General features: G+C 39.8%; 195 protein-coding genes, 5 tRNA genes and 13 rRNA genes (1 of these 213 cut by a window edge). 118 read left to right on the top strand and 95 right to left on the bottom strand.

The genetic code is table 11. The features are described from left to right. A protein-coding gene (locus PCNPT3_RS01070) for a PTS sugar transporter subunit IIA (RefSeq protein WP_015464020.1) crosses the window boundary here: on the top strand, positions 1 to 395 show its 3' portion. It extends 376 nt beyond the left edge of the window; 395 of the gene's 771 nt are visible here — the last part of the coding sequence; the start codon falls outside the window, past its left edge; its stop codon occupies positions 393 to 395. On the opposite strand, the gene PCNPT3_RS01065 is transcribed toward PCNPT3_RS01070, so the two are convergent. From PCNPT3_RS01065 to PCNPT3_RS01055, 3 genes are all read right to left on the bottom strand, one after another. Beyond that, positions 392 to 1,246 carry a helix-turn-helix domain-containing protein gene (locus PCNPT3_RS01065; RefSeq protein WP_015464019.1) on the bottom strand — a complete coding sequence of 285 codons (855 nt, stop codon included), beginning with the start codon at positions 1,244 to 1,246 and terminating at the stop codon, positions 392 to 394. The two genes, PCNPT3_RS01070 and PCNPT3_RS01065, sit on opposite strands and share 4 nt — an antisense overlap. Before the next feature lie 295 nt (positions 1,247 to 1,541). Further along, positions 1,542 to 2,738, bottom strand: coding sequence for a mannose-6-phosphate isomerase, class I (gene manA, locus PCNPT3_RS01060; RefSeq protein ID WP_015464018.1), 1,197 nt, complete (start codon positions 2,736 to 2,738; stop codon positions 1,542 to 1,544). 146 nt (positions 2,739 to 2,884) lie between these two features. Next, positions 2,885 to 4,786: a PTS fructose transporter subunit IIABC gene (locus PCNPT3_RS01055; protein WP_015464017.1), complete on the bottom strand. Its 1,902-nt coding sequence runs from the start codon at positions 4,784 to 4,786 to the stop codon at positions 2,885 to 2,887. A 271-nt stretch (positions 4,787 to 5,057) separates the two neighbouring features. Here PCNPT3_RS01055 and PCNPT3_RS01050 point away from each other — a divergent pair, with 271 nt between their 5' ends. Continuing rightward, the gene (locus PCNPT3_RS01050; RefSeq protein WP_015464016.1) at positions 5,058 to 5,543 is read left to right on the top strand and encodes a GNAT family N-acetyltransferase; all 486 of its coding nucleotides are present in this window, start codon (positions 5,058 to 5,060) and stop codon (positions 5,541 to 5,543) included. Positions 5,544 to 5,601: 58 nt separating this feature from the next. Here PCNPT3_RS01050 and lexA read toward each other — a convergent pair whose 3' ends face one another. From lexA to PCNPT3_RS00975, 15 genes are all read right to left on the bottom strand, one after another. Next, positions 5,602 to 6,231 carry a transcriptional repressor LexA gene (gene lexA / locus PCNPT3_RS01045; RefSeq protein WP_015464015.1) on the bottom strand — a complete coding sequence of 210 codons (630 nt, stop codon included), beginning with the start codon at positions 6,229 to 6,231 and terminating at the stop codon, positions 5,602 to 5,604. A gap of 64 nt (positions 6,232 to 6,295) precedes the next feature. Further along, complete coding sequence (locus PCNPT3_RS01040; RefSeq protein ID WP_015464014.1) at positions 6,296 to 6,748, bottom strand: DUF3465 domain-containing protein; 453 nt, start codon at positions 6,746 to 6,748, stop codon at positions 6,296 to 6,298. Beyond that, positions 6,749 to 7,501, bottom strand: coding sequence for a type II secretion system protein N (locus tag PCNPT3_RS01035; protein WP_015464013.1), 753 nt, complete (start codon positions 7,499 to 7,501; stop codon positions 6,749 to 6,751). It lies immediately after the preceding gene. Between the two features lie 2 nt (positions 7,502 to 7,503). Continuing rightward, the gene (gene gspM / locus PCNPT3_RS01030; protein ID WP_015464012.1) at positions 7,504 to 7,986 is read right to left on the bottom strand and encodes a type II secretion system protein GspM; all 483 of its coding nucleotides are present in this window, start codon (positions 7,984 to 7,986) and stop codon (positions 7,504 to 7,506) included. Then, positions 7,986 to 9,194, bottom strand: a complete 1,209-nt coding sequence (gene gspL / locus PCNPT3_RS01025; protein WP_015464011.1) for a type II secretion system protein GspL — start codon at positions 9,192 to 9,194, stop codon at positions 7,986 to 7,988. The genes gspM and gspL overlap by 1 nt, the downstream gene beginning before the upstream one ends. Before the next feature lie 75 nt (positions 9,195 to 9,269). Next, complete coding sequence (gene gspK, locus PCNPT3_RS01020) at positions 9,270 to 10,247, bottom strand: type II secretion system minor pseudopilin GspK (protein ID WP_015464010.1); 978 nt, start codon at positions 10,245 to 10,247, stop codon at positions 9,270 to 9,272. Beyond that, positions 10,244 to 10,873, bottom strand: a complete 630-nt coding sequence (gene gspJ, locus PCNPT3_RS01015) for a type II secretion system minor pseudopilin GspJ (RefSeq protein ID WP_015464009.1) — start codon at positions 10,871 to 10,873, stop codon at positions 10,244 to 10,246. Before gspJ ends, gspK begins: the two co-directional genes overlap by 4 nt. Further along, entirely contained in the window at positions 10,860 to 11,228 is a 369-nt protein-coding gene (gene gspI / locus PCNPT3_RS01010) for a type II secretion system minor pseudopilin GspI (protein WP_015464008.1), read from the bottom strand. Before gspI ends, gspJ begins: the two co-directional genes overlap by 14 nt. Further along, on the bottom strand, positions 11,215 to 11,769 hold the full coding sequence (gene gspH, locus PCNPT3_RS01005; RefSeq protein WP_015464007.1) for a type II secretion system minor pseudopilin GspH: 555 nt from the start codon (positions 11,767 to 11,769) through the stop codon (positions 11,215 to 11,217). Before gspH ends, gspI begins: the two co-directional genes overlap by 14 nt. Positions 11,770 to 11,790: 21 nt before the next feature. Further along, entirely contained in the window at positions 11,791 to 12,213 is a 423-nt protein-coding gene (gene gspG / locus PCNPT3_RS01000) for a type II secretion system major pseudopilin GspG (protein ID WP_015464006.1), read from the bottom strand. 14 nt (positions 12,214 to 12,227) lie between these two features. Next, on the bottom strand, positions 12,228 to 13,448 hold the full coding sequence (gene gspF / locus PCNPT3_RS00995; RefSeq protein ID WP_442852365.1) for a type II secretion system inner membrane protein GspF: 1,221 nt from the start codon (positions 13,446 to 13,448) through the stop codon (positions 12,228 to 12,230). Continuing rightward, entirely contained in the window at positions 13,423 to 14,970 is a 1,548-nt protein-coding gene (gene gspE, locus PCNPT3_RS00990; protein WP_015464004.1) for a type II secretion system ATPase GspE, read from the bottom strand. The genes gspF and gspE overlap by 26 nt, the downstream gene beginning before the upstream one ends. Next, complete coding sequence (gspD, locus tag PCNPT3_RS00985) at positions 14,957 to 16,933, bottom strand: type II secretion system secretin GspD (protein ID WP_015464003.1); 1,977 nt, start codon at positions 16,931 to 16,933, stop codon at positions 14,957 to 14,959. The genes gspE and gspD overlap by 14 nt, the downstream gene beginning before the upstream one ends. Before the next feature lie 58 nt (positions 16,934 to 16,991). Next, a complete protein-coding gene (gene gspC, locus PCNPT3_RS00980) occupies positions 16,992 to 17,825 on the bottom strand; it encodes a type II secretion system protein GspC (protein WP_015464002.1) in 834 nt (277 codons plus the stop codon). Between the two features lie 132 nt (positions 17,826 to 17,957). Beyond that, entirely contained in the window at positions 17,958 to 20,132 is a 2,175-nt protein-coding gene (locus tag PCNPT3_RS00975; RefSeq protein WP_015464001.1) for a hypothetical protein, read from the bottom strand. 189 nt (positions 20,133 to 20,321) lie between these two features. Here PCNPT3_RS00975 and PCNPT3_RS00970 point away from each other — a divergent pair, with 189 nt between their 5' ends. The 26 genes from PCNPT3_RS00970 (at position 20,322) to PCNPT3_RS00845 (ending at position 46,319) form a co-directional block, all read left to right on the top strand. Continuing rightward, positions 20,322 to 23,528, top strand: coding sequence for a hypothetical protein (locus PCNPT3_RS00970; RefSeq protein ID WP_156801479.1), 3,207 nt, complete (start codon positions 20,322 to 20,324; stop codon positions 23,526 to 23,528). Between the two features lie 89 nt (positions 23,529 to 23,617). Next, complete coding sequence (locus PCNPT3_RS00965; RefSeq protein ID WP_015463999.1) at positions 23,618 to 23,806, top strand: Flp family type IVb pilin; 189 nt, start codon at positions 23,618 to 23,620, stop codon at positions 23,804 to 23,806. Positions 23,807 to 23,866: 60 nt separating this feature from the next. Then, positions 23,867 to 24,727 carry a Flp pilus assembly protein CpaB gene (gene cpaB, locus PCNPT3_RS00960; RefSeq protein ID WP_015463998.1) on the top strand — a complete coding sequence of 287 codons (861 nt, stop codon included), beginning with the start codon at positions 23,867 to 23,869 and terminating at the stop codon, positions 24,725 to 24,727. Next, entirely contained in the window at positions 24,721 to 26,100 is a 1,380-nt protein-coding gene (locus PCNPT3_RS00955; protein ID WP_015463997.1) for a type II and III secretion system protein family protein, read from the top strand. The genes cpaB and PCNPT3_RS00955 overlap by 7 nt, the downstream gene beginning before the upstream one ends. A gap of 8 nt (positions 26,101 to 26,108) precedes the next feature. Next, positions 26,109 to 26,744 (top strand): CpaD family pilus assembly lipoprotein, encoded by a 636-nt coding sequence (locus PCNPT3_RS13465; RefSeq protein ID WP_015463996.1) that lies wholly within the window; start codon positions 26,109 to 26,111, stop codon positions 26,742 to 26,744. Further along, a complete protein-coding gene (locus PCNPT3_RS00945) occupies positions 26,744 to 27,964 on the top strand; it encodes a MinD/ParA family protein (RefSeq protein ID WP_015463995.1) in 1,221 nt (406 codons plus the stop codon). The genes PCNPT3_RS13465 and PCNPT3_RS00945 overlap by 1 nt, the downstream gene beginning before the upstream one ends. Continuing rightward, complete coding sequence (locus tag PCNPT3_RS00940) at positions 27,964 to 29,331, top strand: CpaF family protein (RefSeq protein WP_015463994.1); 1,368 nt, start codon at positions 27,964 to 27,966, stop codon at positions 29,329 to 29,331. The genes PCNPT3_RS00945 and PCNPT3_RS00940 overlap by 1 nt, the downstream gene beginning before the upstream one ends. Then, entirely contained in the window at positions 29,328 to 30,254 is a 927-nt protein-coding gene (locus PCNPT3_RS00935) for a type II secretion system F family protein (RefSeq protein ID WP_015463993.1), read from the top strand. The genes PCNPT3_RS00940 and PCNPT3_RS00935 overlap by 4 nt, the downstream gene beginning before the upstream one ends. Then, positions 30,251 to 31,117 (top strand): type II secretion system F family protein, encoded by an 867-nt coding sequence (locus tag PCNPT3_RS00930; protein ID WP_015463992.1) that lies wholly within the window; start codon positions 30,251 to 30,253, stop codon positions 31,115 to 31,117. The genes PCNPT3_RS00935 and PCNPT3_RS00930 overlap by 4 nt, the downstream gene beginning before the upstream one ends. Continuing rightward, positions 31,114 to 31,899, top strand: a complete 786-nt coding sequence (locus PCNPT3_RS00925; RefSeq protein WP_015463991.1) for a tetratricopeptide repeat protein — start codon at positions 31,114 to 31,116, stop codon at positions 31,897 to 31,899. Before PCNPT3_RS00930 ends, PCNPT3_RS00925 begins: the two co-directional genes overlap by 4 nt. After that, positions 31,877 to 32,347: a TadE/TadG family type IV pilus assembly protein gene (locus tag PCNPT3_RS00920; RefSeq protein WP_015463990.1), complete on the top strand. Its 471-nt coding sequence runs from the start codon at positions 31,877 to 31,879 to the stop codon at positions 32,345 to 32,347. The genes PCNPT3_RS00925 and PCNPT3_RS00920 overlap by 23 nt, the downstream gene beginning before the upstream one ends. Continuing rightward, positions 32,331 to 32,921, top strand: a complete 591-nt coding sequence (tadF, locus tag PCNPT3_RS00915; RefSeq protein ID WP_015463989.1) for a tight adherence pilus pseudopilin TadF — start codon at positions 32,331 to 32,333, stop codon at positions 32,919 to 32,921. Before PCNPT3_RS00920 ends, tadF begins: the two co-directional genes overlap by 17 nt. After that, positions 32,918 to 34,132: a VWA domain-containing protein gene (locus tag PCNPT3_RS00910; RefSeq protein ID WP_015463988.1), complete on the top strand. Its 1,215-nt coding sequence runs from the start codon at positions 32,918 to 32,920 to the stop codon at positions 34,130 to 34,132. Before tadF ends, PCNPT3_RS00910 begins: the two co-directional genes overlap by 4 nt. Positions 34,133 to 34,189: 57 nt before the next feature. Beyond that, entirely contained in the window at positions 34,190 to 34,654 is a 465-nt protein-coding gene (locus PCNPT3_RS00905) for a TlpA family protein disulfide reductase (protein ID WP_015463987.1), read from the top strand. Next, a complete protein-coding gene (locus tag PCNPT3_RS00900; protein ID WP_015463986.1) occupies positions 34,651 to 35,250 on the top strand; it encodes a DUF4266 domain-containing protein in 600 nt (199 codons plus the stop codon). The genes PCNPT3_RS00905 and PCNPT3_RS00900 overlap by 4 nt, the downstream gene beginning before the upstream one ends. 84 nt (positions 35,251 to 35,334) lie before the next feature. Further along, positions 35,335 to 36,576 (top strand): DUF3570 domain-containing protein, encoded by a 1,242-nt coding sequence (locus tag PCNPT3_RS00895; protein ID WP_015463985.1) that lies wholly within the window; start codon positions 35,335 to 35,337, stop codon positions 36,574 to 36,576. After that, positions 36,566 to 37,447, top strand: coding sequence for an FAD:protein FMN transferase (locus tag PCNPT3_RS00890; protein WP_015463984.1), 882 nt, complete (start codon positions 36,566 to 36,568; stop codon positions 37,445 to 37,447). The genes PCNPT3_RS00895 and PCNPT3_RS00890 overlap by 11 nt, the downstream gene beginning before the upstream one ends. Further along, the gene (gene dsbD, locus PCNPT3_RS00885; RefSeq protein WP_015463983.1) at positions 37,444 to 39,234 is read left to right on the top strand and encodes a protein-disulfide reductase DsbD; all 1,791 of its coding nucleotides are present in this window, start codon (positions 37,444 to 37,446) and stop codon (positions 39,232 to 39,234) included. Before PCNPT3_RS00890 ends, dsbD begins: the two co-directional genes overlap by 4 nt. A 156-nt stretch (positions 39,235 to 39,390) precedes the next feature. Then, positions 39,391 to 39,795 carry a ribosome-associated heat shock protein Hsp15 gene (gene hslR, locus PCNPT3_RS00880; protein ID WP_015463982.1) on the top strand — a complete coding sequence of 135 codons (405 nt, stop codon included), beginning with the start codon at positions 39,391 to 39,393 and terminating at the stop codon, positions 39,793 to 39,795. A gap of 8 nt (positions 39,796 to 39,803) precedes the next feature. Then, the gene (gene hslO, locus PCNPT3_RS00875) at positions 39,804 to 40,676 is read left to right on the top strand and encodes an Hsp33 family molecular chaperone HslO (protein WP_041771232.1); all 873 of its coding nucleotides are present in this window, start codon (positions 39,804 to 39,806) and stop codon (positions 40,674 to 40,676) included. A gap of 243 nt (positions 40,677 to 40,919) precedes the next feature. Next, positions 40,920 to 42,542 (top strand): phosphoenolpyruvate carboxykinase (ATP), encoded by a 1,623-nt coding sequence (gene pckA, locus PCNPT3_RS00870; protein ID WP_015463980.1) that lies wholly within the window; start codon positions 40,920 to 40,922, stop codon positions 42,540 to 42,542. Positions 42,543 to 42,784: 242 nt separating this feature from the next. Continuing rightward, entirely contained in the window at positions 42,785 to 43,360 is a 576-nt protein-coding gene (locus PCNPT3_RS00865) for a TetR/AcrR family transcriptional regulator (RefSeq protein ID WP_015463979.1), read from the top strand. 134 nt (positions 43,361 to 43,494) lie between these two features. Continuing rightward, positions 43,495 to 44,058 carry a phosphoribosyltransferase gene (locus tag PCNPT3_RS00860; protein WP_015463978.1) on the top strand — a complete coding sequence of 188 codons (564 nt, stop codon included), beginning with the start codon at positions 43,495 to 43,497 and terminating at the stop codon, positions 44,056 to 44,058. Positions 44,059 to 44,197: 139 nt separating this feature from the next. After that, entirely contained in the window at positions 44,198 to 44,821 is a 624-nt protein-coding gene (gene gmk, locus PCNPT3_RS00855) for a guanylate kinase (RefSeq protein WP_015463977.1), read from the top strand. A gap of 175 nt (positions 44,822 to 44,996) precedes the next feature. Next, complete coding sequence (rpoZ, locus tag PCNPT3_RS00850; RefSeq protein WP_015463976.1) at positions 44,997 to 45,272, top strand: DNA-directed RNA polymerase subunit omega; 276 nt, start codon at positions 44,997 to 44,999, stop codon at positions 45,270 to 45,272. Between the two features lie 75 nt (positions 45,273 to 45,347). Next, complete coding sequence (locus tag PCNPT3_RS00845; RefSeq protein WP_015463975.1) at positions 45,348 to 46,319, top strand: calcium/sodium antiporter; 972 nt, start codon at positions 45,348 to 45,350, stop codon at positions 46,317 to 46,319. A gap of 70 nt (positions 46,320 to 46,389) precedes the next feature. On the opposite strand, the gene nirC is transcribed toward PCNPT3_RS00845, so the two are convergent. The 7 genes from nirC to glmS all read right to left on the bottom strand — a co-directional run bounded on the left by nirC (position 46,390) and on the right by glmS (position 55,070). Next, a complete protein-coding gene (gene nirC / locus PCNPT3_RS00840) occupies positions 46,390 to 47,178 on the bottom strand; it encodes a nitrite transporter NirC (protein ID WP_015463974.1) in 789 nt (262 codons plus the stop codon). Between the two features lie 59 nt (positions 47,179 to 47,237). Then, positions 47,238 to 47,567: a nitrite reductase small subunit NirD gene (gene nirD, locus PCNPT3_RS00835; RefSeq protein WP_015463973.1), complete on the bottom strand. Its 330-nt coding sequence runs from the start codon at positions 47,565 to 47,567 to the stop codon at positions 47,238 to 47,240. Further along, complete coding sequence (nirB, locus tag PCNPT3_RS00830; protein ID WP_015463972.1) at positions 47,564 to 50,113, bottom strand: nitrite reductase large subunit NirB; 2,550 nt, start codon at positions 50,111 to 50,113, stop codon at positions 47,564 to 47,566. The genes nirD and nirB overlap by 4 nt, the downstream gene beginning before the upstream one ends. A gap of 336 nt (positions 50,114 to 50,449) precedes the next feature. Continuing rightward, positions 50,450 to 51,118 (bottom strand): HAD family hydrolase, encoded by a 669-nt coding sequence (locus tag PCNPT3_RS00825; protein ID WP_015463971.1) that lies wholly within the window; start codon positions 51,116 to 51,118, stop codon positions 50,450 to 50,452. Positions 51,119 to 51,182: 64 nt separating this feature from the next. Then, a complete protein-coding gene (locus tag PCNPT3_RS00820) occupies positions 51,183 to 51,857 on the bottom strand; it encodes a hypothetical protein (protein ID WP_015463970.1) in 675 nt (224 codons plus the stop codon). Between the two features lie 240 nt (positions 51,858 to 52,097). Next, positions 52,098 to 53,108 carry a class 1 fructose-bisphosphatase gene (gene fbp, locus PCNPT3_RS00815; RefSeq protein WP_015463969.1) on the bottom strand — a complete coding sequence of 337 codons (1,011 nt, stop codon included), beginning with the start codon at positions 53,106 to 53,108 and terminating at the stop codon, positions 52,098 to 52,100. Between the two features lie 129 nt (positions 53,109 to 53,237). After that, positions 53,238 to 55,070 (bottom strand): glutamine--fructose-6-phosphate transaminase (isomerizing), encoded by a 1,833-nt coding sequence (gene glmS, locus PCNPT3_RS00810; RefSeq protein WP_015463968.1) that lies wholly within the window; start codon positions 55,068 to 55,070, stop codon positions 53,238 to 53,240. 452 nt (positions 55,071 to 55,522) lie between these two features. Here glmS and PCNPT3_RS00805 point away from each other — a divergent pair, with 452 nt between their 5' ends. Together PCNPT3_RS00805 and rmuC are read left to right on the top strand one after the other, a co-directional pair. Further along, positions 55,523 to 55,774 (top strand): hypothetical protein, encoded by a 252-nt coding sequence (locus PCNPT3_RS00805; RefSeq protein WP_015463967.1) that lies wholly within the window; start codon positions 55,523 to 55,525, stop codon positions 55,772 to 55,774. Further along, positions 55,774 to 57,156, top strand: coding sequence for a DNA recombination protein RmuC (rmuC, locus tag PCNPT3_RS00800; RefSeq protein WP_015463966.1), 1,383 nt, complete (start codon positions 55,774 to 55,776; stop codon positions 57,154 to 57,156). Before PCNPT3_RS00805 ends, rmuC begins: the two co-directional genes overlap by 1 nt. Positions 57,157 to 57,192: 36 nt before the next feature. Here the strand turns inward: rmuC and PCNPT3_RS00795 are convergent, their stop codons facing one another. From PCNPT3_RS00795 to def, 5 genes are all read right to left on the bottom strand, one after another. Further along, complete coding sequence (locus PCNPT3_RS00795; RefSeq protein ID WP_015463965.1) at positions 57,193 to 58,638, bottom strand: TrkH family potassium uptake protein; 1,446 nt, start codon at positions 58,636 to 58,638, stop codon at positions 57,193 to 57,195. A 17-nt stretch (positions 58,639 to 58,655) separates the two neighbouring features. Further along, positions 58,656 to 60,032 carry a Trk system potassium transporter TrkA gene (gene trkA, locus PCNPT3_RS00790; protein WP_015463964.1) on the bottom strand — a complete coding sequence of 459 codons (1,377 nt, stop codon included), beginning with the start codon at positions 60,030 to 60,032 and terminating at the stop codon, positions 58,656 to 58,658. Between the two features lie 93 nt (positions 60,033 to 60,125). Next, the gene (gene rsmB / locus PCNPT3_RS00785; protein WP_015463963.1) at positions 60,126 to 61,430 is read right to left on the bottom strand and encodes a 16S rRNA (cytosine(967)-C(5))-methyltransferase RsmB; all 1,305 of its coding nucleotides are present in this window, start codon (positions 61,428 to 61,430) and stop codon (positions 60,126 to 60,128) included. Beyond that, entirely contained in the window at positions 61,427 to 62,389 is a 963-nt protein-coding gene (gene fmt, locus PCNPT3_RS00780; protein ID WP_015463962.1) for a methionyl-tRNA formyltransferase, read from the bottom strand. Before fmt ends, rsmB begins: the two co-directional genes overlap by 4 nt. 22 nt (positions 62,390 to 62,411) lie before the next feature. Continuing rightward, positions 62,412 to 62,924: a peptide deformylase gene (gene def / locus PCNPT3_RS00775; RefSeq protein WP_015463961.1), complete on the bottom strand. Its 513-nt coding sequence runs from the start codon at positions 62,922 to 62,924 to the stop codon at positions 62,412 to 62,414. A gap of 186 nt (positions 62,925 to 63,110) precedes the next feature. On the opposite strand from def, the gene PCNPT3_RS00770 reads away from it, so the two are divergent. The 11 genes from PCNPT3_RS00770 to torD all read left to right on the top strand — a co-directional run bounded on the left by PCNPT3_RS00770 (position 63,111) and on the right by torD (position 72,571). Then, entirely contained in the window at positions 63,111 to 64,193 is a 1,083-nt protein-coding gene (locus PCNPT3_RS00770; protein WP_015463960.1) for a LysM peptidoglycan-binding domain-containing protein, read from the top strand. Between the two features lie 95 nt (positions 64,194 to 64,288). Continuing rightward, a complete protein-coding gene (gene dprA / locus PCNPT3_RS00765) occupies positions 64,289 to 65,329 on the top strand; it encodes a DNA-processing protein DprA (RefSeq protein WP_232207378.1) in 1,041 nt (346 codons plus the stop codon). Between the two features lie 2 nt (positions 65,330 to 65,331). Then, positions 65,332 to 65,805, top strand: a complete 474-nt coding sequence (locus tag PCNPT3_RS14100) for a DUF494 domain-containing protein (protein ID WP_015463958.1) — start codon at positions 65,332 to 65,334, stop codon at positions 65,803 to 65,805. Continuing rightward, entirely contained in the window at positions 65,806 to 66,357 is a 552-nt protein-coding gene (locus PCNPT3_RS14095) for a DNA topoisomerase family protein (RefSeq protein ID WP_015463957.1), read from the top strand. It begins immediately after the preceding gene. A 64-nt stretch (positions 66,358 to 66,421) separates the two neighbouring features. After that, entirely contained in the window at positions 66,422 to 66,931 is a 510-nt protein-coding gene (purE, locus tag PCNPT3_RS00750; protein WP_015463956.1) for a 5-(carboxyamino)imidazole ribonucleotide mutase, read from the top strand. 3 nt (positions 66,932 to 66,934) lie between these two features. Continuing rightward, positions 66,935 to 67,498, top strand: coding sequence for a Sua5/YciO/YrdC/YwlC family protein (locus tag PCNPT3_RS00745; RefSeq protein WP_015463955.1), 564 nt, complete (start codon positions 66,935 to 66,937; stop codon positions 67,496 to 67,498). Between the two features lie 21 nt (positions 67,499 to 67,519). After that, complete coding sequence (locus PCNPT3_RS00740) at positions 67,520 to 67,738, top strand: DUF3820 family protein (RefSeq protein ID WP_015463954.1); 219 nt, start codon at positions 67,520 to 67,522, stop codon at positions 67,736 to 67,738. Between the two features lie 341 nt (positions 67,739 to 68,079). Continuing rightward, complete coding sequence (gene torE, locus PCNPT3_RS00735) at positions 68,080 to 68,250, top strand: trimethylamine N-oxide reductase system protein TorE (RefSeq protein WP_015463953.1); 171 nt, start codon at positions 68,080 to 68,082, stop codon at positions 68,248 to 68,250. 27 nt (positions 68,251 to 68,277) lie between these two features. Then, positions 68,278 to 69,459 carry a pentaheme c-type cytochrome TorC gene (gene torC, locus PCNPT3_RS00730; protein ID WP_015463952.1) on the top strand — a complete coding sequence of 394 codons (1,182 nt, stop codon included), beginning with the start codon at positions 68,278 to 68,280 and terminating at the stop codon, positions 69,457 to 69,459. Between the two features lie 13 nt (positions 69,460 to 69,472). Beyond that, a complete protein-coding gene (gene torA / locus PCNPT3_RS00725; RefSeq protein ID WP_015463951.1) occupies positions 69,473 to 71,938 on the top strand; it encodes a trimethylamine-N-oxide reductase TorA in 2,466 nt (821 codons plus the stop codon). Positions 71,939 to 71,941: 3 nt separating this feature from the next. Then, positions 71,942 to 72,571, top strand: a complete 630-nt coding sequence (gene torD / locus PCNPT3_RS00720) for a molecular chaperone TorD (RefSeq protein WP_041771326.1) — start codon at positions 71,942 to 71,944, stop codon at positions 72,569 to 72,571. Between the two features lie 33 nt (positions 72,572 to 72,604). Here torD and PCNPT3_RS00715 read toward each other — a convergent pair whose 3' ends face one another. Beyond that, positions 72,605 to 74,758, bottom strand: a complete 2,154-nt coding sequence (locus PCNPT3_RS00715) for a protein-disulfide reductase DsbD family protein (RefSeq protein WP_015463949.1) — start codon at positions 74,756 to 74,758, stop codon at positions 72,605 to 72,607. 162 nt (positions 74,759 to 74,920) lie between these two features. On the opposite strand from PCNPT3_RS00715, the gene PCNPT3_RS00710 reads away from it, so the two are divergent. Further along, positions 74,921 to 75,280, top strand: coding sequence for a glutathione S-transferase N-terminal domain-containing protein (locus PCNPT3_RS00710; RefSeq protein ID WP_015463948.1), 360 nt, complete (start codon positions 74,921 to 74,923; stop codon positions 75,278 to 75,280). Between the two features lie 212 nt (positions 75,281 to 75,492). On the opposite strand, the gene PCNPT3_RS00705 is transcribed toward PCNPT3_RS00710, so the two are convergent. From PCNPT3_RS00705 to kduD, 10 genes are all read right to left on the bottom strand, one after another. Further along, a complete protein-coding gene (locus PCNPT3_RS00705) occupies positions 75,493 to 77,487 on the bottom strand; it encodes a permease (RefSeq protein WP_015463947.1) in 1,995 nt (664 codons plus the stop codon). Between the two features lie 335 nt (positions 77,488 to 77,822). Then, positions 77,823 to 79,007 carry a heme biosynthesis HemY N-terminal domain-containing protein gene (locus tag PCNPT3_RS00700; RefSeq protein WP_015463946.1) on the bottom strand — a complete coding sequence of 395 codons (1,185 nt, stop codon included), beginning with the start codon at positions 79,005 to 79,007 and terminating at the stop codon, positions 77,823 to 77,825. A gap of 3 nt (positions 79,008 to 79,010) precedes the next feature. Then, entirely contained in the window at positions 79,011 to 80,156 is a 1,146-nt protein-coding gene (locus PCNPT3_RS00695; RefSeq protein WP_015463945.1) for a uroporphyrinogen-III C-methyltransferase, read from the bottom strand. Between the two features lie 32 nt (positions 80,157 to 80,188). Beyond that, positions 80,189 to 80,914, bottom strand: a complete 726-nt coding sequence (locus PCNPT3_RS00690; protein WP_156801477.1) for a uroporphyrinogen-III synthase — start codon at positions 80,912 to 80,914, stop codon at positions 80,189 to 80,191. After that, the gene (hemC, locus tag PCNPT3_RS00685; RefSeq protein WP_015463943.1) at positions 80,907 to 81,842 is read right to left on the bottom strand and encodes a hydroxymethylbilane synthase; all 936 of its coding nucleotides are present in this window, start codon (positions 81,840 to 81,842) and stop codon (positions 80,907 to 80,909) included. The genes PCNPT3_RS00690 and hemC overlap by 8 nt, the downstream gene beginning before the upstream one ends. A gap of 199 nt (positions 81,843 to 82,041) precedes the next feature. Continuing rightward, positions 82,042 to 82,509, bottom strand: a complete 468-nt coding sequence (locus PCNPT3_RS00680) for a YhcH/YjgK/YiaL family protein (protein WP_015463942.1) — start codon at positions 82,507 to 82,509, stop codon at positions 82,042 to 82,044. Between the two features lie 104 nt (positions 82,510 to 82,613). Continuing rightward, positions 82,614 to 83,240: a bifunctional 4-hydroxy-2-oxoglutarate aldolase/2-dehydro-3-deoxy-phosphogluconate aldolase gene (locus tag PCNPT3_RS00675; RefSeq protein ID WP_015463941.1), complete on the bottom strand. Its 627-nt coding sequence runs from the start codon at positions 83,238 to 83,240 to the stop codon at positions 82,614 to 82,616. A 17-nt stretch (positions 83,241 to 83,257) separates the two neighbouring features. Then, positions 83,258 to 84,184, bottom strand: coding sequence for a sugar kinase (locus PCNPT3_RS00670; RefSeq protein ID WP_015463940.1), 927 nt, complete (start codon positions 84,182 to 84,184; stop codon positions 83,258 to 83,260). Positions 84,185 to 84,258: 74 nt separating this feature from the next. Next, the gene (locus tag PCNPT3_RS00665) at positions 84,259 to 84,759 is read right to left on the bottom strand and encodes a YgjV family protein (RefSeq protein ID WP_015463939.1); all 501 of its coding nucleotides are present in this window, start codon (positions 84,757 to 84,759) and stop codon (positions 84,259 to 84,261) included. An 18-nt stretch (positions 84,760 to 84,777) separates the two neighbouring features. Then, on the bottom strand, positions 84,778 to 85,539 hold the full coding sequence (kduD, locus tag PCNPT3_RS00660) for a 2-dehydro-3-deoxy-D-gluconate 5-dehydrogenase KduD (RefSeq protein ID WP_015463938.1): 762 nt from the start codon (positions 85,537 to 85,539) through the stop codon (positions 84,778 to 84,780). Positions 85,540 to 85,794: 255 nt separating this feature from the next. On the opposite strand from kduD, the gene kdgR reads away from it, so the two are divergent. The 5 genes from kdgR (at position 85,795) to PCNPT3_RS00630 (ending at position 91,192) form a co-directional block, all read left to right on the top strand. Beyond that, a complete protein-coding gene (gene kdgR, locus PCNPT3_RS00655; protein ID WP_015463937.1) occupies positions 85,795 to 86,589 on the top strand; it encodes a DNA-binding transcriptional regulator KdgR in 795 nt (264 codons plus the stop codon). A gap of 460 nt (positions 86,590 to 87,049) precedes the next feature. Beyond that, a complete protein-coding gene (locus PCNPT3_RS00645; protein ID WP_015463935.1) occupies positions 87,050 to 88,039 on the top strand; it encodes a TRAP transporter substrate-binding protein in 990 nt (329 codons plus the stop codon). Positions 88,040 to 88,107: 68 nt separating this feature from the next. Further along, positions 88,108 to 88,665, top strand: a complete 558-nt coding sequence (locus PCNPT3_RS00640) for a TRAP transporter small permease (RefSeq protein WP_015463934.1) — start codon at positions 88,108 to 88,110, stop codon at positions 88,663 to 88,665. Between the two features lies 1 nt (position 88,666). After that, positions 88,667 to 89,974: a TRAP transporter large permease gene (locus PCNPT3_RS00635; protein ID WP_015463933.1), complete on the top strand. Its 1,308-nt coding sequence runs from the start codon at positions 88,667 to 88,669 to the stop codon at positions 89,972 to 89,974. 288 nt (positions 89,975 to 90,262) lie between these two features. Then, complete coding sequence (locus PCNPT3_RS00630) at positions 90,263 to 91,192, top strand: LysR family transcriptional regulator (RefSeq protein WP_015463932.1); 930 nt, start codon at positions 90,263 to 90,265, stop codon at positions 91,190 to 91,192. 50 nt (positions 91,193 to 91,242) lie between these two features. Here the strand turns inward: PCNPT3_RS00630 and PCNPT3_RS00625 are convergent, their stop codons facing one another. The 5 genes from PCNPT3_RS00625 to PCNPT3_RS00605 all read right to left on the bottom strand — a co-directional run bounded on the left by PCNPT3_RS00625 (position 91,243) and on the right by PCNPT3_RS00605 (position 98,653). Beyond that, a complete protein-coding gene (locus PCNPT3_RS00625) occupies positions 91,243 to 92,109 on the bottom strand; it encodes a YjjW family glycine radical enzyme activase (protein ID WP_015463931.1) in 867 nt (288 codons plus the stop codon). 12 nt (positions 92,110 to 92,121) lie between these two features. Then, positions 92,122 to 93,648, bottom strand: a complete 1,527-nt coding sequence (locus PCNPT3_RS00620; RefSeq protein WP_015463930.1) for a YjjI family glycine radical enzyme — start codon at positions 93,646 to 93,648, stop codon at positions 92,122 to 92,124. A 188-nt stretch (positions 93,649 to 93,836) separates the two neighbouring features. Then, positions 93,837 to 95,354 (bottom strand): YfcC family protein, encoded by a 1,518-nt coding sequence (locus PCNPT3_RS00615; RefSeq protein WP_015463929.1) that lies wholly within the window; start codon positions 95,352 to 95,354, stop codon positions 93,837 to 93,839. Between the two features lie 442 nt (positions 95,355 to 95,796). Beyond that, positions 95,797 to 97,254: a pyruvate kinase gene (gene pyk / locus PCNPT3_RS00610; RefSeq protein ID WP_015463928.1), complete on the bottom strand. Its 1,458-nt coding sequence runs from the start codon at positions 97,252 to 97,254 to the stop codon at positions 95,797 to 95,799. A 58-nt stretch (positions 97,255 to 97,312) separates the two neighbouring features. Next, positions 97,313 to 98,653 (bottom strand): MFS transporter, encoded by a 1,341-nt coding sequence (locus PCNPT3_RS00605; protein ID WP_015463927.1) that lies wholly within the window; start codon positions 98,651 to 98,653, stop codon positions 97,313 to 97,315. A 708-nt stretch (positions 98,654 to 99,361) separates the two neighbouring features. Here PCNPT3_RS00605 and PCNPT3_RS00600 point away from each other — a divergent pair. From PCNPT3_RS00600 to PCNPT3_RS00590, 3 genes are read left to right on the top strand one after another with little or no spacing between them, the layout of a single operon-like run. Further along, the gene (locus PCNPT3_RS00600; RefSeq protein WP_015463926.1) at positions 99,362 to 100,648 is read left to right on the top strand and encodes an ABC transporter substrate-binding protein; all 1,287 of its coding nucleotides are present in this window, start codon (positions 99,362 to 99,364) and stop codon (positions 100,646 to 100,648) included. Beyond that, complete coding sequence (locus PCNPT3_RS00595) at positions 100,629 to 102,983, top strand: ATP-binding protein (protein ID WP_015463925.1); 2,355 nt, start codon at positions 100,629 to 100,631, stop codon at positions 102,981 to 102,983. Before PCNPT3_RS00600 ends, PCNPT3_RS00595 begins: the two co-directional genes overlap by 20 nt. Next, positions 102,973 to 104,241 carry a sigma-54-dependent transcriptional regulator gene (locus tag PCNPT3_RS00590; protein WP_015463924.1) on the top strand — a complete coding sequence of 423 codons (1,269 nt, stop codon included), beginning with the start codon at positions 102,973 to 102,975 and terminating at the stop codon, positions 104,239 to 104,241. The genes PCNPT3_RS00595 and PCNPT3_RS00590 overlap by 11 nt, the downstream gene beginning before the upstream one ends. A 3-nt stretch (positions 104,242 to 104,244) precedes the next feature. On the opposite strand, the gene PCNPT3_RS00585 is transcribed toward PCNPT3_RS00590, so the two are convergent. Beyond that, positions 104,245 to 104,979, bottom strand: a complete 735-nt coding sequence (locus tag PCNPT3_RS00585; protein WP_015463923.1) for a glycerophosphoryl diester phosphodiesterase — start codon at positions 104,977 to 104,979, stop codon at positions 104,245 to 104,247. A 403-nt stretch (positions 104,980 to 105,382) separates the two neighbouring features. Between PCNPT3_RS00585 and ugpB the strand changes: the two genes are divergently transcribed. The 5 genes from ugpB (at position 105,383) to PCNPT3_RS00560 (ending at position 110,481) form a co-directional block, all read left to right on the top strand. Continuing rightward, positions 105,383 to 106,690 (top strand): sn-glycerol-3-phosphate ABC transporter substrate-binding protein UgpB, encoded by a 1,308-nt coding sequence (gene ugpB / locus PCNPT3_RS00580; protein WP_015463922.1) that lies wholly within the window; start codon positions 105,383 to 105,385, stop codon positions 106,688 to 106,690. A 143-nt stretch (positions 106,691 to 106,833) separates the two neighbouring features. After that, entirely contained in the window at positions 106,834 to 107,715 is an 882-nt protein-coding gene (gene ugpA, locus PCNPT3_RS00575; protein ID WP_015463921.1) for a sn-glycerol-3-phosphate ABC transporter permease UgpA, read from the top strand. Beyond that, positions 107,715 to 108,563, top strand: coding sequence for a sn-glycerol-3-phosphate ABC transporter permease UgpE (ugpE, locus tag PCNPT3_RS00570; RefSeq protein WP_015463920.1), 849 nt, complete (start codon positions 107,715 to 107,717; stop codon positions 108,561 to 108,563). The genes ugpA and ugpE overlap by 1 nt, the downstream gene beginning before the upstream one ends. After that, positions 108,564 to 109,670, top strand: a complete 1,107-nt coding sequence (locus PCNPT3_RS00565) for a sn-glycerol-3-phosphate import ATP-binding protein UgpC (RefSeq protein ID WP_015463919.1) — start codon at positions 108,564 to 108,566, stop codon at positions 109,668 to 109,670. After that, positions 109,663 to 110,481, top strand: coding sequence for an HAD-IIB family hydrolase (locus PCNPT3_RS00560; protein ID WP_015463918.1), 819 nt, complete (start codon positions 109,663 to 109,665; stop codon positions 110,479 to 110,481). The genes PCNPT3_RS00565 and PCNPT3_RS00560 overlap by 8 nt, the downstream gene beginning before the upstream one ends. A 71-nt stretch (positions 110,482 to 110,552) precedes the next feature. Here PCNPT3_RS00560 and PCNPT3_RS00555 read toward each other — a convergent pair whose 3' ends face one another. Beyond that, the gene (locus tag PCNPT3_RS00555) at positions 110,553 to 110,780 is read right to left on the bottom strand and encodes a ribbon-helix-helix domain-containing protein (RefSeq protein WP_015463917.1); all 228 of its coding nucleotides are present in this window, start codon (positions 110,778 to 110,780) and stop codon (positions 110,553 to 110,555) included. 312 nt (positions 110,781 to 111,092) lie between these two features. On the opposite strand from PCNPT3_RS00555, the gene PCNPT3_RS00550 reads away from it, so the two are divergent. The 4 genes from PCNPT3_RS00550 (at position 111,093) to PCNPT3_RS00535 (ending at position 114,982) form a co-directional block, all read left to right on the top strand. Then, positions 111,093 to 112,115 carry a virulence RhuM family protein gene (locus PCNPT3_RS00550; protein ID WP_015463916.1) on the top strand — a complete coding sequence of 341 codons (1,023 nt, stop codon included), beginning with the start codon at positions 111,093 to 111,095 and terminating at the stop codon, positions 112,113 to 112,115. A 715-nt stretch (positions 112,116 to 112,830) separates the two neighbouring features. Continuing rightward, a complete protein-coding gene (locus PCNPT3_RS00545; protein WP_051043759.1) occupies positions 112,831 to 113,361 on the top strand; it encodes a hypothetical protein in 531 nt (176 codons plus the stop codon). Continuing rightward, positions 113,348 to 113,836: an ImmA/IrrE family metallo-endopeptidase gene (locus PCNPT3_RS00540; RefSeq protein WP_015463914.1), complete on the top strand. Its 489-nt coding sequence runs from the start codon at positions 113,348 to 113,350 to the stop codon at positions 113,834 to 113,836. Before PCNPT3_RS00545 ends, PCNPT3_RS00540 begins: the two co-directional genes overlap by 14 nt. A gap of 15 nt (positions 113,837 to 113,851) precedes the next feature. Next, entirely contained in the window at positions 113,852 to 114,982 is a 1,131-nt protein-coding gene (locus PCNPT3_RS00535; protein WP_015463913.1) for a beta family protein, read from the top strand. 482 nt (positions 114,983 to 115,464) lie between these two features. Here the strand turns inward: PCNPT3_RS00535 and PCNPT3_RS00530 are convergent, their stop codons facing one another. From PCNPT3_RS00530 to rpoE, 11 genes are all read right to left on the bottom strand, one after another. After that, on the bottom strand, positions 115,465 to 116,178 hold the full coding sequence (locus PCNPT3_RS00530) for a sce7726 family protein (RefSeq protein ID WP_015463912.1): 714 nt from the start codon (positions 116,176 to 116,178) through the stop codon (positions 115,465 to 115,467). Positions 116,179 to 116,962: 784 nt separating this feature from the next. Continuing rightward, positions 116,963 to 117,038, bottom strand: a tRNA-Thr gene (locus PCNPT3_RS00525). A 7-nt stretch (positions 117,039 to 117,045) separates the two neighbouring features. After that, a 5S ribosomal RNA gene (rrf, locus tag PCNPT3_RS00520) occupies positions 117,046 to 117,161 on the bottom strand. Positions 117,162 to 117,229: 68 nt separating this feature from the next. Then, positions 117,230 to 117,345: ribosomal RNA gene (gene rrf, locus PCNPT3_RS00515) — 5S ribosomal RNA — on the bottom strand. Between the two features lie 133 nt (positions 117,346 to 117,478). Next, positions 117,479 to 120,370 (bottom strand): 23S ribosomal RNA (locus PCNPT3_RS00510). 517 nt (positions 120,371 to 120,887) lie between these two features. Continuing rightward, positions 120,888 to 120,963: transfer RNA gene (locus tag PCNPT3_RS00505), tRNA-Glu, on the bottom strand. Positions 120,964 to 121,032: 69 nt separating this feature from the next. Beyond that, positions 121,033 to 122,577, bottom strand: a 16S ribosomal RNA gene (locus PCNPT3_RS00500). The 16S, 23S and 5S rRNA genes sit together here with 2 tRNA genes alongside, the layout of an rRNA operon. Before the next feature lie 465 nt (positions 122,578 to 123,042). Then, complete coding sequence (locus PCNPT3_RS00495) at positions 123,043 to 123,492, bottom strand: SoxR reducing system RseC family protein (protein ID WP_015463911.1); 450 nt, start codon at positions 123,490 to 123,492, stop codon at positions 123,043 to 123,045. Then, positions 123,489 to 124,487, bottom strand: a complete 999-nt coding sequence (locus PCNPT3_RS00490) for a MucB/RseB C-terminal domain-containing protein (protein WP_015463910.1) — start codon at positions 124,485 to 124,487, stop codon at positions 123,489 to 123,491. The genes PCNPT3_RS00495 and PCNPT3_RS00490 overlap by 4 nt, the downstream gene beginning before the upstream one ends. Positions 124,488 to 124,505: 18 nt before the next feature. After that, positions 124,506 to 125,048, bottom strand: a complete 543-nt coding sequence (locus PCNPT3_RS00485) for a sigma-E factor negative regulatory protein (protein ID WP_015463909.1) — start codon at positions 125,046 to 125,048, stop codon at positions 124,506 to 124,508. An 11-nt stretch (positions 125,049 to 125,059) separates the two neighbouring features. After that, positions 125,060 to 125,638, bottom strand: coding sequence for an RNA polymerase sigma factor RpoE (gene rpoE, locus PCNPT3_RS00480; protein ID WP_015463908.1), 579 nt, complete (start codon positions 125,636 to 125,638; stop codon positions 125,060 to 125,062). 152 nt (positions 125,639 to 125,790) lie between these two features. Here rpoE and nadB point away from each other — a divergent pair, with 152 nt between their 5' ends. Continuing rightward, on the top strand, positions 125,791 to 127,428 hold the full coding sequence (nadB, locus tag PCNPT3_RS00475; RefSeq protein ID WP_015463907.1) for an L-aspartate oxidase: 1,638 nt from the start codon (positions 125,791 to 125,793) through the stop codon (positions 127,426 to 127,428). On the opposite strand, the gene PCNPT3_RS00470 is transcribed toward nadB, so the two are convergent. Further along, positions 127,425 to 127,865, bottom strand: a complete 441-nt coding sequence (locus tag PCNPT3_RS00470; RefSeq protein ID WP_083900306.1) for a protein YgfX — start codon at positions 127,863 to 127,865, stop codon at positions 127,425 to 127,427. The two genes, nadB and PCNPT3_RS00470, sit on opposite strands and share 4 nt — an antisense overlap. Further along, positions 127,837 to 128,088: an FAD assembly factor SdhE gene (locus PCNPT3_RS00465; RefSeq protein ID WP_015463905.1), complete on the bottom strand. Its 252-nt coding sequence runs from the start codon at positions 128,086 to 128,088 to the stop codon at positions 127,837 to 127,839. Before PCNPT3_RS00465 ends, PCNPT3_RS00470 begins: the two co-directional genes overlap by 29 nt. A gap of 129 nt (positions 128,089 to 128,217) precedes the next feature. On the opposite strand from PCNPT3_RS00465, the gene ygfZ reads away from it, so the two are divergent. The 3 genes from ygfZ (at position 128,218) to metJ (ending at position 132,218) form a co-directional block, all read left to right on the top strand. Next, positions 128,218 to 129,192: a tRNA-modifying protein YgfZ gene (ygfZ, locus tag PCNPT3_RS00460; protein ID WP_015463904.1), complete on the top strand. Its 975-nt coding sequence runs from the start codon at positions 128,218 to 128,220 to the stop codon at positions 129,190 to 129,192. A gap of 143 nt (positions 129,193 to 129,335) precedes the next feature. Then, positions 129,336 to 131,828, top strand: coding sequence for a class I adenylate cyclase (locus PCNPT3_RS00455; RefSeq protein ID WP_015463903.1), 2,493 nt, complete (start codon positions 129,336 to 129,338; stop codon positions 131,826 to 131,828). 135 nt (positions 131,829 to 131,963) lie between these two features. After that, positions 131,964 to 132,218 (top strand): met regulon transcriptional regulator MetJ, encoded by a 255-nt coding sequence (gene metJ, locus PCNPT3_RS00450; protein WP_015463902.1) that lies wholly within the window; start codon positions 131,964 to 131,966, stop codon positions 132,216 to 132,218. A gap of 273 nt (positions 132,219 to 132,491) precedes the next feature. Here the strand turns inward: metJ and mscS are convergent, their stop codons facing one another. Genes mscS through coaBC form a run of 4 tightly spaced genes read right to left on the bottom strand, consistent with a single transcriptional unit; the run spans position 132,492 to position 135,726 of the window. After that, entirely contained in the window at positions 132,492 to 133,394 is a 903-nt protein-coding gene (gene mscS, locus PCNPT3_RS00445; protein ID WP_015463901.1) for a small-conductance mechanosensitive channel MscS, read from the bottom strand. 14 nt (positions 133,395 to 133,408) lie between these two features. Then, entirely contained in the window at positions 133,409 to 134,011 is a 603-nt protein-coding gene (gene slmA, locus PCNPT3_RS00440) for a nucleoid occlusion factor SlmA (RefSeq protein WP_015463900.1), read from the bottom strand. Positions 134,012 to 134,029: 18 nt separating this feature from the next. Continuing rightward, positions 134,030 to 134,485 carry a dUTP diphosphatase gene (dut, locus tag PCNPT3_RS00435; protein WP_015463899.1) on the bottom strand — a complete coding sequence of 152 codons (456 nt, stop codon included), beginning with the start codon at positions 134,483 to 134,485 and terminating at the stop codon, positions 134,030 to 134,032. Beyond that, positions 134,482 to 135,726, bottom strand: coding sequence for a bifunctional phosphopantothenoylcysteine decarboxylase/phosphopantothenate--cysteine ligase CoaBC (gene coaBC / locus PCNPT3_RS00430; RefSeq protein WP_015463898.1), 1,245 nt, complete (start codon positions 135,724 to 135,726; stop codon positions 134,482 to 134,484). Before coaBC ends, dut begins: the two co-directional genes overlap by 4 nt. 530 nt (positions 135,727 to 136,256) lie before the next feature. Between coaBC and rpmB the strand changes: the two genes are divergently transcribed. The 4 genes from rpmB (at position 136,257) to mutM (ending at position 138,073) form a co-directional block, all read left to right on the top strand. Next, positions 136,257 to 136,493 (top strand): 50S ribosomal protein L28, encoded by a 237-nt coding sequence (gene rpmB, locus PCNPT3_RS00425; RefSeq protein ID WP_015463897.1) that lies wholly within the window; start codon positions 136,257 to 136,259, stop codon positions 136,491 to 136,493. An 11-nt stretch (positions 136,494 to 136,504) separates the two neighbouring features. Further along, positions 136,505 to 136,660 (top strand): 50S ribosomal protein L33, encoded by a 156-nt coding sequence (rpmG, locus tag PCNPT3_RS00420; RefSeq protein WP_015463896.1) that lies wholly within the window; start codon positions 136,505 to 136,507, stop codon positions 136,658 to 136,660. A gap of 68 nt (positions 136,661 to 136,728) precedes the next feature. Next, positions 136,729 to 137,178, top strand: coding sequence for a hypothetical protein (locus PCNPT3_RS00415; RefSeq protein WP_015463895.1), 450 nt, complete (start codon positions 136,729 to 136,731; stop codon positions 137,176 to 137,178). Positions 137,179 to 137,260: 82 nt separating this feature from the next. Further along, positions 137,261 to 138,073, top strand: coding sequence for a bifunctional DNA-formamidopyrimidine glycosylase/DNA-(apurinic or apyrimidinic site) lyase (mutM, locus tag PCNPT3_RS00410; protein WP_015463894.1), 813 nt, complete (start codon positions 137,261 to 137,263; stop codon positions 138,071 to 138,073). 165 nt (positions 138,074 to 138,238) lie between these two features. On the opposite strand, the gene coaD is transcribed toward mutM, so the two are convergent. Continuing rightward, positions 138,239 to 138,724 carry a pantetheine-phosphate adenylyltransferase gene (coaD, locus tag PCNPT3_RS00405; protein WP_015463893.1) on the bottom strand — a complete coding sequence of 162 codons (486 nt, stop codon included), beginning with the start codon at positions 138,722 to 138,724 and terminating at the stop codon, positions 138,239 to 138,241. 180 nt (positions 138,725 to 138,904) lie between these two features. Here coaD and PCNPT3_RS00400 point away from each other — a divergent pair, with 180 nt between their 5' ends. Then, positions 138,905 to 139,096 (top strand): hypothetical protein, encoded by a 192-nt coding sequence (locus PCNPT3_RS00400; protein WP_015463892.1) that lies wholly within the window; start codon positions 138,905 to 138,907, stop codon positions 139,094 to 139,096. A 2-nt stretch (positions 139,097 to 139,098) separates the two neighbouring features. Here PCNPT3_RS00400 and cyaY read toward each other — a convergent pair whose 3' ends face one another. Beyond that, positions 139,099 to 139,413 carry an iron donor protein CyaY gene (gene cyaY, locus PCNPT3_RS00395; RefSeq protein WP_015463891.1) on the bottom strand — a complete coding sequence of 105 codons (315 nt, stop codon included), beginning with the start codon at positions 139,411 to 139,413 and terminating at the stop codon, positions 139,099 to 139,101. A gap of 159 nt (positions 139,414 to 139,572) precedes the next feature. On the opposite strand from cyaY, the gene lptM reads away from it, so the two are divergent. The 12 genes from lptM (at position 139,573) to PCNPT3_RS00335 (ending at position 152,920) form a co-directional block, all read left to right on the top strand. Next, on the top strand, positions 139,573 to 139,761 hold the full coding sequence (lptM, locus tag PCNPT3_RS00390) for an LPS translocon maturation chaperone LptM (RefSeq protein ID WP_015463890.1): 189 nt from the start codon (positions 139,573 to 139,575) through the stop codon (positions 139,759 to 139,761). Between the two features lie 174 nt (positions 139,762 to 139,935). Next, positions 139,936 to 141,198 (top strand): diaminopimelate decarboxylase, encoded by a 1,263-nt coding sequence (lysA, locus tag PCNPT3_RS00385; RefSeq protein WP_015463889.1) that lies wholly within the window; start codon positions 139,936 to 139,938, stop codon positions 141,196 to 141,198. 10 nt (positions 141,199 to 141,208) lie between these two features. Then, positions 141,209 to 142,036: a diaminopimelate epimerase gene (gene dapF, locus PCNPT3_RS00380; RefSeq protein WP_015463888.1), complete on the top strand. Its 828-nt coding sequence runs from the start codon at positions 141,209 to 141,211 to the stop codon at positions 142,034 to 142,036. 93 nt (positions 142,037 to 142,129) lie between these two features. Next, complete coding sequence (gene xerC, locus PCNPT3_RS00375) at positions 142,130 to 143,026, top strand: tyrosine recombinase XerC (RefSeq protein WP_015463887.1); 897 nt, start codon at positions 142,130 to 142,132, stop codon at positions 143,024 to 143,026. Continuing rightward, on the top strand, positions 143,026 to 143,739 hold the full coding sequence (locus PCNPT3_RS00370) for an HAD-IA family hydrolase (RefSeq protein WP_015463886.1): 714 nt from the start codon (positions 143,026 to 143,028) through the stop codon (positions 143,737 to 143,739). The genes xerC and PCNPT3_RS00370 overlap by 1 nt, the downstream gene beginning before the upstream one ends. A 14-nt stretch (positions 143,740 to 143,753) precedes the next feature. Next, positions 143,754 to 145,922: a DNA helicase II gene (gene uvrD / locus PCNPT3_RS00365; protein WP_015463885.1), complete on the top strand. Its 2,169-nt coding sequence runs from the start codon at positions 143,754 to 143,756 to the stop codon at positions 145,920 to 145,922. A 382-nt stretch (positions 145,923 to 146,304) separates the two neighbouring features. Then, entirely contained in the window at positions 146,305 to 148,053 is a 1,749-nt protein-coding gene (argS, locus tag PCNPT3_RS00360; protein ID WP_015463884.1) for an arginine--tRNA ligase, read from the top strand. A gap of 2 nt (positions 148,054 to 148,055) precedes the next feature. Further along, positions 148,056 to 148,571 carry an SPOR domain-containing protein gene (locus PCNPT3_RS00355; protein WP_015463883.1) on the top strand — a complete coding sequence of 172 codons (516 nt, stop codon included), beginning with the start codon at positions 148,056 to 148,058 and terminating at the stop codon, positions 148,569 to 148,571. A 112-nt stretch (positions 148,572 to 148,683) separates the two neighbouring features. Next, positions 148,684 to 149,223: an ATP-dependent protease subunit HslV gene (gene hslV / locus PCNPT3_RS00350; protein WP_015463882.1), complete on the top strand. Its 540-nt coding sequence runs from the start codon at positions 148,684 to 148,686 to the stop codon at positions 149,221 to 149,223. A gap of 11 nt (positions 149,224 to 149,234) precedes the next feature. Further along, positions 149,235 to 150,575 carry an ATP-dependent protease ATPase subunit HslU gene (gene hslU / locus PCNPT3_RS00345; RefSeq protein ID WP_015463881.1) on the top strand — a complete coding sequence of 447 codons (1,341 nt, stop codon included), beginning with the start codon at positions 149,235 to 149,237 and terminating at the stop codon, positions 150,573 to 150,575. Between the two features lie 320 nt (positions 150,576 to 150,895). After that, positions 150,896 to 152,203 carry a ferredoxin reductase family protein gene (locus PCNPT3_RS00340; RefSeq protein WP_015463880.1) on the top strand — a complete coding sequence of 436 codons (1,308 nt, stop codon included), beginning with the start codon at positions 150,896 to 150,898 and terminating at the stop codon, positions 152,201 to 152,203. Between the two features lie 234 nt (positions 152,204 to 152,437). Continuing rightward, complete coding sequence (locus tag PCNPT3_RS00335; RefSeq protein WP_015463879.1) at positions 152,438 to 152,920, top strand: YbaK/EbsC family protein; 483 nt, start codon at positions 152,438 to 152,440, stop codon at positions 152,918 to 152,920. Positions 152,921 to 154,020: 1,100 nt separating this feature from the next. Here PCNPT3_RS00335 and rrf (PCNPT3_RS00330) read toward each other — a convergent pair. The 11 genes from rrf (PCNPT3_RS00330) to PCNPT3_RS00280 form a co-directional block, all read right to left on the bottom strand. Next, positions 154,021 to 154,136: ribosomal RNA gene (rrf, locus tag PCNPT3_RS00330) — 5S ribosomal RNA — on the bottom strand. A 132-nt stretch (positions 154,137 to 154,268) separates the two neighbouring features. Continuing rightward, positions 154,269 to 157,160 (bottom strand): 23S ribosomal RNA (locus PCNPT3_RS00325). 450 nt (positions 157,161 to 157,610) lie between these two features. Then, positions 157,611 to 157,686 (bottom strand) — tRNA-Glu (locus PCNPT3_RS00320). 69 nt (positions 157,687 to 157,755) lie between these two features. Then, positions 157,756 to 159,300: ribosomal RNA gene (locus PCNPT3_RS00315) — 16S ribosomal RNA — on the bottom strand. A gap of 511 nt (positions 159,301 to 159,811) precedes the next feature. Continuing rightward, positions 159,812 to 160,789, bottom strand: coding sequence for a PstS family phosphate ABC transporter substrate-binding protein (locus PCNPT3_RS00310; protein WP_015463878.1), 978 nt, complete (start codon positions 160,787 to 160,789; stop codon positions 159,812 to 159,814). Between the two features lie 98 nt (positions 160,790 to 160,887). Continuing rightward, entirely contained in the window at positions 160,888 to 162,180 is a 1,293-nt protein-coding gene (gene phoR, locus PCNPT3_RS00305) for a phosphate regulon sensor histidine kinase PhoR (RefSeq protein ID WP_015463877.1), read from the bottom strand. Between the two features lie 11 nt (positions 162,181 to 162,191). Further along, positions 162,192 to 162,884 carry a phosphate regulon transcriptional regulator PhoB gene (phoB, locus tag PCNPT3_RS00300; RefSeq protein ID WP_015463876.1) on the bottom strand — a complete coding sequence of 231 codons (693 nt, stop codon included), beginning with the start codon at positions 162,882 to 162,884 and terminating at the stop codon, positions 162,192 to 162,194. Positions 162,885 to 162,910: 26 nt separating this feature from the next. Continuing rightward, entirely contained in the window at positions 162,911 to 163,618 is a 708-nt protein-coding gene (gene phoU, locus PCNPT3_RS00295) for a phosphate signaling complex protein PhoU (protein ID WP_015463875.1), read from the bottom strand. A gap of 13 nt (positions 163,619 to 163,631) precedes the next feature. Continuing rightward, positions 163,632 to 164,450, bottom strand: a complete 819-nt coding sequence (gene pstB / locus PCNPT3_RS00290) for a phosphate ABC transporter ATP-binding protein PstB (protein ID WP_015463874.1) — start codon at positions 164,448 to 164,450, stop codon at positions 163,632 to 163,634. A 29-nt stretch (positions 164,451 to 164,479) separates the two neighbouring features. Then, the gene (pstA, locus tag PCNPT3_RS00285; protein WP_015463873.1) at positions 164,480 to 166,126 is read right to left on the bottom strand and encodes a phosphate ABC transporter permease PstA; all 1,647 of its coding nucleotides are present in this window, start codon (positions 166,124 to 166,126) and stop codon (positions 164,480 to 164,482) included. A gap of 14 nt (positions 166,127 to 166,140) precedes the next feature. Then, positions 166,141 to 168,363, bottom strand: coding sequence for an ABC transporter permease subunit (locus PCNPT3_RS00280; protein ID WP_015463872.1), 2,223 nt, complete (start codon positions 168,361 to 168,363; stop codon positions 166,141 to 166,143). A gap of 373 nt (positions 168,364 to 168,736) precedes the next feature. Between PCNPT3_RS00280 and PCNPT3_RS00275 the strand changes: the two genes are divergently transcribed. Further along, positions 168,737 to 169,867: an amidohydrolase gene (locus PCNPT3_RS00275; protein ID WP_015463871.1), complete on the top strand. Its 1,131-nt coding sequence runs from the start codon at positions 168,737 to 168,739 to the stop codon at positions 169,865 to 169,867. Positions 169,868 to 170,913: 1,046 nt separating this feature from the next. On the opposite strand, the gene rrf (PCNPT3_RS00270) is transcribed toward PCNPT3_RS00275, so the two are convergent. From rrf (PCNPT3_RS00270) to PCNPT3_RS00235, 8 genes are all read right to left on the bottom strand, one after another. Continuing rightward, a 5S ribosomal RNA gene (gene rrf, locus PCNPT3_RS00270) occupies positions 170,914 to 171,029 on the bottom strand. Between the two features lie 133 nt (positions 171,030 to 171,162). Further along, a 23S ribosomal RNA gene (locus PCNPT3_RS00265) occupies positions 171,163 to 174,054 on the bottom strand. A gap of 393 nt (positions 174,055 to 174,447) precedes the next feature. Beyond that, positions 174,448 to 174,523: transfer RNA gene (locus tag PCNPT3_RS00260), tRNA-Glu, on the bottom strand. A gap of 69 nt (positions 174,524 to 174,592) precedes the next feature. Next, a 16S ribosomal RNA gene (locus tag PCNPT3_RS00255) occupies positions 174,593 to 176,137 on the bottom strand. A gap of 1,473 nt (positions 176,138 to 177,610) precedes the next feature. Next, a 5S ribosomal RNA gene (gene rrf, locus PCNPT3_RS00250) occupies positions 177,611 to 177,726 on the bottom strand. A gap of 133 nt (positions 177,727 to 177,859) precedes the next feature. Next, positions 177,860 to 180,751 (bottom strand): 23S ribosomal RNA (locus tag PCNPT3_RS00245). 397 nt (positions 180,752 to 181,148) lie between these two features. Continuing rightward, positions 181,149 to 181,224 (bottom strand) — tRNA-Glu (locus PCNPT3_RS00240). A 69-nt stretch (positions 181,225 to 181,293) separates the two neighbouring features. Further along, positions 181,294 to 182,838, bottom strand: a 16S ribosomal RNA gene (locus PCNPT3_RS00235). An 828-nt stretch (positions 182,839 to 183,666) separates the two neighbouring features. Between PCNPT3_RS00235 and mioC the strand changes: the two genes are divergently transcribed. From mioC to PCNPT3_RS00210, 5 genes are all read left to right on the top strand, one after another. Then, positions 183,667 to 184,131 carry an FMN-binding protein MioC gene (gene mioC, locus PCNPT3_RS00230; RefSeq protein WP_015463870.1) on the top strand — a complete coding sequence of 155 codons (465 nt, stop codon included), beginning with the start codon at positions 183,667 to 183,669 and terminating at the stop codon, positions 184,129 to 184,131. A 361-nt stretch (positions 184,132 to 184,492) separates the two neighbouring features. Next, positions 184,493 to 186,379 carry a tRNA uridine-5-carboxymethylaminomethyl(34) synthesis enzyme MnmG gene (gene mnmG, locus PCNPT3_RS00225; RefSeq protein ID WP_015463869.1) on the top strand — a complete coding sequence of 629 codons (1,887 nt, stop codon included), beginning with the start codon at positions 184,493 to 184,495 and terminating at the stop codon, positions 186,377 to 186,379. Further along, complete coding sequence (gene rsmG / locus PCNPT3_RS00220; RefSeq protein WP_015463868.1) at positions 186,372 to 187,007, top strand: 16S rRNA (guanine(527)-N(7))-methyltransferase RsmG; 636 nt, start codon at positions 186,372 to 186,374, stop codon at positions 187,005 to 187,007. The genes mnmG and rsmG overlap by 8 nt, the downstream gene beginning before the upstream one ends. 33 nt (positions 187,008 to 187,040) lie before the next feature. After that, positions 187,041 to 187,832 carry a ParA family protein gene (locus tag PCNPT3_RS00215; RefSeq protein ID WP_015463867.1) on the top strand — a complete coding sequence of 264 codons (792 nt, stop codon included), beginning with the start codon at positions 187,041 to 187,043 and terminating at the stop codon, positions 187,830 to 187,832. Then, positions 187,829 to 188,740, top strand: a complete 912-nt coding sequence (locus PCNPT3_RS00210; protein ID WP_015463866.1) for a ParB/RepB/Spo0J family partition protein — start codon at positions 187,829 to 187,831, stop codon at positions 188,738 to 188,740. Before PCNPT3_RS00215 ends, PCNPT3_RS00210 begins: the two co-directional genes overlap by 4 nt. 3 nt (positions 188,741 to 188,743) lie before the next feature. Here the strand turns inward: PCNPT3_RS00210 and PCNPT3_RS00205 are convergent, their stop codons facing one another. Further along, positions 188,744 to 190,183, bottom strand: a complete 1,440-nt coding sequence (locus tag PCNPT3_RS00205; RefSeq protein ID WP_015463865.1) for a VWA domain-containing protein — start codon at positions 190,181 to 190,183, stop codon at positions 188,744 to 188,746. Beyond that, complete coding sequence (locus PCNPT3_RS00200; RefSeq protein ID WP_041771321.1) at positions 190,177 to 191,799, bottom strand: ATPase RavA domain-containing protein; 1,623 nt, start codon at positions 191,797 to 191,799, stop codon at positions 190,177 to 190,179. The genes PCNPT3_RS00205 and PCNPT3_RS00200 overlap by 7 nt, the downstream gene beginning before the upstream one ends. A 799-nt stretch (positions 191,800 to 192,598) precedes the next feature. Between PCNPT3_RS00200 and PCNPT3_RS00195 the strand changes: the two genes are divergently transcribed. The 9 genes from PCNPT3_RS00195 (at position 192,599) to PCNPT3_RS00155 (ending at position 199,422) form a co-directional block, all read left to right on the top strand. Continuing rightward, a complete protein-coding gene (locus tag PCNPT3_RS00195; protein WP_015463863.1) occupies positions 192,599 to 192,973 on the top strand; it encodes an ATP synthase subunit I in 375 nt (124 codons plus the stop codon). Between the two features lie 11 nt (positions 192,974 to 192,984). Then, positions 192,985 to 193,764: a F0F1 ATP synthase subunit A gene (gene atpB, locus PCNPT3_RS00190; protein WP_015463862.1), complete on the top strand. Its 780-nt coding sequence runs from the start codon at positions 192,985 to 192,987 to the stop codon at positions 193,762 to 193,764. A gap of 61 nt (positions 193,765 to 193,825) precedes the next feature. Beyond that, positions 193,826 to 194,053 (top strand): F0F1 ATP synthase subunit C, encoded by a 228-nt coding sequence (gene atpE, locus PCNPT3_RS00185; protein WP_015463861.1) that lies wholly within the window; start codon positions 193,826 to 193,828, stop codon positions 194,051 to 194,053. A 48-nt stretch (positions 194,054 to 194,101) separates the two neighbouring features. After that, positions 194,102 to 194,572 (top strand): F0F1 ATP synthase subunit B, encoded by a 471-nt coding sequence (atpF, locus tag PCNPT3_RS00180; RefSeq protein WP_015463860.1) that lies wholly within the window; start codon positions 194,102 to 194,104, stop codon positions 194,570 to 194,572. A gap of 11 nt (positions 194,573 to 194,583) precedes the next feature. Further along, on the top strand, positions 194,584 to 195,117 hold the full coding sequence (gene atpH, locus PCNPT3_RS00175) for a F0F1 ATP synthase subunit delta (protein WP_015463859.1): 534 nt from the start codon (positions 194,584 to 194,586) through the stop codon (positions 195,115 to 195,117). Positions 195,118 to 195,129: 12 nt separating this feature from the next. Then, a complete protein-coding gene (gene atpA / locus PCNPT3_RS00170) occupies positions 195,130 to 196,671 on the top strand; it encodes a F0F1 ATP synthase subunit alpha (RefSeq protein ID WP_015463858.1) in 1,542 nt (513 codons plus the stop codon). Positions 196,672 to 196,695: 24 nt separating this feature from the next. Beyond that, positions 196,696 to 197,559 carry a F0F1 ATP synthase subunit gamma gene (gene atpG, locus PCNPT3_RS00165; RefSeq protein ID WP_015463857.1) on the top strand — a complete coding sequence of 288 codons (864 nt, stop codon included), beginning with the start codon at positions 196,696 to 196,698 and terminating at the stop codon, positions 197,557 to 197,559. Positions 197,560 to 197,589: 30 nt separating this feature from the next. Further along, positions 197,590 to 198,987 carry a F0F1 ATP synthase subunit beta gene (gene atpD / locus PCNPT3_RS00160; protein WP_015463856.1) on the top strand — a complete coding sequence of 466 codons (1,398 nt, stop codon included), beginning with the start codon at positions 197,590 to 197,592 and terminating at the stop codon, positions 198,985 to 198,987. 15 nt (positions 198,988 to 199,002) lie between these two features. Beyond that, on the top strand, positions 199,003 to 199,422 hold the full coding sequence (locus tag PCNPT3_RS00155) for a F0F1 ATP synthase subunit epsilon (RefSeq protein ID WP_041771229.1): 420 nt from the start codon (positions 199,003 to 199,005) through the stop codon (positions 199,420 to 199,422). A gap of 149 nt (positions 199,423 to 199,571) precedes the next feature. On the opposite strand, the gene PCNPT3_RS00150 is transcribed toward PCNPT3_RS00155, so the two are convergent. Both PCNPT3_RS00150 and PCNPT3_RS00145 read right to left on the bottom strand, forming a co-directional pair. Next, positions 199,572 to 200,222 carry an outer membrane protein gene (locus PCNPT3_RS00150; protein ID WP_015463854.1) on the bottom strand — a complete coding sequence of 217 codons (651 nt, stop codon included), beginning with the start codon at positions 200,220 to 200,222 and terminating at the stop codon, positions 199,572 to 199,574. Positions 200,223 to 200,234: 12 nt separating this feature from the next. Next, entirely contained in the window at positions 200,235 to 201,302 is a 1,068-nt protein-coding gene (locus PCNPT3_RS00145) for a methyltransferase (protein WP_015463853.1), read from the bottom strand. Between the two features lie 256 nt (positions 201,303 to 201,558). Here PCNPT3_RS00145 and PCNPT3_RS00140 point away from each other — a divergent pair, with 256 nt between their 5' ends. The 19 genes from PCNPT3_RS00140 (at position 201,559) to PCNPT3_RS00050 (ending at position 218,279) form a co-directional block, all read left to right on the top strand. Next, positions 201,559 to 201,981 (top strand): hypothetical protein, encoded by a 423-nt coding sequence (locus tag PCNPT3_RS00140; RefSeq protein WP_015463852.1) that lies wholly within the window; start codon positions 201,559 to 201,561, stop codon positions 201,979 to 201,981. Between the two features lie 19 nt (positions 201,982 to 202,000). After that, positions 202,001 to 202,726 carry a beta-ketoacyl synthase chain length factor gene (locus PCNPT3_RS00135; RefSeq protein ID WP_015463851.1) on the top strand — a complete coding sequence of 242 codons (726 nt, stop codon included), beginning with the start codon at positions 202,001 to 202,003 and terminating at the stop codon, positions 202,724 to 202,726. Beyond that, positions 202,723 to 203,499 (top strand): lysophospholipid acyltransferase family protein, encoded by a 777-nt coding sequence (locus PCNPT3_RS00130; RefSeq protein ID WP_015463850.1) that lies wholly within the window; start codon positions 202,723 to 202,725, stop codon positions 203,497 to 203,499. Before PCNPT3_RS00135 ends, PCNPT3_RS00130 begins: the two co-directional genes overlap by 4 nt. A 2-nt stretch (positions 203,500 to 203,501) precedes the next feature. Further along, positions 203,502 to 203,768 carry a phosphopantetheine-binding protein gene (locus PCNPT3_RS00125; protein ID WP_015463849.1) on the top strand — a complete coding sequence of 89 codons (267 nt, stop codon included), beginning with the start codon at positions 203,502 to 203,504 and terminating at the stop codon, positions 203,766 to 203,768. Next, positions 203,765 to 204,025: an acyl carrier protein gene (locus PCNPT3_RS00120; protein WP_015463848.1), complete on the top strand. Its 261-nt coding sequence runs from the start codon at positions 203,765 to 203,767 to the stop codon at positions 204,023 to 204,025. Before PCNPT3_RS00125 ends, PCNPT3_RS00120 begins: the two co-directional genes overlap by 4 nt. A gap of 29 nt (positions 204,026 to 204,054) precedes the next feature. Next, positions 204,055 to 204,603, top strand: a complete 549-nt coding sequence (locus PCNPT3_RS00115) for a hypothetical protein (protein WP_015463847.1) — start codon at positions 204,055 to 204,057, stop codon at positions 204,601 to 204,603. Further along, a complete protein-coding gene (locus PCNPT3_RS00110) occupies positions 204,593 to 205,963 on the top strand; it encodes an AMP-binding protein (protein ID WP_015463846.1) in 1,371 nt (456 codons plus the stop codon). The genes PCNPT3_RS00115 and PCNPT3_RS00110 overlap by 11 nt, the downstream gene beginning before the upstream one ends. Next, positions 205,960 to 206,337: an ApeI family dehydratase gene (locus tag PCNPT3_RS00105; RefSeq protein ID WP_015463845.1), complete on the top strand. Its 378-nt coding sequence runs from the start codon at positions 205,960 to 205,962 to the stop codon at positions 206,335 to 206,337. The genes PCNPT3_RS00110 and PCNPT3_RS00105 overlap by 4 nt, the downstream gene beginning before the upstream one ends. Continuing rightward, positions 206,327 to 208,018 (top strand): glycosyltransferase family 2 protein, encoded by a 1,692-nt coding sequence (locus PCNPT3_RS00100; protein ID WP_015463844.1) that lies wholly within the window; start codon positions 206,327 to 206,329, stop codon positions 208,016 to 208,018. Before PCNPT3_RS00105 ends, PCNPT3_RS00100 begins: the two co-directional genes overlap by 11 nt. Then, on the top strand, positions 208,008 to 209,549 hold the full coding sequence (locus tag PCNPT3_RS00095) for an HAL/PAL/TAL family ammonia-lyase (protein WP_015463843.1): 1,542 nt from the start codon (positions 208,008 to 208,010) through the stop codon (positions 209,547 to 209,549). The genes PCNPT3_RS00100 and PCNPT3_RS00095 overlap by 11 nt, the downstream gene beginning before the upstream one ends. A 16-nt stretch (positions 209,550 to 209,565) precedes the next feature. Continuing rightward, positions 209,566 to 209,994 carry an acyl-CoA thioesterase gene (locus PCNPT3_RS00090; protein ID WP_015463842.1) on the top strand — a complete coding sequence of 143 codons (429 nt, stop codon included), beginning with the start codon at positions 209,566 to 209,568 and terminating at the stop codon, positions 209,992 to 209,994. Then, positions 209,984 to 210,595: an outer membrane lipoprotein carrier protein LolA gene (locus PCNPT3_RS00085; protein ID WP_015463841.1), complete on the top strand. Its 612-nt coding sequence runs from the start codon at positions 209,984 to 209,986 to the stop codon at positions 210,593 to 210,595. The genes PCNPT3_RS00090 and PCNPT3_RS00085 overlap by 11 nt, the downstream gene beginning before the upstream one ends. Beyond that, the gene (locus PCNPT3_RS00080) at positions 210,564 to 212,918 is read left to right on the top strand and encodes an MMPL family transporter (RefSeq protein ID WP_156801476.1); all 2,355 of its coding nucleotides are present in this window, start codon (positions 210,564 to 210,566) and stop codon (positions 212,916 to 212,918) included. The genes PCNPT3_RS00085 and PCNPT3_RS00080 overlap by 32 nt, the downstream gene beginning before the upstream one ends. Next, entirely contained in the window at positions 212,902 to 213,495 is a 594-nt protein-coding gene (locus PCNPT3_RS00075; protein WP_015463839.1) for a DUF3261 domain-containing protein, read from the top strand. The genes PCNPT3_RS00080 and PCNPT3_RS00075 overlap by 17 nt, the downstream gene beginning before the upstream one ends. A 4-nt stretch (positions 213,496 to 213,499) precedes the next feature. After that, on the top strand, positions 213,500 to 214,699 hold the full coding sequence (locus tag PCNPT3_RS00070; RefSeq protein WP_015463838.1) for a beta-ketoacyl-[acyl-carrier-protein] synthase family protein: 1,200 nt from the start codon (positions 213,500 to 213,502) through the stop codon (positions 214,697 to 214,699). Next, positions 214,692 to 215,150 carry an ApeP family dehydratase gene (locus PCNPT3_RS00065; protein ID WP_015463837.1) on the top strand — a complete coding sequence of 153 codons (459 nt, stop codon included), beginning with the start codon at positions 214,692 to 214,694 and terminating at the stop codon, positions 215,148 to 215,150. The genes PCNPT3_RS00070 and PCNPT3_RS00065 overlap by 8 nt, the downstream gene beginning before the upstream one ends. Before the next feature lies 1 nt (position 215,151). Beyond that, a complete protein-coding gene (locus tag PCNPT3_RS00060; RefSeq protein ID WP_015463836.1) occupies positions 215,152 to 215,877 on the top strand; it encodes a 3-ketoacyl-ACP reductase FabG2 in 726 nt (241 codons plus the stop codon). Then, positions 215,878 to 217,113 carry a beta-ketoacyl-ACP synthase gene (locus PCNPT3_RS00055; protein WP_015463835.1) on the top strand — a complete coding sequence of 412 codons (1,236 nt, stop codon included), beginning with the start codon at positions 215,878 to 215,880 and terminating at the stop codon, positions 217,111 to 217,113. Between the two features lie 467 nt (positions 217,114 to 217,580). Continuing rightward, a complete protein-coding gene (locus PCNPT3_RS00050; protein WP_015463834.1) occupies positions 217,581 to 218,279 on the top strand; it encodes an HAD family hydrolase in 699 nt (232 codons plus the stop codon). Here the strand turns inward: PCNPT3_RS00050 and PCNPT3_RS00045 are convergent. Then, positions 218,254 to 218,952 (bottom strand): DUF2161 domain-containing phosphodiesterase, encoded by a 699-nt coding sequence (locus tag PCNPT3_RS00045; protein WP_015463833.1) that lies wholly within the window; start codon positions 218,950 to 218,952, stop codon positions 218,254 to 218,256. The genes PCNPT3_RS00050 and PCNPT3_RS00045 overlap by 26 nt on opposite strands. A gap of 238 nt (positions 218,953 to 219,190) precedes the next feature. Between PCNPT3_RS00045 and glyQ the strand changes: the two genes are divergently transcribed. The 4 genes from glyQ (at position 219,191) to PCNPT3_RS00025 (ending at position 224,253) form a co-directional block, all read left to right on the top strand. Then, a complete protein-coding gene (glyQ, locus tag PCNPT3_RS00040; protein ID WP_015463832.1) occupies positions 219,191 to 220,099 on the top strand; it encodes a glycine--tRNA ligase subunit alpha in 909 nt (302 codons plus the stop codon). Positions 220,100 to 220,110: 11 nt separating this feature from the next. Next, positions 220,111 to 222,177 (top strand): glycine--tRNA ligase subunit beta, encoded by a 2,067-nt coding sequence (gene glyS, locus PCNPT3_RS00035; protein WP_015463831.1) that lies wholly within the window; start codon positions 220,111 to 220,113, stop codon positions 222,175 to 222,177. Positions 222,178 to 222,603: 426 nt separating this feature from the next. Next, complete coding sequence (locus tag PCNPT3_RS00030; protein ID WP_015463830.1) at positions 222,604 to 223,851, top strand: valine--pyruvate transaminase; 1,248 nt, start codon at positions 222,604 to 222,606, stop codon at positions 223,849 to 223,851. Positions 223,852 to 224,031: 180 nt separating this feature from the next. Continuing rightward, complete coding sequence (locus PCNPT3_RS00025; protein WP_015463829.1) at positions 224,032 to 224,253, top strand: DUF4342 domain-containing protein; 222 nt, start codon at positions 224,032 to 224,034, stop codon at positions 224,251 to 224,253. Between the two features lie 228 nt (positions 224,254 to 224,481). On the opposite strand, the gene gyrB is transcribed toward PCNPT3_RS00025, so the two are convergent. The 4 genes from gyrB to dnaA form a co-directional block, all read right to left on the bottom strand. Further along, positions 224,482 to 226,911, bottom strand: a complete 2,430-nt coding sequence (gyrB, locus tag PCNPT3_RS00020) for a DNA topoisomerase (ATP-hydrolyzing) subunit B (RefSeq protein WP_015463828.1) — start codon at positions 226,909 to 226,911, stop codon at positions 224,482 to 224,484. A 44-nt stretch (positions 226,912 to 226,955) separates the two neighbouring features. Next, positions 226,956 to 228,038, bottom strand: a complete 1,083-nt coding sequence (gene recF / locus PCNPT3_RS00015) for a DNA replication/repair protein RecF (protein WP_015463827.1) — start codon at positions 228,036 to 228,038, stop codon at positions 226,956 to 226,958. 64 nt (positions 228,039 to 228,102) lie between these two features. Then, positions 228,103 to 229,209: a DNA polymerase III subunit beta gene (dnaN, locus tag PCNPT3_RS00010; protein WP_015463826.1), complete on the bottom strand. Its 1,107-nt coding sequence runs from the start codon at positions 229,207 to 229,209 to the stop codon at positions 228,103 to 228,105. A gap of 12 nt (positions 229,210 to 229,221) precedes the next feature. Then, positions 229,222 to 230,595: a chromosomal replication initiator protein DnaA gene (gene dnaA, locus PCNPT3_RS00005; protein ID WP_015463825.1), complete on the bottom strand. Its 1,374-nt coding sequence runs from the start codon at positions 230,593 to 230,595 to the stop codon at positions 229,222 to 229,224. Positions 230,596 to 230,686: the final 91 nt, after the last annotated feature.

Below are 230,686 nucleotides of genomic sequence, written 5' to 3'. Positions count from 1 at the left end.
CACAATATAATAAAAACAAAATATTATTGTCGCTCACGCGCATCATTTCAAAGTCGTCATATAAACCTTTATTAAGTGCGTTACTCGCGCGTGAAAAGATTTCTGCGACAGGTATCGGCAAGCGTATTGCTATGCCTCATATATTGAGTGACCTGGTCGATGAGCCGTGGGTGGTTGTTTTACATTCAGAAGAGGATATTGATTGGCACTCACCTTTAGGTGATATTAACCTAGTACTTGCACTTATTATTCCGCGCAATGCCTCTAAAGACATATTTAGAAGCGTGATCTCATTAAGCCGAGCTTTACTTGATCCCAACTTTACAGATCTGTTGCTGCAAACAAGAGATCCGCAAGAACTTGAAACGCTTTTATTATATTGCTTTAAGCGCTAATCCATATGCTGAAGTGAACGGTACTCTGAAGGGGTATAACCTGTTTTATTTTTAAAAACACGTAAAAAATAATTTGCATCTTTAAAGCCGCAACGCATAGCGATCTCATTTAAGCGCAAAGGATACTTCTTTAACATAAATTTAGCCCGATCAATACGCACCCAAACGATGTAATCAATCAGCGTAATATAACCTTGTTTTTTAAATAACCGCGATAAGTGATTCGCTGAAATATTAAAATTATCCGCAATACTGGCGCGCGTGATCGGATGATGAAAATGTTTTTGTACATACACACAAATGCTTTGATAAAGATCTTCACTGCGTTTTTTGACACAATTTTGTGGGATAAATAACATTGACTGACAATAACTCAAAAGCGCTAATATCAAATGTTTATCCATTGGTTTTCTGTTTTTCTCTTGTGCTAATACATTAATTGCCCCGAGAATATAGTCTAAACTATGCCCTGTTCGCGTCTGTATGCTGTCTTTTTGCACATCATAGAAACCTTGCTCTTCTTGGTTTTTACTGACCAGGCTAAAGCCTACCTGTCGTTGCCCAAAGAGAATACTTAATATTGAGCAACTAGAATCCCAAATAGGCTTGTTCCAGCAGTTAGGCGGGATATAAAGCACATCTCCCGCGTTAAGTATCACTTCTCTACTGTTGTGCTGTTGATCTTCAATAATATTTTTATAAGAGCCTGATATCACTAACTCTAAGCGTGAGAAATTTACTTGATAGCTAAATTGTGGGGGTGTTTGTGTGTCAGAAGAAAAATAGATATTATTTATTTCTTCCGCTTCACTAAGCAGAGTATCAATTAGATTATAAAATGTGTCACTCATAGCGTCCCTCTAAAAGGATCTTAAAAAGAAATTTAAGATCCGCTTTATCCCTTTAGGAATGCAGAATGCATTCACGTCCTTGTGCCAAAAAAATCAAACAGTACCTTTAACGTACTGCTTTTTTATTGTTAACTCTATACCTATGGCATTAATTAAGCTTCCATCTATTACGCCGGAAAAATTAGCACTAGCAAGGCGTGAGTGGCAGGAGATAGTTGCTCTCACTTCAAAACTCACAACGCGCTCAGAATAATTTCAACAAGCAAGACGGATCCTTTTTTTAGTTCCTTTGGTATTAGTTATATGCACGTGCAAAAGAGCCGGTGCCGTGCACACTGTATTTTTTCGTATAGGCTGGAATAAAAACAGAATCTCCTTGTTTGATAAGCAGTGTTTGCGAATTTTCTTGTTTTAAAACCAGCTCGCCCTCTAATACTAAAAGAATTTCTGCACTGTGTATCGTCAATTCGCGTATTGCTTGGTTATGATAAATACTAAATTTGAAATCTGCAACCGGAATGGGGTAATCAAATGCGCCATCAACTGTATTCGGTGCTAATAACAGATCATTAAATGCGATAGGTTCAAAGCGTGTACATATTTTTAACTCTTCTAAGTCCATATGCTTAGGTGTTAATCCTGCGCGGATAACATTGTCTGAATTAGCCATGATTTCTAATCCAGTGCCTTTAATGTATGCGTGCGGTGTGCAAGCATTTAAAAACATCGCTTCACCGGGTTTTAAAGTACAAACATTTAATATTAAGGGACAAAATAAGCCCACATCATTTTTATATTGCTTGGATAAGGTCGCGATGAGTTCGGCATTTTCGGCATCTGGATGCGCGTTATAAAAAGCTAATAGCTTCTCAATAGCCGCTTCTTTAACGCCACCTTGCAGGGCTAATATCCCCATAAAGAAATGCGCTAAGCCTTGCGCGTTAAGATGCTTTTGGAAGTACGTTATTAATGGGCGGAGCTCTGCTATATCTAATCGTTTAAAGGTATTAACGATATCATTAAAAGCACGAAATCCATTCATCGCTTGATAGGATGTTAAGGCATAAATCAATTCCGGCTTGTGATTGGCATCTTTATAATTTCGATTGTTCGCTGTGAGCGCTATATTTTGAGATTGTTCTTTAGCAAAGCCAATTTCTGCTTGCTCTTTAGTTGGGTGCACTTGAATTGAAAGTGCTTTTTCAGCAGCTAGTATTTTAAATAAATAGGGTAATTGCGAAAAGTTTAACGCGGTATGCGCACCTAAAATCGCATTTTTATCTGTATTAATAAACTCAGAAAGTAAAACACTTTTACCCGCAACCTCTATTTTTGAGCAACCATTACCATGCGTCCCCATCCACATCTCAGCTTGGGGCTTATTCTCTGGGTTTTCAATCCCAAAAAGTGCCTTAATGGATGTTTTACTTCCCCATGCATAATCCTGAATAACGTTGTCCATCAAGAAAAAACAATTAAAATTATCGTGCATATTAACTCTCATTTTTAAAATAACAAAACCAAATTAAATAAATTAATTTGGTTTTGTATAGATACCCATGTTATCTCTAAATGCTCAATCTAGCTTACTGATTTAGCACCTCTAAATCTCAAGGGTATGACAAAGTGCTTTTAGAATCATGCGCTTACTTGTGCGTTTCTTCTGTTTTTACGAATAGTCTTCAATACTATCACTACCACTGCAGTGACAACAGCGCCGGCCGCCATACAAAATAAAGCCAGTAACGGTTTATTGATAGCGCCTAGTAGTGCGACAACAGGTCCGCCATGCGCCACACTGTTGGTGATACCAAAAGAGAAGGCTAATACAGCAGCTAACATTGAGCCGAGAATATTCGCAGGAATAACCGATAAAGGATCTTGAGCTGCAAAAGGGATCGCACCTTCAGAGATACCAACCAGTCCCATCGCGCCAGCAGCTTTACCGGCCTCAATTTCAGACGCTTCAAATATATCTAATTTACGCCCCATAAATGAGCCTAATGCCATGCCTAAAGGTGCGACAGGTATTGCACACGCCATTGCGCCCATGAACTGCGTTTGTCCACTTGCAATCATGCCCACACTGAATAAGAACGCCACTTTATTAAATGGACCTCCCATATCAAAGCCTGCCATCCCACCTAACACAATACCTAATAGAACTACATTACCCGTACTCATTTCCGTTAGGACTAGCGTTAGATTTTCCATTAAACTTGCAATCGGCGCGCCAATAACAAAGATAAATAAGCTAGCAATAAATAATGTACCCGCAATAGGAGCAATCATAATAGGAACAAGGGGTTGTAAAAACTTATGGAAATTAATATTAACAATAAATTTAACAAAATAACCGACTAAAAGACCGGCTACAATAGCCCCTAAGAAGCCCGTACCCGCATCTGCACCATAAAATGAACCCGTGTTAGCAATCCAACCACCAATCAAACCAGGCGCAAGCGCAGGACGATCAGCAATGGCATAAGCAATATAGCCAGCAAGAATAGGGATCATTAATGTAAATGAAACAACACCTACATCAAGCACTTTTTGCCATAAACTTCCTGCAGGAATAGCCATACCATTTGCAGTCGGCTCGCCACCAAGTGCTAACGATAACGCGATTAATAAACCGCCCGTCACTACAAATGGGATCATATGTGATACGCCATTCATTAAATAACGGTATAAATCACCACGTGCTTGCGATGCTTTACTTTTATTACTCACATTTGTCTCACCAGTATCACTATAAAGAGGAGCTATTAGTGCTTTTTCAATTAAACCCGGTGCATCTTTAATCGGCGCTTTAACGCTCACTTGGATCAATCTTTTGCCGGCAAAGCGGCTCATATCAACCTGTTTATCCGCAGCAACAATGATGGCATCAGCGCGGGCAATTTCTTCTGTTGTCGGGCTGTTTTTGATACCGATAGAGCCATTAGTTTCGACTTTAATCTCATAACCTAATTTAGCAGCCCCTTTCTCTAAACACTCAGCAGCTAAATAAGTATGTGCAATTCCTGCAGGGCAACCCGTAACACCGATGAGAAAACCTTTGCACTCGTCTTCTTTAATCTCTACTACTGCCTTTTTTTCTAGCAATAAATCTAATGCTTGCTGGGCATTTTCAACTTTTAAAAATTTCTCAATAAAACCGTCTTCAATTAATTTTGAAGATAGAGAAACAAGCACTTCGATATGATGATCCGCTCCACCATCTGGTGACGCAATCATAAAAAATATTTTAGAGGGAAGACCATCCTCTGCATCATAATCAATACCCTTACGGCTAATTCCCACTGCAACAGCAGGATTAATCACCGCTTTGCTTTTGGCATGAGGCATCGCGATACCATCTTCAAAGCCCGTATTACCTAATGCTTCACGCGCTTTAATATCTGCTACAAAAGCATCTTTATCATTAATGCGCTCATCTGCAAAAAGAATGTCTGCCATTTCTGAAAATACTTCTTCCTTGCTTTGTGCCTGCAAGTCGACGCAAATTAACTTTGCATTGATTAGTTCATTGATCATGATGTTTCCCTTATTTATTCAACGTAGCGATTATCAAAGATAATAAAGTTAAAAAATAGAAGAGAAAAAAGGTATTTACTAGAGAATTGTACCTAGAATAATTTTCAGTGATCTATGACACATTCTGATAAATGTAAAATAATTATATGCTTTTTTATCAAAAATTTGTTTTAATTAAGAGGTGGAGGGTATTATGTACTTACTAAGCGCTTTGTTCTCCTCACTTTTTCACTAAAACACTCATTTTTATACTCCTCAAGGAAGATAGCCAATGCTAATGATCACACTTGCCGATTTAAACAAGACTGAGCATGCACAAGCTTATATTTATTTAATGAAGCATTATAGTCGAGAGCCTATCAGCGGAGGCAAACACCTATCAACATTTAGCCAAAATAATTTAATAGATTGCTTAATAAAACGCGATGATGTCGTTATTTTATTGGCATTTAAAGATGGGAAGCCGGCTGGGTTCTTAACCGCTTTTGAAGGGTTTTCAACGTTTGCATGTAAGCCTTTATTTAATATACATGACGTATCTGTACACCGTGACTTTAGAGGACTTGGGATCAGTAAGTTATTGTTTGCAGAAATTGAGAAACTTGCACGTCTACGCGACTATTGTAAGATCACTTTAGAAGTGATTTCTGAGAATAAAATAGCGCGAAATGCTTATCAACAACAAGGCTATCACGATCCCCAAATAGATCCCAAGCAAGGTAATACGCTTTTTTGGAATAAACCTTTAAATGCATAATGGCATTAGAGAATAGATAATGAGAGCAAAACAACTTTAGTCTTGCTCTCTATTCTATTTACATCCAATCTGTCGTACGAATAACGCCCACAGCAATCCCTTCAATGGCGCAAGATTCATATTCTAAATCTACTTTGATAGTACTAAAATCCTCATTTTCAGGTTTTAATAGCACTGCGTTACCTTCACGATAAAAACGTTTTACCGTCACTTCATCTTCAATACGTGCAACGACTACTTGCCCATTATTAACATCTTGTGTTTTATGTACGGCGAGTAAGTCTCCGTCCATAATTCCAATATTTTTCATACTCTCACCTTGCACGCGTAATAAAAAATCTGCACGGGGATGAAATAAAGCGGGGTCAACCGCATAGTGCATTTCTATATGCTCAGTCGCTAAAATAGGAGATCCCGCAGCAACTTGCCCAACGAGAGGTAAACCTTTATCAACAACCACTTGATTACTTTTATGCTCAGCAATAATACGAATACCGCGAGAAGTACCCGATAATATTTTAATCGCGCCTTTACGTGCCAATGCTTTTAAATGCTCTTCTGCTGCATTTGCACTACGAAAACCCAATAAATTAGCCAATTCAACGCGTGTTGGTGGCATACCTGTTTCTTCAATACATGCCTTGATCACATCTAACACTTCGTTTTGACGTTTGGTTAATTCTTTCATTACTCTCTCCAAGCATAAACTGTTAATATAGACAGTGTATATCTATACATGGAATTAAGCTAGCTTATTGGTAAGTGATTTCCTTGTATTTCAACCACCCAGACAAGTTATTTTCACGATTCTTTTGGGTTGTAAAAATAATAAAGCCGCCTTTACGGTTCCACTTATAAAGCCCTTTAAAAAATAACAACGCGCCTTTTTTAATATCCGGTAATGCCTCACCCATTTCAATATCGTGCTTAATAATTAACTTTTGTCCGGACGTTAAACGTACTAAAAACAATTGCGCCCGATACGGCGATAACTGCTCAGGTAGTCGCCTTATCAAGTGTCCTTGCGCACTGACTTTAGCGCTACGCTGACTCTTATAAAGAAACCCTAAATAAGCAACACTATCTGCCTTTTCATCAAGACTGCTCACCGCGTCATCGGCATACATAAGATCTAAGTCTTGTTTTTTTTCAAAACATGCAGATAAACTTAAAGTGCACAATAATATGAAAAATAATTTAAACATTTACAGACGCCCATTATACGAGAAAGCGATTTTCCCATCCGCACCTTTCGGGCCTAACCACGATAAACCTTCTTGGATGTTTTTAGGGAGCGTTGGGCCATCTTTTATGGTACCACGTAGCTGATAACTGCCATTGTTTTGTAGTTCAGCTTGTAGTTGCGTTTTTAAATCCGTAGAGACTTGTTGTACTTTTGCAATTAAACGCTGATTTACGCAACTTAAATCTATTTCAACATTGGCCAAATTAATATTGCCCATCACCGAATTTAAGGCAGCCTTTCTCCACACTAAATAGCCGTCTAATTGCTGACAACTAAGCGATGCTATCGCCACCGTGTTGATCATTAAACGTATTTTACCTTGCGCTTCAATAGGAATAGGAGATGCGATATAAGATGATACATCAGCAGCCTTTAGATTAACCTCAAACTGATTTAAGTGTAACGTGTTCATATCTGCGACAAGTTCCCCTTTGCCTTGCAGGCGAGGCGCATCATTATTAAATGTCACATCAAGACTAAGCGCCAACGTCCATAAAGTTCGCCAATTAACTGACCACTGCACATTACTTAATTGATAATTATTTTGATAACTTATATTTTTCGCGGAGCCCTGCCATATTGTTCCCGAAAATGCCTGTATTTTTACAGGACCATTTTGTGCTAAAAATGGCTGTATCATCGAGGCGGGTAATGTCCATATTAAGGACAATAAATAAACAGCGACAAAAAAAACAATACATTTTATTTTCATTATTAATAACCCAACACTAAACGATTTATTTTAATGTAACCCGGCTTCAAAGCTTGGTTAATATCAACATTTAAAACCTCAATGCCATATTTATTTTTAAGCAGCGTTAGCCAATCCATCGTATTATTAAATTCAACATCTGCAATCCAAACCTCTAAGGTATCATTACGATTTAAAATACGTGTAAAACTTATCCCCGATCGTTTAGCACTGCGATTTATTACCTCTACTAAGCTACTTTGAGGTACTTGAGCAACTTGACTGCCCCGCCCTGATTTTAATAATAGAGAGGCTTTTTCTTGTACCCAACTTAATGTTTTTTGAGTGCGTAACAATTGGATTTCACTGTTATCTAAACGTGTGCTTAATGGTTTCCATGCACCCCAATAACATAAGGAAAAAGCTAAAAATAAGACAATAACAACCACTAATCTTCGCTCTTTAATGTTACTGGTTGCCCACCAAATACGCCATTTTTCCTGCATTAGTTGCTCCTTATTCTTAGCGTACCAAATACACGATCTTGGCTATTGTTTAAAGCACCTTGTTGTACACTATAATTTTTAGGCAAGGACTTGATAAAACGCTCAAACGATTGAAAATTATCAGCACTTAATAAGATCTGCATTTCTTGTTTTTTAGCATCAAACTTAATGCTACTCGGGCGCATTTGAGGATAAGCTTTAAAGGAAGGCACTAACTCATTAAGCATTAACAAAAAGCCACTGTTGATGTCTGCATTGATAGGCCTCAACATGCTCTTCATTCTTTTCTTAATACGGGTATACGATAGTTTTTTCTGCAAAGGAAATGCTTGTACGTAAACTTGCTCAACTTGCGCTTTAATGGTGGCCAATTGTTGCTCATTTTGAACACTTTTCATGTGCATATTAAGCATCATCAACAATAAGCCTAACAGCATAAAAACAAAGGGAAAACGCCAACGTAAAAGCGCTTGGTGTGTTTGTTTATTAACTTTAAACTCAGCACTTAGTAGGTTCACTTTATTATTAATACAACCCATCGCTAATAATTGCATCGGCAAGACTGCCGGCATGACCTGCCAGTTTCCAGAATAATTCGACGTAGCATCGCTATAACTTTGCATCACAATGGCATTTTCCTTGCTCGCGGACGCATCGTTTTTCGACGCTAACATCACGTTCAACATGCTGGCATCACAGCTCCAAGCAATCTCTTTATTTTCACGAACAATAAATTGATCATCAATAGCAAGTACTGACCAATGCCCTTCTTCTGCAACGGGCAACGTCAAGCCTTCGGGGATAAACTGCAAACAATTTAATTGTGCCTGCACAAGCCAATCACACCACATTTTCATTTTTTCGTGGCTACAATATGCCACATGAATTAAATCTCGCTGCTTAGCAAAAACATTAAAATGTAATGTCTCAACGTCCATCGCCAGCTCATCTTCAAGTATATAAGGTAACGCTTGTTGTATTTGCCGATTAAAATGCCCTTTAATTGCTACCGACTTAATATTGATATCAACACCCGGTAAAACACAAGTCAGCACACGATTTTGCGCTTTCTCAGTTAAAAGATTAAGTTGCAATGCATTTTCAACATCGCCTGAAGCAATGATTTCATTTTCCGTTTCCGACCAAATCAACCAGTGATTTTTTTGTGTCGGCTCACTTGCTAAGCGAATAATTAGCCGTTCAGTCACGCCCGCTCTCCCAATATCAACATGTAATTTTTATTACCTTATTGAGCAGATAAATATTATGCAAATACGATCTCATCATGATCCTAATCCCGATGATTGATAACGGATCGTATATGCTTTCTTATTTTCTATTTTAAATAACAACTTAACTCGTATTAAACGTTCGCTAAATTGTACGATGCCGTTGAGTTGAAAAAATTCACTTTGCACACTCAATTGACTTTTTATCGCGCTCGGAATATTCAAACCTTTAAATATCTCAGCAGTGAAGAATTCATCCACACTCTTCCAACCACTTTTATCGCGTTCATCTAATAACTTTTCAAAGTCGCGAATGCTTAAATTTAAGCGCTCCGGAAAAATAGCATATAATATTTCAGCTTGATCGATACGTACCGTATTGATATTTATATGTTGCGTCTTTGATGGGATGGCGCATAAATAAGGTGATATTTTAGAAAAAACCTTGCTCGTCACCCCACGTAGCGCGCGTAATTCACTAATATCAATCATCGCCACATTAGCGCTCAAATGTGGTACAGACAGCGCTTCATAAAAACTATCTTCAGCGCCTTGCGCTGCCAAACTCACCTTATCGGCATCAATCCAATCACGTGTTGAGTCTGCTATCGTTTCGGCAAGGTAATCATCGATATCTAATGCTTCAAGCAGACGTTGCAGTTGCGTGACCCCGGTTGCACGCACCTCTTCATTGTCGGGTGCCGCGACAGCATTGATATTAAAACAGCTACGCATATCAATAATCGTACCACTAATATTACCATTTTCCAGTGGGAAGACGCTATCGGGCGTTGCCCAATTTTGATCTAAACTGACACGTTCATTATTTGCAAAATCATCTTCTAGTATCATTCTTGCAAGCTCGGCTGTCGCCTGCGCGTACCAATAACCACCTTGGCTTAACATGGTTCCCTCAGTGCGCTTTAAACTTAACGTCAAACGTTCTGTCATGGTGCTCGCAAGTAAAACCATAATCGCTAAAATCATTAAAACAATGATCAATGCCATGCCTTTTGAAGCGCTCTTTTTCATTTATAGATCACCACGCTCGGAATTAAAAATTGACGTACGATATCGCCAAATTTTTCACTTTTAAAGCTGATCTCTATACCGGTTGGAAGCGCTGTTTTTGATTGCCAGCGCGTCTGCCACTTTGCATTCCAAAAGCGAAACTCTAAACTCTCGATATCTTCTAATAACACTTGCATTTGAGGCTCTTGGCCCACTATAAAATCAGGATATAAAAAATAAAGGCGTTGCAACTGCCCCTCATAAAGTCGGTAGCGCACACGTAACAAATTAGAGCGAGGCAAACGCCCTAACGGATTAGACCAACCTAAACGAGTAAACTCAATGCCTTGATCTTCTGATGAAAACAAATATTTAGCACTTTTAATGAGACCTTTAGATGGAGAGTCGGCATCATCTCGTACTTTTCGCGCACTTATCTGAGTAAAATCTTGCTCGATGATAAGCATCGTATGCTGTAATTTTTTTAACTGCTCAGTATGCCTTTTGCTAATATCTGCACTGCGAATAACGCCCTGTAATACTTGATAAGCGGCCAGACTTAACGAGGCAAAAATAGAAATAGCCACCAACATCTCAATCAGTGTAAAACCTAGAGTTTTAGTCCTTAAACGCTTAATGCTTCGCAATGTAAGTCCTTAAGGTCGCCAAAGCCACCCCTTTTTCGTCTTTACGCACTTGCATATCAACTGCTATAAATTGACTGTCTCCCGTACCAACCGCTTTATAACGTACAAACCATTGTTTATCAGCAAACGTCACTTCACTATTTTTCCACGTGGATGTCGGCCATATTTTTTCTAATTTCAGTTGCACTAAGCCATTACTTGCAATCCACATCGCCATGCTTTTATCTTCTAAATGCGCTTGGTTATTGAGGGCATTAGAAGACGCTTGCATAACGGCAAGCCCCGCTGTCGCCAGAATAACCAGTGCGAGCATCACCTCAAGTAACGTCATACCGCAAACTTTATGGCGACTCATGTGTATCTTCTTTGGTGATTTCACCACTCATATTAATACTAAGCAGTGCGGAGGCAGGTCTATCGCCGTCCTGTGTATTTAAAAATTGCAACGTAAAGGGCGTTACCTCTCCACTCGACATAATATAAACTTGTGGGGCGAGCGTTCCGGGTTTAACATTCACGTTTTGACTATCAAGTTCCTCCCAGAGCGCACCCAATAATGCATAATGCAAGGTCAACGGCTCAGCCAAAGTAACATCCGTAATGATCCTTTTAAGCTCTAAAGCTTGCCACGCTTTTTCTTTATAAGCATAAACAACAAATTGGTAAGCATTATCTTTAAAGATGATCCCTAACTCTTTACCCGACATCAAAGCTTCATCTTGCGCAAAAGACAATAAAGTAACAAAACGCTGTGCTTGCCAATCTAAGTCTTGTTGTCGCTCAGTGATTTTTGGTAAATTCATCACCACTACCACCGAGACCATCGCCATGATCAACACCACCAACATTATCTCTAATAAGGTGAAACCTTGTTGTCTCGCTTTAAGCGCTTGCATGTTAGGCCTGATACCTGAGCATTAGAGGTCCCAGTTACCAATATCATCTTCGGTATCTTCTTCTGCATCTTGACCTACCGATAAAACATCAATTTTTCCATGTTCGCCCGGACTATTTAAAATATAATCATTGCCCCAAGGATCTTGAGGAAGACGCTTAATATAACCGTCTTCAGGATAATTACGTGGCTCAGGCGATGCCGTTGGTTTTTCCAATAGAGCCTCTAATCCTTGATCCGTATTCGGGTAACGAGAATTGTCTAATTTATACATGTCTAACGCATTTTCTAATGCGATCAGATCTGAAACCACTTTTTGGCGATCTGCTTTATCTTTGTTACCCATTAAATTGGGTACAACTAAAGACGCCAGTACACCTAAGATCACAATAACCACCATGATCTCAAGTAATGTAAAACCTTTTTGTTTATTATTTTTAAGCACACTATTTTCCTTTATTAAGCAGAAACTAAATTATTGAGTTGTAGTATCGGTTCGAGTATTGCCATCACAATAAACAGAACCACCCCCGCCATTGAAATAATCAATGCAGGTTCAAATAAACCAATAGCAATCGTCACTTGCGCCGCAAATTGTTTATCTTGATTATCCGCAGAGCGCGCTAACATATTCCCTAACTCACCACTACGCTCACCACTGGCAATCATATGTAGCATCATCGGTGGAAATAATTTTGTATTAGTAAGTGCCCGTCCTAGGCTCACGCCAGAGCGTACACGCTCTGTCGCCTCTGCAACTCGTAAGCGTATAAATGCATTACTGAGCACATTTCCCGCAATACCCATCGCCTCAAGCAACGGCACAGCGCTGCTATTTAAAATGCTTAATGTCCGCGCAAAACGCGCTGTATTTAAGCCTTTAGACACATTGCCAATCACCGGTATACGTAATAAATGTTGAGCAAATTTTAGCTGGTTACTTTCTTTTCTTAAGTACTGTTTTATGCCCAGTAGACAGATAAAAAGCGCCCCCATCAAATACAAACCATAAGCGCGCAGTGCATCACTGATTGTTATCAAGAATCGTGTGGTTGCCGGTAAATCTGCCCCCATGTGCTCAAACTGGCCGACCACTTGCGGTACAACTGATGTTAATAATATCGAGATAACGCCGACCGCCACAAACGTTAATACTAAGGGATAAATCATCGCTTGCTGGATAGTACTTTTCATTGCTTGGCGTTGCTCTGCATAATCGGCAAGCTTATCTAATACTTTATCAAGGTGACCAGAACGCTCGCCCGCCGCCACCATCGCGCAAAACAGATGATCAAAAACAAAGGGAAAGGCGCCTAAACTCTCAGCTAAACTGTGCCCTTCAATGATCGAGCTACGCACCGATGCAATGATCGTTTTTAAATTTTCTTTTTCACACTGCTCTAATACCGCTTGTAAGCATTCTTCTATCGGAATAGAGGCAGCCACTAAAGTCGAAAGTTGACGTGTTATCAGCGCTAAGTCTGCCGTTTTAATTTTGCAACGGTATAAGCGTTTACTACTCTGACTCGACTGCTGACTCACCGCCTCAACGTGCAATGGCATATAACCTTGCGCACGTAATTTTTGCCTTAACAAACGCGCTGAATCAGCCTCTAAGGTTCCTTTTACAGATTTACCTTTGGCATCTAATGCTTTATATAGGAAGGTTGCCACAATCATCCTCACTGGTTACACGAACTATTTCTTCTAATGTGGTTAAGCCTTGATACACTTTAGCCATACCATCATGGCGAATGCTCGGCGTAGACTGACGGATCACTTTTTCAATCGCTTGCTCGCCGGCACCGGTATGCATTAACTCACGAACCACATCCGTCACGATCAATAATTCGTGGATCCCCATACGACCTCGATAGCCTGTTGCATTACAATGCTCACAACCTTTCGCATTATAAATAATCACTTTTTCAGTGTTAGGAACACCTAACAGATGTTTTTCTTTACTACTGGCGATATGTGGCGCTTTACAATAAGTACATAAACGGCGCACCAAACGTTGCGCAAGTACCCCGAGTAGACTCGATGAGAGTAAGAAAGGTTCAACCCCCATATCACGTAATCGTGTTACCGCGCCCACGGCGCTATTGGTATGTAAGGTAGAAAACACCAAATGCCCCGTTAAACTCGCTTGTACTGCTATTTGCGCGGTTTCAAGGTCGCGGATCTCACCAATCATCACCACATCGGGATCTTGGCGTAAAATAGCGCGCAAACCACGTGCAAAAGTCATCTCAACTTTACTATTAACCTGTGTTTGGCCAATGCCCTCAATTGAATATTCAATGGGATCTTCGATAGTTAATATATTATGCTCTTTAGCGTCTATTTCCATTAGCGCCGCATATAACGTGGTACTTTTACCTGATCCCGTCGGCCCTGTCACCAGTACAATACCGTGCGGTTGATGGATCAAGGAGCGCATTAATTCATGATTTTCTGGCGTCATTCCTAACGTGGCAAGGTCGAGTTTTATGGCGTTTTTATCAAGGATACGTAACACTACACGCTCACCATGGCTGGCCGGCATTGTTGACACTCGCACATCGACAGCGCGCCCACCAATGCGCAATGAAATACGTCCATCTTGTGGTACTCTTTTTTCTGCAATATCAAGTTTCGCCATGACTTTAATGCGCGACACTAATAACGCAGCAAGTTTACGTTGAGGTTTTAAAATTTCACGTAAAATACCATCTATGCGAAAACGAATAATAAGGGAGTTTTCAAACGTTTCGATATGAATATCAGAGGCTTCTTCTTTAATTGCTTCACCTAATAACGCATTGATGAGCTTAATAATAGGCGCATCATCTTCTGTTTCTAACAGATCCTCATCTGCGGGCATATCTTCTGCAAGCGCAAAAAGATCATCACTGCCGATATCTTGCATAAGTTGCTGTGCATCTGATGATGACGATTGATACGCTGAGGCCACTAATTCATTAAAGTGAGATTTCTCTACTTGAAGCAAGCTAAACGCCCCGCCAATAACGCGGCGCACCTCTAACAACAAGTCAGCATTGGGCGCTTTAATATGACAAAGCTCGATATTTTTCGCGTTGTACACAAGCACAATTTCATGTTTCTTTGAAAAAGAAAAAGGTAACTGCCCATAAGGCGTGACAATTTGATTGTCCACCTCATCATCAGGCGCAACAATAGAGGCTTCAGTGCTTGGCATTATTAAGATCCTGCTTTAATAACGCGCGTTGCTTTAAAAAGGTATCCGCATCAATTTCTTGTGTTTTACCCCATTCCGGCAATAGAGGGCTCTCACTATTTGGCATTAAGTTAATGCCAATTTCGCGTTGTTTTTTCTGCATATCTCGGATCATCGAGTATTTACGCATACTTAATTCATTCATGGTGACATCATCACGAATAATAGTGGCGCGTAAAAAAATCATTAAATTACGCTTTTCCGTAGTATTACGCGTTGATTTAAACAAATTACCCAACCAAGGGATATCACCAAGCAAAGGTATCTTATCTACCGACTCAATGACTTTCTCATCGATTAAGCCCCCGATAACAATCGTTTGTCCCGATTTTACGAGCACCGTGGTTTTCACTGATCGCGTAGAGAAAACAACATCCACTGTATTGGTACTGTCTTTAATGGAAGAGACTTCTTGCTCAATCACCAATTGCACGGAATCACCTTCATTAATTTGTGGGGTGACATTTAATTTTACGCCAATCTCTTTACGTTCAATGGTTTGAAATGGATTGTCATTATCATCACTCGAGGTTGATCCGGTTAACACGGGGACTTCATCCCCCACCAGAAAACTTGCTTCTTGATTATCTAAGGTCATGATACTCGGTGTCGCTAATATGTTAGAGCCCGTCGAACTACTAAGCGCCTGTAACATGACCCCCCAATTAGAGCCCAGATACCCGACTACCCCACCCGCTATTTTACTAATTGCAGAGCTCACATCACTTAAATCGCCATCATGGCGAATTTGGTAAGCCCCATTAATAGCATCTCCTGTCGTCGCCCCATTACCGTGAAATTGAGAACCACCGGCTGAGGTTGCAAATTGCACGCTTAAGTTAATGCCGTTACCTTCTGAAATTTCAACAATAATGGCTTCTACTAACACCTGAGCGCGGCGAATATCTAATTTTCGGATAACACTGCTTAGTGACGCCATTAAGGCTGGCTGCGCCGAAACAATTAACGCGTTAGTGCCTTCATGAGATTCTATACTTAGGCTTTTGGAGTTGGACTTAGTGCCCGTTTTCGACGCAATATTTGATATGCCTTCGCTCACGCCTTTTAAAACATCCGCAACTTCCTTGGCGTTTGCATATTTAAGATAAAACACGCGAGTATTACCATTGCTCTGAAGCTCATTATCTAACGATTTCACTAATTTTATAATACGCGCACGCGTTTTAGGCTCACCACTAATAATAATAGAGTTGGTACGCTCATCGGCAACCAGACGCGGTCGTAAAATACTGGGCACACTACTTTGAGAGCCTTTACTCGGCGCTTGGATAGCCGTGATGATTTTAACCATCTCTAGTGCACTTGCGTATTCTAATTTAAGAATATCAACTTCGTGATCGCCGGCTTTATCCACGCGATGTACGATTTTAACTAAACGGTTCACAACCGCCGCACGGCCAGTGATCATTAATACGTTAGAGGGCCCATAATGTACAACATTACCGCCACCTGCATTATCGTTAAGTTGGCGCAGTAGTGGCGCTAACTCGCGCACAGAGACATTCATAACTGGCACAACACGCGTGACCATTTCATCGCCATGATAAAACTTGCCATCATCAACGACAGGAATAGCCGATACTTTTGCATCTTTAGCGCGGATAACTTTAATAATATGATCATCCATTTCAACGATAGCAAAACCATAGACTTCTAATACGTTTAAAAAGAATTGATAGTATTGCTTCTCATTAAGTAAATCATAACTACGTACATTAATTTTCCCTCGGATAGCGGGATCTAATATGATCGTTTTATGCAGATTTTTACCCACGATATTTATAAATTCATTAATATCTGCATTTTTAAAACTTGCTGAGTATTCTGTCGCCAATGCACTCGACGCGATTAAACAAGATAAGGCAACACTTAATACCTTAAATTTACTTATTAAAGACTTCATTTATCCCAAACTCCATATAATGAACATTGTCATTTTAAACATCTTTATTCTCTTTTTATTAAGGGATCGCGAAATCGATTTCATACAACTGTCCTTGTCGCATAACGCTTAAATTTATTTCTGTCATCTGCGAAAAACGCTTCATTAATGTTAATGCTTGCTGCCTATCAGTGAGATCCACACCATTTAATTGCACCGCGATATCCCCTGCTTGTAAGCCCACACTATTAAATAATGTCGGATTGCGGCCAGGACTCAGTCGATAACCTTGCAAGCGTCCTGATTTTTTCAGAGGAGAAATATTAATATAGTCAAATATAGCGCGAGGATTGCTCAGCAGCCTCTTTTTATCGATATTAAGTGTGTTGAGTCGCGCAGATGGTGTGTTTTTTGCCAAGGGCCTATTATCAAATTCCTCATCAGCCCCATCGAGCATCAATGTTTGGCGACTACCTTGTACATTTAAAATAACTCGGTCGCTGTATATTTCAATAAGGCTAGCTTGATTATTGGCAATTTTTGAGTCAATAAAAAAACTATCTTGGCGTCCTTGATAAGAAATAATTGCGCTGGAATACTCAGGATCGGAAGCAGCAACAACCCCCACTAACGTTAATTTTAAGGTGGTCTTAGGCGCATGTGTCGTGCGCGCTTTACTGATAACTTTGACGGGGAGGATCTCTTGTTGTCCGAAAAGAAACGCAGATTGTAATTTTTGCGTTTTTATTTGTTGATTTGTCTGTTGCGTTGCAACAGGGGCATCCCAAACTGCAGATGGCGGCACTGAGCTCAGTAAAAACCAAGTCAGTAACGCTAACTGATAAGCAACGAATACCTCTCCTAGTAGAAGCATGGGCGTCGACAATTTTTCTAAACGAAGAGACAAAGACACTAAAAACACCTTATTAAATAATCTATTAGCATCTTAGCATAAGAAAATAAACAGACATGCGATATAACATCAATCTCAAACAATAAGATATAAATCTTTAGAGTTCTTATTCATCTGTAAACAAAGCATATTTTATCCAGATTTCGGTAACGATTTAAACAGTTTAATACTCTTAGTTCGATAATAACCCGATAATGTGACCCCAGTGACCTCTGCACTACTTTGCGCCGAACTTGGCGACCATTGGATATCGATGTTTTCAAATTGCTCACTAAACAGAATATTATCCTGCGTAGTGCGAAGTATCGCCCCAAGTGTCGTCGAAATAAGCGCTCCGCCTCTTTTTTTCAGCCAGGTATCAAGTAACTCTCTGCTTAAAATTTTCTTCGCCATTTGTAATTTTGAGCCTACCCAATCATTAAATTGCACATGATCAACATGGCCTTTGCGCACAATAATAATTTTATCATTTAGCATGCTCATGCCGTAAATATCCGTTGCGCTATATGATATTGACTGCTCGATAGAATGTTTAATATTATTAATAAGGTATAAACGTTTGCTGGTCAATACGGCGCTGTACTTTGCCTCTCCTTGCGAGGAAATAAACGAGATATCCCCCTCTAATTGCAACGTTTTAAGCACATTATTACTCTGTACACCTAGCCATGAAAGCATATTGGTTGCCTGACTAATTAATATTTCCGTATCTTCAAGTACAAAAACAGCCGCTTTTATATTGTCTTTCGGCAACTCTTTAACATATTGTAAGGTTTTACTTTTAAGTATGAGTGCTTTGCCATTTTCCTGTAATACCAGCAGTTTTGTTCCCTGATGATTCACTTTCAGATCTTTAGCGGGGCTATTTAACGCGTACACATATTGTTTATTTTTTAATGTATTACTGTCTAATAGTCGCAGTGTATTCACCCCATTATTAAACACCGCAATGATATTTTTATTTTTAAAATCGCTAACCACCCAGCCAATATTATCATTACGGCAAGCAGCCTTCGATGCCAACATCGCACTCGTATCAATGACGGGTGGTTTTGGTAAACGAGGGCGTTTATTAACAATATCAGAGCCCGAAGCGCCCCCTCTACTGTCAATCTCAATATCACGTGTAGAGGTCATTAATTTAGTGCCCGTGGCGGTAATAAACACACCATTATTTCCACTGCTTTTACAATCAGAATCAAGGCTTGCATTTAGCATATTCGGCTCTTGATAAACTAAATAAGACAGATCATTTTTTTCGCCTTGGGTGGCAAACACTAAGCGCGCCGACGAATTAGACACATTACTGTTGCCATTATTATAATAATTCATAAAATTATCGTACCAACTGTCCCAAGCATCGTCAGCATCATCATATTTATCATGGTGATGATCATCATCGTGATCATCATCGTGATCATCATCGTGATCATCATCGTGATCATCATCGTGATCATCATCGTGATCATCATCGTGATCATCATCGTGATCTCGTGAGGTTGCGACCGAAAGAGACTTAGACGCAGGACTAAACGAAGTGTAAGATCCATTATTTAAGTTCATGGCAAATAACTCCCCCTCTGTCGATAAGCTTAATAATTGTCTTGTCTTCACATCGATAGATAATGAGCGCAGTGATTTTAACTCTGTTACCGGAAATGAGCCCTGCAATAAATATTGCTTATTTAAAAACAACAAGCGTTGATCGATATCGTTTTGAGTCAATATCTCTGTGATATCAAAGCTCTGTGCATAAACCATTTTGTCTATCGCTGTTGCTATTTTAAGGTATTTAGAATCACCCTGTAACGATAAAGCATGCTTAAAAGAGGCTAACAATAAGTTCGTCTCATTTTGTGGCCCTTCACGGCTATTTAACGCGGTAAAATCTAATTGATATTTTTCACCAAAAACAGTATTTAAGTACGCCTTCGCTTTCGCCGGGTCACCCGCTACCAAAGGATTAAAAAGCACTTCATTTTGAATTAACGTCGTAAATGGGCTAATAACTTCAGATTGCCCTGATGCCGTAAGAAAATACTCTGACGAGTCCAGTAAAAAAGGCCCTCTCATGCTAAAAGGAAAGCCATATATACTTGATTTTTTTACTTCAGAATTATCACATACTGCATTTAAGTTAGTGTCTTGGCATATCATCATATCGCGATAAGCATAATGGGCTTGTGTCGGTATCGTGTTGCTATCTTGATCATTTTGACAGCCCACTACAACAAAGCTACTGGCGATAAATAGCGCGATTTTTGTTAATTTTAAAGATCCATCTTTCATATTTTCCACTTCACCCATTTACATTTCACTAACACAACACGTTAAAAATTACTTTTTTGAAGTGCCCACTATCAACCGAAGCCGCTAAAGTATCAAAATAAACATGCGAATGCTATTGATAATTAATATCGTTTTGATTAGTATGTGCAATCTTTTTTAACGAGCCTTTAACATGGCGCCTGATATTGATAGTAAGGATATTTTATAATGAGATGGATCTCTCAGATGTTGTTCCTCTGCTCTAGCACTTTTTTAATTGCCTGCAACGATTCAGGCTCAGGAGAAAATTTAGCCTCCACAGACAATATTCAAACAATTTCAAATGCTAAAAATAGTATTTCTGGCACAGCAATGGATGGTTATTTAAACCAAGCCAAAGTTTGTCTCGATATCAATAACGATCTCACTTGTACTGAAGAAGATGGCCCGATCTCATTTACGGATGAATTTGGACGTTATAGCCTCAATATTGACAAGGATATTGACCGCAGTCAGCACACCTTAATTGTAGAAGCGATCCCAGGCACCACTTTTGATATGGACGCGCCGAGCGATGCCATTGAAAAAGCTTATGTTTTTTCTGCACCCGCTAATAATGCGAATATTGTCAGCCCATATAGCACACTTATTCATGCCATATCACAGCAACAAGGTATTGATTTTAAACAAGCAAAAAACGAATTAGCACAACAACTAAACTTAAATGCAGATGACTTTGACGCCGATTACGTGGCAAGTAAAAAAGATAAATATAAAAAAATGCATGTGTTGGCGCAAGGCCTTACCCAAATCATACAAAAGAGCACTCAAAAATCAGTCGATAATGGCGTTGCTCGTGTAAATTCGCGCGTCGGCGTGCAGAGTAAATTGGCCTTCTTAGATATTAGTGCGCTCAAAACTAAAACGGATAAATTATCTGGCAATAATGTTGCAGCGAGCCTAGACGCAATCAGCGAACAGAGTCAGCAAGCCTTGGTCGTCAAAGCCGATGAAATCGAGATAATCAATGGCAAAGTGCAGATACAACGACCAAAACCAAGTATTATCAGCGAGGATGATGCATCAAACACCTTAGATTGGGCATGGGTTGGTTACTTTAAACAGGTTGATCAATATGAGTATTCCTTAGATAGCGGTAATACGTGGAAAAAGGCGACCACTAAACCCTTATTAGTTGGTAATGTGGCACTTGCTCCTGGCGTAGTACAATTGCGTTTACGCACTTTACACTTGCACACAAATGCCGGTAAAATTGCACTCTCTACGCAACACTTCACTTATAGCGCAAGGCCTGCAGCGCCCAGTTCATTAACCGTTAATGACGCAAATAATAGCTTCGATTGGACAAATGTAGCGACTTATAGCCACTTTGATGCTTATGAATATTCTTTTGATGGTGGCAATATTTGGCAAGATGTTCAACAGAAACCCCAAACACTCGCAGATCTTGATTTAAGCGTAGGAGAACTACAAATTCGCGTTAAACCGCCCGCGTATAGTAATTTGTCAGCCGGTTTCAGCACTCTTTCTACTGTAGCGATGACGCAAACACCACAAACGCCTAGTGCACCTACTTTAACGGGTAATGACACAACAGATTTAGTCGATTGGGATTATATTCAAGGCTTTAACAGCCCATCTGATTATGAAATTCATATAAAGGGTACTTGGAAAGCGCTTACCATTAAGCCTTATTCTGTGGGCAACAATACGTATGCATCTAACAGTATTAGTATTCGTGTACAGAAAAACATCAATAACGCGCGTAAAGCCGGCGATATTGGCACGTTAAGTTTTGCTTTTAATAAACAAGCAAATAAACCTAAAGCGCCTGAAAATAGTATTGTTAACGATGCGCTCAATAGCTTTGACTGGACGATGTTAAGTCCTTATACACAGAAAAATGCCCATGAGTACTCTGTTGATTCGGGTAAAACATGGCAAAATGTCAATGAAAAACCCCTTTTCATCAGTGATGTAGACTATGCGCCCGGCGCAATTTGTGTACGCGTTAGAGCAAACATACAAAATCATAACCCCGTGGGCGAGCCTTTATGTTCAAGTGCAAAATATAGCATAACGCCAAGTACGCCAGATGCCCCGACTTTCCCTATCAGTGACGACAATGCGGATACTTTTTCATGGCAATGGACACCCGGCTTTAAAAACGCCAGTGATTATGAAGTTCTCATTGCAAATGGTACATGGACAGGTGTTGACAAAAATCCCTATGCACTGATCGCAGATGAAAGTTATGCTCCTGGTGATATTAATGTGCGTGTTAAAGGCGACCTATTAACGGGACGTGCGCCGAGTGAAAGCCTAAGCAATACAAACTACTTTAATCCTAAGCCATTGCAAGCAGACGCCCCATCAGACGGCCTTGTTGATGATAAAAACAATACATTTAATTGGACGAACGTTGCTTCTTTTTACAACGTAAGTGATTATGAATACTCACTTAATGCAGGACAAACGTGGAAAACCTTAAGTGTAAAACCTTTGCATGTTAGTGAAGTGGAGTTAAGTATTGGTCGCGTACAGGTGCGCGTCAAAGCCAATGTTAAAAATGGTATGCCAGCAGGATTTATCTTAGAAAATCATGATGCTTTTATGGCAGAGCTAGGTCCTGATGCGCCACAAAACTTAATAATTGTTAATCACGATAAAACGAGATACAAGGACGAAGTAAAAACCAATGGTTTAAAATGGTCTTTTGTTGTCGACAGTACAACGGGCGCCAATTATCAATATCCTACTTATTATGAATTTACCAATGATAAAGGCACCACTTGGACAACGGCGATTAGTAATCCGCAACATATTGGTACACAAGCCTACGCCAAAGGTAATGTCGGTATTCGCGTTAAGGCGAATGCTATCGACGGAAAAAACAATAGCCCGGGAAAAGTCATGTGGGCTAATAGTGCGTCGGGGTCATTCTTAGTGATCCGCCTTGTTCCGATCAGTGATTGGGATAAAGCCCCTTATCTCCTAAGTAAGGATGCTCAATATTCAAGCCTAAAAATGGGAGGTTGGAGATCTACTCGCCCGACTTGCTTCGCAGAATATGGCCCAGATGGTAAAGGAAATGCACGCTTTTGGACTAAAAAATCGGTTTATAGTAAAACGGGGATCGCCTCTGAATTACAAAAATCTGCCTGTGGCATTTCAGATTGGAAGCTACTTTCCGTCACCGAATTAGCTGCGCGATTTAGTAAAGATTTAACCTTTATCCCAAAATTTGCGATGTATAACGTCATTTCAAAGACACGTAATCGTTATTGGGCAAGCATGATGGAAAATAACCAACTTTCTTTTGTCAAAGTGAGTGAAGGAAAAGTTGCAACGGGTTATTCCTTTTCTACTGCAAGTCTTATTGCTACTTGGGTAGCCCCAGCAAACAACAATTAAAATACCTTTAATGACAACTAAGCAGCGTATCTGTCTAAACAGATACGCTGCTTAACCGTTTTATTTACGAAATTACTTTAGGAATAAAAATGAACAATAAAAAAATAAATAACAAAAGTAAACAACGTGGTGCTGCTGCCATTGAGTACGCTATTTTAGCCGCCGCTATGTCGATTGTAATGTTTAACTTTTTAGGTGAAGACGGCTCATTAACACAGGCTATCAACGGTACCTTTGAAAGTGTCGTCACCAAACTTGAAAGCATTCAAGAAAAATAAAAAACACTCTCATTACTCACGTATGAGCCTTATTGTTTACGCAAAAAAGAAAATTTAATCATGACAGCAAAACGTTTAATGTATTTTTCTGTTTTTATTTCACTCATCGGTCTCTTGGGACTATTTATGAGTGTGTCTTCGCCTACCGCGCCGGCGCTGATAAAAGAAGAAAATAAAACACTTACTATTCTTGTAAGTTCTCAAGAAATAAAATCAGGTCGCCTGTATAGCGCCTCTATCTTTGCGTGGAAAAAAGTACCTGAAAGTGATTTAGCCGAGCAAATTGATTACATTCAAAAAATAGACTTTAACAATAAAGCTTATAAAAAAAGTATTGTGACCGGCGATCTTCCGGCCGGCCATATTATGAGTCAATCGGATTTCTTAACTCTTGAAGATGGCGCGTTCTTGTCTGTTCTACTTCGCCCGGGATACCGAGCTGTCTCCGTTGGCGTTGATCACATCACCGCAAATTCGGGTCTTATTCGCCCAGGGGATCATGTCGATGTATTACTGCTTGCTTCTAAAGAAAAAGAATTACGCTCGACAGGCAATGAAACGCGTAGCTTATATGTAAAAACCATTGTGCAAAATGTACGCGTTTTAGCCCTTAACGATGCACTACAAATTGATCGTTACCAAGAAGAGAAAAAAAGAAACAAAGGCATGCTCCCTGAAAAAAGTGCGGTCACTTTAGAGGTGCTACCCGCACAGGCCAATACGGTTATTTTAGCTAATCAGTTGGGCACGCTATCAATGCTACTTAGAAATAGCAGTGATAATAGTATATTAGCAAACACACAAGTTGATATTGGCGATATTTTCCCTGAAATTAAACAAGTTCAGCCTGATATCGGTTTAATTGAATTTAGAGCAAAACAGAAACAAGTCTTAAACACAGTGAGTGGCGAACAATGGTAAAAAGCATCATAGCAGGATCTCTATTTTTTCTACTCGCATTTAGTGCACAAGCTAAAACCTTAAATGTCACACTTGATCAAGCAAAATTATTAGTGTTGCCTAAAACAGCAAAATCTATTTTTATTGCCAGTGATCGCGTGGCCGATTACCAAACCTTAACCAACACAAAAATAATGATTTTTGGGAAACGAGTGGGTTCAACGTCTTTATATGTTCTCGATGCACGTGAAAATGTGATTTATTCCGCCACGGTCAAAGTAAATCATAATGTGCAGGAGCTCAATGCCCTGATAAAACATGAATTTCCAAATGCACAGGTGCACAGCGAATCGACTGCAGGTAAACTTTTTTTAAAAGGCCAAGTCAGCACCCCCAGTATTGCTGAGAAAATTGTGCGTTTAGCCGAAGGTTACGTCTCAAGTAATGGAGGGAAATCAGAAAGTGCAGGTGCTGCTACTGAAGGTGGCGCTCAAGACGACCAACAGGGCGGAGAGTCCGCACAATCTACCCAAAATACACAAGAATTAATCAATCAGTTAGTGATCACGATGCCGACGCAAGTCAATTTACGTGTGCGCATTGCTGAAGTGTCACGTAATGTCTCTAATAAATTAGGGATCAAGTGGGGCGCGCAAAATATTGGCACCATTTCAGGTACCTTTGGCACTAAAAATTGGTTACCCAACGTTAAGTTTCCAGACCTTTCAATAATGATTGATGCCTTAGCCAGCAACGGCCTTATCTCTATTTTAGCCGAGCCCAACCTAACCGCTATCAGTGGCGAGCGTGCATCCTTTTTAGTGGGTGGTGAGATCCCTCTTCCCGTTGTCTTTGGCGATAGCGCCAATATTATCTATAAACCTTTTGGTGTTCGTTTAGATTTTAAGCCGACCGTACTAAGTGCTAATCGTATCCGTCTGCAAATAGAGCCTGAAGTTAGCACCATTGCACCGCGTACCAATGTACAGATAGGTGGCTCTTCTTTACCTGTCTTTATTACCCGTAAAGCATCGACCACGATTGAACTCGCCAGTGGCCAAAGTTTTGCCATTGGCGGATTATTACAATCTAAAGATATAGAGCAATTACAAAAAATACCCCTACTTGGTGATATTCCTATTTTAGGTGCGTTATTTAGATCCAGTGAATTTCAACGTGAAGAAACTGAGCTTATCATTATCGCCACTGTCTATTTAGTGCAGCCGACACGAAGCGATAAATTTTCTTTGCCGACCGATGGCCTTCTTCCTCTTAGCGATATTGAGCGTTTGCTCGCTTGGCCTCATAAAAAAGTGACACCCACTACTATGGGATCATTCTCTTCTACCCCCTCTCAGCCTCGTTTGCTGGGCGATAACGGATTTTATTACTAAGGTATCTCATGCGACTATTACTCACAATATTACTCAGTAGCGCCTTATTAGCGTGTACCAGCCAACCGATGCCCCATGCACCCGAGATCCCAGTACAAGTATTAACGGATCAGTTTGCCTTAACACTACAAGGCAATACATTAAATACGCTCGACAAAAAAACATTACAGCAGTTTTTCTCCAAACGAGGCGACCCAAGTAATTTAAGAGTGCGTTTAACGTTACATACTCGTGCGGGCATGGCGCAAAAAAAACAACTCCAAAAACTCTTAAAAACATGGCGTATCACGGCAGATCAACTAGAGATATTCAGCGGGCCACAAGAAAAACAACAGGCATCAGCAGCAGATTTTACCTTTGTTGTTGAATCTTACCGCGCCTTAGCGCGGCACTGCCAAGCTCAAAAAGATGCCAGTATCATTCTCAATAATTTTAAACGAAATCCTAATTTTGGTTGTGCTAATAGTAATGCACTCGCGTTAATGATTGCCAACCCGAGAGAATTATTACGCAGTGCCACATTAGCACCGATGGAAGGCAGAAAAGCAGTCTCTATTATTGAGAGTTACTACAGCCAACCGACGCAACGACTCAATCAATCATCACCTATTTCGGGTGCGATGTCTGGATCCACAGGAAACTAATGATGCAAAAAAATGCCAATATAAGTACCTCTTCATTGTCTAATGCATCTTGTCTTTATGTGACAAAAGACGCGGATTTAGCCAGATTATTTTCATCTCATTTGAAAAGCATGGGGATAACGCAACACTTTCACTATCAAAATGATCCTCAAAATATACAAGATCATTGTGCGACATATGGACAACCATCCTTTTTAATCATGGATTTACGTGCCTTTAATGATATGGATGCAAAAAAATTAATCCGCCAACTCACTGCAACATTAAACCTACCTTTAATTGTAATGGGCGAAAATGACAGTATTAATTTTTATCGTGATTTATTAAAAATAGGGGTAACGGAGTATCTAACATTACCCTTACAAGCTGATTTGTTAAATGAAGCTATTCACCTTGTTTTAAATGCCAATACCGAAATTAGTGGCACCAATAAAAAACAACAAGGTCTACGTATCAGCGTTGCCAGTGCAAAAGGGGGCGCGGGTTGTAGTACTATCCTTAGTAACCTTGCTTGGCAATTAGCCGAAGATAAAAAACAGCAGGTTGCCTGTGCTGATTTGGATTTTGTGAGCGGGGATTTAGACTTACATTTTAATGTCAGTGCGAATAACCGTTTAATTGAAATGCTTCAATTTCCAGATCGCTTAGAGCCCCTGGTTTTTAAACGTAGCGCAATTAAAGTAACCGATAACTTGGTGCTATTTAGTGGCTATAGCCAACAACTCGAACAATCTTTCTGGCCGGGACTGTTAGCCTTTGATGAGATCTCTCTTTTTTGCCAAAAACAAGTGCATTATCTCCTCTGGGATATCCCCTCTTTTAGTTTACGCGACAGTCTTGGCTTTGAAGCACTGGCAAGTGCGGATGTTTGTTTAGTGGTAATGCAACCCACGTTATCTTCAATTCGTCATACTCAGCAATTATTAGATAAATTAAAAAACCGTGATAACTTGCGCATTATATTAGTTTTAAATCACACAAAACCTGAAAAATCATCTTTGATTTCAGCGATTGATGTTGCACAAACACTGGGTAAAAAACCCGATATTGAGATCCCATACTGCCCTGATGACATGCTGGCTTCAACCACACTTGGCGTACCCGCCTTTACGCGCCATAAAAAGTTACGCTTAGCCTTTAAACAATTACATGCCTTGATAGCAGGGAACAGCGTCAGCGCGCAGCCCTCTCTCTTGCAACAATGGCTAAGGAAAGCATAATGTTTGGACAGCCTTCTAACCCAAGCCACACGTTGCCCGTCGTCAACAATAACCCGCAGCAAGCCACGCGCGCGCCCGAAAACAAATCGGCAACAGATGTCGCGCGCCAGTTATCACGCTTTAGCTTGATCCAAAGTGAAGTAATGCAAGCAATTGAGCCTGCTGTGGTGATAAAACTATCACGAGAAGAGCTAGAAAAGCGCACTTTTGAAGCCGTCGGTGAGATTGCTTACCAACATCAATTTCCGATTGGCGCACAAGAGCAAAAAAAGATTAGCGATCAATTAGTTAATGAAATGCTCGGCTTGGGCCCCTTACAATGTTTACTCGATGATCCCGACGTCACCGATATTATGGTAAATGGACCTAATGAGGTTTTTATTGAAACCCATGGTAAATTAAAGCGCACTGATATTCGTTTTAGAAATGAAGATCACCTTCTAAATTTAGCACGCAGAATAGTCAGTGGCGTTGGCAGACGCATTGATGAAAGTAGTCCGATGGTTGATGCACGTTTAGCCGATGGGAGTCGCGTCAATATTTTGATCCCACCATTAGCGCTCAATGGCACCTGTATTTCTATTCGTAAATTCAGCGATAACAAGCATAGTTTGCAACAGTTAGCAGCCCTTGGCGCCATGTCAGATGAGATGGCATCATTACTTGATGTTATTGCACGTTGCCGCGTGAATGTTTTAATCTCCGGCGGGACTGGCGCAGGGAAAACCACACTGCTTAACGCTATCTCGTTTGGCATTTCACCCGATGAGCGCATTATTACCATTGAAGATGCAGCTGAATTAAAACTTATGCAACCCCATGTAGTCAGCATCGAAACACGTCCCAGCAATATGGAAGGCTTAGTGGCGATAGATCAATCTATCTTGCTTAAAAATGCATTACGTATGCGCCCCGATCGTATTATTTTAGGTGAGATCCGCGGCGCAGAAGCCTTTGATATGATGCAAGCAATGAATACAGGCCATGATGGCTCAATGTGTACACTGCATGCGAATAGCCCTATTGATGCCTTGATCCGTTTAGAAAACATGCTCCTGATGTCCGAAGCACAATTGCCTTTAACGGCCCTACGCAGACAAATTGCCAGTACCATTAATATTGTGATCCAAATTGAGCGCATGCGTGATGGTAAAAGACGTGTTGTAAATATCACCGAATTAGTCGGACTTGAAGGCGAGCAGTATTTAAGCCAAGACTTATTCCATTTTGAAAAGCAATCTCAAGATTTAGAAGGTAATATTTCTGGCCAATTTATCTGTAGTAAAACGTTACCGCGTTTTGCAGAAAAAGCCCATTACTACAATTTAACCAAGCAACTCAAAAGCGCGATGGGTATACACGCATGATCATTCTCGCAGCCCTGTTTGTTTTCTCTCTTTTTATACTGGTATCGGTATATTTAGGTTGGCAAGAATATCAACAATCGCATTGCGTCAAAAAACGTTTACGTCAATTATCCAAGCACACACAGGTGCGCGCAGACTCGCATCTGTTTCATTGGCAAAAAAAATTAAGTCCTTTGGCGCATTTATTCAAAAATATCAGTACGCGTATTGATGCTTTATTTGCACACAATCGGAAAAAACTGATCTTATCTCTTTTATTGATTTGCGGCGTGACTTGGTATTTCAGTGCCTCATTTAATATCTACAGTCGCTTGCTACTTTTAGTTGTTGTGCCTGTTATCGCTTTTTTGATCAGTTATTGGTTTATTCGCGCGCAACAAATAAAAGAATTTGAACATAGCTTCCCACAGGTCATTGAGCAAATTTCACGTGCAGTGGCTGCCGGAATTTCAGTGCCACAAGCCATTGCGCAAGTGCCTGAATATCAACAGGGCTTACTCGCGCATGAGTTTTCTTTATTACGTGATCGCTTAGAAATAGGGATAAGCCTTAAACAAGCATTACAACAAAGCACCTATCGACTCCCTTATTCAGGATTCCATTTTTTTAGTGTTGCACTGATTTTAAACCAAGAAAATGGCGGACAACTGCGTGAAGTGCTACACAGCTTAAGTCGCACTTTACATAACAATCATGCCATTAAAATGAAAATAAAAAGTTTAACTGCCGAGCCTCGCATGACAGCGTTAGTACTCGCATGCTTACCCTTATGTTTAATTAGCGTGATGTATTTCAAATCACCCGCCTCTTTTGCAGTGCTCACCGACACCCCCACCGGAAACGACGTTTTAATGTACGTTATCGGTAGCATGGCCTTAGGGTTAGGTATCATTAATGTATTAACCAAGGTAAGAGCACAATGACTGTATTGTTTATGGGTACCTTACTCTTTTTAAGCTTAGGGATCCTGAGCAGCATATTATGCTATCAGCTTGCCCATCAACGCGATCTGATTGTGCAAAGATTGAGTATTTTAAACCCTAACTTTTCACCAAAAAGCACCTCTTTGTTCGCGTTTTTACCCACTTTAAAAGTGAACAAAAAACTCAACATACAGCTACTACGGGCAGGCTTTAATAACGACAATGCAAGCCTCTATTTTCGCCTGTTTAAACTTGTTTTTATGTTGCTTTGCTTTGGAGCTTATCTTGGCTATAAACATTTTTCTTTAACCTCTTTAGTGCTTGCTGAAGCTGCCATTGTTGCAATGATAAGTGGCATGGTGTGTGAAAGATGGCTTATTGCTCGCGCTAAACGTATCACTTCAAATATTGCATTAGCAACACCTGACGCGCTTGATTTAATGGTTATTTGTGTAGAATCTGGGCTAACACTTGAAGCCATGTTTGGCCGTGTCGGCCAAGAAATGTATCAGATTTGCCCTGAGTTATCACGCCAATGGCTAATAACAGAAGTCGAGCTTCGTTTACTCGAACCACGCTCACGCGCATTAAAAAACTTAGCCAATCGCTGCGCTGTCGTAGAGATAGAAAATCTGGTGATCTCTTTATCACAAGCTGAAAAATACGGAGGATCTATTGCGCAAACGCTGCGTTTGATAGCAACAGATAGCCGTCAAAAACAATATCTATCGCTAGAAGAAAAAGTCGGAAAGATCCCCGCGAAAATGGCATTACCTTTAGTACTATTAGTCATGTTACCCGTCGTCGTGCTGATCGTTGCACCTACCTTTATTTCACTCTTAAGCACCTTGGGGGAACTATGATTTTAAAGCGCATTTCAAACACTCTGCTAAGCGTTGTATTTTGTTTTACGCTCTCTGCCTGCGTGAGCACGGACGCGCAGCAAAACAAAAAAATAGATGAACGCGATTTAGCGCGTATCTCCATAGAAGCCGGACATATCGATAAAGGTATTACCTTATATCGAGACCTATTATCTAAACAACCAGAAGATACTGACTTACTCTATTTGATCGGGCGTGCCTATAACCAAATGCCCGATGCACAACTTGCTTTACATTATTTAGATAAAGCCAGCGCCCTACTTAATGCCAAAAAAATCAGTGTTCCCGCCAAAATATTAGGAGAGCAAGGACGTGCTAAATTAGCGCTCCTTGAACGCGATAGCGCGTTATCGTTATTACAACAAGCGAGTAAAATAGATCCTAATGATGCGCTAGTGCAAAATAGCCTTGGGCTATGTTACGCCTTAGGAGACAAATTCACTTTAGCGCGTGGCGCCTTTATTAATGCGCTGGCGATAACGCCTGCGAACCTTCAATATCGCAATAATTTAGCATTAGCTTGGATCTTAGATAAACAGCCAGAAAAGGGGGTTGCGATGCTCTACCCCATTTACTTATCAGGGAAAAGCACAGTAAAAATACGCCAAAATTTGGCCTTAGCGTTTGCTATGCAAGGCAATCTTAAGGGCGCAAAGTCATTAGCCAGTAAAGACTTAAATAGTACGCAACTCAAAAAGAACATGCAGTTTTATCAACAATTTCAAAAAGGAGCAGATTTTGCGCCTATTACAACGCCCTAAAAAACTTCGATCGCAGCAATCGGGCGCTGCGACATTAGAGTTTGTTTTTACTTTTATCCCACTGTTTGTGATGTGTTTACTCATGCTTGAAATTTGCCGCTATATGATCACCAGTAGCGTGTTAGATGTCGCATTGAGTAATGCCACTCGCCAAGTGATCGTGACGCCCGTTAATAGTGATGTTTCTGCGCAGTTAAAGCAACTGATAGACGCTAAAAAATGGCCTTTAATTAACGCCAAAAACATCACGATCAACGCCCAATATTTTACTGATTTTAAAGCACTAGTGAAGCAACAAAGTGACAGCGTACACCATGGCCAAATCTACGCTAAATATATTTTGAGCTATTCCTATACGCCTTTATTACTGTCCTTTTCCGGCTTCTCTTTTTCAAAGTTAAGCTCTTTTAAACGTAGTATTTTGATAACCCATGAAAACTTTATTTAATTTATCTCATCAGCAGCGTGGCAGCAGTATTATTGCCCTACCGATAATAAGCCTGATCATTATCGTATTGATTTTATTTTGCGTTAAAATCAACGTCGCCCTGAGCCTCAAGGCAAAATTAGACAGGTTGTCCTATGCATTAACAAACATTGTCGTGAATGAACCCTTTAACCTCGACTTAGTCGGTAAAAACGACTGGATCCAGCAAGCTATGAGCGACGACCTATTACGTATTGCCGAAAACCAATTTGTAACACAAGGTAATGATCAAATAATAGTGGGTTTACAATTGGCGCAGTTAAAACGCTTACAAACAAATGGCGCAACCAAAGTGCGCGTGTTGCAAAGTGGCCCGTCCTGCCAACCCAATACGCGTTTAGCAGAGCTTAAAGCGTTAAGCCCCTTAGGTAATACCAAAGAGGTTAATAGTCAGAAATATGCAGATCTTTTTCAGGTGACAGTTTGCTTAAGCAACATGACCACCTTGGACCTGCCTTGGGGCGAAGTAGGCCTTGCTAAATTTAATGATAATTTCTATAAAAGTGCCTCACTTTTGATCGGGAGAGCGCTGTGAACTTAACAATCAAAGCGCAGCAAGGCAGTATTTCTATTGTCTTTATTTTCTTATTACCGGCCATGCTCGCCATGCTTGCGCTTAGTATACTCACCGCAATGTATCTACTGTCGGTAACCAGAGCAAGCCAGGCCTCGGATGTATCCTCTATTGCCTGTGCATATTCACAGCGCGCAAATGTATCGTTAACACAAGGTTTTGCGCAGTACTATAAACCCAACTTTATTTCTCATGTAAATGCACAAAGCACTTTTTTAAGTGGCCAAAAACAGTGCAAAATTCAGATTGGTTACGCATTTACCCCGTTACTCAAAGATCTACTGCCAGCAAGTAGCCAAAACAAAGTGCATGCCTCCGTTCAAATACAGTCCACTAGCACCTTGACCGTACACTCGGAGATAAAGCCCATGGATTTATCTTTAGTGCTGGATATCTCTGGCTCAATGTCGGGTCGAATAGGGTTGCTCAAACGTATTATTAATCAAGCGATACAAAATATTGAACAACAAAATACAAAAAACAATACCCAAATACGTTTTTCGATTGTGCCTTTTTCTTCGGGCGTGAGTATTAGCAACGCCCCTTGGCTTGCAAAATCAAAAGGTAAAGCGTTATGTGTTGATGCCATGAGTTATCCGGGTAATGTCCTTAATACTGCTCAAACCGTTGCCGATATTGATACTCATCCAAGTAAGCTCAATATAAGAGCTAAAGAGCCATTGTCCTTGATCAATGACTGTAATGTGTACTCCCTCCTTTTACCTTTAACAAATAATTTATCCAAAGTACGTAAACATGTCGACTCCCTCAGTATTTTAGGCTCTACCGCTTCTTATCAAGGCTTTATTTGGGGAGTACGCACCTTGTTGCCAAATTGGCAAAAAGCATGGAATTTACAACCAGAGACTTCCTCTTTACTAAGCCAACGTTTGATTTTATTTACCGATGGAGAAGACGATTCTCGTGATCAGTTTGACAAGTTAGTGCGCAGTGGCATGTGCCAACGCATTCAAGATGATTTTAATATTGATATCAGCTTTATTGGTTTTGGCCTTAGTCCACGTCGCCTAGATCAATTTAAAAAATGCATTGGTAGTAATGGTAAAGGCGTTGTTTATGACGCAAAAAATGGATCTGATTTAGAAAAATTCTTTGCAGAGGCCTTGTTGCTCGATACCAGCGCGCACTTATCTTTAAAAAATAATCGTTAACAATATTCGATGCTTAATATTGTATTTTCATTGCCGTTAAAATATACAGAGGTATATATGTTTTTCAGATCCATTTTTATTCTTTTCGCTTTTTTATCAAGCCCCGTGTTTGCCTATCAGGTTGGCGACACATTACCCCCTGCAACACAAAAACAGTTGCATTTAGATGACCAACAGGTGGCTATTGTTGATTTTTTTGCGCAGTGGTGCGTTTCATGTCGGGCTGAACTACCAGAGGTTAATACGCTAGCAGAGCAATTAAAAAATCGGGGTGTTCACTTTGTTGGTATCGATATCGATGATGACTTAGCGGTAGGCATCGCCTTTCAAAAAAGTTTGGGCCTCACCTTTGCGGTGATCAATGATACTAAGCAAATATTAGTAAACGACTTTCAACCTATTGGCATGCCTGCGATTTATTATATTTATCAAGGTAAAATATTAAAAATACGCTATGGTGCCATCGATAATATCCGCGACGTGATCTTAAACGATCTCAAAACATTAGGCCAAAATAAATGAACATGCATGCGCTTATAAAAGCATTGCCCTTGGTACTCACGTTATTATTACCTCCTTTTGCCAATGCACAATTCTCAATAGATCTTAGCAATCTGAATAATGACACGCTAAGCATTGTGCAAGGCACCGCTCCGCAGATAAGAATCAAACCTAAAAAGATCCAAAAAACAGATCCTCGTTATCAGATCTCGACAAAAAGGCTATTAGTGCCTCAGACACACGAATTGCAGGGATCCGTTGCCACTACGAAACGTATCTATTACCAGCAGTCTGAAAGTACCTCTTTTGCCACCTCTGCGCGGGCAATCACAAAGAGTCAAAACACATCTGCTAAGCCGATTGTATTTAATTTCGTAGAGCCTCATATTAAAAATAAAGAAATACAAGCAGAAAAACCCTCAAAATTGGCCTTTATTGAGCGCTGGCTCGGCATTAAAAAAGTACAGGCTTGGGAAAAAGGGGTACTGGCCAAAAAAGAGATGAAACCTGGTGGCCTGGCCCCTGAATTTGGAATATTTTCTAATAAAGTTTTTTCTTACAAGCAAAGCTCTTTAGGTGGCAATGGCGTTTCAGGTGGTGGCTGTGGTTGCAATTAACCTCATAAACACCGTCACCTAACCATGCACTTATTAAAAATACAGGTTAACAAATAATTAATGAACAAGGACGTAACGAGTAAAATGAGTAAAAAATTAACCTTAACTCTGCTAGGTAGTGTTGTTATCAGCGCTATCGCTGTTGTGCCTAGCGCATCTGGCGCTGATCATATTTCTTTACATTACATGAATTTTGAAGAATACGACGACAAAATAAATGCCGCAGATAATATTCTTTCGATAGAAAAAAACTTCGGGCTCAATTGGACATTAAATGCAGAGCTAGGCTATGACAGCGTCTCTGGGGCATCTCCTTCTTGGGGGCCGACGACGCCGGTATCGAGTAATGTAGAGCGCATAGATCGCGCCCTACAAACAAGAAAAGCACAAGCCAAAACCGATGCGGTGATCCGGGCGGGTTATGATCCCTATCGTAGTGGTTATGCCATTCAACGCTATGAACTCGAAGATACTCGTTATTCTGGTAGTTTAAATTTAACTTATCGCGATACGCTACGTAATGAATGGTCACTTGGTATTAATTACTCACAAGAAGACGATTACCAAAGCAAAGGCATTAATGCGCAAGCTTTAATTTATGCCGATAGTAGTAAAAATCGCTCTTACACGTTTGCAGGCTCCTTACTTTTTGATAATACCCTTGCCTTCCAAAAATATTCTGAGTTTAAAAATATTCAACAATGGGAAAGCGTTTTTAAAGGTGAAGCAGAAGTTGGATTGTCACAGGTTTTTACGCCTCATTTCTATGCGACCGCCACTTTATACGGTGGCTATAAAGGTGGCTATTTAAGTAATCATTATCTGACAGTATTGCGCGAAGTAGATATTAATAATAATGCCATCATTGAGAATGATGAAATATTTTTAGGTCAAGATACACGCCCAGATGCACGTTTATTCGGTGGATTTTCAGTACGAGGTTTTTACTACTTAAATAATTACCTGTCTGTGCAACCGAGTTATAAATTTTTTATGGATGACTGGGGCATTGTCGCTCATCAAATGGGCGCCAAAGTAAATATTAATATCACCTCATGGCTGAGCATTATTCCTGGTTATACTTGGTACAACCAGCAAGGTGCTAACTTTTACCGCGATGTAAATGCCTCAAATAATGCCTTTAGTGAGTCTGGATATGCATCTTCTGATTTCCGTTTAGGTGATTTTAGCGCTAATGGTTATGAGCTAGGCATTAGCCTAAAAGTGGCAAAAAAATGGCGAATAAATGCTTTAAGCGCCTACTACGAACAAAGCAATGGTTATGCGAACCAATGGTGGATCCTGGGCGCTACTTATGAGTTTTAATACGCAGTACAAATATCATTTTAATGCGATGAGCGTGCCTTGCGAGATAATTTTATATGCTCCCAAGGCACAAAAGATTGCCCATGATATTCAAGTAAATACTCTGCGCTTAGAAAAAAAATATAACTTTCATCAGCCATCTTCATGGTTAAATAAAATGCTCAACCAGCGTAATGGAAGCAGTCTAAAAGTGGATAGCGAATGCGCTAAAATATTAACGCGTGTTCGCCACTTATCACAACTGACGGATCAGGTTTTTGATATTTGCATTGGCACCTTAAAAGATTTTAATTTAAAAAACAAACACTTAACACGCAGTGAACTCTACTTGCTAGCAGCACCTTTTATGGGCCTATCATGCTGGGAGATTAATCAACTCACCTTAACCTTTAAATTCCCTCAAACCAAATTTGACTTAGGGGGCGTGATCAAAGAATACGCCATTGATGAGGCGATTAAAATTGCAAAGCAAGCTGGCGCTAGCGGTGCATTAATTAATTTTGGAGGTGATATTGCGACCTTAGGATGCAAAGACAATGGCAAAGATTTTATTGTAGCGGTTATTGACCCGAGCAACCCTCAAAAAACACGTTTTGCATTGCCACTCAAAAACCAAGCATTAACCACCTCGGCGCATTATCAACGTCATTATCAATTTAACGATGAGCAGACCTCGCATATATTGTCTAGTAAGGGCACTCACAAACAAGTAATTTCAGCCTCTGTGGTCGCCAATAGCGCCTTAGAAGCCGGTATTTATAGCACCGCTCTTACCATCAAACCCGATATAACATTACCCGATAATGCAGCCTTTGTTTTAATCGATCCCTCTTTAAATCTACATCAAAATACTGAGTTTATTAGTTTATGAAATTTTTTATCCGCCTATTTATTTGTCTATACAGCGCCATTAGTTACGTACAAGCAGAGTCCTCTTTTTTATCCGTTGAGCAAGCTTTTGCAATGCACAGCAGCATTGAAAATAATGAATTACATATTAAATTTGATACCGCTTCCGGTTATTATTTATATAAAAAAAGACTTTCAATACAAAGCACATCCGACACCTTAATGCTCGGTGAACACATTTATTCAGAGCCGGCGACTCCAAAAGAAGATTTGACCTATGGTAAGGTTAATATCTACGCAAAACCTTTTTCTATTCGCATTGCTTTTACAGGTCAAGGACAGGTTAAATTACGTTACCAAGGTTGCTCTGACGCGGGTTTATGCTACTTACCACAAAGCCGAAACATTGATGTTCAAACTATCACCTCTCGCGCTAATATCGCCATTTTAAATGCAGATAGCCCGCAAAACATCCTCTCTTCACCCTTAAAAAATGATGCTACCGGTTTATCTCTTTTATTAGAAGAAAGTAATATTTGGCAGGCTTTATTACTCTTCTTTGTGCTAGGTTTAGGGCTTGCATTGACACCCTGCGTTCTGCCTATGATCCCTATTTTAGCCTCTATTTTAGGTGGCCAAAAAGGTAAAATGAGTGGCTGGCGCGGTTTTAAAATCGCCTTAGCTTATGTTTTAGGTATGGCAACAAGCTATGCGTGCGCGGGCATCCTCACGGCGACATTGGGTCAAAGCATGAATTTACAAGCAGCAATGCAACAAACGTGGGTGCTTTGCCTGTTTGCCCTTATCTTTGTCGGCCTTGCCTTAGCCATGTTTGGTGTTTATGAGTTACAACTCCCCGCTCGCCTGCAAACTTACTTAAATAGTCGCTCCCAAAAAATAAAGGGTGGCACTACTATCAGCATCTTTATCATGGGCGCACTGGCGGCCTTAGTGGTCTCTCCTTGTGTTTCAGCACCTTTAGCGGGCGCTTTACTGTATGTATCAAGTACCCAAGATTGGATGTTTGGTGGGTTGGCCTTATTTACAATGGCACTGGGGATGGGCATACCGCTTTTGATCATCGGCACCACGGGTGGGAAATTCTTACCTAAAAATGGTCCTTGGATGGTTGCGGTCAAACAACTCTTTGGCGTAATGTTACTGGCGGTTGGCATTGTATTAGTCAGTCGTTTTAGTAGCGACGTCGTGATCTTATCTTTATGGGCGGCACTTACTCTCACGCTTGCAATACACTATGGCGCATTAGAAAACGCCATAAATGCTCGTCAACGCTTACGTAAAGCAGGTGCGTTTGTGCTTCTCTTATATGGGATAGCACTGTTTTGTGGGGCAATGACAGGCGCACATGATCCTTTAGATCCGTTACAAAACATATACCACAAAGACGACATGCCAAGTTTCGTTACAACACCTAACAAGCCCCTTTTTACTAAAGTGAGTACCTTGATTGAAATTCAAGAAAATATAAAAAAAGCACAACTCAACAAACAAATCACGATCCTCGATATTTCTGCTGATTGGTGCGCATCATGTAAAGTAATGGATAAAACAGTCTTTCAAGATCTCGACGTCCGCGCCGCCTTTACTGCTTTTAACGCCCTGCAATTTGATATTAGCAAACCAACAGATGCGCAAAGTAAATGGCTTGATAATAAGCAAATTTTCGGACCTCCCGCCATTTTGTTTTTAGATAAAGACGGCAAAGAGTTACGTCATTTACGCTTATTAGGTGAAATAGATAAAACACAATTATTAGATGCGTTACAGCGAATCAAAACGTTAGCTTGATCCGATAAGTTCAAGGCGCCTTGCACTGCTATCCATGCGCGCATCGAAGGCGAATATTGAACTAACAGAATGATAAAAGGGGCGCTTACGCCCCTTCTCTTCAATTTTAATCCCCGGCACTCTTTGCTATACTAAATCATTGCAAGAGAGGTCACTATGTCAGATAAAAAAATCCGTTTAGATAAATGGTTATGGGCAGCGCGTTTCTATAAAACACGAAGTATTGCCCGCGATATGATCAATGGTGGTAAAGTCCATTATAATGGTCAGCGCGCTAAGGCCAGTAAAACAATTGAACTAGGCGCAACCCTTAACATCCGTCAGGGAGATGTCATTAAACAGGTGAAAATTGAACAACTATCGGAGCAACGCAGAGGCGCACCTATTGCGGCATTGTTATACACAGAAACCGCTGAAAGTATTAAAAAGCGTGATGCCTATAATGAATTACGACGATTAAGTTTACAAAATGCACCACACCCTGACAAAAAACCCAACAAAAAACAACGCAGAGAGTTGATACAAGCTAAAATTCAACGTAACACTGCGATATTTGATTAAGAAGAGATATTATGAAAGACCAACTACAACGTTTTCTATTTGAAGATTTTCAAATTCGAGGTGAGATTGCCAATGCAGATAGCAGTTTTAGTGAAATAACGGCAAATCACAATTACACGGAAGAAGTCAGCAATTTAATGGGCGAATTATTGATCGCGACGACGTTACTCACCGCGATGTTAAAATTTGAAGGTAAAATAACGGTGCAGTTACAGGGTGATGGCCCGGTGAAAATGGCAGTTATTAATGCCAATCAAAACTTAGTGCTACGCGGGACTGCCTCGGTTGATGGTGACACCAAAGGCTTATCTTTTGAGCAGTTAGTCGGAAAAGGGCATTTAATGATATCTATCGCACCTGAAAATGGTGAACGTTATCAAGGTATTGTGGCACTCGATCACAAATCGTTAAGCGCCTGTCTCGAAAATTATTTTAAGCAATCAGAACAATTACCAACACGTATTATTTTGCATGCCAATAGTAAAGATAAAATGCAATGTGCAGGGCTATTATTACAAACCTTACCCGCAAAAGACGCTGATATAGAAAAGCATGAAAATAACTTTCAACATGTTTGCGCGTTAGCACATACGCTAAAAGCACAAGAAATTTATGATTTAGAGCATGATGAATTATTATTTAGATTATACCATCAAGAAGAAGTACGTTTGTTTGATGAACAAGCGATCACTTACCAATGCTCATGCTCAACAGAGCGTTGCCTCTCTTCATTGGCATCTATCCAGCCTGAAGAGATTTTAGAAATATTAAAAGAGCGCGGTGCCATTGAAATGCACTGTGAATATTGCGCCACAGATTATCGTTTTGAAATAAATGATTTACAAGTTTTATTGGTAGACACACACAACCAACAACATTAATTCAAAAAAACGTTATCGCTTTTAACAAGGTGATAACGCCCTTCTTTCGCTAATCTCCCCCTCAGCCAGTGACATACACAAAGTTTTTACAAATACGTTACATTTACGTCTATTTTTTATACCAATATTATGACTTAGATCTCACCCTTTTGCCGCGGTTTCTCCTACTCTGGAGGGATGAAATTTCATTTTCTATTTTTAGACTTAGAAGGTGTCATTACAAGCCCAAAAAAGGAGATCAGTATGACGAAAACAACCACATTAGGTGCCGATGCTTTAGCTCAGTATGGTATTAAAGATATTTCGAATATTATATACAATCCCAGTTATGACACACTTTTTGCTGAAGAGATGGATCCTAAGTTAAGCGGTTTTGAAAAAGGTATTCTAACCGACCAAGGTGCTATTGCTGTCGATACGGGTATCTTTACCGGGCGATCTCCAAAAGATAAATATATTTTAAAAGATGACACCACGCGCGATACTATTTGGTGGAGCGATCAGGGTAAAAATGATAATCATCCGATTGATCAAAATATATGGACACATTTTAAAGATCTTGTAACAACTGAACTGTCAAATAAACGTTTATTTGTCGTCGACGCCTATTGTGGAAGCAATGTAAATTCACGCTTGAAAGTGCGTTTTGTCATGGAAGTTGCATGGCAGGCACATTTTGTTAAAAACATGTTTATTCGCCCAACTGAAGAAGAGTTAATTGATTTTGAACCTGATTTTGTTCTCCTTAATGGATCGAAAGCCAGTAACCCAGACTGGCAAGCACAAGGCCTAAACTCTGAAAATTTCGTCGCTTTTAACCTAACCGATAACCTTCTCGTTATTGGTGGGACATGGTATGGCGGAGAAATGAAAAAAGGTTTGTTCGCCGTAATGAATTACCTCCTGCCATTACGAGGCATGGCATCGATGCATTGCTCTGCAAATATGAATGAGCAAGGTGATACGGCCATCTTTTTTGGTTTGTCGGGTACCGGTAAAACCACATTATCAACCGATCCTAAGCGCGCTTTAATTGGCGATGATGAACATGGTTGGGATAATGCAGGGGTGTTTAATTTTGAGGGTGGCTGTTACGCGAAAACAATCCGTTTAAATGCGCAGGCTGAGCCCGATATTTACGGCGCCATCCGTCGTGATGCCTTACTTGAAAATGTCATGATTAATGATGATGCACAAGTACAATACGATGATGCCACTAAAACTGAAAATTCTCGTGTGTCCTATCCTATTTACCATATCGATAATATCGTAAAACCACATTCAAAAGGCGGGCACGCTAAAAAAGTTATCTTTTTAACCGCCGACGCTTTTGGCGTTTTACCACCGGTTTCAAAACTCACAAAAGCACAAACGCAATACCATTTTCTTTCTGGCTTTACCGCAAAGCTTGCCGGCACAGAGCGTGGCATAACAGAGCCAACTCCCACCTTCTCAGCGTGTTTTGGCGCTGCGTTTTTAACCTTACATCCAACACAATATGCGGAGCAGTTAGACAAACGCATGCAAGCGTGTGACGCGCAAGCCTATCTTGTCAATACTGGCTGGAACGGCACTGGGAAGCGTATTTCAATTCATGATACGCGCGCTATTATTGATGCAATTTTAGATGGATCGATAGAAGATGCGCAGTGCATACAAATCCCTTTGTTTGATTTATGTGTGCCAACAGCGCTACCGGGTGTAGACAGTCAGATTTTAGATCCTCGAGATACTTATGAGAACGTCATTGAGTGGGATACCAAGGCAGAACACTTAGCAAAATTGTTTATTGAAAATTTTGTTCAATATACAGATAAAGAAAAAGGTAAAGCATTACTCAGTGCGGGTCCGACATTACCTACATAGTGGTCTAATATCAATGCGAGTGGGGCAATTTATCCGCGCCCTACTCGCATCGTTAACCACAAGTCATAGCAAACAGAATACGCGCTCATCATTTAAAAAATAAATATTAAAAGCGTAGGGATAATTTCACAAGTAAGACGGATCATTTTTTAGTTCCTTTGTTATAAGTACACAAGAAAACAGATCCTGCCAATAGCCAAGCATCGATTGCATCCATGACTCAACTGTAGAGATAGGTGAAAATGCACAATAAAAAAAATCATATTATCAATATTGCATTTAATTTGTTTTACCAAAAAGGTATCCATGCGGTGGGTATTAATGAAATTATTAAAACCGCCAATATTGCAAAAAAAACGTTATACAATCATTTTGTCAGTAAAGATGCTTTGATCCTCGAAACGTTACTATATCGCGATAATTTAGAGTTTGAGATTATTGAGCAAAAATTACAACAAGCAGAAACAGGAAAAGACGCTCTCCTAATGTTCTTTGAGCTTCTTGATGATGCTATCAACGACCGAGAGTCCCTATTAGGCCCTTTTAGAGGAGACTACTTTCAAAATAGTTGCGCTGAATATGGGCAAACAAACGTTGCTCTTTATCAATTATGCCAAGCGCACAAAGAAAAGATAAAAAAACTATTAAGTCTGCATATTAATAGTTTTGAGCCCCAAGCAGAGAAACAAACTCTCCTGCTCAATACCTTATTCTTATTACGTGAAGGCGCGCTTAATAGCGCTTTGCTACTCGGTAATAATAAGAGTGCGTTAGAAGCTATCACCTGCATTGAATTTTTATTACGTTTTAAACGTTAGCGCTTATACCTAACACCACGTACAAGGCCTAAAAATAAACTTATCTGCAGCGTTATTCCCATAAAATAATAATGAAGTGTAGATCCTATGCGCACATTGCTCTAAACTTTGCGCAACATTATTAGGAGAGGCACATGTCCGACAAAGTATTTATTAGCGCGCAAACATTATTAGAAGATTCATTTCTCTTGGCATCTCAAGTATTTGAGAGTGGTTTTCGTCCACAATTTATTGTAGGGATTTGGCGTGGAGGCGCACCCATTGGTATTGCCGTACAAGAATTTTTCGACTTTAAAAAAGTAGAAACGGATCATATTGCAGTGCGAACCTCTTCTTATTATGGGATCAACCAACAAAGTAAAATCATTAAAGTACACGGTTTAGATTATATTGTTAAACATGCTAATGCCGATGATGCTTTATTGATTGTCGATGATGTATTTGACTCTGGTCGTAGCGTGGTGGCTTTAAAAGATAAACTTTTTGAAAAAATGCGCTTGAATATGCCTAACGATGTGCGTATTGCGACGCCTTATTACAAACCTAAAAATAAAATGGTTGATATCGTACCTGATTATTATATTCACGAGTCTGATGAATGGTTGGTATTTCCACATGAAGTCTCTGGGTTAAGTCGAGAAGAACTGCTTGAAGGCAAAAAAGATCTTGAGAACATTAAGCACCTTTTTGTCGATTAATCTTGGCGATCAAAAAATTAACAAGGAGACATTATTGTCTTCTTTTTTTTGCTTCTATTTTTGATATAAAAAGGACATTCCCCTCAAAATAGGCGATAATCCGCGCCCATCAAATATACTCGATCAGGAAGATAGATTTATGTCCCAAGTTGGCACGCTTTATATTATATCGGCCCCAAGTGGCGCTGGAAAATCCAGCCTTATTAATGCGTTATTAGCAGAAAAACGAGCATGGCAATTACAAGTTTCCGTATCGCATACTACACGCGCACCCCGTAAAGGTGAACGCGACGGTGAGCATTATCACTTTGTCGACCTTGCACAATTTCAACAACTCATTGATAGTAATTCTTTTTTTGAATGGGCAAAAGTGTTCAGTAATCACTACGGCACATCACGCGTTAACATTGAACAAGCACTGCAACAAGGTATCGATGTCTTTTTAGATATTGATTGGCAAGGCGCACGCCAAGTCCGAGAAATGATGCCAGACGCGGTGGGCATTTTCATTCTGCCACCGAGCCGTGTTGAGTTAGAGAAACGCTTACAAACACGTGGCCAAGATAGCAGTGAGATCATTAACAAACGCATGCAACAAGCTCAATCTGAAATGTCGCATTATAATGAATATGATTATTTGATCATTAACGACGATTTCGATAAGGCGTGTCGGGAGTTTTCAAGCATTGTAAATGCCAAACGTAATTTACAAGCAGGCCAGATCCAGCTGCATAAAGATATGATCGCAAACTTGCTAAAATAAAAAAGTGGCATAAGCTCTTCTAGCACTTATATTTACTGTAATATCGGCGCCTTTATTGATATATTTACGTGATATTGACTAATTTTTAAACATCTAAGCGTTGTTACTTGGCATATCACCCTTGCAGGTGTATAATAAGCGCCCGTTTTTATGTAATTAATTTTTGGAGTGCAACATGGCACGTGTAACCGTTGAAGATGCAGTAAATGTAGTTGGTAATCGTTTTGATCTTATCTTAATGGCATCTCGTCGAGCTCGCCAGCTTGCAACACAAGGTAAAACGCCTTTAGTTGATCCTGAAAATGATAAGCCTACCGTGATCGCATTACGTGAAATCGAAGCAGGCTTGATCACTAACGAATATATGGACATTCAAGATCGCCAAGAAAAACATGAGAAACAAGCAGCTGAACTTGCAGCTGTTGCAGCTATTGCAGAAGGAAGAGGCTAACTCCCTCTTTAACACCCTCTTTTAAAACGTCGTCCATGTAAATGCACGACGTTTTTTTTATTCGGAGAAAATAGATTGTTCACTTTAATATCTGCCGCATTGGCCATTATTGTTGGTTTTGCATTACTCATTTGGAGTGCTGATAAATTTGTTTTAGGCGCCTCCAATACCGCGCGTAGTTTTTCAATATCACCTTTGATTGTCGGCGTCGTTATCGTCGGATTAGGTACCTCTGCTCCCGAAATGCTTGTCTCGGCCATGGCGGCTTTTGCCGGTAAAACAGGACTTTCAGTCGGCAATGCGATTGGCTCTAACATTACGAATGTCGGCTTGATGCTTGGCTTAACCGCCTTATTTTATCCCTTACAAATTCACTCTAAACTGCTTAAACGTGAGATGCCAGCCTTACTTCTGATCAGCCTCTTTACCTATTTTCTGGTTTCTGATCTTTACCTGAGTTTCTTCAATGGCATTATCTTACTGAGCATGATGTTTGCCATGTTAGCCTTTACTATTTGGGAAGCAAAAAATCACGATAAAGATAATTTATCACAAGAAATTCTTGATGAACTCCCAGAGCAGGTCTCTAAGAAAGTCGCTTTAAAGTGGTTAATTATTGGCATTGTCGTTTTGATTATTTCATCACGTATTTTAGTGTGGGGCGCGGTCGAAATTGCGCAATACTATCATGTCAGTGATTTAATCATTGGCTTAACGATTGTCGCCATTGGTACCAGTTTACCTGAGCTTGCCACCACGATTGCAGCTGCTAGAAAAAAAGAATTTGATTTAGCCGTGGGTAATATTATTGGCTCAAATATTTTTAATTTATTAGGCGTTATGGCATTACCCGGAATAATTAACCCGGGGACGGTCGACAATGCCGTTATCACGCGTGATTTCCCGGTGATGATAGCATTAACGCTAACATTGATAGTATTCTCTATCGCTTGGCGAAAAGGTCAGACAGGCCGCTTAGGGCGCGTAGAGGGCGCGGTTTTATTAAGTGCTTATATCGCTTATATGCTTTGGCTTTTTGTCGCTTAATTAAAAACGCAAAAAAAAAGGTTATCAATGTACTTAAGTGTACTGATAACCTTTTTTATTTTCGCTAATATTATTTTTTAAACATTAACTTTAAACGATCGAATTTTGGTGTTGATAACCAATAACCCACGCCCATAAATAATGCGCCACTCACTACATTGCCTAATGACACCCAAAGTAAGTTATGACCGATACCCACCATGTTAAAGCCTTCTTTCGCATCACCAAACCACGAAAGTGCAAAGATAGTCATATTTGCAATGCTATGCTCGTAACCTGACGCGATAAAAGCTAACAAACACCACCAGATAGCGATAAATTTAGCACTACCTTCAGTGCGCAGTGCCATCCAAATAGCAAGGCAAACAAGCCAGTTACAAAGCATGCCTTTAGCAAATAAAACTAAAGCTGGCGCCTGCGTTTTAGCAAAAGCGACTTTATGCAATAAACTGCCTTCAAAATTTAATAACGCACCACCACCGGCAAGATAAAAAAGGTAAGCAACAAAGATAGAGCCAATTAAATTGCCAATCCACGTTTGTGGTAAAACAACGAATTTATCTTTCCAAGTGATTTGCTTGGTCAATGCGCCAAAGGTTAAGAACATAGTGTGACCCGTAAACAGTTCTGAGCCCGCTATAATAACCAGTGTTAATGCGATCCCAAAACAGCTACCCATTACTAATGTGCGCATCGAAGGATCAACCACGTTGCCTAAACTAAAGATTAAAATAATACCGAGTCCAACATACGCACCTGCCATTGCAGAGCTTATCCAAAATCCCAATTTATCTTCTTTTGCAAATTTAACAATGCGTGCAGCGTTAGCTGCACATTTTTTTATACTTTTAGCGTACATCTTTTCTTCCCTTAGATTTAAAAAATATTTGTAGCCAATTTGTGGGCATAAGCAGCCGATTACGACACACTAATTTCCACATGGCCCTTTACAACACGGGCTTTGTAAACATCAACGCTCACTTCATCATTTTCAAGGCAATGCCCACTGACTAAATTAAAGCGCTGTTTTTTTAAGGGTGATGCCACCCAATATTGCCCCTCATGCTCACAAATAATACCGCGAGATAACACGTTAGAGCGTGCAAAAGGATCCATATTGGCAATGGCATAAACATCATCACTCGCGTGTGGCCGAAAAATAGCGACTTGCTTCTGATCGACTAAAGCACAAACACCCGTGCCCGGAAATATTTTATCTAACGCGCAGACATTGACCCAATGACTCATACTGTTGTCTCCAAATTAATTTTATACGTAGGGGCTTTTTCACTTTCAAACGCAGGACGTTTTTGAGACCGCGTTGGCGTAAACAGCACATTGTCATCTTCTAAGTCACTATTAATAAAGTGTGAAAAACGCGCCAATTGCGCTTTATCATTTAATGTTGCTTGCCACTCACATTCATAACTCTCGATTGAAATGGCCATATCCGCTTCAAGTTGTGCATTGATCCCAAGTTTGTCATTAACGATAACATCCTGTAAGTACTCAATACCGCCCTCTAAACTTTGTAGCCACACCGAAGTACGCGTTAATTTGTCTGCGGTGCGCACATAAAACATCATAAAACGATCTATGTACTGTAATAACGTTTCTTTATCTAAATCAGACGCAAGTAATGATGCATGCTGCGGTTTCATACCGCCATTTCCACACACATAAAGATTCCAGCCTGAATCGGTAGCAATAATGCCCACATCTTTACCTTGTGCCTCAGCGCACTCACGCGTACAACCTGATACACCAAACTTCATCTTATGTGGCGTACGTAAGCCTTTATAGCGATTTTCAAGTTCAACACCAAAACCAACACTATCTTGCACACCATAACGGCACCAAGTGCTACCTACACAGGTTTTAACCATACGTAGTGCTTTGGCATACGCTTGCCCAGTTTCAAACCCTGCATCTAACAACTGTTGCCAAATATCCGGAAGATCTGATTTATGTGCGCCAAAAAGGCCGATACGCTGGGCGCCTGTTATTTTGGTATACAAGTCATACTGCTCAGCAACTTTAGCGATTGCGCCAAGGCCTTTCGCCGTCACTTCACCACCGGCCATACGCGGTATTACCGAGTAAGTACCATTTTTTTGCATATTACCTAAAAAGATATCATTGGTTTCTTGTAAACCATTATGATCACTCGATAAAATATACTCATTCCAACATGATGCTAAAATTGAGCCAACCGTCGGTTTACAGACTTCACAGCCATAGCCTTTGCCATATTTAGAGAGTAGAGTTTGGAAAGTTTTGATTTTTTCAATACGGATCAGGTGGAATAATTCTTGACGGGAATATTCAAAATGCTCACAAAGATGGTTTTTAACCTCAATACCTTGCTTACTAAGTTCAGAGTTAAGTAACTGAGTGATCAAAGGAATACAACCACCACACCCCGTACCCGCCCCTGTTTCAGCTTTAAGCGCGCCAATGGTGCAATGCCCGGCGGCAACCGCGTCGGCAATATCCGATTTTTTAACATCAAAACAAGAGCACACTTGCGCCGAATCTGGCAAAGCATCGACGCCTAAACCCACTTTTTCACCGCCAGCATGCGCCGGTAAAATTAAAGTGTCCGGATGTTTTGGTAATTCAATATTATTGAGCTTATATTGTAATAAATCACTGTAACTTTCGGTATCACCCACGAGCACAGCGCCGAGTAGTTGCTTACCATCTTCGGAAACGATAATGCGTTTATAAACCGAATTATGCTCATCTAAATAAACATAACTTTTACAATTAGGGGTGCGTCCATTGGCATCGCCAATACTGCCTACATCAACGCCAAGTAATTTGAGCTTAGCGCTCATATCTGCACCGGCAAACTCACTTTCACCGCCTAAAATATTATCCACAGCCACTTTTGCCATGCTATAACCAGGCGCGACTAAACCAAAAAACTTATCATTCCAAGCCGCACATTCACCAATAGCATAAACATCGTCATCTGATGTTTTACATTGATTATTAATAGAAATACCACCACGAGTACCAATTTCTAGGCCACATTGTTGTGCTAATTTATCTTGCGGACGAATACCCGTTGAAAAAACAATAAAATCAACTTCAAGATGAGTACCATCTGCAAACTTCATGGTATTACGCGCGGTTTCTCCCCCGCGTACTATCTCTAAGGTGTTTTTACTGGTATGAACTTTTACACCAATATTCTCAATTTTATCGCGAAGCATTTGACCGCCTTGCGCATCTAACTGCTCAGCCATAAGGACAGGTGCAAATTCAATAACATGCGTTTCAACACCCAGCGCTTTTAACGCGCCTGCAGCTTCTAAACCTAATAATCCACCACCCACTACCACACCGCTTTTACTGCGACGAGCACTGCCTTCAATGGCATCTAAATCTTCAATGGTGCGATATACAAAACAATCAGGACCTTCATTGCCTTTAATGGTCGGTACCCATGGGTATGAGCCTGTCGCCATGACTAATTTATCATAATAGACGGCACGTCCCGTTTGCGAATGGATCACTTTTTCTTCTCGGTTGATGGTTAATGCGCGCTCACCAATCAAGATATTAATATTATGTTTCTCGTAAAAGCCCTCTTTAACAAGAGAAAGCTCTTCTGCGGTATGATGTGAAAAATAAGAAGAGAGGTGAACACGATCATAGGCAACTCGAGGCTCTTCGCAAAAAACTGTAATTTCATATTCATCTAAATTCGCTTTTTCTACAAAATCATCGATAAAACGGTGCCCTACCATCCCATTGCCAATGACCACTAGTCTTATTTTGCTCATACTACCCTCAATGCTTTATATTTTTCAGACGTACTACATTAATGCATTGTAACAAAAGATCTTTGATGGATATCAATAGGTTAACAATCTGATAACAGTTTTACTAACAAATCATAATATCAAAATAAAGTATTTTATATCAAACTGTTAAATACGATTAGCTTTTCTGATATTTAAGCGGGGTTTAAAAAGGATTTATAAAACAACTGAATAAGGAATATGGGTAGGTTTAATTTATCGAAAAGGCGCGCTCCCTCCTCTTTATAAAAAGAAAATATAAGAGAAGAGATTTCTTAAGCGGCACTAAGAATGCCTCTGCTTTGTTTAATGAAGGCCTTATTTTTTTAGCGCATGTTGCTCTTTTAAAAAGGCAAGCACCTCTGTTAACGACACGCTCACTTTCTGTCCCAATGCGCGTACCTGTGCATCAGGTTCAACTAAATCTGGCACTTGATGCACCTGCATACCGGCACTGATCGCCGAGCGTACACCATTACTTGAATCTTCAAAAGCAAGGCACTCATTAGCGGGAATATTAAGCCTTGATGCGGCCAGTAAAAAAATCTCAGGGGAGGGTTTCCCACATTTCACTTCGCAACCATTACTGAAACAACTAAAATATTCAAACAAGCCCGAAAATTTTAGTTTTATTTTGGAAAGCTCTTTATCGGTTGATGTGGCAAGTGCAATGGGAATCGACTGCGCTTGTAACCATTTAAGTAATGCGAGCGCGCCCGGTTTTACAGGAATAGCTTGATGATAAACAATACGGTGATAACGTTTCATCCACTCTTCTCGCAACGTTTCATAATCAAGACTGTCACCATAGCCCTTACAGAGCACCGCTTTTATACCGGCAGCATTACAACCAATGATCCCAAGATACACCTCTTCAAGCATCGGCAATGATAAATGCTTGCAGGCGTCACGAAAGGCATTCTGGCACACTTTCTCGGTGTCGAGTAACAGCCCATCCATATCAAAAATTGCGCCTTTATAATGCATTTTTTATCCTTTATTTTTAATTTTAATTTAGTCGCTTCGCAGCCTCTAACATCAATGTCATACTTTATTGTGGGTCGTCAATACCAAGGCTACTCAATATCTCTTTAAAAACAGCGTCCCGCGCAGACGTCGTGAGATTTGGATATAATCGGCAAAGGCGTATCGCATGTCCGAATTTCTCTTTACCCAGCACACCCAATACACGTGTAAACAATAATTCATCCAGATAAAAAGCACTCACTACTGAGGCGATTGCGCTGTCAAAATCCGCATAAGTCGTGCCATCAAAGGTAAATTCCGCTTGCGCATCATCGCAGATAATACCGGTGCCAATGATACAGACAGGCCAGCCCGCAAAGTTCACTCTTGCTTGCTGTAATTCGAACATAAACCACGCACTTCGCTTAAACCCCTCAAAGGCAGAGCCTTCAAATTGCGACTCTTGCAGTTCCTCTTTTGTCCAGCGCGCGCCAATATTTAAGGTTTTTTGATGCTTAACAATTAATTTCTTTTTGAGTGCGTAGCGATACGCCCAAATAGATTCAAAAGCGTCATGCTTTACAAGCGTTGAGCATTCTTGGCAACTCGGCACATTTAACGGCGCATGCGTTAACAAACGACAGGAGGATTTTTCTTTAGGAAAAGTGATCTCTTTATCTTGAGGCTCACCACAAAACCAACACTGGTAACGGTGTTCAAAAGGGATCTCTATTAAAGGGTAATGTGACTCTATAGGCAAAGGTTAATCTCCATGCATCGCTTTATCATGCATTGATAACGTTTCGATAACGTCTATTAAAAGAGAGATTATTTTATTATATTTATGACTATCATCCAACAAGGATGTTAAATTTTTATATGCATGTAATACCAAAAGAACTAAAAAAGTGATCCGTCTTGCTGGAAAGCTTAATTAATTCCATTGCTATAAATTATACGCTCACACATATAAAAATATGAGATATCACCAAAACGCGGATCAGCTTTCTTGGGTGTGATGCTCTTGGATCAAGCTTTCAACTTTCTTGATCATATTTAAACTGCCACAGTAAAAGGGTACGCGTTGGTGTACTTGCTCTGGTTTAATATCTAAAATACGCGTAAAGCCATTACTCGCACGCCCTCCCGCTTGTTCAACTAAATATGCCAGTGGATTACACTCATATAATAAACGTAACTTTCCATTACGGTACGTCGACGTAGAAGGATACATATAAATGCCTCCTTTTAATAAATTACGATGAAAATCAGAAACAAGAGAGCCGATGTAACGGGATGTATAAGGGCGATTAGTTTCTTTATCCTCTTCTTGGCAATATTTGAGATATTTTTTTACGCCAGGGGGAAAGGCTAAGTAATTGCCTTCGTTGATCGAATAAATACGTCCGTCTTCGGGGATCTGCATATTTTCATGAGAGAGGTAAAATACGCCGAGAGAAGGATCGCAGGTGAAACCATGAACACCATAACCCGTACTGTATACAAGCATGGTGGACGAACCATAAATGACGTATCCCGCAGCCACTTGCGCACTTCCCGGTTGTAAAAAATCATCTAAAGTTGGCGTACTACCCACTGGGCTAAGGCGGCGATAAATAGAGAATATCGTCCCAACAGAGACATTTACATCAATATTAGACGAGCCATCCAACGGATCCATTAGCACCACATATTTACCGTTATGGCCCTTCTCTGAATTAAATATAATGATCTCATCTTCTTCTTCTGATGCCACACCACACACTTGACCACGCGCTTCTAACGCAGCTTTAAACTTTTCATTCGCAAAAAGATCCATCTTTTGTTGATCTTCACCTTGTATATTATGCACTCCAGTTGAGCCAATAATATCAACTAACCCTGCTTTATTAATATCTCTATTAACGACCTTAGCGGCAAGTTTAATAGAGGACAGTAAAGAGGTTAACTCTCCAGTGGCATCTGGAAATTCTGATTGTTTGTCTACAATGTGTTCACCAAGCGTTTTCATTTACTATCCTTATGAATAAAAAAAATAGAGCAATCTTGCTCTATGGTTGTGTCATTAAGTACTAGAAAAAAGAATGTCTTATTCGGTGTGCAGGATCTTCAGCATCGATACTAAAGATCCTTAGTTTTATTATTCCACCGTGACTGATTTTGCTAAATTTCTCGGCTGATCCACATCGGTGCCTTTAATAAGGGCAACATGGTAACTCAGTAATTGTAATGGAATAGTATAAATAATAGGTGCAAGTAATGGGTCGCAATGTATCACGTCTAATACTTTCATACTCTCATCACGACTAAAGTTTGCGTCTTTGTCTGCAAAAACATACATCAGTCCGCCACGCGCTCGCACCTCTTCAACATTGGATTTTAATTTTTCAATCAACTCATTATTTGGGGCAACAACAATAACGGGCATATCGGCATCAACAAGCGCTAAAGGACCATGTTTTAATTCACCGGCAGCATAAGCTTCGGCGTGAATATATGAGATCTCTTTTAATTTTAATGCACCTTCCATTGCAATGGGATACTGGTCGCCTCGACCTAAAAATAAACAATGCTGTTTATCGGCAAAGTCTTCAGCGAGCACTTTTATCTGCGCATCCATTTCCAACACTTTTTCTATTTGTTGGGGCAACGCATGTAATGCTTGCACTATTTCAGCTTCTTGCGCGCTACTCAGTGCATTATAACGACCAATTTCAGTCACCAGCATCATTAAAGCAACCAGTTGCACGGTAAAGGCTTTGGTCGACGCAACGCCAATTTCAGGTCCCGCTTTCATTAAATAAACCAGATCAGACTCGCGCACTAATGAGGAGCCATCCACATTACAAATCGCCAAACTTGCCATATAGCCTTGTTTTTTAGCTAAACGTAAAGCCGCTAACGTATCTGCTGTTTCACCCGATTGCGAAAGGGTTACTAATAAACTATTGGCTTGCGTCACTGATTTTCGGTAACGAAATTCAGAAGCGATTTCAACATTACAAGAGACACCTGCAATCGATTCAAACCAATAACGCGCCGTCATTGCAGAGTGATAACTGGTACCACAGGCAATAATTTGGATATGTTTTACTTTTTGTAATAAGGCGCTAGCATTTTCACCAAATACATTATCTAGCACTCTCGTGTCGCTAATACGCCCGCTCAGAGTGCGTTGTATTGCCACCGGTTGCTCGTAGATTTCTTTAAGCATATGATGTTTATATTCGCCTTTATCACTCTCATCGTGTACCACATTAGATTCCGTGATAGCGCGCGTAACCGCCTCACCACTTGCATCGAATATCAGTACTTGTTGACGCGTAACCTGCGCAACATCGCCTTCTTCAAGGAAGGCAAAGCGACGTGTTACCGGTAATAATGCAATTTGATCGGATGCGACGAAATGCTCACCCACACCATAACCAATCACCAAAGGACTACCAGATCGCGCCACGACCAAGCATTCAGGGTCGGTTGAATCAATAACGACCATGCCATAAGCACCCGTTAACTGTTTCGTCGTGTATTGCACCGCTTTTAATAACGAGTCGTTATTTTTCATATTGGCATGTATCAAATGCGCAATGACTTCGGTATCCGTATCTGAGCTAAAAACATAACCTTGTGTTTGTAATTGCTGGCGTAACACTTGATGGTTTTCAATAATACCGTTATGTACGACAGCAATTCGGCCTTCTGAAAAATGCGGATGCGCATTTACTTCATTGGGCGCGCCATGCGTTGCCCAACGCGTATGAGCAATACCTGTTCCACCTTGTAAAGGGGAATTTTTTAAGCTATCACGCAGTGCTTGCACTTTTCCGACACAACGCACACGCTCTAATGTTCCCTTGCCACTCACCAATGCAATACCGGACGAGTCATAACCGCGGTACTCAAGACGTTGTAAGCCTTGTAATAAAATCTCAACGATATCTCGTTGTGCCACTCCACCGACTATCCCACACATAATAATGCCTTTTATTTTTAAACTTAAATACGGGTTAATGCTATGTTTTTCACGACATAGCGCATTCCATTAATCAAAAATCCGCCTTGTACACTAACGCGACAATAGGATAATTTTATATCAATATGAAGTTTTCGCATTACTGCATCTACATGCACACTAATGCACGAACCCAACCAAATGTGCATGATATGCCGATAAATCAAACTTTGCACGCACTTTCATGCACAAACCTGCACAAACCTTTCCTAACTACCTGCAGATACTGATACGGCCCGATCAGAGCGCTGATAAAGTACTATTTTGTTAATACGATTGTCTTTTCATTGCTTGCAACACAACAATCCTATTCGAGCTAGCGCTGCGCTTGCTGATTTTGCATCTTGAAGTATCATGGGTATCTTAGTGACTTATTTTGGCCTATAAGTCTGTCGCATAATAAGGAATATGCAATGTTACAACGGCATTTTAGTCAATTGTTACTGTTAATTTGGAAGCTATCGAGTGTTTTTGTTATCCCCTTGATAATGTTTCTCTATGTTTACATACTGCAACAATCTGACGCGAGCTTCACATTTCAAACCCTAGATCAGGGCAGTAACATCCATAAGTGGATTGTTTTTGCTATTTATCTCCTTTATTTAGGTCTGTGGAAATTATCTAATAAAAGTGTCATTTATTATCTTAAAAGAATGGAATATTAATGCTGACTGTAAACCATTTACTTCTTTTACTCGCCTTTGAAAGTGCCCTCTTGTTATTGGTTGTTATTATTTTTATGCGCTTAAAAAATAAAAATACGGAGCTGAGTATTAACCTGCAACTCAACGAGCAATCCCTGGGGTTTCAACAACAGCAGGCAGTGCAATACAATGAGAAAATAGACTCACAAACAATACTCATAGACAGCCTACAACGACAAAATCAAAAGATAACAGCGCGCGTACGTGAAAGTGAATTACGCCAGCAAGCTGGGGAGCAACGCCTGCGAGACCAGCAAGATAACGAAGAAAAATTAAGTAACCAATTTGAATTATTATCACAACGTATCTTTAGTGAAAAATCAGAGCAATTTAAAAACGTAAACCAAGAAAGTCTGCAACAGTTATTAAGCCCGTTACAGCTACAAATTGAAGGTTTTAAAAAACAAGTCACCCAATGTTATATTGATGAGAGTAAAGAGCGTTATAACTTACAAAGCGAAATTAAAAAATTAGCAAATATTAACCTGTTGATGCAACAAGAAACGCTTAATTTAACCAATGCACTAAAAGGGGACAATAAACAGCAAGGTAATTGGGGTGAAATTGTTCTACAGCGTATTTTAGAAAACTCAGGGCTACGTGAAGGCCATGAGTACGAAACTCAAAAACACTATAAAAATGAACAAGGGCAACGCTTCCTTCCCGATGTCATCGTGCACTTACCGCAACAAAAAGACATTATTATTGACTCGAAAGTATCCCTTGTGGCTTATGAACGCTTTTTTAATAGTGATGATGTCACTGAGCAGAAACAAGCCATCAGCGCGCATTGCGCCTCTATTCGTCAACATATAAAAAGTTTAGGTAAAAAAGATTATCAAAATTTACTCGGCGCCAATCGTTTAGATTATGTGCTTTTATTCGTGGCCGTTGAGCCCGCTTTTATCGTTGCCATTGAGCATGATCCTGAGCTTGTAAAACTTGCATTAGATAATAATATTTTACTCGCAAGCCCCACTAATTTAATGATAGCCCTGCGCACCATCGAAAACTTATGGCGCTTTGATCAGCAACATAAAAATGGGAGGCATATCGCAGCACAAGCCAGTAAGTTATACGACAAACTGCGCCTTTTTAGTCACAATATGCTTGATGTTGGGCAAAGCCTAGGCAAAGCGCAAGATAGCTATGATCATGCATTAAAACAGCTGAGTACCGGCAGAGGCAATGTCATCGCGCAAGCCGAAGCATTGCGCCAAATGGGAGTGGTAGTCAACAAACCGTTGCCAGAGAGCTTAGTTACTAACGCAGGATCAGGCGTTTCGTTAAGTGAGGCCACGCACGCTATAACGGACAGTGAAATAGAGATAAAGACGCTATAAAAAGAATAACGTCACTTATCTCATATTTTTACGATACTAGCGACGCCAGAAATGACGAGTAAACAAGACTACAACGGTCAGTATTTCTAAACGGCCCATCAACATCCCTATCGCAAGCACCCACTTTGATGCATCGGCTAGATGTGCGAAATTACCTGACGGGCCAATCGAAGGGGTGAGTCCCGGCCCCACATTAGACACCGCGGTAATAGAGGCGGTAAACGCTTCAATCGCAGGAGAGCCAAACAAACTGAGCAGTAAAGTAGACAAGCCTATCGTCATTAAATACGCCAATACAAAGGCAATTAATGAACGTAAAATATCATCACTTACAATGCGATTATTGTATTTTTGAGGGAAAATACCCCGAGGGTGCATTAACAAAAGTAATTGTCGATTTAATAAGCGCAAGGCAATTTGAAAACGAAATATTTTAATACCGCCCGCGGTAGAGCCTGAACACGCCCCTATAAAGAGCAAGCCTAAAAAGATAACAACACTAAAATCACCCCATTGCACAAAATCATCTAACCCGTAGCCGGTGGTCGTTAATATCGATATCACATTAAATAAGCTTAAGCGTAATGCATCTAACCATCCAAACTGATCGGTTAGCACCAAATAAACCGTCAGCAATGATGAAAAAACAACCACTAAGGTAAAAAATCCACAGACTTGTGCATCTTTATAAATCGCACTGGGCTGACGCCGATTAAAGGCGCGAATAAGCAGTAAAAACGGTAGCCCACCTAAGAACATAAAAATAATGGCATTCCAATGCGCGCCGATAGAAAAGTGGCCCATAGAGCCATCAGAGGTGGAGTAACCTCCCGTTGATATAGTGGTCATAGCGTGATTAACCGCTTCAAAGCCATTCATCCCCGTGAGTCTATAACCGATAAAACAACAAATACTCAGCAGTAAATAAACCGCTAAAATATCTAAGGCAACTTGGCGCGTTTTAGACTCGGCTTTATCTGACCAATCTGACGATTCCGTTTGGAATAAACGCATCCCACCCACATTCAAAAAAGGTAAAATAGCTACGCCCATCACAATAAAGCCCACACCACCTAACCATTGCAAAATAGAGCGCCATAATAAAATACTATGTGGCATCGAATCTAAATCATGTAACACCGTACTGCCGGTAGTGGTGATCCCTGACATTGTTTCAAAGAAGGCATCGCTATAGCTAATATGTTCAATAAAAACAAAAGGTAGCGCCGCAAATAAACTCGCTAAGACCCATACCCCCGTGGTTAATAAAAACATTTCTCGTACGCCTAAACGAGAACGCTCTTTTTCATCACCCACAAAAATAAAAATAAATGAAAAGATATGCGTAATAATAATAGCGGCGAGAAATTCTACCCCACCCAATGACTCATTATAAAAAGCCAAAGCCATGGGGAAATACATAAATACCGCCATTTTTGATAAAACGAGGCCGGTAATAAAAAAAAGAGGACGGTAAACCATTATCTATGCGCTTATATTTATAAAAAGAAAGGACTTGGCTGAAATAACTTTTCAATTTCAGTGATGTATTTTTTATTCACTAAAAATAAAATGACATGATCATCGCTTTCTATGATGGTCTTATCATGCGCTATCAACACTTCTCCATTACGCATTATCGCGCCAATACTCGTACCTTTAGGTAATTTTAACTGCTTGATTTCACGTCCAACCACTTTCGACGTGATCTTATCACCTCGCGCCACAATTTCTATCGCTTCAGCCATCCCTTCACGTAACGAATACACATATTTAAGATCGGCTTTACGCACATGGGTTAATAGCTCTGAAATCGTGACCTGTTGGGGAGAGATAGCAATATCGAGAATGTTGCCTTGTACGAGATCGACATAAGCATTACGTTGAATAAGCACCATTACTTTTCGTGCGCCAAGTCGTTTTGCTAGCATAGCTGACATAATATTTGCTTCATCATCGTTAGTGACGGTAATAAACAAGTCAATTTGATCAATATGCTCTTCAAGTAATAATTCTTGATCAGAAGAGTCGCCACAAAAAACTAACGTACTTGATAACGTTTCCGATAAATATTCAGCACGTTTAAGATTTTTTTCAATTAACTTAACAGAATTATCTTTTTCTAAACGCTTTGCTAAACTTTCACCAATATAGCCACCACCCACAATCATAATGCGCTTATAAGGCAATTCTAATTTTTGCATTTCACTCATGATTGCTTTTATATGCTGACTCGCCGTAATAAAGAACACTTCATCATCCGCTTCAATGATGGTTGATCCCTGCGGTCTAATGGCTTTACCTCGACGAAAAATAGCCGCCACGCGCGCTTCTATATTTGGCATATGCTCTTTTAATGTTGAAATTGCGCTACCGACTAAAGAGCCTCCATAATACGCTTTCATCGCAACTAAACCGATCTTACCTTCGGCAAAGTGGGCAACTTGTAATGCCCCTGGGTGCTCTATCAATTGGAAAATATAATCGCTGACCAGTTTTTCAGGCGCGATCATATGATCAATGGGGAAAGCGTCACTATTAAATAATTCTTTTTCATACATCACCACACTTTGCGAGCGAATACGGGCGATTTTCTTCGGCACATTAAACAGCGTAAACGCAATTTGGCAGGCCACCATATTCACTTCATCAGAGTTGGTCACCGCTATTAGCATATCTGCATCAGCCGCACCTGCTTCTGCAAGCGTAGTCGGACTCGATGCGCTGCCGAGCACAACGCGTAAGTCGAAACGATCTTGAAGTGCTTGTAACTGCTCATGGGAGTGATCAACAACGGTAATATCATTATTCTCACCCACTAAATTTTCAGCAAGAGATGCACCCACTTGGCCTGCACCTAAAATTATAATTTTCACAATATGTCACTTTTCAATTTATGGGTGATGATGGGAAAAAGCAAAACATCACTCTTTCCCCTTGGTTTTATGTTTTAAAACTGATAAAAAACACTAATCCGCTTTTTGCAATTTGGCATAATAAAAACCATCCATTGTATCGTCATTCGGTAATAATTGACGACCAACAGTGGTACTTGCGTATTGTTTTGATAACGGGACTAGTTTTGCATCTGCATGCGTCTCTAAAAATGCCTTAATTTGCAAATCATTTTCATCCGGTAAAATAGAGCATGTCGCATATAATAAAATACCACCGGCTTTGAGTTTATCCCAAAGCGCATTTAATATGCTTTTTTGTAACGACACTAACTCCTTGATATCACTATCGCGGCGTAACCAACGGATATCTGGATGACGACGAATAACACCTGTCGCACTACATGGCGCGTCACATAAAATGCGATCAAACTTTTCACCTTTCCACCAAACATCCGGTGTTGATGCATCTCCGTGGATAACCGTAGCGGTTAAATTCAGACGCTCTAAATTCTCGCGCACACGCACTAAACGTTTATCATCTGCATCGACGGCCACCATTTGCGCGATTTTAGGCTGTCGCTCTAAACTATGCACTGTTTTGCCACCAGGCGCAGCACAAGCATCTAAAACGAGATCGCCAGGTTGTGCATCTAAATAATGGGCAGCTAACTGAGCAGCCCCATCTTGCACAGACACCCAACCGTCCTCAAAGCCCGGTAATTGGTAGACATCCGTCGCTTTATCCAGACATAACGCGTTTTTATTTTCACTGTCCAACGCCAAGCGGGAGCCTAAGTCTTTTTCTGTTAATAACGCTTGGTAACTTTTTACGTCATGGTGCAATGCATTTACACGTAGCCACATTGGTGCTTGTTGATTATTTTCAAGCATGATCGAGGCGGCTTTTTCTTTACCATATGCACTTTGCAGGCGCTTAACCAACCAGCCTGGATGACAATATAATAAAGTATCTTGTTGATCTGCTTTTTCGATTAATGCCTCTTGCTCACGTAAAAAATTACGTAAAACTCCGTTAACCATGCCTTTAAGCGCTTGCTTATTTAACGCTTTAGCACCATTAACCGTTTCACCAACCGCTGCATGGCTCGGAATGCGCGTATACAATAATTGATAAATACCCACTAAAATCAAAAAATGGAAAACACGCTGTTTACCTTTTAAGGGTTTCTGCATTAACGAGCGACAGAAAAAATCCAAACGCGGTAACGTACGTAAAACGCCATAACAAAGCACTTGTAATAACGCTTTGTCTTTGGGCGTTAAATCTTTCTGTAATACAGGCAAAGCTTGCGATAATGATTGGCCTTGCTCAACAACGAGGTTAAGGACTTGGGCGGCCAGAGCGCGAACATTCATGATTTATTACCTTCTACACATAACACATTACCCGGCGCAAATAATTCACGACGAGAATTTAAAATATCTTGTACTGGCATCGCTTTCTTACCCGCAAGTTGGATCACTTCTAAATTTAAGACCCCTTTACCAGTTGCAACTTGAATACCCGTTTTATACGCCATTAAAATAGTACCCGGTAGCGCATCGGTTTCGATATCAAGGACGCTCACTTGATGCACTTTAACCGCATTTCCTGCTAATTGAAAATAACTCATTGGCCAAGGATTAAAGGCGCGTACGCAGCGCTCTATAAACTTCGCATCATCAGACCAATTAATTAAGGCTTCATCTTTACTTAATTTTTTAGCGTATGTCGCTAAGCTATCATCTTGTATTTCAGCCGTTATTTCACCTTTCGCTAGCTTTTCAATCGTCTCAATCAATGCCGGTGGTGCTAACTTTGCTAATTTTTCATATAACGAAGCACTGCTTTCCTGTGCATTTATTGGACAAATCACTTTAGATAACATTGCACCCGTATCTAGGCCAACATCCATTTGCATGATAGTCACACCCGTTTGTGCATCTCCCGCCCAAATAGCACGCTGAATTGGCGCAGCGCCACGCCAGCGAGGCAATAACGAGCCATGAACATTTAAACATCCTAAGCGTGGCATCTCTAAAATGGCACTCGGCAAAATCAAGCCGTAGGCGACGACTACCATTAAATCTGCCTTTAAGTCTGCAAATTCATTACGCACGTCTTCTTGTTTAAAGTTTTCGGGTTGATATACGGCAATATTATTATCAAGGGCGAGTTGTTTTACTGCACTCATCATTAATTTTTTACCGCGTCCTGCGCGTCTGTCGGGCTGCGTATAAACCGCAACAACATGACATTGAGCATCGAGTAATGCTTGCAGATGCTTAGCTGCAAAATCGGGTGTACCTGCAAAAATAATATTTAAGTTTTTCACAAAAGGCCTTAATTATATGGGATCAAACAAATTTTTCATTTTGACGTTGTAATTTTTCAAGCTTCGTTTTAATGCGTTTTTGTTTAAAAGGAGAGAGGTAATCAATAAACAATTTTCCTATTAAATGATCCAGTTCATGCTGAATACAAACCGCCAGTAAGCTATCCGCTTCTATTTGTTGCGCGTTACCCTGCACATCTTGAAACTTAACCGTGACAAATTCTGCGCGTGTAATATCGGCATTGATATCCGGCACAGAAAGACAACCCTCTTGCGAACATTCCTCGCCTGACTGTGAAATAATTTCAGGATTGATTAAAACAATCGGATCATCGCGCTCATCTGACACATCGATAACCACAATACGCTGATGAATATCAACTTGAGTAGCAGCTAAACCGACCCCATTTTCTTCATACATGGTATCAATCATATCTTGAGCAATATCAATGAGTTCAGGAGTGAAATTACTCACTTTTTTTGCCACCGTTCGCAGTCGTGGATCGGGAAAATGTAATACGTCAAGTAACGCCATGATGCTATCTGCTCTATAGTTAATTTTTAAGAAAGGTAATTTTATACCAATCTTATACACAGATGCAAATTCAGAGACGTCTAGCAATCAATGTACAAAGCAAGAGTTATACTAGTAATGCCTAATTCATCCTGTATTATGGTTGATATTCATACTTAATTTATACGCAGAGCAACAAGGATTGTTATGAAATTAAAAATGCTAGTATCTGTCTTATGCGCGACTATTTTCTCGTTAAATTTATATGCAGATACACTTACCCTTAGAGACAAACACCCGAGCACATATATCGTTGTTAAAGGTGATACTTTATGGGATATTTCTGCCCTTTTCTTAAAAAACCCTTGGTTATGGCCGCGGTTATGGCAACAAAACCAACAAATAGCGGATCCCCATTGGATCTATCCCGGTGACAAATTAAATCTAGTCTGGATCAATGGTCAGCCTCGATTAACGACGAAACGCGTGCTAAAACTCTCTCCTAATATGCGTTTAAACCTAAAAGAAAAAGCAATAACCACCATTAACTTAAGTCATATTGCCGCCTTTCTCTCGCGCGATCATATTATTGATGCAAAGCTCGTTAAAGATGCACCTCGTTTAGTGGGTAATAGCACATCAAAACCGCGTTTTATTGCAGGCGATGTTATTTATGCTCAAGGTCAATATGATAAAGACAAGTTGTATGGCATTTATCGCCTTAACGAACCTCTGATTGATCCGCTCAGCAAAGAAAATTTAGGCTCGCAGTTAACCTTTATTGCTCTGAGTAAAATATCTAAAGATATAAATGTGCAGTCTAATGCACAAGTCACGGCGATGAAGATCTTAAAAAGTGCACAAGAAGCACGCCAAGGTGATTTACTTTTAGCACTGCCTGAGCAAGATTTCCTGCCCGCTTATTTTTTACCTCAAGCGGTCAACGCCTCTATCAAAGGGCAATTACTCGGTGCGTTAAATACCAAAACTAAACTGGGTAAATGGGATATTGTGATCATCAACAAGGGCCGACGTGAAAATATTAAGCCCGGAGCTATGTTCGCCATCATGCACGCTGGCCCTGACATCTCAGTTGACAAACATAATATTGTGTACCAAAAAGATAGCACTGTTTTTGAACAAATAGGTAAAGCCGACATCACCCTTCCGGCGCTACGCGTTGGGGAGTTGATGGTATTTAAAACGTATGAGAAAACCAGTATCGCGATAATTATGCGCAGTGCTAGTATTATTAATGCACACGCACTTATTCAAGGGCTCGACTTTTAATAACGGAGGCATTTATTCAACGAGACTTATTTTCTCAATGCGACCCCAGCTCTTTTGAGCAACGCTATCTTTATCAGTGGATGATATTAGATAGCGTGCCTCGCTTGCCTAAACGCCTGTTATTTTCATTGTTGCGCCGTCATAACATTGACCAATTAGACACACTATCCTACTCACAATTACGTCAGTACAAATTCAACGATGCGCAGATCCAATCCTTAAAAAATCCCAATCAACAAAAAATACAAGCCAATTTAGACTGGCAAAATGTCGATCAAAATAAATACATTATTGCCTTTGATGATCCTAGCTATCCCCCCTTGCTCAAAGAGATATCCAATCCGCCTTTGTTACTTTATTTACAAGGTGATATCACTCTGTTATTAAAACCTCAAATTGCCATTGTCGGCAGTCGCTCCTGCACCCTTTATGGCCAACAAAAGTCTTATCAATTTGCACAACAATTAAGCAAGGCTGGCTTTGTCATTAGCAGTGGCCTTGCTATGGGGGTTGATGGTTTCGCCCACCAAGGCGCATTAGATGCGTCGCAAAAAACACTGGCAGTACTTGGCTCAGGATTAAATAATATTTATCCTAAAAGGCACCAAGCTTTAGCCCAAGAAATTATTAATAAAGGTTTATTGGTCTCGGAGTTTTGGCCAGACACCCCGCCTTTAGCTGCAAACTTTCCGCGTCGAAATAGAATAATTTCAGGATTAAGCTTAGGCGTTCTGGTTGTTGAAGCATCAAAACGTAGCGGCTCATTGATCACCGCGCGTTATGCTAACGAGCAAAATAGAGAAGTCTTTGCTCTGCCGGGGTGCATCGATAATCCGCAAGCTTGTGGTTGCCATCAACTCATCCAACAAGGCGCCAAATTAATCACGAAAAGCGAAGATATTTTCAGTGAATTTCAACATCTTGATTTATTTATCCCACAGCAAGATACCCTTTCAAGCTATCTAGCAACGCACGCATTTTTATTGCAACACATTGATTTTTACAACACGACACTGGATCAATTATTACAGCGTAGCGGTTTAGATTTACTCTCTTTACAAAAGCAGTTAATAGAATTAGAGATAGATGGTAGTATTAGCCTCTCGGTAGACGGATATATAAAGTTAAAAGGCTAACAATGTTTGAAGTAATTATTTATCTCTTTGAAAGTTATATGCAACTGGATCAAAGTGTGGATGTCGATGCAGAAGAGATCACCGAAGAGCTTTTAGGTGAAGGTTTTTCTGATGATGAAATTTCTAAAGCTTTGGCTTGGTTAGATAATTTAACCACGTTACATGAAAAAAAAGTAAAATATCCAACCTTACAAGCCAGAGACAGCTCGTACCGTATTTATAATGACATGGAAAAAATGCATGTTAATTGTGAAGCACAAGGTTACATCTCCTATTTAGAACAAGCAAAAATTATTAACACGCACAGCAGAGAGATCGTTATCGAGAGTATTATTTCTCTGGAAATGCCCGATTTATCCTTACAAAATTTAAAATGGTTAATTTTAATGGTTCTCTTTAATGATCCTGAGAGTAGTGATGCCTTTTTACAACTCGAATCCATGTTATTAGACTTTCAAGATGGGTTGATCCATTAAATGAACACACCCTTAAGCCAGCATAAAAAAGTCGAAGAGCTTTGCCCTCAGTGTGGGCAAGCGTTACATATTCGCAATTCTAAAAATGGCGCTTTTTTATGTTGCTCAAATTATCCAACATGCGATCACCTACGCCCCTTACATGAAAAAAGTGAGATCACAAAAAGACTCAGTGGTTCACACTGTCCGCTCTGCCAAGAAGAACTAGTTTTAAAACAAGGACGCTATGGCCTCTTTGTTAGTTGCAGTGATCACCCCCAATGTCTGTATATTGCGCCATTATCTGACAATAAAAAAACAGAAGAGAATAATACAAATATAAAGTGCCCTCTTTGCACAAAAGGACAATTAGTCAAACGTCAATCACGCTATGGTAAAACATTTTATGCCTGCGACAATTACCCCAGTTGTAAATATGCGCTCAATGATAAACCGGTTAATGAGTTTTGCCCCGATTGCCATTGGCCTCTTTTGATCGAGCGAAAAACGGCACAAGCATTGCGTATTATCTGCCCAAAAAAAGGGTGTGGTTATCGTAGTAAGCCTATATAATTAATGCTCTTTATTTTAAAGTAACCTTGATTTTATTCAGTAATCTACCTTGTGAGGAAGTACGATGAAAAATGTATTTGTTGCCATTTTAATGGGCTCTGATTCCGACCTGCCCAGCATGCAAAAAACCATTGATATCTTAAAATCTTTTTCGGTTCGCTATGAAGTTAAAATCACTTCAGCACACCGCACCCCTGTGGCGACGCATGATTATGTGACGGATGCTGAAGCGCGTGGCTGTAAAGTCTTTATTTGCGCAGCCGGTTTAGCGGCACATTTAGCGGGCGCTGTCGCGGGTATTACTACTCGCCCAATCATTGGAGTGCCAATTGAATGTGGCCCCTTACGCGGTCACGATGCACTGCTTTCAACGGTCATGATGCCAGCTGGCGTGCCAGTTGCAACGGTTGCCATTGGTAGTGCGGGTGCAAAAAATGCGGCTTACCTTGCCGTACAAATGCTCGCCATCGCAGATGATGATTTAGCACTCAAAGTACAACAAGATCGCGCTAACAATGCCCTTGCGGTTATCGCCAAAGATAAAGCGTTACAAGAAAAATTAAGCAATGGATAACTTGTGCTGAAAACCTCCCTTACAAACGCCCTGAAAGTATTAAACAATCAGGGTGTTATTGCATATCCAACGGAATCTGTTTTTGGTTTAGGTTGCGATCCTGACAGCCCAGATGCACTGCAAAAAATATTAAAAATTAAACAACGCCCCGCACATAAAGGCCTTATTCTTATAGCGGCAAACACTAAGCAACTACAAGACTATGCCGATTTTTCACAATTAAGTCCGGCGCAAATAGCGCGAATGCAAGCGACATGGCCTGGCCCAGTTACTTGGATCGTACCCGCAAAGAAAAACTTACAGCCTCTTATCAAAGGTGACTTTGAAAGTGTCGCAGTACGAGTAACCGCTCACCCTATTGTTAGCGAGCTGTGCACCTTATTTAATAAACCCATTATTTCAACCAGTGCAAACATATCGGGTCAAGATGCCTGCCAAAATGCGGCACAAGTACAAAAAATGTTTGTAGATACACCTTTATTAGAAACCATTGTGCAGGCATCCGTGAGTGCTTTTGGTAGCCCGTCACAAATTTATGACGCCTTAACCGGTAAGCGCTTACGCTAAACAATATTGACGGAGAAGCCGATGTTAGACGACCCACGTGTACTAAAAGAGACCATCAACAGTATTATGCCGTTTGGAAAATATGCGGGTCGAAAACTTATTTATTTACCCGAGCCATATTTAGTCTGGTTCCATAATAGTGGATTTCCAGCGGGAAAACTTGGCCAACAGCTGGCACTCATGTATGAAATTAAACTCAATGGCTTAGAATCGATGCTTGAGCCTCTTATTATAAAATAACAAGCGCTCTCGACCAAAAATATATCCTACGGAGGTCCACTGACACTTAAAGGTAAGTGAATACCTCCCCCTTATCCCCTATAAACCCTAACACCTCAAAACTAGCATCCAAAGTAGCTCATAAAAACGCTTACGTAACAATACATTCATATATTCGTTACAATTCGTGTTGAGATCATAGTACATTCGTCTTTTTATCCGTAACATGCGGCTCCTGTGCAAAAAAATATAAAATACAAAACTTTTAGGCTAATATTTATCTATACATTTAACAAAATGTAAGGTTACACAAGAAGCCCACAACCTCGTATCTGCACAATGAAATATAAATTGGAATACTTATGTCAAATACAAAAAAAAATGATGATTTAAAAAGTTCCGCTCCCGAGTGGAAAACATTTTTATTTCTTACTGTCTGTCTTTTCCCCATTTTAAGCGTGGCTTTAATTGGCGTATACGGATTCAGCGTTTGGTTCTTACAAATGTTCTTAATGGGCCCTCCAGGTCATTAACCCCCTATATATAATAAAGGTTTCAAAATGATTGAAATAATTAAACAATTTTGGAAAATAATCAGTAAGCCAAGCGTGCATTTAAGTTTTGGGTTACTCACCATTGGCGGTTTTTTAGCCGGCGTGATTTTTTGGGGCGGATTTAATACTGCACTTGAAGTGACCAATACCGAAGCATTTTGTATAAGTTGCCATGAGATGGGCGATAATGTCTATGTTGAGTTACAAGAAACAGTGCATTGGAAAAACCATTCTGGAGTGCGTGCAACCTGCCCTGATTGCCATGTTCCACATAACTGGACAGATAAAATAGCCCGAAAAATGCAAGCTTCAAAAGAAGTTTGGAGCACCATTTTTGGGAGTATAAATACACGTGAAAAGTTTTTAGCTAAACGAGGCAAACTGGCTCAACATGAATGGGATCGTTTTACCGCCAATAACTCTTTAGAATGCAAAAATTGCCATAATTACAAAAGTATGGATTTTGAGCTGATGTCTGAAAGAGCGCAGGTACAAATGAAAATGGCTGCCGAGCGCGATCAAAGTTGTATTGATTGTCATAAAGGGATCGCCCATCATTTACCGGATGATATGCACAATGGTGAAGGCACGTTAGCGGAATTAGAAGCGCTTGCAAGCTCATCATATGATAGCGGGAAAAGTTATTATAGCGTACGCCAACTGCCTTTATTTACCGATCAAGACTTAAGCATCGAAGCGGGTCAACTTAACACCGCAACCAAAGTTGAAATCATCAAAATTAAAGGTGATGCCATTCAAGTGAAGCTTGATGTATGGCGTAAAACTAAAGGCTTTGGACGCGTGATGTTTGAAGATTTCGCCATGAATATTAATGATGGTTATCTCACCAAAGACGTTGCAAAAGATACAACATTCTTAAGTACTGGCGAATCCAAAATTGATGATTTGACAGGCTTACCTTGGCAAAAAGTCGATGTGACATTGTGGATGCGTAATGGCTCTTTAACCGAATCAAGAGAAACACTTTGGACTTATGCTAAAGCAAAATATGAAACAACATGTAGCGTGTGTCACACTCAGCCGGCCGTTGATCATTTTGATACTAACACTTGGCCGGGCATGTTTAATGGTATGTTAGCGTTTGTGAACCTAGATGGTGATACACAAGCCTTGATCCTTAAATATCTACAAAAACATTCTTCTGATTTTTCAGATAAAAGCCACTAATTAGGAGTAATGCATGTCAATTTCAAGACGTCGTTTTTTACAAGGCCTGTTTGCATCAAGTGGAGCCGCCTTAGTTGGCCCGGGACTATTGCAAGTGGCGCACGCCAGTAGCAATGAGTTAGCGAGCCAATGGAAAATCAGTGGCTCACATTGGGGCGCATTTCGCGCCCGTGTTTATGCCGGTAAAGTGCAAGAAATAAAAGCATTTGAACTCGATAAATACCCAACCGATATGCTCAATGGTATTCAAGGCATTATCTACAGCCCATCACGAATTCGTTACCCAATGGTCCGTTATGAGTGGTATTTGAACCGTCAGAAAAGTAATAATGCGAAGCGCGGTGATAACCGTTTTATTCGCGTCACTTGGGATGAAGCTATCACCCTTTTCCATGATGAACTCGAGCGCATGCAAACCCAATATGGTCCTTGGGCGATTCATGCGGGCAGTACCGGATGGCGATCTACCGGGCAAGTTCACTCTTGTGGTAACCATATGGCGCGTGCGATTGCGATGCATGGTTATAGCGTCAGTAAAGTAGGAGACTACTCTACCGGTGCTGGCCAAACGATCATGCCTTATGTCCTTGGGAGCACGGAAGTTTATGCGCAAGGCACTTCATGGCCTCTTATTTTAAAACACAGTAAAACCATCGTACTGTGGGGCACCGATCTGGTTAAGAACTTACAAGTTGGCTGGAACTGTGAAACGCATGAAGCGTTTGAGTACCTTGAACAATTAAAAGAAAAAATAGCGAAGAAAGAGATCCGCGTGATCAGTATTGATCCGGTGATCACTAAAACACAGGGGTATTTGAATTCAGAGCAGCGTTATATCAACCCGCAAACTGACGTGCCCTTTATGCTTGCGATAGCACATACCTTGTATAACGAAGATTTATACGATAAAAAATTCTTAGATACTTACGCTTTAGGCTTTGAAGAATTTGTGCCTTACCTTCAAGGTAAAAGCAAAGACATGATAGAGAAAACCCCTGAATGGGCTGCCTCTATTTGTGGCATTAAAGCCGATGACATTCGTGAATTTGCACGCCTGTTAGTCAGCGATCGCACTCAAATTATGGTGGGGTGGAGCTTGCAGCGTCAGCAGCATGGCGAACAACCTTATTGGATGGCGGCTGTTTTGGCAGCCATGATTGGCCAAATTGGTCTTCCGGGGGGTGGTGTCAGTTATGCGCATCACTATAGCTCTGTGGGCGTTGCGTCAACGGGGGCTGCGGGCCCTGGAGGATTCCCTCGTAATCCCGATAAACCGAATAAGCGCATTCATAAAAATAAAGATTTTAAAGGCTATAGCAGTACGATCCCCGTCGCTCGCTGGGTTGATGCACTTTTAGAGCCAGGTAAGAAAATCCAAGCCAATGGCGCAACCATTACCTTACCCGATTTAAAAATGATGGTCTTTTCGGGTTGTAATCCGTGGCATCATCATCAAGATCGTAACAACATGAAAAAAGCTTTTCAGAAATTAGAGACTGTGGTGTCTATTGATTTTACATGGACAGCAACATGTCGTTTCTCCGATATTGTTTTACCGGCATGTACGCAGTGGGAACGTAATGACTTAGATTTATACGGATCTTACAGTGCTCGTGGTTTGATTGCTATGCACAAGCTAGTAGATCCTCTTTTCCAGTCTAAAACTGACTTTGATATTTTCACTTTACTTGCACGTAAATTTGGCCAAGAAAAAGATTATACGCGCGGTAAAAATGAGATGCAGTGGGTAGAGGAGCTTTATGATGGCTGTGTTAAAGCCAATAAAGGCAAGTTTGACATGCCTGATTTTAAAACGTTTTGGAAAGATGGTTTTGTTGATTTTGGTAAAGGCAAAGAATGGACTCGCCAAGCCGATTTTCGTGAAGATCCTGAAATCCATGCCTTAGGCACACCTTCTGGCTTTATTGAAATATTTAGCCGTAAAATAGACAGATATGGCTACAAAGAGTGTCAAGGTCATCCAATGTGGTTTGAAAAATCTGAACGCTCTCATGGGGGCCCTGGCTCAGATAAACACCCTATTTGGCTACAATCATGTCATCCGAATAAACGTTTGCATTCACAAATGTGTGATTCTCAGGCTTTTCGCGAAACATACACAGTACAAGGCAGAGAGCCTATTTACCTTAACCCAACCGATGCTAAGCAACGTGGCATTAAAGATGGCGATTTAGTCCGCGTGTTTAATGATCGCGGCCAATTATTAGCGGGCGCCGTACTGTCTAATAACTTTGCACCCGGTGTCGCACGCATTGAAGAGGGGGCATGGTACGCGCCTATTGATGAAACGATTGGCTCTTTAGATACCTATGGCGATCCAAACACCCTGACTCAAGATATTCCAACCTCAGAGCTTGCACAAGCAACCAGTGCCAATACCTGTCAGGTTGAGTATGAGAAATTTAAAGGAAAAGTCCCAGCCGTGACCGCCTTTACCGGCCCGACAGAGGTAAACTAAGTGATGACAGATAGCGAAATAAATGAGCAACGAGCAAGTTTATATTGGTGGTTTGCAACCTTATTAACCAAAGAGTTAAATAGCGAACAACTCAGTCAATATTTTTCGGGTGATGGCGTTAATTTATTAACAAAGCTCGATACAGAGCCTGATTTTAAAGATGCCATTGCAAAGATTAGAAGTGGCTTAGTGATGGTGATGGCCATAGAGCAACCCACACTTGAGTTGGCGGCTGATTTTAGCCAGCTATTCTTAACGGATGCAAAAAAAGGGGCGCCACCGTATGCGTCCGTGTATCTTTCAAAATCAGGGCAGATGTTTGAAAAGCCGCATCAACAAATGTTGGCACTCTTTAAAAAGGAAGGCTTAGCGATTGATCCTGACTTTAAAGAGCCAGCGGATCATATCGCGATCCAACTCGATTATTTAGGTAATTTGATATTAAAAGATGCTAACAAGAGTAGCCACGCGCAACATGCTTTTATTGAAGAGCATTTATTAAGCTGGTTAACACCTTTTGTTAATTCAACGTTACGCGTACAAAATTCAGGCTTCTATCAAGGTATTTGTTTATTATTACAAGCCTATATTGAGCAAGACTTTAAACGTTTAAGCCTAGAACAAACAAGCTAAGTAAAAAGTAAATAAGCGCATCATAAGGTGCGCTTATTTTTTAGATGCTTGCGCCAATGCATCCAACACAAGGTTACTCGTTAACAAGGTTGGCAGTTCAATGCCTTGCGGCGCATTTGGACCATACACAATATTAAACGGTACGCCATAACGTGAATATCGCTGTAAATACTGCGTAATATTATTCGATCGCACCGTCCAATCCCCTTGCATTAGAGTAATGTTTTCAGCTTGTAATGCACTATATACAGGTTGCTGTAATAACACGCCCAGTTTATTTGCCTTACAAGTAACGCACCAATCTGCCGTCACATCCACAAACACAGTTTTACCTAGACTCACTTGTAGACTTATTTCTTGCGCATTTAACACTTGCCAATGTAGCGTTTTATTAAGCGTACTCCCCCCATATTTAGGGCTTAGATTAAGCAATAAGAAAGCCGAACCTATGCAGAATATGCTCGCTACAAAAGCCATTATAAATATTTTTTTGCCATGCTTTTTAAAGATCAACACGCCGAGCAAGCCTAAAAAGAGGATCGCTATAATAAGGATCGCACTGAGACCAACAAAGCGCACCATTAAGCTCAGTAACCAAAAACAGGTGAGTAATATCATTACCGCGAAAAAACTTTTAAGGATAGACATCCATTTGCCGGGTTTGGGTAATAATAAGGCCAATTGTGGGAACAATGCGATACACAGCCAAGGTAATGCCATGCCCAGACCCAATGCAGTAAATACCGCCACTAATTCAATACTTGATGCACCTAAGGCATAAGCTATCGCGGTGCCTAAAAAAGGCGCACTGCAAGGGGTTGCCAGTAAGGTTGCAAACATACCCTGAAGATAATGCCCCAAATAAGTATTACCGCCTTTAAGCGCTAACCAGGTTTGCCATTTACTCGGTAATTGTATCTCAAAAAATCCCAGCATATTAAGTGCAAATAAAGCCGTAATGAGCACCATAAAGCCAATAAAGTAAGGGCTTTGGAATTGTATTCCCCAGCCTAACGCTTGACCTGAAAATTTTAAGACCAACAGGAAAAGAGCAATCAGCCAAAAAGAGCTGATAATACCAAAAGAAGATGCCAAGAATTGTTTGCGAATAATACCTCTATGCAAGCCCTTCGAAGATAAAATACTGCTTAACTTCATCCCTAATACGGGTAAAACGCAAGGCATCACATTTAAAATCAGGCCCCCTAATAACGCAAATAAGAAGATAGAAAAAAGGCTCTTGGCGCTATCTTCTTTAACCTCTAATGAGGTGGCATCCTCGCCACTTTTGGCAATAAAGCTCACCTCTATTGCACTATTATCATCAACAATAGTGCTGTGAATTTCAGCCTCACTAATATCAACTTCGCCACCCCAACTCGACGCATCAAAACGCGCAATCAATTGTGCGCCTTGCACTTCTATTTGAGGTTTACTAAAAAAGACATGCGCATATTTTTCATCTAAAATATCAGTGAATAAATCGACATTTTTCCAATCGACCTGTCCGCTCACTCGAATAATAAGTTGTTGTTTACTCTGATCCCATACGCCACTAAAGGCTTGGATAATGCCTTTGTTTTTTGTATCGGTTATCGCACTGGCTTTTATCTGCACCGGCACTTGACTCAATGCCTGTGCATAAGTAAACGCCAAGTTAGCATCGAAAACTAATTGCGTCGGATCAAAAATCAGTTCAATATCATAATCACTAAGCACACAGATATTGGTACATGAGGCGAGCGTCAAGCGCCCTTTTAAATGTGCAGGTTGCGTAATATCTTTAAGATATATGGTAATGGGGAAATGGATTTGATGCTTATAACCGAGCGTCTCTATCCCTGCGACAGGGTAACGCTTAGGTGTTGGCCAGAGCCAATCAACGCTGGCAATATTAGTTGACTCAGTTTGCCAGTTAAATTGTGGCGCAACACCCCCTTCACCAGGAGATCGCCAATAGGTTTTCCAAGGGTTTTCTAAAGTGACATCTAAAATGGCATTAACACTTTGCAGCGTTTTATTAACCTGCTGAGTTAATTGCAGACTCACCGCCACAGACGGATGCTGAGCATCAATTAACCAACCGGTCGCCGTTTTATCTTCAATACTTGCCCATAAAAAGGCACTGCCTAAACTTAAAAATAAAACCACAAAGACTGAAAATGCTCGAATTAAACGCTGCGCCATGTAACACCCCAAAAAATAACTTTATCTCTGTATAAAGTTAAAAATCAACCGAACATAAAAAGAGAAATAAAAGAGCTCTTTTACTTTTACTTTTACTATTAAATAACTTTTCCGTTACACTGCATTCTCTATAAATTAACCAAGATTGTCAAAAGAGGTATTATGTTTATTATTCGCTGGGTATTAGGTCGCATTATTTTATTGCTTAATTTTGTTTTTAGTCCAAAAGCATATAAAAGAGAATTGCACCTACAAAAATCAATGGATGAACAAACTGCATCCCTCGCATTATACCAATATAACGCCTGTCCGTTTTGCGTTAAAGTGCGCAGACAAATACGTCGTCAATCATTGAACATTCGCCTCGTTGATGCAAAACAAGACGAATATAAAAAGCAGTTAGAAACGCAAGGAGGCACTATAAAAGTGCCTTGTTTACGTATTGAAGAGCAAAATAAAGTGACTTGGCTATATGAGTCTTCTGCCATTATTGATCACTTAAAAACACATTTTAATCGCTAATAATACCAAAGGAATTAATATAGCTTCCATGTATTGCGCAGGAAAAATTAACACTAGCAAGGCGTGAGTTGTAGGAGATAGTTGTTCTCACTTCAAAACTCACAACGTAGGTAGGGATAATTTCAACAAGCAAGACGGGTAGCCTTTTTAGTTCCTTTGGTATAAAGCGCTTTTATCTGCGCAATGAACCGCGCAGATAAAATCACACTTAATTAATGATGATGATGATGGTGGTGATCGTGATCATGCCCTTTTAAAAAGCGTTGCGGAATAAGCTCTGCAATAAAATCACGCGCTCCTCGGCGTAATAATGATACAAAATAAAGCACCAGGATCAACGCTAAACTTAAATATTGCCACCAAGAATAATCTCCCTGATGTAACTCAAACCATGTTGATGTGCTGCTGATCATAAACTGATTCATACCCAGACCAATTAAGAACGCTAAGCCAAACATAAATAATAACAAACTAATGGCTGCAAATATGCCTTGTTGCTTTTTAATTGCGCTTAGTAATTCTAAGCTTATCGTTGGCGCAATCAATAAGAACGCCATGCCCGCACCCGGAGAGAGTCCTGCCATTAACAGTAACGCTATCACCGGCGTCACCCCTGTCGCGCATAATGAGAAAGGGAACGCGACTAAAATCATCACTAACACTTGTAACCATAGTGCTTGATCAAAAAAGGCCCACGCGGAGTTAGCCGATAACGTGGCAGCTAATGCCCAACCCAATAACACCCAAGGCGCAGTATGATCTAACTGGTGTAAATAGCCCTGCTTAATAGACGCTAAGAAACGCGATCCAGAATGTTGTTTAACACTGAGTTCATCTGTCTGCGCCGTATCTGTATTTTTAAAATGCCGACCTAATATATAAGCAATCAAGAAGGCAAACGTCGCGCCAAGCAATACACGTAATCCCACCATTTCTAAGCTTAATAAAGGTAATGAGATCAACAAAGAGTCAAAGGCAATGATCGGTGTCGCAATTAAAAATGCGATAGCAAAGGTTTGATTGACACCACTTGCCAGTAACTGTTGATACATCTTACTTGCCTGTGCCGAGCACACTGGAAGCGCTAACCCGTAGAATAAACCTTTGGTGCTGTCTTTAGCAAAAGATGAACTGTCTTGTTTAGGTAACTGTGTATAAGTGGGTTTGAAATAATGCATTAACGCACTTAAAAAATAAGCGAGCAATAACAATGGCGCAGTATAAAGTGCAAGCTGTATAAAATTAGCTAATGTAAGCGCGGTTTTATGTTCTTTTTCTGCATGTTGATGGCCTTCATGTGCATCATTCTCATGCATCTCATCATGATGCTCAGTATGCTCATCACCCTCATGCATCTCATCATTATGCTCATGCAACTCATCATGGTGATCGTCATGTTCATCACCCTCATGCAACTCATCATGGTGATCATGATCTGCCACGCCAGCAACCTCTTGATGTTGCTCAATCGTCACACTTTTTCCATGTGCGTGATCGTGTGACGCATAACCTAACCAGTGTGGTAGCAGTAAGGCACCTAAAACAATCAAACCAACAACACTACCAATACCCGCTGCATATTTGTTTTCTTTTTCTTCTCGTGGTGCCTGCGATTTCAAATACGGTCGATGTAAAACCACATGCATGATTGAACCCATCACAAAGGCTTGGAACCACGCCAGCCATTGGCCGTCGAGTTGTGAGAGAGAATATTCAGAAAATAACGCGCCGAGTAATGTGGCTAGCGACATCAAACTTAAAATTGCCAGTGGTAATAAACGCCCATACTGCGGACGTAATAACCACCAAACCGTTAAACCTACTGGGAAACGATGCAATAAAACACCCAAAGCCAATAACCAACCAGTATGATCAAACATCTCTACATTTAATGCAGAGCCATCGATACTTGCATGCAACACTAAGCCTAAAACACCTAAAAACAAGGTCATTTGATGTGCTTGATGAGCCGCTTTATGAAAATACTTTTCAACCCAACTTGGCGCTAATAATCCTAACGCCATTAACACAAGTACTATCAATCCCCCTTCGTGCAACACTTCCGGTAAGATATGGAATAAAACCAGTCCTGAGATGGTCACAAAAATAAACGCATCAAGCAGATCTAACCAACCCGGTTGCCTTTGTAATAAACGATACGTAAAGGGCCCAAGGAACAGAGCTAAAATACTCAATATTAATAACATAACCAGATGATCTCATTTTTTATGAACGACTTAAAGTGTTATAATATAACAAAAATATATTAGGATCTACACAAATGAGAACATTATCATTTAGATGTTAAGAGAATTAAGTATTTTTGAAGCTAACATTAAGAAATAAAACATTAAAAAATTTACACTTTATTTAAAATAGTAAGTGATTTGAGGTAAATTTAAGCAGGAAAAAACAATAAAGATAACAAATTAAGAAGAATAATAGAAATGAAGCGCCTATTTTCCGGCGCTATACAAATGTAAGTTATAAAATGTAATTTATAAAAAGAGAAGCTTCGCACTTCTATTTTTATTGCCAATATTTAACGACTCGCAAATAATAATCCTTCACGATAATAACGCTGAGCATCGGTAATGAGACCTTCTTTTTCTAATAAACTGGCTAATAAAGTAAAGTCTTTTACCTCGGGCAAGCTTGCGACACTCACTTTCAAATGCTCAATCACGGCGCCAAAATTATTTTCTTTATATTTTAAATAGGCAAGTGCACGGTGTATTGATGCGTTATTTTTGTCCTTTTTCAATTTTTTATCCAGAAAAACAATTAAGGGATAAAAATCAGTTAAACTTAATTTATCTAAATAAACTAATAACGTAGTCGAAAATTGCTTATGTAATTTTTCTAATAAAAAGGCTTCTGCATGCTTCATGCGTTGCGCACTAATATACGCATCTAGTAACTTGGTTTGGTAAGTTAACTCTTTACGCATGGCGCGGGGCAACTCTTTTTCCCAGAACAATTGTAAGCTTTCAGCGCTGTCTGCACTTAACTGTTTAAAATAATGCGTATAAGCATTTTCTAACAAAGTATTAAATTCCAGCGTATTAAACGTTAAATTTTTACGGTGTTTATTTAAAATATCTAAGTAGCGTTTCCACTCCTCTAACGCAGGATAAATACCTAAATACAAGGTCACTATTTTTTTGTTATTCGGGAAATTATTATCTAGCTCGCGTAAGGTGGCTAATGCATTCTCATATTGATGCGCTTCAATTTGTAATTCAACCCACACCAAACCAATACCTAAATGGCACTCTTTTTGACTTGAAAGTGCTTCTTGAAAGTATTCGTCACGCAGTTCATATTTATTTTCAAGCTGGGCTGCTCGCGCTGCTGCTATATAGGTTAATGCAGGTGATTCACTGCGCGCAGCCGATTTAGCTAATAGTTTTTGTGCTTGTTTAGTATTGCCCTCAAATAACGCCAACATGCCTAATAAACTGTTCTTTTTAGCTTTATTGGTTTTTCTTACCCCAAACCAACCACTTGTTAATGAACTTAAGGCTAATAATCTGCGGATCATCCATTCCAAAAATAACAGTACAAAATAAAATAAGAAAACTAATAAACTGGCATTGATCAAGGTCATTTCATAGGTTGTATAGCGATCAAAAGAGATCAATAAATAACCTTTGTTCGCACTGATCTCAGGTCCTAATAATAGTCCCAGTAATAATATGCCGATAATGATCATAATACGAAGCATGGCTTAACCTCCTGTTGTTACACGTGGGCTAGATAAGGATCTTTTTATGCGTTGCATCAGCACTGTTTGTAAAATAGCCGTACTTTGTAATTGGTCTGGATAATTTACTTGTAGCTTATTCTTACTTAATTTGATGATGGCATCATTAAAATGACTGGTCGTACTATCATCTAGCTTAAAATAAGTGGCTAACGTACGGCTAATATTATGCATCGCAATATCATAAATAACTTGTTGTTGGCGGTATACTGCAAATTCTGCTTTCGCTAAATTATTGCGAATATTCTCTTTCAGGTACCAGGTTTGCGTCGGTGAAAGTAATGCTTCAATTTTCGAGTCGCGTTTAGTGATGGTAATGAAATTAGCTAAAAAATTATTCCACGATTTACTAATATTATCCTCCCAATCTGATATATCAGCCGACACGAAGCGTGATTTATTTTTAGGCTGGGCTTGCACCTCTAAATCAATGAGTTTTAATTTATCCACTCTGCGCTCTAAACTTGTTAAAGCAAGCACCATACCCTCAAAATCTTTTTTAGGTAATGCGCGTAGTTGTTCAATATCTTCAAGTAAAGCACCACGTAGCGGGCTTAAACTCGCATCATTTAACTCGACAATACGTTGATCTGCGGCCCCTAAAAGTGCCATCGCAGTTTGTACGTCATGCTCTAACCAAATTTTCCGTCCCGCTAATGACAAAAGGTATTCAACCTCCGCTAAGATCCAATCATTAGGCTGGCGAATAGTCGCTTCAGAAACATGTCTTTGTAGTGCTTGCAGATCAGTATGTAATAATTTATTTTGGCCGAACATTTTTTGTAGTTCAGCGCCTGATTTTGCTTCATCTTGTTTTAAATTGCTTTGTAATAGCGTCAATAAGCGTTGATTGTTAATTTGAGATTGTTCTTGTCGTAAAAGCTTAGTGCTAAGTATAAGTAACTTTTCTTGCTGTTGTTTTACCTGCTTTTGAGCGCTTTGATAATATGTAAACGCAGAGCCCCCCATTACCATTAATAATAACAACGCAAAAATCGATAGATAAAGTGCGATATAGCCACTTTTAGGTGATCTCTTTTTTTCCGGTGTCTTTGCAGATACACTCGCAGCTTTAATACTTATTTTTTCATTGTCTTTATGTTCAGGCATAATTTCCTCACACATTTATTTAACGGCATAATTTATTTAAAATGATCAATAATTTGTTGATCAGCAAGACTTGCTAATAAAACTATCTTTACCCAACCCAATTGCAAGGCGCGATCTAAAATGCGTTGGCTAGGCACGTATAAGTGCAATTCATATAACCAGTGTTTATCACGCACACGTGTTGTAAAATTTTCTAATAATTCGATACTGCTGATAATAGCACCATTAATTTTATGCAACTGCCAATTTTCAACTAATTCATCCATGTTGAGATCTATTACAACGCGTTGGTAAGGTTGATAATAAGAGACCTCTGCACCACGCGACTCTAATGTTTTCTTTAATTTAGCGCGGCCACCAACACCACGTAATATCAGTATTTTTTTACCTTGCACGCAATTGAGACACGCTAACGCCAGTAAGCCTTGCGTATCATGTTGCAAGGGTGGGCACTGCACCTCTTTTTGGGTTGCTTGTTGTAACATTTTTTGAGTTCGTTTACCCACCGCAATAAAAGTTGCTGTTGGCCAGGCTTTTTTATCTAAAGCTTGCTCTGTATATTTAACCGCCGCCGCACTAATGGCAATAATATAGTCATAACGTGTGACAAAAATCAGATCTACATCATGACATTCCGCGCTACTTTGTACTTCTAATAACGGCTGAGCAAGGCTAAAAACACCTTGCTCATTAAGCAATTTAACCAGACGCGAGGCATGTGGTTCAAAGCGCGTTATCAATAGTCGCGGTTTAAGCATTATCGCGATAAACATCCGCTAATATTTTATCCGCGCCACTCTCTAATAATTGCTGCGCTAAATTTAATCCCATTTGCTCGGCATCCGCGACCTTGCCACGAATTTCCTTACGAATAATATGGGTGCCATCTACACTACCGACCAAACCGCGTAGCCATAAAGTATCTTCCTTGAGAATACAATAACTGCCAATAGGTACCTGACAGCCACCTTGTAATGCTAAATTCATCGCCCGCTCAGCCGTCACTCTTAAACGCGTGATCCGATGCTCAAGTGGTTTGAGTAATGCCAGTGTTTGCATATCATCTAAACGGCACTCTATGCCCACAGCGCCTTGGCCAACCGCAGGTAAACTTTCTTCAACGCTCATATAACTGGCAATGCGATCATGCATATCTAAGCGGATCAAACCTGCTGAGGCTAAAATGATGGCGTCGTATTCGCCCGCATCTAATTTTGCTAAGCGTGTATTAACATTTCCGCGTAAATCTTTAACCTTTATATCGGGACGTTGTGCACGTAACTGGCACTGCCTGCGTAGGCTTGAGGTTCCCACTACACTACCTTGCGGTAATGCTGCTATATTAGCGAAATGATTAGACACAAATGCATCACGAGGATCTTCACGCTCACAAATAACCGCAAGCCCTAAACCTTCAGGGAAATCAACCGGGACATCTTTCATTGAATGCACCGCTATATCTGCTCGACCTTCAAGAATAGCCACTTCTAATTCTTTAACAAAAAGCCCTTTACCGCCCACTTTAGCCAAAGGCGTATCTAAAATTTTATCGCCCTTTGTTTTCATTGCCAGCAGTTCAACTTGTAATTCTGGATGCCATTTTAACAATTCACTTTTAACAAAGTTTGCTTGCCACATGGCAAGAGGGCTATGTCGTGTTGCGATACGAATAATTTTATTGCTCATGTCTTTGTCTGCTCATCCATTAATAATTCATTAATGCTAACAAATATAGCCAAAATAAGCATGTGTAAAAGTTAAATAGTGAGGAAGCAGAGGCCTTGTGCACAAGATAATATTTTTCAAAAAAGAGGAGAGGAGATAACAGAGAGAGATGAATTCCTTTAACAAAGGTAAAGGAATTCATGGCATGCTTTTAAAAGATTCAGGCGCTAAACAATATAACAGGGATCTTAATGATCGCTTTTCTTATCGCAACAACTTGATCAATGGCGCATAAAGGACGATGTATTTGCCCCGGGTAAAAGAGTGCATAATCACCCGATTTTAAGTTCACAAAGTTTTCATTTTCAACGTCATCGACAAAATATAAATCATCCTCAGCCGGGATCCGAGCTTTATCTTCTACGCTTAAAGTATTGCTATAACCTAGACGCTCTTCACCTTCTAACAGGATCTGTATATCGATATGCTCACGGTGAAATTCCGCTTTGCGATCCGCTTCAGGCTCTGTCGTTACAGACGCTAAAACAACAAATACACCCTCATCACCGATGCTATGTTTACCGTCATTATTACTTTGAGCAATAATAAGGGCTTCTTTTATCCAAAGGCTAATATTTTTATGTGTGTATGCTACCAACTCTAATTGTCGCACGTTACCAAATAACATATTTAAGGATCCTATTTTTAATAATAAGCGTTTCAGGCGCCTTAAAAGGACGCCAAAACGCGCTTGATACCATTATTACATCTACGGCATCAATACCATCAACTTTATTTACCAATAATACCCGCAACATTTGCGACAAGTTGCGCAAGTTCAGACCAACGCTCTTCTTCAATTAACGTATTTGGTACCATCCATGTTCCGCCACAGGCAAGTACGCTCGGCAAACTTAAGTAATCATTAACATTACTTGGATTAACGCCACCTGTTGGCATAAATTTAATAGGGTAAACCGCAGAAAGGGATTTTAACATTGCGACGCCACCAGAGGCTTCAGCAGGGAAGAATTTTAAAGTACGTAACCCCATTTCCATTGCTTGCTCTACATGACTGGGGCAGTTAATACCGGGTACTATCGGCATGCCACGTTGTTGACAATAACGTACGATAGTAGGATTAAACCCTGGGCTTACAATAAAGTTTACGCCAGCATCAATCGCCATATCTACTTGTTCAGCGGTTAACACCGTACCAGCGCCAATCAACATGTCAGGGTAGGCCTGACGCATCAATTTAATGGATTCTACCGCTTGCTCTGTTCTAAACGTCACTTCTGCGCACGGTAAACCATTTTCAATTAATACTTGCGCCAATTTGACTGCTTTAGAGGCATCTTCAATGGCAATCACAGGGATAACTTTGATCTCTTCTAATCGGGTATTTAAATCTAGCATTTGTATTCCTTAAGTCTTTAAATAGTAGGCATTACTTGGGCTGCAATAATCGCACCATGATGTTGTATCACCGTACCTGCAACGCAATGTCCCGCTTTAGCAGATGCGACGCAATCACCACCTAACACGCGTTTTGCCAAATAAGCTGCGCTAAATGAATCACCGGCAGCGGTTGTATCAACAATATTACTTATTTTATTCGCACTCACTTCATAGCGCTGTTGTGCACACACTATAATGCAGGCTTCTGCGCCTCGTTTAAGGACAATTTCAGAAACACCTAACGCTTGGGTGCGCATAATACATTCTTCTTCCTTCTTATCTCCCCATAATAAAACATCGTCATCATAGGTTAAAAAGGCAATACTGGTTATGGCGAGTATCTTTTTATAATAATCTTGCGCCACTTTAGGGCTTTCCCAAAGCGCTGCTCGGTAATTATTATCAAAAACGATACGTACCCCTTTTTTATGACAAAGGCCTAAAACCTCGAGCAATATGGCGCGGCATTCATCAGATAAAATAGCTAAACTCACTCCACTTAAGTAGATCATTTGATGTTGCGATAAATCATCTACTAAAGTGCTTATCTTCTGCGTTTTAAGCCAGAATTTAGCGGCTGCATCATTTCGCCAATAATAAAAATGACGTTCTCCCTGCGCATCGGTTTTAATCGCATAAATACCCGGCAATTTATCTTTTGATAAAAACACCATATCGGTATTAATATTTTCATCTTGCCACGCTTTGATCATATCTTCACTAAAAGGATCAAGGCCCATACCGGTCACATAAGAGGTTGTGATCGCATGCTCATGCGTCAAACGCGATAAGTAAATCGCCGTATTTAAGCTGTCACCACCAAAGCCTTGCTCTAATACATTATTTACAGTTTTAAGCTCAAGCATGCATTCACCAATAACGGCAATACGACTGATCTTCATGAAATTGTTCCTTTTATTTAACGACTCATTTTCAATGGCGTATATATGTATATTTAAAAAACCGACTCATCATTCTAGTTGGGGGCGTTTTTCGCTAATCGATAAATAGTAAAGATATTCATAAAAAGAACCGCCCCCTCTAATAACGTGCCACCTATAGATCCCACCAGAATATTATTAATAAACCAACAAATCGTTGCGACTAAAAAGCAGAGACGCATTTTAATGCCTCTTAAAACAAACATCGCATAAGTCCCAATACTGGTACCTATAATAGGTAAAAGATCCCAGTAGGTTTGCTTCAGATAAAACCCAACAGCAAAACCGATGATAATAAAAAGCCAAGCAACACGTTTTGAGGATGTATAAAGGGAAGTGCCGGTGCGCACCGCTGAAAGTAAAATAGCCAGTGCAGACATGATCGAGCCAAGTAATAAGTAATGTACAAAATGGTTTAAATTGTAAATCAGCATTAAAACTTTAAGATTTCGATCATTTTTTTGATAAAAAGTCGCAACACCTAAGCCAAAGCTGATATAGCCAAGGCACTGCGCCAATGAGAATATATTATCCATATACTCTATTTAGGTTGATTATCTCGCTAACCAACCACCATCAACGGGAATAGTTGAACCATTGATGTAATCCGATGCACTTGATGCAAGGAAAACACATGGACCAGCAAGATCTTCAGGTGTACCCCAACGATCCGCAGGAATACGCTCTAAAATACTTTTGTTACGATCAGCATCTGCACGCAATGCAATCGTATTATTCGTTGCCATATAACCAGGCGCAATCGCATTAACATTAATGCCTTCTTTAGCCCACTCATTTGCCATTAAACGTGTTACGCCCATCACAGCACTTTTAGATGCAGTGTATGAAGGTACGCGGATACCGCCTTGGTAAGAAAGCATTGAAGCGATATTAATGATTTTGCCACCTTCTTTTTGAGCAATAAACTGTTTTGCAACCGCTTGCGACATAAAGAATAACGATTTGATATTGAGATCCATCACATCATCCCAATCTTTTTCAGAAAAGTCGATTGCATCATTACGACGAATGATCCCTGCATTATTAACAAGAATATCAATACGTCCGAATTCACTCACCGCACTCTCAACAATACGAGAGATATCGCCAAGACCCATAAGATCGGCACGAATATCTAAAAAGCGTTGACCCGTAGCAGCCATTTTTTCAATTGTTTCTGTTGGCTCGACTATATTAACACCGACAATATGACAGCCAGCTTTTGCTAAACCCAGTGCCATACCTTGACCTAAACCAGTATCACAGCCACTGACAATCGCGATTTTTCCTTTAAGATCGAATGAATTAAGAATCATAGATATTTCCTTGTGTACTTTTATGTGAAGTGTTTTTTGTATAAATAACATCCTAATGAGATAAGCATAGCAATAAACACAAGCAGGCGTCAAATAAAATGAAACGCCTTTTTATTTAATTTTTTAACTTGTGAGCTTATTATGATTAAAATAATAAAAGTAAAATGACAGAGCTCTCGAGTTTTTTTAAAATATCTCGCACATTGTTATTTATTCGTTATAATCCCCGCCATATAGTTAAAGATAAGGTGTAACATGAGCAAAGCAACACAACCCGAAGCAGTCTCTTCCGTCCTCAAGGTGTTTAGCATCTTAGAAGCACTCGGAGAGCAAAAAGAAATTGGCGTTTCCGAATTATCTCAAAGATTAATGACATCGAAAGCGACCACTTATCGTTTTTTACAAACCATGATGTCTTTGGGCTATGTTTCCCAAGAAGGCCAAGCGGATAAATATTCATTAACGCTAAAAATGTTTGAACTCGGCGCACTGTCTCTTCAATATCTAGACGTTGTCAATTTAGCCGAAAAACATATGCGCTACATTTCAGAGCAAACCAATGAAGCAGTGCATTTAGGGGCATTAGATTTAGAAGATCATTCTATTATTTATATTCATAAAATAGACTCTAGCTACAGCCTACGCATGCATTCTCGAATAGGCCGCCGTAATCCACTTTATAGTACGGCAATCGGCAAGGTTTTACTTTCTGAGTACAAATCCGACTTCATTCGTGCCGCATTACAAGACGTTACCTTTAAAAAGCATACGGATAAAACGTTAAAAAATGTTGAACAATTACTGGCGGAACTAGAGACGGTAAAAGAGCAACATTATGCAGAAGATAATGAAGAGCAAGAGCAAGGCGTATATTGTATAGCAGTACCCGTATACGATCGTTTTGGACATATTATTTATGGCCTTTCTATCTCTTTTCCAACGCTTCGCTTTGATAAAAAACGTAAATCTTATTACGTTAAGCTATTAAAAGAGGCAGGCAAGAAAATTTCTGAGCAACTCGGATACTACAATTATCCCGACGTTGTATAAAAAAACAAAGATTGTATAAAACCCTTATACAATCTTTTTTTAAAAACAATCCAAACACTAACACTAACACAAAATACTTTTACCTAACAAATCAATAACATACAACCCCCCTCTTATTCCAAGACAATTTCTTTGCATTAAAAAATAAAAATAGAACAGCATTTCAATAAAACAGGACTAAAGTCACATTATTTGTAATGACTTGAAGGTATTTGTTGATCGTATGATATTTAATCGTAATATAAGCGTCATATTGTTGCTCTTGTAGGATTTTCTTACAAAGAGCAACATTGACAATATTTGTCAGGTAAGTCCTCTGCTTATTCTGACTCATATTGTTAAAGTCATTATTTTTTACATAACATGCTAAAAAATAATCAACGTTGATGAGATGGAATTCATCTGGATGACCGACATTCATCAATGCATCACACATGTATCTTATTATGGAGACAGTATCATGTTGAACAAAAAGGCTTTCAAAGTAGCCACTCTTGCACTTACCCTCGGCACATCAATCGGTTTTGCTTCATTTGCAAGCGCAACAACAGAAATGAAGGCTGCCTTTAACCAGTCTAAATTTAACCCTCAATATCTTGCACTTGAAGATTTTGGGCAAAAACTGAATGAGCAAACAGATGGTCGTTACCACTTAACCATTTATGCAAATGAATTACTTGGCGATCAACGTGCATCACTTGAGCTTGTACAATCTGGTGCGATCCAAATGGCTATCGTTGCTAATCCTCTCGTTGAAAATTACAATTCTGACTTTGGCGTATTGGCTCTACCTTATATTTATAATGGTCCAAAACATCAAGAAGCGGTATATACCTCTAATGTTTTAGATGATTTATTTGCCTCTTCTAAAAAGTTTGGTTTTGAAGTATTAACTGCATACACAGCGGGCGCTCGTAGTATGTATACAAAAAAAGCACCAGTAACTTCAATTGCTGACATGAAAGGTCAAAAAATTCGTGTTATGCAGTCAGACACTATGATCAGCATGCTTGCTTGCATGGGTGGCACAGGCGTACCAATGGGCCAAGGTGAAGTTTATACCGCTATTCAACAAGGTGTATTAGACGGCGCAGAAAATAATGAAATCACATATGCTGATTTAAAACATTATGAAGTTGCTCCTTTCTATTCAAGAACTCGTCACGTAATGGTTGCCGATTTAGTGGTTATTAATAATGACTTTATTGATGCAATGACGCCTAGCGATCAAGTAATACTTAGAAAACTAGCAAAAGAAAGTACCACAACTGAATTTACAATTTGGAATAACAACATTTCTAAAGCGATTGCAGTTGCTAAAGCTAACGGCGCGACATTTACTGACGTTGATATTGCCCCTTTCCAAAAAAGTTGCAAACCATTACAAGAAAAATTATTGGTTAAACCTGCACAAATTGCATTATTTAAGACTATTCGTTCATTAGGTTGATCCTCTTTTTATAATTCAATATTAAGGTTGGAGTTTAATACTCCAACCTCCTTTTCTTTGGATCTCTTATGCATACAAATAATAAACTAAATCAAAATGAAAATGGTTTATCAAAAATCATCAATAAATCGAAATATTTTATCGATCAAATAGTCTCGACTATTTGTATTTTCATTGTCGGTATCATGACGATCCTCGTCACCTATCAAGTTGTTGTGCGTTACCTCTTTGATAGCCCAAGTGCAATCAGTGAAGTGTTATCCCGATATTTATTCATCTGGTTGATCCTCTTTAGTAGTGCCTATGTTTTTGGACAACGTGAACATATGGCAATCACCTTTTTTCGCAATAAATTTTCAAAAAAAATGCAAATACTATTAGATATGTTTTCTGAATTGGTCACTGCATCGTTTGTGTTGATGATCATGATCCTCGGTGGCTACAGTGGTACCGCTCGACAAATGTGGCAACTCGATTCTGCACTACAAATACCCATGGGCGTTATCTATTCAGCGATCCCTATCTGTGGCGTCTTAATTATTTTATACGGGATCCACAATGAATATCATTTACTGCAGAAGCTTAAAAATTTAGATACAAAAATCAATAACAAAGAGGTGTCATAATATGGATTTAGCTCTTATTGCGGCGCTCATAATGTTCGCATCCGCATTTTTCTTATTGCTCATCGGTACGCCTATCAGTATCAGTATTGGTATGGCTTCATTCATGGCTATGTTATCTATTTTACCCTTTAATGGCGCTATGATAACGTCGGCCCAAAGGATTTTTGTCGGCCTAGACTCCTTTGCTTTACTCGCCATCCCCTTTTTCATATTGGCCGGTAATATTATGAATAATGGTGGGATAGCCATACGCTTAATTAACTGCTCAAAAATTATAAGTGGTTTTTTCCCTGGCTCACTTGCCCAAACTAATATTGTTTCTAACATGATGTTTGGCTCTATCAGTGGTTCAGGCGTTGCATCTGCGGCTGCCATTGGTGGCATTATGACGCCAATACAGAAAAAAGAAGGCTATGATCCCGCTTTTAGTGCGGCCGTTAATATTGCATCCGCACCGACTGGCATGATCATTCCGCCCAGTAATACATTGATCGTATATGCAACCGTCGCAGGCAGTGTTTCTGTTTCAGCTTTGTTTATGGCAGGTTACATTCCCGGTTTATTATGGGGCCTTGGGGTGATGCTTATTACCGCAGTCATGGCCAAAAAACGGGGTTATGTACTGCGTAATCGCATGTCTTTAAAAGAATGTATAAACGTATTTATCGCGGCGATCCCAAGCTTATCGCTTATTATTGTGGTCATTGGCGGTATTCTTGGTGGTATTTTTACCGCGACAGAAGCGTCTGCCATTGCGGTTATCTACTCCTTCGTTTTAAGTCTTTTTTACCGCAGCCTTAAAATTAAGATGTTGCCTGAAATTTTTCTAGCGACCGCTAAAATGTCAGCCATTGTGATCTTTATGTTAGCGACCTCATCGATCATGTCATGGGTTATGGCATTTACAGAGATCCCAAATATGATTGCGGCACAATTACTGGCCGTCACCGATAACCCAATTATCATTCTTTTGATCATTAATGTTATCTTATTGATCATTGGTACCTTTATGGATCCAATGCCTGCTGTGCTTATTTTCACACCTATTTTCCTCCCTATTTGTGTCAACTTAGGTATGCATCCCGTACAGTTTGGTATTTTATTAGTCTTTAACCTTTCTTTAGGTACCATCACCCCACCCGTGGGGCCGATCCTATTTACAGGTTGTAAAGTCGCCGATATTAGCATTGAAGAGGTCATAAAATTATTATTGCCTTTCTTCGTGGTTATTGCCGGCGTCTTAATGCTAGTTACTTATGTTCCTGCTATTTCTATGACTATTCCTACCATGATGGGTTTAATTAAATAGTAATAATTGGCAACATAATAGCGCCGTAACAGCTCTCTCTTGTTACGGCGCACCTCTACTCTTTGGTCTTCTTTCAGTCTCGACGTGATACGTCATGCCTTTGGTAAAAGAAGTGAGCAAAGAAAAGTCCCCGAGTAAAAAAAGTGCACTCTCGCATCTGCTTCTCTAACGCTTGATTTATCTCGTGTGTTGTCTGCTCTTGACGCTAAGATTCTGATGAAACAACGCATCTGCTTGATTATATGCGTATAGTATAAAATATTTTTCGGCGCTCAACACAGGATCATTATGGATCTCATGCAACTCTCACGGTTCAGCTTTAAGCACCTTAGCACCCTACATGTCATGCTCTGCACGCATAGCGTCAGTAAAAGTGCCTCTATATTATGCATCACGCCCTCGAGTGTGAGTAAAACACTCGCACAGCTCCGCACGTTATTAAATGACGAGTTATTTTACCGTGAAGGTAGACAACTTATTGCCACGCCTTATGCGCTACACATCGCCCCTTCTGTGCATATTATTTTAAATAATATGAATACATTAATACATCAACGTGATTTTAATGCAGAGGAATTTCAAGGGACGTTCAGATTGTCAATGCGCGCTAGCACCTTCGATATTTTTGCGCCAAGCCTCTGTACGCTTATAGAGAAACAAGCACCGAACGCCCAACTTGAGATACATTCACGATCCCAACGAGGCTTTGACGCACTCTTAAGTGGACAGGTTGATGTGATCATTTTGCCACATGATAAAAGCCAGCCACCCAGCAATGAAAAGCAATTATGCTGGCAAACTATCCTTGATGACGAAATGATCTGCGTCATGCAAAGCAATCACCCTCTCGCAGATAAAACCTTAACGATTGAAAACTATTTAGCCTATAAACATATTGCGATTTTTGATAAAGAGTTACAGCAACCCTATTTTGAACAATTATTAAAACAGCAATACCAGGCCCGTAAAATAGCGATATCAGTGGCTGATTTTGGTAGTGCAGCCGCGACCTGCCAACATTCACACTTCTTATTTACCTGCTCTAAAAAATGGTTTGAAAGGAGTCAACAAAGCGTAGGCTTAATTGCAAAAAAATTACCCTTTGAAAGTGGGAAAGTCGTCTATAGTATGGTTTTCAATCAATTAGCGAGTAATGATCCTGCATTAAATTGGCTGTTACAAAATATAAAAACAACTTTAATTTCGCCCATTCTCTGAATGCAGTTTTAATACGAATGTAACGAAGAATGTTTATAAGATATATAAAACTATAAACACGGGATACAAACATCTCTGCCAGTATATAGCTCAAGTTGTTGCTGAAAATCCTGCACTTGCTGTTGAGTGGCACAATCCCAAGTCAAAGCCTCTCCCACCACACCACTATGTTGAAAGGCATTGATACGAATCATAACGCCCTTCGATAATTGTTTTAAATACCTTGCAAGTGATTCTATTTCCGTTAATAAATCTGTTTTATTGGGGATATGTAGCAAGCGTACTTCATATAATTTACCGGCTTTATCAAGCTGCGCGATGCTTTTAAAAACACGGTGGTTTTGACGTCCTACCAGCCATAAATGTGTTTCATTTTGCCACGCTTTTAAATCAATCATGGCGCCATCAAGATACGGCATCACGCGATCCCAACCCTGCGCCGATAAACTGCCATTACTGTCAATAAAACACGTCAAATGCGATAATTCAGGGCACGATTTAATGGCTTTAAACAATTCAATGATAAAAGGCAGTTGCAACGTTGACTCTCCACCTGAAAGCGTCACACCACTTAAAAACATCTGTTTCTCTTTTAACCTTTCAAGGAGCTGGCGCACTGAGTGGCGACGCACTTTAGGACTCGATTGCGTCGGACAAATATCAATACAGTTATCACAACCGATACATAATTGACTGTCCCACACCACCTTACCGGAAACCACTGTTAAAGCCTGCGCAGGACAAGGTGCAACGCATAAGGCGCAATGATCGCAAATATTAATGGTTTGTGGGTTATGACACGTTTTACACTGATAATTACAGCCTTGTAAAAAAATAACCGCTCGATTTCCTGGTCCATCGACACAAGAAAAATAAATTATTTTATGGATCAAGGCTGTTTTTTCAAAATTAATCAACGCAGATCATCTCTATTTAATGACGACAGGCATGCTTTCTAAACTAATAACGCGCGCCCTACGTTTTGAAATGTTTGTATTTTGTAAGGCTTCAGATCCTAAAAAAGTGGTATTAGTACGCGAGCCTTGCTCAGCAAATTTAGCCATCGATGAGCGTTTAACCATGTAGCCTGTCACTCGCACTAAATCATTACTTGAAATATTAGCGGTAAACTCTCGATATCCCATTTTTAGCGCCCCTTTAGCAAGCGCAAACATCGCTTCAGGATTTGATTTTACCGTCTCATCAATACTTAAAATATCACTGATACCAGAGGGATAATATTGATGATGTGGCGCGGTAGCTTGAATATAGGCAATGGGATCTGGCTCTTTCCCATACGCGATACGCACGCCAGGTGTACACTCATGATCTAAACTTATACCGCCCTGTGCATGCAATAACGCGCGTCCATGATAGCCATACTTTACCTTGGTCGACGTCACTATTTCGGAAAGCGTTTTAGAAATTTCATACGATAATGTATTAGCGACGCTATCTAAGCCATAACAACTTTTTATATTATCTTTTTGCAAAAGGATCTCTACCGCCTCGGCCATGGCATAAATACCAAACATAGGCGCAAATCTATCTTCATGAATTAAACCCTCTTGCACTAAAAATTCACTGAAAAAATGTGATTTTTCATGCAGAAAAGTACTGCGCACATCAATTAAATCAAACATCAGGGCGCAGTATTTAGGTAACTGGATATTAAAGAAATTCTCTTTATTCTTAGATTTTTTAGCCACTTCTTTTAAATTCATGCGCACTAACGTATTCGCGCCTCCACCTAATGGCAACGCGTTATAGCAACTCACGATACCAAACCCGCTTTCGTCAAACGCGCTAGCATGCAGAGGGTAATTTGCAATATGGGGTTTACTACATTCACAGATATTTTGAGTCACTTGACGCAATAAATCATCCGGCGTCACCTTTGCATCGTACATAAACGTTAAATTGGGTGCCACTTGCTTTAGCTGCGCATCGATACGTAAAATAGTGCGGCAGATAATATTATCTGTTGGCCCAATATTCACGTGCATAAAGGCATCGGGAAGCGTGCGATCAAGCATTATCCAAAATAATTTTAATTTTTGATAGATTTGATCATCCGTTAAGCTGCCAACATAAGGTAAAAGGACACTATCAAGCTGACCTAAATAAACGGGGATCGTAGTAACAGAGGGGACATGGTGATATAAAATAGTCAGTAAATTTAAGGCTTCATCAAAATTTGTCGCCGCCTCTAATTCCAGATAAGTTGAGCCCTGCGCTAAAAATTTAGCATAATCGGGTAAAACATAACGCGCTTTAAAAGGCGCGTGACCTTCAAACATATCACATAAAATACCCGCATCGAGCGCATCTTGTACGCTTTGATTAATTTCAAGGTAAGGGAGACTCGCTTCGGCCTCTAATGCTAAATATTGTGTTTTTTGTTTTACCGATAAATTAGCGTTGCTAATAATATTGTAGATACGTTGCTGGCTCATTTTATATCCCTTTAAATAGTAAGCCTTTATTGTATGCCTGCATGGTTGATAGCGTTAGTGAAATTAACGCCAAGACTCTTTTCCATTTTTGACATGACTTTCGACATAACTTTCAATATAAAAAGGGATACTGCCACAAACAAAAAAACTCTCCTTGTGGAGAGTTTTTTTGCGCAGTATGGTTCTGATTATAACATCATAACTTGTGCGACTAAGAGTAACCCACCAAACCCTAATAAGAATAACACCATAGGGAAAACGAATTTTAACCATTTATCATATGATATATCTAGCATTTGTAAGGTAACTAATACTAAGCCTGTCGGGGCAAGGAATAACATCGCATATTGCCCCCAGTTATAAGCTGAAACCACGATGTCACGCGGAATACCGACCGTATCAGCAAGGGGCGCCATAATAGGCATAGCAAGTACTGCAAGGCCTGAAGATGATGGTACAATGAGCCCTAAGAAAAAGAACACAAACATCTGCGCAATAATAAATAAGCTACCATGCATACCCGACACTAAACCTGACGCATAAGCTAAAATAGTATCGGAGATCATACCTTCTTCGAGCACCAAGTTCACACCACGTGCGATACCTATAATTAATGCCACACCGACTAATTCGGAAGCGCCTTGTGTAAAGGCTTCCACCGAGTCTTTTTCACTTAAGCCTGAGATAAACATGATAATGATCGCAATGGTCAGGAATGACGCTGCCATTTCAGGGAACCACCATCCGCCCATCGAAACACCCCAGATCATAATAGGGAATGCCATGGCAAATAAGAATAAGATAATTTTACGGCGTAATGTGAAAGTCAGATCAGCTGAGCTATCTTCCTCTTTAATAAAACGCGCCCTAAAACTATGTCTATCTTCATAGGTATATGAAAAAGAAGGATCGGCTTTAATTTTTTTACAATACCAACGTAAATAAAGAATAACCGTTGTAATACCCACAACAAAACCAAAGAAGCGAATATCAAGACCTTCAGTGAATGAGATCCCGGCGGCATTTGATGCAATAACCACAGAAAATGGGTTGATTGTTGAAAAGGCAGTACCCATAGAGCCGGCTAAGAAAATTGCCCCAACACAGACAATGGAGTCAAACCCCAGCGCCAAGAAAATAGGCACCAAAATAGGATAAAACGCAACGGCCTCTTCTTCAAGCCCACAAGTGGTTCCTCCGAGTCCCATTAAAACAGAGACTAAAGCGACGAATAAAAACTCTCGGCCTTTAGTCTTATGTGATAACGCCATCAAACCAGCACTAAATGCACCTGTTCGACTGATCACACCGATTGTTCCCCCTAATACTAAAATAAATACAATAATATCAGCACCATCAATAGTTCCTTGCACCATACTTACGGCAACATCCATTAACGTTTTAGGTGATTGAGGAAGCCTTTCATAAGTATCAGGTATCGCAATGGCTTTACGAATAGTGCCATCGACAAACTTATCAATCTCAATATTAACGTTTAATTCATTTAATGATTCTTGCGTTGCAAGAATGGTTGAAACATCCCCAACGGGATTTACTATTGAGAATTCATGATCCGCTGCGCTATAAGTCAATTTGGCATATGAGCCGGCAGGAACAATCCATGTTAATCCGATTGCTAAAATAGTGATAATAAATAAAATAGTAAAAGCCGTAGGGAACTTCATTCCTTTTTTAAAAAGTTGCATGTTGTACCTCTATCGGTATGTAATGCTTATTCACACAATAAGCTGCCCTAAAGTAGTAAAAAATCCAATTTTAAACCGATACTTCAGTCACGTATCTCACCTTAAGACATAATTATATTTTAAAAAAAACAAGTAAAATACGAGCTGACGCACAGAGATAATTGTGTAAATCGTATACGTAAAAGTGATATTTTTGTGAAGTCTGTCTGAAGTTAAAGACGTTTTTAAAATGCGGGATTTTAAATAAAATGAACAAAGTATGCACCACTTTAGATTAAAACTCATTTTATTTACTATTTAAGTTAAAAAACAGCATGAGAAATAATATAAGATGTGGCGCATTTATGATGCTTGGCAGGTTAATAAATATAAACTAACAATATTTCTAACCGGGTATTACCCCCAAATCACAATATTGCGAACTTGCCTAAATCACCCAATATTAAACATGATTTTTTTCTGATAAGGAAATCATTCTACAAACATTGAAATCACCCACCTTTTCGAGGTTTTGGCATTGCGTAAAGAGCACCTGAGCTAAGTTATTGTCGCTAATATCCGCTTTGAGATGCGCCAAGATAGCAGGGAATAAATCTTCTTGAGAATATTTTTTATAATCAAAATAAACGGCTTTTACCCCTCTTAATATTGAAAATTCTCTTAATAACTCAATATCATCCGATACTGCCCAAATATATACTGAACTCTGACAGCGGGACATGATGCGAGGTGTTTGACCTTTTTCGCTGATAATGATCATGCCAACAGGCGTATCATCTTGAGAGGCAGAAAGCATCGCCGATAGCGCAAAGCTTTGCCCAGGATCCTGACACAGATGCTCAATGTCAGCCCAACACTTATGCATAACAACATTAGGCTCTTCTGCACCAGCCGCAATGCGCACCATCGCTTGTACTGCTTCTACAGGGTAACGCCCAGCAGCCGACTCCGCAGAAAGCATAATGGCATCCGAGCCATCCATTACTGCATTCGCAATATCAAGCACCTCTGCGCGAGTTGGCATTGGATTCTCAATCATAGATTCCATCATTTGTGTCGCCGTGATCACCGGCTTTGCAAAGTACTTTGAACGAGATATCAATTGTTTTTGTATTCTCGCTAAACGTGCATCTCCAATTTCAACCCCAAGATCGCCACGAGCGACCATAATAATATCAGCGGCTTGGATCATTTCATCCATCGCCTTCTCCGAAGCAACTACTTCAGCGCGCTCAACTTTTGCTATAATTTGAACATCACAGCCCGCTTCCTTTGCTTTTTTACGAGCATAATGAATGTCTTGTGCATTACGCGGGAATGAAATAGCCAAAAAATCTGCATTTAAAAGGGCTGCGGTGGACATATCTTCAATATCTTTAGGCGTTAATGCAGGCGCTGACAATCCGCCTCCTAATAAATTAATGCCTTTTCTGTTTGATAATTTTCCACTATTAAGCACTTTGGTCGTAACCTTAAGCTCTTCTTTACTAACTTCTGTCACTTGTAAATGTATACGCCCGTCATCTAACAATAAAACGTCATCGATATTTAGGTCAGCAATAAGATCCGGATAACCTAAACCCACAGCGCTTACGCTGCCGTCAAATTCAGCAAGCTTCGCATCCAACACAAAACGTTGACCAGCAACAAGCTCAACCACATCATTTTTAAAACAAGCTATGCGAATTTTAGGCCCTTGTAAATCAACTAAAACACCGACATATTTACCTAACTCTGCAGAAATTCTTCTGACTAATTTTGCACAATCTATATGCTCTTGTGCACTTCCGTGTGAGAAATTAAGGCGCACGATATTAACGCCCGCAAGGATCAACTTACGGATCATATCCTCCGACTGACTCGCCGGTCCAAGTGTTGCTATTATTTTTGTTTTACACATAAGTTACTCTATTTTGGAAAGGGGAAAAGGTGAGTCGTAACCCACCTTGCTAATAATGCTATTCGTCCATGGTGATTTTTTTAGCATTCCACACGGTTAAGGCAAGGAATAATGAGATCACTGCAGACGCCAACCAAAAATACTGCGCTCGGCTAAAGTCATAAATTTCAACGCCATTAACCATAGTCACATCAATCAACGAAGCAGAAACAAGCTCTTGAATCGAGACGGCAATATAGGCACAAAGTCCAATAAAGCCTTTCACCGCGCCCACTGCTTTTTGAGGCATTAAATCACATGCCGTTAAGCCCGCAAGAAACACAACAAGCCCACCAATAGCAAAACCAATCAGAGTCAAAGCAATACTATCGACCATGTGACTCGTTGGTCCAAAAAAGAGTAAACACATGCCCGCAATGTTGGCAATACCATACATAAGTGTAGGAATATGACGGTTAGATTTGAAGATTTTATCAGAGATGATACCGGATAAGATTGCGCCACAAAGGCCCGCTATTGGGTAAGCTGACATGGCAAAACCCGCATCTAATAAGCTATATCCTTTGGTTTCTTGAAGGTACAGAACAGCCCAAGAAGACATTGCATAACGAGAGATATACATAAAAGCACAGGCAGCAGCAATCAGCCATAAAGTCGGTTGTTTTAAGATAAACATTTGCGCTTTACGAATTGCTTGTGGGTCTAATTTCTTACCTTTATCTTCTGAGTCTTCACCAAAAGCCGTTGCTGCATCTGGTAAACCATAAGTTTGAGGGCGATCTTTTAAAACTTTGAACATACAAATCGATGCACAAACAGCCGCAATACCCGCGCCGATAAAACCGGCTTGCCAACCATAATAGCTCACTAAAGAAGCCGTTAAGATCCACGTAATGGCTTCACCTATATTACGAGAGCCGGCCCAAAGCGCATATCGACTACCACGTTGTTTAGGAGAGAACCACTGAAACAAAGACACACATGATGGCGCTGAGCCAACTGACTGAAACCAACCATTTAAGCCCCATAATAAAATGAAGAACATACTAGCGGTGTTCATGCCCATACCAATTGCGGCGAGACCTGAAAGGAAAAGAGAGACCGACATAAATCTGCCGATATTCGCATAATCAGACAACAAACCGTTGGAGAACTTACCGATAGCATACGTAAAGAAAAAAGCCGAGCCCATAAAACCTAGCTCAGCCAAAGTAACGATGTCAGCATCTAACATCGGCTTTTTAACCACACCTAAACTTAATCGCACCACATAAAAAATGGCGTAACCAAATACCAATCCAAGAAAAACTTGCCATTGATAAGATTTATATTTCTTTTGGATCTCTTCCGTCGTTCCTTGCACGGGAAGATCTGCTCGTGTTTTAAAAAAATTAAACATCTTTCACCTCATTTTAATTTTTGCGTTATTACGCAGTTCAATAGATGAGGGGATATTCAGGGAAGGTAATAAATATGGCAAAAAAGCAATTTTGAGATAAAAATAACTCAAATACTTAAAATTAAGCCATAAAAGTAAAAAAAATATAATAAACAATGGGGATTTAAAACATATAAGGAAATTAATGGGTCAATATTGACTGCTCAGCAAATAAAAAAATATATCTGTATCTGCCTAGTTTTTGATTAGAATCACACAAAAGCGCATAAACGTCTTTGCGGCGCATTATAAATAGCGTCACTTTCACTTTTATACTCAGGTGATATTAGACGTTTTATGCACAAACCCTTCTATACAATAGTGATAAATCGCCCATAACACGAGGGTTTACAATCAGAAAGAAAGTGTTAAAAAGGGACAGTTTTGACTCAAATTCATTTATAGCTTCTTTCAAAAGTGCTTTTTAAAGGCCACTATCATAAAATAAATAGTGCTATCATTAGCTTCTTATTCTTCGTCATAAAATGCGCTAAATGGCCGTTATCAAAAGATTAAAATGCGGACTTAAACATCGCTTTCTGATCCCTATCTCAGCCCACTGGTAGCTCTAAAAAGCATCAAAGCAAACACGAAAAATAAATAGCGTCGTATATTTTAAATGGATTTGTCTGTTTCTGTGTAAACAGGGCTCAATAAAGGAAGATAAAAATGACGACCAAACCCTATTTCTTATGTTTTTTTACTGTGCTCATAATATTGATGTCATTGCCGGCACAAAGCCGAGAAGAAAAAGAGAATATGATCATTCTGACCTCTTTATCTGAAAAACCACTGCAAATCATATTAAAAGGCTTTAAAAGTAAAAACCCCGATATTAATATAAAAATAATTTATCGGCGCTCTCAAGCAAGTATTAAGCTATTAAGACAAGATTATATTAATAATATTTGCTTAGTGATCTCCTCTTCCCCTTTTTTAATGAATCAATTAATTGAAAGTAATTCATTAGCAACGCTACCTTTAAGTATTTCGCCTCCAACCTGGATAAGTAAACATTCACTGGTAGACACCCAAAAAGTGGCCATTATTGGTTACTCAAATACCGTTTTATTATGGAATAGCGACTACTTAACACGCAATAACTTACCTATTCCGCACAACTGGCAAGATCTCACTAACGCGATTTATTTTCATCACCTAACCATGACAACACCAACTCGCTCAGGCACCACACAGATAATGATTGAGAGTATTTTACAACATTATGGTTGGCAAAAAGGCTGGCGCTTAATTCTCAATATGGGGGCAAACTTAGCAACTATCTCTTCTCGAAGTTTTAGTGTTAGCGAGTCTATTTCAAGGGGACAAATCGGTTTAGGGGCGGTGATAGAAAGCTATGCCGTTAATTTAAACGACATTCCTTTTTTAGACTCTAGTGCATTAAACAATGTGGCACTGATGCCTCTTTATATCGGTATTATTAAAAAACAGCAACAAAACGAACTGGCATTAAAGTTTATTAAATATATATTGTCTAACAACGTACAGTCGAATTTAATACAAACGCCTTTTGCAAAACACTCGGTTAATAAAGCCCTTCCTTTGCACCAAAAAAATCTTTTTTTAGATAAAGATTTACTGATCTCACGGGAATTTATTATTAATCGTCTCTTTGATTTAGCCATCAGTGAGCAACTGCCACAGCTACAAGATGCTTGGCTCAATATTATTACCGCACAAAAAAAGTATAAGCATTCCGCGCGTCACCTCAAGAAAATACAACAGGCGAAGCATCAGTTATTTACCTTGCCAATCACAGAGCAAGAAGTACAAGAGGAAAGCACTTATTATCAAAATTCACAACAAATGAACCCTCAAAAAATAGGCCGAATTTTACAATGGAAAAATTTACTCAGCAAACAAATCCAAGATAGTAACAATATCATCTCACAACTTAGCAAAAAAAATGACGCACATGAAATTAATCAAAAGTAATACTATCGCTTATAAACTGATCCTGTCTTTTGCCAGTAGCCCATTACTGATTGTCATTATTAGTTTAATGGCATTAAGTACGTGGAATAATCTTGAAAAACACGTCAGCACTATTCTCGAGCAAAGCGTACCGACGCTAAACAGTAGTTATGAGCTCGAAGGCAGTAATGCAAAATTACAAAGTATGATCATCAAGATACAAAATGTCAGTACTAAAATAGATAACAATGATCTCTCCATACAATTAAATACACAATTACACATGATCAATGCCATCCTTACCGACATTCCGGATGCCACACAACTTAATAACGCCTATAAGACGCTCTCTAAAGACATCAATTTTCTCAGTAAACAGCTGCTACAACGTATCGATATGAAAAGAGAAAGTAACAAAATAGAAAATAAAATACGCTGGATCCAAGACGATATAAATGATGAATTACAGCCGTTACGTGAAGAGTTACAGTGGCAGCTCACTCTTGCCAATAAATCTGATCATCGTAATGACAATTTAGAGCGGATCAACCAAGAGTTTTCTGCCATTCAAAAACTGATCAACAACACCCATGAGTTACAACGCCAAGTTACCGATTTAAAATTGATCCAACACCCCTATCAAGTGATCAATGCTTTTCATGTTTTAAATTATAAAATAAATGAAATTGAAGTAGCTAACAGATCCCTGCTTCACCATTCATCAACTATCGCTTATCATCAATTATTTGATCAACTCAGTAAATTAATTCGCCCTAACGCCCTTTATCAGCGCGTTTTGAACGACCGTTTAAATCTCGACTTAAATATTCAAAAGAGTCACTTATCTTTACTCAAACAGTTAAATATCCTGCATCTATTAATTAAAAAAAGAGTACACAGTGCAGAAAAAACATTGAAAAATGTACAAACAGATACGCAAACGTTGATCTCCTCAAGTAGCCAATACCTTATTTTTTGTTTTGCTTTATCGCTTTGTATCAGTATTTTTGTTTCACTGTACTTTGTTAATCACCGTATCGTTAAACGCCTAAACGATTTAAGTGCCAATCTCGATGCCATTAATAATGGACGCATTGATTTTCCTAATAATGTCAGAGGTCATGACGAAATAGGTTTACTGAGTTTGCGCTTACAGCGATTCTGCCAACAGATGCATGAAATGGAACGGACCAATGCGCTTAATCTTATTAATAATACGCCAGCAAGTATTATTACATGTGACTTAAAGGGGACAATAGAGTCGGTAAACCCTTCGGCAAAACGCTTATTTCATCACCTTGATGAAGATGATGCAGCATTGCATTGGCAGCAATTTTCTTATCAAAATCAAGATGCTCTCCAGATACAGTTTAAAGAGGGGAGCCAGCTCCATCACACCGGAGAAGTCAGCGTGGTGCTTTCTCTTTTTAATGAGGAGCAACACCAACACATTAATTTAGAATTACAGCGCTTTAAACAAGGCCATCAAACAAAAATTATTATCACCATTACAGATATCAGTGAACACGTCGAAACAGAAAAACTTTTAGAGCGCCATGTTGCGCAAAAAACCTTACATTTAAGTGAAACAAATCAGCGTTTACTCTATGAAATTGAAGAGCATAAGAAAACAGAAAGTGACCTTAAAAACACCCAGACAGAGTTGATTCAAGCAGCTAAAATGAGCGTGGTCGGCCAAGCGATGACAAGTATGGCTCATGAGCTAAATCAGCCTCTTAATGCGATGAGCAGTTATCTTTTTAGTATCCCCTTAGCCGTTTCGCAGCAACGCTATGACGAAGTTGACAATGCCGTAGGAAAAATTGAAAAACTAACCCTAAGAATGAATAAAATTATTAATAACTTACGTCATTTTTCAAAAAAACATCCGGCGGATATCGCATTGAAAAAAACAGATATCAACGCGGTTATTGAACAAACCTTTTCTATTTTAAACAGTAAAGCCAAACAAGAAAATATTAGCTTAAAAAACCAGATAAAGCAGCCTTTATTCACATATGCAGATAACGTGCAATTAGAGCAAGTCTTAATCAATATCATGGTCAATGCATTTGATGCGGTTGCAAAATGCACCAAAAAAGACATCACTCTCAGCCTTCTTAGCACCCAGAGCAAGCTTTATATTATTGCAATTGAAGATTCGGGTCATGGCTTTGACGGACGTATTATCGAACATTTATTCACTCCCTTTACCACCACAAAAGAAGTGGGCTTAGGTTTAGGGCTTAGTATTAGTCAAAGCATTATAAAACGCTTCAATGGCTCAATTTTACTCGCATCAAACTTGCAACGCGGTGCCATGCTTATACTGGAGCTACCTCATTATGATAAATAATAACTTAGAGATCTTACTCGTTGATGACGACCAAGATGTGTTAGATGCCTACCAGCACTTACTTTCACTTTCAGGGTACCGTTGCAAAAAAATATTAGATCCGCTCATCGCCCTCACTTACATTAAAGAAGATTGGCCCGGCATTGTTATTACCGATATGTATATGCCACAGCTCAATGGCTTAGATCTCCTCAGTAAAATTCAAAAAATTGATGCCTTTATTCCCATTATAATGATCACCGGCCATGGTGATATTCCAATGGCAGTACAAGCTGTAAAACAAGGTGCGTGTGATTTTTTAGAGAAGCCAATCGAGCCCTCGGTGCTACTGCGTTTGATCACTAAACAGCTAAAAAGAAGAGAGCATCACCTTCAACAAAAACATGATATTGCGCAAACATTACATCGTGAGTTAATCGGTCAATCCGCTCAGATAAGTAAAGTTCGATCCTTATTATCTGAAATTGTGATCTTAGATAACCACCTTTGTGTGTGGGGCGAGGCAGGTACGGGTCGGCACAATATTTGCCGTTTTCTGCATCATTTTAGCCCCCGAGGCAAAGCGCCTATTATCAACATTGACGCTAAACGCAGGCCTAAGAAACAACAACTAAAAGATAGCTTAACCGAGTTAACTCAAGCGACGATCATATTAAATGCGCCAGAATATTTAGATAAAGATGCACAATATTGGTTAGCAGAATATTTATTAATGCAAGAGCGAAAACAAAACAAACATGTGCGTTTTATTTGTATCTTAAATAACTCACCCGAAGATTACCTTGCCAAACAAAGGCTATTACCTGAGTTATATTATATTCTCAACCAGCAGAATTTTAGTATCCCCCCGTTACGTTATCGTCCAGATGATATCGTGCCTTTATTTCATTATTTTTTGAAAAAGAGCTGTCATAAATTACAAAAAAGCGTGCCTAAAATAGAGCCCAGTTATTTACATACCCTGCGCCTTCACCCGTGGGCGGGAAATATTCGAGAATTACGAAATATTGCAGAGCTCTTTGCCATCGGCATTGTAAAACTCTCTGAAAAAGATAAAACCTTAAGCGTTAGTGATAGTAAAAGCCCGTTAGATCTTTTAGTTGATGAATATGAGAAAAAACGTATCGAAGATGCTTTGTATTTGTTTTCGGGGAGAGTCTCAGAGGCTGCAGAGCATTTACAAATTCCACGTAAAAAGCTTTATTTACGGATGAAAAAGCACGAAATAGATAAAAAAGTATATAAAAATACGCTTTAAAGCTTATGCCTTTAATTCATCATCGATGTGCCGGTATGCTTGTGGCACATTACTGATCATCATATCTACCCCCCACTCCCAATATTGGTAAACCTGCTCCGGTACATCGGCGGTGTAACAATAAAGTTGATAGCCGTGTTGTTTTACCCATTTAGCCTTTTTCCCTGTCAAAAACAGGTAATTACAATGCAAACTATAGGCGTCTATTTGCGCTAATAACAGCAACGCATTATCGGGGATCACTTTAAACAGAAGCCCCCGACGCACTTGTGGTAGCCAAAATTGCATCAGTTTTAATGCCTCAACATTAAAGCTCGAAAATAATATTTGTGAGGGATCAACCTCTAAATCAATAATGACTTTTTTGATTTTCTCACACAGTAAAAACACATTATCTGGCGCATATATTTTTATTTCGATGTTCACTTTTAAATGTTTATCGGCTGCCAATAATAACGTTTCTTGCAAAGTAGCAATACGCTCATTCTTAAAGGTGTCTGCAAACCACAGGCCCATATCCAGTGATTTTAAACTCGCTAAGGTCATTGAAGAAACGGCGCCATTTCCATCTGAGCAACGATCAACGCATTGATCGTGGATCACCACCGGCACCTGATCAAAACTCAGTTGCACATCAATTTCAATCCACTCACAACCAAGCTCGGCGGCTTTATTAAAAGCTGCCAAAGTATTTTCAGGGGCCAGACTAGAAACGCCTCGATGCGCCATTATGTTCATTACCTCTCCTCGTTCACTAATGCACTTAACAACCCTATCAAACCTTTATGACTCTTTTATTGCAGCATGACATTATTTTAATAAAGGACAGATTTAGCATGCTTCATTTATCTGTCATCTACCTGTCACTAAAGTGTAACAACATTTATGTACTGTGCATTTGTAAATTCAAATCAATGGAGAGGGAATACATAACATCCTCTCTCCTTTAAATTATAACTTATAGCAATGGAATTAATTAAGCGTCATGTATTGCGCAGGAAAAATTAGCACTAATAAAGCGTGAGTTGCAGGAGATAGTTGTTCTCACTTCAAAACTCACAACGTAAGTAGGGATAATTTTAACAAGCAAGATGGATCACTTTGTTAGTTCCTTTGCTATTAAGACGAGAAAGGAAATCATATGTCTATTAAACATCTCACTGGACTCGCTGTAATGGCAACTTTATTGAGTGCACAAGTTCATGCTAAAACTGACGTTGAATGGTGGCATGCTATGGGTGGCGCTTTAGGCCAGAAAGTAAATGAAATTGCCGCAGATTTTAATGCGTCCCAATCTGAATATGAAATAAAACCCATTTATAAAGGGAGTTACGCTGAAACAATGACAGGTGCCATTGCTGCGTTTCGCGCAAAACAACAACCAGCAATAGTACAGGTTTTTGAGGTAGGCACGGCAACGATGATGGGTGCGACACAAGCTATTTACCCTGTTTATAAACTAATGGAAGATACCAACGAGCCTTTTGATGCCAATGATTATCTAGCAAGCGTCACCGGTTATTACACAACCAATGATGGCAAGTTGTTATCTATGCCGTTTAATAGCTCAACACCTGTCCTCTATTACAATAAAGATATGTTTGCAAAGGCCGGTATTAAATCTGCGCCAAAAACATGGAAAGAGATGGGTGATGTTTCTCGTAAGTTATTAGCTTCTGGCGCAGAGTGTGGTTTTAGCACCACATGGCAATCTTGGACGCAAATCGAAAACTTTGGCGCGCGCAACGATATTGCAATGGCTGATAATAGTAATGGATTTGATGGTTTAGATACGACCTTCACATTTAATAGCATCCCTTTTGTAAACCATATCGCACAACTTAAAAAATGGTCTAAATCTGGAATATTTAAGTACGGTGGCCGTCAGTCTAGTGGCATGCCGTTATTTTATACTCAAAAATGTGCAATGACGATGGGATCCTCTGCAGGCCTTGCCGGTATTCAGGAGAATATGAAAGGTATTAACGTCGGCGTTGCCGAACTTCCATATGATGAAACACTCATCTCAAAACCACAAAACACGATCATTGGTGGCGCGTCATTATGGGTACTACGAGGTCATTCAAGTGAGACGTATAAAGGGGTTGCTAAGTTCTTTACTTACTTGTCTAGTGCCAAAGTTCAAGCTGATTGGCATCAATTTACAGGCTATTTACCCATTACCAAAAAAGCATATGCGCTAACTCAGAAACAAGGATTCTATAAAACGCATCCAGGTACTGATACGGCCGTTATCCAAATGACATCAACCCAGCCAACGAAGAATTCCAAAGGTATTCGCTTTGGTAATTTCCTACAAACACGTGACATTATTAACGAAGAGCTAGAAGGCGTATGGGCGGGAAATATTTCCCCTAAAGTTGCACTCGATAATGCAGTACGTCGCGGCAATGAGCAATTGAGACGCTTTGAGCGCATTCAAAAATAGAGTCCAAGCGAAGGGGAGAACTCGGTATCAGACAAAAAAATAATAAAGATCCTTGTTGTTCATTTGTAGCGCCCCATCTTATTGCCACTTTTTATTACTGAGGTGGCAATTTTCTTCTCTTATGAGCAAACGGTAGAGCGAATATGTCATCGAACGTTGTCTTTAAAAATAAATGGTTACCCATCGCGCTTATCACGCCACAATTATTGATCACCTTTATTTTTTTTATTTGGCCTGCTGGCCAAGCCATTTTTCAATCTTTTCAATTAGAAGATCCCTTTGGCTTTAGCCGTGAATTTGTAGGGCTAGAAAATTTTATTTATTTATTTAATGATAGTAACTATATAGATGCGCTATTCACCACATTGCAATTTAGTATCAGCGTTGCCTTTTTAGCCATGGTAAGTGCGTTACTCTTATCTGCCTTTGCCGAGCATATCGTACGTGGCTCAACCTTTTATCGTACTTTTTTAATTTGGCCTTATGCGGTAGCACCTGTTGTAGCCGGCTCTTTGTGGTTGTTTTTGTTTGATCCCACCATCGGGATTATTGCTGAATTATTAGGGAAGCTCGGGGTTGACTGGGATCCCATACTCAATGGTAGCCATGCCATGTGGATGGTGATCATCGCCTCTACTTGGAAACAAATAAGTTATAACTTTTTGTTTTTTTTAGCTGCCTTACAATCTGTTCCAAAGTCTTTACATGAAGCAGCGGCCATTGATGGTAGTGGCCCTATCAAACGCTTTATTAGCATCAGTTTCCCCCTTATATCACCGACCAGCTTTTTCTTATTAGTGGTTAATTTTGTATATGCATTTTTTGATACCTTCGCCATCATTCACGCAATGACCCAAGGCGGGCCCGGCAACAGTACATCCACGTTAGTTTACAAAGTATACAACGATGGTTTTATCGGGCTGAATTTGGGCTCATCAGCGGCTCAATCGGTGATCCTAATGATCATGGTGGCACTCTTAACTGTCGTTCAATTCAAATATATCGAAAATAAGGTAGCGTACTAATGGTACAACGAAGCCCCCTCTTTACTCTTTTTTGTCATGTCATTTTAATACTTGGCATTATTGCCGTTGCTTTCCCTATTTGGATAGCCATCGTCGCCACAACACATGAGAACAGCGCATTTGTCACTGGCTCGCCACTTTGGTTTGGCGATCTTGGCTTTGATGTGTTTCGAGATTTACTCAGCAATGAGAGTACGTTTAACAATTCAACGCTACCTATCTCGCATATGTTACTTAATTCCTTGATCATGGCGCTGACCATCACTGTCGGCAAACTGAGTATTTCTATACTCTCGGCATACGCGGTGGTGTTTTTTCGTTTTCCGGGGCGGATGTTTGCCTTTTGGATCATTTTCTTCACCCTGATGTTACCCGTAGAAGTGCGCATCATGCCTACGTTTGAAGTGATCACCAACTTAAATATGCTTAATTCGTTCTCGGGTTTAACCATTCCGCTCATTGCCAGTGCAACCGCCACCTTTTTATTCAGGCAGTTCTTTTTAACCATTCCACGTGAATTATTTGAAGCTGCACGCATCGATGGCGCGGGCCCCGTACGATTTTTTATTGATATCTTATTGCCACTTTCACGCACCAATATTGCGGCTCTTTTTGTTATCACCTTTATTTATGGCTGGAACCAATATTTATGGCCTCTACTTATCACCACAGATCTTCAATATTACACCATCGTAATGGGCATCAAACAAATGCTCGGTGTCGTTGATGGCGTGGTTGAATGGAATAAAATCATGGCAACCACCCTTATTGCCATGCTACCTCCCGTCATTGTTGTGATCAGTATGCAAAAAGTGTTTGTTAAAGGCCTCGTAGATCCGGAGAAATAAATGTCAACTCTAACAATTTCAAATATTGAAAAATCCTATGCGAATGGCTATCAGGCCATTCACAAATTAAACTTAGTTATTAATGATGGTGAAATGGTAGTACTCGTCGGCCCAAGTGGCTGCGGTAAATCGACTTTACTGCGCATGATTGCAGGATTAGAAGAGATCACTTCGGGTGAAATCAAAATAGACGGTCGTATCGTGAATGATTTAGAGCCCAGTGAGCGAGATATCGCCATGGTATTTCAAAATTATGCACTCTATCCACATATGACCGTTTATAACAATATGGCATATGGGCTGCGTAACCGTAAAATACCCAAAGCAGAGATCAAGCGCATCGTCCATGAAACCGCTAAAATGCTAGAAATTGAGCATCTACTGGAGAGCAAACCGAAGCGCCTCTCGGGTGGCCAGAGACAACGCGTCGCAATGGGACGGGCGATAGTAAGAGAGCCTAAAATATTTCTCTTTGATGAGCCTCTTTCTAATTTGGATGCTAAATTAAGAGTGCAAATGCGCTTACAGATAAAAAAATTACAACGCAGATTAGCAGTCACTTCTGTCTACGTAACCCACGACCAAATAGAAGCAATGACCCTTGCAGATAAATTAGTGGTACTCAATGAAGGCATGGTCGAACAAATCGGTACGCCTTTAGAGATTTACAATGATCCCGCATCTTTGTTTGTTGCCACGTTTATTGGATCCCCCGCAATGAATATTCTCAACTTTCAAGTGACTCCCCAAGGCCTTAAGCTCGGTTGCTCACTTTTACCCTTTAATACTCAATCTTTAGCGCTGGGCGATGTTAAATTAGGGCTTCGCCCTGAGCATATACAAATCACAACAGACACCCCATGGTTTGAAGTGAAAGTTGAATTTATTGAGTCTTTAGGGGCAGATCTTTTACTTTACTGTCATACCATCGATGTCTCAATGCAAGATCTGGTGATACGCGTTCAAGGTGACAGCACCATTAAAATCAATGATATTCTTGGTCTAGATGTCAATGTAGAGCACCTACATCTATTTGATATCAAGACCTTAAAACGTATTAATATTGATATCAAAAGTCCCGGCGTCTTAGAGGTTATTTATGCCTAAGCCTTTAGCTCAGCTACCGATAACCCAAGCACGCAACATTAAATGGTTATTCACCGATGTTGATGACACCTTAACGTGGCAGGGTAAACTCCCCCCTCAAACATTCCTTGCGCTTGAAAAGCTCAGCCTAGCGGGGATAAAAGTAGTACCGGTGACCGGTGCTTGCGCGGGTTGGTGCGATCAAATAGCAAAACTTTGGCCAGTACATGGCGTGATCGGTGAAAATGGGGCTTTTTGGATGCAAAAAAGGAAGGCTGAATTTGTAACGAAAACAACAAGTCCCCTTGATACCATGAAACATCAGCAAGGTGAGCTTATTAAACTTTTAAACAGGGTGCTTACTGAGTATCCGGATATCCGCTTTGCTTATGATCAACCGTTTCGCTACTGCGATGTCGCCATTAACTTAAGCCAAGATCGTGAGCCAGTTAGCGATAAACTCAGCCATGAGTTACTTGCTAAAATAAAAAAATTAACCGTAAATGGCCAGAGAGTCAATGCGAGCCTCAGCTCAATCCACCTCAACGCATGGGTAGGAAAGCACAATAAGCGTTTATCTACAGAGCAGTACTTGTTTGATAATGGCCAGAGCCCACCTCTGAGCCTTAATGAGATAGCCTATATTGGTGACTCACTCAATGATGAAACCATGTTTGCATGGCTACCCACCACCTTTGGTGTTAAAAATATTGAAGCAATCTTACCTCAATTTAAAGCCAAACCAGCTTACATCAGCACTAAAAATGGCGGCTACGGTTTTGTAGAATTAGCAGAGTTGATTTTACAGGCAAACGATAATAGTGAGGTTTAATCTCTTCGACAAAAGCTTTAGGGCTAATTAAGAGGTTAGTCCTGATGTTTTTTTTGATGATAGAGGAATGCTTAGCCCTGTTTCTTCAAGTCATTAAGTAAGCTTTCATAACTAATTTCTTCTTCGAATGCTCGACTTGAAATGGCTTTTAAGTCTTCTTTATCCTCAAGCATCAATAAACGCACCGCGTCATCAATTAATTTTGAAACTGAAACATGTGTAGAAGCCGCTCTAATTTTTAAGGCTTGATGTATATGTGGTTCAAAATAAACCGTTGAACGTTTTGATAGTTTACTCATAAAGATATCCTAATTAATCCAAGGGTATTATAACAGCGCAACGTTTAACGCTACGATAGAGAGTGATATTCAAGAAAATAACTAACAGCAAAGATCTAACTCGCTAAAGGGTACAAAAGATGAGTTTTACGGTTTAAATGATCCACCTTAATATTACTTCCTTAAAAATTAAAGAGTAGAGCCTGTCACGCTCTATAAAGAACAAAAACCCCTTTATATCGCTTTAAATTAATAGGCAATAAATTAATATTTTCTATTCTTTTTATGTTAAATTTTCTTAACTATTAATCTAATACAATTACGGCAAACCCAATGACTGACGAACTAAGCACTGCACCACAAGGGCAATTTATACTTTTCCAAGGTAATGAAGGTCAAACTAAGGTTGAGTGCCGTTTTGAGTCAGGCTCTTTATGGTTAAACTTGAGCCAAATCGCAACACTCTTTAATCGAGATAAATCAGTCATCTCTAAGCATTTAAAAAATATCTATGAAGATGGTGAACTTGAACAAAAAGCAACCGTTGCAAAGTTTGCAACAGTTCAATCCGAAGGAAACCGAGACGTAAGCCGTGTTATAGATCATTATAATTTAGACACTGTTTTTGCGGTAGGGTATCGCGTTCGCTCTAAACAAGGCATTCAATTTCGCCAGTGGGCAACTAACACATTGCAAGAGTACCTGACTAAAGGCTTTGTAATGGATGACGAACGCCTTAAAAATCCAGATAATAGCCAGTACTTTGATGAATTACTTAACCGCATTCGTGATATACGCTCATCTGAAAAAGTTTTTTGGCGTAAGCTCTGTGATATTTATGCGACGAGTATTGATTACGATGGCAAAGCGCAAAGTAGTATTAAGTTTTTTGCACAGGTACAAAATAAAATGCACTGGGCAGCACATGGCCACACCGCAAGTGAAATAGTCTTTGAACGTATAAATGCCGATAAGCCCAATTTAGGTTTAACCAGTTTCAAAGGTAAAGAGTCAGGCAAAGCCCCCACGCGCAAAGAGGTAGTGATAGGTAAGAATTACCTATCTGAAAAAGAGCTCGATACATTAAACAGATTAGTGACTTCATATCTTGAGTTTTCTGAGCTACAAGCAAGAAATGGCAAATTAATGAAAATGGCTGACTGGGCAAACAAACTCAATAATTTTCTACAATTAAGTGACTTCGACATTTTAACCCATGCAGGAAAAATATCAGCAGAGCAGGCAAAACAAAAAGCCAAAAAAGAGTACGATAAATACCGCAAAATTATTGATATGCAACCATCACAAGTCGATAACGACTTAGCAGATGCAATTAAACGCTTAGAGACTAAATAGGCGTAATCGTTCATGTATTTATAATATCTCATACGGTCATACCCCGAGATCTGCAGTTACATTATTCCGAGTAAATAATAAATAAAGACAGAAGCTAACGGCCTCTTTTCTTTTTGTGTGCCCACTACCGAGAGAGAAGCTCCTAACAGAGGTATTCTCATTCGCTAATGAGTACAAAAAATTCTGAAATTATTAACTAAAACGGGCTGAAAAATCAGTGTATTACTAAATATGCTTAGCTCTAAAAAATTAAAGACCTGATCCTGTTTATATTCACGTATGAAACCATGTTTGCATGGCTCCCCACCACCTTTGGTGTCAAAAATATTGAAGCAATCTTACCTCTTCGACAAAAGCTTTAGGGCTAATACTGTTTTTCTCAAGATTTAAGAACAGAGCCGGTTCACATTTGTAAATGTGTCATTTTATTGATTTCATTCTGTTATGTTATAATAATGCACTTATTTCAGTACTATTATGATCAATATTTTTATATTCTATATATTGTGTTGTTTTTCCTCTAATCTACGTTATAGGTGTTTCAGTGGCTAATTTCCGATGTTGTATTCCATTACACATATTATTATCTTTAGCATTTTCTTCGTATAGCTTTGCAATTATTCCTCCAACACATTTGCATCCAGCCATATCCGATGAGAATATTGAGACCAAATCAGATAAAGTTAAATTAAAGGCGTCCTTCCTTAAGATAAAAATGGATAAAGAACTCTTATATCCTGTTTTACAAAAAAAAACTGAACGAAAGATGCTGGAATTAGAATCTATTGTAAAAACACAAGGAAATTTGATCAGTGAATTACAAACTAAACTGAAAAACACATCATCTCAGCCAGTTAATGATAATACCCCACCGTCCATAAGCTTTGTTGAGTACACTAGTATTGCATTGGCTTGTGTTACTCTTCTTATTACTGCTTTAGGTATTGGTGTCGCTATATTATCTGTTTGGGGATATAACAACATAAAAAGTAGTACAAATAAAATAGCTAGCGATCTCGCAACAAGTAAAGCCACTACAGTCGCAAAGGAACAAGTAAAAAAAGACATTCCTATCGTGGTAAAAGAACAGCTAAATCAACTTATTAATGAAGGAGAGCTCAATAAAACCCTAGAAGATGTGGTCGATATGATAATGCGAAATAATAAGCATTCAGAATCAAGCATAGATCCTCAATTATTTGCTGAGTTAGATGAAGAACAGGAAGAATTAAATGAAAGCCAATGAGTGGATAAAAGTTCCGAAGGAGCAGGTTGATATTATTGAAAAGCATAATGATACTTTTCCTATTCCACTGGGATTAATTGCTAAAGAATTGGGCCTAGTGGTAAAAAAAGCAACTCTACCAGCAAGGATTTCTGGTGAAATAAAACAGGAAAATGACAAATTTATCATTCGAATAAATAGGCATGATGTTAAGGCTAGGCAACGATATACATTAGCTCATGAAATTGCTCACTTTCTTCTACATAAAAGTCAAATAGGTGATGGTATCTCTGATGATGTTTTGTATCGTTCGTCACTATCAAATAAGTTAGAAGTAGAAGCGAATAAATTAGGAGCTGATATTATTATGCCATGGCATCTGATAACAAACTCTTTAAGTAAATTTCCACTTTCTACTGGAGACAAACTCTATGAGCAGCTTGCAGAAATAGCAGGGGTGTCTACTACTGCTTTGAAATTCAGACTTGGTAAATAATAGAAGGAAGTAGGTGTGTTTAATAAAAAGGAAAAATTTAAATTTTTATATACTCCGATTCTATCTTTAAGTCCGGCTGAAATGGGGGCTATAGAGGAACTAGCAGATAAAGATAGAGAATTGATATTACCTTTAATTCCATTGAAAGGTTGGATGGCTTCAAAATATCTTGATAAAGGAATTGATAGAATAAACAAAGCTCTAAAGAATAAAAATTGGATTGCAGATATTGACAGTAACTACCTTCTTCATAATAAGGAGTTTAACCTAACAGGTGTATATCCTCGTCCTGTATTTGATCAGATAAAATTATTATTAAATCCAGATAATGGATATGAAAATTGGGCTAATTTTATAAAAAAAATGCCTATGGTAACGCCTACACTCCAAATCGGTGACGTAAAACAAGTAAAGCAACAAATTGAGCGTTTAAAAGAAATAGGTAGAGGGCTGGTCGTAAGGTTTCCTATGAATGATGTTAGAGCTCTCGATTTTAATGCAATAACCAAAATGTTAATTGAGTCTGAATTGAATGACTTATTAATAATATATGACTATGAAGATGTAAACAGAAAAAACCTTCTTGAATCGGATAAATATGCAAATTTATTAAACAAAATGAATAATGCACTACCTGATGCAATTTACTCAGTGTCATGTTCATCTTTTCCATTTAGCTTCTCTGGTTCATACAGAGGCGAAATCCCAATCTATGAACGGCAAATTTACAATAAAATGGTTGATAATTGCCCTGATGCGACTTTAGTCTATTCTGATAGAGGGAGTGCAAGAGCTAATAGGATTAGTGGTGGTGGAGGTACTCCTCCTCCTAGAATTGATTACCCCTTAAAAAATGACTGGCGATTTATAAGGAAAGAATTTGAAGATGCTAAAAATACCACTAGAGAAGAAAGAATAGATCTTTACCAAAAAGCGGCCCAAGAAATGATGTCTAATGATTATTGGTTACCAGACTTACACCTATGGGGCATTCAAATGATAGAAAGGACAAAATTAGGTGATGAATATGGAATTACGTCAGCAAACCGAGCCACAGCAGTAAGAATAAATTTACATTTATACCAACAGTTACACTATGACTCGATACTTGATGAACTAGACACTGAGGAAGATTGGGTTGATTGAGGAGATAAAAAGAAATGTGTAAATGCTCATCGCCTATAATATTAAAAAAGATTAAAAAAGATTAAATAATGAGATCTTCAATGAACAAAAAAGGCGAGAGCACCCGAGAGATCAGAAGTTCGAATATCGCAGGTTAATCATTCCGTAATTTAGTAGCAAAATCGACCATTATAAACTGTCTATCTAATTCTATATATTACCTATATTGTTCTCTAATTCACCATCACAAACGGGTAATTAATAAATTGATTTATCTTGCATTAGGAGTGTAACGTTGGAAAATCACATAGAGCTATTTGGCATGTGAATATCTGAAAATGAAGACTCTATCTTTTGGCTTTCAGTACAAACTCATCTTCGAATAAAGGCTAGATTGAAATTGGGCCAATATAGTGGCAGGATAATTAAATTTGAGGCGCAAATAGCTCCTTATTAAAGCGTATTTACACAGTTAGAATTACACCCTCGAATGAGTAGCCAACTTAATTTAAATCAAACAAGTCAATGATATTCGATATATTACTAGTATTACTTTTTACGTTTTTTTGCTTATCTTTATTTACGCTTAGGTATTTGATCGACGAGGGCTTAACACCTTCATCCCCTATAGATTGAACAAATAGACAAGTAGTTAATAAATACCTCTTTTTTATTGATGACACAGCTTCATTTCTAAGTTGTGTTATAGGTATATCCAACAAACTCAAAGTGACATCTTTACGCTCTAAGGAAATCGGTTTAGTATTTGATTGCTTTGATAGTTTTCTCAGTTCATTTACTTTCATAAATTCTAAAATACATTCTTTATCTACAATCTTTATTTTTCTTCCTCTTTGTCTGATAATTATTGAATGATTTACAAACTCCCAAATAGCAACATTAGAAGGGACCAAACTAAATACCTTAGGGATATGTTTAGTTGCTGCCACTATCGTAACTTTATCAAAATATTTTAGATACTTTTGAGTCTGCCCCTGTAGTCGACTCAAGCTATCAGCTTCACTTTTAACTTCAAAAGCTAATAAACTATTTTCTTTAATTACAGCTAGGTCAACTCTTCTAGAAAAATTACCTATTGTAAATTCATTAATAATTGATCCGTAAGTTTTTAGTCCATATTTATCACGTAAATAATTTAATATTGTAGCTTTTATTTGTGGCTCTAGATTCCTTTCGGAAAAATTGCTTTTTATCATATTTTGTATTTTTTTGATTAGTGTATTAATAGAGCAACTGTATAAAGTAACCCCATATTTATAGAAATTTAAAGCCGTGAATAGTCAAAATAAGAGAAATACTACTAGTTGCTATATTCTCATATAACCTCTACGAAAACAGATCAATTATCATATAATCCTTCTGTTATGGGGTTCTTACTCGACCTGATCTACCACTACATTATTTTTACACGCTGGTTAAGCGTATATACAGTAATTATAAAGCAGGATTACCGAATTCCCTACTTTATACGGCAATAAAATAATCAACAGGCTCAAGTCTTTAATCCAATATTCAACTATTTAGCCTGTTCCTTGTTTAGCTCTATAGCATCTAATCTGGCGCTTTTTAAATCACTGGCATCAAATTACATCTAACAGTGACATTACGCCTAGATACACATCTAACGCTCAAAACGAGTGCGTCTATAGCATATAGCTAACCTTAAAAAGATTTTATGTGTTTACTGCGCCGTAGCATTTAATTACTCTGCAAGAGAGTGACGGTTAAGCAGATAAGCGCTGATCTTGGCGGTGAATAAGCAAGCTTTCTTAATGGGGTAAATACGACGGCTTTAAATAGATCTGAGTACTTTTATAGGGAGGTGTTTTTTATTTTTTGTTTGGGGCTTTTATTTGAATGATCTTGATAGGTTATATTGATAAGACTGTAAATTTAAAAGAAAATGAGGCTGTTAATGCTTTAAGGTTTTTTATTTAATGGGATTGTTTTTTCTATGAGGTAGAACACTTAATATAATACTGGTGCTGATAGGCGGATTCGAACCGCCGACCTCACCCTTACCAAGGGTGCGCTCTACCAACTGAGCCATATCAGCAAAAGGGGATTGACAATGACCTACTCTCACATGGGGAGACCCCACACTACCATCGGCGCAACTGCGTTTCACTTCTGAGTTCGGCATGGGATCAGGTGGTGCCACAGCGCTATGATTGTCAAAAAAAATCTTAATATATTTATTATTATATATATTAAAACCCCAGCCAAAGGCTGAGGTTTAAATTGGGCGCTTGGCGATGACCTACTCTCACATGGGGAGACCCCACACTACCATCGGCGCAACTGCGTTTCACTTCTGAGTTCGGCATGGGATCAGGTGGTGCCACAGCGCTATTATCGCCAAGCTAAAAATCTTAATTAGAAAAGCTGGATTGTTTCTTAATCTTGCAATTTGTTTCGTAAAATATGTCTTCGCAAACGTATTTGATTGATTACAATCATCTCTTGGTTACTCAATACAATACTTTTAGGAATTGTATGGTTAAGCCTCACGGGTAATTAGTACAAGTTAGCTCAATACATTACTGTACTTACACACCTTGCCTATCAACGTTGTAGTCTCCAACGGCCCTTTAGGGAGCTTAAAGCTCCAGTGAGAACTCATCTCGAGGCTCGCTTCCCGCTTAGATGCTTTCAGCGGTTATCGATTCCGAACGTAGCTACCGGGCAATGCCATTGGCATGACAACCCGAACACCAGCGGTTCGTCCACTCCGGTCCTCTCGTACTAGGAGCAGCTCCTCTCAATTCTCAAACGCCCACGGCAGATAGGGACCGAACTGTCTCACGACGTTCTAAACCCAGCTCGCGTACCACTTTAAATGGCGAACAGCCATACCCTTGGGACCGACTTCAGCCCCAGGATGTGATGAGCCGACATCGAGGTGCCAAACACCGCCGTCGATATGAACTCTTGGGCGGTATCAGCCTGTTATCCCCGGAGTACCTTTTATCCGTTGAGCGATGGCCCTTCCATTCAGAACCACCGGATCACTATGACCTACTTTCGTACCTGCTCGACGTGTCTGTCTCGCAGTTAAGCTGGCTTATACCATTGTACTAACCTCACGATGTCCGACCGTGATTAGCCAACCTTCGTACTCCTCCGTTACTCTTTAGGAGGAGACCGCCCCAGTCAAACTACCCACCAAACAGTGTCCCAAACCCCGATTCAGGGGCCATGGTTAGAACTCAAAACATACAAGGGTGGTATTTCAAGGTTGACTCCACCAAATCTAGCGACCTGGTTTCATTGCCTCCCACCTATCCTACACATGTAGGCTCTAAGTTCACTGCTAAGCTGTAGTAAAGGTTCACGGGGTCTTTCCGTCTAGCCGCGGGTACACAGCATCTTCACTGCGATTTCAACTTCACTGAGTCTCGGGTGGAGACAGCATGGCCATCATTACGCCATTCGTGCAGGTCGGAACTTACCCGACAAGGAATTTCGCTACCTTAGGACCGTTATAGTTACGGCCGCCGTTTACTGGGGCTTCGATCAAGAGCTTCGCGCAAGCGCTAACCCCATCAATTAACCTTCCAGCACCGGGCAGGCGTCACACCCTATACGTCATCTTACGATTTAGCAGAGTGCTGTGTTTTTAATAAACAGTTGCAGCCATCTGGTATCTTCGGCCTACAACAGCTCCATCCGCAAGGGACTTCACCGTCGTAGGCGTACCTTCTCCCGAAGTTACGGTACCATTTTGCCTAGTTCCTTCACCCGAGTTCTCTCAAGCGCCTTGGTATTCTCTACCTGACCACCTGTGTCGGTTTGGGGTACGATCCTTTATTATCTGAAGCTTAGAGACTTTTCCTGGAAGCATGGCATCAATGACTTCATCACCGTAGTGACTCGACATCGTATCTCAGCGTTAGTAGAAACCCGGATTTACCTAAGTCTCCCGCCTACATACTTGAACCTGGACAACCATCGCCAGGCCCACCTAGCCTTCTCCGTCCTCCCATCGCAATAATAAAGGGTACGGGAATATTAACCCGTTTCCCATCGACTACGCCTTTCGGCCTCGCCTTAGGGGTCGACTCACCCTGCCCCGATTAACGTTGGACAGGAACCCTTGGTCTTCCGGCGGGGGGGTTTTTCACCCCCCTTATCGTTACTCATGTCAACATTCGCACTTCTGATACCTCCAGGATGGTTTACACCTTTCCCTTCGACGGCTTACAGAACGCTCCTCTACCATGCATAATAAATTATGCATCCGCAGCTTCGGTGATATGTTTAGCCCCGTTAAATCTTCCGCGCAGACCGACTCGACTAGTGAGCTATTACGCTTTCTTTAAAAGATGGCTGCTTCTAAGCCAACTTCCTAGCTGTCTAAGCCTTTCCACATCGTTTCCCACTTAACATATACTTTGGGACCTTAGCTGGCGGTCTGGGTTGTTTCCCTTTCCACGACGGACGTTAGCACCCGCCGTGTGTCTCCCATGATTGCACTTGTTGGTATTCGGAGTTTGCATAGGGTTGGTAAGTCGGGATGACCCCCTAGCCTAAACAGTGCTCTACCCCCAACAGTGATACATGAGGCGCTACCTAAATAGCTTTCGAGGAGAACCAGCTATCTCTTGGTTTGATTGGCCTTTCACCCCCAGCCACAAGTCATCCCCTAATTTTTCAACATTAGTGGGTTCGGTCCTCCAGTTGATGTTACTCAACCTTCAACCTGCTCATGGCTAGATCACCAAGTTTCGGGTCTAATCCCAGCAACTATTCGCCCAGTTAAGACTCGGTTTCCCTACGGCTCCCCTAAACGGTTAACCTTGCTACTGAAATTAAGTCGTTGACCCATTATACAAAAGGTACGCAGTCACCGAACTAAGTCGGCTCCTACTGCTTGTACGTACACGGTTTCAGGTTCTATTTCACTCCCCTCACAGGGGTTCTTTTCGCCTTTCCCTCACGGTACTGGTTCACTATCGGTCAATTAGGAGTATTTAGCCTTGGAGGATGGTCCCCCCATATTCAGTCAGGATTTCTCGTGTCCCGACCTACTCGTTTTCACTATAAAGAAGTTGTCATATACGGGACTATCACCCTGTATCGTTGCACTTTCCAGAGCATTCTACTAACTTCTAAACAGCTTAAGGGCTGTTCCAATTTCGCTCGCCGCTACTATCGGAATCTCGGTTGATTTCTTTTCCTAAGGGTACTTAGATGTTTCAGTTCCCCTCGTTCGCTTCGTTAAGCTATGTATTCACTTAACGATGACACTAAGTGCCGGGTTGCCCCATTCGGAAATTCCAGGATATAACGCTTGTTATCAACTCCCCTGGACTTATCGCAGATTACCACGTCCTTCATCGCCTCTAATTGCCTAGGCATCCACCGTGCACGCTTATTCACTTAACCATACAATACCTAAAAATACTTTCTTTAAGCGTTTTTATGAATATTAATAATATTCAAAAAACACATAATATTATAAAATTTAGATTTTATATGTCGTTTCCAAGACGCTTGCGATCCTCATATTTTACTATGAAAAACACATTCGTTTTTCGTGCACCTATCAGTTATAAATAACTGAGTAGATACGTACAAACTGCACTTCACTTACGTGAATTGCAGCTGTTTTTATTTTTGCTTGATTACAGTAATTACATTTACTACAAGAGTAATACTAATTACTGAGAACAATTTCGTTTATACTTAACGTAATATGCATATGTAATAAAGCATCCAGTGGATGGTTTATTATGCTAATACGTTAAGTAAGAACTTTATCAGCTTTCCTAATTGTTAAAGAGCAGTGTTAAAAAAACACTTTATAAATATTTAATAAGTAAACATTTATAAAGTGATTTTGTTTTTACGTCATCATATTGATGTTTAAAAAGATTAATAATCTTTTTAAATGTCCAGACTTTGGTATCCCCAAGGGGATTTGAACCCCTGTTACCGCCGTGAAAGGGCGGTGTCCTAGGCCTCTAGACGATGGGGACCAAGAACTTTGTGCGCTTTATCATTCTAATCAAACAATCTGTGTGGACACTAAACGTGTTTCTTTCGTATAAGGAGGTGATCCAGCCCCAGGTTCCCCTAGGGCTACCTTGTTACGACTTCACCCCAGTCATGAACCACACCGTGGTCATCGCCATCCCCGAAAGGTTAAGCTAATGACTTCTGGTGCAGCCCACTCCCATGGTGTGACGGGCGGTGTGTACAAGGCCCGGGAACGTATTCACCGTGGCATTCTGATCCACGATTACTAGCGATTCCAACTTCACGGAGTCGAGTTGCAGACTCCGATCCGGACTACGACAGACTTTATGAGATTCGCATACCCTCGCAGGTTAGCAACCCTTTGTATCTGCCATTGTAGCACGTGTGTAGCCCATCCCGTAAGGGCCATGATGACTTGACGTCGTCCCCACCTTCCTCCGGTTTATCACCGGCAGTCTCCCTAAAGTTCCCGGCATGACCCGCTGGCAAGTAAGGATAAGGGTTGCGCTCGTTGCGGGACTTAACCCAACATTTCACAACACGAGCTGACGACAGCCATGCAGCACCTGTCTCAGAGTTCCCGAAGGCACTCATCTATCTCTAGGTGATTCTCTGGATGTCAAGGGATGGTAAGGTTCTTCGCGTTGCATCGAATTAAACCACATGCTCCACCGCTTGTGCGGGCCCCCGTCAATTCATTTGAGTTTTAACCTTGCGGCCGTACTCCCCAGGCGGTCTATTTAATGCGTTAGCTTTGAAACCCACGGCATATAGCCACAAACTTCTAATAGACATCGTTTACTGCGTGGACTACCGGGGTATCTAATCCCGTTTGCTCCCCACGCCTTCGCGCCTCAGTGTCAGTCTTTGTCCAGGTGGCCGCCTTCGCCACTGGTATTCCTTCAGATCTCTACGCATTTCACCGCTACACCTGAAATTCTACCACCCTCTACAAAACTCTAGTCAACCAGTTTCAAATGCAGTTCCAAGGTTGAGCCCTGGGCTTTCACATCTGACTTAATTAACCACCTACGCGCGCTTTACGCCCAGTAATTCCGATTAACGCTCGCACCCTCCGTATTACCGCGGCTGCTGGCACGGAGTTAGCCGGTGCTTCTTCTGCGAGTAACGTCACAGATAGCAGTTATTAACTACTACCCTTTCCTCCTCGCTGAAAGTGCTTTACAACCCGAAAGCCTTCTTCACACACGCGGCATGGCTGCATCAGAGTTTCCTCCATTGTGCAATATTCCCCACTGCTGCCTCCCGTAGGAGTCTGGACCGTGTCTCAGTTCCAGTGTGGCTGGTCATCCTCTAAGACCAGCTAGGGATCGTCGCCTTGGTAAGCCATTACCTTACCAACTAGCTAATCCCACTTGGGCTACTCTAAACGCGCAAGGCCCGAAGGTCCCCTGCTTTGGTCCGTAGACATTATGCGGTATTAGCAGTCGTTTCCAACTGTTGTCCCCCACGTTAAGGCATATTCCCAAGCATTACTCACCCGTCCGCCACTCGTCAGCAAAGTAGCAAGCTACTCTCTGTTACCGTTCGACTTGCATGTGTTAAGCCTGCCGCCAGCGTTCAATCTGAGCCATGATCAAACTCTTCAATTTAAAGTTTAATTTGCAATGTTGTTACCAACAATGCGACTCAATATTACTGACTAAAACTAAGTAACTAATCAACTAGTGAAAAGTACTTGTTGTTATTCTGAATTAATGAATTAATTCGTGTGTCACTGATATTGATTCTTTTTGTCCTCTTAATGAAGTTGCAAAGCAAAATCACCATAAGGACTTTTTTGAAATCATCATCTAGTGCCCACACAGATTGTTTGATTAAATTGTTAAAGAGCGTGCCTTTCGGCAGGTGCGTATAATACGTCACCAGTGAGATTTGTCAACGCTTTAATTTAAGTTAATAATCAAATCGTTGTCTCACCAAACACCGCGGTAACTCGCGTTACTTGCTGTGTCTGTGGGGTCGCATTATAGAGATCTAAGTCACATTGGCAAGCGTTTATTACACTAATTTTGAAATAAAGAAGCGTTCGCATAATAAGCAAACAAAGTGCGCGTTTATTGCGCGGATATGGGCGTGATCACTTCGATATATTGCTTTTTAGAAAAAAGACGGCGACTAATAAAACGCATAAAGACAAAACCAAGTCCCATAAAGGTAACAGATATCAGAATAATGGCACTTTCATCTAATAGAAAGAGATATTGGGCTATTAATGCACTGCCTATAAAGAACAATAAAGGTAAGAGATATACAAAAGAAGCCGTTTTAAAGAGGTCCGCATTACTTATCTGCAAATCGACCATAGTGTCTATCTGCATGCCTTCTTTATAAGTAACCGAAAAATGATTGGTTTTTTCCGAAAACGTCTTTGCAACGACGCCGACACCACACACATTACTTTGATGACACGTGCCACATGCAGATCGCGAGATACATTCAACAATGGCCACTTTTTTATGATCAACTTCTTTGATCTCAATTATCTTACCGCTTTCTTGGATCATGATTTTTCTCTACTCATCGATTTTACAATGCGCTGCGCGCTCGCTATTGGGATCTCTCCAATAACCGTCATTTCCACAGCCCCTTGTTGCGAAGAATAAATTAACATAGCACCGTGTTGAATGATTTTCTCTTTATCCATAAATTCTTTAATCGGTGAGATATAAACTGAAATTCGCACAATGCCATCACTGAGCATGATATATGAAATAAACGCACTCTCATTTGATGACAATTTATGTCGATCACATTTTAGAACTTTAAAGCCTGGCGGTAACCAGTTTAATTTCCATAATGATTTTTTTTGCGTCACGTTTATATGGACTAATTGAGGCAAGCGTTGCTGGCTTACTTTTATCAGCCAAGGGTTAACATCTTCGGTCACATATAATGAAACGACTTGTGCTTGCTCTAATATTAAATTGCTACTGCTCAGCGTATCTAAACGCAAAGGTAATGAGGTTTCTATATCTAACCATATAACATAACTATAACGGTACGGATCCTTGCTAAGTAAACGGATAGCAAGTGCCCTTTTACCCGCAATGCGTCCTTTACCTACAATAATGTAGTCATAGCTATCTAGGCCCGCTTGATAATTAAAATGCGCAATCTGAGCAAAAACACTCTTATCAATACGTGCTTCTAATGTATAAGGTTGACGACCTTGCTCAAAATAACTGATCTGCTTACTAGACTGTAAAGTTTCACGGATAGCACCATTTAGATAACGGACATACGCAAGCTCTTCACCATCGATCACCCCATGCAAAAGTTGCATCGATTCAACTTTATTTTGTACATTAGTAAAATACAAAATTTCATAATTTTTATCAGCGTACGCTTGTTGCATTTGCTGTAAATACACAATTGCCGTTTTGGCCTTGGATTTTTTATCTTTCGCCACAACAGGCTCAACATTACCTTGTGCAAAGACACTTGTTGTCAAAAACAAAAAAGCCCAAGCAATGCAAAGCGCGTCTCTCAATTTTTTCATCAGCTAAGCATACTCACATTAAGGGTAAATTTGAGGTTCTATTTGTATTTGTAATTGATGATCTTTTAATAATGCCTCTAAATGTTCATTACGCTCTTGAACCATCTCTTTCGAAATGCGAGGCTCAGCCATTAAACTCACCGGACTTGCTGATCCACCAAAAGGTACGGTACTTAATATTTCTAAACCCGTATCAGTTTCTGTATTGGTTTGAGATGTCATAAAGCTCGTTAGGACCACAACCCCTGCCACCGAGGCTGCAATGGCATACTGCCCAAAACGTTTTGTAAATTTTAATACATTATTTTTCTTTGGCGTCGGCAAGCTCTCAGGCGTCATATCCACCCAATCACCTTGGCTCTTTATCTGCTCTAAAACCTGCGCACTGATATCTATATCGAGTAAAATATCAGGCGTCTCTGCGCGCATAATATCCCCAATTAAATGATATCGAGAAAAAGTATCTTGCTGCTCAGTATTTTGCAGTAAAGAATCTAATGTCTTTTGATTATCTAACTCATTATCTATTAAGGCAGATAGCTGTTCATTACGTTCATTCATAATCATTCCAACTAAGCTTCTAATAAAGGTTGTAATTGCTTATCGATCGCTTCTCGCGCTCTAAAAATACGCGAACGAACCGTTCCTATTGGGCAATTTTCAATTTGTGCAATATTCTCATAGCTCATTCCTTCCAGCTCTCTTAGTGTGATAGCAGCCTTAAGTTCGCTAGGTAACTGCGCTATCGCATTTAATATCACTGTTTTTATTTCTTCTGAGCGCAATAGCGCTTCCGGAGAAGAAATATCACGCAACGCATCCGACCCATCATAATGATCGGCCTCAAGTGCATCGATATCCGAAAGAGGAGGACGCCTACTTTGACTGGTTAAATAGTTTTTCGCGGTATTCACCGTGATCCGATATAACCAAGTATAAAAGGCACTTTCCCCTCTAAATGATGGCAGTGCTTTATAGACTTTAATAAACACTTCCTGCACAACATCAGGTATATCGCCACTATTACGAATATAACGCGTTAATATATTAGCGATCCTATTTTGATATTTTCTAACCAACAATGTGAAAGCAAGCTGCTCTCCACCTTGAATTCGCTGGATTAATTGAAGATCTAAATCACGCTCACTCATCGAGCTTCTCTACCTATTATTGATGTGAGCCTAATTTGGCATTCACTATTATGACCCGAATTATAAAAGAAAGTTCCAAACCATTTTTAAATAAATGAATTTTTAGATAAACTACCTGTTCATATTTCCTTCCATGCAGAGCATATAGTGTCATGAATAAAAGTAAACCCAGAATAGATCAACAACATCATTGTGATGTTCTTATCATTGGTGCGGGTGCAGCGGGATTATCACTTGCATTAAAATTAGCTAAACACGCAAAAGTTAACGTCTTAAGTAAAGGTAAGCTAGCAGAAGGCTCTACCTATTATGCACAAGGCGGTATAGCGGCTGTTTTTTCTGAAACAGATAAAGTGGATCACCATGTTAATGACACTTTAATTGCGGGCGCAGGTTTATGTGATGAAGACGCAGTGCGATTTACGCTTAGTAATGCCAAAGAAAGTATCGAATGGCTTATTGATACCGGTGTAGAATTTGATACCGAAGTCGATGCGAACGGTAAAACGCAATATCACCTCACTAAAGAAGGCGGACATTCACATCGCCGTATATTACACAGCGCAGACGCGACCGGTAAAGAAGTAGAAAATACACTGCTGAGCGCAGTAAAAGAACATAAAAACATTACCTTAATGGAAGGCTACAACGCCATTGACCTGATCACCAGTCGTAAATTAAAACTACCTGCAAACCGAGTGCTAGGTGCCTATGTTTGGAACCGCTCTGCGGAGTGCGTTGAAACTATCCAAGCAAGTTTTGTTGCACTAGCAACAGGCGGTGCAAGTAAAGTATATCAATATACCAGTAATCCGGATGTATCAAGTGGCGACGGTATTGCGCTCGCATGGCGTAGTGGTTGCCGCGTCGCGAATATGGAATTTAATCAATTTCATCCCACTTGTTTATTTCACGCGGACGCAAAAAACTTTTTACTGACCGAAGCTTTACGCGGAGAAGGTGCCTTACTACTACGCCCTGACGGCACGCGGTTTATGCCTGATTTCGATGAACGTGGAGAGCTTGCGCCTCGCGATATTGTTGCTCGTGCGATTGATTTTGAAATGAAACGTCTGGGCGCCGATTGTATGTATTTAGATATCAGCCATAAGCCCAAAGAATTTATTGTGAAGCATTTCCCGACTATTTATCGTCGCTGTTTATTACTTGGTATCGATATTGCTCACCAACCCATGCCAATTGTCCCTGCGGCACACTACACTTGTGGTGGTGTTATGATCGATCATAATGGTCAAACAGATGTCGATGGCTTATATGCCATTGGTGAAGTGACTTATACCGGATTACACGGTGCAAATCGCCTGGCATCAAATTCACTTTTAGAGTGTATTGTTTATGCGCATGCTTGTGCAAAAGACATTATTAATCGCTTAACTTTTTGTAATAAACGCAAAAAAGTCAACATTCCAATCTGGGATGAGAGTCAAGTAACCAACTCAGATGAAGAGGTAGTGATCCAACATAACTGGCATGAACTGCGTTTATTTATGTGGGATTACGTGGGGATTGTGCGTACTGATAAACGCTTAGAGCGCGCCAAACACAGAGTACAAATGTTGCAACGAGAAATTAATGAGTATTATAGTAACTTTAAAGTGGGTAATAACTTACTAGAACTAAGAAACTTAGTACAAGTGGCTGAGCTTATCATCCGTAGTGCAACCGCGCGTAAAGAAAGTCGTGGCTTACATTACAATCTAGATCATCCTAATTTATTAAAGGATCCTAAACCCACCATTTTAACCCCCGTTGAAAAAGAAACACTTTAAACTTGGTGCTCACTATTGATTAGTCGCGCCAATAGATGATATTCGGGAGGGCTCAACGCATCCCGATAAATCAATATTGAATAAGAGGTTCTTTTTTGCAGTAAATGCTTATTTGGCTGCAAATGTAACACTAAGAAAAAACGATTATAATAAGAAGACGTTTTAATTTTTCCAACCCACGCGATCCCTTGCTCATCTCTTATCTTTAAATCGCCATCATCACTTAATTGTAATTGATAATGACGATGTGCGACCCTTTTGGCGTCTTGCAACGCCCATAAAAACAACAACAAATATAATGGCACATTAAACCAAGACAAGTCTGTATGACTAATAAGCACTAGAATGATTAAGAGGTACAGACCAAAAACACAACACCCCGCATATAACGAGGGCTGTACCCTTATGTTATGCTTTAACGCGCTGCAAGATGACATGGATCATATCAGCAAGATCTGGGTCGACACATTTATCATGGCCCATAAACCACGCAAAAAGATCCGGATCTTCATGCGTTAACAAGCGTTGGAAAGTAAGTTGCTGCGAATATTTTAAATCATCAAACGCTTCTTTAACAAAGGGCATAAATAAAACGTCTAGCTCCAACATACCTCGACGACAAGCCCATAATAAACGTGATTTATTGATCTCTTCCTGCATTTTGATTGCCTTTTAAAATAAGATATCTATATATCATAGCAACAAAAATTTATTAACAACAAGTACTGACAAATCACCTTGTGAGCGATACCATTATAAAAAGATATAATCACAGTATATGAGGCACAAATGCTTAAACTTAATCAATTAGATAATATTAGTCAATTAGCTGATCTTGTTATATGCCCCCTAGATAGCTGGGATGTTATCGCAGTACAAGGTGAGGATAGGATCTCGTTTTTACAGGGACAATTAACCTGTGATATCAATAGCCTAAAGATAGGAGAACAGACATTAGCCGCACAATGCACACCCCAAGGCAAAGTCTGTAGTTTATTTCATGTCATTTTATTAGAAGACAGAGTGCTTTTTCTACAACCTAGCTCAGTAACCGAAAAACAACTTACCGCCTTACAAAAATACGCTGCGTTTTCAAAAGTAAAAATTCATAAAGATAGTGAATATCAAGCGATTACATTATTAGGTGAAAAATCTAGTGATTTCATTAGCCAAGAGTTAACAACAGAAAACATATCAAAATCTGGGCTATTACTGCCTAATGGTATGCATATAAGTAAACAACTGACCCCTTCTCTGCGCTATTTATTAGTGCTTAAAAAGGAACAAGGCAGTGCGCTCTTGAAACAATTAGAAGATAAAGCAACCTACCATGACGATAGCTTATGGAATGCCATGAATATTGCAGCCGGTATGGCTTTTATTGAAGAGATAAACAGCGAAAAATTTATACCGCAAATGTTAAATCTTCAAGCGCTCGATGGCATAAGCTTCACCAAAGGGTGTTATATTGGTCAAGAAACAATAGCACGCGCTAAATATAGAGGTGCGAATAAACGTGCGTTATTTATTTTAAGTGGGCACGCAAGTTGTGCACCTAAAGCGGGTGATACGCTGCAACTTCTACTTAATAATCAATGGAAGCGTATCGGTAGTGTGATTTCGGCTTGCCAATATGGCGATGCACATATTGAGGTGCTGGCCGTTTTACCAAAAGATAGCCAAGCTGATGATATATATCAAATAAAAGAAATTGAAGGATCTACATTATATCTCGTCGCCCTGCCTTACCCATTAGATAATTAAACACCAAAGTCTCGTTGTATAGGGCCATGTTTCTCTCTTTATAAGTAACATGGCCAAAGATCCTGCATATTTAGCTTATTTCCCAGCCATTGCAAATAGTGTTATCATGCTCACACTTTATACAACCGCTATAGGTCTAATGATTGAATCCTGAAATTAAAAGATTACGTGATAAAGCTGATCAATTTAATCGCTTACGGATCCAATCTGCACAAGTCTTAATGACCGAAAATGAGTACAACGTATTTCAAACCTTTCCTATTTTACTACATTATAACCAAGTCAATTTACCCGGTTATATTAATAGCGATGTACCCATTGGCATTTGCCAATTCCAGATCACTGCCAAACAAACTCAACTTCTCTCACAATTTTTAAACGTCGATAAACTCTACAAAACGTCTCAAAGTTGTGACATTCTCGGCTTATATGCCATGGGAAGTACTTCTTCAATCGGCCAATGCTCACACAGTGATTTTGATATATGGATCTGTTATCCCCATCAAATTGACAGCAGACGCATTCAATTATTAAATGAAAAAGCAACCTTGATCACGGCATGGGCTGAGACGTTTAATGTTGAATTAAACTTTTTCTTAATTCCAGATAATAAGTTTAGAGTTAAAAATAATGCGGGAATGAACAGTGATTCTTGTGGCTCTTCACAGCATATGTTGCTGCTAGATGAATTTTATCGCACCGCTCTGCGCGTCGCTGGTAAACGTATATTATGGCCTCTTATTCCGATCGATCACGAAAAAAACTATAATGAATACGTAGAAAATCTATATAAAAACAAAGAGTTGAATGAAAATGATTGGCTCGATCTCGGTGGCTTTTACCGTATACCAGCAGAAGAGTATTTTGGCGCAACCCTTTGGCAACTTTATAAAGGGATTGATACACCTTATAAAGCCGTTTTAAAAACCATTCTCATGGAAGCTTATTCTTCTGAATATCCAAATACTGAACTGGTTGCCATGTCATATAAACGATGCTTTCAAAATCAAGCGCATTATGACGAAAGACTAGATCCGTATTGTTTAATGCTAGAAAAAGTAACACATTACTTGATAAAAATAGATGACTTAAAACGTTTAGATGTCGTCAGGGCTTGTTTTTACCTTAAAACCGAAGAAAATTTATCGACACCTTGCCATAACAATAATACAGCATGGCGACGCACCATATTAAACCGCTTTATCAATCAGTGGCAGTGGGATGAAAATCAGATCCTTGATTTAGATAACCACCTTAATTGGAAAGTGTGCGCCGTAGAAAAAGCGCAAAATGTATTACTTGATGCCTTAATGATAAGTTATCGAAAATTACACAGCTTTGCACGTCGTAATAATATCTCTGAATCCATCAGCGTTGAAGATCTCGGGATATTATCTCGCAAACTCTATGCCGCGCATGAAAAACTTCCCGGTAAAATAGATCTGATCAATGCCAATGGCAGACATAATTTAAGCGAGCCTGATCTTAGTTTTATTCAAGTACCCGAAAACAGAAAAAGTAATAATGCTCCCGGTTGGTACTTGTATAACAGCTCTCTCGATAACCACAGTTTAATCAACACGCCTCTTTTAATGCATAGCCAGTATTTATCTAAATTAATTGCTTGGTGTCATTTTAATGGTTTATATAAAAAACAAACACAATTGTATTTATATAATCAAGGCTCAGATCTTATGGATGCAAAACTCAACCAATTTATGGATGATCTGCACTCAATATTCCCTTTGCGCATTGCAAAAGCAACCAATAAAGCATTAACCCAGCCGTGTGAAATCAAGCACTTAGCTATATTTTTAAATGTCGAAAAAGATCCAACTCAGCATTGGCAAGACACCACCGAAAGTAACAATGACGAAATAGGCAATGTACTATCTTATGGCATCAATGATGAATGCTTGATCGGTAGTATCGATTTAATTTATCGAAACTCTTGGAACGAAGTCCGTACCTTGCACTTTAATAGTAATTATTCCGTTGTTGAAGCACTAAACACCTTGCTCGGGAAAATGCATCAAGATGCAAAACAGCCTGAAAAAATAGAAATATTTAGTTACAGTCGGCACTTTAAAAAACAACTTAGCGATACTTTTTTAACGAAACTACAAGAATTTATACAATTACGTCTAACGACTACCTCGCGCAAATCATTACAAACATTATGGACAGGTGGCAAGAAATTTGGATTCTACTTTGAGCGTACGGGCGTTTCACTACAACATTTAGAAAGCTCGGTTGATATCTACAGCCATATTTCTGAGAAAAAAGTGTCTTCTAGTGCCATTAATTTAAGAAATACACATTTTGAACAAACCGTAGAAATGATTGAATCACATCTTAGTGAAGGCTTGATCCAATTCTTTTTTGAAAATCACGAACATGGTTTTAATGTTTACATTGCCAATGTCGATAATGAAATAGAAACATTTCAACATTTCTCTGGTAATAAAGATGATTTAGTTAAAAGCGTCAATCGTTTTTACGCATCGAACCGCACTCAAAGTGATAATACGAACAATACAATCAACTTCAGTTTACCGCAATTTTATGATATTCAATTAGAAGCACAAGAAGGACTATCATTACGCTCTTTTAAAGGGGCAATAAAAAACCAATAAGAGACTGATATATTGTATATATGTAACATTTTAGCGAAAACAGACACAGACTTCTAGAAGTCTATTTGCCATCATTACCAACAACAGCTAAAATACCCTTCTAAAATTATTGATTTAAGTGAATAGGATATTTTCATGTCTAAAGATTGGAACGGTGAATATATCAGCCCATATGCTGAGCACGGGAAAAAAAGTGAACAAGTAAAAAAGATCACAGTTTCTATCCCCACCAAAGTATTACAAATTTTAACTGATGAACGTACGCGTCGACAAATTAACAATTTACGCCATGCCACTAATAGTGAATTGCTTTGTGAAGCTTTTTTACATGCTTATACGGGTCAACCCTTGCCTGATGATGACGATTTAGATAAAAACAAAGAAGTATAAGATAGAGCCTCTTTACTCACAGGGGCCTCTGTATTTCCCTCTTCTGCTTTTTCTTCAATATAAAAAGAATCCCTCATATACTTTTTCATCCTAAGTACAACCCTGCGTTGTGAGTTTTGAAGTGAGAACAACTATCTCCTACAACTCACGCCTTGATAGTGTTAATTTTTCCGGCGCAATACATGAAAACTTAATTAATTCCTTTGGTATAACAAAAAAGCCCCTTATTGACGCGCAACAAGGGGCTTTTTAAAAATAAAAACAAATTAGATATTAATCTTCTTTATTCATATGCACATCCATTTGTGGATATGGGATCTCAATTTCAGCTTCATCTAACGCATTTTTAATCGCTTCCATTAACGCAAAGCGTGCAGGCCAGTAATCGCCACTTTTTACCCAAGGACGAACCACTAAATTAACACTAGAATCTGCTAGCTCAGCAACCGCTATTTGTGGTTGTGGAGATTTTAAAATTAATTCATTAGCCTTAACAACGGCTTCTAATACCGCTTTCGTTTTCGCTAAATCCGCATTGTAACTAACCCCAATCGTAAGATCGATACGGCGGGTTGGCTTGCGAGAGTAATTCACAATGTTGCCACCTAAAATCGCTGAATTAGGTACAACAACAAATTTATTGTCCACTGTTATCAATGTGGTTGCAAAAATTTGCACTGACTCAACGCTACCTGCAACGCCCGCAGCTTCAATATATTCGCCAGCCTTAAAAGGACGTAACATGATAATAAGCACGCCGGATGCAAAGTTTGAAAGTGATCCTTGTAATGCCAAACCAATCGCTAAGCCTGCAGCACCAATGATCGCAATGAAGGACGTAGTTTGTACACCGATACGACCTAATGCAGCAATCACCACAAAGGCGACAATCACATATTTCACCATGTGTGCAACAAAATCAACGATCGTGCTGTCTAATTTACGCTTAGTCATGATTTTATTTAACGTATTAGAAATCATACTCGCGGCCATCATACCAATGACAATAGTGGCAATCGCGGCAACAATATTAAATCCATACTCAATTAATAAACCTTGATTGTTATTAACCCAATCAAAACTTTTATCTACAACATTGATGCCATCAACAAGTTTATCTACTACAACCTCTTTTGTTGCATCAACCGCTTCTATTACAATTTTCCCATCTGACATATTTATACCCTTATTTAGCTTTGTTTTAGTTGGTTATAAAAGAATGACCACTGAACTTTAAAGTTTTGAGTCGGTTTTTGTTTAAATTGACTGCGTACAAATTGATGCATGCGCCCTTCTACATAAGCCAATAACATATTCGCTAATACAGCTTCATCCATTTGTAGTTTAGCACCATCTAACATCGGTTTTTCTCGTAAAATCTGTTTTATTTGAGACTCTAACTTTTGAAAAACATGTTCAATACGCGCTTGTAAACGTTCGTTCTCACCTTGGAGAGCATCCCCCGTTAATAAGCGACTGATACCAGGATTTTGCTCTGCAAATCCCAATAAGAAATGCATAATGTGTTCAATACGAGTAAAGGTTTGCTTTTGTTGATCTTTAATAATATTGATCTGAGTAAAAATAGTTGATTCAATAAAATCGATTAAGCCTTCAAACATGCGCGCTTTACTTGGAAAGTGCCGATATAGCGCAGCTTCAGATACACCCACTTGTTTTGCAAGCTTTGCAGTCGTAATACGTTGTCCCGGTTTCCCTTCCAGCATTTCAGCAAGGGCACGTAAAATGTCATCCTTGCGATTTATCTTTTTTTTCACTGTTGTTGTAACCATGTTCACCAATTCCCTCTGTTATAGCTTACCCGTATGCCCAAAACCACCTTCACCTCTGTCTGTCTGGGTAAAGCTTTCTACCACATCAAACGAGACCTGTACTACGGGTAGAAAAACTAATTGAGCAAGGCGCTCACCCGGTACAAGTGTAAAAGATGTCTGACTCCGATTCCAACAAGATACCATTAAAGGGCCATGATAATCCGAATCAATCAGCCCAACCAAATTACCCAGCACAATACCATGTTTATGACCTAAACCCGAACGTGGTAAAATTGTTGCGGCCAAAGTGGGATCGGCAATATGGATAGCAATACCCGTTGCAATCAGTTTTGTTTCTCCTGGTGCAAGGATTAAAGGCTCGTCAATACAGGCACATAAATCCACTCCCGCTGAGCCTGACGTTGCATGCTTAGGAAATGGAAATTCATGACCAATACGAGGATCAAGTATTTTAAGTTGGATCTGTTTCATTTTTTTTGCTCTCGCGTTAAGGTTTTTTTATATTGTTCTGCGATGATATTCAATAACTGCCGAGCCACTTCTTGTTTATCAGCAAGCTTGATATCAAACTTTTGTCTACTGGAAAACACCGTTAGAGCATTTTGGTCACTATTGAAACCTTGCCCCTCTTTCGCCACGTCATTAGCGGCGATTAAATCTAAGTTTTTACTTTTTAATTTCGCTTTAGCGTACTGTTCTAGGGATTGTGTTTCTGCAGCGAAGCCGACACAATAAGGTCGATTTTCATGTTTAGCTACGCTTGCGATAATATCAGGGTTTTTCACTAAGCAAAGTGTTAACTCTTCATCTTGGGATGTTTTTTTTATTTTTTGCTGACAAATATCTTTTGCTCGATAATCAGCTACCGCGGCGCACCCAATAAAAATATCGCACGGCCCTAATGTATTAAGGCTCGCGGTGAGCATCTGTTGCGCGCTGATGATTTTTTCTCGGCGTACTTTTGGAGGCGTTGGCAAAGGTGTAGGACCACTTATTAATGTGACATTTGCGCCCCACTGGGCGGCCACAGAAGCGAGTGCAAAGCCCATTTTACCTGAACTATGATTGCTAATATAACGCACAGGATCTAATGCTTCTTGGGTAGGGCCTGCCGTAATAGTAATATTAATACCTTGTAAGGTACTTTCTTGAGGCGTAAAAAAGGCAACGACACGTTGCACTAAGTCATCCGTATCTAGCATTCGACCCGGGCCTATATCACCACACGCTTGTATCCCTTCACCCGGACCCCATATTAGAAAATGACGTTTTTCTAATATTTCTAAATTATATTGGGTGGCTGCTGCTAAATACATATTCATATTCATCGCAGGTGCGATCACAATTGGCGCCGTAGAAGCTAAGCAGAGGGTTGTCAGTAACTCATCGGCAAAACCACTGTGTAGGCGTGCGATTAAATTGGCCGTTGCAGGAGCAAGCAAGATCATATCCGCCCATTTACTTAATTCAATATGACCCATTCCCGCCTGTGCCTGTGGATCTAACAAGGACGTTGCGACCATATGCCCTGAGACCGCTTGCATCGTCAGTGGTGTAATAAATTCTTGTGCAGATTTCGTCATTACCACACGTACATCAGCACCTTGATCTTTTAGGCGTCGCGTCAGCTCTGCACATTTATATGCGGCAATGCCTCCCGAAATTCCCAATAATATTTTTTTTCCCACTAACAAATGCGTAGCAATAGACATAAACAAAACTCGTCAATAAAAGGAGGCCTAGAATAACACAAACCCCTTTCTCAATATGTGACAAAATAAAAGAGATTTAAAATAATGCATTACAATTTTAATACGTTGAACTTTAAATAAAACAAAAAAAAAGCGAAAAAAAACATCTAATTTGATCTTTTAATCGCCTTTTTATCGCGTATTTATATTGAAAATAAATGCCGTAATTAAAGGTAGCAGAACTCTTAAAAAAAACGTTATATTAGCGTTAAAAAATAATCTAATAATGGCTGTTTTAAGGCTAAAAACAGCTATAAATCCACTATTTTAAACTTTAATTTATTGCTGTTTTTTTGTTCGATTTCGGGTTGAAAAACCCTAAATAACAATTATTTTGCAAAAAATGGCTAGATTTAAGACATTAATTCACACTTCTGTTGATCTTTCATACTCAATCATGTATAAAATGCGCCCTCGACGCCTTTGGCGACGGCTAAAAAAGGTGTTCGACTATTTTGCTCGAGTAAAACTATTATTTTGGAGACTAAGACATGTCTAGAGTATGTCAAGTTACAGGTAAGCGTCCCGCTACTGGTAACAATGTATCACACGCAAAGAACCGCACACGACGTCGTTTCTTACCAAACCTTCAATCCCATCGTTTTTGGGTTGAAAGTGAGAACCGTTTTGTTAAATTACGCCTAACTACTAAAGGTATGCGTATCATCGACAAAAAAGGTATTGATACAGTTCTTGCTGATATCCGTGCTAATGGTATTAAAGTTTAAGGAGCAGTAAAATGCGCGATAAAATTCGTTTAAATTCAAGTGCTGGTACTGGCCATTTTTATACTACTGATAAAAATAAAAAGACTATGCCTGGAAAATTTGAGATCAAAAAGTTTGATCCTGTTGTACGTAAGCATGTTATGTACAAAGAAGGCAAAATCAAGTAATTTTGATTTTATCTAAAAAGAAACCCAGTCTATACTGGGTTTTTTTATATCTAAAAAAGGAGGGAAATATGCGTTTATCTAAAAGAGGTTGGAATAATGTACTGATTTTCGGCATTTTGATCATCTTCTTTCTTTTTAATTTTAGCCAGAAACTATTATTAAAAGTAAAACATAATGATCACACCTTGATTGACTCACAGTTAGTCATTATAGAAATTAAAACACCTGACTTTAGCCTTAAACGTAATGGAAGAAGCTGGATAAGTGAGCCTTCTTTAGGTTTATCTGAAGAGCAACTGGCCCTGCTAGTACATAATTGGCAAAATATTGAGCTCCCTTCAGAAGCTATTGTAAAAACACCGAATGATCCCTTTGTTATGCAAGTTTACACCGCCAATAACGCACAACCCATCATTATTCAATTGATCCAGCAAGGCGATCATTATTTGCTGCAGCGCAATAATGAACAGGCTCTGTTACTCAATCAACAACAATTACCTTTATTTTTAGGTCAATAATATATTTATCCCGATGCATATCAGTAAGCCAGATGGGTTTAGTATCTGATCTAATATGGATATCTTATTGTAAGGAGAGAATGTGCCTGAATTGCCAGAAGTTGAAACGACACGCCGTGGCCTTAGCAAATATATTCTTGCTAAAAAAATAACTCGTATTGATATCCGCCAAAGGCAATTACGTTGGGAGATCCCAACGGATCTAAGCGTTCACCTAGTGCAAAAAGAACTATTATCCATTGATCGACGTGCTAAGTATTTGTTACTTAACTTTAACTCCGGCACGTTATTAATACATCTTGGTATGTCGGGTAGTTTACGCGTTTGTAATTTAAACACGCCCCCTGAAAAACACGATCATGCCGACTTTATCTTTGATTCTTGCCTATTGCGTTATACCGACCCGAGACGTTTTGGTGCTATTTTATGGCTAGGCTCTGATCCTTATGCACACAAGTTACTCAGCCATCTTGGCGTAGAGCCTTTAACGGAACAGTTCAGCGGAGAATATCTACATCACCTGAGTAAACGACGAAAACTGCCCGTTAAACAATTTATTATGGATCAAAAGGTGGTAACCGGTGTCGGTAATATTTATGCAACCGAAGCGCTTTTTTTAAGTGCGCTTCGGCCCACACGTAGTGCCAGTCAGATATCTCTCGCACGTTATCAGCGATTGGTTTTAGAAATAAAAAAAGTGTTAATACTGGCAATCGAGCAAGGTGGCACCACCTTAAAAGATTTTGTCGGTGGAGATGGGAAACCGGGATATTTTCAACAAACCTTACATATTTATGGAAAAGCAGGAGCGCCTTGTCCCTCTTGTCAAAAACCTTTAGATGCCATCAAGCTCGCGGGACGCAATAGCGTGTTTTGTGCACACTGCCAAACATAAAAAAAGAGCGATGAAACTCCAAGCTCTTTATGCGCCAAAAAAACCACCTAAAGAAGAAAGGAGATAAAAGGCGGTTTAGGTGTTAATACTTGGTTTTAAGGGGGCTGTGTGCGTTTACGGAGCAGTAAGGCGCTTTATTTACAATGTGCTCGTTGAGGAATTGACTTATTTCTGATCTTGCTGTTTTTCCCGTAAAGCTTGCAAAACGATCAATGGCGCGAACTGCCGAATATCTCCACCATGTTTAAAAACTTCTTTTACGACAGTCGACGATATAAAACTACTTCGGCTACTGGCAACCAATAAAATCGTTTCTAACTGTGGATCTAATACTTTATTAAGATGCGACAATTGCATCTCATAATCGACATCTCCGCTACCACGGATGCCTCGCACTAACGCCACCGCCTCATTTTTCTTGGCAAAATCAGCTAACAATCCACAAAAAGGCACAATTTCAACATTACCGATATCTGCACTGGCTTGTCTAAGTAGTGCGCAACGCTCATCTATACTAAAAAGTGTTTTTTTACTGTCGTTAAGTGCCACAGCCACAATGACTTTATCAGCAAGGCGCGCCGCCCGCGTTAATAAATCCAAATGTCCAAAGGTCACCGGATCGAACGTTCCAGGGAAAATAACTGTTTTCATTTTTAACAATCTCGCTTAGTTTTAACAAACACGCTACAACTTTCAGTGTGCATTTTTGTACTCAATGCATCATTTCCCGAACAAATCATTGTCTCAGCGTGACAGAATAAAATAAATGTTTTGATTATTATTTATCTTGCTCTATCGTTTAAAGATAAGCAATTAAAGGGAGATCAAAATATGATGGCTCACAAAAAACTGCTCAATGAAATAACACGAAGCACTTTACTTACTTGCTCTTTATTTATGTTGTTTGATGTTTTTATACAAGGCTATCAGCCTTATCATCTGCTTGCACTATCTGCTGTAACGCTTTTAGGCGCAACGTCTATCTACCTACGCAAACGTTTTCTATATATTGAACACAAATAAAATCATTTAAAAACAATGCTTTCGCCAGATTGTTTGTAAATAGCTTTACTTAAAAAACTTAAAAACTCGGCGCCACTGCGATCATCAATCCACAACCCATCTTTATGATCATAGTGGTGACCATTTTCAATAGTTGCCAGCCAAACCTGTTGTAACGGTTGCTGACGATTAATAATAAGTTTACTACGGTTATCAAATTCAAGGGTTAATAACCCCGCATTCCTGTCACAATCTACACTCGCGCCAGATTCTTCAATACAATCTTCAATTTTTTGATATAACTGCTCAATTAACTCTAAATATTCGCTATCATTCATTTTACTTATCCTTTGCTTTTAACCATGAAATGCGATTATATACTGGTGCAAGTTAAAGATGCAAAATCCACCCATGAAAATGCAACATAAATACAACAAATACCAGGCACACGTGTAATGAAAATATAACGTGCTAGTATTATTCAACGAGAATATGCCATGAAAAAGCGATATAAAATCTTAGCTCCAATATTATTACTGACGTTTTTGAGTGCTTGTGGCATGAGTGGCCCTTTATATCGCGTTCAACCGCCACAACAAAAAGAAGTGATACAACAGGTAGATACGAACAATAAAACAGAGCAAACCAATGTAATAGCGGGTAATACCAAAGTAACTAAACGATGATCCGTCTTGCTTGTTGAAATTATCCTGCGCTGTGAGTTTTGAAGTGAGATCAACTATCTCCTGTAACTCACGCCTTGCTAGTGCTAATTTCCCCTGAGTAATACACGATTCATTAATTGCATTGGTATAACTAAACGAGATCACTGAGACATATAAAATAAAGAGGGTTTAAAATTGGATCACTTTAATTATCAAACAGACGGGCGTCTTTTTGTGGAAGATGTTGCCATTGAAGATATCATTAAAAAAGCGGGAACACCTGCTTATGTCTATTCACGCGCCACCATTGAGCGTCACTGGAAAGGTTTAGATAAAGCAGCCAGCGCTTACCCGCATATGATTTGCTACGCTGTTAAAGCCAACTCTAATCTAGGGGTTTTAAATATCATGGCGCGCTTAGGATCGGGTTTTGATATCGTCTCTGCGGGTGAACTACTGCGCGTGATCCAAGCCGGTGGCGATCCTAAAAAAGTGGTTTTCTCTGGCGTCGGTAAAACAGAGATTGAAATAGCAACCGCATTACAAGCCTCTATCTTTTGTTTTAATATTGAGTCTATCTCAGAGTTATATCGCATAAATAGTGTGGCTCAAAGCTTAAACATAAAAGCACCCATTTCTATTCGCATTAACCCCAATATTGATGCCGGCACACATCCTTACATCTCAACGGGATTGAAAGAAAATAAATTTGGAATCGAAATTGAACAAGCTCTCAATGTTTATCTCCTTGCAGAGCGTCTTGAATTTATTGAGATAAAAGGCGTAGATTGTCATATTGGATCACAAATAACCACATTAGCCCCTTTTCTTGAAGCGCTCGATAAATTACTCGTTTTAATCGATGAGTTAGAAGAGGTAGGTATCACTATTACGCATTTGGATTTAGGGGGTGGCTTAGGCGTACCTTACCAAAATGAAACACCACCTGAGCCTGAAGACTATATGCGTGAAATCATCAAGAAAATGGGCTCTCGAAACTTAAAATTATTGTTTGAACCCGGTCGTTCTATTATGGCCAATGCGGGTGTATTAATAACTAAAGTTGAATATTTGAAAATTAATGAGCAAAAAAACTTTGCCATTGTCGATGCCGCCATGAATGATTTGCTACGCCCTGCTTTATATAATGCATGGCAAGAAATTATTCCGATTAATAATAAACTACAAACCTCAACGATTCGACCTGAGCGTAATTATGATATCGTAGGCCCAATTTGTGAAAGTGCTGATTTCTTAGGTAAAGATCGTACGTTGTCTGTTGCAGAAGGTGATTATTTAGCCGTACGTAGCAGTGGCGCTTATGGATCAACAATGAGCTCTAATTATAATTCTCGTTGCCGCCCCGTAGAGGTCATGGTCGACTCTGAAAAAGCCTTTATTGTACGAGAGCGAGAAGAACATCGTAACTTATGGGCAGGTGAACATGTTTTACCTTAGGAATAAATAAATGAATATCCAATTTTCAAAGATGCAAGGTCTCGGCAATGACTTTATGGTCATTGATAATATCACCCAAAGTGTCTTTCTCTCTAAAACTGCGATCCAACGTTTGGCCGATCGAAATTTTGGTATTGGATTTGATCAGTTACTTTTAGTTGAGCCTCCTTACGATCCTGAACTTGATTTTCACTACCGCATATTTAATGCAGATGGTAGTGAGGTTGAACAGTGTGGTAATGGTGCGCGTTGTTTTGCTCGCTTTGTTAAATTAAAAGGCTTAACCCAAAAACGCGTGATCAACGTGAGTACGGCCAAAGGCAAGATACAACTAAAAATAGAGCAAGATGGTAATATCACCGTGGATATGGGTAAACCTATTTTTGATCCGCATAAGATCCCTTTTGTTGCTAAAAAAGAAGAAAAAACCTACATCTTACGAGTGCAAGAGCATACTGTGATTTGTGGTGTTGTTTCTATGGGGAACCCGCATTGTGTTGTCTTGGTCGATGATATCGATAGCGCCCCCGTCGATACTCTCGGTCCTTTACTTGAAAACCATGAACGTTTTCCCAATAAAGTTAACGTATCTTTTTTAGAAATAAAAAGCCCTGATTATGCTAAGTTGCGCGTTTGGGAACGTGGCGTGGGAGAAACACTTGCCTGTGGTACGGGTGCTTGCGCTGCTGCTGTCATTGGACAATTACAAGGTAAGCTCGCCACACATTGTACTATTGAACTTCCCGGTGGAAAACTAAAGTTTTTTTGGCAAATGGGACAAAGCGTACGCATGACCGGCGCCGCTGAATTTGTCTTTGATGGACAAATTCAAATTTAAAAATGATCCCTCCCTATTATCAATCTGGATTGATAATAGGGTTATTGCACTCTCTTCTTCTTTTAATATACGCACAAGCATTTGATAAAAACCATGAGATTACAAAAACAAATAGATCGCTACCTCAACCATATTGCGAGTCAGCGAGGCTTAAGTCCTATCACGATTAAAAATTACTCTCGAAACCTCGCCGAATTTATAAGCTTACTTGAACCTCAAAATATAAAATCATGGCAAGACTTAAACAGCGATCATGTACGCCTGATCATCAAAGAGCTACACCAAAAAGGTATAAAGTCGCGATCCATTGCCACCAAAATATCCGCGTTACGTTCTTTTTTAGAGTTTTTAGTACAAGACGAAGTCTTAACGTTTAACCCTGCCAAAGGCGTTGTCACGCCAAAACTGAATAAGCCCCTACCAAAGAACATTTCTGTTGATGAGGTTTTTCAGCTCCTTAATATTCATGAGGATGATCCTTTAAGTTTACGTGACCAATGTATGATGGAGCTTATGTACTCTTCGGGGTTACGTTTAAGTGAACTCGTAGGGATTGATTTAAAAGACTTAAAACTGCGCGAAGCAGAAGTAATGGTTTTGGGAAAAGGCAGTAAACAGCGTTTATTACCGATCACTAAAAAAGCAGTCGAGAGCCTTAGAGCGTGGCTGAAAGTTAGGCCTGAACTTTGTGAGTCCGGTGAGCAAGCACTCTTTGTGTCCAAACAAAAAAAACGAATATCCGCGCGAAATGTACAGATGCGTATGGAAAAATGGGGCTTACAGCAACAACTGCCAAGCCACCTTAATCCACATAAATTACGCCACTCTTTTGCAACGCATATGTTAGAGTCAAGTGGCAACTTACGCGCAGTGCAATCACTATTAGGTCATGCGAACTTATCGACCACTCAGGTTTATACACACTTAGACTTTCAACATCTAGCAGAGGTGTATGATAAAGCGCATCCACGTGCCAAACGGAAGAAATAATGAAATTTTATCGCCCTTTAAAATCGTTTAAAGTGATCAGTTTTGATCTTGATGACACGTTATACGATAACCACCCCATCATTAAAAAAGCAGAAAGTGATTTTCTCTGTTATTTAAATAAAACCTATGCGCATTTAAGCGAATTAAACGCACATCAATGGGGCTTATATAAAAATCATTTACTGCGAGAGCGCCCTGAGTTAATGGATGATGTTTCACTATTACGCCTTGAATTACTCAAGCGTATTATGTGTATTTACGGCATAACACCCTATAAAGCGATTGCCTATGCAGAGCAGGCTTTAACTGAATTTTTACGCTTACGCAGTAACTTTACTGTGCCAGCAGCAAGTATTGATTTACTGCAAAAATTAAGCGCGCATTATCCCGTAATAGCTATCACCAATGGTAATGTCGATACACATCAAATTGGCCTAGCGCATCATTTTAAATTTGTTTTAAAAGCCGGTGATGGTTACAAAGCAAAACCACATGCAGATCTGTTCAACCAAGCAGCTCTACGTTTAAATGTAAGCGTAAGTGATATTGTGCATATTGGAGACAATTTAGTCTCTGATGTTTTTGGTGCTCAAAATAGTGGCGCGCAATCTATTTGGTTAAATGAAAATAAACAGTCTCTAGCTGACGCAAAGTTATTACCGACAGTTGAAATTACACAGCTAAATCAACTATACTCACTACTGATTAAATAGACAGGTGTAATTTAATGGATGTTTCATACTTAATTGATGGTTTAAATGACTTTCAACGCGCAGCGGTTTCTTGCCCACAGCAAAACATGCTCGTACTTGCCGGTGCTGGCAGTGGTAAAACACGCGTTTTAACGCACCGTATTGCTTGGTTACTTGAAGTTGAGCATATCCCTACTTACGGTATTTTAGCGGTGACTTTTACTAACAAAGCAGCTAAAGAAATGCGCGCTCGTATCAATGCTATCTGTCCACAACAAATATCTGGCATGTGGATTGGCACTTTCCATGGTATTGCACATCGCCTGTTACGCTTACATTTTCAAGAAGCCAACCTTCCCGAGCATTTTCAAATTATCGACAGCGATGATCAACAAAAAATGATCAAACGTCTGATCAAAGTCCTCAATTTAGATGATAAATATTACCCGGCAAAAGAATTACAGTGGTATATCAATGACAAAAAAGATGAAGGCTTACGCGCTAAACATATTGATGCAGGCTACAGCATGCAAGAAAAGCAACGCTTACAAGTCTACAAGGCTTATGAAGAAGCCTGTCAGTTATCTGGTTTAGTTGATTTTTCTGAGCTTTTATTACGTACTCATGAACTTTTATTAACTCACCCCGCTTTGTTGCAACACTACCAACAACGTTTTAAGCATGTTTTGGTCGATGAGTTTCAAGATACCAATAAATTACAATATGCTTGGCTCACTTTACTCACTGATGCGGATAATTTTTTAACCATTGTGGGTGATGATGATCAATCTATTTATGGCTGGCGTGGTGCAGACATTGAAAATATTCAACGTTTCTTAAAAGAAAAAGAAAATCCGATCACCATTCGCTTAGAGCAAAACTACCGCTCTACCGGGCACATTCTTAATGCATCTAACCAATTAATAAAAAATAATAGTGACCGTTTAGGTAAAGAATTATGGACCAGTGGTGAAGATGGCGATCCGATTGCTATTTATAACGCCTTTAATGAATATGATGAAACGCGTTATGTGATAGCGCAGATCCAAAAATGGGAAAGGGAGAGTAACAAACTCTGTGATTGCGCTATTTTATACCGTAGTAATGCACAATCGCGACTTTTTGAAGAGCAATTAATGGCAAATCAAATTCCTTATCATATTTATGGGGGACAGCGTTTCTTTGATCGCCTCGAAGTAAAAGACAGTATCGCTTATTTACGCCTGATGAATAATCATAATGATGACGCTGCATTTGAGCGCATCGTCAATAAGCCAAAACGTAAAATTGGTAATACAACCCTCGATAAAATTCGCCTCTGTGCGCGCGAGCAAGGCTATACACTCTGGCATGCTAGCTGTTATTTAATTGAAGCTAAACAGCTCAGTGCCGGTGCAATGCGATCGTTGGAAGCATTTATTGACTTAGTGAGTCGCTTTAAAGGTGAAACCTCTGAGTTACCTTTGTTTCAATTAATGGATCATATTATCAATCATTCTGGCTTAAAAGAGATGTTCGCCAACGAAAAGGGTGAAAAATCACGAAGCCGTATTGAAAATTTAGAAGAACTTGTCTCTGCCAGTAAAAGTTTTACGATGCCAGAAGAAGAGCAAGAGATGGATGAGTTAACCGCATTTCTTGCTTATGCGGCGCTCGAATCCGGTGATAATCAAGCCGATGAATTTACCGATGCAGTGCAACTTATGACGATGCACTCGGCTAAAGGCCTGGAGTTTTCACAAGTCTTTATGGTTGGCGTAGAAGAAGGGATGTTTCCAGGGCAACGCTCCATAGAAGATCCGTCGCGTTTGGCAGAAGAGCGCCGCCTTTGTTACGTGGGTATGACGCGCGCTAAGCAAAAACTGACCATTTGCCATGCCGACAGTCGCCGTTTATATGGACAAGAAAAATTCCATAAGCCATCGCGATTTATTGCAGAGTTACCGGATGAAGATATTGCGTTTATTCGCATGAAAACACAAGTGAAGCGCGCCCAACCCAACGTTGAAAAAAGTTATGCCAGTGCGCCCACTCAAGATGTTTTAGGCTTTGAACTAGGGCAACAAGTAAAACATGCAAAATTTGGAGAAGGCACCATTATTGCGCAAGAAGGCAGTGGTGAAAATAGCCGCTTACAAGTACATTTCTCAGATGTCGGCAGTAAATGGTTAATGACCGCTTACGCAAGACTTGAGCATGTTTAATTGAGGATGTGATGCGCATCGAAATGCTTTTAAAGGTTATGATGCGCTTTAAATGTTCTGATAGGTAGTCCCTTAATATTTAAGCGCGTTAGCGAGCACTCCGTTATTTTTATTTGGGTAATCAATAACGAATAAAAAGCGATCTAATATAGCCACTCAAACTCATCTTTTACTTGTTATCAGTAGACAAAAAACAAGCGTTCAACGAGTCATTGCGCACCACCTGCCCTGATTTAGGTAATATATAAGTCAATAAAGTACTTATTTTTACATGATCACTAAAGTTAATGCCTGAGTTGTACGATCCCCCTAGTTTTCCCCGCCGATAAATTGTAATATTCTAATCTTAACTCTTTAGTCTTTATCAATTGGTGAATAATCTATGAAAGCTTTTATCCAACAGCAACTTGAGCAAGTGATCGTTTTACTCCAAAAACAACAAATTCTTCCTGAAGATATTCAACCTCGCCTTGTTATAGACCGAACAAAAGATAAATCACACGGTGACTTTGCAAGCAACCTTGCACTTATGTTAGCAAAACCTGCAAAGCAAAATCCTCGTGCATTAGCAGAGCTGATTGTTAAAAATTTACCGACTTCAGATATTATTATTAAAACTGAAATTGCTGGACCTGGTTTTATTAACTTTTTTATCAACCCAAATTATCTTGAAAAGCAAATCGACAGTGCTTATGCAAGTGAGCGTTTAGATGTTGAATTAACCGAAGTGCCACAAACCGTCGTTATCGATTATTCGTCTCCTAACCTTGCAAAAGAAATGCACGTAGGACACTTACGCTCAACGATTATTGGCGACTCTGTGGTACGCGCTTTAGAATTCCAAGGCAACAATGTCGTCCGTCAAAACCACGTAGGGGATTGGGGAACACAATTTGGAATGCTACTTGCCTACATGGAAGAGCTACGAGCTGAAGGCCAAGAGATCAAGAAAGATCTTGCTAACCTTGAAGTATTTTACCGCGCTGCTAAATGTCGTTTTGATGAATCAGAAGCCTTTGCAGAGCGTGCTCGCCACCTTGTCGTTGAACTACAAAATGGCAATGAAGAATGTCTCGTATTATGGACTGAATTTAAAGAGATCAGTATTTCTCACTGTCAAGATGCCTACCGCCGTTTAGGTGTAAGCCTTGAACGTAAAGATGTTCGTGGTGAAAGTGCATATAATGACGATCTGTCTAATGTTATCCGCGACCTAAAAGAAAAAGGTTTATTACAAGAAAGCCAAGGTGCTAATGTCGTTTTCTTAGACCGCTTTAAAAACAAAGAAGGTGAGCCTCTTCCTGTTATTATTCAGAAAAAAGATGGTGGTTTCCTTTACGCAACCTCTGACTTAGCGGCTATCCGTTACCGTCAATCAGTATTAAACGCTAACCGTGTTCTTTACTTTGTAGATGCACGTCAAGGACTACACTTCCAACAAGTCTTTGAAGTGGCACGTTTAGCCAGTTTTGTTAAAGAAACAACACCGCTAGAGCACATGGCATTTGGTACGGTTATGGGTGAAGATGGAAAACCTTTCAAAACACGTACAGGCTCAACCCCTAAACTTGCAGATTTGTTAACAGAAGCAGAAGAACGTGCTTATGTGTTAGTAAAAGAAAAAAATCAAGATATGCCTGAAGATGAACTACGTCACATTGCTGCCGTTGTCGGTATTGCTTCCGTTAAATATGCAGATTTATCTAAAAATCGTACCAGTGATTACGTCTTTAATTTTGATAGCATGCTTAGCTTTGAAGGCAATACAGCGCCGTACCTTTTATATGCATATACGCGTGTAGCGAGTATCTTTAAGAAAGCTAAAATAGATATGGACAGCATCACTCAAGATATTTCTTTCACTGATGAAAAAGAAAAAGATCTGGCTAATAAAATCATGCAATTCAATGAAATTATTAAACAAGTGACAAAACAAGGTATGCCTCACTTCTTGTGTTCTTACTTATTTGAACTTGCTGGATTATTCTCTAGCTTCTATGAAGCATGTCCAATCCTAAGTGCACCAACAGAAGCGCAAAAACAAAGTCGTTTAAAATTAGCTGCATTAACTGCTAAAACATTAAAACAAGGCTTATCATTACTTGGTATTAATACCTTGGAGCGCATGTAAAAATGGCAAAACGGCCGGTAAAACGTACTACTCGTAAACGCCCTGTTAGTAAAAGAAAGCAGGCTAAAAAAGGCTTTCCTTTTTTAGCGGTTACGATTGCTACTTTATTAATAGGCTTTATCGGCTATTTTGTTTTTGCAGTAGATAAACCAGAACCAATAAAAGTCGTGCAACCAACGATTGTAAAAAAAGTAGACCTATTACCAGAGAAGCCTGAGCCTCGCTGGGAATATGAGCAAGCATTAAAAGTAAAAAAAGTAGAAGTTGATATCCCTGAGAAACAATTATCTACCCGCCCTTACTTGATGCAATGCGGATCATTTAGAAACTTAAAGGATGCCGAAACGCTTAAAGTACGCATTGCGTTTCAAGGTCTAAATACCGTTATCAAAAAAACCAATAATTGGTATCGCGTAGTACTTGGGCCTTATGAGCGTAAACGCCTCGCCGAAAAAGACAGGCATAAGTTACAACGCGCCCGTATTGATGGCTGCATGATCTGGTACTGGAACTTATAAGTATATATAAGAAGCGTAAATGAAAATTTACGCTTCTTGCTTTTTAGCCCTTGAATTATTGCATCCTCCCCCTTATATCTAGTAGATACACTTTAATAAATAGGTAATAAAAATGACGACGATTGTTTCAGTACGTCGCGGCAACCAAGTAGTTGTCGGTGGTGATGGTCAAGTTTCTCTCGGTAATACCGTCATGAAAAGTAACGCTCGCAAAGTACACCGTTTATACAATAACCAAGTAATTGCCGGTTTTGCCGGGGGCACTGCGGATGCATTCACGCTATTAGAGCGATTCGAAGCCAAATTACAAGCGCATCAAGGTAACTTAGAGCGCGCAGCCGTTGAGCTTGCAAAAGATTGGCGAACCGACAAGATGTTACGCCGACTAGAAGCATTGCTCGCCGTAGCAGATGCTAAGCATTCATATATTATCACCGGTAATGGGGATGTTATTCGCCCAGAGAACGATTTAATTGCCATTGGCTCTGGTGGTAATTTTGCACAATCGGCAGCCATGGCGCTTCTTGAAAATACCGATTTAGATGCCAAAACCATTGTTGAAAAAGCACTGACTATCGCAGGAAATATCTGTGTATTTACCAATACTACTCAAACGATTGAAGTTATCGACTTTGAAAGTAGTGAGAAATAGGAATATAACACATGTCAAATATGACCCCGAAGCAAATTACTGCTGAATTAGATCGCCACATTATTGGTCAAAACAAAGCCAAGCGCGCAGTCGCTATTGCCTTGCGTAACCGCTGGCGCCGTATGCAACTCGATGAAGAAATTCGCCAAGAAGTGACGCCAAAAAATATACTTATGATCGGCCCAACAGGTGTGGGTAAAACTGAAATTGCACGTCGCCTTGCAAAACTTGCACATGCCCCTTTTATTAAAGTTGAAGCCACTAAATTTACCGAAGTGGGCTATGTGGGTAAAGAAGTCGAATCTATCATTCGCGATCTCGTTGAGGTATCTATAAAACTCACCCGCGAAGAAGATATGAAAAAAGTGACGACTAAAGCGGCTGATATTGCTGAAGACAAAATCTTAGATATCTTGATCCCCCCAGCTAAAACGTCCGGTGAATGGGACACAAGTAATGATGTTGTTGAAGATGGTGCAGCTCGTCAATCTTTTAGAAAAAAATTGCGCGAAGGAAAGCTCGACGATAAAGAAATTGAAGTTAGCGTTCCAAGCCCACAAATCGGCGTTGAGATAATGGCGCCTCCGGGCATGGAAGAGATGACCAATCAATTGCAAGGTATGTTCCAAAACCTTGCCGGTAAAAATGAAAATAAAAAACGCAAAATGAAAATAAAAGATGCGTTAAAATCCATAATAGAAATAGAAAGTGCTAATTTGATCAATCAAGACGACATTAAAGAGCGCGCTATTTTTGCAGCCGAAAATCATGGTATCGTTTTTATTGATGAGATTGATAAAATTTGTAAACGTGGTGATAGTAGTGGTCCCGATGTATCTCGTGAAGGAGTACAACGTGACCTTCTACCTTTAATTGAAGGCTCTACTGTCAGTACTAAATATGGCATGGTGAAGACGGATCATATGCTCTTTATTGCGTCTGGTGCCTTCCAAGTTGCACGCCCCTCTGATTTGATACCTGAATTACAAGGCCGTTTACCTATTCGAGTTGAACTTGAAGCGCTCACAGAAGAAGACTTGTCGCGCATTTTAACCGAGCCTAAAGCCTCTTTAAGTGAGCAGTATCAAGCACTCTTAGCAACAGAAGGTGTGAGCATTGAATTTACTCAAGATGGTATCGATAAAATTGCGCATTCTGCTTGGCATGTTAATGAAACCACTGAAAATATTGGTGCGCGTCGTTTGCATACATTAATGGAGCGCATAATGGATGAACTCTCTTATGAAGCCTCTGATCGTAAAGGTGACAGTGTGATCATCGATGCACAATATGTTGCAAATAGACTTGATGATGTTATTAAAAATGAAGACTTAAGCCGCTTTATTTTATAAAAAACAGCTCTATATAAGGCGCTTTTATTTCCTGATAGCGCCTTTATTTCAATACCAACACTGCACATAAAAATGATTTAACTCAACAATGTCAATGCGTTAAAACATCACTCATACAACATGCCCTAGCCCCCACCAAAAACCCATCAATCCTAAATTTATTTTAATGCCATTGAGTCAACAAAAACGACGACACAAAGTGTCACAAAATCATCCGTTTTAGACAAACTTTAGACAACTTTAGCGGTTAATCTGCTCACTGGATCTGAATAGGACACGTTAAATTTGAATGGAATCTTATCAATGAGAGATAATACCTGATGAAAAAATTCTATTTTAAAATAATATCAATCCTTTTTCTGTTAACAATATTATGTATTCAAGCAGAGGCTCACACTCTGCTTAGCAGTGCAACGCTATGGCAATATCGCAGTGCACTTATCCAGTTGTCCGGCATTATTAGCGTTACCTTGATGAGTATTGTTCTGCTACTGGCCCTTAGGCTTCCTTTGATAGAAAACATGACTAAAGGCCTCGATAAGTCCTATCACCTGCATAAATGGATAGGTATTAGTGCATTAATCACCTCAATACTACATTGGTTCTTTACAACGGTTGCTAAGAACTTCATAGACAGACCGACTCACAGGCGCAGTCCTATCGATGCCGATTCATTTGTTGCCCTTATACGCCCGCTTCGATCGCTTGCAGAGTCGATAGGTGAAGTGTTTTTCTACGGCGTGTTAATACTCGGCGCTATCTCTCTCCTTCGCCATATTGGTTATAAAACATTTAAACTCTCACATAAATTAATGCCACTCTGTTTTATTGCCTTCGCATTCCACAGTGTTATTTTAATAAAGCCTGCCTATTGGGACTATCCCATAACCTATATCACCCTCTTTATTATTACGATTGGTTTAGTCGCTGCGATTTTAAGCTTAAATGGAAAAATAGGTAAAAAAAAGAGACACCATGCCGTGCTAAGTTCTTTTTATCATGATCATAGCAATCAAGTAACCGAATTGAGTTTATCCGTACAAGGATGGCCGGAACATAAGAGTGGTCAATTTGCTTATCTTAATTTTGGGGCTAACAATATTCACCCCTTTAGTATTGCGAGTACCTATAAAAAGAATGCTCCACTACGTTTCTTAATTAAAGAGCTGGGTGACTTTACCTCTGACTTAAAAAACCAGTTAACAATAGGTCAAACAATTAAGATTGAAGGTCCCTATGGAAAATTTAATTTTAATGATCAACGTGATCAAATATGGATCGCAGGTGGAATAGGGATCGCAGCTTTTAAGGCTCAATTACAAACCCAAAGAACATTATCGGTAAATAAATCAGTGACACTTTACTATTGTACGAAAAAACCGAGTAAAACATTAACACTCGAATTACGAAAAGAAGCTAAATTGGCAAATATTGATCTAAAAATAATAGATACGCGCAGCGATCCTCTGTTAACAATTACAATGTTGAATGACAGCCATAAAAACTTAAATGCACATTCTATTTGGTTTTGTGGGCCCACTCGATTTTCAGATAAGCTAAAAGCCGATTTAATAGCCCTAAATTATAATTTACAGTTATTCCACCAAGAGTATTTTTCAATGCGTTGATGAAATAATATATAAGAACATGTATAAGAAAGAAAATCGTAAGTATCCTAATTTTATATCGTTTCCGTAACGGGTATGAATACTCCTACTATAGACTCTGCCTGAATATAAGAGATCACGGTCACTTTATACGAACTAAAAGAGAGACCATTTTGACTTTTTTTATTATTATTAATAATAAAAACGATGCTGAAATTAGTATTATCTTTATCCTTTTCTGGGACAGGTTTATCAATGACACATATCGAAAACATTTATCAAACTAACATAAAGTTGTTACTTCAGTGCGATATTCAATTTAATGAATGGAAGCATGAGTCCATCACTGACACCGAAACAGATGATAGAGTGATGGCATCATTGAAGATCACCGGGACTTTAACTAAAAGTTTATTCTTGAAAATTAAAGGGGGTGGTTTTGCCTTGTTTTTAACTGACAAACGTAAACGATTAGATAGTAAGTTAATGAAATCAGTACTAGGAAAACGAGTGTCAATTTGCAGTAATGAAGAAATGATAGAACAAATTGGCTGTATTCCCGGCGCAGTGTGTCCTTTTGGTTTGCCCGAGCACGTGCAACTGGTTATCGATACTGATTTATATAGCAGTGAAGAATTGCTTTATACACCGGGCTACCCCACAGGAACAATCGGCATCCCGGGCTGTAGCTTACCGATTATTCTTAAGCATTTACCAAATGTTGTACATGAAGTTTAATAGACCTCTCTGAGAGTGGTCATCTGCCAAGCCAATAACGAAAAACCCCAGTACATCAAAAATGGACTGGGATTTATCGTTGGAATTTATTAAGAGAGCGCTTGGCGACGGTCAGGGTTCAACGATCTCACCCGCTCGTATACTTGCCTGTCGGCAATACCCTCCAGGATTCGCAGAGCTCACCCGCTCGTAAACTTGCCTGCCGGCAAACTCGCCCTAAAATCACACAATATGTATCTGCCTTCGCCGCGCTGTTTATGTTCCATGTTCGAGTAGGTCATTGCCAAGCCTTTAACGAAAAAACCCCAGCACATCAAAGAAGGACTGGGGTTTATCGTTGGAATTTATTAAAAGAGCGCTTGGCGACGGTCGGGAGTCGCGGAGCTCCTCCGCTCGTATACATCGCTGTCGGCAATACCCTCCCGGATTCGCAGAGCTCACCCGCTCGTGAAAATTGCCTGCCGGCAAACTCGCCCCTAAAATCACATAATATGCTTCTGCCTTCGGCAGGCTGTTTATTTCCCATGTGAGAGTGGTCATCTAGCCAAGCTAATAACGAAAAAATCCCTGTTGACATCAGTCAACAGGGATTTATCGCAATTCTTTTATTAATAGAGCGCTTGGCGACGGTCAGGGTTCGCAGAGCTCACCCGCTCGTATACTTGCCTGTCGGCAATACCCTCCAGGATTCGCAGAGCTCACCCGCTCGTAAACTTGCCTGTCGGCAATACCCTCCAGGATTCGCAGAGCTCACCCGCTCGTGAAAATTGCCTGCCGGCAAACTCGCCCCTAAAATCACATAATATGCTTCTGCCTACGGCAGGCTATTTATTTCCATGTTCGAGTAGGTCATTGCCAAGCCTTTAACGAAAAAATCTGTTTTATATAGTAATGGTTTTAAAAAAAGAGGCGCTTTGGCGATGGACAGGAGTCGCAGAGCTCCTCCGCTCGTATACATCGCTGTCGCGATACTCGCCCTACTATCACATAATATGCTTCTGCCTATGGCAGACTGTTTATATTCCATGTGAGAGTAGGTCATAAATCGTAGGCAATAAAAAACCCAGTCAGAAAAAACCGACTGGGTTATTTAATTGGGCGCTTGGCAATGACCTACTCTCACATGGGGAGACCCCACACTACCATCGGCGCAACTGCGTTTCACTTCTGAGTTCGGCATGGGATCAGGTGGTGCCACAGCGCTATTATCGCCAAGCTAAAAATCTTAATTAGAAAAGCTGGATTGTGTCTAATCTTGCAATTTGTTTCGTAAAATATGTCTTCGCAAACGTATTTGATTGATTACAATCATCTCTTGGTTACTCAATACAATACTTTTAGGAATTGTATGGTTAAGCCTCACGGGTAATTAGTACAAGTTAGCTCAATACATTACTGTACTTACACACCTTGCCTATCAACGTTGTAGTCTCCAACGGCCCTTTAGGGAGCTTAAAGCTCCAGTGAGAACTCATCTCGAGGCTCGCTTCCCGCTTAGATGCTTTCAGCGGTTATCGATTCCGAACGTAGCTACCGGGCAATGCCATTGGCATGACAACCCGAACACCAGCGGTTCGTCCACTCCGGTCCTCTCGTACTAGGAGCAGCTCCTCTCAATTCTCAAACGCCCACGGCAGATAGGGACCGAACTGTCTCACGACGTTCTAAACCCAGCTCGCGTACCACTTTAAATGGCGAACAGCCATACCCTTGGGACCGACTTCAGCCCCAGGATGTGATGAGCCGACATCGAGGTGCCAAACACCGCCGTCGATATGAACTCTTGGGCGGTATCAGCCTGTTATCCCCGGAGTACCTTTTATCCGTTGAGCGATGGCCCTTCCATTCAGAACCACCGGATCACTATGACCTACTTTCGTACCTGCTCGACGTGTCTGTCTCGCAGTTAAGCTGGCTTATACCATTGTACTAACCTCACGATGTCCGACCGTGATTAGCCAACCTTCGTACTCCTCCGTTACTCTTTAGGAGGAGACCGCCCCAGTCAAACTACCCACCAAACAGTGTCCCAAACCCCGATTCAGGGGCCATGGTTAGAACTCAAAACATACAAGGGTGGTATTTCAAGGTTGACTCCACCAAATCTAGCGACCTGGTTTCATTGCCTCCCACCTATCCTACACATGTAGGCTCTAAGTTCACTGCTAAGCTGTAGTAAAGGTTCACGGGGTCTTTCCGTCTAGCCGCGGGTACACAGCATCTTCACTGCGATTTCAACTTCACTGAGTCTCGGGTGGAGACAGCATGGCCATCATTACGCCATTCGTGCAGGTCGGAACTTACCCGACAAGGAATTTCGCTACCTTAGGACCGTTATAGTTACGGCCGCCGTTTACTGGGGCTTCGATCAAGAGCTTCGCGCAAGCGCTAACCCCATCAATTAACCTTCCAGCACCGGGCAGGCGTCACACCCTATACGTCATCTTACGATTTAGCAGAGTGCTGTGTTTTTAATAAACAGTTGCAGCCATCTGGTATCTTCGGCCTACAACAGCTCCATCCGCAAGGGACTTCACCGTCGTAGGCGTACCTTCTCCCGAAGTTACGGTACCATTTTGCCTAGTTCCTTCACCCGAGTTCTCTCAAGCGCCTTGGTATTCTCTACCTGACCACCTGTGTCGGTTTGGGGTACGATCCTTTATTATCTGAAGCTTAGAGACTTTTCCTGGAAGCATGGCATCAATGACTTCATCACCGTAGTGACTCGACATCGTATCTCAGCGTTAGTAGAAACCCGGATTTACCTAAGTCTCCCGCCTACATACTTGAACCTGGACAACCATCGCCAGGCCCACCTAGCCTTCTCCGTCCTCCCATCGCAATAATAAAGGGTACGGGAATATTAACCCGTTTCCCATCGACTACGCCTTTCGGCCTCGCCTTAGGGGTCGACTCACCCTGCCCCGATTAACGTTGGACAGGAACCCTTGGTCTTCCGGCGGGGGGGTTTTTCACCCCCCTTATCGTTACTCATGTCAACATTCGCACTTCTGATACCTCCAGGATGGTTTACACCTTTCCCTTCGACGGCTTACAGAACGCTCCTCTACCATGCATAATAAATTATGCATCCGCAGCTTCGGTGATATGTTTAGCCCCGTTAAATCTTCCGCGCAGACCGACTCGACTAGTGAGCTATTACGCTTTCTTTAAAAGATGGCTGCTTCTAAGCCAACTTCCTAGCTGTCTAAGCCTTTCCACATCGTTTCCCACTTAACATATACTTTGGGACCTTAGCTGGCGGTCTGGGTTGTTTCCCTTTCCACGACGGACGTTAGCACCCGCCGTGTGTCTCCCATGATTGCACTTGTTGGTATTCGGAGTTTGCATAGGGTTGGTAAGTCGGGATGACCCCCTAGCCTAAACAGTGCTCTACCCCCAACAGTGATACATGAGGCGCTACCTAAATAGCTTTCGAGGAGAACCAGCTATCTCTTGGTTTGATTGGCCTTTCACCCCCAGCCACAAGTCATCCCCTAATTTTTCAACATTAGTGGGTTCGGTCCTCCAGTTGATGTTACTCAACCTTCAACCTGCTCATGGCTAGATCACCAAGTTTCGGGTCTAATCCCAGCAACTATTCGCCCAGTTAAGACTCGGTTTCCCTACGGCTCCCCTAAACGGTTAACCTTGCTACTGAAATTAAGTCGTTGACCCATTATACAAAAGGTACGCAGTCACCGAACTAAGTCGGCTCCTACTGCTTGTACGTACACGGTTTCAGGTTCTATTTCACTCCCCTCACAGGGGTTCTTTTCGCCTTTCCCTCACGGTACTGGTTCACTATCGGTCAATTAGGAGTATTTAGCCTTGGAGGATGGTCCCCCCATATTCAGTCAGGATTTCTCGTGTCCCGACCTACTCGTTTTCACTATAAAGAAGTTGTCATATACGGGACTATCACCCTGTATCGTTGCACTTTCCAGAGCATTCTACTAACTTCTAAACAGCTTAAGGGCTGTTCCAATTTCGCTCGCCGCTACTATCGGAATCTCGGTTGATTTCTTTTCCTAAGGGTACTTAGATGTTTCAGTTCCCCTCGTTCGCTTCGTTAAGCTATGTATTCACTTAACGATGACACTAAGTGCCGGGTTGCCCCATTCGGAAATTCCAGGATATAACGCTTGTTATCAACTCCCCTGGACTTATCGCAGATTACCACGTCCTTCATCGCCTCTAATTGCCTAGGCATCCACCGTGCACGCTTATTCACTTAACCATACAATACCTAAAGATACTGTCTTTAAACGTTTTATGAATATTAATAATATTCAAAAAACACATAAGATTATAAAATTTAGATTTTATATGTCGTTTCCAAGACGCTTGCGATCCTCATATTTTACTATGAAAAACACATTCGTTTTTCGTGCACCTATCAGTTATAAATAACTGAGTAGATACGTACAAACTGCACTTCACTTACGTGAATTGCAGCTGTTTTTATTTTTGCTTGATTACAGTAATTAATGTAAACATTAATTACTGAGAACAATTTCGTTTATATTTAAAGCATTATATAAACAACCTAAGTTATTTATTATGATGCGATAAATAAGAACTTTATCAGCTTTCCTAATTGTTAAAGAGCAGTGTTAAAAAACACTTGATAATTGTTTCAAATTAAACAGTTATCAAGTGATTCTCTGGTTTTTTAATGCCTAGATTTTGGTATCCCCAAGGGGATTTGAACCCCTGTTACCGCCGTGAAAGGGCGGTGTCCTAGGCCTCTAGACGATGGGGACCAAGAACTTTGTGCGCTTTATCATTCTAATCAAACAATCTGTGTGGACACTAAACGTGTTTCTTTCGTATAAGGAGGTGATCCAGCCCCAGGTTCCCCTAGGGCTACCTTGTTACGACTTCACCCCAGTCATGAACCACACCGTGGTCATCGCCATCCCCGAAAGGTTAAGCTAATGACTTCTGGTGCAGCCCACTCCCATGGTGTGACGGGCGGTGTGTACAAGGCCCGGGAACGTATTCACCGTGGCATTCTGATCCACGATTACTAGCGATTCCAACTTCACGGAGTCGAGTTGCAGACTCCGATCCGGACTACGACAGACTTTATGAGATTCGCATACCCTCGCAGGTTAGCAACCCTTTGTATCTGCCATTGTAGCACGTGTGTAGCCCATCCCGTAAGGGCCATGATGACTTGACGTCGTCCCCACCTTCCTCCGGTTTATCACCGGCAGTCTCCCTAAAGTTCCCGGCATGACCCGCTGGCAAGTAAGGATAAGGGTTGCGCTCGTTGCGGGACTTAACCCAACATTTCACAACACGAGCTGACGACAGCCATGCAGCACCTGTCTCAGAGTTCCCGAAGGCACTCATCTATCTCTAGGTGATTCTCTGGATGTCAAGGGATGGTAAGGTTCTTCGCGTTGCATCGAATTAAACCACATGCTCCACCGCTTGTGCGGGCCCCCGTCAATTCATTTGAGTTTTAACCTTGCGGCCGTACTCCCCAGGCGGTCTATTTAATGCGTTAGCTTTGAAACCCACGGCATATAGCCACAAACTTCTAATAGACATCGTTTACTGCGTGGACTACCGGGGTATCTAATCCCGTTTGCTCCCCACGCCTTCGCGCCTCAGTGTCAGTCTTTGTCCAGGTGGCCGCCTTCGCCACTGGTATTCCTTCAGATCTCTACGCATTTCACCGCTACACCTGAAATTCTACCACCCTCTACAAAACTCTAGTCAACCAGTTTCAAATGCAGTTCCAAGGTTGAGCCCTGGGCTTTCACATCTGACTTAATTAACCACCTACGCGCGCTTTACGCCCAGTAATTCCGATTAACGCTCGCACCCTCCGTATTACCGCGGCTGCTGGCACGGAGTTAGCCGGTGCTTCTTCTGCGAGTAACGTCACAGATAGCAGTTATTAACTACTACCCTTTCCTCCTCGCTGAAAGTGCTTTACAACCCGAAAGCCTTCTTCACACACGCGGCATGGCTGCATCAGAGTTTCCTCCATTGTGCAATATTCCCCACTGCTGCCTCCCGTAGGAGTCTGGACCGTGTCTCAGTTCCAGTGTGGCTGGTCATCCTCTAAGACCAGCTAGGGATCGTCGCCTTGGTAAGCCATTACCTTACCAACTAGCTAATCCCACTTGGGCTACTCTAAACGCGCAAGGCCCGAAGGTCCCCTGCTTTGGTCCGTAGACATTATGCGGTATTAGCAGTCGTTTCCAACTGTTGTCCCCCACGTTAAGGCATATTCCCAAGCATTACTCACCCGTCCGCCACTCGTCAGCAAAGTAGCAAGCTACTCTCTGTTACCGTTCGACTTGCATGTGTTAAGCCTGCCGCCAGCGTTCAATCTGAGCCATGATCAAACTCTTCAATTTAAAGTTTAATTTGCAATGTTGTTACCAACAATGCGACTCAATATTACTGACTAAAACTAAGTAACTAATCAACTAGTGAAAAGTACTTGTTGTTATTCTGAATTAATGAATTAATTCGTGTGTCACTGATATTGATTCTTTTTGTCCTCTTAATGAAGTTGCAAAGCAAAATCACCATAAGGACTTTTTTGAAATCATCATCTAGTGCCCACACAGATTGTTTGATTAAATTGTTAAAGAGCGTGCCTTTCGGCAGGTGCGTATAATACGTCACCAGTGAGATTTGTCAACGCTTTAATTTAAGTTAATAATCAAATCATTGTCTCACCAAACACTGCGGTAACTCGCGTTACTTGCTGTGTCTGTGGGGTCGCATTATAGAGATCTAAGTCACATTGGCAAGCGTTTATTAGTGTTTTTTATGATTATTAATTTATGGGCCGAAAAACACACAAAAGCAGTGTAAAAATCACTCTTTACACTGCTTTTTGTATTAACTAGTAAATGTTTTTTAGTTTTCGATATGTAGACTAATTAGCTGCTTCGCAATAAATTTATTACTTAATGGTATATAACCATCTTTTGACACAATTTCTTGTCCCTGTTGCGATAACATTAATTTAATAAACTCAGTTTGCATTACGCTAAGTGGTTTATTTGGGTGTTTATTAACATAAACATATAAGTAACGAGAAAGTGGGTATTTTCCATTCGCTGCATTTTCTAAACTAGGCTCAATGTATTTAGTGCCTTTCTTCGCAATTGCGACAGCACGAACGCCCGAAGTTCGATAACCTATACCTGAATAACCTATCGCATTTAAAGACGATGAAACAGATTGCACCACAGAAGCCGATCCCGGTTGCTCATTTACGTTCTTTTTATAATCGCCTTTACATAGCGCTTTCTTTTTAAAGTATCCATAAGTACCAGAAACTGAATTACGCCCGAATATTTGAATATCTCGTTGTGTCCAACTCCCTTTTAAGCCCAAACCGCCCCAATCACTGATCTCTTCTTTGGCGCCACATTTTAGTGTACTTGAAAAGATTGCATCTACATCTGCAATGCTCAATCCTTTGATCGGGTTATCTTTATGTACAAAAACAGCTAAAGCATCAATTGCGACAATAATTTTAGTTGGCTTATAACCATAGGTTTTTTCAAAAGCCATTATTTCTTTTGATTTCATTTGTCGACTCATCGGTCCAAACTGAGACGTAGCGGCAGTAAGTGCCGGTGGCGCAGTAGACGATCCCGCTGCTTGTATTTGCACATTGACACTCGGGTAGTAACCTTTAAATTTTTCAGCCCATAACGTCATCATATTCGCCAGTGTATCTGAGCCCACTGATGATAAAGTGCCGGATACGCCAGCAGTTTTTACATAACTAGGAATAGCAGTATCTACCTTTGCTGCAAAAACACTCGCAGAAGAGAGTAATAACCCACTCACGATCAATGTATTAATGTTGCTTTTTATAGTCATAAAAAATACCTTTAATAAAAATAGTTAAGTTACTTGGTTGGCCTTATCATAGAAAAAATAGATGACAGTTTTGTTACACCTATATTAAGTTTTTATTATTAATCTCTCTTTATAGTGACTTTTGGCAAAATAAAGCTAAAAGTACTGCCTTTATGTAACTTACTCTTTATCAATAACTCACTATCATGATTTTTTAATGCATGCTTTACGATGGATAAACCAAGACCCGATCCTTTGCTTGTCACCCCTTCAATCTCCGCTCTATAAAAACGCTGGGTAATATTCACTAAATCTTTCGTCGATATACCAAAACCATCATCTTTAACGCTAAAAAGCCCCCCTTGAGTAGAGCCATTCCAGGTGATCTTTATATTACCGCCTGCAGGAGAGTAATTTATCGCATTAAAAACCAAGTTCGACATAGCGCTACGCAGATAAGATGCATTGCCATAACTTATCAATGTACTATCTACATTAAAAATAAGGTTTAGCTTTTTATCAACGGCGATCATCTTACATTCTTGCTCTATTTGTGAAATTATCAACGCAATATTAACTTCCTGGTTTAAATCAACCATCGCACCATTTTCAATGCGAGACAAAAGTAATAGATCATCGATAAGCGCCTCCATGCGTAAGCTTTGCTCCGACATGGCCTTAAGCGCTCTTTTATATTCCACCGGTAAATCATCAACATCGAAAATTTCAAGGTACCCTTTTAAAACGGTTAAAGGCGTTCTTAATTCATGGGATAAATTAGCAACGAAATTACGTTTTACTTCTTCTAATTGGTGTACCTGAGTAATATCTCGAACAATGAGTATTTGTTGTTTATCTAAATAACGAATAAAACGAATTTCAAGCCGAATATTGTTATTAATAGGTGATGTTATCTCTATACATTTAACGGCAAGGTTACTTTTTAACTCTTTAATAAAAACAGGTATACGGATCAAATTACTAATCTGTTGACCTATATCTCGAGGTAATTTTAAACCTAATAATTGTTGAGCAAGCTGATTGCTCCAAATGATAGCGTAATTTGAATCTAAAAATATTAACGCATCGGGCACCGCATCCGCCCCAGCACGAAACTTTTTAATGGTGAGAGTTAATGCTGCGCGCTTAGCGTAATGACGATTCTGCAATCTAAATAAACCGTTAAAAATCATCTCCCAACTACCCGTTCCTATCGGGGGAGTACGTTTTTTATCTCGCCATAACCACTTAAACAACTTAAATTGATAACGATAAAACCAAAAAATTTGAATGAAATTAGCAATCAAGATGCTTAATAAAATTTCATCACAAAAGAAACCTATCATAATTAAAATAGAATAGAGATAGAGGCTCTTCCATACGCCCCTATAAAAGGGGACTGTTGAGTACATAATGAAGCCCCTTAGTTATATTCTATTGAAAATCGGTATCCAAATCCGCGTACGGTTTGAATGTGCTTATCGCGTCCTGTTTCTGATAATGCAGATCTTAATCTTCTGATATGTACGTCGACAGTTCTGTCTTCTATATATGTTTGTGTTCCCCAAATACGATCTAATAATTGATCGCGGGAATAAACTCTATCTATGTGTGTCATAAAAAAATGTAACAACTTAAATTCAAGTGGTCCTAATTTTATGGTGCCACCGAGTACATCCACTTTATAAGAGATAGGATCCAAACTTAAACCATTAATTTTTATTTTTGAATCTTGACTAAACGATTCCCCTCGCCTTAACACGGCGCTCAGCCTCGCAATTAACTCTTTTGGCGAAAAGGGCTTCGTCATATAATCATCCGCCCCTGCGTCGAGTCCTTCAACCTTATCTTCTTCTGCGCTCCTTGCTGTAAGCATGATCACAGGAATGTTACAGAGCTCTGGCTCTGATTTTAAATAATTAATAAAACGTAAACCACTCCCTCCGATAATCATCCAATCTAATAGAACAATATCAAATTCTTGATGCGATACTTTTTGTACCGCATTTTGATAATCTCGTACCGCCTCAACTTCAAATCCGTTTTTTTGTAAACAAAAGCAAATCATTTCTTGAATCGATATTTCATCTTCAACAACTAAAATTCTCTTTAACATATAACAAACCTTGGTTTAACGAACAATTACTTCGATAATAGTTTTTCTAATTCACCGATATCCATATGCCTGACATCCGTCCCTTTAACAAAATAAATAATATATTCACTGATGTTTTGGCACCGACAACTGATCCGTTCAAGCGCACGTACGCACCACAACACATCAAGTACCTGGGGAATAGATTTAGGATCTTCCATCATGTACACCATAAGCTCTCGGATGATTCCATTATATTGTCTCTCTATATTGAGATGGTCATAATACACCTGCACCGCATCCTGCAAATCCATACGTGCAAAGGCATCCAATATATTATGTAGCATTTTAATTAAACGCTCCCCCATATTTTCAATACTGATCAATGGTGGATATTTTTTATTTTGATTTTCTATCACTGTCTTTGCTATTTTCACCGCAACATCGCCAATACGCTCTAAATCAGTGATGGTTTTAACAACCGCCATGATCAATCGTAAATCACTGGCGGCAGGTTGCCTCTTTGCAATGATCCGTAAACAAAGAGCATCTATATCAACCTCTAACGCATTAACTTGCATATCACGCTTTATGATTTTATTGGCATGATCGATATCCTTAGAGTTCAATATTTCTAATGCATGCTTAAGCTGTAATTCAATAATCCCCCCCATTTTAAGCACTTGATTACGACAATCATCAAGTTCCAAATTAAACTGTCCTGATATATGTTTACCTAAACTATTTGGCTCCATTATATTATCCTTATTAACCATATTTACCGGTGATATAATCTTCTGTTTGTTTACATGAGGGGGTTGTAAATAACGTATTGGTGTCTCGATATTCGATCAGTTTTCCCATATACATAAAAGCGGTATTATCCGAAACGCGCGCTGCTTGTTGCATATTATGGGTCACAATAACGACCGTATATTTCTTTTTTAAATCCGTAATTAGCTCTTCAACGACTAACGTTGAAATAGGATCTAAAGCCGAGGTAGGCTCATCCAATAATAATATTTCAGGCTCAATAGCAATCGCTCGTGCGATAACTAAACGCTGTTGCTGCCCCCCTGAAAGGCCAAAAGCGTTATCGTAAAGTCGGTCTTTCACCTCATCCCAAAGCGCCGCACCATGTAATGATTTATAAGCGACTTCGTCGAGTATGCGTTTATCTTTGATCCCCTGTAGTCTTAAACCATAAACAACATTTTCATAAATTGATTTTGGAAACGGTGTCGGTCTTTGAAATACCATGCCCACATTACGACGTAATGTCGCTACATCAACATCTTTATCAAATATGTTCTTATCATTTAACTTTATCCGCCCCTCTATCCTACAACTGTCAACAAGGTCATTCATTCTATTGATAGAGCGTAATAAAGTAGACTTCCCGCAACCAGAGGGACCAATAAAAGCCGTTACTTCTTTTTTTGGAATACTCATATTGATATCAAATAACGCTTGTTTATCTGCATAAAAGAGATTCAATTGTTCAATTTTTAATGCCGTGTCTTCCTCGCTTAAGTTATCTAATTTATTCTTTTTATAGCCGCTACTTGCTGATGTTATGTTTATCATCTTTATTCCTGTTAAAAGTAATTAGACTCTTAAAGTTCAATATCTTTAAATTTTCGACGCAATTTATTACGTACATGGATAGCCGCTAAATTAAGCCCAATAATAACGGTGATCAATAAAAATGAAGTCGCATATACTAAAGGTCTTGCCGCTTCTACATTGGGACTCTGAAAGCCTACATCAAAAATATGAAAGCCTAGATGCATAAATTTTCTCTCTAAATGAACGTAAGGGAAGTTCATATCTATCGGCAAACTAGGAGCAAGCTTCACAACACCAACCAACATTAAAGGCGCGACCTCACCCGCCGCCCGCGCAACCGCTAAGATTAACCCAGTCATAATAGCGGGACTTGCCATCGGAATAACAATACGCCATAAGGTTTCAAATTTAGTGGCTCCTAATGCAAGCGATCCCTGTCTTAATGACATTGGAATTCTTGATAAACCCTCTTCAGTTGAAACAATAACCACCGGTAAAGTCAAAATAGCCAACGTTAGTGCCGACCAGAAAACGCCTGGTGAACCAAACATGGCACCCGGTGCTACTTCTGGATAAAAAAGAGAATCAATACTCCCACCTAATATGTAAACAAAAAACCCCAGACCAAATACCCCATAAACGATTGACGGCACCCCTGATAAATTGATAACAGAAATACGGATCATTTTAGTTATCGAATTTTTTGGCGCGTATTCATGTAAGTAAATAGCGGCTATCACACCTAATGGCGTCACGATCACAGCCATTAATAGCACCATAAAAATAGTGCCAAAAATAGCAGGAAATACACCCCCTTCCGTATTTGCTTCTCTTGGATCTGTCGTTACAAATTCATAAATTCCATGAAACCAGCTCATGGTTTTTTGTAGCACATTCATTTTGTTCGGTTGCTGCGCTTTTAAAAGATTAGCGATCGAAAGCTGAACAACTTCGCCGCGCATATCTTTTACAAAAAGATGATCTCTATCCGCTTGGCGATTAAAGTCAAAGAGTTGCGTTTCAAAAACACCAACAGCTTTTCTGAGAGCATCGCTTTGCTTTTTAAAATCGAGAATATTCTCTGCCGTTAGCGTTTTAGCAATTTCCATACTTCTTTGTTTTAAGCGTATATTTTCTATTTGATAATTAATCGAACTTATCTCACCCTTTTGTAACGCTAACGCTTTATTATTTAATTGCACCGCGCGATCGATAAGTGCATTTAAGTCATCTAATGACTCAAAGGTTGTTTTATTACCCTTTATTTCTAAAAATAATGGATACCCGTAAAAATTACCATTTGTAATACGTGTTAACACCATCAATTCCGAAGCTTTCTTTTGTGATTTAATTTGAGGTTGAAGTAACCACCTAAAATCTAAATCTACAAATTCTCGGTTACCGGTTTTAACCAGAAGTTGCTTAACTTCATGTAAATTTTTAGGGATCTCATACCCAGCTTCATGTAGTTGTATCGCTGGTACTACTTTTGTATCGTATATTTCACCTATCACCGTGTGTATTTGTTGTTGGTTATTTTTAACTTGAAACTCATATAAATCAGATGGCCAAAAATAACTAAGACCACGAGATGCGATAAGCAATACCAAACCTACGACAGCAATTAAACAGAGACTAACGGCACTAGCAATAAGCCAAACCCAAGGATCTCCCGTTTTAAACCATTTCTTCATTTTAATATTCCTTGTTAAATCGAGCTGTATTTTTCACGAAGCTTTTGGCGTACAAATTCAGCAATCGTATTAAAAATAAAAGTTAAGACAAACAGTACAAACGCTGCCAAGAAAAGGATCCGATAATGTGAACTCGCAATTTCTGCCTCCGGCATTTCAACCGCTATATTGGCAGCTAATGTGCGCATTCCAGAGAAAATATTAAAGTCCATAATAGGCGTATTACCCGTCGCCATTAACACAATCATTGTTTCACCCACAGCGCGACCTAAACCCATCATGATGGCAGAGAAAATACCGGGACTGGCGGTTAATAAAACAACTCTGATTAAGGTTTGCCATTTTGTCGCCCCCAATGCCAAAGAGCCCTGTGTTAAATGTTTGGGAACACTAAAAACAGCATCTTCTGTGATCGAAAATATCGTAGGTATAACAGCAAAGCCCATCGCGATACCGACGACAAGAGAGTTACGCTGATCAAATCCAAAGATATCATTAACATAGGCACGTGCATCACCATTGAAAAAGAGATCTTCTAATAATGAACTGCTTGATATAACTACGATTGAAACAATAAGCAGCGTGGGAATTAATATATATATATGCATTCCATCGCCTAACTTTTCTTGTATCGAGTTAGGCAAGGTTTGACAAAGTGCTGCAACAGCCAATGCCGATAAAGGCAACGCTATCATCAGTAAAAATACGGCTGGTAAATGCGTTTCTATAAAAGGAGCTAACCAGAGTCCGGCTAAGAACCCTAATATTACAGTGGGTAGCGCCTCCATAATTTCAACACTTGGTTTTACAACTGAGCGAAGTCTATCCGTCATAAAGTATGCAGTATAAATAGCACCTCCAATTGCGAGAGGCACCGCAAATAACATGGCATAAAAAGCAGCTTTTATCGTACCAAAAGCAAGGGGCATTAAACTAAATTTAGGTTCAAAATCATCTGCACCTGATGTCGATTGCCAAATGAGATCCGGCTCAGAATAACCTTCATACCAAACGTTTTCCCAAATAGCAGCCCAAGATATTTCAGGGTATTCATTTTCATAATTATAAAATTGGTATTGTGTGTCACTCGAAACAATAAACGCATTGTATCGGGATGCTATTGATAAATGTTTAACTCCCTTTAAATCAAGAGGCTCTTCTAATAACTTGGTGCCCCCTGTTGCGTGAAAAACGGTTAACATGCCATTTTTCGAAACACTTAAAAATCCTTTCCTATTTAGTTCAGAAACCAAATCAACAATGTCTTTTTCCGCACTAAACGTTCGTATTTTGGTAAACTTTCTCTCACCATTATCACGTACATTAAACCACTGTGAAATAACACCGTTACTATTAGCAACTAATACGGAAGTGCCCCCAGAAAGAAAAGTGATATCAGTTACATTTTGATAGGGTTCGTTAATATCTAATATTAAAATATTTTTTATATTACTTATGTCACTGATATCTAGTATATAAAGTTTGTTTAATGATCGAATATAAGCATATTGTAAGTTGGATGAAATCAATAAATTATCGATATTAGAGGGTATATGACCTAATGAAACGGTTTCAGAGTCCCATTCTAACTCTTGAGTCATAAAATTTTCAGACGCTTCGAATACAGTTAAAAAACCGCGACCATCTTTTGTCACTGATATTACATTTGCGCGATCCTCCTGCATTGCCATAGACACTTTAACTATCGGTTGGTGCTTAGCATCTATTAATATTGATGACTCGAGAAAGGGAAAAAGAACCTGCGGTGTTATCTCTCTTTGATTGTTTTTATACGTTAGTTTGAAATTAACCTCTAAAAGACTAATTGAACCATCTTTAAAGCCAAACACTGCCATTTTCCGAGATTGATTTAACTGCCCAAAAGAAATAGCTTGTTGCGTAAAGTTATAATTATTTTTATTTTCCTCTGCGCTATTTAATTCACCGCTTGTTTTAAAGAAATTAACACCAAGTGAATTAAAACGATATGCAATATCATTGTATTCATCCAAACCTAGCGCAAAAGTAATTCCCTCTTGATCATTCTTAAATGTATTTCTTTGTTCAATGCTGGGTGATTTAAAGATGGGATATACGACATATAATAAATATGCAAATATTAAAATTAATGTGGCTAAAACCAATACACCCCCGAGCTTTATCGTATATTCGGCAAATTTATCCTTAAATAAACGTACAGAGCAGCCAGATCTCTTTAATAAATGATTGTTTGGCATATTCATTCTCATATTAAGGTAATAACTAATGCCGGGATTATATTATTGTTTTGTTACAGTTATATTACGCCCATAATTTTTTATTAAAAATAATTTAGATTCTTTGATGCAGTACCGAGAAATAATAATACAAACTTATCATTATATAAATTAGCGTATGAGTATGAAGCAATTTCATAGTGTGATGAAAAATAAACATTTAACCTCTAATATACCGCGAAGACTGAAAGTAAATTTATAGAATATTCCTCATTATTTAATGCTTATAGAATGATCGCTATATCGGTATTAAAAACGTTAAGTAAATAAGAAAAATCGATCATTCATACCACCATAAAAGTAAAAACCAACATCTGATTTAAGGTAGCAAGTCATGGAACAATGGAGAAATATTAGAAAATATTTGCATAAGCACCCTGAGCTCTCTGGAGACGAACAACAAACAGCATCTTATATATTAAAAAAATTACAAATTTTTAAACCCGATCGAATATATACAAATATCGGGGGCCATGGCATCGCCGTTTGTTTTGATTCAAATAAGCCCGGTCCCAATATTCTATTTCGTAGTGAACTTGATGCGCTACCCATTGAAGAATTAAATGATTTTGAATATAAATCTATAAAAGCAGGGATCTCACATAAATGTGGTCATGATGGGCACATGGCTATTATTTTATCCTTAGCTAAAAAAATATCAGAAACCCCACCTCTTATAGGTAGCGTTACATTATTGTTTCAACCGGCAGAAGAAACCGGACAAGGAGCTAACGCGGTAGTTAATGATGATAAGTTTAATCTTTTTAAACCTGACTTCTGTTTTGCACTGCATAACTTACCCGGACATAGTGCGGGAGAAGTATTACTGAGATCAGGTAATTTTAATTGCGCATCCAGAGGAGTATGTATCAAATTAAAAGGGAAAACAGCACATGCTGCTTATCCTGAGACAGGGATAAGTCCTGCTAATATGTTGGCTGAATTAATGCAAACATTACCTCATATTGCCGATGATCTAGAGTATGAGGAATTAATAATGTTAACACTCATTCATTGCAGTATGGGTGAGGAAGCATTTGGCACTGCCCCTGCTGATGGGAAATTATTAGCAACACTTAGAGCAGAATCTAATATGGCAATGCAGGCTTTAGTCGATAAAGTGACGACAAAAGTAACCCTTTGTGCAAAACAAAATAATTTAGCACTAGAAATAACCTGGTTTGATATTTTTAATGCCAGTGTCAACAATCCGCAATGCGTGAAACATATTGCAGACGCAGCAGCATCTTGTGGGCATCACATTACTTGGTTAGATAAGCCCTTTAGATGGTCAGAAGATTTCGGAGCCATAAGTAGCAAAACAAAAGGCGCTATGTTTGCTTTTGGTGCAGGAGAACAAACACCTCAACTACATAACCCTGATTATGACTTTCCAGATCAGCTAATAATCCAAGGTAGAAATATATTTTTTAAAATTTACCAAAATTTACTTTGTGATAAATAAAAAAAGTAATAAGTGTTCATTATTGTCCTCATGATAATACTCCCCAGCCAAGCTTTTAACTAAAAAAACCCAGCCCTTTATATAAGGACTGGGGTTTATCATTGCAATTTATTAATCGAGCGCTTGGCGACGGTCGGGAGTCGCGGAACTCCTACGCTAGTAAACATCGCTGTCGCGATACCCTCCAGAACACGCAGAGCTTAGTCCGATCAAGAAAATTGCCTGCCGGCAAACTCGCCCCTAAAATCACACTTAAGGAAAGCAACTTCGTTGCGCTCGAAACTTCCCATGTGAGAGTGGTCATTGCCAAGCCTTTAACGAAAAAACCCCAGCACATCAAAGAAGGGCTGAGGTTTATCGTTGGAATTTATTAAGAGAGGCGCTTGGCGACGGTCGGGAGTCAACGATCTCATCCGCTCGTACACTTGCCTGTCGGCAATACCCTCCAGGATTCGCAGAGCTCACCCGCTCGTGAAAATTGCCTGCCGGCAAACTCGCCCCTAAAATCACATAATATGCTTCTGCCTTCGGCAGGCTCTTTATTTTCCATGTGAGAGTGGTCATCTAGCCAAGCTAATAACGAAAAAAACCCCAGCACATCAAAGAAGGACTGGGGTTTATCGTTGGCATTTATTAAGAGAGCGCTTGGCGACGGTCAGGGCTCGCAGAGCTCACCCGCTCGTATACTTGCCTGTCGGTAAACTCGCCCTACTATCACACAATATGTATCTGCCTTCGGCAGGCTATTTATGTTCCATGTTCGAGTAGGTCATTGCCAAGCCTTTAACGAAAAAACCCCAGCCCTTCGTAGAAGGACTGGGGTTTATCGTTGGAATTTATTAAGAGAGGCGCTTGGCGACGGTCGGGAGTCGCAGAGCTCCTCCGCTCGTATACTTGCCTGTCGGCAAACTCGCCCTACTATCACACTAAAGGAAAGCAACTTTGTTGCGCTGTTTATTTCCCATGTGAGAGTGGTCATCTAGCCAAGCTAATAACGAAAAAATCCCTGTTGACATCAGTCAACAGGGATTTATCGTTAATTAGGCGCTTGGCGATGACCTACTCTCACATGGGGAGACCCCACACTACCATCGGCGCAACTGCGTTTCACTTCTGAGTTCGGCATGGGATCAGGTGGTGCCACAGCGCTATTATCGCCAAGCTAAAAATCTTAATTAGAAAAGCTGGATTGTTTCTTAATCTTGCAATTTGTTTCGTAAAATATGTCTTCGCAAACGTATTTGATTGATTACAATCATCTCTTGGTTACTCAATACAATACTTTTAGGAATTGTATGGTTAAGCCTCACGGGTAATTAGTACAAGTTAGCTCAATACATTACTGTACTTACACACCTTGCCTATCAACGTTGTAGTCTCCAACGGCCCTTTAGGGAGCTTAAAGCTCCAGTGAGAACTCATCTCGAGGCTCGCTTCCCGCTTAGATGCTTTCAGCGGTTATCGATTCCGAACGTAGCTACCGGGCAATGCCATTGGCATGACAACCCGAACACCAGCGGTTCGTCCACTCCGGTCCTCTCGTACTAGGAGCAGCTCCTCTCAATTCTCAAACGCCCACGGCAGATAGGGACCGAACTGTCTCACGACGTTCTAAACCCAGCTCGCGTACCACTTTAAATGGCGAACAGCCATACCCTTGGGACCGACTTCAGCCCCAGGATGTGATGAGCCGACATCGAGGTGCCAAACACCGCCGTCGATATGAACTCTTGGGCGGTATCAGCCTGTTATCCCCGGAGTACCTTTTATCCGTTGAGCGATGGCCCTTCCATTCAGAACCACCGGATCACTATGACCTACTTTCGTACCTGCTCGACGTGTCTGTCTCGCAGTTAAGCTGGCTTATACCATTGTACTAACCTCACGATGTCCGACCGTGATTAGCCAACCTTCGTACTCCTCCGTTACTCTTTAGGAGGAGACCGCCCCAGTCAAACTACCCACCAAACAGTGTCCCAAACCCCGATTCAGGGGCCATGGTTAGAACTCAAAACATACAAGGGTGGTATTTCAAGGTTGACTCCACCAAATCTAGCGACCTGGTTTCATTGCCTCCCACCTATCCTACACATGTAGGCTCTAAGTTCACTGCTAAGCTGTAGTAAAGGTTCACGGGGTCTTTCCGTCTAGCCGCGGGTACACAGCATCTTCACTGCGATTTCAACTTCACTGAGTCTCGGGTGGAGACAGCATGGCCATCATTACGCCATTCGTGCAGGTCGGAACTTACCCGACAAGGAATTTCGCTACCTTAGGACCGTTATAGTTACGGCCGCCGTTTACTGGGGCTTCGATCAAGAGCTTCGCGCAAGCGCTAACCCCATCAATTAACCTTCCAGCACCGGGCAGGCGTCACACCCTATACGTCATCTTACGATTTAGCAGAGTGCTGTGTTTTTAATAAACAGTTGCAGCCATCTGGTATCTTCGGCCTACAACAGCTCCATCCGCAAGGGACTTCACCGTCGTAGGCGTACCTTCTCCCGAAGTTACGGTACCATTTTGCCTAGTTCCTTCACCCGAGTTCTCTCAAGCGCCTTGGTATTCTCTACCTGACCACCTGTGTCGGTTTGGGGTACGATCCTTTATTATCTGAAGCTTAGAGACTTTTCCTGGAAGCATGGCATCAATGACTTCATCACCGTAGTGACTCGACATCGTATCTCAGCGTTAGTAGAAACCCGGATTTACCTAAGTCTCCCGCCTACATACTTGAACCTGGACAACCATCGCCAGGCCCACCTAGCCTTCTCCGTCCTCCCATCGCAATAATAAAGGGTACGGGAATATTAACCCGTTTCCCATCGACTACGCCTTTCGGCCTCGCCTTAGGGGTCGACTCACCCTGCCCCGATTAACGTTGGACAGGAACCCTTGGTCTTCCGGCGGGGGGGTTTTTCACCCCCCTTATCGTTACTCATGTCAACATTCGCACTTCTGATACCTCCAGGATGGTTTACACCTTTCCCTTCGACGGCTTACAGAACGCTCCTCTACCATGCATAATAAATTATGCATCCGCAGCTTCGGTGATATGTTTAGCCCCGTTAAATCTTCCGCGCAGACCGACTCGACTAGTGAGCTATTACGCTTTCTTTAAAAGATGGCTGCTTCTAAGCCAACTTCCTAGCTGTCTAAGCCTTTCCACATCGTTTCCCACTTAACATATACTTTGGGACCTTAGCTGGCGGTCTGGGTTGTTTCCCTTTCCACGACGGACGTTAGCACCCGCCGTGTGTCTCCCATGATTGCACTTGTTGGTATTCGGAGTTTGCATAGGGTTGGTAAGTCGGGATGACCCCCTAGCCTAAACAGTGCTCTACCCCCAACAGTGATACATGAGGCGCTACCTAAATAGCTTTCGAGGAGAACCAGCTATCTCTTGGTTTGATTGGCCTTTCACCCCCAGCCACAAGTCATCCCCTAATTTTTCAACATTAGTGGGTTCGGTCCTCCAGTTGATGTTACTCAACCTTCAACCTGCTCATGGCTAGATCACCAAGTTTCGGGTCTAATCCCAGCAACTATTCGCCCAGTTAAGACTCGGTTTCCCTACGGCTCCCCTAAACGGTTAACCTTGCTACTGAAATTAAGTCGTTGACCCATTATACAAAAGGTACGCAGTCACCGAACTAAGTCGGCTCCTACTGCTTGTACGTACACGGTTTCAGGTTCTATTTCACTCCCCTCACAGGGGTTCTTTTCGCCTTTCCCTCACGGTACTGGTTCACTATCGGTCAATTAGGAGTATTTAGCCTTGGAGGATGGTCCCCCCATATTCAGTCAGGATTTCTCGTGTCCCGACCTACTCGTTTTCACTATAAAGAAGTTGTCATATACGGGACTATCACCCTGTATCGTTGCACTTTCCAGAGCATTCTACTAACTTCTAAACAGCTTAAGGGCTGTTCCAATTTCGCTCGCCGCTACTATCGGAATCTCGGTTGATTTCTTTTCCTAAGGGTACTTAGATGTTTCAGTTCCCCTCGTTCGCTTCGTTAAGCTATGTATTCACTTAACGATGACACTAAGTGCCGGGTTGCCCCATTCGGAAATTCCAGGATATAACGCTTGTTATCAACTCCCCTGGACTTATCGCAGATTACCACGTCCTTCATCGCCTCTAATTGCCTAGGCATCCACCGTGCACGCTTATTCACTTAACCATACAATACCTAAAAATACTTTTAGATATAATATGTCGTTTCCAAGACGCTTGCGATCCTCATATTTTACTATGAAAAACACATTCGTTTTTCGTGCACCTATCAGTTATAAATAACTGAGTAGATACGTACAAACTGCACTTCACTTACGTGAATTGCAGCTGTTTTTATTTTTGCTTGATTACAGTATCTAATATAAATATTAAATACTGAGAACAATTTCGTTTATATTTAAAGCATTATATAAACAACCTAAGTTATTTATTATGATGCGATAAATAAGAACTTTATCAGCTTTCCTAATTGTTAAAGAGCAGTGTTAAAAAACACTTGATAATTGTTTCAAATTAAACAGTTATCAAGTGATTCTCTGGTTTTTTAATGCCTAGATTTTGGTATCCCCAAGGGGATTTGAACCCCTGTTACCGCCGTGAAAGGGCGGTGTCCTAGGCCTCTAGACGATGGGGACCAAGAACTTTGTGCGCTTTATCATTCTAATCAAACAATCTGTGTGGACACTAAACGTGTTTCTTTCGTATAAGGAGGTGATCCAGCCCCAGGTTCCCCTAGGGCTACCTTGTTACGACTTCACCCCAGTCATGAACCACACCGTGGTCATCGCCATCCCCGAAAGGTTAAGCTAATGACTTCTGGTGCAGCCCACTCCCATGGTGTGACGGGCGGTGTGTACAAGGCCCGGGAACGTATTCACCGTGGCATTCTGATCCACGATTACTAGCGATTCCAACTTCACGGAGTCGAGTTGCAGACTCCGATCCGGACTACGACAGACTTTATGAGATTCGCATACCCTCGCAGGTTAGCAACCCTTTGTATCTGCCATTGTAGCACGTGTGTAGCCCATCCCGTAAGGGCCATGATGACTTGACGTCGTCCCCACCTTCCTCCGGTTTATCACCGGCAGTCTCCCTAAAGTTCCCGGCATAACCCGCTGGCAAGTAAGGATAAGGGTTGCGCTCGTTGCGGGACTTAACCCAACATTTCACAACACGAGCTGACGACAGCCATGCAGCACCTGTCTCAGAGTTCCCGAAGGCACTCATCTATCTCTAGGTGATTCTCTGGATGTCAAGGGATGGTAAGGTTCTTCGCGTTGCATCGAATTAAACCACATGCTCCACCGCTTGTGCGGGCCCCCGTCAATTCATTTGAGTTTTAACCTTGCGGCCGTACTCCCCAGGCGGTCTATTTAATGCGTTAGCTTTGAAACCCACGGCATATAGCCACAAACTTCTAATAGACATCGTTTACTGCGTGGACTACCGGGGTATCTAATCCCGTTTGCTCCCCACGCCTTCGCGCCTCAGTGTCAGTCTTTGTCCAGGTGGCCGCCTTCGCCACTGGTATTCCTTCAGATCTCTACGCATTTCACCGCTACACCTGAAATTCTACCACCCTCTACAAAACTCTAGTCAACCAGTTTCAAATGCAGTTCCAAGGTTGAGCCCTGGGCTTTCACATCTGACTTAATTAACCACCTACGCGCGCTTTACGCCCAGTAATTCCGATTAACGCTCGCACCCTCCGTATTACCGCGGCTGCTGGCACGGAGTTAGCCGGTGCTTCTTCTGCGAGTAACGTCACAGATAGCAGTTATTAACTACTACCCTTTCCTCCTCGCTGAAAGTGCTTTACAACCCGAAAGCCTTCTTCACACACGCGGCATGGCTGCATCAGAGTTTCCTCCATTGTGCAATATTCCCCACTGCTGCCTCCCGTAGGAGTCTGGACCGTGTCTCAGTTCCAGTGTGGCTGGTCATCCTCTAAGACCAGCTAGGGATCGTCGCCTTGGTAAGCCATTACCTTACCAACTAGCTAATCCCACTTGGGCTACTCTAAACGCGCAAGGCCCGAAGGTCCCCTGCTTTGGTCCGTAGACATTATGCGGTATTAGCAGTCGTTTCCAACTGTTGTCCCCCACGTTAAGGCATATTCCCAAGCATTACTCACCCGTCCGCCACTCGTCAGCAAAGTAGCAAGCTACTCTCTGTTACCGTTCGACTTGCATGTGTTAAGCCTGCCGCCAGCGTTCAATCTGAGCCATGATCAAACTCTTCAATTTAAAGTTTAATTTGCAATGTTGTTACCAACAATGCGACTCAATATTACTGACTAAAACTAAGTAACTAATCAACTAGTGAAAAGTACTTGTTGTTATTCTGAATTAATGAATTAATTCGTGTGTCACTGATATTGATTCTTTTTGTCCTCTTAATGAAGTTGCAAAGCAAAATCACCATAAGGACTTTTTTGAAATCATCATCTAGTGCCCACACAGATTGTTTGATTAAATTGTTAAAGAGCGTGCCTTTCGGCAGGTGCGTATAATACGTCACCAGTGAGATTTGTCAACGTTTTAATTTAATAATCAAATCGTTGTCTCACCAAACACTGCGTAACTCGCGTTACTTACTGTGTCTGTGGGGTCGCATTATAGGGAGTTCAGCAACATTGGCAAGGCTTTATTTACATTAAATTAAAATAAACACTTTAGTGATTATTTAGTAATCGATTTGTGCCTTTTATAAGAGAGTCGGTGCTCGGGAGTCGCAGAACTCCTCCGATCAAAAACTTGCCTGTCGGAAAACGCGCCTAATCACACAATATGCTTCTGCCTTCACAGGCTGTTATTTCCATGTAAGAGTAGGTTACTCCTAAGCCTTTAACAAAAAAAACGGTTTTATATAATGATGGGGTTTAAAAAAGAGACACTTGATGACGGTCGGGCTTCGCAGTACTCACCCGATCAAAAACTTGCCTGTTGAAAAACTGTTTATTTCCCATTAAAAGTGGTCATCTAGCCAAGCTAATAACGAAAAAATCTATTTTATATAGTGATGAGTTTAAAAAAGAGGTGCTTTGGCGACGGTCAGGGTTCAACGATCTCACCCGCTCGTAAATATCGCTGTCGCGATACACTCCAGGACACGCAGAACTTAGTCCGATCAAGAAAATTTCCTGCCGGAAAACTCGCCCTACTATCACACAATATGCTTCTGCCTTCGCCGCGCTGTTTATTTCCCATGTGAGAGTGGTCATTTGCCAAGCATTTAACGAAAAAAACGGTTTTATATAGTGATGAGTTTAAAAAAAGAGGCGCTTTGGTGACTGTCAGGGTTCAACGATCTCACCCGCTTATAAATATCGCTGTCGCGATACACTCCAGGACACGCAGAACTTAGTCCGATCAAGAAAATTTCCTGCCGGCAAACTCGCCCTACTATCACACAATATGCTTCTGCCTTCGCGCGCTGTTTATTTCCCATGTGAGAGTGGTCATTTGCCAAGCATTTAACGAAAAAAACGGTTTTATATAGTGATGAGTTTAAAAAAAGAGGCGCTTTGTCGATGGACAGGAGTCGCGGAGCTCCTCCGCTCGTAAACTTGCCTGTCGGCAAACTCGCCCTACTATCACACTAAAGGAAAGCAACTGCGTTGCGCTCTTAATTTCCCATGTGAGAGTGGTCATCTAGCCAAGCTAATAACGAAAAAATCCCTGTTGACATCAGTCAACAGGGATTATTCGTTATTAGGCGCTTGGCAATGACCTACTCTCACATGGGGAGACCCCACACTACCATCGGCGCAACTGCGTTTCACTTCTGAGTTCGGCATGGGATCAGGTGGTGCCACAGCGCTATTATCGCCAAGCTAAAAATCTTAATTAGAAAAGCTGGATTGTTTCTTAATCTTGCAATTTGTTTCGTAAAATATGTCTTCGCAAACGTATTTGATTGATTACAATCATCTCTTGGTTACTCAATACAATACTTTTAGGAATTGTATGGTTAAGCCTCACGGGTAATTAGTACAAGTTAGCTCAATACATTACTGTACTTACACACCTTGCCTATCAACGTTGTAGTCTCCAACGGCCCTTTAGGGAGCTTAAAGCTCCAGTGAGAACTCATCTCGAGGCTCGCTTCCCGCTTAGATGCTTTCAGCGGTTATCGATTCCGAACGTAGCTACCGGGCAATGCCATTGGCATGACAACCCGAACACCAGCGGTTCGTCCACTCCGGTCCTCTCGTACTAGGAGCAGCTCCTCTCAATTCTCAAACGCCCACGGCAGATAGGGACCGAACTGTCTCACGACGTTCTAAACCCAGCTCGCGTACCACTTTAAATGGCGAACAGCCATACCCTTGGGACCGACTTCAGCCCCAGGATGTGATGAGCCGACATCGAGGTGCCAAACACCGCCGTCGATATGAACTCTTGGGCGGTATCAGCCTGTTATCCCCGGAGTACCTTTTATCCGTTGAGCGATGGCCCTTCCATTCAGAACCACCGGATCACTATGACCTACTTTCGTACCTGCTCGACGTGTCTGTCTCGCAGTTAAGCTGGCTTATACCATTGTACTAACCTCACGATGTCCGACCGTGATTAGCCAACCTTCGTACTCCTCCGTTACTCTTTAGGAGGAGACCGCCCCAGTCAAACTACCCACCAAACAGTGTCCCAAACCCCGATTCAGGGGCCATGGTTAGAACTCAAAACATACAAGGGTGGTATTTCAAGGTTGACTCCACCAAATCTAGCGACCTGGTTTCATTGCCTCCCACCTATCCTACACATGTAGGCTCTAAGTTCACTGCTAAGCTGTAGTAAAGGTTCACGGGGTCTTTCCGTCTAGCCGCGGGTACACAGCATCTTCACTGCGATTTCAACTTCACTGAGTCTCGGGTGGAGACAGCATGGCCATCATTACGCCATTCGTGCAGGTCGGAACTTACCCGACAAGGAATTTCGCTACCTTAGGACCGTTATAGTTACGGCCGCCGTTTACTGGGGCTTCGATCAAGAGCTTCGCGCAAGCGCTAACCCCATCAATTAACCTTCCAGCACCGGGCAGGCGTCACACCCTATACGTCATCTTACGATTTAGCAGAGTGCTGTGTTTTTAATAAACAGTTGCAGCCATCTGGTATCTTCGGCCTACAACAGCTCCATCCGCAAGGGACTTCACCGTCGTAGGCGTACCTTCTCCCGAAGTTACGGTACCATTTTGCCTAGTTCCTTCACCCGAGTTCTCTCAAGCGCCTTGGTATTCTCTACCTGACCACCTGTGTCGGTTTGGGGTACGATCCTTTATTATCTGAAGCTTAGAGACTTTTCCTGGAAGCATGGCATCAATGACTTCATCACCGTAGTGACTCGACATCGTATCTCAGCGTTAGTAGAAACCCGGATTTACCTAAGTCTCCCGCCTACATACTTGAACCTGGACAACCATCGCCAGGCCCACCTAGCCTTCTCCGTCCTCCCATCGCAATAATAAAGGGTACGGGAATATTAACCCGTTTCCCATCGACTACGCCTTTCGGCCTCGCCTTAGGGGTCGACTCACCCTGCCCCGATTAACGTTGGACAGGAACCCTTGGTCTTCCGGCGGGGGGGTTTTTCACCCCCCTTATCGTTACTCATGTCAACATTCGCACTTCTGATACCTCCAGGATGGTTTACACCTTTCCCTTCGACGGCTTACAGAACGCTCCTCTACCATGCATAATAAATTATGCATCCGCAGCTTCGGTGATATGTTTAGCCCCGTTAAATCTTCCGCGCAGACCGACTCGACTAGTGAGCTATTACGCTTTCTTTAAAAGATGGCTGCTTCTAAGCCAACTTCCTAGCTGTCTAAGCCTTTCCACATCGTTTCCCACTTAACATATACTTTGGGACCTTAGCTGGCGGTCTGGGTTGTTTCCCTTTCCACGACGGACGTTAGCACCCGCCGTGTGTCTCCCATGATTGCACTTGTTGGTATTCGGAGTTTGCATAGGGTTGGTAAGTCGGGATGACCCCCTAGCCTAAACAGTGCTCTACCCCCAACAGTGATACATGAGGCGCTACCTAAATAGCTTTCGAGGAGAACCAGCTATCTCTTGGTTTGATTGGCCTTTCACCCCCAGCCACAAGTCATCCCCTAATTTTTCAACATTAGTGGGTTCGGTCCTCCAGTTGATGTTACTCAACCTTCAACCTGCTCATGGCTAGATCACCAAGTTTCGGGTCTAATCCCAGCAACTATTCGCCCAGTTAAGACTCGGTTTCCCTACGGCTCCCCTAAACGGTTAACCTTGCTACTGAAATTAAGTCGTTGACCCATTATACAAAAGGTACGCAGTCACCGAACTAAGTCGGCTCCTACTGCTTGTACGTACACGGTTTCAGGTTCTATTTCACTCCCCTCACAGGGGTTCTTTTCGCCTTTCCCTCACGGTACTGGTTCACTATCGGTCAATTAGGAGTATTTAGCCTTGGAGGATGGTCCCCCCATATTCAGTCAGGATTTCTCGTGTCCCGACCTACTCGTTTTCACTATAAAGAAGTTGTCATATACGGGACTATCACCCTGTATCGTTGCACTTTCCAGAGCATTCTACTAACTTCTAAACAGCTTAAGGGCTGTTCCAATTTCGCTCGCCGCTACTATCGGAATCTCGGTTGATTTCTTTTCCTAAGGGTACTTAGATGTTTCAGTTCCCCTCGTTCGCTTCGTTAAGCTATGTATTCACTTAACGATGACACTAAGTGCCGGGTTGCCCCATTCGGAAATTCCAGGATATAACGCTTGTTATCAACTCCCCTGGACTTATCGCAGATTACCACGTCCTTCATCGCCTCTAATTGCCTAGGCATCCACCGTGCACGCTTATTCACTTAACCATACAATACCTAAAAATACTTTTAGATATAATATGTCGTTTCCAAGACGCTTGCGATCCTCATATTTTACTATGAAAAACACATTCGTTTTTCGTGCACCTATCAGTTATAAATAACTGAGTAGATACGTACAAACTGCACTTCACTTACGTGAATTGCAGCTGTTTTTATTTTTGCTTGATTACAGTAATTAATATAAATACTAATTACTGAGAACAATTTCGTTTATATCTATCACACCAATCAAATAACCTAAGTTATTCATTGTTATTGTGCGATAAATAAGAACTTTATCAGCTTTCCTAATTGTTAAAGAGCAGTGTTAAAAAAACACTTGATAATTGTTTCAAATTAAACAGTTATCAAGTGATTCTCTGGTTTTTTAATGCCTAGATTTTGGTATCCCCAAGGGGATTTGAACCCCTGTTACCGCCGTGAAAGGGCGGTGTCCTAGGCCTCTAGACGATGGGGACCAAGAACTTTGTGCGCTTTATCATTCTAATCAAACAATCTGTGTGGACACTAAACGTGTTTCTTTCGTATAAGGAGGTGATCCAGCCCCAGGTTCCCCTAGGGCTACCTTGTTACGACTTCACCCCAGTCATGAACCACACCGTGGTCATCGCCATCCCCGAAAGGTTAAGCTAATGACTTCTGGTGCAGCCCACTCCCATGGTGTGACGGGCGGTGTGTACAAGGCCCGGGAACGTATTCACCGTGGCATTCTGATCCACGATTACTAGCGATTCCAACTTCACGGAGTCGAGTTGCAGACTCCGATCCGGACTACGACAGACTTTATGAGATTCGCATACCCTCGCAGGTTAGCAACCCTTTGTATCTGCCATTGTAGCACGTGTGTAGCCCATCCCGTAAGGGCCATGATGACTTGACGTCGTCCCCACCTTCCTCCGGTTTATCACCGGCAGTCTCCCTAAAGTTCCCGGCATGACCCGCTGGCAAGTAAGGATAAGGGTTGCGCTCGTTGCGGGACTTAACCCAACATTTCACAACACGAGCTGACGACAGCCATGCAGCACCTGTCTCAGAGTTCCCGAAGGCACTCATCTATCTCTAGGCGATTCTCTGGATGTCAAGGGATGGTAAGGTTCTTCGCGTTGCATCGAATTAAACCACATGCTCCACCGCTTGTGCGGGCCCCCGTCAATTCATTTGAGTTTTAACCTTGCGGCCGTACTCCCCAGGCGGTCTATTTAATGCGTTAGCTTTGAAACCCACGGCATATAGCCACAAACTTCTAATAGACATCGTTTACTGCGTGGACTACCGGGGTATCTAATCCCGTTTGCTCCCCACGCCTTCGCGCCTCAGTGTCAGTCTTTGTCCAGGTGGCCGCCTTCGCCACTGGTATTCCTTCAGATCTCTACGCATTTCACCGCTACACCTGAAATTCTACCACCCTCTACAAAACTCTAGTCAACCAGTTTCAAATGCAGTTCCAAGGTTGAGCCCTGGGCTTTCACATCTGACTTAATTAACCACCTACGCGCGCTTTACGCCCAGTAATTCCGATTAACGCTCGCACCCTCCGTATTACCGCGGCTGCTGGCACGGAGTTAGCCGGTGCTTCTTCTGCGAGTAACGTCACAGATAGCAGTTATTAACTACTACCCTTTCCTCCTCGCTGAAAGTGCTTTACAACCCGAAAGCCTTCTTCACACACGCGGCATGGCTGCATCAGAGTTTCCTCCATTGTGCAATATTCCCCACTGCTGCCTCCCGTAGGAGTCTGGACCGTGTCTCAGTTCCAGTGTGGCTGGTCATCCTCTAAGACCAGCTAGGGATCGTCGCCTTGGTAAGCCATTACCTTACCAACTAGCTAATCCCACTTGGGCTACTCTAAACGCGCAAGGCCCGAAGGTCCCCTGCTTTGGTCCGTAGACATTATGCGGTATTAGCAGTCGTTTCCAACTGTTGTCCCCCACGTTAAGGCATATTCCCAAGCATTACTCACCCGTCCGCCACTCGTCAGCAAAGTAGCAAGCTACTCTCTGTTACCGTTCGACTTGCATGTGTTAAGCCTGCCGCCAGCGTTCAATCTGAGCCATGATCAAACTCTTCAATTTAAAGTTTAATTTGCAATGTTGTTACCAACAATGCGACTCAATATTACTGACTAAAACTAAGTAACTAATCAACTAGTGAAAAGTACTTGTTGTTATTCTGAATTAATGAATTAATTCGTGTGTCACTGATATTGATTCTTTTTGTCCTCTTAATGAAGTTGCAAAGCAAAATCACCATAAGGACTTTTTTGAAATCATCATCTAGTGCCCACACAGATTGTTTGATTAAATTGTTAAAGAGCGTGCCTTTCGGCGAGGTGCGAATAATACGCTACCCGTGAGATTTGTCAACCTCTTAGTTAACTTAATTAACAAGAAGTTGTCTCTCTAAACACCGTAGTAACTTGCGCTACATACCGTGTCTGTGGGGTCGCATTATAGGGAGTTCATCGGCATTGGCAAGTTTTATTTACTAAAAATTACATTTTTTAAATAAATGAATATTTAACAAGCATTTTGCTATTTTTTTAACCAAAAAAACAAAGAATCAAATAAGAATGCTATTTATTATGCCTATATTTAAGCATAATTTAGATGTCTATACCTATAGATACGCCATGATGCAAAATCAGTAAGCCTAATAACACTTAGCTTCTCGCATAAAAGAGAAAAATAGTTATTCTAACTTGGTAGTTTTGTAACAACACATCAATGCTAAATATAAGTTCAAGTCGCATCGACCTTTAGCGAGAGGTGAGAAGACTCCTTGGGCGTTCACATGGTAAAAGGAACCTTAACACCTGTTATCTTAGCTTGTGCCTGCTTAGAGCCTCTTGAAGTAACATAGGTATATATAGTAATAATACAAAAACATTAATGGAGTTATATATGAATCAAATACAAATATTAGTTGGCAGTACATTAGGTGGTACTGAATATGTTGCAGAAGCAGCACAAGTATTACTAGAAGAAGCTTGTTTTGATACAGAGCTACACCTAGATCCTGACTTAAATGAATTATCTCTACAAATTGAAGATATTTGGCTTATTTGTTTATCTACTCATGGAGCGGGTGACTACCCAGATAATTTTAAAGGATTTGTAGAGCAATTACAGCAAGTAAATGCACCTTTACACGACGTTCGTTATGCAATCATAGGTATTGGCGATTCCAATTACGATACCTATTGTGAAGCTGCAAAAAATATTGATTTATTATTAGAAGAAATGGGAGCGACGAGTATTAGTGATCGTTTTGAAATAGATATTGTTAATTACCCTTCTCCAGAAAGTAGAGTATTAGATTGGATCCCGACTTTGATCGAAGATCTTACTAAAATTGAAGAAGAATAACGTAATAGTTATACACAGTAGCCTGTGTATATATCATTTATAAACACTTAGTTAATTATGATTAAACTATGCATAAACCTGTGCTTAACTTTGGCTGTGCATAAGTAGCCATTCTATCCCAAGGATAAGCGCAGAAAGATCCCTTATTACACACAACAAAGGATCTTATATAAGATCCTGATCTTTAAAATAAAAAAGCATTTTTACATAAAAGAGCCAAACATTAATAATAGTAGTAATAAAAGATCTTTAAAGATCTATATATACTACTAATACTATTCATTTGATCTTAGTGGTGTCATATTTTGAAGGAAGGAGGTAAAATACGTTTCTATATTTTTACTGTAGTTTTGGAAGAAGAATGAATTACCACGAACATTTTGATGTTATTATCATTGGCGGTGGCCATGCAGGAACGGAAGCAGCCGCATCATCAGCCCGTATGGGACTAAACACGTTATTATTAACCCATAATATTGAAACTTTAGGACAAATGTCTTGTAACCCCGCAATTGGTGGGATTGGCAAAGGACATTTAGTGAAAGAAGTGGATGCATTAGGTGGTTTAATGGCCAATGCGACTGACAAAGCTGGTATTCAATTCAGAACTCTTAATTCTAGTAAAGGCCCAGCCGTACGAGCTACACGGGCACAAGCGGATAGATTATTATACAAAGCGGCTATTCGAGAAAAACTAGAAAACCAAGAAAATTTAAAAATATTCCAACAAGAAGTTGAAGATCTTATTGTTGAAAATGATCAAGTAACCGGTGTTGTTACTAAAATGGGTGTAAAGTTTTCGGCTAAATCAGTTGTTTTAACCGTAGGTACATTTTTAAATGGTCTAATTCATATTGGATTAAAAAATTACAGTGGCGGACGAGCAGGTGATCCAGCTTCAATCGGTTTAGCACAACGTTTAAAAGATCTTCCTATTCGAATGGGACGTTTAAAAACAGGTACCCCTGCTCGTATTGATGCGCGTAGTATCGATTTTTCTGTTTTAGAAGTACAACATGGTGATACACCGATCCCTACATTTTCTTTTATGGGAAAAGCCAGCGATCATCCACGTCAAATTCCTTGTTATATCACCCATACCAATGAAAAAACACACGATATTATTCGTAATAGTTTAGATAGAAGTCCGATGTATACAGGTGTAATTGATGGTGTTGGACCACGCTACTGCCCGTCTATTGAAGATAAAATAATGCGTTTTGCAGATAAAAACTCGCATCAAATATTTGTTGAACCTGAAGGTTTAACGACGCATGAAGTTTACCCTAATGGAATATCAACCAGTTTACCTTTTGATGTACAAATAGAATTTATTCAATCCATGAAAGGTTTTGAAAATGCATTTTTAACGCGCCCTGGTTATGCCATTGAGTATGATTATTGTGATCCTCGTGATTTAAAATCGACATTGGAAAGTAAATATATTCATGGTTTATTCTTTGCTGGGCAAATTAATGGCACAACAGGTTATGAAGAAGCTGCTGCTCAAGGATTACTTGCAGGTATGAATGCTGCATTGTATTCGCAAGACAAAGAAGGTTGGTCTCCACGACGCAATGAAGCTTATTTAGGGGTCTTAATTGACGATCTTTCTACATTAGGTACTAAAGAGCCCTACCGCATGTTTACCAGTCGTGCAGAGTATCGTTTATTATTACGTGAAGACAATGCAGATAGTCGTTTAACCGCTATTGGGCGTGAATATGGTGTGATCGATGATGCGCGTTGGAAAATGTTTAGTGAGAAGCAAGAAACGATTGAACTTGAATCACAACGTTTAAAAGGACAATGGGTAAATCCAAATTCGGTAAACGCTGCACAAATAAATGCATTATTAAAACAACCAATGCAACGCGAAAGTACATTAGAAGCCATGATACGTCGTCCTGAAATAAAGTATCTGGATCTTATGAATATTGAAGGTTTAGGCCCAGCAGTCAGCGATCCAAAAGCGGCGGAACAGATTGAAATTAAAATTAAATATCAAGGTTACATTGATAGACAATTAGATGAAATTGAAAAATCAAAACGTAATGAAAACACTTTATTACCACTTGATATTGATTACCAAATTGTAAAAGGCTTATCGAATGAAGCTATTGCAAAATTAAATGAGATGAAACCAGAAAGTATTGGAAAAGCCTCTAGAATACCAGGGATAACGCCAGCAGCTATTTCTATTTTATTGATTTATTTAAAGAAAAACGGGTTAAGAAGAAATGTTTAATAAAATAGAGTTAACTAATAATTTACGAAGCATGATAAGTTTAACCACTTTAAAAGTAAGTGATAAACAAATTAATCAATTAATACAATTGCTTGAGCTATTAGTGAAATGGAATAAAGCATATAATTTAACGTCGGTTCGTGATCCACAGCAAATGCTTATCAAGCACATTATGGACAGTATTGTAGTGTCACCACACTTACAGGGACAACGCCTCATAGATGTAGGTACAGGCCCTGGATTACCTGGATTACCATTGGCAATATTAAATCCTGATAAACAATTTGTATTGCTAGATAGCTTAGGTAAACGTTTACGTTTTATCCGTCAAGCCGTGTTAGAGTTAGGCCTAAAAAATGTAGAGTTTATTCAAAGCAGAGTCGAAGAATATCATCCTGAAGAAAAATTTGATGTCGTTTTAAGTCGCGCTTTTGCTTCACTTGCTGACATGCTTAATTGGTGTAAACATTTAAGTAATGAAAATGGGCATTTTTTAGCGTTAAAAGGACAATTACCAGAGCAAGAGATAAAAAACTTAGATAAACAATTTGAATTTATAGAGTCTATTACATTGCAAGTACCAAACCTCGAAGGAGAGCGTTGCTTAGTAAAAGTAAAAAGGATATAAATTTCCATTATCATCAATATAGAGTAGATCTTTGTGGGTAAAATAATTGCAATAGCCAACCAAAAAGGTGGTGTAGGTAAAACGACTACTTGCGTTAATTTAGCAGCTTCAATGGCGGCTACTAAGCGTAAAGTATTAGTCATTGATTTAGATCCTCAAGGTAATGCAACCATGGGATCTAATATTGATAAGTATGAGGTTGCTCATACTGCTTATGATTTATTAATTGACGATTTACCTTTAGATCAGGTCATTGAAAAAGAAACATCAGGTGGCTTTCATTTAGTGGCTGCCAACAGTGATGTTACCGCTGCAGAAGTTAAGCTAATGAGCTTTTTTTCAAGAGAAACACGTTTACGTAGTGCGTTAGCCCCTTATAAAGATCAATATGATTATATTTTTATTGACTGTCCACCCTCTTTAAATATGTTGACGGTTAATGCGATGACAGCAGCCGATTCTGTTTTAGTGCCAATGCAGTGTGAATATTACGCATTAGAAGGATTAACGGCGTTACTCGATACGATCACTAAAATAGCTTCTGTTATCAATGCGGATCTTAAAATAGAAGGGATCTTACGCACGATGTACGATCCTCGTAACCGTTTATCTTCAGATGTTTCAGATCAACTTAAAAAGCATTTTGGTAATAAGGTTTATCGTACGATCATTCCTCGTAATGTTCGTTTAGCCGAAGCCCCGAGTTTTGGCACCCCCGTTATTTATTATGATAAATATTCCACCGGAGCTAAAGCCTATTTAGCCCTAGCGGGTGAAATTTTACGTCGTGAAGAGCAATTACAAGAAGATAAGGAAACATCATGATAGGAAGAAAGAGAGGCTTAGGTAAAGGTTTAGATTCATTACTTAGTAGCAGTAATATAAGTCGCTCAAAACAAGTATCTCATGATGTTCAAGCAGAGAAAACCCAGAAAATAGTAGAAAGTACACAAGGTGAATTGCAGAATATAAATATAGATCTTCTGCAGGCGGGAAAATACCAACCGCGTCGTCATATGTGCACTGAAAAATTAGAAGAGCTTGCAAGTTCAATTCATGCCCAAGGTATTATTCAGCCACTCGTAGTTAGACTAACCGGTCATCAAAACTATGAGATAATTGCCGGTGAGCGGCGTTGGCGTGCAGCTAAAATAGTGGGATTGGAAAGCATCCCCTGTTTAGTTAAAAATGTACAAGATAATGCTGCTATTGCGATTGCTTTGATTGAAAATATTCAACGTGAAGACTTAAATGCAATGGAAGAAGCGATTGCATATAAACGTTTATTAGAGGAATTTACGCTTACTCATCAAGATGTCGCAGTTGCGGTTGGTAAGTCGCGTACTGCAGTGAGTAACTTGTTACGTTTAAATAATTTATCGATGCCAGTACAGAAAATGCTCGCTAATGGCGACATTGAAATGGGTCATGCGCGTGCACTTCTCAGTTGTGATGATGAGCGACAAGCAAGCCTTGCATTTATGGTTATAGATAAAAATTTAACCGTAAGAGAGACTGAACGCTTAGTTAAGCAATCAAGTGATCCAAAAGTACCCAAAAGCACGCCGAAGTTGTTAAAAACAGATCCTAAAATACAGGCAATATCAGAAACCTTATCAAGTAAACTTGGAACGCCTGTGGTATTTTCTCAAGCCAAAAATGGCAGTGGAAAAATAGTGATCAGCTTTGATAAAACAGATAAATTAAACGATATATTAGCGTTATTAAAATAACTGCTAAGTATGGAAAAAACGCTTAATATTAGCGAGTTTTGACGGATTATATTGCCAATTTTTATCAAAGAGAGCGAGTACCTCCGTATTTTGATAACGCGATAAACTTAAAGCATGGAATCGATTGCTCTTTTCTTTAAGTTTATTGAGTTTATCAATTGTTTTTGATGACATTGGAGGCGTAATAAAGTCTGAAATAACAATTAAATCTGCATTTTTATACTTTTCTGTTTCCATTACCTTAAATGCACTTTCCAATACCGATGTTAAATCAGTCCCACCATGAAAACTATACGATAAAAAGTTTAAAATTTCAGACAAGCCATGTTGATTACTTAATTCATAAGTAATTTGTTGTGCTGAAAATAAGATCACATAACATTCTCTGTTTTGTGCGAGTGCAATTTTCATTAACCCATAAGCAAATGCTTTGGCGCATTTTTCGGCGCTTCCCATCATAGAGCCAGATGCATCGATGGCAATAATAAAAGGCCCTTTGTCTTGTTCTGCTTTTTTAGGTTGCTGCTTAAATTGCGTTATTTGCTCAAATTCATTGTGTTTATTTTGTTGTTGATAGGTTGATAAGCGCTTCTCTATTAAGTTTTTATAGAACAATACATCTAATTCCGAATCTGATAAAAACATCAACTCTATGGGTAAAAGACGCTCTAAGTCAGCGCTTTGCTTAATACCAACAATATCACCGGTGAATGGTGATGTACTTTCTTTTATCCTTCTGCTGTGAACTTCTGTGCGATTTAAACAAGGATCGTCATGTTGGTTCGCCATTCGCCCTAATTGATCTGCAATTTTTTGTAATTCACTGTGCTTAGAGAGTAATTTAGCGGTTCTTTTTAATGTTTGAACATTAATTTTGGTTAATTTCGCTTTTGCCATATCCCATAAGCGCATGGAGTTTTGTGGGTTGATATTGGCATCTATTTCTGTGAGTTTAGAGATAGTCTCTTGTCGTTGGTATAAGTCTTTTAATAATTTCTGCTTCTCTTTTAGTAAGGAATCTATTTGTGTTTTCTGCAAAGCAGAAAAGATACTTTGATTCCAATGATCAAAAAAGTGATCTCTAAAGAGAGAATTATGTGTGTTGTTATTTAGCAACTTTAACGCTTGCTTTTTAAACAACGAATTAACACGGGTATCATTAATAATTTTTTTAATATGATTAAAAAAATATTCTTCTGAATAAAGTTGTACTTGATTAAAATATTCAATTTCTTTACTTAAGGAGAGTGCGATAGGCTCTGATAAAATTTTCTTTTTAACTTTATTTTTCCATAAAGATAAATGCTTGCTCAGCGATGAACCTAAGGTCTCACTCGTAGCCATAATACAGGGTATTGCCATTATCTCTGCGGTGATATGTTCAATGATCCCTGAATCAATAACCGAAATCGCTAATTCAATATCTTCCATAGGGTTTAGCATTGGAAGTCACTATTTATATTTAAAATACGTTGTGTATTGTTATGCATATCTATTTCCAGTTGTTCTATATTTTTAGAAAGCGTTATAAAACTAGCATCGGTATGTAATATTAATGATTTTTCAATAAAATTATGCGGTAGATTACTATGGAATTGCGCATTGGCAGTTTTTATTAATTGCTGTGTTTGTCGTAACTCTTGCTCAAGTAATGAGGCAGAGTGTTGCCAATTTTGCAATTTTGAAAGTTGTTTAGTATCTTTTTTTGCTAAGCAAACATGGATGCTTCTATTGCTTGTATCTTTAATGATTAAATTGTTTTTAGCATCGATCTCAAACATTAAAGGGCAAATTTTTGGTTGTCGGTTTATGTATCCATAAATTTCACCTTTGCCATTACGGATAGCTTTGTTAAGTTCATCACTATTAATATAAACGTATTCACTATCGCCATTATGTATATCGGAAACAGACTGATTAATCTCTAATAAAACGAGTTTTACCATAGGTTTATTATTCATCGAATAATCTTTACAATTTTCTACGTTAAGCTGATATTTGTCTTTTAAGCGGCCACTGCTTAGGATCATTTTTTCTGACAGATGGGTGACCATTTCTTGCCTAATCAAATTTGATTTTTCTAAGATATTATCGATATTGTTTTGTATCTGTAACTGCCCAAAGGCATCTTTAGCTGCAAAATCTTCAATTATTTTTTGCACGCTATGGCGTGAATTTGGCGTATCCCAAATACAGTCGGTTAAAATTAACAAATCTAAGGGACTGATTTCGTTTTTACCATTAAAAAAGGCACATGCTTTTAATAATCGAATTGATTTTTTCCAACGTCGATCGGATATATACAGATGTTCATTATTATAATCTGACGTTTCATCCATATTTTCAATTTTATTTTTTAAAACATATATTAAATCAAAGACGCTTTGATTTAATTGCACATCATTAATGTGCTCTTGCCAATTAAAGAACTCTTCATTGGAAATGGTTAATGAAGCGGGGATCTCAGATAAGGTGTTTTTACTCATTAACATGGCTTGGAAGTTTTTCTTTTCTTTGATCCTATCGATGTTAATTCGGACTAACATACGGTCATACAATGCATCTAAGCCACTGTTCTTTGCTGGTGTTTCATTAGATGCGGTAATTAATAAACGCATTGGAATAGGCGATATATGTTGACCATTTTTAAAGGTTCGTTCGTTTATAACCGTTAATAATGTATTTAATATAGCAGGACCCGCTTTCCAAATTTCATCTAAAAAAACGATATCAGCCGTGGGTAAATAACCTTTAGTTAAGCGAATGTAATTACTGTTTTCTTTTAACTCTTTAATAGATAAAGGGCCAAAGACTTCCTCAGGTGTTGAAAAACTGGTCATTAGGTAATCAAAAAAAGAGGCGTTATCAAACGCTTGAATAAGTCGTTTCGCGATCAGACTTTTGGCGATACCAGGAGGGCCCAACAAAAAAACACTTTCACCCGAGAGCGCAGCTAATAAACATAATCGAATGGTATGCTCACGTTCATAAATACCGTTAGAAAGTGCTTTAATCAGGTTATTAATACGAGATTTCGTTAATTCTTGATTTTTATTCATTACTTTCACTGCAATATCCTATTCTACTCAAATATAACGAGATATATGAGTGCGTTAAAGGAACGATCGTTGCTAAAAACGATGCGCTTTAGGCAGTATAAAAGAGACATTCATAGTGCCAATAATACCCACACTAATATAAGTTTTGTTATAAGTCAGGCTCAAATCACATTTTTTTTAAAATAGAGTTATATTTAACCCTTAATTAAACGTTGTTATTAATCGATTAAAAGTGCTTTTAAATAATATTAATAACAAAATTCGGGTAAATATAAAAATATAGCTTCATTTTTAAAAGTAAAAATAATATATTTAAACGGCATTTTAACGGTGTTTTTTTTTGAACTTTTAACGAATTATTTACACATTTTGTAAAGCGCTTAAATATGTTAAATAATTTTAACATTTACATAATATATATTAAATATTCACAAGCGTAGTCGTTTTTATTATTAACCTTAGACACTGTTAAAAGGACTTTTTAAAAAACGCCAAAAAGTTTTTTTAAAAAACTGAATAATAACAACATAAAAAGTTGTTATTATTTTGTTAAATGGTTGGTAATGTATTAGTGTTAAATATAAGCATTAATAGCGTTTTCAATGTTTTATATGTGATCTCAATTCAAAGTTTTTATTAATAAAATAATTTTTATTTATGTTGAGGTTGTATTGTATTAAATTGGCGTAGGCTGATATTCTATCGGTATTAGATAGGGGCTAATTCCAAAAAAAAGTATTTTATTAACTTATTTGGAATATAATGCCTGTATCTTTTTTTAGATAAAAGGAAAATAGAAATGTCAGATGAGCACTGCGTAAAGAAAATGCTTCTTATTTTTTTTAGTCAATTAGTGTTTATTGGATTTTTTTCATTGTTTTTTTATTTAACAAAAGATAATACCGCGGGATTGTCTGTGGTATTAGGGGGACTGGTATATTGTGTACCGGCAGTATTGACGAGTTTATTTATAAGCCGTGCCGATAATGCATCGGCGATGTTAATTATTGCAAAAGCCTATTTGGGAATGTTCTATAAAACAATGATATCCATTGCTTTATTTATCTATATTTTTAAGCATATACCAATAAGCATTGCTCTGTTTTTAACAGCCTACGCTGCTACATTTATTACACAGTATATTATGTCATATGTTTTATATGATCGTAAATAGACAGGGTTTCTATGACTGGTTCAAATGAAGTTTTAACTTCCCAAGAATACATTTCACATCACCTTACCTTTTTATCTTCTGGTGACGGTTTTTGGTCTATTAATATAGATTCAATGGCGATATCAGTATTTTTAGGTGTTTTGATGCTTTTTTTACTGCGTCTTGCAGCAAAACAAGCAACAACAGGTGTACCTGGTAAGTTTTTATGCTTTATTGAAATGATTGTAGAGTTTGTCGAAGGAACAATAAAAGATATTTTCCATGGCAAAAATAAATTAATTGCACCGTTATCTTTAACCATCTTTGGGTGGGTGTTTTTAATGAATTTAATGGATTTAATTCCGGTAGATTTTTTACCGCGAACTGCAAGCGCGTTAGGATTATCTCACCTTCGAGTCGTACCTTCTGCCGATGTTAATATAACAATGTCTATGGCGTTGGGTGTGTTTGTTTTGATTCTATTTTATAGTATTAAGATGAAAGGTGTTTCAGGGTTTGTTAAAGAATTAACATTACAACCATTTAATCATTGGGCATTTATTCCTGTCAATCTTATTTTGGAAGGTGTTACTCTTATATCAAAACCTGTATCTTTGGGTCTTCGATTATTCGGAAATATGTATGCAGGTGAATTGATTTTCATTCTGATTGCCGCGTTATTACCTTGGTGGTCACAATGGTTGTTATCGGTTCCTTGGGCTATTTTCCATATATTAATCATTACATTACAAGCATTTATCTTCATGGTGTTGACAATTGTTTACTTGTCACAAGCATCTGAAGATCATTAATTTTTATTAAACTATTATGTGCTAATTTTTAGCAATAATTATTATTACTTTTGGAGTATTTATGGAAACTTTATACATTGCAGCTGCAATTATGATGGGCTTAGCTGCTGTAGGCGCAGCAATTGGTATTGGCATGCTAGGTGGTAAATTTTTGGAAGGCGCAGCTCGCCAACCTGAATTAATTCCTTTACTACGTACACAATTCTTTATCGTAATGGGTTTGGTTGATGCGATTCCAATGATTGCTGTTGGTTTGGGTCTTTACCTTATGTTTGCCGTTGCCGGATAAATAATTACTTCTGGTATTTTTTAACTTGCAAACACGGGAGATAATGCGGTGAATATAAACGCAACCCTACTAGGCCAAGCAATAGCATTTATAATGTTTGTTTGGTTCTGCATGAAGTTTGTTTGGCCTCCACTTTTAGATGCAATTGAAGCGCGTCAAAAATTAATTGCGGATGGTTTAACACAAGCTGAGCGTGCAGGAAAAGATCTTCAACTTGCTCAAGCGAAAGCGACAGATAAGTTGAAAGAAGCGAAAGTACAAGCAGCTGAAATTATTGATCAAGCGAATAAACGTCGCGCACAAATTGTCGATGAAGCTAAAACTGAAGGTGAAACCGAGCGTCAAAAAATAATAACGCAAGGTACAGCTGAAGTTGAATCTGAACGCAATCGTGCTCGCGAAGAGTTACGTCAACAAGTAACGATCCTCGCTATTGCTGGTGCTGAAAAAATAATAAAACATTCTATCGATAAAAATGCGAATAGCGACATTATCGATAAATTGGTAACTGAACTATAAGGAACGCGCTAATGTCTGAATTGACTACTGTAGCTCGTCCTTATGCTAGAGCTGCTTTTGAATTTGCGAATGAAAATAACAATATCGATACTTGGTATGAGATGTTGGTATTCGCGTCTGCTATTGTTGAAAATCCAACAATGGCTGAAATTCTGAAAAGCGATAGAGCAAAACAAGAAATAGGTAAATTGTTCATTGAAGTTTGTTCTGATCAACTTGATAAAAACGCTCAGAATTTAATAAATGTAATGGTTGAAAATGGACGCTTAACAGCGCTACCTACAGTGACTGCCCTGTTTTATGACTTAGTAATAAAAAACAAAAAAGAGATCGACGTTAATGTTGTCTCTGCTTATGTTTTATCTAAAAAGCAAAAAACAGAATTAATAGCAGCACTTGAAAAACGTCTAGCTCTTAAAGTAAATATTAATTGTAGTATTGATAAAACGCTGATCACTGGAATGATGATCACTGCGGGTGATTTAGTTATTGACAGTACCGCTAAAAGTCAACTAAATCGTTTGTTTAATACTCTACAATCCTAATGGGAAATTGGCATGCAACTGAATTCCACTGAAATAAGTGACCTTATTAAGCAACGAATTGAAAAGTTTGAAGCCGTAAGTGAAACACGAAATGAAGGTACAATCGTTTCTGTAAGCGATGGTATTATTCGTATAAATGGCCTTGCTGACTGTATGCAAGGTGAGATGATCGAATTACCGAATGGTAGTTTTGCAATGGCACTTAACCTTGAGCGTGACTCTGTAGGTGCTGTTGTTATGGGCCCTTATAAAGATCTTCGTGAGGGTGAAAAAGTAAAATCAACGGGTCGTATTCTTGAAGTTCCAGTTGGTAAAGGTTTATTAGGCCGTGTGGTTAATACACTGGGTGAGCCAATTGATGGAAAAGGACCAATCGAACATGATGGTTACTCTCCAGTTGAAGTAATTGCTCCCGGCGTTATTGATCGTAAATCAGTTGATCAACCTGTACAAACAGGTTGGAAATCAATTGATTCCATGGTGCCAATCGGTCGTGGTCAACGTGAACTTATCATTGGCGATCGCCAGGTAGGTAAAACTGCGATTGCAATTGATGCCATTATTAATCAAAAAAATACTGGTTTATATTCAGTTTATGTTGCGATTGGTCAAAAATCATCAACGATTGCCAACGTGGTTCGTAAACTTGAAGAGCATGGCGCATTAGCAAATACGATTGTTGTCGTTGCCTCAGCATCAGAAGCGGCTGCCTTGCAGTATCTTGCTCCTTATGCAGGTTGTTCGATGGGTGAATACTTCCGCGATCGCGGTGAAGATGCACTTATCGTATATGATGATTTATCTAAACAAGCGGTTGCTTATCGTCAGATTTCATTGTTGCTTAAACGTCCACCCGGTCGTGAAGCATACCCAGGTGATGTTTTCTACTTACATTCACGTTTATTAGAGCGTGCATCACGCGTTAATGCTGCGTATGTAGAGAAGTTTACAAAAGGTAAAGTAAAAGGTAAAACAGGCTCTTTGACTGCATTACCAATTATTGAAACACAAGCGGGTGATGTATCTGCCTTTGTTCCTACCAATGTTATCTCTATCACTGATGGTCAGATATTCTTAACGACTGAACTCTTTAATAGTGGTATTCGCCCAGCGGTTGATCCAGGTATTTCTGTATCACGTGTTGGTGGTGCTGCGCAGTGTAAAGTTATTAAAAAACTAGCCGGTGGTATTCGTACTGCACTAGCACAATATCGTGAATTAGCGGCTTTTGCACAGTTTGCATCAGATCTTGATGACATTACGCGTAGACAGCTTGATCATGGTAAAAAAGTAACTGAGCTAATGAAGCAAAAACAATACGCACCTATGTCTATTGTTGAGCAAGCGCTTTCATTATTTGCTGCTGAAAAAGGCTTCTTAACTAACGTTAATGTTGATAAAGTTTTAGATTTTGAAGCGTCTTTAGTTTCTTATGTAAAAAATGAGCATGCTGATTTTTATGCGAGTGTTAATGAAACTGGTGATTACAATAAAGAGATCGAAGGACAGTTTAACGCTATCTTAGAATCTTTCGTTGCAACGCAAACCTGGTAATTAATCATTGATTAGGAGCTAGAGATGGCCGGCGATAAAGAAATTAGAAATAAGATCGCGAGTGTTAAAAACACTCAAAAAATCACTGGTGCGATGGAAATGGTTGCGGCATCTAAAATGCGACGTGCGCAAGAGCGCATGAATAGCACGCTTGCTTATGCAAAAACGATGCGTGACGTGATTGGTCATATTGCACTTGGTAGGCTTGAATATCAACACCCTTATGTACTCGAAAGAGAGATAAAGCGTGTTGGATATATTGTAATTTCAAGCGATCGAGGTTTATGTGGTGGTTTAAACATTAATTTGTTTAAAAAACTTATCAGCGAAATGAAAGTACATTCAGGTAATGATATTGAAGTTGATTTGGCGCTTATTGGGTCTAAATCAACCGCTTTCTTTTCTCGTATAGGTGCCAACATTGTTGCTCAAGTTACACACTTAGGTGATAAGCCGGCCGTTAAAGATTTAATCGGTTCGGTGAAAGTAATGTTAGATGCTTTCAATGACGGTAAACTTGATAGCCTATATATAGTACATAATAAATTTATAAGTACGATGGTACAAGAGCCAACAATTAGTCAGTTGTTACCTCTACCTAAAGTGGAAAGTGATGAAGTTTCTAAGCATCTTTGGGATTATCTTTACGAAGATGATGCCAAAACATTGCTGGATGCTTTGTTTATTCGCTATGTAGAGTCTCAAGTATATCAAGGTGTTGTAGAGAACTTAGCCTGTGAGCAAGTCTCTCGAATGATCGCTATGAAATCAGCGACAGACAATGCGAATGATTTGATTGATGAGTTACAACTTGTTGCCAATAAAGCGCGTCAAACTGCAATTACTCAGGAACTTGCTGAGATTTGTGGTGGTGCCGCTGCGGTATAATTATAAATTTAAGATTTTAGAGGATCAGAGATGAGTTCAGGTAAAATCGTACAGATCATCGGTGCTGTTGTGGATGTTGAATTCTCCCAGCAAGATATACCGAATATTTACAGTGCGTTAATAGTCACTGAAAAAAACCTTACGATGGAAGTTCAGCAGCAAATTGGCGGCGGCGTAGTACGCTGTATCGCTATGGGTGCTACTGAAGGCTTACGTCGTGGATTAGAAGTGACGGATACAAAACACGCAATCACAGTACCAGTAGGTACGGCTACATTAGGTCGTATTTTAAATGTACTTGGTGAACCTGTGGATGAATGTGGCCCAGTTGAAGCAACTGAGCATTATGAAATTCACCGTGAAGCGCCTTCGTATGAAGAGCAAGCTATATCAGTAGATACCTTAGAAGTTGGTATCAAAGTTATTGATTTGATTTGTCCTTTTGCAAGAGGTGGTAAAATAGGTCTATTTGGTGGTGCGGGTGTTGGTAAAACCGTAAACATGATGGAACTTATCAATAACATCGCTTTAAAACATTCAGGATTGTCTGTTTTTGCGGGTGTTGGCGAGCGTACTCGTGAAGGTAATGATTTTTACTACGAGATGCAAGAAGCGGGTGTTGTTAATGTTGAAAATCCAGAGCTATCTAAAGTAGCAATGGTATATGGTCAAATGAACGAGCCACCAGGATGTCGTTTACGCGTAGCTTTAACCGGCTTAACGATGGCTGAGCGTTTCCGTGATGAAGGTAAAGATGTATTATTATTTATTGATAATATTTATCGTTACACTCTAGCAGGAACTGAAGTATCTGCACTACTTGGACGTATGCCTTCTGCGGTAGGTTACCAACCTACACTAGCTGAAGAAATGGGCGTATTACAAGAGCGTATTACTTCAACTAAATTGGGTTCAATCACATCTATCCAAGCGGTATATGTACCTGCAGATGATTTAACCGATCCCTCTCCAGCGACAACCTTTGCTCACTTAGATGCAACGATTGTATTATCGCGTCAGATTGCATCATTAGGTCTTTATCCTGCGATCGATCCATTGGATTCTACTTCTCGCATGCTTGATCCGCTAGTTGTAGGCCAAGAGCATTATGATATTGCTCGTGGTGTTCAAAGTATATTACAGCGCTATAAAGAGCTTAAAGATATTATTGCTATTTTAGGCATGGATGAGCTTTCTGAAGAAGATAAACAGATCGTGTCACGTGCGCGTAAAGTTGAAAAATTCTTAACTCAGCCTTACCATGTAGCAGAAGTATTTACAGGTTCACCCGGTGTATATGTAACGCTTAAAGATACTTTATCAGGCTTTAAAGGACTGATTGCTGGCGAATATGATGATATTCCAGAGCAAGCATTCTTATATGTCGGTAGTATCGACGAAGCCGTTGAAAAAGCAAAAACTTTATAATAGCTGGAGGTAATTATGACTAAAGCAATGACCACTCATTTAGATGTTGTAAGTGCAGAAGGCTCTCTGTTTTCAGGGCGTGTTTCACATTTATCAGTATCTGGTCAAGAAGGTGAACTTGGTATTATGCCAGGACATACCCCGCTACTAACTGCAATTAAACCAGGTGTTATTAAACTGGTTAAGCAAGGTGGTGCTGAAGAAGTCATTTATATCTCTGGTGGGTTTCTTGAGGTGCAACCGAGTAGTGTCACTATCTTAGCGGATACGGCTATTCGAGCAGAAGATCTTGATCAGGCTAAAGCCGAAGAAGCAGCGCGTATTGCCAAAGAGCAATTAGATAATCCTACTAAGGATATTGATTTTGTTCTTGTTAGCGCTCAGCTTGCTCAAGCTGTTGCACAGTTACGTACAATTAAGTTAACCCGAAGATGATATTTTAGCTTTCGGAAAAAAGCGACCTAAGGGTCGCTTTTTTTATGCCTGTTATATGTTTTTAGAAATGATAATGGGCAAAAAAAAATCCTAATGTAAAACATTAGGCTTTTTTATTATTTTAAATTAATACCTTTGGTATTACGCATTTAAAACTTATATGAAATACCTGCGTACACGGAATTTAAAGGGAATGCGTATATATTGCTGTCATTCTTTCCTTCAATTTCGGCAAAATAAGTATCCGTTTCATAAGCGACGCGTAATTGTACGCCACGTAAATATTGAGGGGAATATTCTAAACCGAAGCCGTATTTAATCGCAATGAAACTCTCATCCGCAGAGTCTAAGAATACGTCGCTACTGTTAAGGGTAACAGAAGATACTCCCAGCAAGACAAAGGGACGAATACCATATCTAAAGGTATAGCCAATATTCATCGCCACAGAAAGTGAAGTCGGATTTTGCTCTATAGTCGTTGTCGATTTATCAAAATGGGTTATGTAACCCTCAGAGGTACCGTAATCCGTGTAGGTTGCCTCTAAAGCAAAAACATTGTTAAACTGATAACCCGCATAAATTTTTAGCGTGTTTCCTGATGTAGATTTTATTAAGTTTTCCAGTGGGGCGCTCGATATCCCTGCCATCGCTTGATACTCCTCCACTTCATCGATTTTTATTTCTGTGGCATCATAACTAAAAGAGCCATAGCCAGTGCCGATATAAAATCCTGTATTATCGGCACTAAAAGCACTACTCGACATCGCTAAGAGAAGAGTAGGTAATATTATTTTTTGCATTATTCATCCTTGTTATATACATTTTAATTCAAGTAAAGTGTGTCCTAGCCCTATGTTATCAGTCCGTTTTTCGATACTAAAACCGGCAGTAGTTACGATTTCTAAAAAGTCATCACTACGATAAAAGCGGCTGTTTCCATTAGCGAGGCAAGTAAAGTAAAGAGAGGTCGCATTTAAACTTAAAGTGGCAGCGTCATATTTTTGAGCATCCCAAAAAAGCTCTAGAATATAGACGCGCGCATCTGGGCGCATTGCTTGGCGCACGCGTTGTAAAATACTTAAAATTTCCATCGGAGAAAAACAGTCTAAAAATTGACTCATCCACCAAACATCAGCACCCGTCGGTAGGCTTTGTTGTTTATCTAGTAAATTAGCAGGGTAAGCATCGATACGCTTAGAGAAACCAGCCTCTTTCGCATTTTGTAGTGCAACTTCAATCTGTTGCGGTAAGTCGATAATGGTAACTTCTACCTCTTTATCATAATTAACGCATTGCAGTGCCCATTTACCGGTGTTCCCGCCAATATCAAAGATACGTTTGGGTTTATGTGCAAATACTTTTTCTAATAAAAGGGGAAAAGAGCGATCGGAGTAAAAATGATCAAATTGAAACCAGCTATTTTTCGCTTTTTCAGGCAGAGTTGATAGGCCTTCGTAAATGGTTGGCCAGTTGCCTAATTCTTTTAAGCCCGCAGGTTTTCCCTCTTTTATGGCCTCAGTTAAGTGCATCATGGCAGCATAACAAACATCTGCGGTAAAATCTAAGTTTGCCCGCGTCATGCCGTCATGTAACAGGAAATAACCGAGGTTTGCGATAATATAATTAGGTTTATTCCAAGTAACGATGTGCGCGCTAAGGGCCATATCTAAGAGTACTTTCACCCCATATTCAGAAACACCGGTTTGTTGACTTATTTGCGTCGCATCCAGCCCTTCTTGCTGCGCTTTGTCTAGTACTTCTAATATATTTAAGTCGCGCAATGTTCTTGCTGTTTGAAAGATGATGGGAGAAAATGCAAGTTTTTGTGCTTCTGTTTTTGCAGCTAGCGCACTGAAAGGGTCGTTACTGTGATCTGTCATTATTACTACTCTTTATTGTTTATAAAGTTTTGTTTTATAGAGAAATAGTGCGGTTTCTATTGTTTGTGTGTGACAAAAAATATATATCATATATTATATTTTACACGCGCACTAGTTTGTTAGTTTTAAAAATTTCTATTAATATAAAAGAACATTTTATATTAATAAGTGACTTTAAACTGTTATTGAGTACTAAAGTGTAATGTTAATATGTTGATCTGTTATGCAAGGTGGTAATAAAATGAAAAGAGTTATAATGGCTGTACTAATATTTATGGGTGTTTGTGCTTTTCCTGTGAGCGCTAAAGACGATGTACGTAGTTATTTAGTCGACGATATATTAAAAACAGAGCAAGCTAAACAAATATTAGGTGATGAGATCTCTTTTTATTTTGGCACGCAAAAACATCCTAAAATAGTTAAAACACTTTCCTTTATTAAAACTAATAAAAAAACGAATGCGTTTAATAAAACTGATTTAAAAGCTTGCCAATGGGTGTTTTTATCTGCAATGAAACAATTGAAACAGATGGCAATAAACAAAGGTGGAAATGCAGTTGTTAATATAAAGTCTAATTATAAGAACAACTTAACATCGAGTAACAGTGAGTTTCGTTGTGGTGCGGGTGTCTTTATTGCCGGAGTTGCTCTCACGGGCGATGTCGTTAAATTAAAATAAGATTGGTTAGTACGAATATATGAGCAGTATTGAATTTAAAATAGATAAATGGTTGGCACTTTCACCGGGTCTATTAAATATTGAGCAGTGGCATGATTGGTCATCATCTTTGATGCAGTGGCCCTCTCAATTGACGCCAGTGCCAATATCTTTGATCAAACCAATGATGCGCCGGCGTATGAGTTCTCTTAGCAAAATAGCCGTGCAAGCTGCGTTGCAATTATCAGCTCAAGAGCAGGTAGATTATATTGTTTTTGCAAGTCGCCATGGCGAGTTAACGCGCACTGTTAAATTACTTGAAGATATCATTAAAGGCGACGATGCATCGCCTTTGGCTTTTTCGCAATCAGTGCATAATATCGCAGCTGGACTATTTACTATCTGTAGTGGCCGGGCGACGCCCGTTACATCGATAGCTGCGGTGGAAAGTTCATTGCATCATGGCTTAATTGAAGCGTCTGTTTATCTACAGGAGAATCCCACCCATAAAGTCTTATTGGTTGATTTTGATGAGTCTTTACCTGAGCCTTATTGTTGTTATGAACAGAAAGTTCATCCCGGTTATGCGTTTGCTGCTATTTTGAGCTTTGGATCTCAGTTTCAATTGTCGTGGTCTAAAAATAAGGATGATGCGGGTTTTTCGAGTCAACAAAGCTTGTGTGTGATTGATTACTTATTAAAAAACACACGCAAGGTACTTATAAGTGACCCTAGACTCGTGTGGGAATGGAGCCGGAATCGATGAGTTTAGCGGCTTGCTTAAATAAATATTGGCGTATATTGGCAACCTGTTTTTGCTTTTTTTTGTTTGCTTTTGGCGGACTATTACTTAGTTTTTTAGTGTTCCCAGTACTGGTGTTGTTTGTTAAAAATAAAGCGCAAAGAGAGTTAAAAGTACAATCAGTTATTCAAAAATCATTTTTTTTGTTTTGCGAAATAATGCGCTTAAGTGGTGCGATAGATTACAAAATAATAGGCGCCGAAAAACTGCAAAGCGATAAACACTGTTTGGTTGTGGCGAATCACCCTAGTTTGATTGATTATGTTTTGATTGTGGCGCATATGCAACAATGTGACTGTTTGGTAAAAGAAAGCATTTGGAATAATCCTTTTATGAAGGGGGTTGTTAGTGCAGCGGGCTACATACCGAATAAAAACCCTGAAACACTAGTTGAAGATTGTGCTCAGCGCTTAAGTCAGGGGCATGTGTTGCTCATTTTTCCGGAAGGGACGCGCAGTACGCCTGGCGTTAAATCAAAATTACAACGCGGTGCAGCTCAGGTGGCATTAAAAACGGCATCAGATATTAGAGTGGTGCACATAACAGTGGCACCCGTATTCCTTACAAAGCAACGTAAGTGGTATCAAGTACCAGATAAAAAACCATTTTTTTTACTTGAAGTAAAAGAAAAAATAGAGATAAACACTTTTATTAAGACAGAAACACCTTCCTCGATCATGGTTAGGAAGTTAAATGCTCATTTGGAAAACGTTATTTTCCCACAAAAAAGTAGGTAGAGATGCAAAAGATAGAAATGGAATTAAAAAAACTGATCATTGATGCCTTAAATCTAGAAGATTTAAGTGTTGATGATATAGAAACAGATGCGCCTCTTTTTGGTGAAGGTTTAGGTTTGGACTCTATCGATGCATTAGAGTTGGGCTTAGCGATAAAAAAACAATATTGTGTTGTTATCGATGCAGATGATGTTACCACGCGGGAGAGTTTTGCCTCGATCGCAAGTTTAGCGAAGTATATTACTGAAAATAGAGACGATAAAAAATGAAACAGTTAAATAGAGATGAAATCTTTGTTCAAGTTCAAGATGCTTTGGTCGAGTTATTTGAAGTAAATAAAGAGGATGTATTACTTGAAACTAAACTCTATGAAGAGTTAGATTTAGACAGTTTAGATGCGGTTGATTTGGTGGTGCATTTGCAAAAATTAACCGGTAAAAAAATCAAACCCGAAGAATTTAAGTTAGTGCGTAGTGTGCAGGATGTTGTAGATGCGGTTGCTAATTTATTAACCGATAAAGAGTGAAACCTTTTAGCATAATATGTGCCCTTCTTTTGTTTGCTTATCCCTTTGCGGTTTATTATGGCTTGAATAATTGGGGGCTTAATACGATTGCGGGTGTGTTAGGCTTTTTGTTTTTGGTGCGTTTTGTCGGTGCGGATAACACGCGCTCTAAAGAGTTAAAGTACATTGCATGGCTAAGTGCAAGTGCGGGTATTGTTCTTACTTTTTTTGCGCTGATCTTTAAAAATTCACAGTGGTTTACTTATTATCCTGTCATTGTAAATATTTTAATGTTGATTTTGTTTGCTCAAAGTTTATATCAAAAAGAAAGTTTAATAGAGCGTTTTGCGCGCTTACAAAAGCCAGACTTACCGGGATATGCTATCGCCTATACGCGAAATGTCACTAAGGTTTGGTGTGTATTCTTTGTAGTTAATGCGTGTATTGCTCTCGTTACTACATTTATGTCGATGCAAGTATGGACGCTTTATAATGGCCTGATAAGCTATTTACTCGCTGGGTGTTTATTTTTGATTGAATTTATTATCCGTCTTCGAGTACAAAAAAAGCATGAAAAAGCCAGTAACAATGCAAAATAAGTCATTAAGCAACGTATTATTACGACAACAAAAAAATAAAAATGTGGCCTTTAATGCTGATCAGGTAATGACGGGGCAACAATTTTTAGAAGACATACAAACACTGTGCAGTGTGTTAAAAAAAGATAACAGTGCACTTGTTGCCATTTGTTGCGTCAATAGTTATCTGTTTAGTGTCGCTTTTTTTGCGGTCATTTATGCCGGTAAAAAAATATTATTACCCGGTAGTCATCAACCTGCAATATTAAGCACTTTAGCCTCTCAATTTGATTTGTTAATAGACGATGGGCTAATGGCGAAAAACGCCCCAATAAAGCGCATCGAGTTACCTTTAAAAATGAAAAGTAACAGTGATTTTACGTTTTTTGAATTAAATTTAGAGCAGGTTGAAATTACCCTCTTTACATCGGGATCAACGGGCCAGCCTAAAGCTATTTATAAAACATTGGCCATGTTAGATAAAGAAATATCCTCTTTAGAGGCCCTTTGGGGAGACTTGCTAGGCGCATCGACGGTGCAGAGTACTGTCTCTCATCAACATATTTATGGTTTGTTATTTCGTGTGCTCTGGCCTTTATGTATGGGGCGTAGTTTTAGTTGTTTGGATATCACCTATCCAGAGCAGGTTAGCTTGCGTGCTAATGATGCAAGTATATTGATAACCAGCCCTGCATTATTAAAGCGTTTAAGTATGGAAAAAAGTAGCGCTAGTTATCGCGCCGTATTTTCATCGGGTGGCCCGTTGTTAGAGGCGGGCTTAACAAATTGCCAATCAATATTAAAACAAACACCCATTGAAATATTTGGTAGCACTGAAACCGGCGGAATTGGTTATCGTAGCCAAACCCATAATGATGCAGAGTGGACTTTTTTCTCTGAAATAAGCGCTCAAGTGGATAAAAACCAATGTTTATTATTAACGTCTCCTTGGCTAAGTCCCGATTTAACGGCAACAGCAGATGCTTATTATCAAACGAGTGACCAATGTGAACTATTGAGTGATAGACGTTTCATTTTAAAGGGGCGAATTGATCGCATTGTTAAAATTGAAGAAAAACGCGTGTCATTAATCGCATTAGAGATGCGATTAAATGCAATGAATTGGGTTGATGAAAGTGTGCTTGTTGTCTTGGATAAGAGAGCGCGGATGAGCTTGGGTGCGTTGCTTGTATTGAGTTTGATCGGGAAAAAACAATTTAAAACGTTAGGAAAAGCAACGTTTTGTTTACAACTTCGTCATGATTTGCGCCAATGGTTTGAGCCGGTCGCGATCCCTCGTTACTTTAGGATAGAAGATGAGATCCCTTTAAATACACAAGGGAAACGGCGTTATGAAGAAATATCAGGGTTATTTGAATGAACAATAATATAGATTTACATAAGCCCCTATTGGTCAAACAAAGCGTTTCTGAAAATGAGGCTACTTTGGTTTTAAAAATAGAAGATAACATCGCTTATTTTTCGGGGCATTTTGATGAAAACCCGATCTTAGCAGGTGTTGTGCAGTTAGATTGGGCTATTTATTATGCCAATAAATTCTTTGCATGTGGTGATGTGTTTTTGGGGATGGAGGTGATCAAGTTTCAACAGCCTATTTTGCCCAATACAGAGATAATTTTAACGCTACGTTGGCAAGAAGATAAACAAAAACTATATTTTGATTATAGCGACAGTGAACAAGTAAAATATGCATCTGGAAGAATAAAATTAAAGGCTGAACAGAGTGATATTTAACCCTTGTTTTTTGATCCCTTGTTATAACCATGGTCGTACATTGCTTGCGGTTATCGATGCGCTACAGACTGATTTTGACTACCCTGTTTTGGTCATTGATGATGCCAGTAGCTACCCTACTCAATCCATTATTAACACCCTTAAAGCCCCTACTATGGTGCACCGCCTAGATAATAATCAAGGTAAAGGTGGCGCTGTCATGGCGGGTCTTAAAAAAGCAAAAAAGCTAGGGTTTAGTCATGCTATTCAAATAGATGCTGATGGGCAACATGATTTAAACGCACTACCAGAGTTGATACTTAACGCTAAAAAATATAGTAATAATATTATATCAGGCGCTCCAATATATGATGAAAGTGTGCCTAAAGGTCGATTGTATGGTCGTTATTTAACGCATTTTTGGGTGTGGGTTGAAACACTTTCATTTTCGATAAAAGATAGCATGTGTGGCTTTCGTGTTTATCCTGTTGGCGCGGTTAATCAAGTGATCGCCAACAATAATATTGGCAAACGTATGGATTTTGATATTGAGATCATGGTTAAAAGCTTTTGGGAGGGGATTGATATTCGTTTTATTGATATTAAGGTTATTTACCCAGAAGATGGTCTCTCTCATTTTCAACCTATAGCGGATAATTTACGTATTACTAAAATGCATACATGCCTTGTATTTGGCATGTTAAGACGCCTTCCTAAGTTGCTTTTACGTAAAAAACCTAAAGCCGAGAAATTAGAGCACTGGTCGAAGCAAAGCGAATCGGGTACTTATTATGGAATGAAATTCCTATTGGGTATTTATTCTTTATTTGGACGAAGTGTTTTTAAAATGTGCTTAAAGCCTATTTTATATTATTACAGTCTATTTTCTAAAAAATCAGTGCGAGCGTCTACTTTATATTTACAGTATCTCACTGAGTATATGCGTAAAAATAATATTCCTGTTACTGACAATTTAACGGTATATCAACACCTGTTGTCATTTGCAGAAACGATGCTAGATAAACTGGCTGCTTGGAAAGGTGATTTTACGCCAGAAAATTTAACCATTAACAATAGAGATGTGGTTGAGAAAGCTCAAAACAGCCCACAAGGTTGTCTTATTTTAGGCTCTCATTTAGGTAATTTAGAGCTATTTAGAGCTTTGAGTCAGAGCTATCCCGAATTAAAAATAAATGCACTGGTTTTTACAGAGCATGCCCCTCGTTTTAATGCGGTATTAAGCGCGGTTAACCCAGATGCAAACTTAAATGTGATCGAGGTGAATAAGATGGGTCCAGAGACGGCCATTTTATTATCTCAAAAAATTGAAGAGGGAGAATGGGTTGTGATCGTCGGTGATCGGACATCAACCACGATGAGTCAAAAGGTAATTTGGGCTGATTTCTTAGGCCATAAAGCTCCCTTTCCCCAAGGTCCTTTTATATTGGCCTCGCTTTTAAAAGCACCGGTATACTTGTTATTTGGTTTACGTAATGAATCGAGTCAACAAGCGCATTTTGACCTTCATTTTGAGCTCTTTAGCTCGCAAATAATATTACCGAGAGGAAAAAGAGAAGAGGCATTACAAAGTGTTGTTGAAAAGTACGCGCAACGCTTACAGCATTACACATTAAAAGCCCCTTTACAGTGGTATAACTTTTTTAATTTTTGGACATTAACGGGAAATGACGATGAAAAATAAACAAAAAAACATCCTATTTGGTCAAGGGCGATTAACGATAGAAGATATTGTTAGTATTTCTAATGGATCGGATGCACAAATGAGTTGTTCTCCTGAATTTATCGGAAAAATTGATCGTGGGGTCGCATTTTTAGCGTCGTTGCTTAAAGAAGAAGGCGTTATTTATGGCGTAACAACGGGATATGGCGATTCATGTACTGTGGCTATTCCGATGGATCTTGTCGCAGAGTTACCCTTAAATTTAACCAGGTTCCATGGTTGTGGTTTAGGTAATAATTTAACAGAGCAACAATCTAAAGCGGTATTGGCGACACGATTATGCTCGCTATCTCAAGGTTATTCTGGCGTGACGCATACGCTTTTAAATCAAATTGTGACGTTAATTAATCATGATATTTCCCCTCGGATCCCTGAAGAAGGATCGGTCGGTGCAAGTGGTGACCTAACGCCTCTTTCGTATTTAGCGGGTGTTTTGATCGGAGAACGAGAGGTGATTTATCAAGGTAAGATACGGCCAACACAAGAAGTGTTTTCTGAGCTTAATATCACCCCGATAGTATTACAGCCTAAAGAAGGCCTTGCACTAATGAATGGCACCGCTGTTATGACGGCGCTGGCTTGTCTGGCCTTTAAACGTGCAGAGTATTTAGCGAAGTTAAGCACTAAAATAACAGCGATGGTGTGCGTGGCGCTGCAAGGTAATACCTTTCATTTCGATAAGGCGTTATTTGCGGTAAAACCCCATGCTGGGCAACAATTAATTGCACAATGGTTGCGTCAAGATTTAGGCTCAACAGAGGCGCCAAGAAATAGTAAGCGCTTACAGGATAGATACTCATTACGCTGCGCCCCACATGTTATCGGGGTATTGCAAGATACCTTGCCGTGGTTGCGCTCTATGATTGAAAATGAATTAAACAGTGCGAATGATAATCCTATTATCGACGCAGATAATGAGCGTGTACTACACGGAGGACATTTTTATGGCGGACATATCGCGATGGCAATGGACACCTTAAAAGTAGCCGTCGCTAACTTAGCTGACTTGTTAGATAGGCAAATGGCACAGTTAATGGATCATAAGTTTAATAATGGATTGGCTTCCAACCTAAGCGGTGCAACGGGAGCGAGAAAGCCCATTAATCATGGTTTTAAAGCGGTACAGATCGGTGTATCTGCATGGACTGCTGAAGCATTAAAACATACCATGCCGGCCAGTGTTTTCTCGCGATCTACCGAATGTCATAATCAAGATAAAGTGAGTATGGGGACCATCGCATCGCGCGACTGTCTGCGTGTTTTAACCTTAACAGAGCAAGTTGTCAGCGCCTCTTTACTCGCGGTTTCGCAAGCGCTTGAACTGCGAAAACGAGAGGGAGAATTAGAGAGTGCGCAGCTGAGCCCTTCTTTGACGAAAATGCTTGAGTCTGTTTTAAAGGATTTTGATATGGTTAATGAAGATCGCCCATTAGAAGCTGATTTACGCCATTTTATGCATTTAATTCAAACTGAAAAATGGGATCTTTATTAATTTAAGGGGAAATGTTTTGTTAAAAAAAATGGATTTAAGCGCAGAAGTTACTTTGGTCACCGCCTTTCAAGATGCCGATCCCATGGGGGTTATTTACCATGGAAATTATTTCAGGTTCTTTGAAGAAGCACGACGCCTATTAATGGAAAAAATGGATTATAACTATCGCGATATGCAAGATTCTGGCTATATATGGCCCGTTATTGATAGCTATGTGAAATATATTCGTGCGATCCCTTACCATCATGAGATCCGAGTCTGTGCCAAGCTGACCGATTGGGAAAATTATATGCGCGTTGAATATATTATTTATGATGCTAAAGATGGCACGCGCATGAGTAAGGGTTATACACGTCAAGTTGCGGTTAACATGCAAACTAAAGAGATGTGTTTAGCTTCTCCTGCCTTTTTCATAAAAAAATTGGAGCGTTATTTTGTGGATTAAGAGAAGTTTTTGTGTTGTTTTGGGCATGCTTATCAGTAGTGCTAGTTTTTCTTTTAGCATGGCACAATTACAAAAAAAATTAACGGCGCATGATTTATTGCGTGGTGATTTTGTGCAACACAAACAAATGAAAATGTTTAAACAGCCTTTAGTGTCGAATGGGCATTTTTTATTGGATAATAAAAATGGGCTCATATGGCAACAAGAGAGCCCTTTTCCTGTGGCGTTGGTGCTAGTAAAAGATAAACTTAAACAACAAATTGCGAAGCAACCTGCACAGGTAATACTTGCCAAAGATAACCCGATGGTTTTTTATTTTAGTCATCTATTTTTATCTCTTTTTAAAGGTGATATCAAGCAATTAGAACAGCAATTTAGTTTAACCTTAAGTGGATCGTCAGAGCGGTGGCAATTACAGTTAACACCAAAATCAGCGCCACTTAACCGTATTTTTTCGTATATTGATATATCCGGTGCGCAGTATATTGATCAGCTCAAATTAGTCGAATTAAGTGGTGATAGCTCACTGCTTGATTTTAGTCAGCAACGCGCTCTGCCGGTTCAATTAAATGAAGAAGAAAAACGTGCTTTCAAGTTCTAAAATTGCATTTATATGGCTGGCTTTTATCGCGAGTTGCGCATTAACATTGTCGTATCAAATAATGCAGCCTAAGTTACCAATAGAAACGAATATACTGGCGTTATTACCCAAAGACAAGCAAGATCCTCTCGCCCAAAAGGCGTTTGAGCGGGTGGCTGACAACTTAAGTAATAAAGTGGTTTTCTTATTGCAAGGAGACGATAAGCAGCGTTTGCTTAGTGCTGCTGAGGACTTTTCGGCGCAATTGTTAGACACTAAATTGTTTGTAAAAGTGCAAGCAAAAGTAGATGAATTACAGCAGAGGGCTTGGGGGAAACTATACTTCCCTTTTCGCTCACAATTGCTCACCGAAAGCCAAAAAATACGTTTAAAAGATAACCCAGAAAAGCAAGTTGAGCATGTTATCTCACAACTATATAACCCTTTTTCAGGTGTCAGTGGGACTGAATTAGGATCTGATCCTTTTTTATTGTTTCGTGATTATTTATCGGAAAAAAATCAGCAAACAGCACAATTTACCTTATTAAATGGTTTTATCAGTACCAAATACCAAGGCAAAACCTACATTGTTATACAGGCTGATTTATTGGGAGATGCTTATGACACACAGTTACAAAGCCATATTGGCAACCTGATTGCCTTAGAAAAAACAATAGAAAACAAGTTTCACGTGAAACTTATGCACACTGGCACTTTATTTTATGCAGCATATGGAACGCAGAGCGCCAAAAGTGAAATTAGTACCATAGGTATTGGCTCTCTTTTAGGTATTATATTTTTATTATTATGGGTCTATCGTAGCACCCTGCCTCTTTTATTGGCTTTACTTTCTATTGGCTGTGGTTTGTTGGTGGCTTTTGTCGTTAGTGTTGCCGTTTTTGGAAAAGTGCATTTATTTAGTTTGGTGTTTGGAGCAAGTTTAATAGGTGTTTCAATCGATTATGCTTTCCACTACCTGACCGAACGCTTAAAAACACCTCACAATTGGGACTCACAAAAAGCCTTAAAACATATTTTTAGCGCAATAACATTGGGGCTTATCACCAGTTTAATGGGCTATTTAGGTTTGTTGGCGGCCCCTTTTCCCGGTTTACAGCAACTTTCCTTATTCTCTGTTATTGGATTGATCAGCGCTTATTTAACGGTGATCTGCTGTTATCCTTATTTTTCTAAAAAACCAAGCACTATAACACCTCCCAAATTAATGTTTTTCATACAATGGTTAAATTTATGGCACAACCCTAAACTACGTCTGTTACTACCGTTGGGGCTTTTCGTGTTTGCATTGTTAGGTTTAACCCAAGTTCATTTTAATGATGATATTCGTCAACTCCAAGCCATGCCCGTTGATTTAAAAGAGCAAGAGCAACAAATTAAAAAAATAACAGGTGTGGGAGAAAAACAGCAGTTGTTATTAGTGAAAAGTAATACTGAGGAAAATTTACTTATCGCGCTAGAAACATTGGATTTAAAATTAAAAGAGTGGAAAAAACAAGGGGTCATATCTTCGTACCGAAGTATTCATCAATTTGTACCGTCATTAAAAACGCAAAGAGAAAACTATCAATTAGTACAATCTTTATATATTAAAGAGGCCTCTCTTTTACAAGAAAGGTTGAACTTTAGTGCTCCGGTTATTCTTAATGTTCCTTTTAGTCCCTTTTTAATCAAAGACTTTTTGGCATCTCCAGTCTCTGCCCCTTTAGGTTTTTTATGGCTAGGTAACATAAATCAGAACATCGCCAGTATTGTGATCTTGAGTGATGTGAAAAACAAGGCTGATATTTTACGCTATATTGAAGACAATGCAGCGCTTACAAGTTTAGATAAAGCCGATGAGATCTCGACAATTTTTGGTGTGTACCGCGTTTATATATCGATGCTTTTAGGGAGTGCTTACCTACTAATTTGTTGTTTGTTATTGTATCGATATACTTTAAAGCTCGCATGTAAAGTCATTATCCCGCCTTTAATAGCAGGATGTGTTGGTTTGGCTATCACCAGTGTTTTTGGCATACCCATCACTATTTTCAACTTATTAGCTTTGCTTTTAATCTTAGGGATAGGTATTGATTATACTTTGTTTTTTGCAGAATTAAAAAAACACGCGGATGCGCCGAACACCTTATTGGCGATCACATTATCAGCCATAACGACGGTTTTATCTTTTGGTTTGCTGGCACTCAGTGCAACGGCTGCTATTCATGGTTTTGGTATTACCGTGCTGAGTGGCATTGTGGTGGCTTGGCTCTTAGCGCCTTTGGCAATGCCTTTAAAGAGTAAAACAGAGAATATGAAGATAGAACATGAAAAGACATTATAAAAAAGACTATAAAAAACTGATCCTACTGAGTTGCCTTTTTTTATTAAACGCTTGTGCCCTACAACCTCAAAGTCAACTTGTGCAGGTGGCTATTGATAAAAATGTTTATGTTTCGCTACCACAACCCAAACAACTGGGTCGACATATTAATGTGAGCCAATTAATCAGTGCGCAGTGGGATGATAAAAAAACACGTGATTTATTGGTACAACTTGAAGTTGATGAGCAACATGTTGTCTTAGCGGGTTTTTCTGCGTGGGGGGTTAAGTTATTGAGCCTCACATATTCAGGCGATAAGATAGACAGTTATGTATTAACCGGGCTTGCCAGCACACTCCCTGCGCCAGAGAATATATTATTTAACGTTATGCTCTCGATTTGGCCGGTAGAAGCATGGCAAGCGCCGTTATCGCGCATAGGTTGGACATTAAAAGAAAAAGGCCTGCAGCGTTATTTATATGACGCTCAGGGTAAAACAGTGATACGTATTGATTATCAGCGCAAACCTTATTTACAAGGTAAAATCGTTTTTAGGGATTTACGTACAAACTACAGCATTAGCATTGAAACGAATTAAGCTTATGAATGATAAAATAAAGAGACCTCTGTATATTCATGCTCTGGCAATGAATTGTGCCCTTGGTCAGAATAAAAAAGAGCAAATACAGTGCTTAAAATCTGAAATCCCAGCGCAGATGGTAACTGAGCCTGGTTGGTTAAATGATGGCAAAGAAACGGTCGTCGGAAAAGTTAACGGCACACTACCGGTTATTCCTGCACATCTAAAACATAAAAACACGCGTAACAACCGTTTGGCGTTATCGGCTTTAGTGCAGATTGAAGAGCAAGTTAAGCTACATATTCAAAAAGTAGGCGCATCGCGTATTGCGGTTATCGTAGGCACAAGCACATCGGGTATTAGTGATGGCGAACGTGCCTTGGCAATAAAAGCGAGCACCGGATCATTGCCAGAGGATTATCATTATCATCAGCAAGAAGTGGGAAATCTAGGGCAATTTGTCGCTGATTATTTTGCTATCGAGGGGCCAACGTATACCATATCTACGGCATGTTCTTCGAGTGGTCGTGTCTTTTTGTCTGCGCAACGTTTATTAAAATCGGGCCTTGTTGATGCAGTTTTAGTGGGCGGTGTTGATTCTTTATGCCAATTAACCTTAAATGGATTCCATGCGTTAGAGGCTTTATCCACAACGATCTGTCTACCTTTTGGCGCTAATAGAAACGGTATTAACATTGGTGAAGCCGGTGCATTTATGTTGTTGTCATTACAAAAAAACGGCTCGAGAATCGCTTTGCTGGGCGTGGGAGATAGCTCTGATGCGCATCATATTTCAGCGCCCCACCCGGAAGGTTATGGCGCGATCGCATCGATGCAAAAAGCGTTACAGGATGCGCAGTTAGCGCCTTGTGATATCGGTTATATTAATGCGCATGGCACGGCGACAAAATTAAACGATACGATGGAAGCTAAGGCAATATATGCGCTGTTCGCAGATGCAGTGCCTGTTAGTTCAACAAAGCCATTAACGGGACATGCATTAGGTGCAGCTTCCATGCTTGAGTCTGTCATTTGTTGTTATATATTAAGTGATTCGCTAGATTTACCCCTACAAATTAATGATGGTAACGTTGATGCAACACTTGCACCGATTGCTTTTGTGGATAAACCTCAAAAACTGCACCATAAAGCCATATTAAGTAACTCATTTGCTTTTGGTGGCAATAATATCAGCTTAATATTTGGAGTTGTGGATGTCTAAATTCCCTAAAATAGAGTCATTATTACCCCATAGCGCGCCAATGATATTGGTTGATAAATTAATCTATGTGGATGAAGATAAAATTCACAGTCAGGTACTTATCAGTAAAAACAGCCCTTTCTTTATAGCGAATAACGCGTGTGTTGGCGCTTGGGTTGGGATCGAGTATATGGCGCAGACAATCGCCGCTTGGTCGGGTTATCAGCATTTATTAAAAAAAGAGGCGTCACCCATTGGGTTTTTATTAGGTACGCGTCGTTATCATGCCGATGTTGCTTTTTTTAAAGAGAATGAGACGCTGGATATTTATGCACAAAAAGAATTTGAAAGTGAAGGTATGGGCGTTTTTTCTTGTTCAATAGAATGCCGCGGAGAAAAAATGGCGCAGGCGCAGTTAAATGTATTTGTACCCCATAAAGCGTTACTCAAGAATATGTTAAAAAGGAATTAAAATGATGAAACAAGTATTAGTGACAGGTGCAAGTAAAGGTATTGGTCGTGCGATTGCATTGCAACTTGCCAAGGACGGGTTTTGTATTGCGGTGCATTACATGGGTGATAAAGACGGTGCATTAGAGACATTGGCTGCTATCGAAAAAGACAAGGGTCAAGGGCGTATTTTACAGTTTGATATTAGAGATCGTGCCCAGTGTTTAGCTGTTTTAGAGGCAGATATCGAAACCTATGGTGCTTATTATGGCGTTGTAAGTAATGCTGGCGTAACCAATGATACGGTTTTTCCTGCCATGACAGGAGAAGAATGGGACAGTGTTGTCCACACTAATTTAGATGCTTTTTATAATGTGTTACATCCTTGTGTGATGCCAATGGTGCAGCTACGTAAAGGGGGCCGTATCGTTACTATGGCTTCGGTTTCAGGCCTTGTTGGCAACCGAGGACAAACCAATTATAGCGCGGCTAAGGCCGGTATTATTGGCGCAAGTAAAGCCCTTGCTTTAGAGCTTGCTAAACGTAAAATCACGGTTAACTGTATCGCGCCAGGTTTGGTTGATACGGGGATGATCAGTGAAGAAGTTAAAGCGCACGCGTTACCTTTAGTGCCCTTAAGGCGGATGGGTAAACCTGAAGAGGTGGCGGGACTGGTGAGTTATTTAATGTCTGATATAGCAGGTTATGTGACGCGCCAAGTAATTAGTATAAACGGAGGAATGGTCTAAATGAAGGGACGTAGAGTAGTCGTAACGGGGATGTCTGGGGTGACGGCATTTGGTCAAGATTGGCGTAATATTAAGCAACGCTTAAAAGCCTGTGAGAATGCCACCCAATATATGCCAAGTTATGAGCAGTATGACGGACTTAATACTAAACTTGCCTGCCCTATTGATGATTTTGAAGTGCCAAGTCATTATACGCGTCGTCAAATACGAGGCATGGGCCGTGTTGCTAAAATGGCAACGGTAGCGTCTGAAAATGCACTTAAACAAAGTGGATTGATAGGACTCGATATTTTGACCAATGGTGACGCTGGCGTCGCTTATGGCTCATCAACGGGCAGCCCCTCTGCGGTAGGCGATTTTTCGATTATGTTAACTGAAAAAAGCACCAAAGCCATCACCGCAACATCATATGTAAAAATGATGCCACATACGTGTGCGGTTAATGTGGGGTTGTTTTTTGGTTTACGTGGGCGAATTATTCCTACTTGTAGCGCATGTACCTCAGGTAGTCAGGCCATTGGTTATGCTTATGAAGCGATTAAATATGGGCTACAAAACGTAATGCTCGCCGGTGGAGCTGAAGAGTTATGTGCAACTGAGTCTGCCGTTTTTGATACTTTATTTGCTACCAGTTTAAAAAATGACGATCCTAAATCAGTGCCTCGTCCTTATGATAAAGACAGAGATGGCTTAGTCATTGGAGAGGGAGCTGGGACGCTGGTGTTAGAAGAATATGACGCAGCGGTTGCGCGTGGCGCCACTATATATGCAGAATTAGTTGGTTTTGCTAGCAACTGTGATGCTACCCACGTCACGCAGCCCCGCAAAGAAACTATGCAAATATGCATGGAAATGGCATTAAAAGATGCCAATATTAGTGCGGATAAAATTGGTTATGTTTGCGCGCATGGCACAGCAACAGAGCGTGGAGATATTGCAGAAACACTCGCAATGCAAGGCGCTTTAGGTAAAAACATCCCCGTTAGTTCACTGAAAAGCTATTTTGGACATACCTTGGGTGCGTGTGGTGCTATTGAAGCCTGGCTGAGTATTGAAATGATGAATGAGGGCTGGTTTAGTCCCACTTTAAATCTAAAAAACGTAGATCCAGAGTGTGGTCAATTAGACTATATTACCGGCACTGGGCGTCATATTGAATGTGAATATATAATGAGCAATAACTTTGCTTTTGGCGGGATAAACACCTCTTTAATTTTTAAAAAAGTGAGTGTTTAACGCGCGGAGATAACACCTAACTAGCAAATAGATAAGCACTATATCCACGTGCTTATCTATTTTTGTACGCATAAGTCATATAGGTAGAGTCAAAAAATAACGCTATAAAACAAGCATAAACACAGTAAATAACCTACTCATCTCCCCTCAAATATCTCGCGTTATCTTTATCAAAAAATAAAAGTTAAGAAAGCATTACTTCTAACGGTATTAAAAGCTTCACACGAGCGTCTTAAAACTGTCACACGATCGTTTTATTATCGAACACAACATTAATCAAATGGAATGTTCATAATGGAAGATAAAATCATCCGTTATTGAGTAATGTTATTCGCTATCAGGTGCTGGTTTCGGGGTGTGATATTAAAATTGATCTCTTGTATCGATCATCGGAAAGGTTAATGCCGGCGGGCAGTAAACTTGAAATCATGTTTAATCTCAATGAACTTAAAATGGTGAGTTAAAATATGCAAAAGACACTGACTATTTTTGATTTAGATGACACGTTGATCAAAGGCGATTGTTCCCGAATATGGGCGCAGTTTTTGGTGCATAAAGGGTTAGTTCTAGATCCAAATTTTTTAGATGAAGAGCAGCGTTTAATGGATTTATATGCGCAAGGTGAGCTTGATATGAGTGTTTACTTACAGTTTATCATGGCGCCACTCGCTCATTTAACAACGCAGTATATTGATAATTTAGCGGATCAATGTATTGGTGAATATATTTTACCAAGGGTATATCCAGAAGCAAGAGAGCTTTTAAAAAGGTTAAAAAAAACCAAGCAAACAACCATGATCATTTCAGCAAGCATGAGCTTTTTAGTCCTTAAAATAGCAAGGGCACTCGGTGTTGAACATGCGTTTGGGATCGATTTAGAAGTAAAAGATGGTTGCTACAGCTGCGCTATAGAAGGAGTGGCATCTTATCGTGAAGGTAAAGTGATACGCTTACGAGGATGGCTTGGTAGACAAGACTGTCTGTATGTAAACCTGCATTTTTATACCGATTCGATTAATGATGTTTTTATGTGTCAATTTGTTCAACAGGTAAACGTTGTACACCCAGACAGCCGTTTAAGCGCGTTGGCGAGCTTGCATGATTGGCCTAAGTTATATTGGAAAGCGCCTGTTTTGTCGCCTAAACAGTTACTTGCGTCGTTGTAACAGAGGGCTTAGCATTAGTGTGTATTGATCGGCCTTGCGTCGATAGTTGGTAGACACCATGGCTTACTTTTTCAAACCAAGCATAATAATTTTTACTTAACATTTGTGTCGCTTGTGGTTCATCAATCGCTTTGTTGATGGCGCCACCTGTCGAGTGTTGCTGGGTAAGTAAGTACTCAGCAACACGAGTGCAACGTTGTCGGTAAGCGGTTATCCCTGCTGTTTTCCTTGTGCTTCCTCCTTGCTGGGTGTCGCCAATTCGGGTATTAAATTCTTTTTCTAATAATTTCTGTTTGTTTTTGTTTTTACGTGGCAAATAGGCTTTTTGATCAACGGCGACTTCAACATAACTGATGGTTTTTTGTATATCTACCAGGATCAATCCAATCCCCAAACGTGATAATAAGGTGCTTATTTGTTTTTTCTTTTTCTTTAATAAAGTGCATTGCTTGGGCACCGCAATATACACATTATCCGTGAGCGTAAAGCGACTGACCGCTTGTAATAATAAGGTAATATTTAAGCTCAATTTCAGTTCGACAATAAGCGTTTCATCACCGCGTTTAGCAACAATATCACAGTCATTTATTTCGCCTTTTACCTGATAACCTAACGCAGTTAAAAACGTCTTAATGGGGGCGTATAGGTCGCTTTCTTGTGTTTTTAAACTCATTATTTTTGTCTTATATTTTTATTTAAAAAAAGCATAGTTGTTTTTATTTATGCTTATCAACTGCCCATGATCGCGTTTTAATCTTTTAAAGTCTTGTCGCGGGCCTCGGTATTTATAAAATACCTGTAAGCGTCCTCGATTGCATTAGAGCGGGCGCAAAAATTGTAATTATGTGTATTTAATCGACTTCTAAGGTATAATGTGGGCTAATTTTTATAATCAACTCGAAGCCAATATCATGCCAAAATTCGATACAAAAACATTTCAAGGGCTCATTCTTGCACTGCAAGATTTTTGGGCTCGTCAAGGTTGCGCAATAGTACAACCTCTTGATATGGAAGTCGGTGCAGGGACTTTCCATCCACAAACATTCTTACGTTCAATCGGTCCAGAGCCTATGTGCAGCGCCTATGTGCAGCCTTGTCGTCGCCCGACCGATGGTCGTTATGGTGAAAACCCAAACCGTTTACAGCAGTACTATCAATTTCAAGTGGTGCTAAAGCCATCTCCTGATAACATTCAAGAGCTATATTTACTGTCTTTGAAAGAGATTGGCATTGATACCTCTGTGCATGATATTCGCTTTGTTGAAGACAATTGGGAATCTCCTACTTTAGGGGCTTGGGGACTGGGTTGGGAAATTTGGCTAAATGGTATGGAAGTGAGCCAGTTTACCTATTTTCAACAAGTCGGTGGTTTAGAGTGTTCACCCGTAACAGGTGAAATCACTTATGGTTTAGAGCGTTTAGCTATGTACGTGCAAGGCGTTGATAGTATTTATGATCTAGTTTGGGCTGATGGCCCAATGGGACGCATCACTTATGGTGATATTTTTCATCAAAATGAAGTAGAGCAATCAACTTATAACTTTGAACATGCAAATGTTGAAGCCCTTTTTGCACAGTTTGATTTATGTGAAAAAGAGAGCCAAAAACTGATTGAAGCGAACCTACCTCTTCCCGCTTATGAGCAAGTGATGAAAGCCTCTCATGTATTTAATCTTTTAGATGCGCGTCATGCTATCTCTGTTACGGAGCGTCAGCGTTATATCCTACGTGTTCGCACACTATCGAAAGCCGTTGCAGTTACTTATTATGCAAAACGTGAAGCACTTGGTTTTCCACTTTGTAAGAATCTAGAAAAATAGAGGCAAATTTCATGTCACAAGAAAATTTATTGATTGAATTGGGCACCGAAGAGTTGCCTCCAAAATCATTACGAAAATTAGCAGAAGCATTTGCAGATAACGTGCGTGCTCGATTAATAGATGCAGAATTATCTTTTGAAAAAGTAGATTGGTTAGCATCTCCTCGCCGTCTTGCTGTTGTGGTAACGCAACTTACAGATGCACAAGCAGATAAAGTGGTTGAAAAAAGAGGACCAGCTGTCAGTGTGGCATTTGCAGAGGATGGCACTGCGACTAAGGCTGCTGAAGGTTGGGCGCGCTCAAATGGTATTAGTGTTGAGCAAGCACAACGCTTGGTAACAGATAAGGGTGAGTGGTTACTGTTTAAGTCAGAAGTCAAAGGTAAGGAAGTTGCGCAATTATTACCCTCGATCGTAGCGGATGCGTTAGCAAAACTGCCTATCCCTAAGCCGATGCGTTGGGGATCATCTAGCATTCAGTTTATTCGCCCTGTACATACGCTTTGTATCTTATTTGGTAACACATTGATCCCCGCTGAATTATTAGGGGTCAAATCGACTCGTATTATTCGTGGCCACCGCTTCATGGGTGAGTCTGAGTTTAATATTGAGCATGCAGATGACTACGCTGAGTTGCTTGAAACACGTGGTAAAGTAATTGTTGATTATGTACGTCGTAAAGCGATTATTCGCACGCAAGTTGAAGTCTTAGCCAGCGCTGAAAATGGCGTTGCAGATATTGATGAAGCTTTGCTTGAAGAAGTGACTGCATTAGTTGAATGGCCGGTTACTTTGATCGGATCATTTGAAGAAAAATATTTAGCAGTACCTTCAGAAGCTTTGATTTATACCATGAAAGACAATCAAAAATACTTCCCAGTCATTGATAAGAAAGGTAATTTATTACCTCGATTTATTTTTGTTTCTAATATCGAAAGCACGGATCCAAGTCAGGTTGTGCAAGGTAATGAAAAAGTAGTACGCCCGCGTTTGGCCGATGCTGAGTTTTTCTTTGCGACCGATAAAAAGAAAACACTCGCAAGTCGTGTTGAGCTACTAAGCAGTGTGTTATTTCAAAAGCAACTGGGTACATTAAAAGAAAAGTCGGCACGTATTGCTAATATTGCTGAGAAAATTGCGTTATTAATAAATGCAGATGCTAAACATGCTCAGCGTGCAGGTTGGCTATCTAAAGCGGATCTTATGACGGAAATGGTACTTGAGTTTCCGGACGTTCAAGGTGTGATGGGCATGTATTATGCGCGTTTTGATGGCGAAGATGAAGCCGTAGCAATTGCGTTAAATGAGCAATATTTACCGCGTTTCTCAGGTGATAAATTACCGACATCTTTAGTCGCTTGTGCGGTTTCGTTAGCGGATAAGCTAGACACTTTAGTCGGCATCTTTGGTATTGGTCAAGCACCTAAAGGCGCTGCCGATCCTTTTGCTCTACGCCGCGCTGCAATTGGCTTATTGCGTATAATCAAAGATAAAGAATTAGATCTGGATATTGTTGCACTTGCAGAACTCGCTAATGTTGAATATGGTGAGAAACTCAGTAATAAAAACGTTGTCACTGAGGTTGTTGATTTCTTATTTGCACGTTTTCGTGCAACTTATCAAGCCAATGGTTTTTCTGCCGAGTTGATCCAATCTGTACTGGCGCGTCGCCCGACGAAACCGGTCGATTTTGAAAAACGAATTCAAGCGGTTGCTAAGTTTCATGCGTTACCAGAAGCTGCGCCGATTGCTGCTGCTAACAAGCGTATTTCAAATATATTAGCGAAAGTAAAAACACCGATTAATGCGGAAATAGATGCTGACTTGTTCGTTGAGCCTGCAGAAACAGCATTAGCTCAAAAATTAAGCACTCTAGAATTGAAGCTAAGCCCTTTATTTGAAAAAGGTGACTATGAGTCAGCCTTGTTCGAATTAGCCTCTCTACAAGCCCCTGTGGACTTATTCTTTGAGAATGTAATGGTAATGGCTGATAATGACGCGATAAAACAAAATCGATTAGCAATATTAAGTCGTTTACGCGATCTTTTCTTAAAAGTGGCAGATGTTTCGGTTCTATAGAAAAAACAAATTGGTAAGATAAATGCAAGCTCAGTTCATTCTGGGCTTTTTTTTATCTATTATTTGGACTGTTAATTTATTTTTTAGATGTACAAAAATAATGCTGGCGATTAAAGTGAGGTTATATACCCATGATATATTGGCTACTTTTTGGATCCCTCGCTCGAATAACTCTTCAGCGTTGTAGACAATAAAAAAGGGATCGCCATTTATAATTGTGTCACCTTGAAGTGCTATCGGATAAAGCGTCTTTAGGTAACATGGGTAGCGCTGATCTATTGGGTTAATAATTGATCACTATAGCAATGTATATAATCAACCTAATATTAGCCTGTAGCCGTGCGTCAGGGATAAAAGATAACAAGATTTTAATCATGGATCAGCAATGTTTCATGTGAAACACTATAAATATAATGAGGAAACAAGATGCCCTATTCAACATTTGGAAATAAATTTACTCAACATTCAGGGATCACTGAGTTGATGGAAGACTTAAATGCGGGTGTTCTTGCGGGTGATGATGTGCTCATGCTTGGAGGTGGCAACCCCGCTCGCATTCCTGAAATACAGCAACGCCTTACAGAAATAATGCAGACGCAATTAAGTAATGGTCAATTAATGAATACATTGGCGAATTACGATGGCCCACAAGGGAAAAATAGTTTTATAGATGCACTGGTTGTACTGTTTAATGATTTGTATGACTGGGGGCTTACTTCTGACAATATCATGCTTAGTAATGGTAGCCAAAATGCCTTTTTTTATATTTTCAATTTATTAGCGGGCGACTTTGGTAACGGAATAAAAAAGAAAATTCTTCTGCCTTTAGCGCCTGAATATATTGGTTATACGGATACTTGTATCACAGAAGATGCTTTTGTTGCCTTAAAGCCAAAGATAACTAAATTAGATAATGGATTTTTTAAATATCATATTGACTTTGATAAGCTAAAAATTACTGATGAGATCGGTGCTATTTGTGTCTCTCGTCCAACAAATCCGACCGGAAATGTCTTAACGGATATCGAAGTTTCGCGTTTAGATAAACTGGCGCGCGCACATAATATTCCATTGATCATTGATAATGCATATGGGAGCCCTTTTCCTAATATTATATTCAAATCGGTATTACCCCTTTGGAACGAAAATACTATCCTTTGTTTCAGTTTATCAAAGTTTGGTTTGCCCGGTGCTCGTTGTGGCATTGTGATAGCAAAGCCATCAACCATCAAAGCGCTTTCAAGTTTTTCAGCCGTAATGGCTTTGGCTCCCGGTGGAATTGGTCCTGAAATCGTACGCCCTTTAGTTGAGAGTAAAGAAATTTTAGGGTTAAGTGATGACGTAATAAAACCTTATTATTATAAAAAATCACAACAAGCTATTATTTTTTTACAACAAAAGATTAAGACACCTAAAATGCGCATTCATCAGGTTGAAGGCTCATTATTTTTATGGTTATGGTTTGATGATTTACCTATTCACTCTAAAGAATTATATAAGCGTCTTAAAGAAAAAGGTCTGTTGATCGTATCTGGGCATTACTTTTTCCCTGGATTATCGCAGGACTGGAAGCATACTCAGCAGTGTATCCGTTTGAACTATGCACAAGATAAAGAGATTGTACGACGCGGTATCGATGTTTTGGCGGATGAAATTAATGCTTTATACGCATAAAAGTATTTATAATTTTCCAAAGACACCCATGAAGAGGACGTAACCATAATTAATGATGCGTCTAGCATTACTCTTCAAGCGAGTGCCGAAGAAAGCATCTTGAGCTAACATGGGCATATAATATATCAAACATATGAAAATATTTTTAATATGTTTCATGTGAAACAATAAGGAACTGTAATGAAAAGCGACTTCAAATTAGATTTAAAAGGGATTATTTATTTTTTTAAAATACGTAAGTTTGTTGTAGAAAATAAAAAGGATCAAATGATATTGTCGATGCCTTTAGTCGTCTTTGTACTACTTACACTTTTTTTGTCCGGCATTATTGTGCTGGCAGTTATTATTAGTTTATTATTTGGTTACAAAATAAGTATACAGAGTAGTCTTCTTTTGCCGTAAATAAAGGACATCACTAAGATCTGTTTTAAAGTATATTGGGCGTGTATTTTAGGATACCGATGAGTCTGCTTTAGTTTATAAATAATATAAAATCGGTTTCATTGTGAGGGGATACCTGCAGATTATCGCAAGGAGTTCTCGACTAAGTATCTGATCCCCTATTAGTGTAAGTAATAAAAAGCCAGCAATTAAGCTGGCTTTTTTTATGTTGTAAAATGAAACTAAATATTAGATATCTAGATTTTCAACACGTAAGGCATTTTCTTCAATAAAGGCTCTACGAGGCTCAACATGATCACCCATTAAGGTACTAAAGAGTTGGTCTGCTGCGACCGCATCTTCAATGCGTACTTGTAACATATGGCGAGTATTTGGATCCATCGTTGTATCACAAAGCTGATCTGGATTCATTTCACCCAGACCTTTATAGCGTTGGATGTAAAGACCACGTTTAGATTCATGCATTAACCATTGTACGGCTTCAACAAAGCTCGTAATGTCTTTACGACGATCACCACGTTGAATATAAGCACCTTCTTCAATCAGGCCTGTTATTTCTTTACCGATGTTTACAATCGCTTTATAGCCCTCTGAGGCAAAGTATCTATGATCGAAAATAAAGTCAGTATCGATACCATGTTTACGTATCGTAAAGGTTATTTTATGATCATCAGGGTTTTCTGCAATCGTCACTGAATTGGTGAATATTGTGCCCTCTAAATCTTCACTGTTTAGGCTCGTAGATACTTTAGTTGCCCACTCTTGTGCGAGAGCTTCATTACCTAAATCTTCTACTTTAAAAGCATTCTGATATATTAATTTATCTAAAAGTGCCATAGGGTAACGACGCTTTAAGCGTTTAATATTATCTTGCACACTACGATAACGTGCAATTAAACCTTCTAACGCCACGCCATTAATTCCCGGCGCTTCTTGGTTCACATGCAATGAAGAACCTTCCATCGCCAGCGTTGTTAAATATGCTTGTAACTCTGATTCGTCTTTTACGTAAGTTTCTTGTTTACCTTTTTTAACTTTATAAAGAGGTGGTTGTGCAATGTAGATAAAACCACGTTCAATTAATTCAGGCATTTGACGGTAGAAGAAAGTCAGTAATAGTGTTCGGATATGCGATCCATCCACATCGGCATCGGTCATGATGATAATACGATGGTAACGTGTTTTGTCAGGATTATATTCATCGCGACCAATACCACAACCTAATGCAGTGATCAGTGTTGCAACTTCTTGTGAGGAAAGCATTTTATCAAAACGTGCTTTTTCAACGTTTAATATTTTCCCTTTAAGAGGTAAAATTGCTTGGTTTTTACGATTACGTCCCTGCTTAGCACTACCGCCAGCAGAGTCACCTTCCACAATATAAAGTTCAGAGAGTGCAGGATCTTTTTCTTGGCAATCGGCGAGCTTACCCGGTAAACCAGCAAGATCTAGCGCGCCTTTACGACGCGTCATATCACGTGCTTTACGAGCAGCTTCTCGTGCTCGCGCAGCATCAATAATTTTTGACGTAATAATGCGTGCTTCAGAAGGGTTTTCTAATAAGAACTCTTGTAGCTTCTCACCCATCGCACTTTCCACGACTGGACGTACTTCAGACGAAACCAAACGGTCTTTTGTTTGTGAGGAGAATTTTGGATCAGGTACTTTAACGGAAATAACGGCCGTTAAGCCTTCACGAGAATCACCACCCTCTGTAGACGCTTTGTTTTTTGAGTTTTTAACTTTAGCTATCTCTTTTTCCATGTAGCTATTAAGTGTTCTTGTTAATCCAGAACGGAAACCTGTTAAGTGAGATCCGCCATCACGTTGAGGGATATTATTAGTGAAACAATAAATATTTTCTTGGAAGCCATCATTCCATTGCATGGCGACTTCTACACAGGTGCCATCTGCATTCTCGACATTAAAATGGAATATTTTTTGATGGATGGGTGTTTTGCTTTTATTTAGATATTTTACAAACGCTTCGATACCACCTTCGTAACAAAAAAGGTCGCTCTTATCTTCTTCACGTTCATCAATTAGCTTTATAGAAACACCTGAATTTAGAAATGAAAGTTCACGTAGGCGTTTAGCTAAAATATTATAGTAGAAAAGAACATCCGCGAAGGTTTCTTCACTTGGCCAGAAACGGATTTCTGTACCTGTTTCGTCTGTATCACCGATAACTTTTAAAGGCGCTTCAGGATCACCGTGGATGTAAGTTTGTTGATGTACGTGGCCATCGCGTTTAATGGTTAATAATAATTTTTTAGATAAGGCATTAACAACCGAAATACCTACACCGTGTAAGCCACCTGAAACTTTATAAGAGTTATCATCAAATTTACCACCGGCATGTAGTATGGTCATGATAACTTCAGCAGCAGAAACACCTTCTTCTTTGTGTATGCCAACGGGAATACCACGGCCATCATCACGAACAGACACACTACCATCAGTGTGGATTGTAGTGACGATATCATTACAATGACCTGCTAATGCTTCATCAATGGAGTTATCCAGGATCTCGAATACCATGTGATGCAGTCCGGTGCCATCATCTGTGTCGCCAATATACATCCCTGGGCGTTTACGTACTGCGTCTAACCCCTTTAGTACTTTAATACTTGACGAATCATAACTATTTTCAGCCATAAAGCTTCCACCTATATATATACTAAAAGATAACTAATCAGATGCTAATCTATATTGGTTATCTTGCCGTGTTTCACGTGAAACACACTACATTGTTGCTCAAATAAATTTTCAATGTGATTTTTGTCAATCACACTAATAAATAGTTGAGCATCGGATTGGATAATATGTTTTGCTAATATTTGTTGCTTACTCTGATCTAGTTCAGAGCTAAAATCATCTATTAAGAAAACACACTTTTTATTGTTAACGTTATTTAAAAATAAACCTTGGGCTAAGCGTAATGCATAAACAAAGAGTTTTAATTGGCCTCTGGATAAAACATCAGCAAGCGGATAGCTACCTATTTTAAAACGGATATCTGCTTTTTGCGGGCCCGCAGTGGTATAACCTAATTGTTTATCTCGCTCAAAGTTATCGATAAAATATTGTTGCAAGGATTTGTTAGTATTATCCCAACCACAAAAAAAACTCATTTTAATGCTAAATTCAGGTAAAAAGTCGGCGATGGTTTTTTCTATCAACGGAATGAGTTGTTGAAAGTAACGCTGGCGTTGGTCGCTTATTTCAGTACTTAAAAAGCATAATTCATTATCCCACAATTGGAGCTCGTTGTACGTTTTACATTGCTTTAAAGCCGCATTACGCTGTTTTAATAAGCGCTTTATACGAGCCCAAGTTTGATAGAATAGAGGATCATGATAGAAAACCCCCCAATCTAAAAAAGCACGGCGATTTTTAGGGCTACCAGAGAGTAAATTAATACTATCTGGCGTGATCAATTGTAGTGGTAAATGTTGTGTTAAATCTGCTAGTTTTGTGGCGATGCGCGTATTTATTTTTAATATAGACTCCCCTTTTCTGGTCTTTTTAAGACCAATAGGGACTTGTACACCTTGCTCATCAATTTCAGCGAAGAGAATAAATTCGGGGTGCTCATGTGTAATAATACGGTTACTGAGATGACTACGAAAAGAACGTCCTAAACCGAGGAAATAAATCGCTTCAAGCAATGCTGTTTTGCCACTGCCATTATCACCAGTGATCACATTTATTTGTTTATTAAAATGTAAAGTCGCACTGTGTATATTACGAAATTGATGAATAACAAGTTTAGTGATCGGCATTAATCGCATCTCATTCTAATATTATATACCTATGTTGCCTCAATATACTTGTTCAGGCATTCGCTTATAAACGCATTGGCATTAAAACATATAAAGCATCATCATCCGCATCAATGGATTCAATCAAGGCACTGTGCGCTGAGCTACTAAACGTTATTTTTATTTTTTCACTCTTAAGGGTGTTTAATACGTCAAGCACATAACTCACATTGAAACCAATTTCGAGATCGCTCGCCTGATAATCAATATCAATATATTCTTCCGCTTCTTCTCTTTCTGGATTATTTGCGGTAATTTGCAATAAATTTTTAGACAAGGTTAAACGTACACCACGGAACTTCTCATTCGATAATATGGCCGCACGAGTAAATGCTTGTTTTAGAGATTCACGGCTCGCTATCAGCTCTTTATCGCCGTTACGAGGGATAACGCGTCGATAATCAGGGAAACGTCCATCAACTAACTTACTGGTGAAAATAAAGTTGCCAATAATGGCGCGTAAATTATTTTTACCAATTTGGATAGTGACATTTTCTTGTTCATTATCGAGAAGCTTAACCAGTTCAACGACGCCTTTTCGGGGAACAATTAAAGACTGCTCTTCTATTGGTGTGCTTAATTTAATAGCGCAAGATGCAAGTCGGTGACCATCTGTCGCAACGCTACGTAAAGAGTCACCGGAGGCTTCAAAATACATACCGTTTAGATAATAACGTACGTCTTGGCTTGCCATTGCAAACTGCGTAAACTCAATTAATTTTTTAAATTCTTTTTGAGCAACATTAAATTCAGCCAGACTTTTCCAAGATTCTATGTTGGGAAAATCACTCGCAGGAAGAGATGAAAGTAAGTAACGACTTCGCCCTGAGCGCACAGTTACTCTATCATCTTTAACTTGAAACTTTATTTCACAAGGGTCAGATAAACCTCTGCAAATGTTGAGTAATTTACGTGCGGGTACCGTGATCTCACCTTCTTCCGATGGACTTTCTAAGTGAATTTGAGTGATTAACTCCACTTCTAAATCGGTGCCGGTAAGGCTGAGTATGCCATCTTTAATTTGGATCAAAATATTTGCCATAATAGGCAGAGCGGGACGCCCACCTGCTACGGATCCTGCAACCAATTGCAATGGTCGTAAAAATGCTTCTCGAGAAATTGAAAATTGCATATATTTTAAACCTTAGAGTGAAAGCGTACGGATCAATATTTTATAATCTTCTTGAATATCGTTATTTTCACGACGTAACTCAGCCACTTTTCTACAGGCATGTAAGACCGTTGTATGATCTCTTCCACCAAAAGCTTCACCAATCTCAGGCAAGCTGTGTTGGGTTAATTCTTTAGCGAGTGCCATCGCAATTTGGCGTGGGCGAGCAACGGTACGCGTTCTGCGTTTTGAAGACATATCCGAGGTTTTAATTCGGTAGTGCTCTGCGACTATTTTTTGAATATTTTCAATAGTTGTTTGCCTAGTGTGCACCGCCAACATATCACGTAAGGCATCTTGTACTAAAGATATGGTGATATCTTGTCCTGTAAATTGCGCTTTAGCTGAAATATTGGCAATCGCTCCTTCGAGCACTCGCACATCCGTGATGGTTAAACGTTTCGCGATAAAGAAAGCGACATCATCAGGTAATACTAAGCCTCGCTCTTCGGCTTTCGTTATCAAAATAGCGACACGCGTTTCGAGCTCTGGTGGATCAATGGGAATAGATAATCCCCAACCGAAACGAGTACGTAAACGTTCATCAATACCTTCAATTTCTTTTGGAAAGCGATCACTGGTTAAAATGACTTGTTGATGTGCATCTAACATAGAGTTAAACGTTTGAAACAAAACTTCTTGAGAGCGATCTTTACCCGCAAAGAAATGGATGTCATCTATTAATAGTGCATCTAAAGACGCGTAATATTCTTTAAATTGTTCAATCGTATTATTACGGATGGAATTGATCATATCTTGTACAAAACGTTCAGATCTAATATAGACCACTTTACTTTCTGGATTAGCCGCCACAATGGCATTGCCTACCGCATGTAATAGATGTGTTTTACCAAGCCCTGGATGAGCATATAAAAATAAAGGGTTATAAACATCACCTGGATTTTCTGCAATTTGCTGTGTGGTTGCAATGGCGAAGTTATTCGATTTGCCTTCGACAAAGTTATCAAAGGTATATTTTTTGATTAAATTGCTTTTATGCGCCACTTTGTTGGCTTTATTTTCACCATCCCAAGGTTGTGCAGAACTCACTGGTTTATGTACCGGCTTTTTTTGTTGCATTTCAATCGGTCTGGCATTACCTACTAATAGACGGATTTGAATGAGTAGATTGGGATCTTGTAATTTACTAATTTCTTGAATTTTACTCTCAATAATATCCATATAGTTATTACGCACCCAATCACTGGTAAATTTGTTTGGGGAATATAAAGATAAGATCAGGTTATTGTATTCGGCTTGTAGTGGACGCAGCCAAGTACTGAAGTCTCCCGTTGACAGTTCATCTTTTAATTGTGCTAAGCACTCTTGCCAAATTGCGAGGGACATGACTAACTCCAGTAATAAAAATGAGGGCTGATATTTTACCGAGAAGCGCAGATCTTATCCACAAGATCTTTTAATAAATGTATAAAAAGAT

The organism is Psychromonas sp. CNPT3 (assembly GCF_000153405.2).
Taxonomy (GTDB): Bacteria; Pseudomonadota; Gammaproteobacteria; order Enterobacterales; family Psychromonadaceae; genus Psychromonas.
Note: the sequence above shows the minus strand (reverse complement) of the source record. Positions and strands in the feature narration are given on the sequence as shown.

Bases quoted from the DNA above. Each gene is read 5' to 3' on its own strand.
- PCNPT3_RS01065 (WP_015464019.1), bottom strand. From the start codon at position 1,246: ATGAGTGACACATTTTATAATCTAATTGATACTCTGCTTAGTGAAGCG.
- manA (WP_015464018.1), bottom strand. From the start codon at position 2,738: ATGCACGATAATTTTAATTGTTTTTTCTTGATGGACAACGTTATTCAG.
- PCNPT3_RS01055 (WP_015464017.1), bottom strand. From the start codon at position 4,786: ATGATCAATGAACTAATCAATGCAAAGTTAATTTGCGTCGACTTGCAG.
- PCNPT3_RS01050 (WP_015464016.1), top strand. From the start codon at position 5,058: ATGCTAATGATCACACTTGCCGATTTAAACAAGACTGAGCATGCACAA.
- lexA (WP_015464015.1), bottom strand. From the start codon at position 6,231: ATGAAAGAATTAACCAAACGTCAAAACGAAGTGTTAGATGTGATCAAG.
- PCNPT3_RS01040 (WP_015464014.1), bottom strand. From the start codon at position 6,748: ATGTTTAAATTATTTTTCATATTATTGTGCACTTTAAGTTTATCTGCA.
- PCNPT3_RS01035 (WP_015464013.1), bottom strand. From the start codon at position 7,501: ATGAAAATAAAATGTATTGTTTTTTTTGTCGCTGTTTATTTATTGTCC.
- gspM (WP_015464012.1), bottom strand. From the start codon at position 7,986: ATGCAGGAAAAATGGCGTATTTGGTGGGCAACCAGTAACATTAAAGAG.
- gspK (WP_015464010.1), bottom strand. From the start codon at position 10,247: ATGAAAAAGAGCGCTTCAAAAGGCATGGCATTGATCATTGTTTTAATG.
- gspI (WP_015464008.1), bottom strand. From the start codon at position 11,228: ATGAGTCGCCATAAAGTTTGCGGTATGACGTTACTTGAGGTGATGCTC.
- gspH (WP_015464007.1), bottom strand. From the start codon at position 11,769: ATGCAAGCGCTTAAAGCGAGACAACAAGGTTTCACCTTATTAGAGATA.
- gspF (WP_442852365.1), bottom strand. From the start codon at position 13,448: ATGATTGTGGCAACCTTCCTATATAAAGCATTAGATGCCAAAGGTAAA.
- gspE (WP_015464004.1), bottom strand. From the start codon at position 14,970: ATGCCAAGCACTGAAGCCTCTATTGTTGCGCCTGATGATGAGGTGGAC.
- gspD (WP_015464003.1), bottom strand. From the start codon at position 16,933: ATGAAGTCTTTAATAAGTAAATTTAAGGTATTAAGTGTTGCCTTATCT.
- PCNPT3_RS00975 (WP_015464001.1), bottom strand. From the start codon at position 20,132: ATGGGTGAAGTGGAAAATATGAAAGATGGATCTTTAAAATTAACAAAA.
- PCNPT3_RS00970 (WP_156801479.1), top strand. From the start codon at position 20,322: ATGAGATGGATCTCTCAGATGTTGTTCCTCTGCTCTAGCACTTTTTTA.
- PCNPT3_RS00965 (WP_015463999.1), top strand. From the start codon at position 23,618: ATGAACAATAAAAAAATAAATAACAAAAGTAAACAACGTGGTGCTGCT.
- cpaB (WP_015463998.1), top strand. From the start codon at position 23,867: ATGACAGCAAAACGTTTAATGTATTTTTCTGTTTTTATTTCACTCATC.
- PCNPT3_RS00955 (WP_015463997.1), top strand. From the start codon at position 24,721: ATGGTAAAAAGCATCATAGCAGGATCTCTATTTTTTCTACTCGCATTT.
- PCNPT3_RS13465 (WP_015463996.1), top strand. From the start codon at position 26,109: ATGCGACTATTACTCACAATATTACTCAGTAGCGCCTTATTAGCGTGT.
- PCNPT3_RS00945 (WP_015463995.1), top strand. From the start codon at position 26,744: ATGATGCAAAAAAATGCCAATATAAGTACCTCTTCATTGTCTAATGCA.
- PCNPT3_RS00940 (WP_015463994.1), top strand. From the start codon at position 27,964: ATGTTTGGACAGCCTTCTAACCCAAGCCACACGTTGCCCGTCGTCAAC.
- PCNPT3_RS00935 (WP_015463993.1), top strand. From the start codon at position 29,328: ATGATCATTCTCGCAGCCCTGTTTGTTTTCTCTCTTTTTATACTGGTA.
- PCNPT3_RS00930 (WP_015463992.1), top strand. From the start codon at position 30,251: ATGACTGTATTGTTTATGGGTACCTTACTCTTTTTAAGCTTAGGGATC.
- PCNPT3_RS00925 (WP_015463991.1), top strand. From the start codon at position 31,114: ATGATTTTAAAGCGCATTTCAAACACTCTGCTAAGCGTTGTATTTTGT.
- tadF (WP_015463989.1), top strand. From the start codon at position 32,331: ATGAAAACTTTATTTAATTTATCTCATCAGCAGCGTGGCAGCAGTATT.
- PCNPT3_RS00905 (WP_015463987.1), top strand. From the start codon at position 34,190: ATGTTTTTCAGATCCATTTTTATTCTTTTCGCTTTTTTATCAAGCCCC.
- PCNPT3_RS00900 (WP_015463986.1), top strand. From the start codon at position 34,651: ATGAACATGCATGCGCTTATAAAAGCATTGCCCTTGGTACTCACGTTA.
- PCNPT3_RS00895 (WP_015463985.1), top strand. From the start codon at position 35,335: ATGAGTAAAAAATTAACCTTAACTCTGCTAGGTAGTGTTGTTATCAGC.
- PCNPT3_RS00890 (WP_015463984.1), top strand. From the start codon at position 36,566: ATGAGTTTTAATACGCAGTACAAATATCATTTTAATGCGATGAGCGTG.
- dsbD (WP_015463983.1), top strand. From the start codon at position 37,444: ATGAAATTTTTTATCCGCCTATTTATTTGTCTATACAGCGCCATTAGT.
- hslR (WP_015463982.1), top strand. From the start codon at position 39,391: ATGTCAGATAAAAAAATCCGTTTAGATAAATGGTTATGGGCAGCGCGT.
- pckA (WP_015463980.1), top strand. From the start codon at position 40,920: ATGACGAAAACAACCACATTAGGTGCCGATGCTTTAGCTCAGTATGGT.
- PCNPT3_RS00865 (WP_015463979.1), top strand. From the start codon at position 42,785: ATGCACAATAAAAAAAATCATATTATCAATATTGCATTTAATTTGTTT.
- PCNPT3_RS00860 (WP_015463978.1), top strand. From the start codon at position 43,495: ATGTCCGACAAAGTATTTATTAGCGCGCAAACATTATTAGAAGATTCA.
- gmk (WP_015463977.1), top strand. From the start codon at position 44,198: ATGTCCCAAGTTGGCACGCTTTATATTATATCGGCCCCAAGTGGCGCT.
- rpoZ (WP_015463976.1), top strand. From the start codon at position 44,997: ATGGCACGTGTAACCGTTGAAGATGCAGTAAATGTAGTTGGTAATCGT.
- nirC (WP_015463974.1), bottom strand. From the start codon at position 47,178: ATGTACGCTAAAAGTATAAAAAAATGTGCAGCTAACGCTGCACGCATT.
- nirD (WP_015463973.1), bottom strand. From the start codon at position 47,567: ATGAGTCATTGGGTCAATGTCTGCGCGTTAGATAAAATATTTCCGGGC.
- nirB (WP_015463972.1), bottom strand. From the start codon at position 50,113: ATGAGCAAAATAAGACTAGTGGTCATTGGCAATGGGATGGTAGGGCAC.
- PCNPT3_RS00825 (WP_015463971.1), bottom strand. From the start codon at position 51,118: ATGCATTATAAAGGCGCAATTTTTGATATGGATGGGCTGTTACTCGAC.
- fbp (WP_015463969.1), bottom strand. From the start codon at position 53,108: ATGAAAACGCTTGGTGAACACATTGTAGACAAACAATCAGAATTTCCA.
- glmS (WP_015463968.1), bottom strand. From the start codon at position 55,070: ATGTGTGGGATAGTCGGTGGAGTGGCACAACGAGATATCGTTGAGATT.
- PCNPT3_RS00805 (WP_015463967.1), top strand. From the start codon at position 55,523: ATGTTACAACGGCATTTTAGTCAATTGTTACTGTTAATTTGGAAGCTA.
- rmuC (WP_015463966.1), top strand. From the start codon at position 55,774: ATGCTGACTGTAAACCATTTACTTCTTTTACTCGCCTTTGAAAGTGCC.
- PCNPT3_RS00795 (WP_015463965.1), bottom strand. From the start codon at position 58,638: ATGGTTTACCGTCCTCTTTTTTTTATTACCGGCCTCGTTTTATCAAAA.
- rsmB (WP_015463963.1), bottom strand. From the start codon at position 61,430: ATGAATGTTCGCGCTCTGGCCGCCCAAGTCCTTAACCTCGTTGTTGAG.
- def (WP_015463961.1), bottom strand. From the start codon at position 62,924: ATGGCGTTACTTGACGTATTACATTTTCCCGATCCACGACTGCGAACG.
- PCNPT3_RS00770 (WP_015463960.1), top strand. From the start codon at position 63,111: ATGAAATTAAAAATGCTAGTATCTGTCTTATGCGCGACTATTTTCTCG.
- PCNPT3_RS14100 (WP_015463958.1), top strand. From the start codon at position 65,332: ATGTTTGAAGTAATTATTTATCTCTTTGAAAGTTATATGCAACTGGAT.
- PCNPT3_RS14095 (WP_015463957.1), top strand. From the start codon at position 65,806: ATGAACACACCCTTAAGCCAGCATAAAAAAGTCGAAGAGCTTTGCCCT.
- purE (WP_015463956.1), top strand. From the start codon at position 66,422: ATGAAAAATGTATTTGTTGCCATTTTAATGGGCTCTGATTCCGACCTG.
- PCNPT3_RS00740 (WP_015463954.1), top strand. From the start codon at position 67,520: ATGTTAGACGACCCACGTGTACTAAAAGAGACCATCAACAGTATTATG.
- torE (WP_015463953.1), top strand. From the start codon at position 68,080: ATGTCAAATACAAAAAAAAATGATGATTTAAAAAGTTCCGCTCCCGAG.
- torC (WP_015463952.1), top strand. From the start codon at position 68,278: ATGATTGAAATAATTAAACAATTTTGGAAAATAATCAGTAAGCCAAGC.
- torA (WP_015463951.1), top strand. From the start codon at position 69,473: ATGTCAATTTCAAGACGTCGTTTTTTACAAGGCCTGTTTGCATCAAGT.
- torD (WP_041771326.1), top strand. From the start codon at position 71,942: ATGACAGATAGCGAAATAAATGAGCAACGAGCAAGTTTATATTGGTGG.
- PCNPT3_RS00715 (WP_015463949.1), bottom strand. From the start codon at position 74,758: ATGGCGCAGCGTTTAATTCGAGCATTTTCAGTCTTTGTGGTTTTATTT.
- PCNPT3_RS00710 (WP_015463948.1), top strand. From the start codon at position 74,921: ATGTTTATTATTCGCTGGGTATTAGGTCGCATTATTTTATTGCTTAAT.
- PCNPT3_RS00705 (WP_015463947.1), bottom strand. From the start codon at position 77,487: ATGTTATTAATATTGAGTATTTTAGCTCTGTTCCTTGGGCCCTTTACG.
- PCNPT3_RS00700 (WP_015463946.1), bottom strand. From the start codon at position 79,007: ATGCTTCGTATTATGATCATTATCGGCATATTATTACTGGGACTATTA.
- PCNPT3_RS00695 (WP_015463945.1), bottom strand. From the start codon at position 80,156: ATGCCTGAACATAAAGACAATGAAAAAATAAGTATTAAAGCTGCGAGT.
- PCNPT3_RS00690 (WP_156801477.1), bottom strand. From the start codon at position 80,914: ATGCTTAAACCGCGACTATTGATAACGCGCTTTGAACCACATGCCTCG.
- hemC (WP_015463943.1), bottom strand. From the start codon at position 81,842: ATGAGCAATAAAATTATTCGTATCGCAACACGACATAGCCCTCTTGCC.
- PCNPT3_RS00680 (WP_015463942.1), bottom strand. From the start codon at position 82,509: ATGTTATTTGGTAACGTGCGACAATTAGAGTTGGTAGCATACACACAT.
- PCNPT3_RS00675 (WP_015463941.1), bottom strand. From the start codon at position 83,240: ATGCTAGATTTAAATACCCGATTAGAAGAGATCAAAGTTATCCCTGTG.
- PCNPT3_RS00670 (WP_015463940.1), bottom strand. From the start codon at position 84,184: ATGAAGATCAGTCGTATTGCCGTTATTGGTGAATGCATGCTTGAGCTT.
- PCNPT3_RS00665 (WP_015463939.1), bottom strand. From the start codon at position 84,759: ATGGATAATATATTCTCATTGGCGCAGTGCCTTGGCTATATCAGCTTT.
- kduD (WP_015463938.1), bottom strand. From the start codon at position 85,539: ATGATTCTTAATTCATTCGATCTTAAAGGAAAAATCGCGATTGTCAGT.
- kdgR (WP_015463937.1), top strand. From the start codon at position 85,795: ATGAGCAAAGCAACACAACCCGAAGCAGTCTCTTCCGTCCTCAAGGTG.
- PCNPT3_RS00645 (WP_015463935.1), top strand. From the start codon at position 87,050: ATGTTGAACAAAAAGGCTTTCAAAGTAGCCACTCTTGCACTTACCCTC.
- PCNPT3_RS00640 (WP_015463934.1), top strand. From the start codon at position 88,108: ATGCATACAAATAATAAACTAAATCAAAATGAAAATGGTTTATCAAAA.
- PCNPT3_RS00635 (WP_015463933.1), top strand. From the start codon at position 88,667: ATGGATTTAGCTCTTATTGCGGCGCTCATAATGTTCGCATCCGCATTT.
- PCNPT3_RS00630 (WP_015463932.1), top strand. From the start codon at position 90,263: ATGGATCTCATGCAACTCTCACGGTTCAGCTTTAAGCACCTTAGCACC.
- PCNPT3_RS00620 (WP_015463930.1), bottom strand. From the start codon at position 93,648: ATGAGCCAGCAACGTATCTACAATATTATTAGCAACGCTAATTTATCG.
- PCNPT3_RS00615 (WP_015463929.1), bottom strand. From the start codon at position 95,354: ATGCAACTTTTTAAAAAAGGAATGAAGTTCCCTACGGCTTTTACTATT.
- pyk (WP_015463928.1), bottom strand. From the start codon at position 97,254: ATGTGTAAAACAAAAATAATAGCAACACTTGGACCGGCGAGTCAGTCG.
- PCNPT3_RS00605 (WP_015463927.1), bottom strand. From the start codon at position 98,653: ATGTTTAATTTTTTTAAAACACGAGCAGATCTTCCCGTGCAAGGAACG.
- PCNPT3_RS00600 (WP_015463926.1), top strand. From the start codon at position 99,362: ATGACGACCAAACCCTATTTCTTATGTTTTTTTACTGTGCTCATAATA.
- PCNPT3_RS00595 (WP_015463925.1), top strand. From the start codon at position 100,629: ATGAAATTAATCAAAAGTAATACTATCGCTTATAAACTGATCCTGTCT.
- PCNPT3_RS00590 (WP_015463924.1), top strand. From the start codon at position 102,973: ATGATAAATAATAACTTAGAGATCTTACTCGTTGATGACGACCAAGAT.
- PCNPT3_RS00585 (WP_015463923.1), bottom strand. From the start codon at position 104,979: ATGAACATAATGGCGCATCGAGGCGTTTCTAGTCTGGCCCCTGAAAAT.
- ugpB (WP_015463922.1), top strand. From the start codon at position 105,383: ATGTCTATTAAACATCTCACTGGACTCGCTGTAATGGCAACTTTATTG.
- ugpA (WP_015463921.1), top strand. From the start codon at position 106,834: ATGTCATCGAACGTTGTCTTTAAAAATAAATGGTTACCCATCGCGCTT.
- ugpE (WP_015463920.1), top strand. From the start codon at position 107,715: ATGGTACAACGAAGCCCCCTCTTTACTCTTTTTTGTCATGTCATTTTA.
- PCNPT3_RS00565 (WP_015463919.1), top strand. From the start codon at position 108,564: ATGTCAACTCTAACAATTTCAAATATTGAAAAATCCTATGCGAATGGC.
- PCNPT3_RS00560 (WP_015463918.1), top strand. From the start codon at position 109,663: ATGCCTAAGCCTTTAGCTCAGCTACCGATAACCCAAGCACGCAACATT.
- PCNPT3_RS00555 (WP_015463917.1), bottom strand. From the start codon at position 110,780: ATGAGTAAACTATCAAAACGTTCAACGGTTTATTTTGAACCACATATA.
- PCNPT3_RS00550 (WP_015463916.1), top strand. From the start codon at position 111,093: ATGACTGACGAACTAAGCACTGCACCACAAGGGCAATTTATACTTTTC.
- PCNPT3_RS00545 (WP_051043759.1), top strand. From the start codon at position 112,831: ATGGATAAAGAACTCTTATATCCTGTTTTACAAAAAAAAACTGAACGA.
- PCNPT3_RS00540 (WP_015463914.1), top strand. From the start codon at position 113,348: ATGAAAGCCAATGAGTGGATAAAAGTTCCGAAGGAGCAGGTTGATATT.
- PCNPT3_RS00530 (WP_015463912.1), bottom strand. From the start codon at position 116,178: ATGATAAAAAGCAATTTTTCCGAAAGGAATCTAGAGCCACAAATAAAA.
- PCNPT3_RS00495 (WP_015463911.1), bottom strand. From the start codon at position 123,492: ATGATCCAAGAAAGCGGTAAGATAATTGAGATCAAAGAAGTTGATCAT.
- PCNPT3_RS00490 (WP_015463910.1), bottom strand. From the start codon at position 124,487: ATGAAAAAATTGAGAGACGCGCTTTGCATTGCTTGGGCTTTTTTGTTT.
- PCNPT3_RS00485 (WP_015463909.1), bottom strand. From the start codon at position 125,048: ATGAATGAACGTAATGAACAGCTATCTGCCTTAATAGATAATGAGTTA.
- rpoE (WP_015463908.1), bottom strand. From the start codon at position 125,638: ATGAGTGAGCGTGATTTAGATCTTCAATTAATCCAGCGAATTCAAGGT.
- nadB (WP_015463907.1), top strand. From the start codon at position 125,791: ATGAATAAAAGTAAACCCAGAATAGATCAACAACATCATTGTGATGTT.
- PCNPT3_RS00470 (WP_083900306.1), bottom strand. From the start codon at position 127,865: ATGTCATCTTGCAGCGCGTTAAAGCATAACATAAGGGTACAGCCCTCG.
- PCNPT3_RS00465 (WP_015463905.1), bottom strand. From the start codon at position 128,088: ATGCAGGAAGAGATCAATAAATCACGTTTATTATGGGCTTGTCGTCGA.
- ygfZ (WP_015463904.1), top strand. From the start codon at position 128,218: ATGCTTAAACTTAATCAATTAGATAATATTAGTCAATTAGCTGATCTT.
- metJ (WP_015463902.1), top strand. From the start codon at position 131,964: ATGTCTAAAGATTGGAACGGTGAATATATCAGCCCATATGCTGAGCAC.
- mscS (WP_015463901.1), bottom strand. From the start codon at position 133,394: ATGTCAGATGGGAAAATTGTAATAGAAGCGGTTGATGCAACAAAAGAG.
- slmA (WP_015463900.1), bottom strand. From the start codon at position 134,011: ATGGTTACAACAACAGTGAAAAAAAAGATAAATCGCAAGGATGACATT.
- dut (WP_015463899.1), bottom strand. From the start codon at position 134,485: ATGAAACAGATCCAACTTAAAATACTTGATCCTCGTATTGGTCATGAA.
- coaBC (WP_015463898.1), bottom strand. From the start codon at position 135,726: ATGTCTATTGCTACGCATTTGTTAGTGGGAAAAAAAATATTATTGGGA.
- rpmB (WP_015463897.1), top strand. From the start codon at position 136,257: ATGTCTAGAGTATGTCAAGTTACAGGTAAGCGTCCCGCTACTGGTAAC.
- rpmG (WP_015463896.1), top strand. From the start codon at position 136,505: ATGCGCGATAAAATTCGTTTAAATTCAAGTGCTGGTACTGGCCATTTT.
- PCNPT3_RS00415 (WP_015463895.1), top strand. From the start codon at position 136,729: ATGCGTTTATCTAAAAGAGGTTGGAATAATGTACTGATTTTCGGCATT.
- coaD (WP_015463893.1), bottom strand. From the start codon at position 138,724: ATGAAAACAGTTATTTTCCCTGGAACGTTCGATCCGGTGACCTTTGGA.
- PCNPT3_RS00400 (WP_015463892.1), top strand. From the start codon at position 138,905: ATGATGGCTCACAAAAAACTGCTCAATGAAATAACACGAAGCACTTTA.
- cyaY (WP_015463891.1), bottom strand. From the start codon at position 139,413: ATGAATGATAGCGAATATTTAGAGTTAATTGAGCAGTTATATCAAAAA.
- lptM (WP_015463890.1), top strand. From the start codon at position 139,573: ATGAAAAAGCGATATAAAATCTTAGCTCCAATATTATTACTGACGTTT.
- dapF (WP_015463888.1), top strand. From the start codon at position 141,209: ATGAATATCCAATTTTCAAAGATGCAAGGTCTCGGCAATGACTTTATG.
- xerC (WP_015463887.1), top strand. From the start codon at position 142,130: ATGAGATTACAAAAACAAATAGATCGCTACCTCAACCATATTGCGAGT.
- PCNPT3_RS00370 (WP_015463886.1), top strand. From the start codon at position 143,026: ATGAAATTTTATCGCCCTTTAAAATCGTTTAAAGTGATCAGTTTTGAT.
- uvrD (WP_015463885.1), top strand. From the start codon at position 143,754: ATGGATGTTTCATACTTAATTGATGGTTTAAATGACTTTCAACGCGCA.
- argS (WP_015463884.1), top strand. From the start codon at position 146,305: ATGAAAGCTTTTATCCAACAGCAACTTGAGCAAGTGATCGTTTTACTC.
- PCNPT3_RS00355 (WP_015463883.1), top strand. From the start codon at position 148,056: ATGGCAAAACGGCCGGTAAAACGTACTACTCGTAAACGCCCTGTTAGT.
- hslV (WP_015463882.1), top strand. From the start codon at position 148,684: ATGACGACGATTGTTTCAGTACGTCGCGGCAACCAAGTAGTTGTCGGT.
- hslU (WP_015463881.1), top strand. From the start codon at position 149,235: ATGTCAAATATGACCCCGAAGCAAATTACTGCTGAATTAGATCGCCAC.
- PCNPT3_RS00340 (WP_015463880.1), top strand. From the start codon at position 150,896: ATGAAAAAATTCTATTTTAAAATAATATCAATCCTTTTTCTGTTAACA.
- PCNPT3_RS00335 (WP_015463879.1), top strand. From the start codon at position 152,438: ATGACACATATCGAAAACATTTATCAAACTAACATAAAGTTGTTACTT.
- PCNPT3_RS00310 (WP_015463878.1), bottom strand. From the start codon at position 160,789: ATGACTATAAAAAGCAACATTAATACATTGATCGTGAGTGGGTTATTA.
- phoR (WP_015463877.1), bottom strand. From the start codon at position 162,180: ATGTACTCAACAGTCCCCTTTTATAGGGGCGTATGGAAGAGCCTCTAT.
- phoB (WP_015463876.1), bottom strand. From the start codon at position 162,884: ATGTTAAAGAGAATTTTAGTTGTTGAAGATGAAATATCGATTCAAGAA.
- phoU (WP_015463875.1), bottom strand. From the start codon at position 163,618: ATGGAGCCAAATAGTTTAGGTAAACATATATCAGGACAGTTTAATTTG.
- pstB (WP_015463874.1), bottom strand. From the start codon at position 164,450: ATGATAAACATAACATCAGCAAGTAGCGGCTATAAAAAGAATAAATTA.
- pstA (WP_015463873.1), bottom strand. From the start codon at position 166,126: ATGAAGAAATGGTTTAAAACGGGAGATCCTTGGGTTTGGCTTATTGCT.
- PCNPT3_RS00280 (WP_015463872.1), bottom strand. From the start codon at position 168,363: ATGCCAAACAATCATTTATTAAAGAGATCTGGCTGCTCTGTACGTTTA.
- PCNPT3_RS00275 (WP_015463871.1), top strand. From the start codon at position 168,737: ATGGAACAATGGAGAAATATTAGAAAATATTTGCATAAGCACCCTGAG.
- mioC (WP_015463870.1), top strand. From the start codon at position 183,667: ATGAATCAAATACAAATATTAGTTGGCAGTACATTAGGTGGTACTGAA.
- mnmG (WP_015463869.1), top strand. From the start codon at position 184,493: ATGAATTACCACGAACATTTTGATGTTATTATCATTGGCGGTGGCCAT.
- rsmG (WP_015463868.1), top strand. From the start codon at position 186,372: ATGTTTAATAAAATAGAGTTAACTAATAATTTACGAAGCATGATAAGT.
- PCNPT3_RS00210 (WP_015463866.1), top strand. From the start codon at position 187,829: ATGATAGGAAGAAAGAGAGGCTTAGGTAAAGGTTTAGATTCATTACTT.
- PCNPT3_RS00205 (WP_015463865.1), bottom strand. From the start codon at position 190,183: ATGCTAAACCCTATGGAAGATATTGAATTAGCGATTTCGGTTATTGAT.
- PCNPT3_RS00200 (WP_041771321.1), bottom strand. From the start codon at position 191,799: ATGAATAAAAATCAAGAATTAACGAAATCTCGTATTAATAACCTGATT.
- PCNPT3_RS00195 (WP_015463863.1), top strand. From the start codon at position 192,599: ATGTCAGATGAGCACTGCGTAAAGAAAATGCTTCTTATTTTTTTTAGT.
- atpB (WP_015463862.1), top strand. From the start codon at position 192,985: ATGACTGGTTCAAATGAAGTTTTAACTTCCCAAGAATACATTTCACAT.
- atpE (WP_015463861.1), top strand. From the start codon at position 193,826: ATGGAAACTTTATACATTGCAGCTGCAATTATGATGGGCTTAGCTGCT.
- atpH (WP_015463859.1), top strand. From the start codon at position 194,584: ATGTCTGAATTGACTACTGTAGCTCGTCCTTATGCTAGAGCTGCTTTT.
- atpA (WP_015463858.1), top strand. From the start codon at position 195,130: ATGCAACTGAATTCCACTGAAATAAGTGACCTTATTAAGCAACGAATT.
- atpG (WP_015463857.1), top strand. From the start codon at position 196,696: ATGGCCGGCGATAAAGAAATTAGAAATAAGATCGCGAGTGTTAAAAAC.
- atpD (WP_015463856.1), top strand. From the start codon at position 197,590: ATGAGTTCAGGTAAAATCGTACAGATCATCGGTGCTGTTGTGGATGTT.
- PCNPT3_RS00155 (WP_041771229.1), top strand. From the start codon at position 199,003: ATGACTAAAGCAATGACCACTCATTTAGATGTTGTAAGTGCAGAAGGC.
- PCNPT3_RS00150 (WP_015463854.1), bottom strand. From the start codon at position 200,222: ATGCAAAAAATAATATTACCTACTCTTCTCTTAGCGATGTCGAGTAGT.
- PCNPT3_RS00145 (WP_015463853.1), bottom strand. From the start codon at position 201,302: ATGACAGATCACAGTAACGACCCTTTCAGTGCGCTAGCTGCAAAAACA.
- PCNPT3_RS00140 (WP_015463852.1), top strand. From the start codon at position 201,559: ATGGCTGTACTAATATTTATGGGTGTTTGTGCTTTTCCTGTGAGCGCT.
- PCNPT3_RS00135 (WP_015463851.1), top strand. From the start codon at position 202,001: ATGAGCAGTATTGAATTTAAAATAGATAAATGGTTGGCACTTTCACCG.
- PCNPT3_RS00130 (WP_015463850.1), top strand. From the start codon at position 202,723: ATGAGTTTAGCGGCTTGCTTAAATAAATATTGGCGTATATTGGCAACC.
- PCNPT3_RS00125 (WP_015463849.1), top strand. From the start codon at position 203,502: ATGCAAAAGATAGAAATGGAATTAAAAAAACTGATCATTGATGCCTTA.
- PCNPT3_RS00120 (WP_015463848.1), top strand. From the start codon at position 203,765: ATGAAACAGTTAAATAGAGATGAAATCTTTGTTCAAGTTCAAGATGCT.
- PCNPT3_RS00110 (WP_015463846.1), top strand. From the start codon at position 204,593: ATGCAAAATAAGTCATTAAGCAACGTATTATTACGACAACAAAAAAAT.
- PCNPT3_RS00105 (WP_015463845.1), top strand. From the start codon at position 205,960: ATGAACAATAATATAGATTTACATAAGCCCCTATTGGTCAAACAAAGC.
- PCNPT3_RS00095 (WP_015463843.1), top strand. From the start codon at position 208,008: ATGAAAAATAAACAAAAAAACATCCTATTTGGTCAAGGGCGATTAACG.
- PCNPT3_RS00080 (WP_156801476.1), top strand. From the start codon at position 210,564: ATGAAGAAGAAAAACGTGCTTTCAAGTTCTAAAATTGCATTTATATGG.
- PCNPT3_RS00075 (WP_015463839.1), top strand. From the start codon at position 212,902: ATGAAAAGACATTATAAAAAAGACTATAAAAAACTGATCCTACTGAGT.
- PCNPT3_RS00070 (WP_015463838.1), top strand. From the start codon at position 213,500: ATGAATGATAAAATAAAGAGACCTCTGTATATTCATGCTCTGGCAATG.
- PCNPT3_RS00065 (WP_015463837.1), top strand. From the start codon at position 214,692: ATGTCTAAATTCCCTAAAATAGAGTCATTATTACCCCATAGCGCGCCA.
- PCNPT3_RS00060 (WP_015463836.1), top strand. From the start codon at position 215,152: ATGATGAAACAAGTATTAGTGACAGGTGCAAGTAAAGGTATTGGTCGT.
- PCNPT3_RS00055 (WP_015463835.1), top strand. From the start codon at position 215,878: ATGAAGGGACGTAGAGTAGTCGTAACGGGGATGTCTGGGGTGACGGCA.
- PCNPT3_RS00050 (WP_015463834.1), top strand. From the start codon at position 217,581: ATGCAAAAGACACTGACTATTTTTGATTTAGATGACACGTTGATCAAA.
- PCNPT3_RS00045 (WP_015463833.1), bottom strand. From the start codon at position 218,952: ATGAGTTTAAAAACACAAGAAAGCGACCTATACGCCCCCATTAAGACG.
- glyQ (WP_015463832.1), top strand. From the start codon at position 219,191: ATGCCAAAATTCGATACAAAAACATTTCAAGGGCTCATTCTTGCACTG.
- glyS (WP_015463831.1), top strand. From the start codon at position 220,111: ATGTCACAAGAAAATTTATTGATTGAATTGGGCACCGAAGAGTTGCCT.
- PCNPT3_RS00030 (WP_015463830.1), top strand. From the start codon at position 222,604: ATGCCCTATTCAACATTTGGAAATAAATTTACTCAACATTCAGGGATC.
- PCNPT3_RS00025 (WP_015463829.1), top strand. From the start codon at position 224,032: ATGAAAAGCGACTTCAAATTAGATTTAAAAGGGATTATTTATTTTTTT.
- gyrB (WP_015463828.1), bottom strand. From the start codon at position 226,911: ATGGCTGAAAATAGTTATGATTCGTCAAGTATTAAAGTACTAAAGGGG.
- recF (WP_015463827.1), bottom strand. From the start codon at position 228,038: ATGCCGATCACTAAACTTGTTATTCATCAATTTCGTAATATACACAGT.
- dnaN (WP_015463826.1), bottom strand. From the start codon at position 229,209: ATGCAATTTTCAATTTCTCGAGAAGCATTTTTACGACCATTGCAATTG.
- dnaA (WP_015463825.1), bottom strand. From the start codon at position 230,595: ATGTCCCTCGCAATTTGGCAAGAGTGCTTAGCACAATTAAAAGATGAA.